Genomic DNA, 229,470 nt, shown 5'->3' with positions numbered 1-229,470 from the left:
GATGATGACCCAACCTTGTTTTCATTCTTGTCAACAAAGGTGATTGCCCCACAGATTTCCTGCGGAATCACGCATACAAACGCACGGACGCACGAAATCATTGAAAAAAACTTGTCTCGATCGGCGATGTATGGCGGACATATTGATGGGGTGGGCCCCAGGTATTGCCCATCCATCGAGGATAAGATCGTACGATTTGCTGATAAGGAATCACATCAGATTTTCCTGGAGCCCGAAGGTGTCGATGATCACACGATCTATCCGAACGGGATTTCGACCTCTTTACCTCAGGACGTGCAGCTTGAGTATGTGCGTTCAATCAAAGGTCTTGAGGCGGCAGAGATCCTGCAGCCCGGTTATGCGATTGAGTATGACTATGTGGATCCGCGTGTTTTGACATCGACTCTCGCACTACCAGATGTCGAAGGACTATATCTAGCAGGGCAAATAAACGGAACCACAGGATATGAGGAGGCAGCTGCGCAAGGCTTGGTTGCGGGGTTGAATGCTGCGCTAAAGGTGCTTGACCGGGAACCGCTGCATTTTACACGTGCTGACAGTTATATCGGCGTGATGATCGACGACCTGACAACACGCGGTGTTGTGGAACCTTATCGCATGTTCACGTCACGCGCAGAATTCCGTTTGTCACTACGTGCGGATAATGCAGACCAGCGCCTTACGCCAATTGGGCTGGAAATCGGCTGTGTTGGCGGTGAGCGGAGCAGCATGTTTTCAAGCAAGATGGAGAGGTTGTCCGCCGCAAAGTCCCAGCTGACAGAAAAAACCTTTACTCCAAAAGAAGTTCGAGCAGCTGGTATCAATGTCAATCAAGATGGAAACCGCAGGGACGGGATGGCTATTCTGGCGTTCCCGGATGTTCACTTTGGTGATCTTGTTCCTCTGATGCCCGAGATTGAGAGTGTTGATGAGGAGATCCGTCTGCAAGTAGAGCGGGACGCTTTGTACGCAAACTACATTGCCCGGCAACAAAAAGATGTTGAGGCAATGAAACGCGATGAATCATATGAGATTCCACGGGGTTTCGACTATTTTGCGATGGAAGGGCTATCTTCTGAAATGAAGCAAAAGCTTTCAAATGCAAAGCCGGAGAACATTGCACAGGCGGGGCGTGTCGAAGGAGTTACCCCTGCGGCACTGACGTTGTTATTGGCTAAGCTTCGTCGCGATCAGAAGGTCCGCAAGGTATGAATGGGACCACTATTGATGATTTGGATGTTTCACGTGAAACATTCGAGCGTCTCACAACCTATGTAGAGCTTGTGAAGCGGTGGAACCCGAAGATTAATCTTGTTTCACGGAAAAGCTTGGATGACATCTGGCTTCGGCACATAAAGGATTCCGTACAAGTTTATAGATGCGCAAACCTATTCAAAAACTGGGTAGATTTGGGTAGTGGAGGCGGATTCCCCGGGATGGTTTGTGCCATAATGGCCATTGAAGACGCACCAGATGCCCAGTTCACCTTTATTGAAAGTGACCAACGAAAGTCCGCCTTCCTGCGCAACGTTGCACGTGAGTGCGGCGCGAAATGCACTGTTGTTTCCAAGCGAATCGAAGTGGTTGAACCGTTGAGCGCTGATATCCTTTCTGCGCGGGCTCTTGCTGATCTTCCTACGCTATTGTCCTTTTGCGACAGACATTTGAGCAAAAAGGGGCTGGCGCTGTTGCCGAAAGGCGAAAGGTGGAAAAAAGAGCTGGAAGAGGCGCAGGAAGAATGGAATTTCGACGTTGACCCGATTACAAGTTTAACTGAGCCTCAGGCCGTTATCCTTAAAATCAAAGGAGTATCACGTGGTTGATTTGTCTCGTCCCTCAGGGCCCCGGATTATTGCGGTAGCCAATCAGAAGGGCGGGGTTGGGAAAACCACAACAGCGATCAACCTTGCGGCCGGTCTGGCCGAGGCTGGATGCAAAGTGCTGGTTGTTGATCTTGATCCTCAGGGGAACGCATCCACCGGATTGGGGGTCGAAGATCGGGATTGGACGACGTATGACCTGATTCTGGATGACGCGCCATTAGAGGCGGTCGTTCAGGAAACCGAAATCGAGGGGTTGCTTGTCGTCCCGGCGACGGTTGATCTAAGCTCGGCGGATATTGAATTGATATCCAATGAAAAACGCAGCTATCTGTTGCATGACGCGCTGCGTCAAACCGCAATCGACAAGTTTGACCTGGATTTTGTGCTAATCGACTGCCCGCCTTCGCTAAATCTTCTGACTGTCAACGCTATGGTCGCTGCACATTCTGTCCTGGTGCCGTTGCAGAGTGAGTTCTTTGCGTTGGAAGGATTGTCGCAACTAATGCTGACCATCCGAGAGGTTCGCCAAACCGCGAATCCGGACCTTAGAATCGAAGGTGTTGTGTTGACCATGTATGACAACCGCAACAACTTGTCCCGCCAGGTCGAAAAAGACGCGCGTGACAATCTGGGCGAGATGGTATTTAAAACCAAGATACCCAGAAATGTGCGGGTCAGCGAGGCTCCGTCTTACGCGTTGCCCGTTTTGCAATACGACTCGGGATCACTGGGGGCGATGGCTTACCGGCACCTGGCCCGGGAAGTCATGCACAAGAACAAGAAAGTCGCCGCCTAAGCGACAGTGAGGAGGGCACCGTGGCCGCCAAAAAAACAAAACCCAGAGGTTTGGGCCGGGGACTTTCCGCTTTGATGGCGGATGTGACGCAGGATAGCGGGGGGCTTATGCCCACAGACCCGCGCCGTCCGGATATGAAAGTCCCGATTGAAAAACTGCGCGCGAACCCGAACCAGCCACGCAGAACCTTTCAGCAAGAGCGATTGGATGAACTTGCGGCCTCGGTCAAGGAAAAGGGCATCATTCAGCCGCTGATCGTGCGTGAGGTTCGCGGCGGCGACTATGAAATCGTGGCAGGCGAACGCCGCTGGCGTGCGGCTCAGATGGCGCAGCTGCATGATATCCCGGTTATCGTGCGGGATTTTGACGACACCGAAGTTCTGGAAGTCGCCATTATCGAGAATATTCAACGCGCAGACCTGAATGCTGTCGAAGAGGCTGCGGGTTACAAGCAGTTGATGGATCGTTTTGGCCATACACAGGAAAAGCTGGCCGAAGCGTTGGGTAAAAGCCGCAGCCATATTGCGAACCTTTTGCGTTTGCTGTCGTTGCCGATGGACGTTCAGAAGCTTGTTGTTGAAGGAAAACTGTCTGCCGGTCATGCCCGGGCGCTGATCACAGCTGAAGACCCCTCTGAGCTGGCGAAGATCGTCGTCAAGGACGGGCTGAGCGTGCGTGCGACTGAAGCGCTGGTGAAAAAACAACAGCAGGGGGATGCTCCTCAGGCGGCGCCGCGGTCCAGAAATCTGAATGCTGGCAAGGATGCGGATACGCGCGCGTTGGAGAAGGATCTTTCGGCCATTCTGGCGATGAAAGTAGCCATCAACCACAAAGCGGGATCGGAAACGGGGCAGGTCGTGCTGACCTACGAAAACCTTGATCAATTGGACGATCTTTGCGCCAAGCTCAGCCGTTAGGGCGGGTCCAGATAAAAATCATAACCCCGCTAAGGACAACTGCCTGAATGATCAGGACGTGGCTTGGAAGCGCAAGAACGACAGACAATCCAAAAACGGCGGCAACCGACAGGGTGGCCGCCTTTTTTGCGGCCGGACGAATGGCGCCCGAGCGTTGCCAATCCAAGATCATCGGCCCGAAGGTTCCATGACTGACCAGCCAAGTGTGCAGTCGGGAGGAAGATCGGGCAAAAAAGAACGCGGCCAGCAAAAGAAACGGGACCGTCGGCAGCAGCGGCAACACAATGCCGACAACAGCCAACCCGACGCAGATCAATCCCATTGCGGCCCAGAGGTACTGCATCGTTTATCCCAATAACTCTCGAATGACCGCATTCAGGACTGCGCGACCATCTTTGGTGGCGATCAATCGGCCGTTTGATCGGTGTATCATACCCAGCTCTTCCAGGTCTCTCAGTTTGTTTTCTGGCAGTGTGAGATCGGAAAGCGCATTGAAACGATCAACATCTAGTCCTTCAGAAATTCTCATACCCATCATAAGGTATTCACTTGCCTGATCTTGCGTAGATAGCAATGATCTTTCTTTCTCGCCGTTTCCTTTTTCAACAGCACTGAGCCAGGCGTTGGGTGACAGATAGGTCTCTGTCGCTATCTTCTGGCCGTCCAGCGTAATACGCCCGTGCGCGCCGGGTCCGACACCGACGTAATCTCCGTAACGCCAATAGATCAAGTTGTGCCGGGATTCTGCCCCCGGACGGGCATGGTTGGAAACCTCATAGGCGGGCAGGCCGTGGGCTTCGCAGATCTCTTGTGTGGCCAGATACATGTCGGCGGCGTGGTCATCCTTGGGCAGTCCACGCAGCTTACCAACTGCATACCGGTCCCCAAAGGCGGTGCCTTCCTCAATCGTCAATTGATAGAGCGAGAGGTGATCGATGGCCATCGACAGCGCCTCGGTCAGTTCTGCTTGCCAGGCCTTCGGGGTTTGATGCTGACGTGCGTAAATCATGTCAAAGCTGACGCGGTCAAAGCAGTCGCGGGCGATATCAAATGCGGCGCGGGCCTCGGCGACCGTGTGGATACGACCCAATCGGCGCAGGTCCTCGTCATTCAGGGCCTGAACGCCCATGGAAACTCGGTTCACGCCTGCATCGCGATAGGCGGCAAACCGGCCTGCCTCGACCGATCCGGGGTTGGCCTCAAGCGTGACTTCCATGTCATTTGCAGGGCGCCAAAGCTTGCGCGCCTCGTCGATAATGGCTGCCACCGTTTCTGGTGCCATAAGGGACGGCGTGCCGCCACCAAAGAAGATCGTGCTTAAAACCCGATCTGGGGTTTCAGATGCCGAGCGGTGCAGTTCAGCTAAATAAGCTTTAAGCCATTGTTTTTGATCAATATGTTTCGAAACATGGCTGTTGAAATCGCAATAGGGGCACTTAGCCTCGCAAAAAGGCCAGTGCACATAGAGGCCGAAACCTCCATGCCGCCAGTCATCCACCGAAACAGCCTTGAACAAAGGCATTTACGGCGCGTCCGCGATGGCTGATTTTGTGTTTTTCCGCCGGAACCATTTCCGCACAGGTCACATCGTGCCCGTCCGGTTGGAACATCGGGTCATAACCGAAGCCGTTTTCCCCACGGATGGGCCAGACAAGCTGACCGGGCATGACGCCCTCAAACACTTCGTCATGACCATCAGGCCAGGCCAGGACCAGCGTGCAGCGAAATTGTGCAGTGCGGGGATGAGGCGCCTGTGCGGCCTCGAGCTCATCATGTGCGCGGGTCATCGCCATCAGGAAATCGCGGCCATTGCCGGTTTCTGCCCAATCGGCGGTGTAGACACCGGGCGCGCCGTCCAGCGCGTCGATCGTGATTCCGGAATCGTCCGACAGGGCAGGCAGGCCGGTAGCTTGTGCCGCCGCATGGGCCTTGATCCGGGCGTTACCGACGAATGTATCTTCGGTTTCTTCCGGTTCCGGCAGGTTCATCTCTGCCGCGCCAACAACCTTCACGCCGAAGGCCTCAAGGAGATGGGTCATCTCCTCAAGCTTGCCTTTGTTGTGCGTGGCCACCAGCAGCCTGTCGCCGTCGAACTTGCGGGTCATGCGGTGGCTGCCTTTTGGGCCGCAACCAGCTCACCCACGCCTTTTTCTGCCAGATCCATCAGCTGGTTCATTTGATCACGGCTGAAAACAGAGCCTTCGGCGCTCATCTGCACTTCGATCAGTTTGCCTGATCCGGTCATGATGAAGTTACCGTCAACACCAGCTTCGCTGTCTTCGGGATAGTCCAGGTCCAGGACAGGTTGGCCCGCGTAGATGCCGCAGGATACGGCCGCGACGGGATCGACCAGCGGGTCGGAAATGACGTCACCGGTTTTCATCAGTTTGTTCACGGCCAGACGCAGCGCCACCCAACCACCTGTGATCGAGGCGCAGCGGGTGCCGCCATCAGCCTGGATAACATCGCAGTCCACGGTGATCTGACGCTCACCTAACGCAACCCGATCCACGCCTGCGCGTAGCGAACGACCGATCAGGCGTTGAATTTCTACTGTACGGCCGCCTTGCTTGCCACTGGCCGCCTCGCGCCGCATGCGGGTGTTTGTTGCGCGGGGCAACATACCGTATTCGGCAGTAACCCATCCCAGGCCCGAGCCTTTGATGAACGGTGGCACGCGATCCTCAATCGTGGCGGTGCACAGGACATGGGTATCGCCTATTTTGATCAGGCAGGAACCTTCGGCATGTTTGGTAAACCCCGTTTCGATTGAAACGGCGCGCATTTCGCTTAAATCTCGTCCTGAGGGTCGCATGGAAAATCCTTTGTTTGCTGGGTTGGGGATAACGTCCCCGTGCCTTAGGATGCAACCCCGATTGACCTTTCAGATGTCTGCGATTTAATGCCGATCCAGCAGAGGATTGCCGATGAGCAAAGCAAGTAGAGTTCTGGACGAAATGAATGACCGGTCACGCGAGGTGTTCCGGTTGATCGTCGAGAGCTATCTGGACAGCGGCGAACCGGTCGGAAGCCGCTCGCTGACCCGCACATTGTCGGAAAAGGTCAGCGCCGCCACCGTACGCAATGTAATGCAGGATCTCGAATTTTTGGGTCTTCTCGACAGCCCGCATGTCAGTGCAGGCCGGGTGCCCACGCAGATGGGTCTGCGGATGTTCGTCGATGGGTTGCTGGAAGTGGGTGATCTTGGTGTAGACGATCGGCAGAAGTTGGATGAAACACTAGGCTCTAACGCGGGTGATGTGGGCGGGATGCTGGACCGAGTTGGTTCGGCCTTGTCACACGTGACACATGGCGCATCGCTGGTTCTTACCCCCAAGCAAGAGTCCGAGATCAAGCATATTGAGTTCGTCTCGCTGGCCCATGACCGCGCTTTGGTGGTTCTGGTTTTTGCGGACGGGCATGTGGAAAACCGGCTATTTACGCCTCCGCCGGGACAGACACCCAGTTCGATGCGCGAGGCGGCGAACTTTCTGAACTCTCTGATCGAAGGACGAACGCTCAGCGAAGTGCTGCGTCAGATGCAGACCCAGATTACCGCGCGCAGGCAGGAAATTGATGTATTGGCGCGCGAGATGGTCGAAAGCGGCATGGCGGCCTGGGATGGGGACGGGACAGACTCGGCCCGTTTGATCGTGCGCGGGCGGGCGAATCTGCTGGGGGAGCCAGGCGAAGCCGAGGAATTGGACCGAATCCGAACGTTGTTTGACGACCTGGAGCGAAAGCAAGACATTGCTGAATTCCTCGAATTGACCGAAGAAGGCGAGGGTGTGCGCATTTTTATCGGCTCAGAGAACAAACTTTTCTCACTTTCGGGTTCCTCTTTGGTGGTGTCTCCATATATGAACGCTGATCGAAAGATAATTGGTGCGGTTGGGGTCATCGGACCCACTCGTCTGAATTATGGGCGGATCGTGCCGATCGTGGATTATACGGCGCAACTGGTCGGCAAACTGATTTCCGACCGGAGCTAGAGGGTAAGAGATGGCAGAGCCCAAAAACGAAGAATTTCTGGACGATATCGCAGCCGCCGAGGCGGAAGAGCTGGCCGAGGAATTTGCCGAGATCAGTCAAGAAGCGCTGGAACTTGATGCGCTGCGTGCTGAGCGGGATGATTTCAAAGACAAGTTCATGCGCGCGCTGGCGGATGCGGAAAACGCGCGCAAGCGGGGTGACCGGGCGCGCCGCGATGCGGAACAATATGGCGGATCGAAACTGGCCCGCGACATGCTGCCGGTTTACGACAACATGAAACGTGCGCTTGAAGCCGCGACCGATGAGCAGAAAGAAGTGGCAGGACCCCTTCTGGAAGGCGTGGAACTGACCATGCGTGCGCTGAAGGACGTGTTCCAAAAGCATGGGATGGAAGTGATCACGCCCGAAGTTGGCGACCGGTTTGATCCCAACGTGCATGAAGCGATGTTCGAGGCCCCGGTGCCGGGTACCCGTGCAGGTGACATAATACAGGTGTCCGCAGAAGGCTTCATGTTGCATGATCGCCTGCTGCGGCCGGCGCAGGTTGGGGTGTCGTCTACTCCGGCAAGTTAATTGGCTTCGTTGAAGCCAAGCCTTGGGCGAGAGTATTTTTGAAAAGGTGAAGGGGCGGTCAGGTTTTGGCCGCCTCTTTCAGTTTGTAGATCAGGTCGAGTGCTTCGCGCGGGGTAAGCTCATCCGGCAGAATATCGTTCAGCATGTCGGTTACCGGAGAAGCTTTGGGCGCTGGTGGTGGCGGTGGCGGGGCGGCCGAAAACAAAGGCAGATCGTCGATCAGGGTCTTTTGCTTCCCCCCTTCGCGTTCGGTTTTTTCAAGTTGATCCAGAACGATACGGGCACGTTCAACGACCGAGGCGGGCAGTCCTGCCAATTGGGCGACCTGCACACCGTAGGACCTGTCAGCCGCGCCTTTGTGAACTTCGTGCAGGAAGATCACTTCGCCTTCCCATTCTTTGACAGCAACGGTGGCGTTTTCCACGCCTTCCAGTTTGCCGGCAAGTGCGGTGAGTTCATGGTAATGGGTTGCGAACAGGGCGCGACATTTGTTGGAGGCGTGCAGATGTTCCAGCGTGGCCCAGGCGATGGAGAGGCCATCATAGGTGGCCGTACCGCGACCGATTTCATCAAGAATAACAAGAGCGCGGTCATCAGCCTGATTGAGGATGGCGGCGGTTTCGACCATTTCGACCATAAAGGTCGAGCGTCCGCGAGCCAAATCATCCGACGCTCCGACGCGGCTGAACAGTTGGCTGACTAGCCCGACATGCGCCTGTTCTGCAGGCACGTAACTGCCCATCTGGGCAAGCAGGGCAATCAGGGCATTCTGGCGTAGGAAGGTCGATTTACCGGCCATGTTGGGACCTGTCAGCAGCCAGATCGCCGCGCCTTTGTCAGCACTGAGATCGCAATCATTGGCGATGAAGGCGTCGCCGTTTTGCTGGCGCAATGCCTGTTCGACCACCGGGTGTCTTCCGCCCTGAACATCGAACGCGCGTGAGGCATCAACTTGCGGGCGACACCAGTTTTCACCACGCGCCAGATCGGCCAGAGCAGTGGTCAGATCCAGTTCAGCCAAACCGCGCGCTGCTTGGTTGAGACGTGCGGCCTTATCCAGAATTTCGCCAGAAAGCGTTGCATAGAGCCGTTTTTCGATCTCAAGCGCCAAGTTTCCGGCGTTTAGAATGCGGGTCTCGATCTCGGACAGCTCCACGGTCGTGAACCGGACCTGGTTGGCGGTTGTTTGACGGTGGATATAGGTCTCAGAAAATGGTGGGTTCAGCATTTTCTCGGCATGGGTGGCCGTAGTTTCGATGAAATAGCCCAGCACATTATTATGCTTGATCTTCAGTGACGTGATGCCGGTGTGTTCCGCATATTTCTGCTGAAACCCGGCAATGACGGAACGACCTTCGTCGCGTAGGGTGCGGGCTTCGTCCAGTTCGGCATCATAACCCGGGGCGATGAACCCGCCGTCCCGGGCCAGCAATGGGGGTTCGGCCACAAGCGCTTGGTCAAGCAGGCTCAGCAGGTCGTCAAATCCGACCAGATTTTGCAGGGCGGTGGCTAAAAGAACCGGCAGGTCTCGACCTGCGCAGAGCTCAGCGATTGCGGCGGCCTGTGTCAGACCGTTGCGAATGGCGGTCAGATCCCGCGGGCCACCCCGATCCAGTGACAGGCGGGACAGCGCCCGGTCCAGATCCGGGGTTTTGCGCAAAGCCTCGCGCAGGTCTGATGTGATCAGGCTGTCGTCGGCCGCAAAAGTTACAGCATCCAGCCGCCCGTGGATGACGTCCAGATTGCGGGATGGGCTCGAAAGCCGTTGGTCCAACAGTCGTGCACCACCCGGTGTGACGGTGCGATCCATCACAGATAGCAGCGAACCAGCGCGGCCACCGGACAGGGATCGGGTCAGTTCTAGATTGCGCCGTGTGGCGGCGTCGATCTGAACGACGCGGTCCTCGGATTCTTTCAATGGGGTTTGCAGAAGCGGCAGTTTGCCTTTTTGCGTGATTTCCAGATAGTCGATCAGTGCGCCCATGGCGGAAATCTCAGCCCGGCCGAAACTGCCAAATGCGTCCAGTGCGCCCACGTGAAACAGCCCGCATATGCGCTTTTCCGCCGCAGTGCTGTCGAAGCTGGCACGCCCGATCGGAGTCAGCGAGATACCCAGATCCATAACGGGTTCGTTCAGTTTGTCCTGCACACCATCGGCCACGATCAACTCGGAAGGAGCCAGCCGGGCCAGTTCGGGACTGAGGCGCACTGAGGTCAAAGGCATCACGTGAAATGCGCCAGTTGAGATATCGGCCCAAGCCAGCGCGGCCTCATCGCGAACCTCGGCATAGGCGGCCAAGAAGTTGTGGCGGCGAGCCTCAAGCAGGGCATCTTCGGTCAAAGTGCCAGGCGTTACGAGGCGCACAACATCGCGCTTTACGACCGATTTAGAGCCTCTTTTTTTCGCTTCAGCCGGGCTTTCCATCTGTTCGCAGACGGCCACGCGAAACCCTTTCCGGATCAGCGTCAGCAGATACCCTTCAGCCGCATGGACCGGTACGCCGCACATCGGAATGTCGGTGTCGTTATGCTTTCCGCGTTTGGTCAAGGCGATGTCCAGCGCTTCGGCGGCGTTGACGGCGTCCTGAAAGAACATCTCGTAAAAGTCGCCCATGCGGTAAAACAGCAAGGCATCGGCATGCGCCTCTTTGATTTCGAGATATTGCGCCATCATCGGCGTGACTGTGGACAAGGCTGACCCCTTTTGGCGTATTCCGGTCGCGACCTTACAAATCCACCCATCTCGACGAAAGGTGAAAAGTATTCTCGTTGAGGCGCGCGCCTGCCTGCGCTATGAGGCAAAAGTCCCGCAGATGTAAAGAAACGACCCATCACATGCCCAAAGCGAAGATCACCAAAGAAGAGGCGCTGGCCTTTCACCTCGACCCGACACCCGGCAAGTGGGAGGTTCAGGCCACCGTTCCCATGACGACGCAACGCGATCTGTCGCTGGCTTATAGCCCCGGTGTCGCTGTTCCATGTGAAGCTATCGCCGAAAACCCAGAGACTGCTTACGACTACACCAACAAGGGCAATCTGGTTGCGGTGATCTCGAACGGCACGGCGGTTCTGGGCCTTGGAAATCTTGGCGCGCTGGGTTCGAAGCCGGTGATGGAGGGGAAATCAGTCCTGTTCAAACGGTTCGCCGATGTGAACTCGATCGATATCGAACTGGATACCGAAGACCCGGACGAATTCTGCCGCGCCGTGCGTCTGATGGGACCGACCTTTGGCGGTATCAACCTGGAAGACATCAAGGCGCCCGAGTGTTTCATCATCGAACAGCGCCTGAAGGAAGAGATGGACATCCCCGTCTTCCACGACGACCAACACGGCACGGCGGTGATCTGTGCGGCGGGTCTGCTGAACGCGCTGCGTATCTCGGGCAAAAAGATCGAAGACGTGAAAATCGTGCTGAACGGCGCGGGTGCGGCGGGTATCGCCTGTATCGAGCTTCTCAAGTCGATGGGCGCAAAACACGAAAACTGCATCGTCTGCGACACCAAGGGCGTGATCTACCAAGGCCGAACCGAGGGCATGAACCAGTGGAAATCGGCCCACGCGATCACCACCGAGTTGCGCACATTGGAAGAGGCGATGAAGGGCGCGGACGTATTCCTTGGTGTGTCGGTCAAAGGGGCAGTGACGCAGGATATGGTTGCCAGCATGGCAGACAACCCGGTGATTTTCGCCATGGCGAACCCGGACCCGGAGATTACGCCAGAAGAGGCGCATGAGGTTCGTGTTGATGCCATCGTCGCCACCGGGCGCAGCGATTACCCGAACCAGGTGAACAACGTTCTGGGTTTCCCTTACCTGTTTCGCGGCGCGCTGGACATTCACGCCCGCGCTATCAATGACGAGATGAAGATCGCTTGCGCCCATGCACTGGCCAATCTGGCGCGCGAGGATGTGCCGGATGAGGTTGCCATGGCCTATGGCAAATCTCTGACCTTTGGCCGGGACTACATTATTCCGACGCCGTTTGACCCGCGCCTGATCCACCGTATTCCACCTGCCGTGGCAAGGGCCGGGATGGACACTGGGGCAGCCCGCCGCCCGATCATTGATATGGACGCCTATGAGCTGAGCCTGAAATCCCGCATGGACCCGACCGCCAGCATCCTGCGTGGCCTGAACGCCCGTGCACGTCAGGCGCAAAGCCGGATGATCTTTGCCGAAGGCGATGATCCACGCGTCTTGCGCGCGGCGGTGATGTATCAGCGATCGGGCTTTGGCAAGGCGCTGGTTGTTGGTCGTCCAGACGATGTGAAGGAAAAGCTGGAAGCCGCCGGTCTGGAGGACGCGGTGCGCGAGTTGGAGGTGATTAACGCCTCCACAACCACGCATCTCGAAGCCTATAAGGATTTCCTTTACAAGCGTCTGCAGCGCAGTGGCTTTGATCGCAAGGATATCCATCGTCTGGCCGCGCGGGATCGCCATGTGTTCTCTTGCTTGATGCTGGCGCATGGCCACGCCGATGGCATGGTCACCGGTGCAACGCGGAAATCGGCACATGTGCTGGAACGCATCAATCATGTGTTTGACGCTGATGCCGAACATGGGGCCGTTGGTGTAACGGCGCTGTTGCACAAGGGTAAGATCGTTTTGATTGGTGACACGCTGGTCCATGAATGGCCGGATGAGCATGATCTGGCCAATATCGCCGAACGCTCGGCCTCGGTCGCGCGGCATTTGGGGCTGGACCCACGCGTTGCCTTTGTCAGCTTTTCCACCTTCGGCTATCCGGTATCTGAGCGGGCTGAGAAAATGCACGTAGCGCCCGAGATTCTGGATAAGCGCGGCGTCGATTTCGAATATGATGGCGAGATGACCGTGGATGTGGCGCTGAACGTGGAACAGCAAGAGGCTTATCCCTTCTCGCGTCTTACGGGCCCGGCCAACATCTTGATTGTACCCGCACGGCATTCGGCCTCAATCTCGACCAAGCTGATGCAAGAGATGGGCGGCGCGAACGTCATTGGCCCGATCCTGACTGGTGTCGATAAGCCGATTCAGATCTGTTCGACTGGCTCGACAGCAAATGACATTCTGAACATGGCCATTCTGGCCTCGTGCGATATTGGATAAGCCATGACGATCTGGAACCTTGGCTCAATTAATGCGGACATGGTCTATGCCCTGCCGCATCTGCCCACAGCCGGTGAAACCCTGGCCGCTTCGAACTTGGAGCGGTTTCTGGGCGGCAAAGGGGCTAACATGTCCGTTGCAGCAGCGCGTGCCGGATCGCGTGTGGCGCATATCGGCGGCGTGGGATCTGACGGGCGCTGGGCGCGGGACCGTATGACTGAATACGGCGTCGACACCCGGTTCATCGCCGAGGCTGAGGTGCCCACAGGTCACGCGATCATTGCGGTGGACGAGCAGGGTGAGAACCAGATCATTCTGTATCCCGGCGCGAACCACGCCATCGAGCAGGATCAGCTAGCACAGGCGTTATCGCAGGCTGTTCCCGGCGATCTGCTGGTCATGCAGAACGAAACCAACGCCCAGGTCGAGGCCGCCCGCATGGGCCGTGATCTGGGACTGACCGTCTGCTATGCCGCAGCGCCGTTTCAGGCTGATGCCGTACAGGCGGTGCTGCCCTATCTGGGCTTCCTGATCCTGAATGAGGTCGAAGCAGAACAGCTGCGTGAAAGTACGGGGCAATCCGTCGCTGAATTGCCCGTCAAGCATGTTCTGGTCACGTTGGGGTCCAAGGGCGCGCGCTATCTACCCAAAGATGGCGACGTGCTTGAGATTTCGGCACACAAGGTGAAAGCCGTGGACACGACCGGCGCAGGGGATACCTTCACCGGTTACGTTCTGGCCGGAATGGACCGCGGGTTGCCGATGCCGCAGGCGATTGCACAAGCAAATCGTGCCGCGGCCCTGATGGTCACGCGGCACGGTACGGCTGATGTTATTCCCGACCTCAAAGAGGTGCTTGAGGCCCGGTTCGGTTAGGATCCGGCGAATGGCGCGTTGCCGCCCCACAGCTGTTTGACCCGGGCGTCCCGACCGCAGGCTTTGCGGTAGGCTTTGTATGCGTTTTTCTGGCGTTTCGGACCAAAGCGGGTGAACACCAGCTTGTCGCCCTTGTAGTAATCCTGATGGTAGGCTTCGGCTGGGTAAAAGGCGCCCGCGTTCAAGATGGGCGTGACTACGGTTTGACCCAACGCTTGCTGCGCATTGGCTTTGGCTCTCTGCGCCAATGCCTTTTCGCCTGTGTTAGAGACAAAAACAGCAGTGCGATAGCTGTTGCCGCGATCACAGAACTGGCCGCCTGCGTCGGTTGGATCAACGGAACGGAAAAACATGCTCAGCAACGTTTCACGGGAAACCCGCGCAGGGTCGAAGGTGATCTGAACAGCCTCGTAATGGCCAGTACCGCCTTTGGTTACTTGGTCATAAGTCGGATTGGCTGTCTTGCCGCCGGTAAAGCCGGATACGGCGCCAATCACGCCGGGAACCGATTCAAAATCGGATTCAACACACCAAAAACACCCTCCGGCGACGGTCAGGGTTTCGGTGCCGGCAGCTGGTGCGGGCAGGGCGCGCAACATCGCAGCCAGTGTGATCAGGACAAACAGAAGCGACGGTTTAACGAAACAGAGGTATGCGGTCCGGGTCATGGCAGATCTCCTTCTGAGATCAGGCTGCCCCGACTTTTCTACGGTTGCAATCCGCTGACATGGTTTGTCACGCGCTGGTGAGACGAGTTTATCGGCGCTTACCCCAGCAACTGTCCAAGTTTCATCGCCACACCCATATTGCCCGAGATCTTGAGCTTGCCCAATGCCACACCGGTCATCGGGTTCAGCTTGCCGGTCAGCAGTTTGGCCAGATTTTCCTGTGAAATTCGTATTGTACAGTCTGCATCCTGATCTTGCGTCGTCGCTTGATTGTCGATCAGCACGATCACCCCGTCATCACCGCAATCGAACTTAAGAGAGCCGTCAAATGACTTGCCATTCAGGCCTTTTTGAATTCCGTCAGCGATGTCCTGAAGCATGGTGTACCCTTTCCTGTTGACCTTTGCGTAAAGACAAACAGGCAAAGCAGGCAAGGGTGACGCTACTGGAACTGACTTGTCAGCGAAGACAAAGAAAAACCCGGCATCCTTTCGGGCACCGGGTTCGTCGTTGCAGCGATGGCAAAAATTACTTGGACAGACGCTTCTCGCGCGAGGCCAGCAGTTTCAGACGCAACGCGTTCAACTGGATAAATCCGGCTGCGTCTTTCTGATCGTATGCCCCGGCATCGTCTTCAAAGGTCACGTGTTCCTCGGAGTAAAGCGAGTGATCCGACCAGCGACCAACGGTTGAAGCCAAACCTTTGTAAAGTTTCACGCGGACGGTGCCGGTGACGTGTTCCTGCGACTTGTCGATTGCAGCCTGCAACATCTCACGCTCAGGCGAGTACCAGAAGCCATTATAGATCAGCTCCGCATATTGCGGCATCAACTGGTCCTTCAGGTGCATTGCGCCACGGTCCATGGTGATGGATTCGATACCACGATGTGCTTCCAGCAGGACGGTGCCGCCGGGCGTTTCGTAGATGCCACGCGACTTCATGCCCACAAACCGGCCTTCGACCAGGTCAAGACGCCCAATGCCGTGCTTGCCGCCGTATTCGTTCAGCTTGGTCAGGATGGTCGCGGGGCTCATCGCCTCGCCATTTATGCTGACCGCGTCGCCTTTTTCAAAGCCGATCTCGATGAATTCGGGTTCATTCGGCGCATCCTCGGGGTGGACGGTGCGCTGATAGACGTAATCGGGCGCCATATCGGCGGGGTCTTCCAGAACCTTACCTTCGGACGAGGTGTGCAGCAGGTTGGCATCGACCGAGAAGGGCGCCTCGCCACGTTTGTCCTTGGCAATCGGGATCTGGTTCGCCTCGGCAAACTCCAGCAGTTTGGTCCGGCTGGTCAGATCCCACTCACGCCAAGGCGCGATCACCTTGATGTCGGGGTTCAGCGCATAGGCCGCCAGTTCAAAGCGCACCTGATCGTTGCCCTTGCCTGTCGCGCCGTGGGCGACGGCATCGGCACCGGTTGCCTCGGCAATCTCAACCAGACGTTTCGAGATTAGCGGACGCGCGATTGAGGTGCCCAGCAGGTAAAGACCTTCGTATTGCGCATTGGCGCGGAACATCGGGAAGACAAAGTCGCGGACAAACTCTTCGCGAATGTCTTCGATATAGATGTTTTCGGGCTTGATCCCCAGCAGCTCGGCCTTTTGGCGGGCGGGTTCCAGTTCCTCACCTTGACCCAGATCGGCGGTGAAGGTCACAACCTCACAGCCATACTCGGTCTGCAGCCATTTCAGAATGATCGAGGTATCAAGGCCACCGGAATAGGCCAGAACAACTTTCTTGGGCGCGGACATCTGACTTCCCTTTATGCGTAGAACGACTGGCCCCTAGCGGGTTTTGGACGCGGGGGCAAGCTGTGTGGATTGACGCAGGCCCGGAATTGGGGTGAAACGGTCGGATAGAGAACAAGGATTGGTTGAGAGGGCGGTTTTTGTGTTGGGACTAGAGATTTTGGTGCATTCGGTGAAGATGGTTCTAAGGAACCTTAAACAAGCGCTGCAGATTTCAGTTGTGCCTGCGCTCATCGGCGGGCTTCTGGTCATCGGATTGTTTTTTCTGTTCGGCATCCCTTTTGAAGAATTCGACAGTGAAACGAACGGCTTCCCTGAAGGCGTAACAGCGGTTTCCTTCGCGGGGTTTCTGTTGTGTTTAGTGGTGGTTATCTTTGGGGTTATGCTCTGGATTGTCGTGTCGTGGCACCGGTTTGTTCTGCTTGAAGAATACCCGACCGGGTTGGTTCCACCTTTCCGGTTCGACCGAGTTCTCGCCTATTTCGGGCGTCTTCTCATGCTTTGCCTCATAGCTTTTGTAATCATGATACCGGCGGTGCTGATCATGGGTATGATGGCGCAAGCTTCAGCAGCGTTGGGAATTTTGGTCTGGGTGGCTTTGGTAATCTTTCTCACCATCGGGTTTTATCGGGCATCCCCTATTTTGCCCGGCGCAGCCATCGGAAAACCACTAAAACTTTCTGAGGCTTGGCAGGCAACTTCGGGTGCCAACGGTGCAATTGTGCTTCTGGTCATTTTATCCATTCTCCTCCAGTTGTTGCTTCAACTGCTGGCGTCGCTGTTGCTCTTTGTTCCGGTAGTCGGCGTCCTGATCGTGTTGTTTGCCAGCATGCTGGTTGTCCCATTGATCAATGTCAGCATCCTGACCACGATCTACGGCGTCTTTATCGAAAGACGCCAGCTCTCGTGAGCCGTACACATATGTATTCCTTGCCCTTTTGGTCGGGATAGGCCACTGAACGGGTCATGTGTGATTTCGTGACCCGCGCCCGCGCTGCCGAACAGGCGATGCGCTCTGTGTTTCCAGCGACGCCGCTGCAACGGAATGCCCATCTGTCCGACCGCTACGGTGCGGACATCTGGCTCAAGCGCGAAGACCTAAGCCCGGTGCGGTCCTACAAGATCCGTGGCGCATTCAATGCCATGCGCAAGCAGCAGGGGCAGGACCTGTTCGTCTGTGCCAGCGCGGGCAATCACGCGCAGGGTGTAGCCTATATGTGCAAGCATCTGGGTGTGAAGGGGGTGATCTTTATGCCGGTGACGACGCCGCAGCAGAAAATCCAGAAGACCCGGATTTTCGGCGGCGACAATATCGAGATCCACCTGACCGGAGACTATTTTGACGATACTCTGTCTGCGGCGCAGGACTGGTGTGCCCAGCAAGGTGGATATTTCCTGTCGCCGTTCGACGATGAAGATGTGATCGAAGGGCAGGCTTCCTTAGCGGTTGAGATTGAGGAACAGCTTGGACAGGTTCCCGATCATGTCATCTTGCCAGTGGGTGGTGGTGGCATGTCGTCTGGCGTGGCCACGTGGTTCGGGGATCGCACCCATTGTCTATTTGTGGAGCCGGCGGGTGGCGCCTGTCTGCGTGCTGCATTGGCGGCGGGTCATCCGGTGGCTCTTGATCACGTGGACACGTTTGTCGACGGTGCGGCCGTGGGTCGGATTGGGGAAAAGCCATTTGAGCTGTTGAAATCCCGCCACCTGTCTGACGTTCTCGTGCTGTCCGAAGATCGCATCTGTACCACCATGATCGAAATGCTGAACGTCGAGGGCATCGTACTGGAACCTGCGGGTGCTCTGGCGGTCGAAGCCGTCGGTGACGTGCAAAGTTTCATTCGTGGTAAGACCGTGGTGTGCGTCACCTCGGGCGGCAATTTCGATTTCGAACGCTTGCCCGAGGTTAAGGAACGGGCGCAGAGGTATTCGGGCGTCAAAAAATACTTCATCCTCCGCCTGCCACAACGTCCAGGCGCGTTGAAGGAATTTCTGGGCATTCTAGGTCCTGAGGACGATATTGCCCGCTTTGAGTACATGAAAAAATCGGCCCGCAATTTCGGATCTGTCCTGATCGGGATCGAAACGCGAAAGCCTGAGAATTTTGTGCGCCTGTTCGCGCATCTTGATGATGCGGGCTTTACCTATACCGACATTACCGAAGACGAAACGCTGGCGCAGTTCGTGATCTGACGGGCGCAAACGCCACGGCGGCTGGATCACGGGCCGGATTGTGGTGTCGTCGTTCGCTTGGCAGCGTGGGTGCAGGTCAACCGAATGGGAACGCTTCTGTCCAAATTCCCTCTAGAGACAACTCCGGTTGCCGGATAGTGTGCAGCCACCAACACCCTCAGATAGCTTGATCAAAATGACATACGTACAAGATGCCGAACACAACATTTGGGTTCGCAACGATTCCGCAGACATCCTCTATTCGGATGGTGTCGCGAAGGAGGATAGACTCTTTAATGGTGTATCAAGCTGTAAGGACCGATCCGTAAATTCATCCGAGATCGACGCATTGATCACGGATTGGGCTTCCGAATACCATTTCTCGGCCAAGCGCCACTTTGTTCTGAAAGGCTTGGACTTCAAGAAAAACCAGTCGGTACTGGAACTAGGTTGCGGTTGTGGTGCCATTTCCAGGTATCTGGCAGAGCAGGGCGTGGATCTAACATCCGTCGAAGGAACGGTCTCGCGTGCACGAACCGCATCAAAACGATGCGAAGACCTGCCGAACGCCGAGTTTTATGTCGACAATTTCACCAAGTTTCAGTCCGACAAAAAATTCGATTGGGTCCTCTTTATTGGCGTGCTGGAGTATGCGCCGTTGTTTGGTGACCAGAATGACCCGTTCGGTTCTTATTTGGAAGTGGCCAAGCGGCACCTAAAGCCCGGCGGTAAAATGGTCATCGCGATCGAGAACAAGCTTGGTTTGAAGTACTGGAACGGGGCGTCAGAAGATCACGTGGGAAGCCCTTACTACGGAATCCACGATTTGTATGATGGGGGCTCAGCTGAAACATTCAGTAAGCGGGAAATAGCGAACCTACTGTCTGACAAAGGTTTTGAACATCAAGAATTCCAATACGCTTTTCCAGATTACAAAGTTTGTGAGACTTTGCTTACCGAGGCCGGCCTTATTGCTCCTGGCTTCAATTCCTCTGATCTGCTTCTGGGCACCCGCTCACGCGACTACAGCCGAAAGTGGGAGCCAGCATTCACAGACGGTCTTGCCATCTCTACTCTGAACAAGGCCGGGCTTCTTGGTGAGTTCGCCAACTCGTTTCTGATCGTTGCAAGCTCTCGGAAATTCAAACACGCCACGAAACTTGCGTTCACGCATAACATCGGAAAACGGCACCTGGCATTTACCTGCGAGACCGCATTTGTGCCCCGCAGAGGTCAGATATCCGTTCAAAAAACGACAGCAATCTCAGAGCCGGACAGGAGAATTGACGTCGGCCCCTACACCATTTGTCACGACACCTCTTCCGCGCCATACGTTTCAGGCGTCAGTGAGGGTGGCCAGATTATCCGCCAGATGCACCGAACCCCACGTCCCGTCCGTCTTTGGCAGAGTTTTGTGCCTTGGGCAGAGCATCTGAAAGCCCAGTGCACGCAAGCAGCGGACAGCAACTCAAGTGAAGACTGGACCATCGACGGTTCTTATGTCGACGCTACACCATTCAATTTCATCAGAACCCCCAGCGGGCTAAAGCAAATTGATGTCGAATGGCGGGCAGAACAAGACATTCCATTGGGGTGGGTGATCGCGCGCGGTGTCAGGCAGGTCATGATGCATGGATCGCCCAAGATTTCATACAATCAAGCAAGAATTTTTGGCACCGCAAGAATGGTTTTGGAAGGCATTGGTTTGACGCTGACGAATGACGAATATGATCGTTTCACACAGCTTGAGCGTTCTTTCATGCGTGCCGTCAAATCTGCCCCGGCAAAAAAAAAAGATCCTCAACATCGCGCAGAACTGACCCAGTCCTGATTGCTGTAAAATCACCCTATCAAGAAGGCAAGCAGCACAGTTGGGGGGAAAAAATATATGCACACAGCCTTGCTGACGCATTTTCCGACATTGGTCTTCCTGCGCGGGTAGATGACCACAACGAGTGGTCATCAAAATCTGACGCCGACGAAGCGGCCGTTTTGATTCGCGGTAAGTTGAAGTATCCGTATGAAGCAAAACAGGGCTCTGCCAGTTGGCTAATCAGCGAGATGATTCAGGGCGAGGTTTCAAAAGAGGCCGACAATCATACAGCCAACTTCTTTGCATCGCGTCTCTTTTTCGAGGGAATCAAAACTCGCCCTCAGGATTCCGTTCTTTTTCAGGCAACGGATCATCGCATTTTCTACCCGGGCGAGCGTGACTATGGTGGTCCTACGCTGTTTGTCGGAAACAATTACCGAAGATGGGAAGTTCGGCCGGTCATTCAAAAAGCATTAACCGAGGCATTGCCTGTCGAAGTCTACGGAGACAGGTGGGACAGGAAATTAACCTCGGATCGCCTTCGTGCTGCAAGCGTTCCGAACCTCCAGTTGGGTCAACTATATCGATCTGCGGGCGTCGTCCTGAACGATCACCGCCCCCCGATGCGTGAGAATGGTCTGATTTCCAACCGGGTCTTCGATGTGCTTGCCTGCGCAGTCCCGCTGATTTCAGATAGAATAAAAGGCCTGCCTGATGGGTTCGAGGAATTTATTTATATGTTTGATGATGATTTACCGCTGGCGGACTTAATCACACAGGCAAAAACGGAATCGGCTGCGAAACGCCGCAAGCGCGCAGACTTCGCGCACTATGTTGTGCAGGAGTACAGTTTTCTGGCGGCGGCAAAAACTATCGCTGCTAGCCTAGGGTTACCGCAGAAACCCTAACCGGAACTGACATGCATTATTTGAAAACCTTCAGCTGGGTTTCTTTCTTTGTTCGACACTGATCAAAGTATTAATACCCGGCAGAAAATGAACAGTCGCGCGCAGGAATGAACGCCACGGTTCGCGCCAACTAGGACACACATGCAGAGGACTGCGGTATGAAGGACGGCGTGGAGTTGTGCCGACAGGGCGCGTTGCGGATCCTGAAAAAGATGGGCGTTGGGTTTTTCACTCAGGATTGAGGATTGGAGTTCAACTTCAAGAAATCCCGTTCTTCGGACGGGTTTGCCATGAAAACCTTGCGCCTGAGGGTCCCGAATAAGACCTTGGGCGTTAAAGATCGCCCAACCCAGTCTTGAATTCACTGGCAGAGCGTTCGAATACACTGAGGATATTGGCAAGGTCGACCACCTGGCTGTTCCCTTGCGCCGATTGTCGTTCCCCATCCTGACACAGCTTGGCCAAAGCTTCGAACCCAAGGCTCAGTGCGCTGCCTTTTACGAAATGCAGGTTTTGTTCAAACTCTGTGCGGGCGGTGTCGTTCCGAAGCCGGGTAAGGGCTTCGTTCACCTCATCAAGAAAGATGTTCACCACCTCTTCAAATTCGCTGGCGCCAACCTCGTCCCTTAGTTGCCGGACCCTGGAGCAGTTGATCATGCCATCCTCGCTTTATCTGCCAGGGGATTTGGTACCGCAGAACCGGTAAAGAGCAGGTTAAGCGGAATGAACTTCGGCTTTCACCCATTGTTAAACTGCGGCGCGATAGGGTCTTCCTATTCTGATAAGAGCCGCTGGGCAGAGGGTTAAGGTGACAAGGGTCAGTCAGGCAGACAGTGGATCAGATCTGGATTTTGGTGTGATCCAAAAGGTGCTTGTCGTCGATGACAGCCGCCTGCAGCGTCGTATTCTGGTCGCATCGCTCAAGAAATGGGGATTTGACGTGCTTGAGGCCGATAGTGGTGATGTTGCGATTGAAATGTGCGCAACGGACCCGCCGGATCTTGTCCTCAGCGATTGGGTAATGCCGGGGATGAGCGGGCTGGATTTCTGCAAGGCGTTCCGCGCCTTGGACAACAGGCAGTATAGCTATTTCATCCTGCTGACGTCCAAAAGCGAAAAGCAAGAGGTGGCGCGCGGTCTGGATGCCGGCGCGGATGATTTTCTGATCAAACCGCTTGAGGCAGATGAGCTGCGCGCGCGTATATCAGCTGGTGCGCGTATTTTGGATATGCAGCGCGAATTGTCCAAGAAAAATCAGATGATCGAATCCGCGCTTGAGGAGCTGCGCGTCGCCCATGACGCGATCGACAAGGATCTGATCCAGGCACGCAAGATACAGGAATCGCTAGTGCCCGAATTGACGCGCGAATTCGGCAAGTCCCGGGTCAGCATGTTGCTGAAACCCTGCGGCCATATCGGCGGCGATCTGGTGGGGATGTTCTCTCCGGGTGTGAACAGGCTTGGGTTTTACAGTATCGATGTGTCCGGGCATGGCATCACATCTGCGATGATGACCGCGCGTTTGGGGGGCTATCTGTCCAGCAACCACTTTGATCAGAACGTGGCGATGGCGCGGCGTTTCGACAAGTTTTATGCTCTGCTGCCGCCGGAAGAGGTTGCCGAAACCCTGAACTCGCGGCTGATGGCGGATACAGGAATCGAAGAGTATTTCACAATGGTTTATGCCATCGTAGACCTGCGCAACGGGCATGTGAAAATGGTGCAGGCCGGGCACCCTCATCCGCTGTTGTTGTGTCAGGACGGCAGAACTGAATTTCTGGGCGAGGGCGGGTTGCCTATCGGATTGCTGCCGGACGTCACCTTTCAGCGGACCGAATTCTACATGCAACCCGGCGACCGGCTACTGCTTTATTCCGATGGGTTCACAGAATGCAGTCTCGCCGACGGTGGCCTGCTGGACGAGGATGGCTTACGACAGATGGCGCTGGATTGCGGGCCCGATCGAAACGGAACGGAGTTCCTTGACGATATGTTCTGGCGGCTGACACAGGCGATGGCACCTGGCCGGGGTATGGATGATGATGTTTCGGCTGTTTTCTTTGAATACAACGGTCACTAAAGCCGCTTTTCATGCAGCGCGGCAAAGTGGCGATCTCCGTCATTGCCCAGCAATTGGACCGCATCGGCGGTGTCCATCCATAAGGCTTCATGGAACGGCTCAGACGGTGGACCCATGCGCTGGATGGGACGCGCGCGATAGATATGGCACAGCTTTTCGGCCCACAAATCGTATTCGGGCATATAAGTGAACCGACGAAAAGCGCCGATGCGGCGGGGCGACGCGATCAACCAGCCGGTTTCTTCGAACACTTCTCGGTGCAGGGCTGTGATGGGTGATTCGCCCGGATCAATTCCGCCGCCGGGCAATTGCAGATCGGGCCCGGGTTCTGTCTGACAGGTCAGCAAAAGGCTTCGACCTCGGGGCAGCAATGCATAAACACCCACCCGGCGTGTATATGTTCGCCCAGCTTGAGGGGTTTCACCAAACCGTCTGATCATGTATGGCCCCTTAAAACCCGAATAGTTCGACCTATATGCTGGCGGTATGCCAACCTGTGGCGTGTAAGGAAACCCCATGTCTCTTGGAACAAAAATCGCGTGGGACGATACCGTCCTGCCCTTTCAACTCGATGTATCGGATATCCGCGGCCGTGTGGCCCGTCTGGATGGTGTGCTTGATGGCATCCTGAGCCAGCATGACTACCCCGAAAAGGTCGAGGCGCTGGTGGCCGAGATGGCCCTGCTGACCGCATTGATCGGCCAGACTGTTGCGCTGCGCTGGAAGCTGTCGCTGCAGGTTCAATCCAAAGGTCCGGTGCGCATGATTGCGACCGACTATTATGCGCCTCAGCATGAGGGGGAGCCGGCCCGCATTCGCGCCTATGCCAGCTTTGACCGTGATCGCCTGACCGATGGTGCGCCGTTCGATCAGGTGGGCGAGGGATATTTTGCCATCATGATTGATCAGGGTGAGGGAACCCAACCTTATCAAGGCATCACCCCCCTGGACGGTGGATCGCTTAGCGCTTGTGCCGAGGCATATTTCGCCCAGTCGGAACAGTTACCGACGCGGTTTTCGCTGAGCTTTGGCAAATCGACCGAGCCGGGCGTTGGCGAACATTGGCGTGCAGGTGGGGTCATGTTGCAGCACATGCCAAAAGCCTCGCCTTTTGTGGCCTCCGGTGAGGGCGAAGGGAACATCCTGACTGCAAATGACCTTGTTGATGGTGAAGAGGGAGAAAACTGGGGTCGCGTCAACGTGTTGTTGGACACGGTTGATGACCTGGAGCTGATCGGCCCGTCAATTGCACCGACGGATTTGTTGATCCGTCTGTTTCATGAGGAACAGCCGCGGGTCTACGATGCGCAGTCGGTGCAATTTGGGTGCACATGTTCCGAAGATCGTGTGCGGCAAAGCCTGTCGATTTATTCGGCTAAGGACATCGAGAAGATGACCACGCCCGAGGGTGACGTGACCGCCGATTGCCAGTTCTGCGGTGCGCATTACGTGCTTGATCCTTCCACGGTTGGTTTTGATGCGGACAACGCCTGATCCAACTGATCAGCTGCGGGCGGCCTTGCGCCGCCCCGGCGAAGGTTCAAGCGATTTCGACCTGAACCCTGATTTTGTTCTTCCCGAAGGTCGTAAACTCCGTCCCGCCGGAGTTTTGGTTCCGATTTCACTGGTGGGTGGTGTGCCCCGCCTGATCCTTACAAAACGATCTTCGGCTCTTAAACATCACCCCGGTCAGATTGCTTTTCCGGGTGGCAAACAGGATAAAGGCGATGCGGATGTAACCGCCACCGCTTTGCGCGAAGCCCAGGAAGAAATCGGGCTGCCACAGGAGTTGCCGGAAATTCTTGGCCACTTACCGACACATGAAACGGTGACCTCCTTCACGGTCACACCTGTGGTGGCGATCCTGCGGGAACCCTTCCAACCGGTACCGGAACCGGGCGAAGTGGCAGAAGTGTTTCCGGTTCCGCTTGCACATGTGCTCAACCCCGCGAATTATATCGTTGAATCGCGTCGCTGGCGCGGACAAAGGCGGTATTATTTCACGGTACCTTTCGGCCCCTACTACATCTGGGGTGCAACCGCCCGAATTTTGCGGGGATTGGCAGCACGGATTAACGAATGACACACATCATAGAAGACTGGGTGTCCGAACCTGCAACGCAAAGGTTCTGCGCCGCCCTGACCGATGCCGGTTTCCAGGCTCTGTTTGTCGGCGGATGCGTGCGCAACGCGCTATTAGGATCTCCGGTATCAGATATCGACATCGCCACCGACGCGCGGCCTGAAAAAGTGGTCGAGCTGGCGCAGAAAGCAGGGCTTAAGGCCATTCCCACCGGGATTGATCACGGCACAATCACCGTGGTTAGCCAGGGTATCCCGCATGAGATCACTACCTTTCGCCGTGATGTTGAAACGGATGGCCGGCGCGCCGTCGTCGCTTTTTCAGACAAAGTCGAAGAGGATGCCGCACGTCGCGATTTCACGATGAATGCGATCTACGCGAGGCCTGACGGTATCGTTCTGGACCCTTTGAATGGCTTGCCTGATCTGAAGGCGCGTCGCGTCCGGTTTATCGGCACTGCTGCGAACCGAATTCGTGAGGATTACCTGCGGTCGCTACGCTATTTCCGCTTTCACGCCTGGTATGGGGATGCCGAGGCTGGGTTTGATCCCGACGCTCTGGCGGCCATTGCGTCCAACCTGGATGGTCTGGCGGGATTATCCCGCGAACGCGTGGGGGCCGAGCTATTGAAACTGTTGGGGGCACCTGATCCCGCGCCCTCCGTTGCCGCGATGCGCAGTGCCGGAGTTATGGTGCAGCTATTGCCGGGCGCAGATGATCGTGCATTGGCACCGTTGATCGCGTTGGAACAGCAGGCTGGCGCCGATCCGGAACCGGTGCGGCGACTGGCGGCCATTGCGCCACCCGAGGTCGCGAAATCGTTGCGTCTGAGTCGTGCACAATTGCAGCGCCTGACCCGTATGCGGGATGAGGCATCCAGCCCGGCCAGCTTTGCCGAATTGGGATTTCGGTACGGTGAAACAGACGGGCTGCATGAATCGCTTTTGCGCTGTGCCTTTCTGGAACAGCCCTGGTCAGACACTATCAAACGCGATCTTCACGCAGGTGCCGCTGCGATCTTTCCAATCAAGGCAACCGATCTGATCCCTGAATTCACCGGCCCTGCGCTGGGCAAGAAACTGGCTGAGCTTGAGGCGCAGTGGATTGCTTCGGGCTTCACGCTGCGTCGCGAAGACCTGCTGGGTGAATGAAGGAAGTCTCAAAAGGGGATGACAAGCAAATAAGTTTATGGTTACTTGCCCCTGTCACATGAATGGAGGGATGCGAATGTATTACGGGATCTGGGACAGCTAAGGCTGGAACACTTTGACCCGTAAGGGTGGTGTTCTGACGCCATCTTTCTTCGCATGACTTACTTTTTGCTCAACCGGAGCACCCTCCATGTTTCGCTATTTCGAAAACCTCGTTGACCCTTTTATTGCCTACAAAGAAACCGACACGCCGCCGACGCGGTTGTGGCCATTCATGCTGGACTACTCGCAGCCGTTCATGCGGGTGTTCTTCTGGGCTGGTTTAATCTCTGTCGTTGTTGCGGCAGTTGAAGTTGGCCTGATTTACTACATGGGCCGAGTGGTTGACCTGCTGTCGGGCTCTCCGGCCGAGGTCTGGCAGAACCACGGCACCGAATTTATCCTGGTCGCGGCGTTTGTGCTGCTGCTGCGCCCGATGCTGCATGTCGTGGATGTGCTGTTGTTAAACAACACGATCCTGCCGAACTTTGGCACCCTGATCCGCTGGCGTGCCCACAAACATGTTCTGCGACAATCGGTGGGGTGGTTCGAAAATGACTTTGCCGGACGCATTGCCAATCGGATCATGCAGACGCCACCTGCCGCAGGCGAGGCCGTGTTTCAGGTGTTTGACGCCATCTCATTTTCGATCGCCTATCTGATTGGCGCGGCGATCCTGTTGATGGCGGCGGATCCACGGTTGCTGTTGCCGCTGCTGATCTGGTTTGCGCTTTACGCCATTCTGGTGCGCTGGACGGTGAAAAGGGTCGGTCCGGCTTCGCAGGCTGCGTCCGATGCGCGCTCGGCTGTGACGGGTCGGGTGGTGGACAGCTATACCAACATCCATTCGGTCAAGATGTTCGCCCATAACGAACAAGAGTTGGACTATGCCCGCGAAGCCATTGAAGAAACGCGTCGTACCTTTCAGGTCGAAATGCGGATTTTCACCATAATGGATGCGGTACTGGTCGCTCTGAACGGTTTGCTGATCGTCGGCGTGGTTGGTTGGGCCATTTCCCTTTGGATGCAAGGGAGCGCATCTGTGGGTGTCGTTGCGGCGGCGACTGCCTTGACCCTGCGACTGAACGCGATGACTGGATGGATCATGTGGGCGTTGACCAGCTTCTTCCGCCAGCTTGGTGTCGTGGCAGAGGGCATGCAAACAATTGCCCAGCCCGTTGACCTGCTGGATATGCCGGACGCTAAGTCCTTGCAGCTGAACAAGGGCCAGATCGAAATTCGCGATCTGTCGCACCATTATGGCCGTAAAACCGGTGGGCTGGATCACATCAATCTGACCCTCCATCCAGGCGAAAAGATTGGCCTAATCGGGCGGTCTGGTGCGGGGAAATCGACCCTAGTTAAGCTGCTTTTGCGGTTTTACGACGTTGAACAGGGCGCGATCCTGATTGACGATCAAGATATCGCCAGCGTCACGCAGGACAGTTTGCGCAGCCATATCGGTATGGTTCAACAGGACAGCGCTCTGCTGCATCGTTCGGTGCGCGACAACATCCTCTATGGCCGTCCCGAAGCCACAGAAGAGCAGATGATTGCCGCCGCCAAGCAGGCCGAAGCCCATGAGTTCATTCTTGATCTGCAAGATCCCGAGGGGCGCACCGGCTACGACGCGCATGTGGGTGAGCGGGGCGTGAAGCTGTCTGGCGGTCAGCGGCAGCGCGTAACACTGGCGCGGGTGATCCTGAAAGATGCACCAATCTTGCTGTTGGACGAGGCGACATCCGCTCTAGATTCCGAGGTCGAAGCGTCAATTCAGGAAACTCTTTACGGCATGATGCAAGGTAAAACCGTGATCGCAATTGCCCACCGGCTGAGCACCATCGCGCAGATGGACCGTATTCTGGTCATGGATGGCGGTCGGATCGTCGAAGAAGGCGGCCATTCCGAACTGTTGGCGCAAGGTGGGCTTTACGCGCAGTTCTGGGCACGGCAATCTGGGGGCTTCCTGAATCCGGAGGCCGCTGAATGAGGATTGCCGACCTCATAAACCCGTTCAAGAACACCGAAACGCCCCCGCCGCAAATGCTGGGGGCGTTCATTCGCTGGTGCCTGTCCGGCGCATGGCCAATGATCTTCGTTGCAGCGTTTTTCTCGGCTACCGCGGGTGCGATGGAGGCGGGCACTGCGTGGATGCTGGGCCTGGTCATTGACGCAGCAACCACAAGCGGGCCTGAGAACTTTCTGACCGCCAACAACGTCTGGATGATCCTTGGGGTCGTTGCGTTTTTCATGCTACTGCGCCCGGCACTGTTCGGACTTTCGTCGCTGACCAACAACTATATCGTCATGCCCAATATCACGCCGTTGGTTCTGGCCAAGCTGAACCGGTGGACGTTGGGCCAGTCGGTCACATATTTCGACGACGATTTTGCCGGGCGGATCGCGCAGAAGCAGATGCAAACATCCAACGCGATGGCGTCGGTGGTGTCCGAGACGATCAGTGCGATCGTGTTTGCCTTGGCCTCGCTGGCGGGCTCATTACTTTTGTTAGGGTCTATTCATCCGCTGGTTATGCTGCCATTTGCGGCTTGGCTGGTCGTGTATTTCTTGCTTGTCCGTTGGTATCTGCCGCGCATCCGTAAACGCTCAGCGGCGCGGGCAGGCGCTCGCGCGATGGTGTCCGGGCAAGTTGTCGACACGATCACCAATATCAAGACCGTTAAACTGTTCGCCCATTCGGAATTCGAAGATCACGCCGCGCGAAATTCCATGGTTGATCTGCGTGAAAAGATGTTGGCGTTCGGAAGCCTGTCGGCCAGTTTCCGCTTTATCTTGATGCTGTTGGCCGGGGTTCTGCCGGTTTTGCTGATAGGTGCAACGCTGTGGCTGTGGCAAGCGGGGTCTGCGACAGCCGGTGACATTGTGGCCGCAGGTGCCATTTCCATCCGCATTGCCCAGATGACCGGCTGGGTAAGTTTCACCCTCATGGGTCTTTACGCAAATGTTGGCGAGATCGAGAACGGCATGAATACGCTGGCCAAGCGTGAACGGGTTGAGGATCAAACGGGCGCGGCGGAGTTGTCCGTACCCGAAGGCCAGATCACCTTTGACCATGTCAGCTTTGCCTATGGTCGGGATGTCGGTGGTGTATCAGGCCTGAACATGACCGTGCACCCCGGCGAGAAACTGGGCATTGTCGGCGCTTCGGGGGCAGGGAAATCAACCTTGGTTTCGCTGCTGTTGCGCCTGTACGACGGTGAAAAGGGCACGATCTTGATAGATGGTCAGGACGTATCCGGAATAACGCAGAACAGCTTGCGCCGTCAGATCGGCATGGTCACGCAGGAAACCGCGATGTTCAATCGGTCGGCGCGGGAGAATATTCTTTACGGCCGCCCTGACGCCTCGGAAGAGGAAATGATCGAGGCGGCCAAAAAGGCCGAGGCGCATGAATTCATCCTCAGCCTTCAGGATGCCCACGGACGCACCGGCTATGAAGCACATCTGGGCGAGCGCGGAGTGAAACTTAGCGGTGGCCAGCGACAGCGGATTGCGCTGGCGCGCGCCATTTTGAAGGATGCGCCTATATTGGTGCTGGATGAGGCAACCTCGGCGCTGGATTCCGAGGTTGAGGCCTCGATTCAGACGGCGTTGCATCGGGTGATGCAAGGCAAGACGGTTCTGGCTATCGCGCATCGGTTGTCCACACTCAGCGAGATGGACCGGATTATTGTCCTGGACCAAGGGCGTATCGTGGAAACCGGCACACATGACGCGTTGTTGGACCAGGGCGGGCTATATGCCCGGTTCTGGCATCGTCAGTCAGGCGGGTTCATTCAGGCTGAAGCTGCGGAATAAGGGTTTTGTTGCCGGCCAAGCCCCGGTATCAGGCACCCCATGACGCAAACCTACACTATTACCCGCCTTGGTCATCAAGGCGACGGCATCGCTGATGGCCCCGTTTACGCTCCGCGCACCTTGCCGGGTGAGGTCGTCAGCGGCACGCTGCTGGATCAATTCCTGACAGATATCCGTGTCGAGACGCCCTCGGACCAGCGGGTCAAGGCACCGTGTCGTCACTACAAATCCTGTGGTGGATGCCAGTTGCAGCACGCGGCAGATGGATTTGTTGCGGATTGGAAGGTCGAGGTGGTGCGCACCGCGCTGGCCGCGCAGGGGTTGGAGGCGTTGATGCGCCCGATCCATACGTCGCCAGAACGGTCCCGCCGTCGCGCGACGATCGCGGTACGACGGACCAAAAAGGGCACTCTGGCCGGTTTCCATGGCCGCGCGTCAGACACGATTACCGAGATCCCGGATTGCCATTTGCTCGACCCGGCCCTGATCGCGGCCATTCCGGTGGCCGAAGCACTGGCGATTCTGGGCGGCAGCCGTAAAGGCGTGTTGGCGGTGACGCTAACCTTGTCCGAAGCCGGGCTTGATGTGGCGGTCAAAGGCGGCAAACCGCTGGACGGCCCGCTTGAGTTGGCTTTGGCACAAGCGACCGAGAAACACGGTCTTGCCCGGCTCAGCTGGGATGGTGAAGTAATTGCCATGCGCCAGCCACCCGTTCAGCGTTTTGGCCAGGCAAATGTTGTTCCGCCGCCCGGCGCGTTTCTGCAGGCGACAAAGGACGGAGAACAGGCTCTGTTAAAGGCCGTTTCCGAAGCCGTAGGTGGTTCCAAACGCATTGTGGATCTGTTTGCCGGCAGCGGCACATTCTCTTTGCCGTTAGCAGAGGAGGCCGAGGTTCACGCCGTCGAGGGCGAAGCAGCGATGACGCAAGCGCTGGATCAGGGGTGGCGCAGGGCGCAGGGCCTCAAACGGATAACGACCGAGGCACGGGACCTGTTTCGGCGACCGCTGATGCCGGATGAGCTAAAGTCTTTTGATGCTGTGGTGATCGACCCGCCACGCGCCGGGGCCGAGGCGCAAGTGACCGAACTGGCGCAGGCCCTGCGCCCGGTGGTTGCTTATGTGTCCTGCAACCCGGTGACCTTCGCCCGCGATGCGAAAATTCTTGTTAATGCGGGCTACACCCTTGAATGGGTACAGGTCGTTGACCAATTTCGATGGTCGTCACACACCGAACTTGCGGCACGGTTCACCCTGAACCCTTAAGACTTACAGGAGACTACCCGAATGGGGATCACCCAACGCCTGCTGACCCTTATCGAAGCACCAGCTTTCGGGAAGTTCATTACCGGTGTCATCATCTTCAACGCCGTGCTGCTGGGGATGGAGACATCACCCACCCTTATGGAAGTTGCAGGTCCATTGATCGTAACACTGGACAGCCTTTGCCTGACCATTTTCGTTGTTGAAATTTCGATTAAACTTCTGGCCACTGGGCGCAGGTTTTTCACCAACGGCTGGAATGTCTTTGACTTTGTGATTGTCGGCATCGCTCTTGTACCGGGTGGGTCCGGCCTTTCGGTGCTGCGGGCATTGCGGATTTTGCGGGTGCTGCGCGTTATCTCGGTCGCGCCACGCCTGCGCCGCGTGGTTGAGGGTTTTATTTCGGCCTTGCCCGGCATGGCCAGCGTGTTCCTTCTTATGGCGATCCTGTTTTACATCGGTGCGGTGATTTCAACCAAACTGTTCTCACAGACCTTCCCAGACTGGTTCGGCGATCTGGGCCTTTCAGCCTATACGCTGTTCCAGATCATGACGCTGGAAAGCTGGTCCATGGGGATCGTGCGCCCGGTGATGGAGATCTATCCTTACGCTTGGCTGTTCTTTGTGCCGTTCATCATGGTGACCACTTTTGCGGTGGTAAACCTGCTGGTCGGTCTGATCGTGAATTCGATGCAGGATGCGCACCATGCCGAGGACGAAGTCAAAACCGATGCCTATCGTGACGAAGTGCTAGAGCGGCTTGAAAGCATCGAGCGTCGCCTGACAGAGCAGCAAAACATCAAAAAGTGATTTCAGTTTTCACATTTTCTGGCATAATACAGAAAAAAAAGCAGCAGGCAGTGAACATGGATCGTCGAGCATTTGGATTGGGTGCAATGGCAACGCTGAGCCTCTCAGCTTGTGCCTCGGCCAACCCCAGAATTCTAACTTACAACGGACCCGAAGTGACCTCTCTGGTCATCAACAAGGGCTCGCGGAAACTATATCTTCTGCACAATGATAAGATCCTGAAAGAATACAATGTTGATCTTGGATTTGCGCCCAACGGCACCAAAGCCAAGCGCGGTGATGGGCGTACGCCGGAAGGCAGCTACCTGATTGATCGGCACAATCCAAATAGCCGCTATCATCTGTCGCTGGGGATCTCGTACCCGAATTCTGAAGATGTCGCGAAAGCGAAGGCCATGGGTGTCGATCCGGGCGGCGATATCTTCATCCACGGACAACCGAACCGTCGCAAAGAGCGTAAGCGCGCTAAAAAGACGTCGGATTGGACCGCGGGCTGCATCGCCGTCAAGAATGACGAGATCGAAGAGATCTATTCGATGGTAAACCGGGGCACGCTGATTACTCTGCGTCCCTAATCGGTTTCCAGGGCCCAAATCCGAACTGCATATAGTCACGCTGGTACGCCTGGGCGGCCAGCGTTTCCAGTTTGTCGTCATAAATCTCGGCCAAGGTAAACGGTGTATCCGGTTCGCTGAGTTCGGGTAGGGGCGGTGTGCTGTGCCCCATCCGGCGCGCCAGGTCGGGCAGGGCTGTCGTGACCTCATCCTCCCTCAGGATCAGGTCGGGCAATGCGAAGGGCGCCATCCCCTCAAGGGCCTGCGACTGACTGCACCATGCTGCATCCACGCGTATGGCGGTCTGTAGGGCAAGGTTCTGACGCAGGAATGTCAGGAACGCTGAATACGCCTCGTAGTGCTGCTCAACCGGGTAATTGCCGTCGCGCAATTGCCCGGGGATCGGAATCTTTAACCGGTTGCGCAGGACGTGTCGGATTTTCGGATAGGCGCCGGAACCTGTGTTGAGGATATGTCTGCAAAAGGCCCGATGCGCGCGCGCCATTGGGTGTTGCAGTACGGCGAACTTTCGATGCCCGGGATTGGACAAAAACCACTGACGCGTCTGCTTTCTGTTCTGGTTGGTGAGCAATTGTTCGACATCAACTTGGTCCAGTGCGGCCATCCACCTTGTTACCGGGCTTTCCATTCCCCCGCGGATGGGCATGTACATCAGTGGTGTCTTTGGTGCGGCAACGTAGTTCGCCACCAAGGGGCGTCGGCGTGGTTCGAAATTCGGAGTGCTGTGCAGATTAAAGCTGTCGATCTGTGACAACGCCTGCTCCATTTCGTCGGGGTTCGTCACCTTTGCCAGCGCAGGCTCGGGGTTTTGTGGTTTGAGTGTTTCGTCGATCGCCGACAGCCTGCCGGACACACCCAGCCAGGCGGCAAGACCATTCAACAGGTGCACCTGGTTCAGGTCTTCATAGGCAATGTAAAATGGGGTCTGGCCGCTTTGCTGCAAACGCTGCGCCAGCATCAGGTGGTATTCATGCTGCCGGTTCAGGTATTTCATGAACGCTTCGGCATCGAACTCAACCTGTGCTTCGCGACGACGCTTGATGTTCTTCAGCTGCCACTGCTTGGTTTCGCGCGCAATCTTCAATGAGATGAAACTGTCCAGAGGGTTTCGGGTCAGAATGATCTTGGCGCAGCGCGGATCGCCCAAAGCTGGCTCTAACACACGTGGATCATGTCCCTGAAAAAGGCGAAACCCGTTCAGTTCCCCTGGTGCCTGCCGGATTGCCTCAAGCAATGTGGAAGGGTCACGATCCCGCTCTTCCATCGAGATGCCCAGCAGGGTGTCGGATTTCAGACGCCCGATGAAATGGGGATTGAACGCCTCGCCGTGGCTGGTGACTCCTTCGATGGCGTTCAGGTTCGCCTCTAGCAAGTTGGAACCGGTCCGCATGGCTGCAAGAATGATAAAATAGTCAAATTGGGGCGTCATTTATCTTTACTGCACCAGATAAGGTTTTCGATATGGCCGGACCCGGTCCGTAAAGCTGTCGTCCGGTGGGAAATCGCCCATCAGATAAGGGTGCATGCCCTGGTTCTTCAGGTTTTGCAGGAACTGGCCAAATCCGGACAGATCCACCATTTTTGGCGCTTCGGTCAGGTGGCTGGTTTGGGTGGTTCCGGTATCCTCGACCGCGGTCTGTAAAGGCTCGACCGGAGATTCAACGAATTCTGCCAGTGTCCACCTGCGAACCCGCGCCTTGGTCCAGACAGAAGACAGGATTTCCAATTGCTTGGTTTCGATCTGCTGCAGCCGCGCGGCCTCGGCGCGGATATCGGCAAAGTTCAGGTTTGATTTAAACAGCGGGATTGCCCAGGCCCCGGTTATGACGGAAATCAGCGCATTCTTGTCCCGAGCCAAGAGCCAGTTGATCTCTTGCGTGTCAGCGGGGCCGAACTGAAAACACTGTTTTTCGCCGCGTGTGTTCCAGATCAGGTTCGAAAGGAAAGCCGTTGGGTTGTAGTCCCGCAGCCTTGCGCAGTCGCTGAGGCCGCCGTTGACGATTGTTTCTCCGCCGGCGAATTCAGCGCGCTTCGGGTCAAACAGATGCCCGTGGACACGCGCGCCAGTGATGTTGCTCAACCAGGGTTCAAAATCTTCGAACACTTCGGTAAAGCCCTGAAAAACTGAATACGGAGAGGACGTCAGCCCGTTTTCGTTGCCGTGCCGTGGAAACCGGCTTTGCATGTACAACCCGTCCCGCCCACGTGTGCGCCGTTCGACTGCTTTGGAAAACACCCGGTCAATTTTGCTCGGGTTGGGCTCTGTGGGTTTCATGGCTCCGGCCTGATCGGTCAGAAAGGCCTGATACAGGCGATCCGCGTCGGGCCAGGCTTTGCGGGCAACAAAACAGTCGGATCTGCGCAGCAGCTGCAGGTGATCGTCATAGAAAATATGCGGACGACCCTGATAGTCGAATTTGGACAGGGTCAGAGACCGACTTTCGATATGGGTCGAATACAGGCGCGCCAGCGTCTGGAAGTAACTTTCGTCGGGAATCCAGACGCGCCGGAAATACCGGTCATAGGTCTCGCGTTTTGGATCCTGCAATATGGCTGACAGGGTTTGGCGGGTAAGGCACCACCACTGACTACCCATATGCGGCACCAACCCTTCGGGTATGTGGCGTCGAATGCGCAATGCGCGCTGCAGTTTCACATAGGCATCGAACAGTTTGCGGTTCTTGCGCCACGAGAACGGAAATCTCAGGGTAAAGCGTTCCTGATCCAAGCCCCCCATAGTCCAGCTTACATCAGAGGTTGTGGCGCTTTCGATGAAATCCACGCGCGGCCGGTCCGAGAGGTAATTGACCAGTTCATCCACTGGTCGCAACGGAAGACAGGAGCCCGAAGTCAGGAAAACATGGCGGACATCGGGGAATGTCTCAAGCATCAGCGTGGCGGCAGATTGCGAGGCGGCAACGATGCCCCACCCACCCCAGTTGCAGACATGACGGTCAGAAAACCGGATAAGCGGGTCATTCGCACAGGCGTCAACGAATTCCGCATAGACCTTGTTTGGCACCTTGCGATCCACATGGATCACCACCGGGCACCCCGAAGAGGTCCAGTGTCGGGCCACTTGCCCGGCCCGGTTCAGCGCGGTGTGAACCAGCATAATGATGCCAAGGTCGCTCATGCCCAGTTTCCTTTCGACATGAGGCCCAGAATCTCAAGTTGTCGCCAGTTGATGTAGGCTTCGGACTTATCGCACCAGAACTCGGGCATATCCGCCAAATGTTCGGCATAGGCGCGATATTCGTCAGAGCTGCGGTAATGCTGGCCGCGCTCCATCTCTTCCTGGGCCTTCTCGCCCAGTGTGCTGATGAGTTTGGCGTGCAACAACGCGCCGCTTGCTTTTTCGCCACCCCATTCATCAAACACCTGGTTCAACCCGCGTGGCAGCAGCGCATGGGTCGAGCTGACATAGACATAGCGCTTGTCCCATTTCACCAATGGTATCTTGTTTAGCGCAGGCGCTTTTTTCGGCGTGTCCTTAAAGAACACACGCGCGCGGGGTCCGCCTTGAATCCAGAGATTCCCGTAGGTCGGGTTCTTTGTGATCGTATAATTGCCTGCATCAAACCATTTGGCGATTTCGAACGGGTTTTGTCCCTCAGAATAGATGGCGTCTTCGACTGGTCCTTCGGGATACATGTCGATCAGCATTGCACTGAAGCTGCGCACGGCGCAGCCGTCCAGCCAGTCGGTCAGGGCACGGATCGGCCGGGTATCGCAGAATGGATAGATGAAGAATTCGTCCGGATCGACGGTCAGAACCCAGTGGCGGTGTGCATATTTGCGCAGCAGGTAGTTTGTCCAGTCCACCCCAAACGACGCACGCTTATAGCTTGCATCGGCTCGCCAGACCGAGACGTCGGGTTGACCCGCCAGATATTCAAGTGACCCGTCATTGCTGGCGTTATCAACGAACAGAAAATGGTTGATGCCCAGCTGCCGGTAGTAGGCCAGAAAATATGGCAGGCGGATTTTCTCATTCCGTATGACGCTGACCAGCAGGACGTCTTTCCGTTTTATCGAATTTGTATTTACGGAAACGGGAATAAGGTCGCGCCGCTTTCGAAGACAGCGCAGGATACGGCGCTTGCGCCGCAATCTCATTCGGTATGAATCCAATAGGCCCACGCGACTGCCCAACCTTTGTTATTTACGCGAGCGTGCCCGGAGGCTGTACAAGCCAGAGTGGTACCGGACAATTGCCGTTTTATGCCATTTTTCCATCTTTCGAAGCAACGACTTTAAAAACCGTTAGTTCGAGTTGTGACTTTACCAGTCAATTATTCCCATCAGGCCCAGCTGCTGCAAAGATTCCCAACCAGTGTATCGCTTGGAATAAGGCGTCCACATGACAGGGTGTTCCATGATGCCGTCATAGTAGTCTGCAAACTGTTCAGGATCGTGAAAGTGTTGCCGGCGCTCTTTCTCGATCTTTGATTTTTCCACAACTTCGGGCAGGAATTTTGTGTGTAACAAGACACCAGATGACGCTGTGTCGCCGGGCCCTCCGTAACTGGCGTTCAAGTAGCGTGGCAATGCGGAATGGCACGAATTCACATAGGCGTAGCGCCGCGACCACCGGACCAGTGGGATTTTGTTCAACGTCGGAGATCGGCGCGGGGTGTCGGCAAAAAACATGCGCTCGCGCGCGCCGCCCTGTACCCAAAGGTTGCCCAGCGGGCTTTGCCTTTGTGCCCGGTAGGGGGCGGCATCAAACCACCTCACCACGTCGGTCGGGTCGGTTTCAGGATCGTAGCCTTGTTCCCCCAGCGGGCCATTGGGATAAAGATCCAGCATCAGCGCGCCGAATGCCACACGTCCCTGATCATCCAGCCATTTCGTCAGGTCGGGTAGGGGCCGGGTGCCATGATCGGGGTAGATCAGCAACTCATCCGCGTCGACCATCAGGGTCCAGTGGTCGTGCCCATAGCGCATTTGCAGCCAGGTCAGCCAATCCAGCCCATAGCGCGACATGCGATAGCTGTCCCGGGTCTGCCACAGAGAAACGTCCGGCTGTTCCTTGAGAAAGGGCACCGAGCCATCGTCGCTGTCGTTGTCGACGATCAGAAAGTGATTGACGCCCAATGCGCGATAATGGCGCAGGAACCAGGGCAGGCGGGTGATTTCATTGCGCAGCGTGGTGAAGGCCAGAATACCACCGGGTATGATGTTCGCCGTGCGATCGCTCAGACAGGACAATTGATGGCGGCTGCGAAAGGACCGCCACAACAACCGCTGTCGTTTTAGCCGCAACTTGTACATTTGCACCCATGAGATGGACGGAAGCGTATCTTCCCCTGTACCAGTCACAATAAGCTCATTTTTCGTAATGGCCGTTCTGATGCCAGCGCCATGCATCGGCAATCATTGTCTCTAACGTTGATCTTTCCGGGGACCAGCCAAGCTCGTTACCCGCACGAACAGAACCGGATACCAGCTTGGTGCAATCGCCCGCTCGACGCGGTCCGATCGCGAAAGGCACGTCGCGGTTGGTGACTGCCTTGGAATGGCTGATCACATCCATCACCGAAAACCCCGACCCGGTGCCAAGGTTGAACACGCGGCTGCCCTTGTCTTGCTCCAGCCAGTTCAGCCCCAAGACATGGGCGTCGACCAGATCGCAAACGTGTACATAATCGCGGATGCAGGTGCCGTCTGGTGTGTCGTAGTCCGTCCCGAATACCGTCAATCCGTCGCGCTTGCCGTCGATGGCATCCAGCATCAGAGGCACAAGGTGGGTTTCCGGGCGGTGGAACTCACCCACCTCGCCATCAGGGTCGGCACCGGCCACGTTGAAATACCGGAAGATCACATGGTTCAGCCCGTGCGCGGTCTCGAAATCGCGCAGGATATCTTCGATGGCACGTTTTGAGGCGCCGTATGCGTTCAGCGGCAGTTGCGGCGTGTCTTCGTCCAGCACCACATTGTCATGCTCGCCATAGGTGGCGCAGGTGGACGAGAATACAAAGTTCTCACATCCGGCGGCCACCGTGGCTTCGATCAAATTCAGCGAACCGGTCACGTTGTTGGACCAGTATTTGCCAGGCTCGGACATGGCCTCACCCACTTGGCTGAGGGCGGCAAAATGCATCACGGCCAAGAGTTCGTATTTGGCGAAGACCTCATCCAGCCGGGCACGATCCAACAGATCGCCTTGTTCGAACGGACCGAACTTCACCGCATCCTGCCAGCCAGTGACCAGATTGTCGAAGGTCACAGGCGTGTAACCAGCTTGAGAAAGCGCCTTACAGGCATGAGATCCAATGTACCCGGCACCGCCAGTGACAAGAATGTTCTTCATATTCGTTCCAAATTGCGGTGTGACGCCCGGTTAGACGTCGTCTTGACAGGAGTTCAGGTGAAAATAGGTCAACCCAACCCCATAGCGGCCATCATCTCTTCGAGCTTCGGCACATCTTGCGGGTTATTTAATTCCCAGAATTGGCGGCCCTTGGCCTCAACCTCAACGCACAGAACCTTGCGGCCATTTTCCATAAAGCGTAGCTGTTCCAGCCCTTCCAATTGCTCCAAAGGTCCTACTGGCCAGGTTGGATAGGCTGACAGCGCATCGGGGCGATAGGCGTAGACGCCGACATGGTGGAACACCGGTGTCGGTTCGGTGCCGGCAAAAGTTTCGGCGGTAAAAGGCACAACCTCTTTCGAGAAGTACATTGCGCTGTGATCGGTCGCAAATACGGCTGTTGTGCCGCCGACCCGCCCGTTTTTGCGATCGTTAAGCAAGCTGTTCAAAGCATCTCCGTCACAGCGCAGAACCGGCGTTGCGACCCCGGCGTAGGGCGCGGCGCGCAGACCGGCGATCAGGTCTTCGACAAACCAATGTGGTGTCAGTGGCGCATCCCCTTGCAAGTTCACCACGATCTCATAGCCCGCGCCCAGAGCAGCATGGGCCTCGGCGCATCGCTCGGTGCCATTGCCGCAGGTCTCGGATGTCATCACCACCTCGGCCCCGAACCCTTCGGCCACGTCGCAGATGCGGTCGTCATCGGTGGCGACAACCACCTTGTCCACGCCCGACACAGAACATGCAGCGCGCCAGGATCGTTCGATCAGGGTCATCGCATTGCCGCTTGCCCCGGTCAGCGGAACCAGCGGCTTGCCCGGGTAGCGGGTCGAGGCATAGCGGGCGGGGATGGCAATCAGAACAGACATCAGGCCTCCTTCAGGTCAACGCCCGGAGCGTAGGCGATAAAGAACGGGTTTGCATAGCCGTCCTTGCCGTAGGTCAATGACGAGTGGTCATCGAAACGAACAACCTTGCCGCCCGCACCCGCCAAAACGGCGTGACCGGCGGCTGTGTCCCACTCCATCGTGCGCCCGACGCGGGGATAGAGGTCCGCTTCCCCTGTTGCGACCAGACAGAATTTCAGGGACGAGCCCGCGCTTTTGCTGTCCTTGACCTGATATTTATTGATGTAATCTTCGGTCGCCTGATCGCGGTGTGATTTTGACGCGACGATCAAAAGTGCCGAATTGTTTGGTTCAGACACCGAAATCGGGGTTACGTCACCGGCCTGTGCCTTGTTAAGCGCGCCGGTTTCTTCAACCGATTGACCGTCTGCTTGCGTGTAGAACATGCGCCCCTTGGCCGGTGCATACACAACGCCCCGAGTTGGCACTCCGTTTTCGACCAATGCGATGTTCACCGTGAAATCACCGCGCCGGTTGATGAATTCCTTGGTGCCGTCCAGCGGATCGACGATCAGGAATGTGTCGCCTTTTTCGGAATGTGATGCGGCCTGTTCTTCGGTCACCAGCAGAATATCCGGGAACGCGGCGCGCAAGCCTGCCGATATCAGGGCATCGGCTGCCTCGTCCGCTTCGGTCACGGGGCTGGCGTCGGATTTGACTTTGACGTCGAAATCATCCGACTCGTAGATCTGCATGATCGTGTCCCCGGCTTCCAGCGCCAGACGTCTGATTACGGGAATAAGGGCGTCGTAGGTCACAAAAATGCTCCGTTGCTGTAGTTTGTTGATCGAAATCCTTGTGGGTCTTATGCTGTGCCGGTTACGGAACGGCAAGAATTTCGTGGCAGTTTGCAGGTAATTCAGCGGGAAAGAGTGCACTGAGTGTTTTATTTTAAGCGGAATCAGACGCTTCTGGGCGGCGCTTTCACGACTTCCGAGCTTATCTTCCATGCGGTGGCGCATGGAATACGGTCCAAACACTCGAATGCTGTGATCGCGATCATTGTGAATATCTTGCAAATTCTCGCACTTGTGACCGTGTTTTACCTGATCATGTCGATGCTGGGCGCGCGGGTCGCCAAGATCAGGGGTAACATTATCCTATTTCTGTTGTCAGGTGTCTTTCTGTTCCTGACCCATATCAAAGCCGTCTCGTCCGTCTCTGGCGTGGCAACAGGAAACAACCCGATGATGCTGCACTCTCCGATGAACATGATGGTTGCGCTGTTGGCAACCGCATTTGGGTCGCTTTACACGCAGTTGGTCTCGATCCTTGTGATCCTTTTCATCTACACTGTCGCAGTTGAGCCATTGGAGATCCAAGAACCGGGTGGCGCGTTCTATATGTTGATATTGGCCTGGTTTACCGGATGCGCGGTGGGCGTCGTGTTTATGGCAATCTCGCCATGGTTTCCCACCACCACGGGAATTCTCAGTACAATCTATCGACGCCTGAACATGATTTTTTCTGGCAAAATGGTTGTAGGGAACGCGCTGGGTGGCTTCATGCTGAGCTTCTTTGCCTGGAACCCGTTGTTTCACATAATCGACCAGTGCCGCGGCTTTGTCTTTCGCAATTACTTTCCGCGAAACACCAGTTGGGAATATGCGATTTGGGTTGGAATGGCCTTGTTGATGATTGGGTTGCTGGGTATCTTTTTCACCCGTCAGCATGTGTCGGCCAGTTGGGGCGCGCGCCGCTAGTTTGCCACCCGTAAGGTCAGGTTGATCCGTCCACCTTTGGGCAACAGTTTGGATGAACCGAAACGGATGCGGTCTACCCCGTGATAGGTCAGGCGGGCGGGGCCGCCCATGACTACGACGTCGCCGGAGTTCAGCCAGATCGACTCGGTCTTGCCGCCCCGGGTTTCGTTTCCGATGCGAAAAAGGGCATCGTCGCCCAGCGAAATGGACAGGACAGGCCATGAAAAATCTGCCTCGTCCTTGTCTTGATGCAGCCCCATACGCGCACCTTCGCCGTAATAGTTGATCAGACAGCAATCCGGATCGCGTTGGGTGCTGGCAAGCTTGCGCCATATGCTCAGTATCGTATCGGGAATGTCAGGCCACACCGTTCCTTTAGGGTGTTGCGCCTGATATCGGTAACCCCCTTTGTCGGTGACCCAGCCAAGCGCCCCGGCCGAGGTCATACGCACCGACATTTCCTTGCCCGAAGGCGTAACCGGCCGGAACAGCGGCGCAGATTTCAGAATCGGGCGCAATGCCTCAATCAGTTGCGTTTGTGCCGCAACGTCCAGATAGGTTTTTCTGATGTCAAATCCGCGCAAAAGCAGCCGCGCCATTGAAGATTCCCCAATCCTTGCCAAAACCTTGCCAAAAAGGCCGCAGATTCCCGAAAACCTGCCTTTTACACCGCTTGCAGGCCTCTGATCTCGCCCTTATATACGCCGGGACGCGCGATGGTGTAGTGCTGTTGCGCAAACCAGATCGGGGCCGGATGCCATAACGGGTCCGGACCTCGAGACATCGCCTTGAAGAGAAAGGGATTGAACATATGGGAAAAGTAATCGGTATTGACCTCGGGACCACCAACTCGTGTGTGGCCATCATGGACGGCTCTCAGCCGAAGGTCATCGAAAACGCAGAAGGGGCGCGGACCACGCCCTCGATCGTCGCCTTCACCGAAGATGAGCGTCTGGTTGGTCAGCCTGCAAAACGTCAGGCGGTCACCAACCCCGACAACACGATCTTTGGCGTCAAGCGTCTGATCGGTCGTCGTGTGGATGATGCAGAAGTCCAGAAGGACAAGAAAATGGTGCCGTACGCCATCGTGGATGGCGGCAACGGTGACGCGTGGGTGGAAGCCCGCGGTGAAAAATACTCCCCAAGCCAGATTTCGGCCTTCACTCTGGGCAAGATGAAGGAAACTGCCGAGAGCTATCTGGGTGAAGAAGTCACGCAGGCGGTCATCACCGTTCCCGCGTATTTCAATGACGCACAGCGTCAGGCCACCAAAGACGCAGGCAAAATCGCCGGTCTGGAAGTGCTGCGGATCATCAACGAACCGACAGCCGCCGCGCTGGCCTATGGCCTGGACAAAGAAGAAACCCAAACCATCGCGGTTTATGACCTTGGTGGTGGTACGTTCGACGTGACCATTCTGGAAATCGACGACGGGCTGTTCGAGGTCAAATCGACCAATGGTGACACCTTCCTGGGTGGTGAAGACTTTGACATGCGCATCGTCAACTACCTGGCGGACGAGTTCAAAAAGGAACACGGTGTCGACCTGTCGCAAGACAAGATGGCCCTTCAGCGCCTGAAAGAAGCTGCTGAAAAAGCCAAGATCGAGCTGTCCTCGACCTCGCAGACCGAAATTAACCAGCCGTTCATCTCGATGGGCGCTAATGGTCAGCCGCTGCACATGGTCATGAAACTGACCCGTGCCAAGCTGGAATCGCTGGTTGGTGACCTGATCAAGAAGTCGATGAAACCCTGTCAGGCCGCATTGAAAGACGCCGGTTTGTCGGCGGGCGACATTGACGAGGTTGTTCTGGTCGGTGGTATGACCCGCATGCCGAAGGTGATCGAAGAGGTCACCAAATTCTTCGGTAAAGAACCGCACAAGGGTGTGAACCCGGACGAAGTTGTTGCCATGGGCGCCGCCATTCAGGCCGGTGTTCTGCAGGGTGACGTCAAAGATGTGGTTCTGCTGGACGTAACCCCGCTTTCGCTGGGGATTGAGACGCTGGGTGGCGTGTTCACCCGTCTGATCGACCGCAACACCACGATCCCGACCAAAAAGTCTCAGGTCTTCTCGACTGCCGAGGACAACCAGAACGCTGTGACCATCCGCTGCTTCCAGGGGGAACGCGAAATGGCTGCGGACAACAAGATCCTGGGTCAGTTCAATCTTGAAGATATTCCGCCCGCACCGCGTGGCATGCCTCAGATCGAGGTGACTTTTGACATCGACGCCAACGGCATTGTCTCGGTTTCGGCCAAAGACAAAGGCACCGGCAAAGAGCAGAAGATCACCATCCAGGCATCGGGTGGTCTGTCGGATGAAGATATCGACAAGATGGTCAAGGACGCCGAAGAGAACGCCGAGGCGGACAAGGAACGCCGCGAGCTGATCGAGGCGAAGAACCAGGCGGAAAGCCTCATCCACTCGACCGAGAAGTCGATGGAAGAGCATGCCGACAAGGTCGACCCGACCACCATCGAAGCTATCGAGCTGGCGATTGTCGCGCTGAAGGACGAGCTGGAAACCGAGAATGCCGACAAGATCAAGTCAGGCATTCAGAACGTGACCGAAGCCGCCATGAAGCTGGGCGAAGCCATCTACAAGGCGCAGTCTGAAGAGACCGAGGATGAGCCTGCGGCGGCGGATGCCGCTCCGGCTGGTGAAGACGATATCGTCGATGCCGAATTCGAAGATCTTGACGACGAAAAGCGTAAGTAACGGGAAACCGGGCCAATTCGGGCCGGTCCGGTCACCGGGCCGGCCCGATTACGTTGCGGCAGAAGGAAATACTGATGTCAAAACGCGACTACTATGATGTGCTCGGCGTGTCCAAGGGCGCATCAGCGGACGAGATCAAGAAGGGCTTTCGCACGAAAGCCAAGGAATTGCATCCCGACCGCAACAAGGACAACCCGGATTCCGAGGCTCAGTTCAAAGAAGCGAACGAAGCTTACGACGTCTTGCGCGATGCCGAAAAAAAGGCCGCGTATGACCGTTTTGGTCATGCCGCGTTTGAAAACGGTATGGGCGGCGGTGGCCGTCCCGGCGGCGGATTTGGCGGACAGGGCGATTTCTCCAGTGCCTTCTCGGACGTGTTCGATGACCTGTTCGGCGATTTTATGGGTGGTCAGCGCGGTGCTACCGGGGGTGGTCGACGGGCCGCGCGCGGGTCAGACCTGCGTTACAACCTGCGTGTAAGCCTGGAAGAAGCATTCTCTGGCCTGCAAAAGACGATCAACGTGCCTGCTGCCGTGGCCTGCTCGGCCTGTGACGGCTCGGGTGCGGAAGGCGGGGTTGAGCCCACAACCTGCCCGACCTGTTCGGGCATGGGGAAAGTGCGGGCGCAACAGGGCTTTTTCACAGTTGAACGGTCGTGCCCGACTTGTTCGGGTCTGGGTCAAATTATCAAGAACCCCTGTAAATCATGCGGCGGCGCCGGGCGCGTCGAAAAAGAACGCGCGCTGTCGGTCAACATTCCGGCCGGTGTCGAAACCGGCACACGCATCCGTCTTGCGGGCGAAGGTGAGGCCGGGATGCGCGGTGGCCCCCCGGGCGACCTGTATATTTTTGTCGAAGTTTCGGACCACAAGCTGTTCGAGCGCGACAGCGTAAACCTGTATTGCCGTGTTCCGGTCAGCATGGCCAAGGCAGCGCTGGGCGGTTCGATCGAAGTGCCCACTATCGACGGTGGCCGGGGTCGCGTGCAAATTCCGGCTGGCAGCCAGTCAGGACGTCAGATGCGCTTGCGCAGCAAAGGCATGCCCGCCCTTCGCGGCGGTGGCGTTGGCGATATGTTCATCGAACTGGCCGTCGAAACCCCGGTCAATCTGACCAGCCGTCAAAAAGAGCTGCTGCGTGAGTTCGACGATCTGGGCGAAGATAACCATCCGGAATCAAAAAGCTTTTTCTCGTCCGTCAAGTCATTTTGGGACGGTATGAAGGGCTGAACCTGCACACCTGAACATCAAACAGAAGCCGGTCCGTTGAGGCCGGCTTTTGCATTTCATAAGTCCAGATTGACCGTAATCTGCACCAAAATTGGCCCTTGATTCCCCCGCCATCCCCTGAGAGTGTCGCCCCAACCGTTGGGGTGCCCTGTTTGGGGGCTGAGAGGCGTGAATGCGCTAACCCATCGAACCTGATCCGGGCAATACCGGCGTAGGGAACGGTCTTTTAGTGTTTAGACGTTTTCCATGCCCGTTGCCCATTTTGAACCGGAGCAACGACATGGCACCCATTGCCTTAACAATCGCAGGATCTGACAGCGGCGGAGGGGCTGGAATTCAGGCTGACCTCAAGGCGATGTCCGCGCTTGGCGTTTACGGGGCCAGCGTGATTACCGCAGTGACGGCGCAGAATACTCGCGCAGTTACGGCGGTGCATGGCATCCCTCTGGACGTAATTGTAGCCCAGATCGAGGCTGTTCTGACCGACCTGGATGTTGGTGCGATCAAGATCGGAATGCTGGCGACCCCTCAGATCATCCAACGTGTCGCAGATAGTATCGCCGAATTTGATGGGCCGGTAGTTTTGGATCCGGTCATGATCGCGAAATCCGGCGATGCCTTGCTGGCAGAAGAGGCGGTGCAAACCCTGCGCGACGTATTGTTGCCGCGCGCGACGGTGTTAACGCCAAACCTGCCCGAAGCAGCCTGCCTGCTGGGCTCTGAGTCTGAGGACAGCCTCGAACAGATGATCGCACAAGGGCAAGATCTGTGTGCACTTGGCGCTGGTGCGGTTCTGATGAAGGGCGGTCACGGCAAGGGTGACATCTGCCATGACATATTGATCTCACATTCGGGCGTGATTGCTCAGTTTCAAGCGCCGCGCCAACAGACCCGCAACACCCACGGAACCGGGTGCACGCTGTCCTCATCCATAGCGGCCGGGTTGGCTAAGGGCCTTTCGCTGCCCCAGGCCGTGGCGCAAGCACATGACTATCTGCAAGGCGCCATCGCTCAGGCTGATGCTCTAAAAATCGGACAAGGTCACGGGCCTGTTCATCACTTCCATCAGGTTTGGCCCGCGTGACCGTCTGGTCGATCATAGGGGCAGGTGTGGCCGGGTTGGCCGTTGCTTCCGAACTTGTCGCGCGCGGGGCCAAGGTTCAGGTGTTTGATCCCGGTGGTGCACCTGGGCCGCATGGCTGCTCCTGGTGGGCGGGCGGAATGTTGGCACCTTGGTGCGAGTATGAAAACGCCGAGGAACCTGTCCTGCGTCTGGGGCAATTGGCAATCGACTGGTGGGCCAAACGCACTCAGGTCCACAGGCGCGGCACACTGGTTGTTGCTAACCCACGGGATCTGCCGGATCTGCGTCGTTTCGCCCGCAGAACTGAGGGGTTTTCTGAAGTTGATGACAGAGAAATAACCTTATTAGAGCCTGATCTGTATGGTTTCAAAAAAGGTCTCTACTTTGCTGCGGAAGCCCATTTGGATCCGCGTCAGGCCTTGCTGGATCTGTCGCACCAGCTTCAGGATCACGGTGTTGAATTCCATCATGCGTGCGCTCCGACGGGATTGGACAACGCCATTGATTGCAGAGGTCTGCACGCGCGCGAATACCTGCAGGACTTGCGCGGCGTGAAGGGTGAGATGCTGGTGATACGGTGCCCAGACGTGACACTGACCCGGCCTATACGCCTGCTTCATCCACGCGTGCCGCTGTATATCGTTCCACGCGGCGACGGCGTCTACATGCTGGGCGCGACAATGATCGAATCCGAGGATAGCAGCCGAATTACCGCACGCTCGATGCTTGAGTTGCTGAGCGCAGCCTACGCCCTGAACCCCGCCTTTGGTGAGGCTGAAGTGTTGGAAACCGGCGTCGATCTGCGCCCCGCTTTCCCCGACAACCTGCCGCGTATTCGGCGGCTGGGACCGACAATCTATGCCAACGGCCTCTACCGCCACGGCTACTTGCTGGCCCCTGCACTGGCCAAGGGCGTGGCTGACCTAGCGTTGGACAACAAACATTCGGAGATGGTCGATGAAGATCGTACTTAACGGCGAGATGCGCGACGTGCAGGCCGAAACTCTTTCCGGCCTTTTGCAGGAATGCGGGTTTTCGGGCCGGGTGGCGACGGCTGTGAACGAGGGTTTTGTGCCTTCGAGCCTGCGCAAGGCCCGTAAAATCAAGGATGGCGATCGGATCGAAGTCGTCGCCCCGATGCAGGGGGGGTGAGCGATGAAGACCGTCTACGGCACATCACTGCCGAACCCGCTGATGCTGGGCACCGCGCAATATCCAAGCCCTGCAATCTTGGAACAGGCATTTCGGGACAGCGGGGCCGGGGTGGCCACCGTATCTTTGCGACGCGAAGCAGGCGCAGGACAAACCTTTTGGCAGATGATCCGCGATCTGAGCGTTCTTATCCTGCCCAACACAGCGGGTTGCCATACGGTGAAAGAGGCTGTGACCACCGCCCATATGGCACGTGAGGTGTTTGACACCAAATGGATCAAGCTGGAACTAATCGGGCATACCGACAGCCTCCAGCCCGACGTGTTCCAACTGGTCGAGGCCGCGCGCATTCTGACCGAAGACGGGTTCGAGGTGTTTCCCTATACCACGGACGACCTGATCGTGGGTGAGCGCCTTTTGGCGGTAGGGTGTGAGGTTCTGATGCCTTGGGGCGCTCCGATAGGCTCGGGCCGTGGTTTGAACAACGAATACGCCTTGCGCGCAATGCGGGCTGAGTTTCCCGAAGTACCACTGGTGATTGACGCAGGTATCGGCCTGCCCAGCCACGCCGCTCATGCGATGGAGCTTGGGTATGATGCTGTTCTGCTGAACACTGCGGTGGCACGGGCCGGTGATCCCGCAGCAATGGCCAAGGCGATGAAGCTGGGCATCGAGGCCGGGCAATTGGCCTATCAGGCCGACCCGATCGAAGCGCGCGATATGGCCGAACCCTCGACCCCCGTTATCGGAAAGGCGTTTTTGTCATGAAACTCGACCGGTTTTACCCAATCTTCGACCATTCCGACTGGCTGCGCCGGATGCTGCCTCTGGGCGTGAAACTGGTGCAGTTGCGGATCAAGGACCAACCGGATGCGGTCGTGCGTGAACAGATCGCGGTTTCGCGGGATCTGTGCCGTGCGCATGGGGCTGTTCTGGTGGTGAATGACCATTGGCAGGTTGCCATCGACGCAGGCTGCGACTGGATTCATTTGGGACAAGAGGATCTGGATGACGCAGATCTGAAGGCGATCCGACGCGCAGGGCTGAAACTGGGTGTCTCGACCCATGACGATGACGAGCTTGAGCGTGTTCTGGCCATGACCCCCGATTATGTCGCGCTTGGTCCCGTCTACCCAACGATCCTGAAAAAGATGAAATGGGAACAACAAGGCCTGCCGCGTGTCACTGAATGGAAAGCGCGCGTGGGGGAAGTCCCTTTGGTCGGTATAGGCGGGATGAGTGTGGAGCGCGCGCCGGGGGTGTTGCAGGCCGGGGCGGACATTGTCTCAGTCGTGACAGACATCACCTTGAATGCAGACCCAGAAGCCCGCGTACGTGCGTGGATCGAGGTCACTAAATGAGCCGCTACGCCCGTCAGATGATCCTGCCGGAGGTCGGCGCCCGTGGACAGGCCCGCCTATCCGGCGCGCGGGTTCTTGTGGTGGGGGCCGGGGGGCTGGCAGCGCCGGTTTTGCCTTTGCTGGCTGGTGCTGGGGTTGGATATTTGACCATCGTAGACCCCGATGAAGTCGCCCTGTCGAACCTCCCTCGCCAGACCTTGTTTGGCGAGGGGGACTGTGGCCGTCCCAAAACCGAAGTCGCGGCTGAGCGGTGTCAGGCCTTAAACTCTGAAATTACGATCTCCACGAAAAATCAGGCTCTAACCAATCTAAATTCGCAACGATTTGCCTCACAAGTCGATGTCATCCTCGATTGCGCAGACAGTTATGCGGCAAGCTATACGCTGTCGGATACGTGTCGCGCGCTTGGCAAACCGCTGATAAGCGCCTCGGTCCTAGGGTTGTCCGGCTATGTCGGCGGTTTCTGCGGTGGTGCCCCATCTTTGCGGGCGGTTTTTCCCGACGCGCCGGGCAGTGGTGCAAGCTGTGCCACGGCTGGTGTGTTGGGTCCGGTCGTCGGAATGATTGGCGCGATGCAAGCGCAAATGGCGCTGAGTGTTGTTCTCGGGATGGACCCTTCGCCACTTGGGCAGATGGTTCAGTTCAATGCTCGCACGATGCGAAGTAGCACGTTCCGCTTTGACGGCGCGCCTGAGCCCAGCCATCACTTCCCGTTTGTGTCGGTCTGCCAACTGACCACGGATGATTTGATCATCGAGTTGCGGAGCCCGGATGAGGCCCCTGAACCCATTCATCCCAAAGCACTCCGCGGGTCTACTGAATTGGCAAAAATAGAGCCTAACAAAAGCAAAAGACTGGCATTTTGCTGTTCCACCGGCCTGCGTGCGTGGCGTGCTGCCGAAAAATTGCAACCGGATTGGCCGGGCGAGATCGTTCTCGTCGCGGCCTCAACCTCGTGAACGAAAAGGATACGCGAGATATGAAAAAGTTGATGACAGCAATTGCCCTACTGGCCGCCGCGCCGGCCTGGGCCGAAGACAAGATGACCGTTCTGCTGGACTGGTTCGTTAACCCCGACCACGGGCCCATCATCGTGGCGCAAGAGAACGGATACTTTGCCGACGAGGGGCTGAATATTGAGATTGTGCCACCCGCGGATCCATCGGCCCCTCCGCGTCTGGTTGCCGCCGGGCAAGCTGATCTGGCGGTCTCCTACCAGCCGCAACTTCACCTGCAAATCCATGAGGGCCTGCCGCTGAAGCGCGTCGGCACCTTGGTCGCGACGCCGTTGAACTGCCTGCTGGTGCTACAGGACGGTCCGATCAAAACGCTCGCCGACCTCAAGGGCAAAAAAATCGGCTTCTCGGTCGCGGGCGTTGAAGAGGCCGTTCTGGGCGCCATGCTGAACGCCCATGATGTCGCGCTAGACGATATTGAGATGGTCAACGTCAACTTCTCGCTGTCGCCATCGCTGATGACGGGACAGGTGGATGCGGTGATCGGTGCCTTCCGGAACTTTGAATTGAACCAGATGGATATCGAAGGCGTCGCGGGCCGCTGTTTCTACATCGAGGAAGAAGGCGTGCCGTCTTATGATGAGCTGATCTATGTCGCCAACCCCGACACGATGGATGCGGATAAGGTCGCCCGTTTCCTGGCTGCGACCGAAAAGGCGACCCAGTTCATCGTCAACAACCCGGAAAAAAGCTGGGAAATCTTTGCCGCCACCTCACCCGAATTGCAGGATGAGCTGAACGCGCGCGCATGGGTTGATACACTGCCCCGTTTCGCGCTGCGCCCGGCAGGTTTTGATGCAGGTCGCTATGCCCGTTTCGAGGCTTTCCTCAAAGACAGCGGTATGATCGACAGCATCAATCCGGTCAGCGACATCTCAGTAGATGTGACCGTGCAATGAGCGACTATGGCAAAGCATTCGCGCTGATGCGTGAGGCGGCGCAGGGGCCGTGGCAGGATTACACCTGCCACGCTTTTGTCGAAGGGATGAAGGACGGCTCGCTGCCGCGCGCGGCGTTTCTGCACTATCTGCGGCAAGACTATGTGTTCCTGATTCATTTCTCGCGCGCCTGGGCGCTGGCAGTCGTGAAATCTGAAACGCATGCGGAAATGTTGGCAGCCTCGCGCACCGTGAACGGGTTGATCAGCGAAGAGATGAAGCTGCATATCGGGATCTGCGAGGCCGAAGGCATCCCGCAGGACCAGCTGTTTGCCACGCCGGAACGTGCCGGGAACTTGGCATATACGCGTTTCGTGCTAGAGGCTGGGTACAGCGGCGATCTACTTGATCTGCTGGCGGCTTTGGTACCTTGTGTGATGGGCTATGGTGAGATTGGCACAAGACTGGCGACCGAGGCGACGTCTGACACCTATCGCGATTGGATCGCCACCTATGCCAGCGATGACTACCAAGATGCCTGCGTGGCGGTTGGGGAATTGTTGGATATGGCTCTAACGAGGCGTATTGGAGAGAATTTCGAAGCATCCCCGCGTTGGACTCGTCTGTGCCACACCTTCCGTACCGCGACCGAGTTAGAGGTCAATTTCTGGCAAATGGGCCTGACCCCATGACCCCAGCCCCCGATCTGACCGTCCGTGGTTCGGCTGCGATTGGCGACTCGTTATTGTTCGCGCCGTTGACCCTGACGCTTGCAGCAGGGCGGTGGACGTGTCTGCTGGGTGGATCGGGGGTCGGCAAAACCACCATTCTGCGCCTGATTGCTGGCTTGGACACTGGCGCAGAGTTCACCGGTCAGATTACCGCCAGTGACGGACAATCTGTGCGGGAGCGGGTAGCCTACATGGCGCAGGACGATCTGTTGTTGCCTTGGGCGACTGTGGCGCAGAACGTCCTGCTGGGTGCGCGGTTGCGCGGAGAAAAGCCAGATTTGCGCCGCTGTGATCAGCTGATCGAACGGATGCGCCTGCAGGATCATATGACCAGGAAGCCCGCCGAACTCTCTGGTGGGCAACGTCAACGCGTGGCCTTGGCCCGCACGTTGATGGAAGATCGGCCCATCGTTCTACTGGACGAGCCGTTCTCGGCCCTGGACGCCCGCACCCGCGCGGATATGCAGGACCTTGCGGCCGAAGCGTTACAGGACCGAACCGTGCTGCTGGTCACCCATGATCCGGGCGAGGCTGCCCGGTTGGGGCAATCCATCGTGGTCATGACGCAGAACGGCATAACGCCCTGCCAACCCCCGCATGCACCGGCCCCACGCAGCGTCGATGATCTGGAGACGCTTGAGGCGCAGGGCGCCTTACTGCGTATGCTTCGTGAGGAAGCGGCATGAAATTGTTGTCAGCTCTAGCTGCGACGCTATTTGCGTTGGCGATCTGGCAGGGGATCGTTTCCCTGACCGGCCTGCCGAAATTCATTCTTCCCGGCCCGGCTTTGGTGGCCGAGACCTGGTGGCAGAACCGCTGGGTTATCGCGGAACACACATGGGTTACGGCGGTCGAGGTCGTTATCGGCTTGGCTTGTGGAACGGTTCTTGGCGTTTTGACAGCATTGCAATTAGCCAATTCCCGCGCCGCGCGAGTGCTGGTACAGCCGATGCTGGTGTTCACGCAGGCATTGCCGGTCTTCGCACTGGCGCCGTTGCTGACCCTTTGGCTGGGCTATGGTCTGTGGTCCAAGGTCGCAATGGCGGTGTTGATCATCTATTTCCCGATCACCTCTTCCTTTTTTGACGGGTTGATGCGCACGCCGCCCGGATATCTTGATCTGGCGCGGACCATGCAGGCCAGCCGGCACGCCGTGTTGTGGCACATTCGTATCCCTGCAGCTTTGCCCTCATTGGCGTCCGGAATGCGGCTGGCGGCCGTCTATGCCCCGATCGGAGCGGTGATCGGAGAATGGGTCGGGTCGTCGCAAGGGTTGGGGTACCTAATGCTGCTGGCCAATGGGCGGGCCAAAACCGATTTGATGTTTGCGGCGATGCTGACGCTGGGGGTGTTTTCGATCCTGTTGCACATGGTCGTCCGACGGGCAACTGCAGGCATTGCGGGTGAGATGCGTTAACCATTCAGAAACCGATTCTGCGGCACGGTGGTCCAATGACTCAGGACGCCTTTGCCGAAGCCCCGATGCTGTTTGAAACCGACGAAGCCCCGGTGCAACCGCTGCCGTCTGGTCGCTTGCCGTCGTATATCAAAGATCACCGCAAACGATTGCGCGAACGGTTCATGTCTGGTGGGTCGGCGGCAATGCCGGATTACGAATTGTTGGAACTTGCCCTGTTCCGCTCAATCCCCCGGCAGGATGTCAAACCCCTGGCCCGTGCGCTGATGGATACGTTTGGCGACTTTAACCGCGTGCTGACCGCACCCGAAGAACGGCTGCGGCAAATCAAAGGCGTAGGCGATACGGTGATCACTGACCTGAAAATCCTTGAGGCTTGTGCACATCGGATGACCCGCGCGCGGGTCATGCAACGGCACGTCGTATCTGGCTGGGACGCGCTGCTGGATTATTGCCATACGACGATGGCCCATCGCGAGACTGAGCAGTTTCGCGTGTTCTACCTTGACCGCAAGAACGTACTTATCGCGGATGAAGAACAGGCCAAAGGCACTGTCGACCACGTTCCCGTCTATCCGCGTGAGGTAGCCAAACGCGCGCTGGAGCTGAATGCCTCGGCGCTAATCTTGGTACACAATCACCCATCGGGCGATCCGACACCTTCGCAATCGGATATCGATATGACCAACCGAATTCAGGATGCCTGCGTCGCGCTGGGCCTGACGCTGCATGACCATCTGATTATTGGCAAATCGAATGAGTTGAGCTTTCGGTCCGAGGGCTATTTGTAAGGGTTACTGAACCCAGACCTCGACCCTGCGATTGACTTTGCGGCCCCAGTCCGTGTCATCACAGGCCATGGGCATTGCTTCGCCAAATGCGTCCACGGCGATCTCGACACTCTCCGGAATGGCTGTTTCTACCGCCGACAGCACTGCGTTGCGCACGGTCTTTGCCCGCAGCAATGCGATCCTTGCATTGGCTGTGGCCGCGCCTTCGCCGTCGCTAAAGCCCACAAAGGTCAGTTTACGAGCGTCGATGGTCCCGGTTTCGAGGGCGTGGGCCAACTGCCGGATGTTGGAACGTGACTGCGCGTCGGGTCTGGAGGAACCTGCCTCGAACCGGAACGACAGAGACAGGCGCGATTGTGGGCGCAGCGTGTCGATCATGTGCTGTAACTCTTCCAACCCGACCTCGGCACCACCTGAAACCACTGCGTTGGCCAGACGATCCCCTTGCAACCCGATCCGCATGGTTTCGGGTTCTTGATCCACAAATCCGGCATCGCGGATCGCCATCTGTGCCTCGGCGCTTTGCGAATAGGCCAGGAATTGCCGCGCGATGCGGGGCAGGCGGATTTCCGGCAGATACAAGAACATCGGCGATGTCAGCGGATAATCTTCGGTCTTGATGGATTGCCGCGTGGCGGTCAGCGCGTGACCGCAACCGCCGGTCAAAGGCAGGCCCCGGGCAGGCCCGACCTCGGCATGGCTGGCGATACCGATGGCAAAGGGGTCATCAGCGACAGCGCGCACCAGATCGCTGCTACGGGTGTGACGTATAATTCCCTCGGCCAGCGTTGGCTGAGCAGGGGTCAGCAACCGATCCTCAACCCCTTGCGCCAAACCGGAACCGGCGTCTGGTAAGTGCAGGGAAACGGGCGCATCAGGTCCTCCAAGCTCAGACCAGTTCTTGATCTCGCCGGAAAACACGCGCACCAGTTCTGCTGGCGAAATTTGCCGCGCCGGGTTTTCCCGGGCCACAATTGGGACCAGCGCGTCCAGCGCGATGACCCGGGATCGCCTTGCATCTGCCAGATCACCCAGACCAGCGGTCTGCGCAGCCTCCTGTTCCGATGGGCGAATTTCACGCAATGCCATGACGATATCGGTCTCATCGGCGATCAGATCCGCAAAGCCGCCACCTGTGTTGTTAGGGGCGAAATAGAACCGCCCCAAAGGGGCATTGCGCCCGGTCTGGTGAAGCTCATAGGTGAATGCGCCGGAATCCAAACGCTGCGGCGTCGCCGACATCCCCTCTTGCTGGGCGAATCCAACGATCAGGGCCGGCAGTACCTTTTCCGCCATGACGGAGGAACCAGAGAACCGAACCTCGGCCACGAAATCCGTAAGGCTGGGGCAGGCGGGTCCTTCGCAGGTAACACCCGACCCATCCACGGTCAGCTCACCGAACTGCGTATCCACGCGATAGAACTCGCCATCAAAGCTCATCAGGTTGCCTGTGACCTCGACCTTGCCGTCTTGCGAGGTCAGCGTGATATCCTGTGCGTGCACATATGGCGCCAGAGTCACCGAAATCAGTGTGGCCACTGCCACACGAAAAAATGTCATAAGAAAGTCGAGCCTGCCTGCGGTTTAATTTGCCGCGATTGTCAGGTCTTGGAGCAGATTATTCAACACCAGAAAATCACCGGCTTGTGCGCAATCCGGCATGGGCAGCGTCAAATCGCGCGACCGCAGGCGGCGATCGCCACGCAACTCGAGCGATTGCACGGCCAAATCCCGGCCGCAATTTGCCTCGGTCACTTCGGCCTCGACCGTCAGTTCGATCGAACCGGTCTGGCTGGTTTCGCCTGCAGGGAAGGAATAGATTTCGATATTCTGCGCGTCACCGAACGCCTGTTGGCCTAAATGCATGACTTTGCCCGCACCTTTCGCGTCAGGGTCCGACGATACATGTCCAGTTGCGCCATAGCTGGCCCCAAATTCCAGCGCATGGATCTGCAGATCTGTCTCACCCTGCCATTGCAGTGCGATGCGGTTGTAGTTGGCCAGGTCGGGGATGTGAGTGGTGGCTACGGTCCCGGTCTGATCATCTACCGAGATCAGAAAGATCGCATATTCCGACAGGGCCGGGATCGTCAGATCCAAAGCGCCGTTTTTGTCCGTTCGTTGGGTAACTGTTAGTCCGCTGTGGTGGATTTCGATCCGTTCATTGCCGTGGCAGGGGGCTTTGACGGTCAGGCGCGCCGCAGCGCCGGGAACGGCTTTGGCACGGGCATTGAGAGTGCAGTTTTCCTGATCAGAGGGGGTCGATCGAGTGGGTTGCAGGGCGCGCCGCGAAGCCTTGGTGTCGGTGGTTGCATCAGCGGCCGGAAGCGAGGAGGTCAGAACAATTCCTTCCAGCCCGGCAATCACCGAGGACTGATTGGCGGCAGCCACAGTTACAGGAGCCTGCGCGCCATCCGATTGCGCTGGCGATCCATTTTGCATCAGGTAACCAATGGCTAAGGCACAAGCGACGGTGCCGCCAGTGGTCACGTAATTCTTTATTACAAACAAAACACCCTCCCCAGTTGAAGGAGCGAGTCGCATCCTGAAGTTGAATCACGGCCAATATGTGGCCGTGAAACGGACTCAATGTGTTTTGATCAAGGTGACGTCAGGTCAGTCGGCCGTGGCAATGTTTGAATTTCTTGCCCGATCCACACGGGCAGAGATCGTTGCGCGACGGGTTCCCCCAAGTCGAGGAATCGTCTTCGACAAAGCCGGGGCGTGCATCGCCTGAAGCCTGAGCTTCGGCCAGTGCTTCGGCCTTGTCCGTGGCTTGATCCACTGCCTGTTGTGCCTGTGCTTGCTGTGCCTGCATCTGGGCCAGCATTTCGCGCTGTTCCTCTTCGGTCAGCGGACGGACGCGCGACAATTGTTGAGTCACGGTTTCGCGTAGACCGTCGAGCATGGATTCAAACAACTGGAAGCTCTCGTTCTTGTATTCGTTCAGCGGGTCGCGCTGGGCGTAACCACGGAATCCAACGACCGAGCGCAGATGTTCCAGCGTCAGCAGATGCTCGCGCCATTTACTGTCGATCGTCTGCAGCAGAACCTGCTTTTCGATGTTGCGCATATTTTCGGGACCAAAGGCCACCGCCTTTTGCGCCATCATCTCATCGGCAGCATTGACCAGACGCTCGCGCACCTGTTCATCATCGACGCCTTCCTCGGCGGCCCAGTCCTGTACGGGCGCATCGATGGTCAGCTTTTCCTTGATCGCCTCGTGCAGGCCGTCTGTGTCCCACTGATCGGCATAGGTTTTTGGCGGCATGTGTTCGTCGATCAGATCGTCGATCACCTGTTCGCGCATGTCCGAGACGATCTCGGACAAGTCATCGGTCGACATGATCTCGCGCCGCTGGCTGAACACCACTTTACGCTGGTCGTTCATCACGTCGTCGAATTTCAGAACGTTTTTGCGCATGTCAAAGTTGCGACCTTCGACCTTGGACTGTGCGCGTTCCAGCGACTTGTTCACCCAAGGATGAACAATTGCCTCGCCTTCTTTCATGCCCAGCGTGGTCAGAACCTTGTCCAGCCGCTCTGATCCGAAGATGCGCATCAGGTCGTCTTCGAGACTCAGGTAGAACACGGTACGGCCCGGGTCACCCTGACGGCCCGAACGACCGCGCAGCTGATTGTCGATCCGACGGCTTTCGTGACGTTCGGATGCCATGACGTAAAGACCACCGGCCGCCAGAACCTTTTCCTTTTCCTCGGCGTGGCGGGCCTCTTCCTTGGCTCGTAGCTCGGCAGGATCGGCCTCGGGGTTTTCGGCCAGCGCCTGCAGCACATTCATCTCGACATTGCCGCCCAGCTGAATGTCGGTGCCGCGGCCAGCCATGTTGGTGGCAATGGTCACCGCACCATACCGGCCGGCATCGGCCACGATCTGTGCCTCTTGCTCGTGCTGGCGGGCGTTCAGAACGTTATGTTCGATGCCTTCCTTTTGCAGCAGCTGGCTTAGCAGTTCGGATTTCTCGATCGAGGTTGTGCCCAAAAGAACCGGCTGGCCCTTTTCCTGCGCTTCTTTGGTCTCATTGATCATCGCGCCGTATTTCTCATCGGCAGTGCGATAAACCTGATCGTCTTCGTCAAGACGGGCAATCGGCCTGTTGGTCGGAACCTCGACCACGCCCAGACCGTAGATTTCGGCGAATTCTTCGGCCTCGGTCAGCGCGGTGCCGGTCATGCCGCCCAGCTTGTCATACAGGCGGAAGTAGTTCTGGAAGGTCACACTGGCCAGTGTCACGTTTTCAGGCTGAATCTGCACGCCTTCCTTGGCTTCGATGGCTTGATGCAGGCCTTCGGACAGGCGGCGACCTGGCATCATCCGGCCAGTGAATTCGTCGATCAGAATGACGTTGCCGTCACGGACGATATAGTCTTTGTCACGTGTAAACAGCTTGTGTGCGCGCAGACCCTGGTTGACGTGGTGAACGACTGTGGTGCTTTCCGGATCATACAAAGTATGGCCTTCCGGGATCAGACCGTTGGCGTTCAGCTGTTGTTCCAGGAATTCGTTTCCCTCATCCGTAAAGGTCACGTTCCGGGACTTTTCGTCCAACGAGAAATGGTCATCCTGCAGCGACGGGATCAGGGCGTCGATGGCGGTATACAGGTCCGAGCGGTCCTCGGAAGGGCCCGAGATGATCAGCGGCGTCCGCGCCTCGTCGATCAGGATCGAGTCGACCTCGTCCACAATCGCGAAATTGTGGTACTTTTGGTAAATCTGATCCAGTTCCGCTTTCATATTATCGCGCAGATAATCAAAGCCCAACTCGTTGTTGGTGGCATAGGTGACGTCACAGGCGTAGGCGGCTTTTTTCTCGGCGTCCGGCTGACCAGACCAAATCACACCGGTGGTCATGCCAAGGGCACCAAACACCTTGCCCATCCATTCGGCGTCACGCTTGGCCAGGTACTCGTTTACCGTGACCACGTGCACGCCCTTGCCGGTCAGTGCGTTCAGATAGGCGGGGAAAGTGGCAACCAACGTCTTGCCCTCACCCGTTTTCATCTCCGAGATATTGCCCTGATGCAGGAACGCGCCGCCCATCAGCTGTACGTCAAAGGCGCGCAAACCCAGCGCGCGTCTGGCACCTTCGCGAACGTTGGCAAAGGCTTCGGGCAGCAGGTCGTCCAGCGCCTCACCATCAAGTGCGCGTTTACGCAGTTCGGCGGTCTTTTCGATCAGGCCCTCATCGGACAGTTTTTCGAACTCAGGTTCCAGCGCATTGATCTTTTCGACCAGCGGGCGGGTCGCCTTGATCTTGCGGTCGTTCGGTGTTCCGAACACCTTTTTGGCGAGCGTTCCGAGTCCCAGCATGTTCACTCCAGCGGATCTGTTCTTGTCTTGGTTGCGACAGGCTTGCCCACCTTGCTTGCAACCCATAGATACGGGGGATGAAAGGCGGCCCTGTCCAAGGCTTCAAAGCGATGTAAGCGGCAGGTCCCAGAGTGTCAACGCCACGCCCCGTCGCGGCAAAGAAATAGGATGATTCCATGCCCAAAGGCCTCACTTTTCTGCCATCGCTGGCTCTGGCTGCCGTGATGGCGATGCCGGTTGCTGCCGAAACCAAGCCGGACGCGGATACGGTTGTCGCCAATGTGAACGGGGATGAAATCACACTGGGTCACGTTATCGCATCTGTCGCGGCGCTGCCGCCGAATTACTCCGAGGTCGAAGATGACGTTCTGTATGAATTCGTCATCGAGCAATTGATCCAGCAGCAATTGCTGGCGCAGCAGCAGGACGATCTGAACCGGCTGAACCAGTTGGGACTGGAAAACGAAGGCCGGTCCATGCGGGCGGTACAGACAGTAAATGCGTTGCTGGGCGATGTCGTGACCGAAGAGTCAATTCAGGCAGCCTATGACGCGGAATTCGGCAACTTCGAAGGCGAAGATGAGTTCGACGCCAGCCATATTCTTGTAGCGACCGAAGAAGAAGCCAAGGAAATCAAAACCCTGCTGGATGACGGCGGCGATTTTGCCGAAACGGCCAAGGAAAAGTCGACCGGCCCATCGGGTCCGAATGGCGGGTCATTGGGATGGTTTGGCAAGGGCCAGATGGTTCCGGAATTCGAAAACGCCGTTGTTGCGTTGGAAAAGGGTCAGATCTCGGATCCGGTGCAAACACAGTTCGGCTGGCACCTGATCATTCTCAACGACACACGCAAATCCGAAGCGCCGGGGCTTGATGCCGTACGTGAACAGCTGGCCCAGTCCCTTCAGCAGGACGCGATTCAAGCCAAAATCGACGAGCTGACGCAGCAGTCGCAGATCGAACGCCCTGCTTTGGACGGTGTTGGCCCCGAGGTCATCCGTCAGATCGACCTGATTCAGGAGTAACCCCAGTGGCCGCGATCACCAAGGTTTCGCCGCTGGCTCCAGCGGCCTTCCCCGAATTGCCTGCGATTGACGGTGTGCGTTTTGCCACCGTCGAGGCTGGCGTGCGTTATCAGGGCCGTACCGACGTGATGTTGGCGGTTCTGGATCCGGGCACATCTGTGGCTGGGGTGTTTACCCGGTCCGCCACACGCGCAGCCCCCGTGCTGGACTGTCAGGACAAGATCGGCGGGTCCAGCGATGGGCCTGCGGCGATTTTGGTGAACTCCGGCAATGCCAATGCCTTTACCGGTCACTATGGCCAGACTTCAGTGGCCGAGGTGACGCAGGCCGTCTCCAAAGCCACCGGTGTCGCGGTAGAGCGGGTCTTTACCTCATCAACCGGCGTGATTGGTGAGCCGCTGCCGCATGACCGCATCGTAGCACAGCTTGAGGCGTTGAAGATGGGCCTCAGCCGTCATGCCATCGAGGATGCGGCGCGGGCGATCATGACCACGGATACGTTCCCCAAAGGGGCCAGCGCAAAGGTCGAGATTGACGGAAAAACAGTCTCTATTGCAGGGATTACCAAGGGGTCAGGCATGATCGCGCCGGATATGGCGACGATGCTGGTCTACATCTTTACCGATGCACAGGTCGAACAGTCCGCGCTGCAGGCGATGCTGAGCGCCCAAACCGACCGGACGTTCAACTGCATCACCGTCGACAGCGACACATCGACCTCGGACAGTCTGTTGCTCTGTGCAACCGGGGCCTCAGGCGTGGACGCAACCGGCGATGCGGCGTTTGCCGAGGCGTTGGAGGGCGTGATGCTTGACTTGGCGCAACAGGTTGTGCGTGACGGCGAAGGTGCTACGAAATTCGTGGAAATTTGTGTAACCGGTGCCGCCTCGGATGCGGACGCCAAGGTGCACGGACTGGCGATTGCCAACTCACCTTTGGTGAAAACGGCCATTGCTGGAGAAGACCCGAACTGGGGCCGCATCGTCATGGCCATCGGTAAATCCGGTGCCGCCGCTGACCGCGACCTGCTGAGCATTTCCTTCGGGGATATTCTGGTTGCCGAAAAGGGCTGGGTCAGCCCGGATTACCGTGAGGATGACGCCGCCGCCTATATGAAAGGTCAAGACCTTGTGATTGCGGTCGATCTTGGGCTGGGCGAAGGCAAATCCACCGTTTGGACCTGCGATCTGACCCACGGCTATATCGAGATCAACGCGGATTATCGCTCGTGAAGACCTTACTGGTGTCTGCTGTCGCCCTGATCGACATTGAGGGCCGGGTGCTACTGGCCCAACGACCCGAGGGCAAATCCATGGCCGGTCTCTGGGAGTTCCCCGGTGGCAAAATCGAACCCGGCGAAACCCCCGAGGCTGCCCTGATCCGCGAATTGCACGAGGAACTGGGCATCGACACCTGGGCCTCATGCCTCGCCCCGCTGACCTTTGCCAGCCACAGCTATGACGATTTTCACCTGCTGATGCCGTTGTTTGCTTGTCGCAAGTGGGAAGGTATTCCGCAGTCGAAAGAAGGTCAGGCGTTGAAATGGGTGCGTGCGAATGAGTTGCGGAACTATCCGATGCCTGCGGCGGATGTGCCTTTGATTCCGATTTTGCGGGATTGGTTGTAACTTGCTGATTTTCCGTCTTGAAAAAGAGACTTTAATGGAAAGTACGATAACGACCTCTGTTGGAAGCAGTGAATGGGAAATCGCCCCTGCAAACACTATTGCAGTTATCTTGCTGTTTGTACTGTTTATCTATTTGTTCTTTAGACACTTTATGTTTGTTCTAATGGTCATGGACGTGGGTATTGGTTGGCTTAGGAAATTTGAGTGGTTCCCCAAAGAAAAGCGGCGGCTCAAAGCTCTGTTCCACTGGATGGTCGCAAATGCGCTATTTTTTGGGTACTTATTGGTTGCGGATAAGCTCGGGTATCTTGAGTTTATCCCCACTTGAAAAATTCTCCAGCCAAGAAGCTCTTTTGACTTACGTCTGTCAGGCGGTCCGATTTCTGTACTACCACTGTTACAATTCGTAAGAATTGAGAAAACATCAGGAAAAAGTTGACGCTGATCTTTCCTGCGTCCCTTATCGGGGCGTTGGCGTCCGGGGTTGATCCCTGGTCCGCCGTTTCCGGCCCGGAGGAGGGGTCGGATGGGGAGGAGAAAGAGATTGGCTCAGACGCAGTCGGGCGCTGAAGGGATGCACTCTCTTCCGGCGCTGCTACACCGCAATGCGACCCGGTTCGGGGACGCCCCGGCCTACCGGGAAAAGGAATTCGGAATCTGGCAATGCTGGACCTGGGCCGAAACGGCCAGGGAAATCCGTGCGATTGCCCTGGGCTTTCTGGAGCTTGGCGTTGAAAAAGGCGACCACATCGCAGTGATCGGGCGCAATCGTCCGGCGCACTACTGGTCGATGGTTGCGGCTCAGATGGTGGGTGCCGTGCCGGTGCCGCTTTATCAGGACGCAGTCGCCGAAGAGATGGCCTATGTGCTGGATCATTGCGGCGCAAAATACGTCGTCTGCGGTGATCAGGAGCAGGTCGACAAGGTCATCGAGATTCAGGAGAACCTGCATCAGGTCAAACACATCCTCTACACCGACAAACGGGGGATGCGGAAATACGATCACAGCCAGATGAACGCGCTGGACGACCTGATGGCTGAGGGCAGTGCCGGGCACGCGCGCTTTGACGAGGAACTGGATCGTCGGATTGCCGAGATCGAATACGACGGCACCTGCGTCATGCTGTATACGTCGGGCACCACGGGTAAACCCAAGGGCGTGGTGCTGTCGAACCGCAACGTGATCGAAAGCGCCAAGAACTCCGCCGAGTTCGATCATTTGAACCGGAACGAAGACATCCTGTCTTACCTGCCGATGGCTTGGGTAGGCGATTTCATCTTTTCCATCGGTCAGGCCTATTGGTGTGGCTTTTGCGTAAACTGCCCCGAAAGCGCCGACACGATGATGACCGATCTGCGCGAAATCGGGCCGACTTATTTCTTCGCCCCACCACGAGTGTTTGAAACTCAGCTGACCAATGTGATGATCCGGATGGAGGACGCTGGCAAGTTGAAGCAGCGTATGTTCCATCACTTCATGGCGCATGCCAAGAAAGTAGGCGGGCTGCTGCTGGACGGTAAGCCGGTGGGGTTCGGCGACCGCGTGAAATACGCGCTGGGCAACCTGCTGGTTTACGGGCCGCTCAAGGATACACTGGGTTATGGCCGCTTCCGCGTAGGTTATACTGCGGGTGAAGCTATCGGGCCGGAGATTTTTGATTTTTACCGCTCTTTGGGCATCAACCTGAAACAGCTTTATGGTCAGACCGAAGCGACCGTATTTATCACGGTTCAACCCGATGGAGAGGTGCGCGCCGATACCGTTGGTGTGCCCGCCCCGGACGTTGAGCTGAAGATCGACGACAAGGGCGAAATCCACTACCGCTCGCCCGGTGTGTTTGTCGAGTACTATAACAACCCGGATTCCACGGCCTCGACCAAGGACGCCGAGGGATGGGTTGCCACTGGCGATGCCGGTTTCATCGAAGAAAACTCAGGACATTTGCGGATAATTGACCGCGCCAAGGACGTTGGCAAGATGGCCGACGGGTCGATGTTTGCGCCGAAATACGTCGAGAACAAGTTGAAATTCTATCCCGACATCCTTGAGGTTGTTTTGTTCGGAAACGGCAAAGACCGCTGCGTGGCCTTTATCAATATTGACCTCACAGCAGTGGGCAACTGGGCGGAACGCAACAACGTAGCCTATGCGTCTTATCAGGAACTGACTGCAAATCCCCGTGTGTTAGAGACGATTCGTAGCCATGTCGAAGAGGTGAACAAGTCTGTAGCCGCTGATGAGATGTTGTCGGGCTGTCAGGTGCATCGCTTTGTGGTTCTGCACAAAGAACTGGACGCGGATGACGGTGAGATGACCCGTACGCGGAAGGTGCGCCGCGGATTTGTCGAGGACAAGTTCAGTGACATCATCGATGCGCTTTATGACGGGTCCAAGCAGGTCTCAACCACGACCGAAGTGACCTATGAAGACGGCCGCAAGGGGTCGATCAGTGCCACGCTTGAAATCGTGGATGCGCCGGTCGTACCGGTTGCGCAGCACAAGGTGGCGGCGGAATGAGGGCCGGTCATGCGCCGCTCGACCTGCGGTCATCGCCCCGCCCGCCGTCCCGTTTTTCCGCAAGTCAGGGAGTGACTGATGCTGGATAACTCCGAAGGATATGTCACCGAAGATGGCCGCAAGATCGGCGGCGTGGTGATGGAGATGAAGAACATCACCCTGCGTTTTGGCGGTGTGGTGGCGATCAAGGATATCTCATTCGACATTCGTGAAGGCGAGATCCGCGCCATCATCGGTCCGAACGGCGCCGGTAAATCCTCGATGCTGAACGTGATTTCAGGGTTCTATATCCCGCAGGAGGGCGAGGTCTGGTTCCATGGGGCCAAGCGTCCGCAGATGCGCCCTTATGAAGTTGCGCGGCAAGGTATTGCCCGGACGTTCCAGAACATTGCCCTTTTCGAAGGCATGAGCGTGCTGGACAACGTCATGACCGGGCGGCTGAACTATATGAAAACCAACCTCTTTCAGCAGGCCCTGTGGAAGGGCAAGGCTGAGGCGGAAGAGGTTGAAAACCGCGAAGCGGTCGAGAAAATCATCGACTTTCTCGAAATTCAGCACATCCGTAAAACTCCGGTATCCCGTCTGCCATACGGTCTGAAAAAGCGGGTCGAACTGGCTCGTGCGCTGGCGGCGGAACCCAAACTGTTGCTGCTGGATGAACCTATGGCCGGCATGAACGTTGAAGAGAAAGAGGACATGAGCCGCTTTATCCTCGACGTGAATGACGAGTTTGGCACCACCATCGCGCTAATCGAGCATGACATGGGTGTTGTGATGGACCTGAGCGATCGGGTGGTCGTGATGGATTACGGCAAGAAGATCGGCGACGGCACCCCGGATGAGGTGCGCAGCAATCAGGAAGTCATCGACGCCTATCTGGGGGTAAGTCATGACTGAGCAACTGACAGACATGAGAGGGGGCACACATGCCTGATCAGCTGATTTTCGCGATGGAGGTTTTCCTCAACGGTCTTATGGCCGGTGTGCTGTACGCTCTGGTCGCGCTGGGCTTTGTATTGATCTACAAAGCGTCCGGAATCTTCAACTACGCCCAAGGGGTTATGGCCCTGTTTGCCGCCATGACGCTTGTGGGGATCATGAACGGGCAGGTCCCGTTTGCCCACCTGATCAACGCTACTTTCGGGACTCATATCCACAAGTTCGGATGGAATGTGCCAGCGTTTGTGGCGATTATCCTGACGATGGGTGTCATGGTTCTGCTGGCCTGGGCGGTACAGCGCTTTGTGATGCGGCATTTGGTCGGTCAAGAGCCGATCATCCTGTTCATGGCGACCATCGGTCTGGCCTATTTCCTTGAGGGCGTGGCTGACCTGATGTGGGGATCCGAGATCAAGACATTGGATGTCGGTCTGCCACAGGGCATCAACCTTTGGATCGACGAGACCACGTTCAACATCTTCGGTTACGGCTTCTTTATCGACAATCTGGACATTGTGGCGACGGTGATTGCCGCGCTTCTGGTGACCGCACTGGTTGCATTCAGCCAATACACCAAGCAGGGCCGGGCGATGCGCGCCGTGGCGGATGACCACCAGGCGGCTCTGTCGGTCGGCATCTCGCTGAACTTCATCTGGATTATGGTGTGGTCGGTTGCGGGTTTTGTCGCACTGGTTGCAGGCATCATGTGGGGCACCAAATCGGGCGTGCAGTTTTCACTGTCACTGATCGCGCTCAAGGCGCTGCCGGTGCTGATGTTGGGCGGGTTCACCTCGATCCCCGGTGCCATCGTCGGCGGGTTGATCATTGGTGTGGGCGAGAAACTGTTCGAGTTTGCCATCGGCCCGCTGGTCGGCGGAGCGACCGAAAACTGGTTTGCGTACGTACTGGCGCTGATCTTCCTCGTGTTCAGGCCGCAAGGTCTGTTCGGTGAGAAGATCATCGAGAGGGTCTAGCGGCATGACCAAGCTGATCGCCATCATCAACGTGATCGCATGGGCCGGGTTCTGGGCTTTTGGCTACATCGCGCTCACTTCGGATGATTTGACTGAAGGCCAGTTGGTGATTGCAGCAATTCTGGCTTTTGCCGGGCTCGCCATGGGCATCCTGGCCTACATGAAACTTGTGCGCGCCTCAGAGGCGAGCGGATATGCAAAAGGCTCCAAGCAGCTGGACGCCGAGGCCCGCAACCGGGCGCAGGAAGAATGGGGAAAGTAAGACATGTTTTATCGTGAGGCCGGGGATTTCAAAACCTCCTACACAGATGACAGCCAAACCTTTCCGATCAAGTTCGACCGGTATCGGTATTATGTGGTTCTGGCGGTGGCTTTCGGGATAATTCCCTTCGTCATCAATGACTACTGGGCCAACGCGCTGTTACTGCCCTTTTTGATTTATGCCATTGCGGCAATCGGGTTGAACATTCTTGTGGGGTATTGCGGGCAGGTATCCTTGGGTACCGGTGGCTTCATGGCTGTGGGCGCCTATGCCTGCTACAAGCTGATGACCTCATTCCCGGATGTCAGCATGTTCATCCATGTCATTCTTGCCGGCGGCATAACGGCCTTTGTCGGGGTGCTGTTCGGCCTGCCGAGCCTGCGGATCAAGGGGTTCTATCTCGCGGTGGCCACGTTGGCGGCGCAGTTCTTCCTTGTGTGGCTCTTCAACCGGGTGCCGTGGTTCTACAATTATTCTGCCTCGGGTCAGATCAACGCACCGGAACGGGATGTTTTCGGCATCATCATCACCGGCCCAAATGCCCCTGCTTGGGCCACCTATATGTTCTGCCTGATTTTCCTGGCCGTCAGTGCCCTGATCGCGCGCAACCTGACGCGCGGCACGACGGGCCGGACATGGATGGCGATCCGTGACATGGACATCGCGGCAGAGATCATTGGGGTGAACCCACTAAAGGCCAAGATGAGCGCCTTTGCCGTCAGCTCGTTCTTCATCGGTATCGCGGGCGCGCTGTTCTTCGCGGTCTATCTAGGCGCGGTCGAGGTTGGCGAAGTCTTTGGTATCCAGAAATCGTTCCTGGTCCTGTTCATGATCATTATTGGCGGGTTAGGGTCTATTTTCGGATCGTTCGCCGGTGCAGCTTTCCTTGTTTTGCTGCCGGTGGTCCTGAAAGTGGTGGGCGTCGACGTTCTGGGCTGGCCCACGGATATCGTGGCGCATCTGCAGCTGGTGATCGTGGGCGCGCTGATCATCATGTTCCTGATCCTGGAACCGCACGGGCTGGCGCAGCTGTGGCGTGTGGCGAAAGAAAAACTCAGACTATGGCCGTTCCCACACTAAGGGATCGGCCCAAGGAAAAAACGGGCGGAACAAGCCTGAATGCAACATCGGACTAACCAAGGGAGGAGACACCCGATGAAATTGAAACTGGCAACCGCGGCGCTGAGCGCCCTGATGGCTGCAGGACCCGCTCTGGCGGATCTTGTGATCCCCGATTTGAGCTATCGTACCGGGCCTTACGCCGCTGGCGGTATTCCGTTCTCGGATGGCTACAACGACTATTTCACTCTGCTGAATGAGCGCGATGGCGGCATCGGCGGTGTTCCGATCCGCATGGTCGAATGCGAAACCGGCTACAACACCGAAAAAGGCGTTGAGTGCTATGAATCCACCAAGGGCGAAGGCGCATTGGTGTACCAGCCGCTGTCGACAGGCATCACCTATCAGCTGATCCCAAAAGTTACTGCGGATGATATTCCGTTGCACACGATGGGTTATGGTCGAACTTCGGCCAAGAACGGCGATGTGTTTAGCCACACCTTCAACTATCCCGCCAACTACTGGGACGGGGCCTCGGGTGCGGTCAACTATCTGCTTGAGGAAAACGGTGGTGATCTGAGCGGCAAGAAAATCGCACTGGTCTACCACAACTCGGCCTATGGTAAGGAACCGATCCGCACGCTGGAAGAGCTGTCCAAGAAGCACGGTTTTGAACTGGTCGCCCTGCCGGTCGATCACCCGGGTCAGGAACAGAAGTCACAATGGCTGCAAATCCGCCGTGATCGTCCCGACTATGTCCTAATGTGGGGCTGGGGCGTGATGAACCAGGTTGCTGTGCAAGAGGCCGCCAACATCCGGTTCCCGATGGAAAACTTCATCGGTATCTGGTGGTCCGGTTCGGAGAACGATGTGCTGCCAGCGGGCGAAGCCGCCAATGGCTATAAGGCGCTGACCTTCCACAACGTGGGCACGGACTTCCCGGTCTTTGACGATCTGCAGAAACACGTTGTCGACGCAGGCAAGGCTGCAGGCGCGGGCGATCAGGTAGGCACGGTTCTGTACAACCGTGGCCTGTACGCGGCTGTTCTGGCTGCCGAAGCCATCAAGAAAGCCCAGGAAATCTCCGGCAATGCGGAAATCACCCCGTCAGAGATGCGTGCCGGTATGGAAGCACTGGAGATGACTGAAGAGAAGATGGCCGAACTGGGCCTGGCAAACTTCGGTCCGACCTTCTCGGTCTCCTGCGAAAACCACGGCGGCGACGCCCTTGTGGGTGTGACGCAGTGGGATGCAGCAAACAAGACCTGGACGCTGATCTCGGACTTCAAGCAGACCGATGGTGAAGTGATCGGCGCGCTAATCGATGAAGATTCTGCGGCTTATGCAGCAGAAAACAACATTGAAGGGCGTTGCTGATACAGCGCTTTGAACAACCCGGGGCGGCGGCAGACCGCCGTCCCGAACCCCACACTCGCTTAAGGACACGCGCAGATGCTGGATGCGGCACAAACCACTGACACCAAGTCGGAAACCCTGCTTGAGGTCAACAATATCGAGGTGATCTATAATCACGTGATCCTCGTTCTGAAAGGCGTCAGCCTGACTGTGCCCAAGGGCGGTATCACGGCCCTGCTGGGCGGCAATGGCGCGGGTAAGACGACAACGCTCAAGGCGGTGTCGAACCTTTTGCATTCGGAACGCGGTGAAGTCACTAAAGGTACGATCGAATATCGCGGCACCAGCGTGCATGAAAGCGATCCTGCCGATCTGGTGGAAAAGGGCGTCATCCAGGTGATGGAAGGCCGCCATTGTTTTGAACACCTGACGGTTGAAGAAAATCTGCTGACCGGGGCCTATACCCGCAAGGATGGCAAGGCCGCCATCCAGCAGGACCTTGAACTGGTCTACACGTATTTTCCTCGTCTGAAAGAACGCCGCCGGTCGCAGGCAGGCTACACTTCAGGTGGTGAGCAACAGATGGTTGCAATGGGCCGAGCTTTGATGTCGCGGCCCGAGACGATCCTGCTGGACGAACCCTCGATGGGTCTGGCGCCGCAGCTGGTCGAAGAGATCTTCGGTATCGTGAAGGACCTGAACGAGAAAGAAGGTGTTTCTTTCCTGTTGGCCGAACAGAACACCAATGTGGCTCTAAGGTTTGCCCATTACGGCTATATTCTGGAATCCGGGCGCGTCGTGATGGACGGTCCGGCAGCAGATTTGCGCGAAAACCCGGACGTGAAAGAGTTCTATCTGGGCATGTCCGACGAAGGCCGCAAAAGCTTCCGTGACGTGCGATCTTACCGCCGCCGCAAGAGGTGGTTGTAAGCGAATGGAGGATCTGGCGATGACCTACTACGACGCTCTTGAAACCCGATCAGCCGATGAACGCTCCGCCGATCAGGCACAGGCGCTGCGTACTCAGATTGACCGCGCCCTGTCCGCTCCGGGCTTTGCTGCGCATCTGGCGGATGCGGATGCCAGCGCGGTGATTTCAGCCGACGATCTGGTGAAACTGCCGGTATTGCGGAAATCCGATCTGGCGCAAGCACAGGCGTCGCGTCCGCCATTCGGCGGATTTACCGTCAAACCAGCCCGACATTTCCATCATGTGTTCCAGTCTCCCGGTCCGATCTATGAGCCCGGCAGTACGGATCATGACTGGTGGCGCATGGGGCGTTTCCTGAACGCCGCCGGCGTCGGACCCGGAGATATCGTGCAAAACTGTTTCGGCTATCACCTCACGCCAGCTGGTATGATTTTTGAGAGCGGCGCGCGCGCGGTAGGGGCCGCTGTGCTGCCAGCGGGTACCGGTCAGACCGAATTGCAGGTGACAGCAGCGCGCGATGTGGGCTGCACGTCCTATGCGGGCACACCGGACTATCTGAAGGTCATTCTGGACAAGGCAGATGAGATGGGCGTGGCCCTGAACTTCTCGAAGGCTGTTGTGGGCGGCGGCGCGCTGTTCCCATCTTTGCGTCAGGATTATGCTGATCGGGGTATTTCCTGCCTGCAATGCTATGCCACGGCCGATCTGGGCAACATCGCCTATGAAAGCGCCGCGATGGAAGGGATGATCATCGACGAACATGTCATCATCGAGGTTGTCACCCCTGGCACCGGAACACCGGTAGAGCCGGGTGAGGTGGGTGAGGTTGTGGTGACCTCTTTGAACCCCGATTACCCGCTGATCCGCTTTGCCACGGGTGATCTGTCCGCGATCATGCCGGGTGTTTCACCCTGTGGGCGGACCAACCTTCGGATCAAGGGTTGGATGGGTCGCGCGGACCAGACCACCAAGATCAAGGGCATGTTTGTGCGTCCTGAACAGGTGGCAGCATTGGTCGATAAGCACGAGGAAATCGTCAAAGCCCGTGTCATCGCTGCCCGACAGGGTGAGATGGACACGATGACCGTTCAGATCGAAAGCGCAGGCGGAGACGACATGGCCTATGCCAAATCCGTGGTCGAGGTGCTGAAACTGAAAGGCGCAATCGAGGTTGTAACCCCCGGATCACTGCCGAAGGACGGGTTGGTGATCGAGGATCAGCGCGTTTACGAATAACCCCGAGCCATGTCTGCGGCAGTATGTGCCGCAGATTTGTTTTTCCTGCACTGGTGTTTCTTAGCATTTTGGTCGATTAAAGGCTGATCAATAGCCAACGCCAGTCACAATCCGGGTCCATGGCCGAAATCGACTATTCAGAACACGGGAAACGCAATCGCGGCGCGCTGGGCACCCGGTTGGTGGCCACTGTGGCTTATATGGTAGCAGCCGCTTGTCTTCTGCCCATGGTTGCGGTTGTTCTGGCGGCAGTGACGGGCGGTACGGATACGGTCTCACATCTGTTTGAGACGGTTTTACCCGGTTATGCGCTAACAACCGTGATCCTTGTCGTTTTGGTGGCTATCGGCACGTTCTCTATCGGGGTCGGCGCGGCGTGGCTGGTCACGATGACGCGCTTCCCTGGGGTGCGCTTTCTGGAAATTGCACTGGTCTTGCCGCTGGCCTTTCCAGCCTATGTTCTGGCTTATGCCTATACTTTCATTCTGGATCATCCTGGTATCGTGCAGACCACGCTGCGCGACGTGACGGGTTGGGGGCCGCGCGACTATTGGTTCCCGGAAATCCGATCGACCGAGGGCGCGGCGGCGATGCTGATCCTTGTGCTCTACCCTTATGTATACCTGCTGGCGCGAGCCGCGTTTTTGCAACAAAGCGCCACCGCTTTTCTGGCCGCCCGTGCGCTGGGCAAAAGCCCGTGGTTGGCATTCTGGCATGTCTCGCTGCCGATGGCTCGTCCAGCCATTGCCGGGGGTGTCCTGCTGGCCATCATGGAAACCATCGCTGATTTCGGCACGGTCGCCTATTTCGGTGTTCAGACCTTTGCCACCGGTATCTACACAAGCTGGTTCTCGATCGGCGACCGAGCGGCTGCGGCGCAGTTGGCTTTGTGCCTGCTGGGTTTTGCGCTGGTCATGGCCGTGGCCGAGCGGACGCAGCGCGGCAAGGCAAAGTACTATCAAGCAGGCAAAAGCCATGCGTCCCTGCCTTCGGCGCAGCTTAAGGGCTGGCAATCCGCAGCAGCCATAACCTTGTGCGCTATTCCAGTGGTACTGGGGTTCTTGCTGCCGGTATTTATCTTGATCCAGATGGGCCTGACCTCGGAACAAAACCTGCTGTCTCGGCGATATATCGGGTTCATTCAAAACTCGCTGACACTTGCAGGAGTGGCCGCCGTGGTTACGGTCTGCGCCGCGATCTGTGTTGGGTTCTTTCAGCGCCTTCGTCCGGGTCGAGGATCATCGACCACAGGCTATCTGGCGCGGTTGGGCTATGCGGTGCCCGGCGGCGTGATCGCTGTTGGCCTGATGGTACCCTTCGCCAGATTCGACAACGCGCTGGATTCGTGGATGCGCCAGACGTTCGACGTCTCGACAGGTCTGCTGGTGACGGGTTCGATCTGGTTGCTGGTGGCAGCTTACATGGTGCGCTTTCTGGCGGCAGCGCTCAGCGCGTATGAGGGTGGGCAGAGCACAGTGCACGCCAATATGGATGCTGCGTCCCGGTCTTTGGGCCAATCGCCGCTGGGCACCTTGCGCCGTGTGCATTTGCCAATCCTGACACCCTCATTGCTGACGGCCTTGTTGATCGTGTTTGTGGACGTGATGAAAGAGCTGCCCGCGACCCTGATCATGCGCCCATTCAACTTTGATACGCTTGCGGTCCAGGCCTATCGTCTGGCCTCGGACGAACGGTTGGAGGGGGCAGCGGTACCCTCGCTTGTGATCCTGGCCGTTGGGCTTTTGCCGGTGATTCTAATCTGTCGACAAGTTGGGCGACGGTAAGGCGAAACGATTCAAAATTACCACACCTGTTGGCACCGGACTTGATTCAAATGCGTTTTCCGGCAAGGCTGAGGGTATGAACATGCAGCCTCCCAGCCGGTTTTCTGCAAACTCGGCCCAGATGCCCGTCGCGTTCGACCGGCGCGAGATGTCACATATCCTGTCCGTCTATGGCAAGATGGTCGCCGCCGGAGAATGGCGCGACTATGGTATTTCCAACCTGCGCGACATGGCGGTTTTTTCCATTTTCAGACGCACGGCAGAGCATCCGATCTACCGGGTTGAAAAACACCCTCGTCTGCGATCCAAACAGGGGATGTATTCAGTGATCGGCATGGACGGGCGGATCCTGAAGCGAGGCCATGACCTGCGCAACGTGCTGCGCGTGTTGGAACGCAAGCTGATCCGGTCTGTCGACCTTGATTAGAGCCTTTTGTGGGAAGTTACTGGCCCGTCGCCCTGCTCCAGAATCCGTGTGATTGCTTGATCCATCGGCTCGAACGTCACATCCATGTGGTAGGCGTTGGCGTGAAGCAGCATGTTCTCACCATAGACCCATGCCACGTGACCTTTCCAGAACAATAGATCCCCGCGCTTTGGTTCAGTTCCGGCAGGCAGCGCCGTACCCAGTTCGCGTTCCTGATCACTGCTATCACCGGGGCAGGGTATGCCGCAGGCCAGTAAACCGGCCTGAACCAACCCAGAACAATCAATACCGAAGCAACTGTTTCCCCCCCAAAGATAGGGCGTGCCCAGAAATAGCTCGGCCACCGCTACGGGGTCGGTCAGGTGCGTTGCTCTGAGTTTGGCGTGAATCGCCGGAATGAACCCCAGTTCAGTTTCCAGAAATCTATTCTGTTCCGACAGCACGCATAATTTGCTGCCAAAACTCAGCGATACGCGGTCCGGGCTTTTCATGTCGGGCCGTTGATAGGCATGTGTCGCGGGCGCGGTGACCCAGTGGGTCTGTTGCGCCTCAGGCCCCAGTTGATCGGACCTGACCCAACCGGGATAGCCATCCTTGACCGAGGTGATCCAGCTCCACCCATCGGTATCGTCAACAACATCTACCGGGTCGCTAAACAACAGCTGCCGATCCCTTGGGCCATTCGGGCTGCGCAACAAATCAACAACCGGCTTTATGACGCGCAGGCGGGTCATAGGTTCAGAATCTCGGGCAGGGCGGTCAGCACGGCACGCGGCCCTTGGCCCAGACCGCCCTTGCTGCGTCCGGGGGCTTTGCTGGGCTGCCAGGAATAGATGTCGAAATGCATATAGCGGCTGTCACCCACAAAGCGGCGCAGGAACAGGGCCGCGGTGATCGAGCCTGCGAACCCACCTAATGGAGCATTGTCCAAATCAGCAATGCCGGGTTCGATCATCGCCTCATAGGGTTCATGGAAAGGCATCCGCCAGACAGGGTCGGCCGATTGCCGACCAGCGTTGGCCAGCGCGTCTGCCGCGCCATCGTCATCGGTGTAAAAGGGCGCCAGATCGGGACCAACCGCCACGCGCGCGGCACCGGTCAACGTCGCCATCGAGATGATCAGGTCAGGTTCACCCTCATCCGCCAGCGCCAATGCGTCGGCCAGAACCAACCGCCCTTCGGCGTCGGTGTTGTTGATCTCCACCGTCAGACCTTTGCGCGAGGTCAGGATATCCCCCGGACGGAAGGCATTCCCTGCGACCGAGTTCTCGACTGCCGGGATCAGCACGCGCAGTTGTACAGGTAGCTTTAGTGCCATGATCATCCGTGCCAGACCCAGCACATTGGCCGCACCGCCCATGTCCTTTTTCATCAGGGACATCGAATTCCCTGGTTTCAGATTCAGTCCGCCAGTGTCAAAGCACACACCTTTGCCGACAAGGGTCAGTTTGGGCCCGGTGTTGCCCCATGTCATCTCGATCAGGCGCGGTGTTTGCGCGGCGGCGCGTCCGACCGTGTGAATCAGTGGGAAATTCTGGTCCAGCAGGGCGTCGCCTTGAATCGTCGAACATGTCGCGCCGAATTCCTGCGTCAAATCCTCGGCCGCGGCCTGCAGCTGATCCGGTCCCATGTCCGAGGCCGGTGTGTTGACCAAATCGCGGGTCAGCGCCTCGGCACTGGCCAGCGCCTCAATCCGCGCGGCATCAACACCTTCCGGTGCGACGAGGCGCGCCTTGGCGGGTGATTGATTGGCGTAACGGTTAAAGGCATATCCTGTGAACAACCAACCAAGGCACTCGTTGCTTATCGCATCAGCGGGCACACCTGATGCGATGTGATAGGTTCCCTTCCGCAAGGCTTCGGCCGCCGCTGCCAACGGGAACCGTTTGCGCGCGCGCTTGCTGCTATTGCCATAACCCGCCAAGGCCATTTGGGGCGCACCATCTGATTGAGGGATCAGCAGAGCCTGTCCCATGGCCCCGGTGAATCCATTGGCCTCGACCCACGATGCGATGTGGCTTGGCTGGTCTTGCAGCCAATTGTCGAGATCGGGTTGCGAAATGACATGCAGCGGAACAGAGGGTTCGGACGGCGAAGCGAAGGACAGGGTCATGTGTATCTCGGCTGGTTCGAATTGCGCCCAGCCTAGCCGCCCACGATCCGTCCGCAAGCCCCGTCAGAGGGAAAGATCCTGCTGATCCCAGATCACGGTCAGTGATTTCTCACCTACGCGGATCAGGCGCGACAGGGTGGCCCCCGTCGCGACCGCATCCCCAACATCCACCGATTGCGCCACATCACCGGCGACTCGGGCCAGCGCCGTCATGCCAATCTGTTCGGCAATGGCCACCAGTGACCGCGCACATTTGCGCAGCCCGGCCCAGTCGCGTTGACGCCAAAACTGCTCGCAGTTTGACAGGCGCACGGCCAATTCCTCTACCGTACGGCACAAAACATCCAATGCGTTCTTGTCGCCCAATTGGTGATACAGCCCGTTCAAGCGGTCCGTATCCAGCCAAACGGTTTCTTTTTGTTCAAGCGTGACTATTTTATCCACCACATCTACCCCAATTTTCTACGCCCCCACGGCATAGCTGGACATTGACGGTAGAATCCTTTGCAAAACCTTGCGTCGATGCTGGAAAATGGGTCGAATTTTCTACGAATTCAGGTTACAGCAGCCGGCAGATACAAGAACGGGGACATGAGAATGGACTTAGCCAAACCTCTGCCGACCTACCTGGTCAAGCGGTATCACGGATGGAAAGCCACCACCTATTCAGAAAATCAGGTCTGGTATCGCCGCCTGGCGACCGAGGGACAGCGCCCGCGCGCGATGGTGATTTCATGCTGTGACAGCCGGGTTCACGTAACATCGATCTTCGGCGCTGATCAGGGCGAGTTCTTTATTCACCGCAACATCGCCAACCTTGTGCCGCCTTACGCCCCTGATGGCGATCACCACGGCACCAGTGCGGCAATCGAATACGCGGTTACGGCGCTGAAAGTTGCGCACCTGATCGTTCTGGGCCACTCGCAATGCGGAGGTGTTCAGGGCTGCATCGACATGTGCAAGGGAAAAGCCCCGCAACTGGAGGCGAAAGAAAGCTTTGTTGGCCGCTGGATGGATATCCTGAAACCGAAATATGATTTGGTTGCCGATGTTGAAGACAGCGTCGATCAGGCACGGCAGTTTGAACGGCAGGCAGTCGTTGCATCGCTGGAGAACCTGATGACCTTTCCCTTCGTTTCATCTGCGGTAGATGACGGCTCGCTGAGCTTGCATGGGCTGTGGACCGACATCGGTGAAGGTGGCCTGCAATGCTATGACCCGGCTGAGAAGAAATTCGTGGTTGTCTAAACGGGCTGACATCTGAGAGTTTTCGAATGGCGCGGATCAGGTCTCTGATTTCGCGCCATTTTTTGCTATGATCGAAAACACACTCTTTCGATCAGGAGCGCGTCATGCGATTCATAAAACGTATTTTCATCACTCTGCTTGTTCTTATTCTGGTTCTGGTTGGTGTGTCTTACCTTTTGCCGGGCAAGGCCGAACTGTCCCGCAGCATCACGATCAACGCACCCGCCAGCGCTATCTTTCCTTACGTGAATTCGATGCAGGAAACTGAAAAATGGTCACCTTGGTTGACGCGCGATCCCGAAACCCAGCTGTCCTACAGCGGCCCCGAGGCGGGCGTTGGCAACACCTTGAATTGGGCATCTGAACACCCGCAGGTTGGTACTGGGTCACAGGAAATCGTCGAAAGCGTTCCGGATCAAACCGTCATAACGGCGCTTGATTTCGGTCCGATGGGGTCCGCATCGGCCTCCTTCGATCTGACGCCCGAGGGTGAACAGACTCAGGTGACTTGGGGGTTCGAATCCGATCTAGGCATGAACCCCATGTCGCGCTGGATGGGCCTGATGATGGATAAGTGGGTCGGCGGAGATTACGAGCGCGGTCTGACAAACCTCAAGGCATTGGTTGAGCAGCAGGGGTGATTGGCAGAAGCTCTCATTTTTGTTCGAGTCGATTCTGCCGGATACTGCGATTTAACCGAACGGCTTTTAGATGCCGTTCGGAAGGAGATCATGGTGACTAATTTGACGTTTACTATTGGGCAGTGTCCATCATCTGGATCAATTGAATGAGGTTCCCACAGGTATCGTCAAAGATCGCCATGCGAACCGGTCCGGCATCCATTGGCTCAACAGTGAACCCTACGCCAAGATCGCCCAGCCTTTTCCTTTCTTCATCCAGGTCTTTCACCTGAAACGAATGTGCAGGGATACCGTCAGAGACAAGTGCTTCTTTATAAGGTTTCACAGCAGGGTGGTCGCTTGGTTCAAGCAACAACTCTTTTCCTTCGGGTTCTTCGCTTGACGCCACTGTCAGCCAACGATTTTCACCCAACGGGATATTGTTCTTAACTGTGAAGCCGAGAGTATCAGTATAGAATTTTTCTGCCTTGTCTTGGTCGTCGACAAAAACGTTGGTCACATAGATTTTCATTTTTCTATCCCTTCTGTTTGTATTTCATGAGCCATGATGCCGCGGCGATATGATCTTCGTTGACGATTAGCGAATGGGCTTTCGTCCGCCCCCTCCATGTGGTCTCGATCAAACCAGCCTTCTCCAAAACGGTGAGATGCTGGGAAACCGTCTGGCGGGACAAAGCGATGCCATCCTCTGCAACCGATGCCGCGCATACCTCGAACAATGACTGAGCCGTTTGTTTGCTCAGATGGTCGATGATGCGGCGGCGCGTGCTGTCGGAGAGAGCTTTGAAAATAAGATCGAGGTGATCATCTGTCATCGAAATCAATATGCAGTAAACTTACTGCATATCAAGTTTGATTGCAAAGCGGGCTGAACATTTGGCCAAGAAAACAGCAAAAAGGCTGCAGAAAGCAGGCAAACAATTGTCGCGCTACACCAGACAAAAAAAGCCCCGCCGGGAAAGGCGAGGCTTAAATTCTCTGTTCGCTAAATGCTGAAAAGGAACTTAGCCCTTTTTCAGAACCTCACGGCCCAGCAATTCGGCGATTTGTACTGCGTTCAGGGCTGCACCTTTGCGCAGGTTGTCCGAAACGCACCACAGGTTGATGCCGTTCTCAATGGTCGAGTCCTGACGAATGCGGCTGATGAATGTTGCGAAATCGCCCGCGCATTCGATCGGCGAGACGTAGCCACCGGGTTCGCGCTTGTCGATCACCATGATACCCGGTGCCTCGCGCAGGATGTCGCGTGCTTCGTCTTCGTCCAGAAATTCTTCGAACTCGATGTTCACGGCCTCAGAGTGGCCAACAAAGACCGGAACGCGGACGCAGGTGGCCGTGACCTTGATCGACGGATCGACGATCTTTTTGGTTTCCACAACCATCTTCCACTCTTCCTTGGTCGAGCCGTCTTCCATGAAGACGTCAATCTGGGGAATGACGTTGAAGGCGATCTGCTTCTGGAACTTGTTCGGCGGCACGTCCGTGGTTGGGTTGTAGACCGCTTTGGTCTGATCCCACAGCTCATCCATACCTTCCTTACCGGCGCCAGACACCGACTGATAGGTCGACACGACGACGCGCTTGATGCGCGCGCGGTCATGCAGCGGCTTCAGCGCGACAACCATCTGCGCGGTCGAGCAGTTGGGGTTGGCGATGATGTTCTTGTTTTTGTAGTCGTGGATCGCCTGCGGGTTACATTCCGGTACGATCAGCGGAATGTCCGGGTCATAGCGATACAGCGACGAGTTATCGATCACCACGCAGCCTGCGGCCGCCGCCTTGGGGGCGTAGACCTTGGTCGCTTCGGACCCCACGGCGAACAGCGCCATGTCCCAGCCTGTGAAATCGAACGTGTCCAGATCCTTGGTAGTGAGTGTCGTGTCGCCAAAGCTTACTTCAGTGCCCAGCGAACGACGGCTTGCCAGAACAGCAAGTTCATCGACGGGGAACTGGCGTTCAGCCAGAATGTTCAGCATTTCGCGGCCCACGTTACCCGTGGCGCCGACGACTACGACGCGATAGCCCATTTCATGTCTCCAATGTTAAGGACGCGCGTTCATAGCTGCGTTGCGGCAAAGAAAAAAGAGTTTTCGGGGCATTATTCCCGTAATGACGCCGATTTTACGCAGTCCGGCGCGTCAGGTGTCGCTCAGGAGCCGTTCATAGAGCGCCACGAGCGTCTTTGCCTCACCACTGATGTCGAAATTCTGCTCGACATGGGTGCGGGCTGCGATACCGGAATGGGCAAGGGATTCGCAGTCGGACAACATCTCGGCGGCGGCTTCGGCCAGCGCGGGGATATCACCAGGTTCGACCACTCGGCCCAGCGACGGGTCGGTGACGATCTCGGAGAACGCGCCTACGTCGGTCGCAACAACCGGCACGCCGCAGGCCATTGCTTCCAGCGGCGTCAGGCCGAACCCTTCCCACCGTTGCGGGGCGATGAACAGGTCCAGCACCTGATACCATTCGGCGATCTGATCGACGGTCACCTCGGGCATGAACAGAACGCGGTCGGACAGGCCCGCCTCGGCGACCTTGTCTTTCAGTTCGGTCAGGAAGCTGGTGTGCTTTTCCGTGGCGCGGCCCATGACGATGCCATGGACGTCGTCAAAGCGGCCGCACAGTTCGATCATTGCATCGACAAAGGCATCGGTGCCCTTCTGGTGACGAATGCGGCCGTAGCAGCCCAGCAATAGACCATCTGGCAAACCCAGTCGCGCCCGAACAGCTGCTTTGTCTTCGGGCGGTGTGAAATCCTGCAAGTTGATGCCATGCATGATGACCTGCGCATCTCTCTCCAGATACTCGGCGGTTTTGCGCGAAGTCGCGACGACCGCGTCCATTTTGTCGATCAGCCATTTGGTGTAGCCGCTATGCGCGCGTTGCGAGGCGCTGGTGAACAGCAGCTTCAACCGCAGCCGCAGCACATTGCGCAGGATCAGGCCCAGCAGCATCTCGGTATTGCGGCGCGCGTGCCAGACGCGCAGTGTTTTGCGCGACAAAAAGGGCAGGCGGCCCAGCGGGATATGTGGGATGTCTTCCGGCAAGCCCGGCCCGGTGGCGGCGATGTCGATCCATTGCACCTGCAGCGGCACCAACCGGGCAATCGTCGCGGTCACACCCGAAAGTCTGCGTTTGAGGTTGGGGGCAATGACGCGCGGGTCGGACATGGACACTCCTGGCAGTTCCAGCGTCAGTCGACGCTGTCGCGGCTGAACAGATAGATCACGCAACCGATGGCCAGCGTGACCGTAAAAAAGCCGAATATCGCTGTGTAGGGCGCGGTCGGGCTGATGTCCACCGTGGCAGCGTGGATGCGGCCGGTAACAAATTGCGCCAGTCCTACACCGCCAATGCCAAAGAGGTTCAGCAGGGTCATGCCGCGCCCAACCAGATGCGGTGGCACAAAGGCCCGTCCATGAGCCATGATGACCGGAAAGCTGGCCCCCAGAAACCCGATCGCTGCCATCAAAACAACTGACAGCCAAACCGCGTTGTCCACCCAAAGGCACATCAGAACCAGCCCCACTGTGCCCAGCGCGTTGCCGCCAAAGATCACCCACTTTCGCGTGCCTAGCATTCGATCGAGCGGCCCATAAGCAAAGGTACCTGCAATCATCGCCGCCCCCATAATCAGGGTCGCTGTCCCGATCTGGGTGGTGCTAAGGCCGAAGGTATCGCTGAGGTATGGCCCGGCCCAAAGGCCGCGCGTCGCCGCCGACGGGGCATAGGCCACCAGCATCAGCGGCAGGATCGCCCACAGGGCGGGTTCTTTCAGCAGGTCCAGCACCGATCCCCTGTGTTCGGTCTCGACACGTTTGGGATCATGCACGCTGAACCAGATGCCCAACGCGATCGCGGCAGAAAAAACAGCTAGCGTCCCCATCGTGGCGCGCCATCCCATCAGCTCGACCGCCAGCGCAGTAGGGTACGAGGCAACCAGATTGCCGACCGATCCGACGCCCAGCATGACAGCCGCCAAAGTGGCGAAGGGGGCAGGTGGGAATTCGCGGGCGAAGATATAGTAAGATGCCATCAACACCGGTGAGCAGCCGACCCCGATCAACCCCATGGCGATGGCGATGTGAAAAGGGGAGCTGGATAGGGCAAACAATGCCGCTCCGCCGGCACCACCGACCAGCAGCAAGACCGCCGCCGTCAGGCGCGGTCCAACCCGGTCCAGTGCCCAGCCTACGGGCAACTGCATGGCGGCAAAGATCAGAAACCAAAGACCTGACGCAAAGGCCAGATCCTCTGGCGTGGCCCCGATATCGCGCCCCAGATCAACACTGAGAACCGCGAGAAAGGCGCGAAAGAACTGGCTGAGCACATAGCCCAGGCACAACACCACCAGACCTGCCTTCATGAAAACCCTCTCCCCCAAACCGGCGAAGAAATGCTTGGCACGTCACGGTGCCACACACAAGCGCGTGTGCTATACTGATTTTGCCGGACAGTGATCACATTCGGGCTATCCTTATCCTTACCGAATATCCGAGGTGCCAATGAAAGACGCCCAGGCCGCGTTCTATGACAGTCTTCCCCTGTTGCGGGACTTTACCCGTTTGGTGGACCCGGCGCGTTTCTCTGCTGTTCCGGGCGATTGGGCATTGGGCGTGGCAGATATCGTAGATTCCACCGGTGAGATCGCAAAAGGGCGATACAAGACGGTCAACATGGTCGGCGCGGCGGTGATCTCGGCCATGATCAACGCGCTTCACGGCAAGGAGTTCCCTTATGTTTTTGGCGGCGACGGTGCCGGATTCGCCGTGCCCGCAAGTGAGATCGACACCGCCAAAGCGGTATTGGCGGACCTCAGGTGCTGGGCGGAAGAAGAATTCTCGATCTCGCTACGCGCGGCGTTGGTTCCGGTTGCCGAAATTCGTAAGGCAGGAAAGGACCTGCGGGTCGCGCGTTATGCGCCGTCTGATGGGGTGGATTACGCCATGTTTTCGGGTGGCGGGTTGGCCTGGGCCGAAGCGCAGATGAAGGCTGGTACCTTTACGGTGCCGCCTGCCAAACCTGGTGCGCAGCCCGACCTGACCGGATTGTCCTGTCGGTGGTCCAACAGCAAAGCACGCAACGGTCAGATCGTCTCGGTCGTGGTTCAGCCCACAGCAAATGCGACCGAGAGTGACTTTGCGGATTTGGCCCGCTCGGTTCTGTCAGCTTCGGAGGGGTTGGAGCGTTCGGGTCATCCAGTACCAGAAGATGGCCCGCCGATCAGCTGGCCACCTCCGGATGTTGGCCTGGATGCCCGCGTATCACGAGCTGGGAACAATTTGTTGCTGCAGCGGATCAAATTGCTGGGCCAGAACTTTTTGATCGCCCTGTTGTTCACATCGGGCAAACGGTTGGGCAATTTCGAACCCGGCCATTACAAGCGCATGGTCAGCCGCAACGCCGACTACCGTAAATTCGATGATGGGTTGAAAATGACGCTGGATTGTGACGCTGCCACGTTGACGCAAATCCGGATGATGCTTGAACAGGCACGCGGACAGGGCAAGATCCGCTATGGGCTGCATGCGCAAGACGAGGCAATGATGACCTGTATCGTCCCCTCGGCGACGCGCGACGATCATGTTCACTTTGTGGATGGGGCATCGGGTGGTTATGCGCAGGCCGCGGCCACCATGTACGCCTGACGCGCTATTTCGCCTTCCATTTCGCCGCCAACGCCCGGGATGCCTGCGCCAGCAACATCACATCAATGCCGACCGCAAGAAACTGTGCGCCCATTTCATAATAGGCTTGGCTGGCCTCGTCATTGGTGCCCAGAATGCCGGGCGCTTTGCCCGCGGCCCTGATCTTTGTGATGGCGTCCGCAATGACAGCGCGCACTTCCGGCGCTGCGCTGTTTCCTTGATATCCCATGTCGGTGGACAGATCCGCTGGGCCGATAAACACCCCGTCGACGCCTTCGACCTTTAGGATATCATCCAGTGCGGCCATCCCGGCGCGGTTTTCCACTTGCACCAGAAGGCAGATTTGATCGTCCGCAGATTGAATGTACTCCGGGATCGAGCCGTACATAGTCGCCCGGGCCGCACCGGCCCCAACGCCGCGCACACCTGTTGGGGGATAACGGCAGTCCCGAACCAACTGTCGCGCCTGATCGGCAGTTTCGACCATCGGTACCAGAACAGTTTGCGCCCCGGCATCCAGCACCATCTTGATCAAAGCGGTTTCGCCAACCGGAACCCGCACCACCGGGTGCGAGGCGCAGGCCGCCAACGCCATCAGCTGATCACGTATTGATCGGATATCGTTCGGCGCATGTTCTCCGTCAATGACCAGCCAGTCAAACCCGGCGGTGCCCATGATTTCTGCAGTGACGGATTCGGCAAAGCTCATCCAGCAGCCGATCTGCAGTTCACCCTGTATTAGAGCCTGTTTGAAACTGTTTTTCTGGACTGGCATGGCCGGACCTCCTGTCTATGTCAGTGAGCGGGCGATTTCGGTTATGACGTCATAGGCCATTCGGACATCGTCTTCGGTGGTTTCGAACTGACCGGCCTGGAACCGGATCACCAGATCGCCATCCACGCGGGTTTGCGTCAAATAGATGCGGCCGTCGTCATTGATGGCGTTTACCAAACGCAGGTTCAAGTCGTCCAGATCCGCATGACCTTCCGGCGCATAGCGGAACGTCCACAAAGACCACATAGGCTGAGTTACGATTTCGAAATCCGCCTCTGCCGCCAACCGGTCATGCAGCGCCACGGACCAGTTCACGTGGTTGCGCAGCCGTTGGCGCAACCCTTCCAGCCCATATGCCCGGATCACGAACCATAGCTTGAGCGCCCGGAACCGGCGACCCAGAGGCACCGACCATTCCGAATAGTTGATGATGCCATCCTTGCCGTGGGTCTTGAGGAATTCGGGGCTGATCGCCAGCGTCTGCACCAGATCATCGGGGTCTTTCAGAAAATGCGCGCAGCAATCAAATTGCACACCCAGCCACTTATGCGGGTTGAACACGATGCTGTCGGCCTGATCCACGCCGGGCCAGTAGTGGCGGTATTCCGGGCAAATCATGGCCGATCCGGCCCAGGCCGCATCCACGTGGGAATAAAGACCGTATTTCTGGGCGATCTTCAGACATTCATCCACAGGATCGGTTGCACCCGTTCCTGTTCCGCCAACGCAAAGGATAACGCCCGCCGGATGTAAACCAGAGTCTAAATCGGCCTGGATCGCTGCCTCCAGTGCTTCGGGATCCATCCCGCGCCAATCTCCCTTGATCGGAATCCGCACCAGATTGTTTTGCCCAATCCCCGCAACCCAAATGGCACGATCGACCGACGTGTGCACTTCGGCCGAGCAATAGACGCACAGGGGTTTTTGCCCAAACAAACCTTGTTGATTACCCTGCCATTTCAACGCCTTCTCGCGCATCGTTAGGACAGCAGCCAATGTCGCCGACGAGGCGGAGTCCTGAATAACGCCAGCGAATCCCTCGGGAAGGTCCAGCGCGTGACGCAACCAGTCCATCATCCGTGTTTCCATCTCGGTCGCGGCTGGTGAGGTTTGCCACAACATACATTGCGGTGCGATGGCGCTGGCCAGAAATTCGGCCAGGACCGATGGGGCCGAGGCGTTCGAGTTGAAATAGGCAAAGAACCTTGGGTGTTGCCAGTGAGTGATCCCTGGCATCACGATCTGTTCGAAATCCTGAAACACGTCCTCCAGTGGCTGCGCGTGCTCGGGTGGCCGCGCGGGCAAGGCATTGAGGATATCCCCCGGCTCAGTCCGGGCGCGGACGGGTTTGTCACCAACAGTCAGATGGTAGTCCTGCGTCCACTCGGCAATTCGTTTGCCCCAATCCGAAAACTCATCCCACTTCATCTTAACCCTCAGATATCTGCCAACCCCGGGATCGGACCGGGACTTAGTTTCTTTGCGCGTCCAGTGATCGTCATTCTGAAGAAAACGTCAATATTAATTGCTTTGTTTACTAATTTTGAGATACGGCTCGAAGCTGCGATGTGCCTAAAAGGGCCATATATTTCATGGTCAAGTTACTGATATCAGAAGCAAAATCCTTGGCCAGTTGCAGTTTGATCCGATTTGGGCAAAAATTCCACTATGACCAGAGACCTGCCTAATACGTCCCGCTCATTGCCGATTGCACTGCTGCGGGCGCGCGAAAGGGTCATGGGGCCCATTCGAAATATGCTGGCTGATGCGGGTGTTACGGAACAGCAATGGCGCGTTCTGCGTGTTTTGAAAGAAGAAGGCCCCCAAGAGCCAACGCATATCGCGGATCGATCGTGCCTTTTGCTGCCCAGTCTGACGCGCATTCTGCAAAAACTGGAAGCCAAGGATTTGATCCGGCGCCGGGTCCATCCCGAGGATAAGCGTCGTCAGATCATCGATATCACGGCCAAAGGCCAAAAGATCATCCAGGACAACATGCAGGTGACACTACGCCTGGCTGAAGAGATCAAGACCCAGCTAGGCCCGGATCGGCACGAAGCGCTGCTGGACCTGCTGAATGATCTGCATGATCTGAAGACCTGATCGCACGTCGCGCATGCAAAGGCTTTTGTCCCCGCCAGAGAAGTATGGGTATCCTCCGGCGGGGTGGCCAGACTTTGACTGGACTGCGTGTCTGGCCTGTGGCCGGATGGCTTTATCCGGCTCACACCTCAGAGAAACAGCCACCTGAAAATAGGCGGACGTCCGGACACAAAGACCGTGTGGGGGTACAGGTTTTTGGCCGTCGCTCTCTGATTCAGTTGCACCCGCCTGCAGGCAAATCGCCTGATCAGCGACGGGTGGATTTCGGTTCTCGCCAGGGAATGAGTGTCTAAACGATGTTGGCGTGATCCATGATTCAACCAAAGGTAGCGCGTGCCCAAAGCTTTCCAAGGCGAATCTTTGAATTGTGAACAGCCGACGATGGGTCCAGATCGCATGATGGTGAGGTCCAGCGCGATCCTGCATGGCTTGTTCAACTGGCCCTGCCAACTTAGAAACAAGCTGCCAGTTGCAGTTAGGGGGCTTTGATGCCGGACAACCTGTTTTCCTTACCCGACCCGATTTCGATCCCGGTTGAGGGTGAATTGTCGACGTATCCAGTGGGACGCATTTTCTGTGTCGGCCGCAATTATGCGGCCCATGCGGCCGAAATGGGAAATGAGGTCGATCGTGAGGCGCCTTTCTACTTTACAAAATCTGCCCCGAACGCGGTTCTGTCAGGTGCAACCGTGCCTTATCCGCCGGGAACAGAGAATTTTCACCATGAGATGGAGCTGGCGGTTGCGATCGGCAAACCCGTTTTCCGTGCAACGCGTGCCGAGGCGTTGGATGCGGTTTATGGCTACGGTTGTGCGCTGGACATGACGCGCCGTGACCTGCAAATCCGCGAACGGAATAAACAGCGCCCGTGGGATCTGGGCAAGGATCTGGAAAACGGCACCGTGCTGGCCCCGTTGACCCGCGCGGCAGATTGGTCGCCGGACGACAATAAACGCATTTATCTGAACGTGAACGGGGAAACGCGGCAGGACGCGACGCTGGAAGAGCTGATCTGGAAGATAGATGAGGTCATCTGCCATTTGTCCGGATATTATCATCTGCGGCCCGGTGATCTGATCCTGACTGGTACACCGGCTGGGGTTGGCCCGGTGTTGGCGGGCGATGTCCTGGAAGGCGGGATTGACGGATTACAGCCTATCAGCCTGAGTTTGATCTGAAAATAGACCCTATTTAGGGTCTTTTAACCAATCACGGGCGAATTCTACGTTGTCCAACCCGGTGAATCGTCGGACTCGGTCGAGCTCTGATTGCAACCTTTTGGTTCTGGCATCGGACCAGCGCACGGATCGTTCCGGCCATAAGGCGCTGACTTGTAACACCCCGCGATCCCGGTTGGCTTTCATGTCAATCCGTCCGATCAATCGGTCGCCCTCAAGCAGCGGGAACACATAGTAACCGTAGGTTCGTTTTGCAGCGGGTACAAAAACCTCGATGCGATAGTAAAAGCCGAACAACCGTTCGGCCCGATTGCGGTCGCGCAGCATAGGGTCAAATGGGCTAAGGACCCGAATGCGGCCCGAGGGACGGGGTGCAGCCTCTGCATCCTCGGAAATGGATGGTCGGGCGATCACTTTGCGTAGCCTTCCGTCCGCGCAGGTCACCTCGATCTCTTCCAATTTTCCTTGAATTAGACCCTGTTCACACCAGGATTTTGCTTCGCTTGTCGTGACAGTGTCCCAAAACGCAGCCAATTCGCCCGAGGTTGCAAACCCCAACCGGTCAAGCGCCGCGTTGCACAGCCAATCCACTGTCTCCTCGGCATCACAGGGCATATTGCCGGGGCAAATATGCGTTTCGATCACTCGTTCTGTAAGATCATAGCGCTTTTGAAATCCTTGCCGCCCTATGACAGTCAGTGCGCCCGAGCGCCAAAGAAACTCCAGCGCCGTTTTTGACGGATGCCAGTCCCACCAGCCGCCGGATCCCTTTTTCTCGTCCTTGCCAACATCGGACGAAGAGACCGGTCCGTGATCCCGAATATGTTGCAGAACGGTTTCAAATCGCTGCTCAAACCCGTCGCGACGCCAGTTCTTCCATCGGGACTTCAGCAGATCTGCATCGCGCTGAAACCGCAAATGCCAATGCGGATAAAATTCCATCGGAATGACAGCCGCGTCGTGGGTCCAGTGTTCGAACAGTGCGCGGTCGCGTTCATAAAGGCGTTTGAGATTGCCGGCGCGATAGGATGGACGGCGCGAAAACAGGATCATGTCATGGGCGCGCGCAACCGTGTTGATGCTGTCCAATTGCACAAAGCCAAGACGATGGATCAGGTCCAGCAATTCCGAGCCTTTTGCGCCGCCCGATGGCGGCTCGGCCAATGCATGACGATCCATGAACAGCGCGCGAGCTGTTCGGTTGTCCAGCCGTTGCAGCGCCACGTGTTCAGCGCCGCTTTAGGGTGTCGCCAAAGCTGATCTTGGGGGTCAGGGTCACACGCGTGTCGACCTCGGCATTGGGATCAGCCAATTGCGCCGCGATGATCTCTGCGGCTGTGCGTCCGATCTCCAACCTGCAGGCGTCCATTGTGGCCAGCTTGCGCGGCAGACCTTGCAGAAGCTCGACATTGTTGAACCCGGCGAGGCCGATCTGTCCCGGCACATCAATACCCTGATCCAGCAGATACAGCAGCCCACCTGCACCGATCATGTCATTGGAGTAATAGAGGAAATCCAGATCGGGGGACCGTTCCAGCATGGTCTGGGTCATCTCACGCCCTTTGGCCAGAGCCGATCCACCAGAGTAGAATTCGCGATCCTCGATCTCAACCCCGTGTTTGCCCAGAACTTCGGTGAAGCCTTCGAACCGTTTGCGCGCCCGGTGATCCAGCGGCATTTTCGTTCCCATGAACCCGATATGCTCATAGCCCGCCTTTAGGATCGCCTGCGCCATTTCGCGCCCGGCACGACGATGGGAAATCCCAACCATCGCGTCGACCGGTTTGCCGTCGGTATCCATGATCTCGACCACCGGAATACCAGATGAATCCAACATGGCGCGCGCGGCCTCGGTGTGTTCGAGGCCAGCAATGATTACTCCGGACGGCCGCCACGAGAGCATCTCGTACAGCACTTTTTCTTCTTTTTCCGGCATATAGTCGGTGACGCCCACAACCGGTTGCAGCTCGGTGTCTTCCAGCACCTGGTTAATGCCGGTCAGAACCTCAGGGAAGACCATGTTCGACAGCGAGGGAATGATCACCGCCACCAAATTCACCCGGCTGGAGGCCAATGCGCCCGCAATTTTGTTGGGCACATACCCCAGCTCTTTCGCGGCGGCCAAGACGCGGGTGCGCGTGGCGTCCGAAACATCGCCCCTGTTGCGCAGAACCCGACTGACCGTCATTTCCGACACTCCGGACGCTTCCGAGACATCACGAAGGGTAAGCGGGCGTTTGGTTTCTGTTGTCACTGAGGCACCTGCGATGTTGTTTTGCCTGATGGTAGCGTGAACAGCGCAAGTTTTACAACCGTCGCGCAAAGGTCATGACAAGGTTGAAAAACCGGGCTAAAGAGAGCGTCGCACGGCCCCGTGGCTCAACTGGATAGAGCAGCCCCCTCCTAAGGGGCAGGTTGCAGGTTCGAATCCTGCCGGGGTCGCCAATAAACTCAATGACATAACCTGATACGCACTTTGCTTGTTTTTCGATACGGAACGATATTTGGAACGAAACGTTCCATGATCTCTGTCTTCGATTCCAAGCAAGACAGTCTGGTCTCACGTCCTTCTTCCGAAGCAATGCTCGCAGGCTGAATGGAATCGACTCGATTGTTTTTTGTTGGGATAAAGCGAGCTTTGCAGTTTGTTCCGCAGTGGGGTCGCCCAGATTAAACTGCAATGCTTCCGCTTGACATACTAATCGTCTAAGTTGTGCTCAGCCAATCATTATTTTCTGCTGCCTGTTTGAGCCATTCTTTTCGGAAGTTGTATCAGCATGAAGCCATTACAGCCTGGAGCGTGGCTCCACGATCTTGTCACGATCTACAATGAGCTTGGAGGACAAGCTTCATACGGCGACGTTTACGAACTTGCCGAACGCCGCAGAAAGTCTCGAGGGGCAAGCTGGACGGCTAATGTCGAAGCAACTATTCGCAGGACTGTTGAAGACCATGCCGAAAGCTCTTCAAATTTTAGAGGCGATCCCGTCTTTTAAAGCGTCAGCGGACATGGAAAGGGAGTGTGGGCCTTGCTCCCCGAATACATCACTGCTTCAACGCCGCCCGCCAACTCTCCAGCATACCTCGAAGGCATTGAGGGAGTGGCTCAGGAGCGGCGGTATCTTCTTCGTTTCCGTAACTCAAAATTAGTCGAAGAACGAAAGAAACTCGAAGACTATTCATGCCAAGCCTGCGGTTTTCACTTGGAGATTTCCGCAGGTAAATTCGTTATTGAGGTCCATCACCTCAATCCATTGGGAGAATTGTCTGAAGCGACCCTACCGACGATAAGCGAGTTAGTCTGCTTGTGCCCAACTTGCCACCGAATTGCCCATATGAGAGCCAAAAAGCCCTATACCATTGCAGAAATCCGAGATTTGACAATGTAACATTCCATCCAAGGGACTGTGATTTATCATCTCCAAGGCTACCGCCAAAATCTTTTCCAGAGAAAGTCCACATGAGAACGACTTACGAGCACCGGTTTCCGTCCTGTGAGAAGGCACTTGAGTATATAAAGGCCTCCTATTGGGACTACGTTGGCCGCAGAGGTCTCCTCAGGAAACACGACCGCTACGAGGGTAGTATTTTTTACACAAGAGCGGGGGATTTGACTGGGCGCGAGTATGAAACCCGATATGCCCTCAAGTTGTATCAGGACGGATATGTTTCGCTACAAGCGATAAAAGATACGAGCGGCAATCCGCCTCACGTGAAAACTGCCCTTCCTGATGTTCTTTGGGCATCCGCAGGTGCCAGGAACTTCAGTATGAAGATGGTAGAGAAGGTGAACAATGTGCTGAAAGAGGACGGGTCCGATCTGTGGGTCGCGTTCCGCCATCACCCGTCAATGTTTCCTTTGCACAGAAAGAGTGAGACGAAGCCAATCACCACTCTAAAAAGCTCTCTGGAAGCGATTGACTACGATCCCAAACGGAACGGGCTGAGCACTCGCGCCGGAAAAATCTTGCATCGCGCCCTGAATGGACATTGGTGAGTATTCTCCGAGACACGTTGGGGAATGCAGGGTGCCAAAAAGCTCTGAAGACAATATGGGCCAAGGAAATTGCCTGCTACTCTGCTACCTCACGCGCCTTTCAGGCGCGGGGACATCTACTTGGTGGGCTTCTTCTATCAAATCAATTTCTCCGGTCGCGGCGAGCCGCCTTGGATTTGCAAAACGCGTTCGAAGTGTGTCCCGCAACATTACCAGCTTAAACCAGAGACGATTAGCCAATAAACTGGATTCCCAATGAAAATGATATTCTCCGTGTGGCAAATCCAACAGGCCCATCCGAAATACGCCCATCTATCGCCAGAAGCGAGCCGCTGCGTTTCGCCGCTGGAACGAGTGTGCCATCGAACTAGTCGCTTGAGCCGACGCGAACCGACTACGTCTTAGGAGATTGAAACAACGTGTCAATGCCCTCCTTCGCAATGGCGCACGTTGGCAGTTCAGAAACGAACGACAGAAGTTGGTTGCGTCTGAGCTGTTTGCGAAAAACCACTTTTCCTGTGGAACTGTACCCATGAAGTTGAAAGACATTCTTCGCCAGATCTATGCCGACAAGTTTCAAGTCCGCCAATTTTCTACCCCTGATAGTTTCCATCTCTAAAACCTACCAGATGAGAGATCAGGGGATGTCTATTCCATCAAAGCCCTTCAGCTTGAGGGTTTCTGAAACATTGCAACAATTTGGAATGTCTTCAACGCGTCTCGTTGATATGCTCTTAGCAAATCGCCAGGCGGTTCAATATCTACCTGATCCCGCTGTTCGCGGATCAAACGAAATCCAGCCGCCTCAAATCGGCTCAGCAAATCGTCAGCTGTGATTCTGTTCAAAGTATCAAACATGGCCAACAGCGCTTTTTTGTGGTCATTTTCCAAATTCGAGTTGTTAACGTCGGCGTGTACATCGCTAGTTTGTGCTAATAGATGTTCCCATCTTTCATATCCGATCGCCCAAAGATGACTCCCCTCTGGCGAAAAAAACAAAGGGGAAATCTGAACAAAAAAATAGCCACCAGGTTTTAGAATCTCATATAGATCTTGGAGCACAGAGTGATAGATTCTGTTGTTTACATGCTCGAAGACGGACCAACTGTATATGAGATCAAATGGGCCGCCCTTTGGAACTGCGCCCGGAGCAATCTCCTCGAAGGTTAGCCTGCTAGGGATTTCAATCCCAAAATTCTGCTTCAAAAATGGCACGCAGGCCTCAGCTTCGTTGTTAATGTCAACCCCGTGAACATTTGCATCGAACAACAATGCGACGCCAGCAGCAGACGTTCCGCCGCCGCACCCGAAATCAAGAACTTTCTTTCCTGCGAGCCCTTCTGCATCGGTCATCCATTGTTCAATAATCTGAGGAACATACAAGAATTTGGCACGATCATCATCGGATGGGAGCAATTTCGCAGAATCCAAAATCTGCGTTTTGAGGTCCAAGGTTGAATCTACCAAAAGAATGACCCTCTCTGTTTTCTCATATTTTTATACACAGTCTGACCTGATCGTTTACGCGGTTTAATAGCGGCGCTTGAATTGTTGAAAAATACTCATCAGTGGCCTTGCGGGAACCAGACCAGTGACCATAGTCATCAATTATCAACACACCACCCTTTGACAACCTTGGGTAAAGTACCTCCAACTCAAAACGGGTCGACTCGTACCAGTCGGTGTCGAGCCGCAATACAGAGATTTTCTCTGGAAAATTGTTTTTCAACGTTTCCATGACGTCGCCTTTTACAAAGCGTGAATTTTTTGTTGGTAGGCCGGCTGCTACGAAGTTTCGAGAAACCTGATCGGTAGAGGCATAGCACCAGCCCACTTCATCGCTGAACGTCTCCATCAATAAAGAAGCACTCTCACCATTAACGTCCACATCTGCCTCAGTTGGTGCTGTCATTCCTTCGAATGTATCGTACAGCCAAAGATCACGCGGTGCGCCAAGCGCTTCAAAGGTCAGCCCGGCAAGGATTGCACTTCCACCCATCCACGTGCCGCATTCAACGAAGTCGCCAGAAATGCCCGCGGAGTGTACATATTTACAAGCATTATGAAGCGAATACATCGCATCTTTACCCGTCATTGTGAAGTCACGAGACTTGAGGAACAAATTCGTAAAATGCTCATCTTCGTCGATATCACGGATCGGATAGTCAACTAATTCTGCATCGTGCGATTCGGAATATACAATCTTTCGGGGTGGAAGCGTCATCGGGGTACCATCGCGTTAGTAGGATGCGTTTCGAAATTACTCAGGTGTCGGGTCATTGTTTCATTTAAGAACTCAGCACAACTATCACTTGCACATCAGATCAGTGTTTTCTTGCAGCCAACGAAGATAGCCATCTTTGAATGGATCAGGGTAATTTTGCTGGAGATCTTCTCTGTCCCGATATAGTTCTCGAGCCTTCTTCGGGATTTTTGTGCCATCTTCAAATACACCATAATACCACCACCCTGAAGGTATCGCAGGATCCGTGAAGCGAACAACTTCACGCTCGTACCATGCCCAAAGTTCATAGATTTCTGAATTTCCCTGAGCATACCTCTCAGTCATTGTGTTACCGACAGGTCCAAGCTTTGTAAAATGGTAAAAGCGCAGCGGAACACCGTTGATCAGAAGACCTCCTTCGGAGGAAACTGACATCGTCCTTTTGCTCAGGTTCCAGCTGGCGACATTGTAACCAGGATCCCGCAGTACTTTGACGTTGTCAAAGTAGCAGGGAATCAAATTGCACCATTTCTGATCTACAAAAACCCCGATATCCAGTCGGTCGTAACACCATGTATTAAGGCGTTCAGTCCACCAATTGGCGAAGGCACGCGCTTCGTGGTCGTTACGAACCGCCAGAAACCCAAGGTTATAAGTTCCGTAGTGCAACGACGTGATCTCGTTGTCGCGTACAGCGATTTCCTCAGTTTCGGGGGTGGTTTGGTGCGGAGTAAGGACAATTGACCAATCGTCCAGCAATTCGACGACGGGCTGCATCGTTGAGAAAACGGCAATGTCCGGATCAAAATAGACAATCTTTTCAACTCCAGGTTGATCCATAATGTGCTTGAGAGCCTGTCCTTTTACAGCCGTACACGCCTCTACGATGTCATGTCGAAATAGCCAGGGATCGGTTGTTTCGCCAAATAAACCATCAGCCGTTACCAATCGATCAAAGTCCTCACCTTCCGTAGAATATTCAAATCCCTGAGGAGGATGATCCGTCAAAACCGCCCAAATAACCCAATCGGGATGCTGCCGCCTGAGTGAACTGGCCAAGACCCGCGCACGGTTAAGATAACTGAATGAAAAGCTTGTAAAAGCATGCACTGTCATTTTGCGCTCATGTTTTGAAGGTGAGGTATCGCCATGTCGCTGTATTCGGATGTCAACACTTCGGTGCGACGTCGTTGACGTGCTTGCTGAACAAGTTTTTTGCAAGCATCACTTTTCACCCAATCCGTGAGGTTTTGGCTGCTGTCCAACACAACTCCACGGCCCGTTGATTTGACCAAATGAGAAACGTTGCCAGATTGCCCATGTGTCACAACATAGGCCGAACTTGCCAGCGCCTCAGAAGTCGTCAACGAGAATGTTTCCGGCCATGGAGCAAAATGAACCACAAGATCAATGCCCGCAGCCGACAGAGCTCTTGTCATTGCATCAGGAACCTGGCTGGCTACGGTGTCCACGCGATGCTTGATGACATTCAAGCTCACATCACTCTTACCAAAATAGTGGAATTCTAATTCGGGATTAATAGCCTCGGCCTCAGTCAGTGCAGTGAAATGATCCCATCCTTTGTGGGGTAATGGTGCACCCACGAAGGCAATTTTAATGGTACCCCGAGCCCCATTGCCAACTTCAGGTAAGGGCGCTGGCCGCGGTTCGCTTTTTAGTACGGTATGAGATTGCACGATCAAATCGTGCAACTTATAGCCACAGGCTTTAACCCAAATGTCAGCCGCCACCCGAGATGGCGCCAAAGCGGTGACTTCAACTCGCTCGAAGAAGTCTCGAACACGCCGCATGTGGCGCGTTCTGTCGTCCCCGTAGACGCAAATGTTACAGCCCTGCGAGCCAACATCCGGTGCATTGCAATAGCTTAGGTTGTTTCGCAGTAGTGTGTAGCTTTGGCACGCAGCAAAGAAATCATGTAGCCAAAAGCACGCTCTTCGGTTACAACTCGCTTCAACCAATTGCGCAATCGCTTCCGGCGAGTGTCCTAGTAGATGGTGAATAACGCAATTAAAGATCTGCCCGGCAGCGACCCGGTCGCAAGTTGCGGCAATTAATTCAGCATAGCGCGCGATCCCGATGCATTCGCCATTCAGGATCAGACGAAAAACGGCAGCGTCTGTTTCTGCGTCTGGCAACAATGCGTTGCAAGTCCGGACGGGATGAATGTTTAGGTAGTCAATCTCAGCCTCGTTGGCGCGGGCTGCTTCGATTTGAATGCAAATTTGAGTGCCGCCGGTCACTTCGCGGTAGTTATCGTGGCCTATGCTAAGCACAACCTGATTGCGTCCTTCCGCCAGCCTGTCCGCAATTGCGGGCGCATCAAGCATAGGCTCGGTTATCTCGGGTAAGGGTGCCAGAACCGCATTTGAACTACCTGAAGCTATGGCATTTATAACTTTTGCTCGATATCCCTCGGACGGGATATTGACCTTAGGCGTAGAGGAAGGTGTGCCACTTAGAAAACCTTGCAAACCTTCCAACTTGGCAAGTGCGACCCGCGGCCCTCCGACCGACTTCATCAGCTTTCTGGTAGCGCGACGATGTTTAGTATTCGTCCTAAAATAAAGAGCAAAAGGCAACTTTCGGACACGCTTGGCCAATCTGACAGTGTAGTCGTTTTCTTCCTTCCACTGTTCCAGAAATGGCATCAGTTCCGAAACTTCGGATTGAATCTTGGCTTGCAACTCCGTCAATACCACCGAAACCTCTTTCTTGCTTTTTAATACCTGTTTCTCGAGGTCCCGTTCGAATTTCTGTTTCTCGAGGTCCCGTTCGAATTTCTGTTTCTCGAGGTCCCGTTCTAATCTCTGTTTCTCGAGGTCCCGTTCTAAAATCCTTTGCTCGAAATCCTCTTCTTGGCGAGAGACGTCATAGCGCGCCTTGGGTACCTCTAGGATGGCAGCAGAGCTTTGGCTGGCGAGCGTAGTCCGGCAATACTGAGGCTGTTGCAGTAGCAGCAACCCCAGATCATCCAATGTTTTGATCTCGGGTAGTAGGTGCTTCTCAATAGGCTCTGAAAACTCTCCTAACCTATCTGTTGGCAGAAAAAGTAAACCGCTCTCGGTACCACCACAAAAGATATCTGCGTCCGAATTTTTGAAATTATCAGATCGAAACGCTGGTGTGTTCAGACCGTAGCAAACATACCTTAGCCCTGACATGTATTGGAGTAACTGCGCCCCGCTGGACAGGTCCAATACTTCGCAAAACACAACAGGTCGGTCTTGAGAGAGAATTCTGTTCGCACCTTGCAATGCGTCCAGTTCGGCGCCCTCAAGGTCAAGTTTAATAAGTGAAACTTGTCTCAGAACCTCATCATCGAGGCGCGCTACGGTAAGTGTACCGCCTGTTTCGCAAACCCTTACTCTGGTGCCGCCCGCATTGTCCTCGAAAGTTTCGACAACTTGCCCATTGCCAGGTTGAGCGCCCAAAGCGGTCGCCCTCACATCGATGTTGGGCACCGGAGATACGCCTGCATTCAGCTGCAGGAACCGGCGGTTTTCGGCAAAGGGTTCAAAGCTGATGACACGGCCGTTCGAACCAACGCTGTTCGAAAACGCGCGTGCATGTGTGCCATAACATGCCCCACCATCTACAGCTGTATCTCCATCCATCAAAAAGTCACAAAGAATATCCAGCTCAGATTGAGCCCACTCACCGTACTGGCGCAGCGAGTCCGATATAACATCGTCCCTATTTGGGACAAAAAACAGGCCATATCGCGTTTGGACCGACAAGCTCGATTGCTCGGATGCTTCCCGAGTTGGATCTTGCATCGTTTCCTCCTTGGCATCCGCTCAAAAAATTGTTTTCCCTCTATCCCGTTTTATTACCCACTTCAACACAAGTTGATCGGTTGTGCAGCAAACTTTAAGCAAAGGAATTCGGTAATGGGGGGGGGCACAGTCAAGCGCTTTTGAACAGAATAATCGATCCGCCAAGGCGGTTCCGTTGGCTCTTTTCGTGTTCACTCGCTAACAGTCGCGGCCTCGGGTTGAGATCCCTCGGGTACTTGCTTTGGCTGGCTTTGTTGCATTAACTGAATTGTCCGAAGAACTGGAACAATTTTCCCATTTTCAAACGGATTTCGAAAACTGGTTTTCTATGAGCGCGATTTCGTTGCGAACTCCAGTCGGGTTGCTCGGAAAGTGACCTTTCCGGTTGGCTCAGAAAGTTTCGATTCCGCGCAAGGTGTTCTTCGCGGAGTTGCCAGGGCTAGTCATAGCTTCTGGCGGCTGTCTTTCGGATAAGGCTATTTCGATCGGATTGAGGTCCAGGATGTACGGCGGGAGAAACAGGAACCAAGTGCCGATCTCGCGCAGGGCTTGCGCCGCGCCCGGGCGATTATGGCTCGACAGGTTGTCGAAGATCACGGTGCCCCCTTCGCGCAGCGTTGGGACGAGTTGGGTTTCGACATAGAGGTTGAACATCTCGCTGTTCATTGCGCCACCGATCACCCAAGGTGCCTCGAGCCCTTCTTGGCGTAGAGCCCTGGGTGCGCCGTTGCCCGAAAGGCGCTTAGACGCGGCCAGCCCGATATGGTCGTCTCTGACAATGGGACGAAAATGTCCTCTCACGCTGTTCTGTGGTGGCGCCAGGACACTGGCGTGAACCGGCACAACATTGCGCCCGGAAAGCCCATGCAAAATGCCTTTGTCGAGTCATTTTACGGAATGCTGCCGGATGAATGCCTGAATGAGCACATGTTCGGCAGTCTAACTGAAGCAAGAAAAATCATTGAAAACTAGAGGAACAATTGCACACGCAGCGACCACACACTTCTCTTGTCGGGCTGGCCCAAGCCGTTTACGCCAATTTCAACTGTGCCACCCAGCCTGCTTCGCTTTAGCTATGCAAGGGCTCCGCCCAGCAGGCCTTGATCGCAACCTAATCACGAAAAAAAACTGGAACGGATTCTACACACAAACGACCCGGATCAAGAAGCTAGGTCAGAACTCATAAAGGCCAGTTCATGGTCCCGTGCTTTGTTCAAAACCAACTGCTTATTCCTCACAACGGCTGAGCTGAATTTAAAACGCTAATCCTCCCAATATACGAAACAAAACTGCTTGGGATCAATTGCTCTTGTTTTACACGCTAGGGTTCAGGGCATCCGTGATGCGGCGGTCGAGTAATCCACCTTGAATTCTTTGTATAGTTCTGCAAGTTCGGTAGCCTGGTCATCTACGCTGCGGATAGTGTTTCTATTTGGATTGACCCATCCGGACAGCATGGATTTTTGATCCAAAATCTCTTCGATTGCCTCGGCAAGGGAGGCCGCGCCTCCCTCCAAGGGGATTAAGGTACCGTTTTCGCCTGACGTAATGGCTTCGGCCTGTCCGCCAAGATCAGTTGCAATGACCCATTTGTTTCGCACTAAAGCTTCGCGAACAGTTAGGCCGAACGACTCAGGCCACTGCGATGGGAATAGTAAAACATCAACCTTATCAAAGAATGAGTCACGTGATTTAGCGTCGAACGGCGGAGCAATACGTACGTCTCCATTGATGCCGGTGGAGCTTGCGTTCAAACTAAAGTCAGAGATTTTCCTTGTGTGGTCGACCAACGTCAAACTCCAGTCTCTACGAGTTAGACTGTTGAAGGCATCTCTCATAACCGGAAATCCCTTTACGACTTCTGTACCGGCTACGAAGCCAAACCTAACTTTGCTTTTGGCAGAATTCGGGGGGCAGCTGGCTGGAATTTCTATCCCATTTTCACAGTGAATGACTGTTTCTTCTGGTAAACCATTGTCAATATGGAATTTTGCCCAGTATTTGGACGGCGTGAGCAACCTTCGGGCTCTTTGGAGTGTTGGTGTCAACTTCTGGTGGCGCTCTTCAACATCAGTATCTGTTCCAACGCATTTTTGGCAAATTTCACGATTCACCTTCGTTTGCCCGCAGTACTTTCCTTCCTTAGTAACTAGAAATTGACGTGCACAAAGCCACCAAGCATCGTGAAGCGTGATGCAATACGGTATTCCGAATTCGTCACATGCCGCAATAAAGTCATTTCCAAAACCTTGAATCGAGTGAAAGTGCACGACGTCGGGCCGAGTTGCCCGAAGCGCTTTCCTGAAGCACTCCAACGCTTCCTTTGGTGTTTGATCTGCCCACATCGCGTCAGATTGGCAACCAAATCGGAACACTGTATTGCCGTCAGCTTGACGCCTGACAAAAACGCGATCGGCTGCATGCCCCGGCCCCGTCGCAAATACGCTGATGTCAAATTCGTGGTTCTTCGTTAGTGAAGCTACCAGGTTTTCAACGAGTAGAGTTGCTCCTCCGAAAGATTGGGGAGCATAAAACACGTTTGCCATCATGACACGTGTTCTATCAAAGGTCGGGCGGGCAATATATTTTTTGACGATGGGCATCAACTGACGATCACGGATCGCATTAGGGCTGTATTGTGTTTCGACAGCAGCGCGTGCGGTAGCGCCAATACGTTTACGTAGCTCGCTATCTTCGACGAGCAACTTCAATCCCTCGTACCACTCTTGTTTTGTCGCAGCCAAAAAGCCGGTCTGGCCGTGTTCAATTGCAGTTCTGAAAGCTGAAACATCCGAACATACAGAGGGCAATCCAACAGATGCTGCTTCCAAAAACTTGATATTGCTCTTTGCGTGATTGAATTCAATATCCACAAGTGGAGCGATAGAGATGTCATCCTCCGCCAGTAAACTTAGGTATTCGCTATATTCCAGCCGCCCAGTGTACTTAATTCGTGAATCATAGATTTCGAAATCTGGCGGAAGTACCAATTGTCCTACAATATGCAACCGAACGTTATCGTACTCACGCATTATCTTCAGTATTGCGTCGCTTGCCACTTCGAAGTCAGCATTATGCGTGTTGGTACCTGAGCCATATACGATTGTAACACTGTCTGAGTTCTTTTTTTCTAGGATGCTCCTAGTTACACTAAGCGTTTCAGCATCCAGCGCATTTTCAAGTATAAATGAGGGCGCACCATTGGTGGCAGTCATATTTGTACAGAGACCCTCAGTGCTTCCAACGTTGAAATCTGCATGCATCAGCGCCCGCCTGTAAAGCTCGGCACCCGCCATAAGGTTTTCGAGGTCGGTTTCGCCTAGAGCGCCTAAGTTCGGATTCGATCCGTATTTGTCGACGTCAAAAATCAAATCATCGATATCGTAGCCTACTGGAATACCGAGGCGCTTGGCCTCTTTGAATTGTTCGAGCACCTCAGGGATTCCGGGAACTCTATAGAATATTACGAGCGTATGAGTTTGCAGAGCATTCAGTACCTTATCGGAGTCTTGCCAAGGCATTATTGACACGTCGAAGCCCAAGCTTTCCAACGCTTCTGCTTTCTGTGTAACTCGGTATTTCGTACATTGCGGAATTGCGAGTTCAGCCACGATAAGAACACTTGGCAACAACTGATCCAGTTGCGAGCGTGCGGGTAGCTGTCCAAATTTGCTGCTATTCAGCAAGGATGGAAGCGACAGCTTTTTGTAACTGCCATTTGGTGGCGCTTGCAGCCCCAATTCAGCAAGGGTTGCGGGTTTGCGATACTCTTTTTTTCCTCGAAGCTTGCGACCCAAGTCTCTGGGAAGATACTTCATGAGTTTTAAGCTACGTTTCAAAAGCCAACCAGGGCTATTAACTTTCGTCAGAACGTAGTTCAGCTCGAATTCACGTGATTCTCGCTGTTGCTGTAGAGCTTCAAGTTGCAGGCTGGTCTCTTCGAGTCCATTCGACAATGTAGACTTTTTCGTTTCGTGAGATTCTGTACTACCGCCATATTCGGAGACCCGAAGAACTACCGAAGGAACGCGCGTTTCGGTTTCAATTTCTCCGTGTCCATGCGCAAGCAATCGAGACCCGAGCGCACGATTGACTATTTTAGTATTCGCGCGACTGCCTATGGTAGAAAATAGTGTTAATGCTGTTTCAATCCTATCCGGAACAGTCGTCAAATCTAGAAGATCAATGAGGCCGTTGGAAACTTTGTCACCCCAGAATAGCACCCCCAGCCCATTGCCGCCTTTGAAACTGAAGGAGGGGCGCTCATTTTCCAACTCGGCCCAATAACGACAAATACCCAGGCGATCTTCATGAGTACCGGTACAATGAAACAAAACTATCGATGAAGATGAGAGTTTCGGTATCCAGCTCTCAAAGTCCCCTTTAACGTCATCATAATTTCGTCGGCCGCAAATAGACAGGAGATCAACGCTCCCGTCTTCAATATCACTTGTCGCATCAGTAGATGTCTCTTGAAGCAAGCGGCTGAAGTGGGAAAACTCTTTGTTTGTGGCGATAACAGTATCGAAAATGCTGTTTTTTTGATGGTCGGCATACTTACCTTTGCCCCAGGCGCTCACCCCGAAACAATCCGTTTTCAGTCCTCCCTCCAGAACAGCTTCGCACATCGCAAAGTATAAGTAGCCACTGTGACTTCCTAGTTCTACAATTCTCTGGGGCTGCATGGCCTGGACTAACCACATCGCAAATGGGCCGTATTCCAGAGATTCAGTGTCTGGTTGATACTTTGGAACTGAGATTTTGTGGCCTAAAAAAATAAAGTCTGATTTTTTCATTGTGATTGGTTTTTCGTCTGAGGTTTGATCAAATCAAAGAATATGCGATCCTTGAATTCTAACATAGCCACTAATAATGCTTCTTATCACGAAGGGTCATTGAGTGATTTGTAACAGAAGAATTTTTTCGATTGCGACTTCTTTACACGGACTCCGTTTCGCGAGGTTCGTCCCAAATCATGTGAGGATGGTGCCCAGCCCCGGCCACGGAATCCTCGCCCAATAGAAAATTGAATGCTGTGTCGTTATTCTGCTACTTTTGCTCCAACATCACGTTTCTTGAATTGCTGATCAAAAAGGTTCTTGAACTGCCCGTTGAGTTGCATGAGTTCGTCGAGGTTGCCCTGTTCGACGACTGCCCCATCCTGAACGACCAAAATCTTATCAGCTTCAAGGATCGTGGACAGGCGGTGAGCAATCACAATAACGGTCATGCTTTGCGTCAGCGCGTCCAACGCCGCTTTAACAAGAGCCTCGGATTCCGCATCCAATGCGCTGGTAGCTTCATCCAGTAGCAAAATCTCGGCATTGCGCAAGATCGCACGGGCGATGGCGATGCGTTGCTTTTGACCGCCGGACAGGAAGGCTCCGTTTTCACCGACAGGCGTCTCATAGCCGTTGGGCAGCTCGCAAATGAACGCGTGCGCATGCGCAGCCTTCGCAGCTTCGATGACCTCTTCATCCGTCGCATTCGGTGCCGAACAGCGCAGGTTGTCCATCACCGAAGCGGAAAACAGGAAAGTGTCCTGACCCACATAAGAGATCTTTCGTCTCAGCGAGGAATAGCTGGCCTCTTGCAAATTCTGACCATCTATTTCGACACTCCCCCCGTCGGGGTCATAGAACCGCATGATCAGGCCGAATATTGTCGACTTACCGCCGCCGGACTGGCCTACAAGCGCAGTGGTTTTTCCCGCTCCGAAAATCACATTCATGTCTTTGATTACAGGAATTGATCCTTGATACCCGAAGGTGACGTTACGCAGTGCTATTTCACCTGGTCCTTCGAGCAGATCGCGCGCTTCGGGGCTTTCTTGCATGGTGTCTTCTTGATCCAGCAAGCCAAACAACATGCCAACACCGACCATGGCCGCCTCAATCTGAACGCGCATTTTTGATAGACGTTTAGCGGGCTCATAAGCCATCAGCAACGCTGTGATAAAAGACATCAACTGCCCAGCTGTTGGTTGTTCCGTACCTGCAATTCCCAAGGTCGAAACGACCAGAACCCCGGCAACGGCCAGACCGGCCAGAAACTCCATCAGCGGGCTGGCGATCGACTGCAGCCGCGCAATATCGTTCGAGCGTTCTTCGACCTTGAGGATGGCCGTTTCCATACGGCTGATCATCCGATCCTCAAGAGAGAACACCTTGATGATTTTGATGCCAGCCGAGGTTTCCTGCAGTACACGAATAATTTCTGCCAGCGATTTGAACTCTTGCTGCATGATCGAGCGCACGCTTTTCAACAGATAACGCACGCCCAGCAAAGCCACGGGTCCGACAACAAAAAACATGATGGACAGAACGGGCTGCTGGTAAACCATAACGATTACAAGACCCACCAGGGTCAAGGCGTCGCGAACAAAACCGGTAACCACCACATCAATCAAAGTTCGGGCAGCTTGCGCACCGTGTGTCGTACGCATGAGTAGGTCCGAGGATTCATTCTCGGCGAAGAAGGAAATGCCATGCCGCAACAGCTTACGATACACGCGGTCTTGTTGCATCGCAATGATCCGGTTCCCCGCACGCGCCAAGTATATAGACTGGATATAGGAGGCCACCGCTTTGGCCAGAAACAAGAGAACAACGCCTAGAGCGATTGCAAACGCCCACTCACGCATATCGGGGCTGGTCATCGCATCAACGATGTATTCCATCATGAAGGCTGAGCCAGCAGTGGTCGCGGCAACGGCAATCATCGCAACAATAGCGACGGCATAAAGAGGACCTTGGGCAAAAAAACTCTCGCCAATGAGGCGGCCCATATAGCCTGATCGCCATTCGGTCCAGGCACGCTTAATCATTGCATTCTCCAGATCGTGAAATCATGCGCTCGCTCAGTTAACCTATAATCCTTCCCGCCTAAAGGGCAGATCAATTGGCGCGACAGAGTTGCCCAATCAAAAGGTTGCGCAGAAGCTTCGTCAAGTAAGGGTTGGCATTGAGATGTGCAAGGTTTTGATGTTCTCTTTTGACAAGGTGACGCGTTGTATCGTGGGCTTCCGAGCCCTGGCCTCTACGTGGCGTTTTTAGGTCAAAACCCGAAGTTGCCCGCACAACTTTATAGCGTCTTGTGTATACCTCTTGTCACGAGAGATCCCCGAATTCTGACGAATAGATTGAGGTGCTGGCAGATTTTTGCGTTACCTCTAGTGATCAGGTCAAACGTTTTTCTTTTTGGTTTCATTGTGATATGCATATGCTTGAAAAATGGAAGCGCTGATATTTTGGGGCTGAGTACTGTAGCGTGAGAGTAACGATTGAAATTCAGCGGTTTTTTGCCGCAGGAAATCCTTGACGCGTCAGGGGAAAAGGATAGATTTTTTGTCCTTGTGCTTGGTATATATGGCCCATAGTAACGCGAAGCACGTATTATTGGTAATGGAACAGTGTCGATTAAAGCTGTCATTCTGAGTTTGCCGAAAGATGTTGAACGGCGACGTTTCTGCGAAAGCGAATTTGCCCGCTTTGGCTTGAATCATGAATTTTGCGACGCCATTGCCGGAGATCAGCTAAACAACTCCGAATTGCATCATCTGTATGACGCAGACATGAACCGGATTAAATTCAAGCGCCCGCTCAGCCGCAACGAGGTCGCCTGCACCCTTGGACATCGTCAGATATGGCAGGATATTGCTGACTCCTCCGACTGCGTCAGCCTTGTTCTGGAAGATGACGCGACGTTCGTGCAAGATCCCAGGCCGTTTTTCAATGAACTGGCTGAATGTGGCGAATGTTTCGAAGACGTCATGATCAAAATCGACGGCGTGTCGGGAAACAACGGACAGGTCATTAAGTCCATTGCAGATCAGGATCTTGTCTTGTCGGACCGTCTGCCACCCAGAACCACAGGCTATATCATCGGCCGACGTGCTGCCGCTCGGCTTTTGGCGATTGAGGCCCCGATTGCGCGTCCCATCGACATCGACCTAAAATTCTATTGGGAACACAATGTGCCCATCCTCACCCTTGCCGAGCAGATGGTCGCAGAGCGCAAAGAGATAGACAGCACGATCGATCACTGCCGCAGTAAAATGAAACCCGGCTCGCCCATGGCCAGGTTCGTTCGAAACTTAATGTACCAGACAAAGTACACGTACGGACGGTTGAGCCACCCGCTGAACCCGGACATGATCGAAGGGCTCGGCCCCCTGATGCAGGCCGGCAATCCGGTTCGGAACCGCGCATGAAGAATAGCCTTGTGGTTGTCCGTGCGGGCAACAAGTCATTGCACCATCGGTGGCAGGAAATTCCCTATGAAGATCGTAACTACGATCTTCTGATCAGCTATTTCTCGGACGAGGCCTTTTCGGCATTCGAACCTGAACCCGGTGTTGAGGCCGTGCTGGTGAAGGGCGGCAAATGGGACGGGTTATTCAAGACCCTCGCAGATCGAGACCTTGATCAGTATGACTATTATTGGCTGCCGGATGACGATCTGGATATCAGCGCCGCAGACGTAAATGCACTGTTCGATGCCATGCAGGTTCACGGCTTGCGCATTGCGCAACCATCATTGACCCCCGAAAGCTATTTCTCGCATTTTGTGTTCAGCCAATGCCCGGGCTTCGTGCTACGCTACACGAACTATATCGAGATCATGGCCCCGTGCCTGCACAAGGATATCCTGAAGAAAGCACTGCCGCTTTTCCAGGGCACCATGAGCGGCTACGGCCTGGACTACATCTGGTGTCGATGGGCCGAGGCTGGCGCGTTTCGAACTGCCATTCTGGACGAGATCGCGATGCACCACACGCGGCCGATCGGAAAGAACCTGAAAGCTGCGATGGCCGAGTCGAACAACCTCAGCTCGGAAGAGGAAGAAGCCGTTCTGAAGCAGATGTTTGATCTGTCGCGGCGCACCGTTCCGGTCGTCTTTGCCGCGATCCTGCAGGGTGGGCAACCCATCTCGGGTCGTCTGCAGCTGGGGTGGCATATGTGCCGGGCATGGATGTCGGTCCTGCCGAAATTCCGCAGTGCCAGCGAGGCGCGGTCGGGTATATTCAAGATTGCCCGCCGTCAGCTGATCAAACCGCTCGACATGACGACGATTTCTATGAAACAGGAAAGCCCCTGATATGCAGTTTTTGATGGTTGGGGCCGGATTGTCTGGGGCTGTGATCGGTCGCCAACTTGCGGAACAAGGGCATGATGTCACCGTGGTCGACAGCCGTGACCATATCGGTGGAAATTGCCACACAGAACGGGATGCCGATACCGACGTCATGGTCCATGTGTACGGGCCACATATCTTCCATACGGATGACGAAGAGGTTTGGCAGTATGTGAACCAATACGCCAACTTCCTGCCCTATAAGAACCGGGTCAAAACCACCTCGCGGGGGCAGGTCTATTCGCTGCCGGTGAACCTGCACACGATCAACCAGTTCTTTGGCAAGACCATGCGCCCGGACGAGGCCCGCGCGTTTATCACCGAAGAACAGGCTGATACATCCATCACCGACCCGCAGAGTTTCGAGGAACAAGCGATGCGGTTCGTCGGTCGTGATCTGTATGAGGCGTTTTTCAAGGGCTACACGATCAAGCAATGGGGCTGCCACCCGTCCGAGCTGCCGGCGTCGATCCTGAAACGCTTGCCGGTGCGGTTCAACTACGACGACAACTACTTTTTCCATAAATTCCAAGGCATGCCCGAGAACGGGTACACCGACATGATTGGTGGCATCCTCGATCACCCGGGGATCACAGTGAAGCTGAACACCATGTTCGATCGCAACATGGCGGATGGCTTCGATCATGTGTTCTACTCAGGCCCGCTGGATGGCTATTTCGACTATGAGCTTGGACGCCTGGGATACCGCACCCTTGATTTCGAACGGTTCACCTATGACGGCGACTATCAGGGTTGCGCCGTGATGAACTATGGCGAGGAAGAGGTGCCCTTTACCCGGATCACCGAGCACAAGCACTTTGCACCGTGGGAGTCGCACGAAGGCTCGGTCTGCTATCGCGAGTTTTCCCGCGCGGCGGGTCCGGATGACATTCCCTATTACCCGATCCGTCAGGTAAAAGAAAAAGCATTGCTGAGTGAGTATGTTGCGCTGGCCGACAAGACAGAGAAGGTAACTTTTGTTGGCCGTTTGGGTACTTACCGTTATCTGGATATGGACGTCACGATCCGCGAAGCCCTCGACACAGCGCGCGTTTTTTTAGCCGCGTTCGAAGCGAAACAAGCCCTGAAACCATTTTATACCGCGCCAGTTTAGGCGCGAGCGCCGGGCCGTTTCGGTCCAGTGCTTACTCGATTCACGTTCTGGCTGATCGGACGGAATGTCTTTGTGACGGCCCTAGCTTGGATGCAATTTATTCCGGATCGTCAGGCGCACTTACTCGGTGCTAGCTTTAATCGCTCAGAAGCGAATGAAGGTAGGCGCCATAAGTCGATTTTGCGAACAGTTTTGCGCGCTTCTCGAGAGCGGCATCATCGATCCATCCATTGCTCCAGGCGATCTCATCAAGGCTACCGGTTTGCATACCCTGACGTTCTGTCAGCGTTCTTACAAAGCTTCCTGCCTCCAGCAGAGTGCCGTGTGTCCCAGTATCCAGCCAAGCGAAGCCCCGACCCATAGTCTGAACATCGAGCAGGTTTTCGTCCAAGTACATTTGCAAAAGCGAAGTAATCTCAAGCTCGCCGCGCTCAGACGGTTGGATTTCTTTAGCCCGCGCCGGCGCGTCACCATCAAGAAAGTAAAGGCCGGTGACTGCGTAGTTTGACGGCGGGTTTTGTGGTTTTTCAACAATCTGACGAACCTTTTGGTCCTCAAAAGCAACAACGCCATACCGCTCTGGGTCGGCGACGCGATATGCAAAAACCGTACCGCCTTGCTTGTTGGCATCTGCCTGGGCCAGCAGACTTGGAAGACCGTGGCCGAAGAAGATATTGTCTCCCAAGATCAATGCCGAAGGAGCGCCGGCGAGGAAATCTTCCGCCAGTGTATAAGCTTGCGCCAACCCGTCAGGAGAGTCTTGCACGATCCACGTCAGTGACAGTCCATATTGACTGCCATCACCAAAGAGGCGAATGAACTGCTCCTGGTCCTGTGGTGTTGTGATGATTGCAACTTCGCGGATCTGCGCCAACATCAATACACTGAGTGGGTAGAAAATCATTGGCTTATCGTAAACTGGTAGCAGCTGTTTGGACACGGCCATCGTAATCGGGTACAGCCGCGTTCCAGAGCCTCCGGCAAGAATAATTCCCTTACGTTGCATGCGTTAACCTTTCAAAATTGGCCTTTTGGGGTCTGACCTAATTGCCTCAGTACCTTGGTTAGCCCGGCTTTCCAGTCAGGGCGAAGAAGCCCATAAGTTTTTTCAAGCCGGGAACAGTCCAGCCGCGAATTTTTTGGGCGGGCAGCAGGCGTCGGGTATGCGCTGGTCGGGATATCTTCAACCGAAATATCTAAGCCTGCCTGTAAAAAAATCTCGCGTGCGAAATCTGCCCAGCTTGCGTCTGGACTTCCTGCATAATGAAACAGGCCACCCTCCACACTGGACCCTGCCTCGGCCATTCTAAGCAATGTAGCTGCGATGTCCGCTGCAGGTGTGGGGCCCCCAACCTGATCGGCAACTATGGTTACGTGGTTTCGTGTTTCCGCCAATCGAAGCATCGACTTGACGAAATTGTTTCCATGCGCCGAGAACACCCAACTTGTACGGAGAATACCATGCCAGCCTCCGGCCGCCGCGACCTTATCTTCGCCTTCCAGTTTAGTACTACCGTATACGCCAAGCGGGCTAGTCGGGTCGTTTGTAGTTCGTGCGAGCGTCCCTGATCCATCAAAGACATAATCCGTCGAGATGTGAATGAACGGAATGCCACGTTCGGCCGCCGCTTGGGCCATAGAACCGGGCGCATCAGCGTTAACGCGCCGAGCGATATCTTTCTCGTCTTCAGCCTTATCGACCGCAGTAAAAGCAGCGGCGTTGATGACCACATCCGCGTTGGTTTTGCTTATGTGGTCTGCGCATGTTTTCGGGTGCGAAAGGTCCGCGTCCTCGCGCCCCAACGCCTCTATTATGATGCCGCGCGCAGGCGCTTGCGCTCGCAACTCTGTGGCGACCTGCCCGCTTCGACCGAAGACAAGTATTTTCATTTGGCAACACCAAGGCGATCGCCAACACCATCCCGCGCTAGAAGTGCATTCAGCCAGGCTTCGTTGTCCAGATACCACTGGACGGTCTGTTCCAATCCTGTCTCAGGGGTATAGTTCGGATGCCAGCCAAGGTCTTCGACAATTCGAGTTGGATCAATCGCATAGCGGCGGTCGTGACCCGGGCGATCAGTTACGAATGTGATCTGTTCTGAGTAAGGTTTCTCTGCCGGACGAAGCCGGTCCAGAATACTGCAGAGCATTTTGACGAGTTCAAGATTTGTCATCTCGTTTTCGCCACCAATGTTGTAGCTTGCACCGACGGCCGCTTTTTCCAGAACAAGCAGCAGCGCCTCTGCATGGTCCTCGACATGCAGCCAGTCGCGGATGTTATCGCCGTTGCCGTAAATCGGTATCGACTGCCCGGACAATGCCTTGAAGACTACGACCGGTATCAGTTTTTCGGGAAACTGATATGGACCATAGTTGTTTGAGCAATTTGTCAGAATGATCGGCAGGCCATAGGTTTCGTGCCACGCGCGTACAAGGTGGTCCGAACTCGCCTTCGATGCTGAATAGGGCGAGTTTGGTTGATAGGGGCTATCTTCGGTAAAAAAACCGGTCTCCCCCAGAGATCCGAAGACCTCATCGGTCGAAATATGGTGAAAACGGAAGTCTGCGGGTTTGCCTGCGTCGGTCCAATAGGCGCGCGCGGCCTCTAGAAGAACGTAAGTGCCCGTGACATTGGTGTCGATAAAGGCAGCTGGACCATCGATTGAGCGGTCTACATGGCTTTCGGCGGCCAGATGCATGATCGCGTCAGGCTTATGTTTCCTGAGCACAGCCTCCATCGCCGAAGCGTCACGAATATCTGCGTGTTCGAAAGCATAGCCTGGCGCATCAGCCGCTACCGCAACATTGTCGAGGCAAGCTGCATACGTCAACGCATCTACGTTGACTACCGAATGACCTTGGGCAACGGCACGACGAACAACGGCAGACCCAATAAAACCGGCGCCTCCAGTGACCAAAAGTTTCATTTGGTGTCCTCAAAAGTAAAGGGGGATTCTTGTTCTGACAGGCGCAGCGCAGCCGCGTCTTTTTCAGATAGCTTTGTTTCGGTTGATGTTAGCGGCCATTCAATGCCGATTTCGGGGTCGCTCCAGTGAACAGCCCCCTCGGTTTCTGGCGCATAAGTGTCTGAACACTTATATACAATTTCGGTGTCCGGCTCCAACGTCATAAACCCATGGGCAAATCCAGCCGGGACAAGTAACATGCGTCCATTTTCAAAACTCAGTTCTTCACCGACCCATCGACCAAACGTCGGAGAACCCTTGCGAATATCTACCGCAACATCGAAGAGTCTTCCACGTCCGCAGCGAACAAGTTTAGCTTGCGCTTTCGGTGGTGCCTGAAAGTGCAGGCCTCGTACCGTTCCGATTTCACTGGACACAGAGTGATTGTCTTGAACAAAAACTGTATCGATCCCGGCGGAAGAGAACTGATCACAGTTGTAGGTCTCTTCGAAAAAGCCTCGGTGATCGCCAAATCGCCTCGGTGTAATCAGCTTCACCTCTGGTATTGAGAGGGTTGTGAATTCCATAATTAACATTACCTGTAGTGCCATTCTGCGGCGCACGCAGAGTAAAGAATGGGCTAACTCAATCGCCATTGCTGGACAATATCCAAATAGGCTTATACTCGAAAATGGAGGCCGGGAAAGTCTCAATGCAGAAAGTTGCATTTTCGAAGGCCTGTTTGCAAATCAGATTACCCACGAGCGACAGTTCACTTGCAGTCAACAAAGCCGTTTACGTTGGCGGATCTCTTCTTGAGGCAATAAGCTGTGTTTTGGGGCATGCCTCAGGTTTGTCAGGGCTTGATGTCAGGTTGTAACACTCGATTGTCGTGCGCTCCTGTTCTATGTTTTGGGGCTCCCGAGGTCATCGGGGAATTAGTTTCAGTGAGTTTGATAGACTACTGGCAGGCGAGTTCGATGCTTGGTATCAACAGCGCTGAATTCTTATTCACCTCGTGTTGGAGTGTCTATGCTGTCGCAGGAACGAAACAAAGCTGAAGTCGTTCGACGGACGGGATGCACATTCTCCACAATTTCGAACCTAATCGAAAACCACGACGTTATCGCCTTCGATGTTTCGAAGACATTGTTGTCGCGCGGCGTGTTAAGTGTGGATGGCGTTTTCCGTTTCATAGAGAAGTCACTCGGTGTCGACGGTTTTTATGGCGCAAGACTAAAAGCGGAGCAGCTTGCTCGGAGGCGTTTTGGGACAACCGAAGCGTCCGAGATTAGTTTACACGAAATTTATAGCCTTCTTGCAGTTCTTCTGCCGGACAACACCGTGACGCCTGACGATGAAAGAGAGTTCGAAGAAAAGTTCCACTTTTTAAATCAAGCCTTTGTTATGATTGCCACAGTTGCTCGGGCTAAAGGGAAGCAATTGGTCGGTATTAATGACACGAGACTGAATAAAGACCAATTATCGAGGCTATTGAAATCACATGGGATTGAACTGGATGCGCTAATTAGCCCTACGGAAGGCCGTCACTTTCTTTTGAAAGTTGCAGCCAATGAGGAGGTCGCACCGAACCGTGTCCTGCATTTTTGCCAGCGCGAATTCGCGAACATGAACGTTGACGTGGACTGCGCTTTGACAGCAATTCATGTAAACCAACACAGCGATTGCCTTAGGCAGGATGATGCTCCATTTGTTGATCAAGACCGCGGAGAATATACGTTCACCTCGGACTTGATTTTCGGCCAGATCGCAGCGCGAATGCCTCATGTCGATCCCGAGGAACCCGATCTTTATAGTTTCGGCTTCAATGTTTGCGGGCCGGTATTGCTGGGGTTCTGTGACTATATTGCGGAACGTTCAATACAAGATGGGTTCGATGAACTGCTTCTTCCGCCTGGCCAGCACCACATTATTGAGCAATCTCTGAGCATTCTGAAACTGCCGTTAACAAGCTACTCGATCAGCGATGTGAAAGAAGCTTTTGACGGTGAATTCTTGGATGCTTCTGCTGTAGAACGCAAACAATTGCAGAAGCGTATCGACGCATGGACGGTTCAAGGTTCAAAAAACATTGCTATCGCGGATATCGATGGCAGTGCACCGGACATTAAATTTCTGTCTTCATTAAGAGTGCATCGGTATTGTATTTGTGGTCAAAGTTCTCCCAGCCGAGAGGCAAGGGCTTCAGCCTACCTTTTTGACGGTTTGAATGCGATGAGCACCGATATGTCCGTAAGGGTAGGCCCAGTTCTGTCAGATTTTTTGTTCGTCAATCCTGATACGTCCTTCCCACATCTGAATTCGGGGAACGACATATCTTTGTCTTTGAGTGCAAAATGTGAAATGAACGCCGATATTGGCCTCCTCGCTTCAATTTGTGTCCAACGAGGGGCTCTCGATTTCCTCCGCATGATCGCGCCAAGAAAAGACGCGTTAGATCGTCGGGAACTAAAAGACTTCAACCTTTTCTGTCTTACGCGACTGATCACAACACCGACCGAAAGGGAATATCGGGCATTCGAGAATGTTCCGTTTCCGCGATGCAAGGGTGAGAGTGAATGGAGAACTGTCGAGTCTTACTGGAAGCCTAAGTCAATCTCGTCAAAGTACCTGGACAATTCTAGTAGGCAAAATCAAGAGCAGCAGTTGCACAACTACGATCTCATGCTGCCAAATTCCATTAAGCAATTATCTACTCGAGACGACATTGGGCAACTAGATTGGCGCCGTATAATGTACCGCCACCCGCTGAAGGTCTCGTACTGGAACTCAGTACGGCGGTATCAGCGTCGAACACAAAGAGAGTTGGGTCAGAAATGACAGTTTCTAACAGCGACCCGTTGAAGATATTCGTTCCGTTTGTGAACGAAAAGATGGCAACTGAACTGTTCTCTCGAAACAAGTTTTTGTTTGAAAGGGATATTCATCTGATTGACAACCGCGGTCGATCAGCAGGCCTGCCGACGCTATACAATGAGGTTATAGAAAAGTACTTGAACGAGGACATGTGGCTTTTTTTCGTACATGAAGACTTCGAAGTTCAGGGAGAGTTGTTTGACACAGAGAACTTGGCACTTGAAGCAATTTACGGAACCTTTGGAGTAAGGCTGGATGGGCATGCACCGGCCGGGTTTGGTCAGCATAAGTGTAGTGAAAAAGACGGCTCTTCGGTGCTACAGGTCGGTCTGCCGGTGACTGCACCAACTTGGGTTGAAACACTGGATTGTGTGGCGATTCTAATTCACACTCGGTTACTTAGGGATCGGCCCGGGTTGCGGTTTGATGAGACCCTAACGTTCGACCTTTACGCCGAAGACCTGTGTATTAACGCGCAGGAGAATTTTGGGATTCCTGTGATAGTTTTACCCGTCGAGTTCCAACACTATTCAAAGGGTTTTGTTACAGAGCGTTATTGGCTTGGAATCAAGCACTTGGGTGAAAAATATCCTAATGTTGGCGTGCCCGGAAGTTGCTCATTCATTGGTGGGAAATCGCAAGAATTGGAGGCCCGCTACACTTATGACATTCCGGCTAACAGAAAAAAGCGGCGCGACAAAGAAGCAAGAAAAGCTCGAAACTCTTCGAGAGCCTGGCGATTGTTCAGAAAACGATCATAGGCGACGAATTTGCCCTGACGGCTTTACACCTCGAAATCTATTCAGGTTACGACATTAAAACGTTCTTCATCGTGACCGGCGAGATTTTCAAGGTGAGCAAAGCCTGCGTTCGCGAACTCTGTCAGACTATCAACACTGCATAGGGCTATAACTTAATTTTTTTTCTTTTTCGCAAAACAAATTTCAGTAAGGCATATGACAAGGGATTGAGTTGCGATCCATAGGCAGCACGCCACCGGCTGCTTTTGGCGTTTTGATAATGTGTGCTGCGTTCACCAATGCGCGTCAAACTCTCACCGGTTGTGTCACCTACGCCATCGAAGATTCTTACATTCTTGAACCTAAGGGCATCTTGGCGATGCGGTTTACTCAGGAAATGACGCATGTCTCGCTCATCCTTCGGGTTGGTGTATTTTGCCAACGTCTCTGTCGACATTGCCCGTAGTACGGACTCGATTGCTTGTAGGGCGGAATCTTGAATTTTCTTGGCGCGCTGGAGGTTGGCTGCCTCCAACTCGCTGAGTTCAGCGGTGACCCAAGAAATATCACCGGATTCACTTTGCTGCAGCCCAAGGACGCTGCCATGATTTGCCGAACAGAGAAACTCCACGATATCCCGAAAATCCGTGAACCATGGCGTTAAATGGGAAGGAAGACCATTTGACGCTGTAAAACTCTCATATTCCAAGCCGTTGCGACGTAGGATTGATGTGGCATGCCGACTTGTGCCGAAGTAAAGGCCCAGGATATCCGCTTCTGCATCAACAATCTCGCAAATTGAGCGCTGTAGACTGCCGCGCCAACCTACGTCAAAGACGGCCGTGCTAGAACCTGCCGGGAAGGCCGAACGATAGTACTTTTTTAGAGCGGCGCGCTCGTGGGCAAACGACTGAAAAAAGGTGTCCGGACTTTCCTTTAGAAGTCTCAAGATTTTTTTTCGCGCTTTTCGCGTTAGTGGGTCCGTTCCACTTAGGCCATGATTGGCAAAAAGATCTGTTAAGATCGGCCCGCCGGAGATTTTGCCCAGAAATTCGTCCAGTGTCTCCGAGCTTTCTAAGGTGGTGTGAAGCATCCCGCCAATAGTGTTCGGCTCCAAAACTGTGAATGGAAGCGTGAGTAATCGCCGGGAGGCAGCTATGTACTGCGTGTCATATTCATTTGGCCACAAAAGTTCGAATGCTGCTTTAGGAAACATGCCATCGCGAGCAAGAAATGCGATGCGTGAGATGCCCCTATCGTCCATTTCCCGCTTCATCCAGATAAGCATTGATGTGATCAATGGTGCGATCAATACGGCCCCAATGGCCTCAAAGTACTGATCCTCAGACAAAGTACGGAAGTCCAGCTTTTCAGAATCGTAGTGATGCGTTTCCAGAAAATTTGCCGAAAAAATCTGAGATATGGGACGCGATCCCGAAAGCATATTGGAATGGTGCTTTGGTTTTGGAGATCTGGCAGGTACGTCCTTGCTAGCCAAGACTACATGGGACTGCATACCTGCGCTGGCAGCCATTTTGCCATCGGCATGTTTGTTATCACCGATATGTAATATTTTTTCGTGTGGAACACCAAAGTACTCAGCCACCTCTTCGAACAAGTTGCCAGTATGTTTGGTCTTTCCTTGCTCGTTCGAAACGAAGACGCGTTCCCATCCGACAATTCCTTTTGCCTCCAGCACTTTCTCAAGAAAGTTTTGGGGAAGGTACATATCCGACGTGATGACAAGTCGTTTCTTTGTGTTTTTTAGCTTGGCCACCAACTTTCTTCCAAAATTGGTGGCGTGAAGCAGGTCCATTTCCGTTTCTAGTTCGAGCTGTTTGATCTGCTCAGTTTGCGTACCGCTACAATTCGTGAGTTGTTGAAAACAAAAATAAATCTCGTCTAACGAAACGTCCTCCAGTCCTTTCTGGTCTGCGTCTTCCCGAGCCAATTGCTCGGCTGCGACCCGATAGTCCTTAAAATACTCGGTCACCTGCCTTGTTTCTATGTGCTCCTCCATGAAACCGAAGGCATCAATGGGAGAGTTGCAATGGCGAAAGAGGAGGGTGTCGAAGATGTCCACAGACAGGAAATCGTAATCACCGATCTTGGAAAGCACTGCGCTACTGGAAGACACATTCATTGTTTTTCTGCGATTGCTTATTAATGCCAAAATAGTCTCACGCTAACTAGGTTTGTCTGAATTGATGCTTGCGTCAGGGCTCGACAAAAGCACTGACTCACTCTTGCGCAGAAATTCGGTTAATGCAGACGACTTATCAAGCTGAAATTGAACTTCGTCCATTTTCGACAGCTGCTGAAGCACGAGTAGTACTTCGAGACAAAGCGTTAGTGAACCCGAGTTTTCGGTTCACTTTACGCTTTTGGGTGATCTCCGCGACTGACCATTTGTCAGTTGGAATTGAGTGTTTTTTTAGAGTATTGCGTTTCGACTGCTGGAAAACGCGCCCGTGTACGGTTTGCGAAGGCAACCAGTGACAGCATAACCGGAACTTCAACCAGAACACCTACGACCGTCGCCAGCGCTGCTCCCGAGTTCAATCCGAACAGGCTGATGGCCACAGCGACGGCCAGCTCAAAGAAGTTTGACGTGCCGATCATGGCGCAGGGTGCGGCGATCCGGTGCGGCACTTTCAAAGCAAAGGCTGTGCCGTAGGCCAGGGCAAAGATACCGTAGCTCTGGATCAGAATTGGCACTGCGATCAAGACAATCACCAGTGGTTTGGCCAGAATGGTCTGCCCCTGCAAGCCGAACAGAATGACGACCGTGGCGATCAGGCCCATGACCGACCACGGCTTGACGCGTGCGGAAAACGCATCGATTGCCTCCTGCGATCCCAGTTTGTGTCGGGTGAAGAGGCCGGCGATCAGCGGCAATACGACATATAGAACAGTTGCCAGAACCAGCGTTTGCCATGGAACCTGGATATCGGTCACGCCCAGCAGAAAGGCCACGATCGGGGCGAATGCCACCACCATGATCAAGTCGTTCACGGAAACCTGCACCAGCGTATAGGTCGCATCGCCCCTGGTCAGCTGAGACCAGACGAACACCATAGCGGTGCAGGGCGCGGCACCCAGCAGGATCAGCCCGGCGGTGTATTGCGCCGCGTCTTCGGGTTTAATCCATGGCGCAAAGACGTGGTCAAAGAACAGAACCGCCAGAAAGGCCATGGTGAACGGCTTAATCAGCCAGTTGACCACCAGCGTCACGATCAACCCGCGTGGTTGCCGGGCAACGCCCGCCACTGCGCCGAAATCCACGCCGACCATCATGGGGTAGACCATCGCCCAGATCAGCAAAGCTACCACAAGATTGACGCTGGCCACTTCGGCCGAGGCGATCAGTTGAACCAGGCCGGGTGCAACCAGTCCGATCAATACGCCGCCAACCATGGCCAGCGCGACCCAGACGGTCAGGTAGCGTTCGAAGATGCTCATGTATATGCCTCATTCGTCTGGTCGGTTAGTTTGCCGGATGTCAGGGCGGCCAGCGCGACCATAGCAGCAGCGGTGCCCAGAACCAGTGGAAGCCCGCCAATCTGATAGGTAAGTCCCGACAGGACAGTGCCGACCAGGCGGCCCGTCGCGTTGGCCATGTAGTAAAAGCCCACATCCATCGTCACACGCTCGGACTTGGTGAAGGCCAAGATGAGGTACGAATGCAGCGCCGAATTGACGGCGAAGATTGCCCCAAATGCCAATAGGCCCACAACCAGCGTAACGGTCAGCCATGTCTCAGGGCCGGATGAGAGCAGAACCGCGATGGTCAGGGCAGCAGGCACACAAAACAGCGCCGCGGCCCAATTCTTGGCTGCGTGGATAAGGTCCCCTTCCGGGCGTTCCTTTGCGCGCAGGATTTTCGGCGCGCTGGCCTGAACTGCTCCGTAAAGTATGACCCAAACGGCCATGAATGTGCCGATCATAAAAAATGCGGCACGGTTGCCATCCTCAGTTCCATCCGAAAGCACCGCGTAGAAATAGATCGGGATGCCGACTACAAACCACACATCCCGCGCCCCAAACAAGAAGACACGAGCGGCGGATAGCCAATTCACGTTGGCGGATTTCGAGAAGACCTCAGAGAATTTGGCGCTTTTGCGCCCTTTGGGCAGGCCGGTCGGCATGAACAGGATGACGGCGACGAGGAATGCGGCAAGTATGATCGCCATTGCCAGAACAGCCCACATGAAGCCCACTGTCGCCAACAGTGCCGCCCCAAGCAGAAACCCAAACCCTTTCACAGCGTTCTTCGAGCCGGTCAAAATCGCGACCCAGCGAAACAACCCTCCGCCCTCAGTCGGGGCCAGCAGTTTGACGGCGGATTTTGAGGACATCTTGGCTAGGTCCTTTGCAACCCCACTGGCCCCTTGCACAATCATCACAAAGACAACTTTTACTGGGATCGCCCAATTAGGGTCTAGTTGCGTAAGAACCAGCAACGCTGCAATCTGCAGTGCCAGCCCTGCATAAAGCGTCGAGGTCAGCCCAAACCGCGCCGCGATCCAACCGGCGGCAAGGTTCGTGCCCATGCCGGCGATCTCATACAGAACAAACAGATATGCCAACTGAACCGGCGAGAATCCCATACTATGAAAGTGCAGCAGCACCAGCATACGCAGGGCCCCGTCGGTCAGCATGAAGGCCCAATAGGCTGCTGTGACCGTGATGTAGGCCGACATACCTTCGGGCCTTTGGGTCACAGCGATGCACCAACCATCAGGGCAACGTCGACCAGACGATGGGCGTAACCCATTTCATTGTCGTACCACGCATAGATCTTCACCTGCGTGCCGTTCACCACCATGGTCGAAGGCGCATCCACAATCGAGGACCGTTCGTCGTTGGTGTAGTCGGTGGAAACTAGCGGTCGCGTCTCATAGCCGAGAATGCCTTTCAACTCACCTTCGGCAGCGGCCTTGAAGAGCGCGTTGACTTCTTCGACGGTGGTTTCACGCTCAACCTCGAATACGCAATCCGTCAGCGAGGCATTCAGCAAGGGAACTCGCACGGCGTGACCGTTCAGCCGCCCCTTGAGTTCCGGGTAGATCAGCGTGATTGCCGTGGCCGACCCGGTGGTGGTCGGGATCAGAGAGTTCAAAGCAGACCGCGCCCTGCGCAGATCTTTGGCGGGGCGATCCACGATGGTTTGCGTATTGGTCACGTCGTGAATTGTGGTCATTGATCCGTGGCGAATACCAAGGTTTTCGTGGATGACCTTGACCACTGGGGCCAAACAATTGGTCGTGCAGGAGGCCGCTGTCACGATGCTGTGGACATCCGGATCATAAGTGTCCTCATTCACGCCCATAACGATGTTGGCGGTCGGGCCATCCTTGACGGGGGCCGAGACAACAACCTTTTTCACGCCTGCCTCAAAATAGGGGGCCAGCTTGGCTTGGGTCTTGAAGACACCGGTGCAGTCGATCACCACATCGACTCCGTCCAGCGGCAGTTCCGCCAAATCTCTGGTGCCGATAAAGGGCAGACGTGTGCCGTTGATCGTAACGCTGTCGGCATCATGTGCGAACGTGGCATCCCAGCGGCCATGAACCGTGTCAAACTCCAGCAGGTGCGCGTGCATTTCGGGGCCACCGACTGAATCATTAATCCAGGCGATCTTTGCGCCTTTGTCCAGCAGCGGTTTCAAGGCCAGTTTTCCCATCCGGCCCAACCCATTCACAGCATAAGTCGTCATTTCATGTCCTCAGTGGGCGTTCTGCCGATGTCATCAACAGCAGTTTGCAGTGCGATCCGGTCGAGGCTTTCGACCGGCAAAGACGTAAAGGCCTCAATCCGGCGCTTGAGCGCGCCATATGCATGTTGAAATGCAAGGCTTCTTTCGGCATCCGTGCCCTCGGCCCTGACCGGGTCCGGCATGCCCCAATGGCCACTGATTGGCTGGCCTTCCCAAGCGGGGCATTCCTCATTTGCGGCCTGATTGCAGACCGTGAAGACGAAATCCATCTCGGGCGCGCCGGGGGTTGCAAACTCGGACATGTTCTTGGACCGCAGGATGGATGTGTCATGCCCTTTGTCGTCCAGAACTTGCACGGCCATCGGGTTGAGCTCGGATGTGGGCTGCGTACCAGCCGAGTAAACGTTGAACCGGTCACCCCCCAGGGTGCGCAGCAGGGATTCCGCAAAAATCGAGCGGGCAGAATTGCCCACACACAAAAACAAGACGTTGAACTTCCGGTCTGTCGCGGCCTCATTTCCCAGAGAAAATGGCATGCAGATATCAGGGCGACCGCGACAGCAATCGACGATCAGATAATCAAGCATCTGCTGCACGTTTTTCATTTCAATCGAATAGAGAAGAGATGTCCCGGAACGTTCCTGCTTGACCAGCCCCGAACGCTGAAGCGCGTTCAGATAGTTCGACAAGGTGCTGGCCTTCAGGTCGAGTTCCGCCGCCAGCTCTCCTGCCGGGACGCTGTCAGGAAAACGTCGCATGAGCATGCGAAACACAAGGATACGCTGCGGATGACCCAGGATGGCCAACTGGTCTGTTATCTGTTCTATCATATTTCATGAAATATTAAAATAAGACAACCCAGTCAACCGAAAATACATGGCCATCGAAGGTGAGCGTAAGCGTTGGAACAGGCGTGATATTCTTGCTGGAGCGTGGTGATGGAATGGGCTTCAAGCGATCTGAGCTGCGGGAATCACCATCACACACCGGTAGGCGTCCGAGGATATCGAGACTTGCACGCATCTGCCCGAGGGTTTAAAGGAACCGTCGCTTGCCTCAATAGCTCAGCTGGTAGAGCAGGTCCTTCGTAAGGACAAGGTCGGGGGTTCGAGTCCCTCTTGAGGCACCACGTTCCCCTGTAAAGTTATGCTAAACTAGCGGCCTACCTCGTATCTCACTTTTGGTTCGATCCTGCGGGCTATCATCGGATGCTAGCGCAGCTCAATCTCCGGAGCTGTTTGCCCGCGTAATTTTGATCCGCAAGGGCCATGCTTCCGATCGGTAAGCAGGTATCAGGGAATCGTAAGTGTGGTGGAAAAACGCTTTCAAGTGACGGGTTCTGATTCAAACGAGAATCGTCAGGAAACTTGCAAATACCTGTTTCAAAACAGATATTTGAAGGTTTCGGGTTAAGCCGCTCTGGTGGTAGCATTCAGCTTAAAAAGTTGTTTCCACGCCAGTTCTTAGACACAGCCAAGGAGTTTCATCATGAAAGGTGACAAAAAGGTAATTGAATACCTGAACAAAGCTCTGCGCCACGAACTAACGGCCGTCAGCCAATACTGGTTGCATTATCGCCTGCAAGACGATTGGGGTCTTGGCAGCATGGCCAAGAAAAGCCGTGAAGAATCCATTGAAGAGATGGAACACGCCGACAAACTGATTGAACGTATCATCTTTCTGGAAGGGCATCCCAACCTGCAGAAACTTGATCCCCTGCGGATCGGTGAAAACCCGCGTGAAACGCTGGAATGCGATCTTGCAGCAGAGCAAAGCGCGCGGGCGCTTTACAAGGAAGCGCGGGATGTCTGCAAAGAGGCCGGAGACTATGTCTCAATGGGATTGTTCGAAAGCCTGATGTCGGATGAAGAAGGTCATATCGACTTTCTAGAGACGCAGATCGAACTGTATGATCGCATCGGGCCCGAGCTTTTCGCGCAACTCAATGCAACGAAGATGGAAGACGCCGACTAACCTGTAGTGGTGGTTATCGGGCGAGTTTCAGCGACCGCCGTGAACAGGACATCAGGCTCTGGATAAAACCGAACTCTGTTTTCAGTTCAATGTGTGCCTGCGCGAATGACCTGACGGGAACAGCCGCGGTATTGAGATGCTAGCGTTCTAAGCGCATTCCTGCACGCCGAGGTTTATCAGGTACTCACCCGTCACATAAAAAAGCTCATTGGGCCCGGCGAACCTTGCTTTGGACATGAACCAGTTTCTGATCGGATTTGGGTAGTAGCTAGATAGTGACGCGCTTTTCCTGTCGAACTCATCTGCCGTCATTTTCGTTCGGTTTGGGTGATGGGGGCCGTGAAAGCCAAAGATCGTCTCGGGCGAAACGCAAACATCGTCCGCACCCAGCAGCATGGTGCAACTAGAGTGGCAATAGTCCCCGTTGATCTGGAATTGCGCGTTGGTCCGGTTGGCGATTTCGATCTGGACCATGCGATCCACAATCCGCCCCCCCGGATCATTGCCAACCTGAATCTCTTTTGAACTTGCCGCCACGCTCATCAAAAAAAGCGCGACCAAAACTGCCATGATGTTTCTCATCCGCCCGCCTGCTCAAGGGTGGAGTTTTTGTTTTTCTTACTACTATCAGAAATGCGGGGAAGCGGGAACGCTGCGCCGGGACTCAAGCGGTTCCTGTGTTCTCAAGGACTCACCCAAAAGCGACTGAATTCGGCGGCTGGCCGAAATTTCCGTCAAAAGCGGTGCTTGCAGATTTTCCAACAACGGTGAAATTCAGTTGCCTAGCTTCATGCCTCAGGCGCGTTTTTCGCCGATGGTTGCTACACCCAGAACGGATAGCACTTTGGCCTCGATTTGCTCGGCATTCAGGCCCGCTACTGTATACATATCTGCGGGGTTGGCCTGGTCGATAAAGGTATCAGGCAGAACCATCGAGCGATACTTGAGACCCTGGTCAAAGACGCCTTCATCGGCCAAAAGTTGGGCAACATGGCTGCCAAAGCCGCCGATGGCACCTTCTTCAATGGTGATCAACGCCTCGTGGTTGGCGGCCAGATCCAAAATCAGGTCGTGGTCCAAGGGCTTGGCAAATCGAGCATCAGCGATAGTGGGGGTGATCCCACGCGCAGTCAAAGCTTCGGCCGCTTTCTGCACTTCGGCCAGCCGTGTCCCGAAGGACAACAGTGCGACCCGTGCGCCTTCTTGGATGATCCGGCCTTTGCCGATTTCCAGAACCTCGCCACGTTCCGGCAAGTCGACGCCGACACCTTCGCCGCGAGGATAGCGGAACGCAATCGGGCCTTCATTATGCGCGACAGCGGTGGCCACCATATGCACCAACTCGGCCTCATCCGCTGCGGCCATGACCACGATGCCGGGCAGGTTGGACAAATAGGCGATATCGAACGACCCCGCATGGGTCGCGCCATCTGCGCCCACCAACCCTGCACGGTCGATCGCAAAACGAACCGGCAGGCGCTGAATGGCCACGTCATGCACGACCTGATCGTATCCACGCTGCAAAAATGTGGAATAAATTGCGCAGAAGGGCTTCATCCCCCCCGCAGCCAGAGCGGCGGCGAAGGTCACACCGTGTTGTTCGGCAATCGCCACATCGAAACAGCGCGACGGATAGCGTTCCGCAAACAGGTTCAGCCCGGTTCCGTCGGGCATCGCGGCCGTGACAGCAACGATCTTGTCATCGCGTGCGGCCTCTTCCACCAGGGTTTTGCCAAAGACCGACGTGTAAGATGGTGCGTTTGAGGGCGCTTTCTTCTGCTCCCCCGTTACCACGTCGAACTTTGCTGTCGCGTGACCTTTGTCCCTGGCTTGCTCGGCGGGGGCGTACCCCTTGCCCTTCTTTGTCAGCACGTGGATCAGGATCGGGCCAGTGGCGCGGGCCTTGACCGTGCGCAGGACAGGCAACAGCTGATCCATTTCGTGCCCGTCGATTGGACCGAGATAAGAAAAGCCCAGCTCCTCAAACAATGTGCCGCCCACGGCCATGCCCTTGAGCATCTCCTTGGCGCGTTTTGCCCCTTCGCGGAAAGGTTCCGGCAACAAAGACACCGCACCTTTGGCGGCGGCTTTCAGGTCGTGAAACGGTTCTTCCGCATAAATGCGTGACAGGTAATTGGACAGCGCGCCAACTGGCGGTGCGATGCTCATTTCATTGTCATTGAGAATGACGATCAGGCGTTTCTTCAGGTGGCCGGCGTTGTTCATCGCCTCAAAGGCCATGCCGGCAGACATCGAGCCGTCACCGATCACGGCGATCGCATCACCCAATCCCTCGGGGGTCACGCCGCCCAGATCGCGAGCGACGGCAAAACCCAACGCAGCGCTGATCGAGGTCGAACTGTGCGCCGCGCCAAACGGGTCATAGGGGCTCTCGCTGCGCTTGGTGAAGCCGCTCAGCCCGTCCTTCATGCGAAGGGTACGGATACGGTCGCGCCGTTCGGTCAGGATTTTGTGCGGATAGCACTGATGACCAACGTCCCAGATGATCTTGTCGCGCGGCGTGTCGAACACGGCGTGCAGGGCGGTCGTCAATTCGACCACGCCCAGACCCGCGCCCAGATGCCCACCGGTGACAGACACGGCCGAGATTGTCTCGGACCGCAACTCCTGCGCCACCTGATGCAATTGCGCGTCCGAAAACTGCTTGAGATCCGCAGGGCGGTTCACAAGGTCCAGCAGGGGCGTGTTCGGGCGGTCAGACATTTGGCGTTCCTGGCTTAGCTGTCCCGGGCAATAACGAAGCGGGCCGCGTCCTTCAAGGTTTCAGCCTTGGCACCGTATCCATCCAACGCCGCGCAGGCCTGATCGACCAGTTCTACAGCGCGGGATTTTGCGGCGTTCAGACCCAAAAGCGAAACAAACGTGGCCTTGCCTGCCTCGGCATCTTTTTGCAATCGTTTGCCGGCCTTCTCGGCATCACCTTCAACATCCAGAATGTCATCAGCGATCTGAAAAGCAAGGCCAAGCGCCTGGGCATATTGGCGCAAGGGTTCGGGATCTGCCTGGGCCAACCGCGCACCGGCGCAGGCGGACCATTCAATCAGCGCCCCGGTCTTACCAGCCTGCAGCGTGGTGATCTGCTCCAATGTCAGGGGCGCGGCCGTTGTTTCAGCCGCCATATCCAGCGCTTGCCCCAGCACCATTCCCTGCGCACCGCTTGCTTTGGCCAGGGTTAGAGCCAATTCAGCACGAACCTCTGCATTTCCGACCTCGGGCCGGGTGCACAGCTCAAAGGCCAATGTCTGCAGGGCATCACCGGCCAGAACGGCGGTGCCTTCGTCCCACTTTAAGTGCACGGTCGGACGTCCACGACGCAGATCGTCATCGTCCATGCAGGGAAGGTCATCATGGACCAGCGAATAGGCGTGCAGCGCTTCGATGCCTGTCGCAGGCCAGATTGCCTGTGTTGAGTCGATGCCATGCATCCGCGCGCTTTCCAGCACGAGAAACCCACGCAATCGCTTGCCGCCCTGCGTGGTGTAGGCCATCGCCCGGGTAACATCCAATTCGTCCAGCGCGCTCAGGACCAGATCGAACTGAGCCTGAATCCGCGAGGCATCCTGCGCCAGAATTTCCTTGAACATTTACTGACCTTCGACAGGCGTCGTCCCGGTTGGCTGCCCATTGGCGTCCAACGTGATTGCCGCAACCTTTTCTTCAGCCCGCTTCAATTCGTCTTCGCAGCGTTTCTTCAACGCGGCACCGCGCTCATACAACGCAATGGACTGATCCAGCGCCACGTCCCCACGCTCCAACTGGCCGACAACGGCCTCAAGCTCTTTCATCGCTTGTTCGAATGTCATCTGATCAACAGGAGTATCGGTCATCGGGCTGCCTTCATCAGTTCTTCCACATGGGCACGAGTGGCCTCGGCCAGGGCGTTCAGATCATACCCGCCCTCCAAAGTCGAGACGATACGACCTTCACACAGCTCATCGGCGATCTTGCACAGCTCGGCTGTAACCCAAGCAAAATCGCCTGTAGACCAGTTCAAGTTGGCCAGCGGATCGTCCTGATGCGCATCAAAACCTGCCGAGATGATGATCAGTTCCGGCTTGAATGCGCGCAACCTCGGGAAGGCTTGCGTCTCGTAAGCTGTCCGCATCTCGGCCCCACCAGTGCCGGGTGCCAGCGGGATGTTCAAAACGGTCTCATAAGCGCCGGTTTCATCCGGGCGCCCCGATCCAGGCCACAGCGGCATTTGCTGGCTGGTGATCACCAGTGCACGTCTTTCATCCCACAGCAGATCCTGCGTGCCGTTTCCGTGGTGAACGTCGAAATCAACAACAGCTACGCGCTTCAATCCATGATGATCCAATGCGTGTTTGGCAGCCAGCGCGGCGTTTCCAAACAGGCAGAACCCCATTGCCGTTTCGGTCTCGGCATGGTGACCGGGCGGGCGGATGGCGCAAAACGCATTCGAGGCTTCGCCGCCCAAAACCATGTCTACTGCGCGCACGACCGCCCCGGCAGCGCGATAGGCTGCATCGACCGACCCCGGCGACATGAAGGTGTCGCCGTCAATCTGTTTGAAGCCATCGGATGGCCTGCTATTTCGAATTTCACGGATATGGCTTTCCGGATGCACGCGCAGCAAGTCGTCATCCGCCGCCAAAGGGGCGGTTACACGTGTCAGTTCCAAGCCTTCTAACGCATGCAGAATATGCTCTAACCGCGCCACCCTCTCGGGGTGACCTTGCGGTGTCACGTGATCAAGGCAATCTGCGTGGGTCAAAAGGGCGGTTGTCATCGGGATCCCATCTTCATCTGGCCAAAAATATCCTCGCCCAAGGCAAGAAAGCGCCGCGGCTGAATCAATCAGGTGCCAGCATATATCCGGCGCCGCGGACGGTCTGCAGGTAACGCGGCTGCTTGGGGTCTTGTTCGATCTTGCGGCGCAGACGGGTGATCTGAACGTCCACCGCGCGTTCCTGCGCCTGACCCTTGTCGCGGCCCAGATCTTCGACCAGTTTGGTTCGGCTGATCGGCTCTCCGGGCTGGGCCGAAAAAATCTTCATCAACTGGCTTTCGGTCGCCGTCAGGCGCACCGGGTCTTCACCCTGCCACATCTCGCCACGCTCGATATCGTACCGGACCGGACCAAGATGCAGTATCTTCGCCGTCGCGTCCTGCGCAGGTGTTTCCGGCATCCGCCGCAGGATCGCATTGATCCGCAACAACAGCTCTTTTGGCTCGAACGGTTTGGCTAAGTAGTCATCCGCACCGGCCTCAAGCCCGGCAATGCGATGTTCGGTTTCGCCGCGCGCGGTCAACAGCAGGATAGGAGTGGTATGGGTTTCGCGCAGCGCCTTGGTCAGGCTGACCCCATCCTCGCCGGGCATCATCACGTCCAGCACGATCATGTCGAAATCCAACCCCGAAAGCACCCGCCGTGCATGTGCTGCATCCCTTGCAGCCGTGACCAGAAATCCGTTCCGCATCAGAAACTTCTTCAACAGATCGCGAATGCGCTCGTCATCGTCGACGATCAGCAGATGGGCATCCATTTCGTTCATGAGGTGGTATCCCGCAGTTTCGTATAGGCATGACGCATATCAGCATCCATCATTGCTTCAAGCACTTTACGAAACCCCGACACAGCCTCGGGTCCCGCCTTTTTGTACGCCGCACGCATTCGAACGCGCTGGGCCTCAGACAGTTTGGCCTCTAGCGCCTTGCCCTGTTCTGTCAGAAATAGGTGTCTTTCGCGTTTGTCCACTGATCCGACCCGGCTTTCGACCAGACTGTCGTCGATCAACGTCCGCAAAACCCTGTTCAGAGACTGTTTTGTTACGCCCAGAATGGCCAGAAGGTTGTTGACAGTCGTACCCGGGGCGCGGTTGATGAAGTGGATTGCCCGGTGGTGCGCCCGTCCATAGGCCATTTCGGTCAGTATGCGATCAGGATCTGCGGTAAAGCCGCGATAGGCGAAAAACATCGCCTCGATCCCCTGCCGCAACTGTTCGTCGGTCAAAAACAAAAGGCTCTCGCCACCAAAGGCTGGGGCGGGGCGGGTATCCGACATAGTATGCCTCATTCGTTACTCGTTCCGAGTTTATGTCAGCGTTATTGACATTCCAAGAGTGGACAGGTATCGAATCGCAGTTTTTGCGTAACTTTATGTCCGAAACGGACTTAATCAGCGCAATAATCGGAAATTTTTCCCAGGTCAGGAGGTTTCGCATGGCGGGGTATGATGATCGTGACGGTGTCATCTGGTTGGATGGCAAACTGGTGCCCTGGCGCGAAGCCAATGTGCACATCCTGACCCATGCGATGCACTATGCGTCTTCGGTGTTCGAAGGTGAACGTGCTTATAACGGCAAGATTTTCAAAAGTCGCGAACATTCTGAGCGTTTGATTGCCTCGGCCGAAGCGCTGGACATGCCTATGCCCTATTCGGTGGATGACATCGAGGCCGCCAAGGAAGAAGCGCTGAAAGCCAGCGGTCTGCAGGACGCCTATGTCCGCGCGCTGGTCTGGCGTGGCTCGGGGGAAGACATGGGTGTGGCATCAGCCAAGAACCCGGTCCGGATGGCCGTCGCCGTGTGGCCTTGGGGTGCCTATTATGGTGACGCCAAGATGCAGGGTGCCAAGCTGGATATCGCGGAATGGAAACGCCCCAGCCCGGAAACTATTCCGGTGCACGCCAAGGCGGCGGGTCTGTACATGATCTGCACCATCTCGAAGCATAAGGCCGAGGCCAAGGGCTGCTCGGACGCGCTGTTCATGGATTGGCGCGGTTACGTGGCCGAGGCGACCGGTGCGAATGTGTTCTTCGTAAAAGATGGTGAGGTACATACACCTCTGGCTGATTGCTTCCTGAATGGGATCACCCGTCAGACCGTCATTCAGATGCTGAAAAACAAAGGTATCACCGTCCACGAGCGCCGCATCAAGCCCGAGGAAATGGCGGATTTCGAACAGTGCTGGCTGACCGGCACCGCAGCTGAGGTGACCCCGGTGGGCCAGATCGGCGATTATACGTTTGAGGTCGGAGACCTGACCCGCGAGATCGCCGCCGATTATGAGGCGCTTGTGCGCGCCTGATAACTCTCAGATGCATTGAAAGAAGCCCTCGCGCTTTCGCGGGGGCTTTTTCATTGCCGCACGTTCAAGAATCTTTGCAGATCGTTCACATAGCTGGACGAACGCGCGGCCGCGTCTATCTTAATCCAATGTTGGATCTGCTTAGCGATATTCTCACCCGCCTGTCCTTGAAGGGCACATTCTACTTTCGAACCTCTTTCACGCCGCCCTTTGGTATACAGGTGCCGGCCTATCAAAATGTGGCCAGATTTCACTTTGTACAACGCGGAGAGTTGAAAGTTTTTGTCTCTAACACAGGGCAAACCCTGCGATTGAAGCAAGGCGATCTGATCCTGATCCCGCACGGATCTGCCCACGCGCTGCTGTGCAGTGAGGTCCAGCCAATGGATGCCCTGCCGCTTGAACACGTATTGGAAGAGGCCGGGTACAAAGGCGACGGGGTTCTGATTTATGGCGGCGAAGACAAAAGCCGCGATACGCAATTGATCTGCGGTCATTTCTCTTTCACCGGACCGCCGGGGCGACAGGGAACAGGGCATATGCTGATTGATCGGCTTCCCCCATACATCCTGATCGAAAACTATGGCGAGGAAGCCGGGGCCTGGATCGAAGCCACCCTGCGTATGATCGGGTCCGAGATCAACGGCGCGCGGATCGGTGGTGACCTCATAGCGTTGAAACTGTCCGAGGTCCTGTTTGCGCAGGCCATTCGGGCCCATCTTGAACATCAAAGCCCCAGCGAAACCGCGCTTGCCGGGTTCGCCGATTCCCGCATTTCGCGTGCATTGACTGCGTTTCACCATTCGCCCGCGCAAGAGTGGAGCGTCGAGTCTTTGGCACGTGAGGCCGGAATGTCTCGCACTGCGTTCGCACAGCTATTCGCAGACAAGATGGGGACAACGCCCATGCAGTATCTGACCGATTGGCGCATGCAGATTGCGTGTCACGGATTGACTGAGGCCCGCTGGAACGTGGCCGATGCCGCGGCCGAGGTCGGCTATGCCTCGGAAGCCGCCTTTTCGCGGGTGTTCAAAAAGCAGGTTGGCGTATCGCCAGCCGCCTATCGATCAATGCACTGATCGAATTGAAACTCTGGACGATCTGCAACGTTTCACGAACGATCCAGAATTAAACGTTCGGAGTTTCTTTCCTAGTTTGAGGTCATCCCATATCAGGAAAGGAACTCTCATGTCTCTCCGCTTTGTCACCCGCAATATTCACGCCTATCTGGACTACCCTGTTGCCTTTGCGCTGATGGGGCTGCCCTTTTTGCTTGGACTGGGGCAATCCAACCCGATGGCGTTGTGGCTGTCGGTGATCACCGGCGTCGCGGCGTTTGTCCTGACGGTGTTGACGGATCACCATTTGGGGATCTGGCGCGTTCTTCCCTACAACTTTCACTTGGCGGTCGATCTTCTGGTCGGCGTCGTTTTCCTGGCCGCGCCCAGCCTATTTGGGTTTTCGGGAATGGATGCGATCTTTTACTGGCTGAACGGGGCTGCGGTGGTCGCCGTCATCTCGCTTAGCGCGCCAGAGCAGGGTGTTACGGCCTGAACCTGACTCACCTTGGGTTCACCGCAACAACGTGAATTTCCAAAATCCCAGAGCCGCTTGTCTCATCGACAGGCGGCTCTCTGGTCTGATTATCGCGGCATGCGCCAGAATATGTGGCCCTAAAAAGGGAGATTTCAGAAAATTGGTTCTCTCTAAACGCCTGAAATAAATTCGTTCACCGTCGATCAACTGTGGGGTTATCCAGGAAGTGCTATTTTGATCTTGCAAATTCCGACAAAAATAATCAGATAAAGATCAAGGCCAGATGTGTTAGCATCCAGCACGGGGTTTCGAGGCGGTCTGCGGGCTTAGCGTATAGCCTGGTGAGAGCACGCCACCGCCTCGGAAACGACACGCGCAACAGGAAGTGACGATGGGTGACCCACTTGACGAAATCATGGCACGGCACGAAGCGGCCACCGCTTGCGGATGTTGCTGTGACGACGACTATTGCGCCTATGTCGACAAACCCAAGGCGGCCCAGGGTGACAGGGCTGAACAACCGCTGCCGGACAGCGCCGCGTGTCGACGCGGATCGGTCAGGTTTCTCAACGAAAACCCGCCAGCTTAACAGCCCCTGAGGGGGGCTGTTTAGATTCTGATCCTCAGAAATCCACGCCGCGCTGGGCTTTGATTCCGGCTTGAAACGGATGCTTTTCCTCGGTCATCTCGGTGACCAGATCGGCATAGTCCCGCAACGCCTGCGGTGCGTCCCGACCCGTCAGGAACACGCTGGTCTTGTCAGACCGTTCTTTCAGCCCATCGATCACCTGTTCAACCGACAGGTATTCGTACCGAAGCGCGATGTTGATCTCGTCCAAAACGACTAGATCGTAGTCACCGCTGGACATGAGGGCGCGTGCCTTGTCAAAGGCGGCGTTTGCGGCAGCAATGTCGCGTTCGCGGTCCTGGGTATCCCAGGTGAAACCCTCGCCCATTGTGTGCCAGGTCACCAGATCGCGTTCTTCGAAAAAGCGACGTTCGCCGGTTTTCCACTTGCCTTTGATGAATTGAACAACGCCGACCTTCTGACCCCAACCCAGCGCGCGGATCACGACCCCGAACGCGGCCGAAGACTTTCCTTTACCCTTGCCAGTGTTGATCAGCACCAGCCCGCGGTCCGGATCAACGGCCTCGGACACTTTCTTGCGGTGCTGGGCCTGCACCTTCTGCATCTTTTCCTTGTGGTCTTCTGCGTCGCTCATGGGAAACCCTCATCTTCTGTTGGGCACACCCTAGGGGAAGTTCTGCAAAGGTAAAGGTCAGGCTTTGGGATCGGTGACGGCGCGAGCCTTTCCGCGCTCCAAGCCCAGTTGATGTTCGCGCCAGATCACCACGACGTTACCGACAATCACCAGCGCCGCTCCGGCCAGCATGACCAGCGTTGGCAGTTCACTGAACCAGACATAACCGATGACGATGGCAAACAGCATGGAGGTGTAGTCGTAGGGCGCCAGCATCGAAGCCTGCCCAAAGCGATAGGATGAAGTCACCAGAATCTGGGCAACACCTCCGATCAGACCAGCCAGAATCAAAAAGCCCGCCTGTTCCCATGTGGGCATGACCCACCCCCAAAGGATGGTCAGCCCGGACAGGATGGTCGCCGTCATCGAGAAATAGAAGACAATGGCCGCAGGATGGTCGACCTGCACCAATTGCCGGATGTGGATCTGCACAAAGGCCCGGGCAACCGTTGCGCCCAGAATGCACAATGCGCCGAAGGTGGCCGCTGCTTCCATGTTGTTGCCACCCAGTCTGGGCCAGATCATGATCAGGACACCTAAAAGCCCGATGGACACGGCGGCGATTCTGATCTTTCGGATGCGTTCGCCTAGCATCACCGCGGCAAGGATCAGGGTGAAAATCGGGGTGGCATAGCCAATCGCCGTCGCTTCGGGCAGCGGGATCAAGCCAAGGCCGGTGAAAGTTAGCCCCATCGCGGTGGTCCCCAGCACGCCGCGCCAAAAATGGCCCGAGGGTTTACGGACTTTGAATCCTTGCGCCAACTCTCCGCGCGCCATCAGCCAGATGACAATCACCGGAATGGCAAAAAGGGATCGGAAAAACACCATCTCGCCAGGTGGGAAGTGATCGGACTGCGCTTTGACTATCGCCGCCATGACCGTGAACAGAAACACCGCGCTCGTTTTCAGAGCGACGGCCAGCAAAGGTCGATGCGATGTTAAGGGTTTTGCCATCGGCGCGAACCTGCGCTTTTGGTAGGGAAAGATCAACGTGTTGTTTACAGATTGGACCAATCGGCTGGCAGGGGACTGCCGATCTCTTGGGCGAACTCTTCCAGAAACCGGATCATGCGCGCGATTCTGCGCTGTGCAATTTCTCGACCACCCTCGGTCAACATATCACCAGGCAAGCCCAGCAGTTTGACCTTCCAGTGGTCGATCGAAAAATGCAGGTCGTCCAGTGGACGGTTGGCGGCAAAGGGATCCGCCGGATCATAAAGCGACCGTCCCAACGCGCCGGAAACCGAGAAGTTCCGGGCAACGCCAATCGCCCCCAGCGCATCCAACCTGTCCGCATCGCGCAAGATGCAGGCCTCGGGCGTTTCCGGTGTAATGTTGGCCGAAAAGCTGTGCGCTTCAATCGCGTGTTTGATCGCCTGAATCTGGTCCTCGGAATAGACCAGATTAGCCAGAATAGACTCTGATTCCTCAGCCGATCGGCGCGATGCCAAGTGGCGGTCGGGGTCGTCCTTCGACAGGTTGACCAGGTCATGCAGGTACGCCGCAGCCAGCAGCACGGGCATGTCGGTCTGGTCGTTTGCAATGGCCTGCGCGTTCACCCAGACCCGGTCCAAGTGGGCCAGATCATGCGCGGGATCGGTTTCCATGCGCTGCGCAACAACGGCGCGCAGGCGTGTGCGCAGATCAGCCGATCCGTCCACGGTTCTCTCCGATCTGGCCGCGATGAAGCAGCAGGTGGTCGAGGATCACGCAAGCCATCATCGCCTCACCCACAGGAACGGCGCGGATGCCGACGCAGGGGTCGTGACGGCCTTTGGTGATGATCTCGGTTTCTTCGCCGGATTTGGTGATGGTTTTGCGGGTTGTCAGGATCGACGAAGTTGGCTTGACCGCAAAGCGCACGACGATGTCTTGCCCGGTCGAGATACCGCCCAGGATGCCGCCCGAGTGGTTTGAGCTATATTGAGGGCCATTCTGACCCATGAAGATCTCGTCCGCGTTTGCCTCGCCTGTTAGTTCGGCAGCAGCCATGCCTTCGCCGATCTCAACGCCTTTCACCGCGTTGATGGACATCATCGCAGAGGCCAGATCAGTGTCTAACTTGGCATATACCGGCGCGCCAATCCCGGCAGGGACCCCGCGTGCCACAACCTCAACAATTGCACCGACCGAGTTTCCGGACTTGCGCAGGTCGTCCAGATAGGCCGCCCAATCCTTGGCCGCTTGGGCATCCGGGGTCCAGAACGGGTTCTGTTCGATCTGCGACCAGTCGAAATTGCCTCGGTCAATCTTGTGTGGGCCGATCTGCGTCATGTAGCCGGTAATCTGCACGTTTGGTGCGATCTGCTTGATGGCTTCTCGCGCCAGCCCGCCCGCTGCCACACGCGATGCGGTTTCCCGGGCCGAGCTGCGCCCGCCGCCGCGGTAATCGCGGATGCCGTACTTCTGCCAGTAGGTGATATCGGCGTGCCCGGGACGGAACTTGTCCATGATATCGCCGTAGTCTTTCGAGCGCTGATCGGTGTTCTCGATCATCAGCTGTACGGGCGTGCCCGTTGTTTGGCCTTCAAACACGCCGGAGAGGATTCTCACCTGATCGGGTTCGCGCCGCTGGGTGGTGAATTTGTTCTGACCCGGTTTGCGCTTGTCCAGCCAATGCTGGATCATCGCCTCGTCGATTGTGACACCCGGAGGGCAGCCATCGACGGTCGCACCCAATGCGGGCCCGTGGCTTTCACCCCAGGTGGTGACGCGGAAGAGGTGGCCAAAACTGTTCATCGACATGGGGCATGCTCCTTTGAGCGTCGTGATTAGCTGGCAAGGCCATTGGCCTCAAGCGGATTTGCGGTTGGGGCGTGTTTGCCCCAACCTGTCGTGCTTATGCTGCCGCGGCCAGTTGGGCACGCGTGGCTGCAATTTTCAGCGCGGCTTGAGCGGCTTCGCGGCCTTTCTCTACAAAATGCGCCCGGTATATAGCATTGTGGTGATCGGTTTCCTGATACTGGTGCGGCGTCAGGGAAACAGACAGGACCGGTACCCCTGTATCCATGCCAGCACGCATCAACCCATCGACAACGGCCCGAGCCACAAAATCGTGCCGGTAAATACCGCCATCCACGACAAACGCCGCGCAGGCGACCGCGGCGTAGTGACGGGTCTGGGCCAGATCGCGGGCCAGCAGCGGCATTTCGAACGCGCCGGGGACGTCAAAAACGTCAACCTGATCGGCGGGGATGAGTTCCAGAAACCCTTCTAGGGCTTGATCAACGATATCGGAATGCCAGTTGGCTTTTACAAAAGCATAGCGGGTGTGTGTCATCATGATCTCCTTTCGCAACAGACACGTCACCCAAGGCGATCACGGGCAGGCGCAAGCTAGGGCCGACGCGCTGCACGTTCTCTTTCATCCGGACTGTAACCGTCGGCTCTGGCATCTCACCAGATCTGCTGACACCCCGCACACCGGGGCCGCTCGCGGGCTTACGGATCATCGCCCGCATACCGCCGGTGGGGAATTTCACCCCGCCCTGAGAACGGGCGGACCTTGCCAAGGTGCGGCCGGTTCTGCAAGAGATTTCGCAGGAGGACAGCCATGCACCCCAATCCAGCCTTCCGCGCAGAAGAGACTGCGCGCCACATCGCCTTTGCGCGTGACCGCGCGTTCGGGGTTCTTGCGGTGTCGACGGATGAGGCACCGTTGATTAGCCACGTGCCGTTTCTGCTGTCTGAGGATGGCACGCTGGCCGAGCTGCATCTTGTCAGATCGAACTCGATCGTCCGCATGCTGAAAGACCCTAAACCAGCCAGAATCGCTGTCACCGGGCCAGATGGCTACGTATCTCCGGATTGGTACGGGATCGCCGATCAGGTTCCGACATGGAACTATGTCGCTGTGCATCTGATCGGTCAGTTAGAACAGCGGCCGCACGCGGAGTTGCTGGACCTGTTAAATCGCCAGTCCGCCTTTTATGAGGCACGCTTGCTGCCTAAACCGCCTTGGACGACCGGCAAGATGAGCCAAGACGCGTTGGATAAGATGATGCGCATGATCGTGCCGTTTCGGTTTCGCGTTGACGACATTCAAGGCACCTGGAAGCTAAACCAGAACAAGCCCGATGCAGCCCGCCTGAGCGCGTCAGAACATATCGCAAACGACGGGATCGGGTCCGAGCTTGATGCTCTGCAAAAGTTGATGAGAGGGTGAGGTTGGCGCACCAATTGACGGGTTTTGTTTTGCATTGGGTGATGTAGAGTTCCGGCAATTCAGGGAGATCTCTTATGAAACTCTATTTTAGTCCCACTTCGCCCTATGTCCGTAAGGTTATGGTTTTGTTGCATGAAACAGACCAGTTGCAGGATGTCGAACTGCTGAACGTTGCAACAACGCCAATTTCCCCGGCCGAGCCGCTATTGGCCAAGGCTCCGCTGACAAAAGTGCCCGCATTAGAGCGCCCAGATGGACCGACCCTGTTCGACAGCCGTGTTATCTGTGCGTTTCTGGACGCGCGCGGGCAGGCCGGTCTTTATCAGGACGGTGCCCGGCATTGGGATGTGCTGACGCTTGAGGCGCTGGCGGATGGTATTCTGGATGCGGCGTTGCTGATCACCTATGAGGCTCGGATGCGGCCCGAAGACAAGCAATGGGAGGGCTGGGCCGATGCGCAATGGGACAAGATAGAACGCGCTTGCGCCGCGTTGAACCAGCGGTGGATGGCGCATCTGTCCGGACCGTTGGATATGGGGCAGGTCGCGGTGGCCTGCGCGCTGGGCTACGTCGATTTCCGTCACGATGCGCGCGGGTGGCGCAGGGGAAATGATGCGCTGGCCGCATGGTACGAGAAGTTTGTCGAACGCCCCAGCATGGCCGCAACGCAACCGCCGGCCTGATCGGGGATCAATGCGCTGGTCGCTCTGATGGCAGAACGACCAGCGACAGACATCACTCGTTGAATGTCGCCAGATAGGCCGCGATGTCATCGGCGCCCTTTTTCAGTTTGACGCTCATGTTTGGGCGCGCGGTTTCGTCATCCAGATATTCCTGGATAAATGCGATCGGGTTTTTGGAATACGTGGCGATATTCTCTTGTGTCCAGACCAGCCCTTTCTGACCGGCGCGGATCATGTCGTCGGTGAACATTCCGATGGGCAAACGTTCGCTTCCGTTCAGGTAATCTGACTCGGTTCCTGCGACGCGACCGACGACGCCGTAAAGATTCGGGCCAGTGATGCCGCCTTTGACCAGAACTTGGCCATCTTTGATGATTGCGTGGCAAGAAGAGCAGCGATTGTAGAGTTTTTCGCCTTTCGCCGGATCACCGGCCGCTATCGCCTGAAAGGGCACGGTCAGTGCGAGGATTAGGGTTGGTGCAAAGAGCTTTGACATGAGAGACGTCCTGCAGAGATTGGGATTTCCCGCATTTCGATCATTTGCGTTCAAAGTTCAATCGAAATCAAACGCGGCTAAGCCTTTGTAAAATATCTATTTTTAACTCAGATTTTCTACATCGATATGCCCTGTTGAAAAGGCGCGTCTTGCTACGTCGGGCGTCACCGTAAATTCGAGCTTAAGTCAAAGGTATCGGTACATATAGGTCGTCGCGTGACGGGACTTTCCGTCCGGGTCGAATGCGAAATCGGGGATGACACCTGCCGGTTGAAACCCGACAGACCTGTAAAGGGATTCCGAGACGTCTCCGGTGCGCGTGTCGAGTGTGATGAGTGTCTTCCCGGCTTCTTGTGCAGATTTCAGGGCCTCTTGCATCAGGGCCTTGCCCAAACCGCGACGCCTGGCATCAGGGTGAACGATCATCTTCGAGATTTCTGCCCGGTGGGGCTGATTTGGGGGCATGGCAAGCAACAGCTGGACCGTACCGATCATGCGACGCTGATAATATGCGCCAAACAAGTGCCGCTCGCCTGTTTCGATGGCGGGTTTGACGTCATCCGTCCAGAACCGCGCGGCGCTGTCATGGTCGAGCGGCATCATGAAGCTGATCGCGGCACCATCGGCAACGCTGTCAACAAGCGTGCGGCACAGGTCTGTCAGATTGTGGTCGATATCCGTCGGGGTAAGGCGGAAGACGTTGGGTGTCTGAACGGTCATGACAATGCGATCACGTAAGTGCAGGGACTATGGGTCGTTTCAAATACGGTTTCGCCAAATAAAATATACCGCAGGCAATCCCCTTGTCGAAGGTCATAAGCTTTCCTCTCGACCGTGATTTCGATCTGCCCGGACAAGACATACAGGTGATGCTCTTGCCCCGGAACTGCGGGTGCATCATAGGCGATGCGCTGCCGCGCGGTCAGGGTTCCTTCGATCAATTCAACCGAAAGGTGCCCACTGGGGGGCGAAACGCTGCGACGTTGAAACGCGCGCCCACGATCCGTCCAGAACGGCTGGTCGTGCCGCCGGACAATCGGTTGGAAACTTTGCTCCAACGGGGTAAGTAGCTGAGAGATCGGTACTGCATAAACCGTTGCCAGACGGCCTAGCGTCTCGGCGGTCGGGCTGACTTCGTTTTTCTCGATCCGTGACAGGGTGGCGCGACTTAGACCGGTTCTTCCAGCCAAAGTATCGAGGGTCATGCCGTGCTGCTCTCGCAATCCACGCAAATGCGTGGCCAGTTTGTCAGAGGTGGCTTCCATGGAACTTCTCATATACGGAAATATTCCCGAATATGACGAAAAGTTCAAGATGGGCGGATCGGCATTCTGTAAAACCTTTTGGGGCTGGGTCGGTTCTGCACCGTTCTATCCCGCCGGAGCGAATCGAATCACATTTGGAAAAGCCGGGGAACCGGAGTGTTTTTGCCAAAAAACAGGTCCGTATCTTGAAACTTTCGCCTCTCGTTGTGACATGAATGCCCTGTTGTGGTGCACTGCGCGCCTATGACCGCTGGACGAACCGAATTCTCCCGGATAGATAGCCGCGATGAGACGCCGCTTTGATGCGGTGCTGATGCATGTTTGCTCGGGTCACCCCCGGGCGCCGGAATCGGAGAAAACCTCGTGTCCCACGCAGAAGACCACGAAGGCACCCGCAGAGATTTCCTCTACTACGTCGCAGGCGGCGCAGGTGTCGTCGCGACGGGTGCAGCCGTATGGCCCCTGATCAATCAAATGAACCCATCGGCAGACGTTCAGGCGCTGTCCTCGATCCGCGTGGATGTGAGCGGCGTTGAACCCGGTACGCAGTTGACCGTGAAATGGCTGGGTAAACCTGTGTTTGTCCGCCACCGCACCGGTGCCGAAATTCAAGAAGCGCAGGAACAGGACGCCGAAGGCGTTGATGCACTGCCTGATCCGCTGGCCCGCAACTCCAACCTGAACGCGGACGCTCCGGCAACCGACGCCAACCGCGTGATGCCGTCGCCCGAGGGCGAAGCGCCGGGCGCGTGGATCGTTCAGATGGGCGTATGTACGCACCTTGGCTGTGTGCCGCTGGGCGATGCTGGCGACTTTGGCGGCTGGTTCTGCCCCTGCCACGGATCGCACTACGATCTGGCCGGACGTATCCGCAAAGGTCCCGCACCTGAAAACCTGCCCGTTCCGCCCGCTGAGTGGACCGACGCCAGCACCATCAAACTCGGCTAAGGGAGACCCAAACTTATGTCCGGAATTCCCCACGATCATTACGAGCCGAAGACAAACGGCGAGAAATGGCTGAACAGCCGCTTGCCCATCGTCGGCCTGATTTACGACACCATCATGATCCCAACCCCCAAAAACCTGAACTGGTGGTGGATCTGGGGCATCGTCCTGGCGTTCTGCCTGGCGTTGCAAATCGTCACCGGTATCGTTCTGGTGATGCACTACACACCGCATGTCGATCTGGCCTTCGCCAGCATCGAGCACATCATGCGCAACGTGAATGGCGGCTATATGCTGCGCTACATTCACATGAACGGCGCGTCGCTGTTCTTTGTTGCGGTCTACATCCACATCTTCCGTGGCCTGTTCTACGGCTCATACAAAGCCCCGCGTGAGATCACGTGGATCATCGGTATGCTTATCTATCTGATGATGATGGGTACTGCCTTCATGGGCTATGTTCTGCCTTGGGGTCAGATGTCCTTCTGGGGTGCGACCGTGATCACCGGCCTGTTTGGCGCGATCCCGTTTGTGGGTGACGCGATCCAGACCTGGCTGCTGGGCGGACCCGCGGTGGACAATGCCACGCTGAACCGCTTCTTCTCGCTACACTATCTGCTGCCGTTTGTTATCGCGGCTCTGGTCATTGTGCATATCTGGGCCTTCCACACCACCGGCAACAACAACCCCACGGGTGTTGAAGTTCGCCGCACGTCGAAAGCCGATGCCGAGAAAGACACCCTGCCATTCTGGCCGTACTTCGTGATCAAGGACCTGTTCGCTCTGGCCGTGATCCTGGTCGTGTTCTGGGCCATCGTCGGCTACATGCCGAACTATCTGGGCCACCCGGACAACTACATCGAAGCCAACCCGTTGGTAACGCCAGCACACATCGTTCCCGAATGGTACTTCCTGCCATTCTACGCGATCTTGCGCGCCTTTACCGGTGAAGTCTGGGTTGTACAATTTGCCAGTTTCATCACCGGTGGCATCGTTGACGCTAAGTTCTTTGGTGTGATTGCGATGTTCGGTGCGATCCTGGCAATGGCGCTGGCGCCCTGGCTGGACACGTCGACCGTGCGTTCGGGCAAATACCGCCCGATGTTCAAATGGTGGTTCTACCTGCTGATCATCGACTTCTTTGCCCTGATGTGGCTGGGTGCGATGCCCGCGGAAGAGCCCTATGCGACCTTCTCGCTGATCGCGTCCGCCTACTGGTTCGCCTATTTCTTCGTGATCCTGCCGATCCTGGGTGTCATCGAAAAACCGCTGCCACAGCCAGAGACCATCGAAGAAGACTTCAACGCGCATTATGGCAAGGCTGACGCTGACGCCACGCCGGCCGAGTAAGAAGAGGGACCGGAAACATGTTCAAGAAACTTGCAATCGGTGCCGCGTTTGCTTTGGCCCTTACCCCTGCTGCGTCCTTCGCAGCAGGTGGGGGCGAGCAGCACATCGAAGACTTCCACTTCTCGTTTGAAGGCCCCTTTGGCACCTGGGATCAAAACCAGCTGCAGCGTGGCCTTCAGATCTATACCGAGGTCTGCGCAGCCTGCCACGGCCTGCGCTATGTGCCTCTGCGTGATCTCGAAGCGCTGGGCTATTCGGAAGAAGAAGTTATTGCCTATTCGGCAGAAAACTTCGAAGTGTTCGATCCGGAGCTGGACGATTTCCGTCCGGCAATCCCGACCGACCACTTCCCGGTCAATGACGGTGTTGGCGCACCGGACCTGAGCCTGATGGCCAAGGCCCGCGCCGGGTTCCACGGGCCTTATGGTCTGGGGATCAACCAGTTCTTCAAGGGCATGGGTGGCGCGGAATACATAGCCTCGCTGCTGGACGGCTATACCGGTGAAGAAAAAGAAGAAGCAGGCACCATCCTGTATGAGAACAAGGCCTTCCCCGGAGGCTGGATCTCGATGGCGCCGCCGCTGTCCGAAGATCAGGTTGAATTCGCCGATGGCCACCCGGCCACTGTCGAAGCCCTGTCCGAAGACATCGCTGCCTTCCTGATGTGGACGGCCGAGCCGAAGATGATGGAGCGCAAATACTCAGGCTTCGTCGGCGTTCTGTTCCTGTCGCTGTTGTCGGTGCTTCTGTACCTTGTCAACAAGCGCTTGTGGGCAGGTGTCAAAGGCAAGAAACAAGGCTGAGTTTCACAGCCCCGCAATGTTTGAACCCCCGCGCCACCGGCTGCGGGGGTTTTTTTGTTGCAATCGGGCAGGGGCCTGATGAAGGCCGGATCAGGCTTGTAGCTGCGTGCCGGTGGCGCTTGTGATTGTTGCCTTCACGATTTGCCCTTCGGGCTGTGGTGCCTCAAAAGCGACCTCGGTGAATTGTTCGGTGCGGCCCATATGCGGGTTTTCCATCAGGATGTGATGAGTTTTGCCGATTTGGGCTTGCAGATGCTGTGTGACCTGCGCCTCACCGGCCGCGCGCAGGCGGGCGGCGCGGTCCTTGATGATGTTCCCATTCACCTGCTGCGGAATGCGGGCGGCCGGGGTGCCTTCGCGCTTGGAATAGGGAAAAACGTGCAACCAGGTCAGATCGCAATCTGTCACCAGTTTCAGCGAGTTTTCGAAATGATCATCCGTTTCGGTTGGGAAGCCTGCGATGATATCAGCGCCAAAAGTCATCTCGGGGCGCAGTTTACGGGCTTCTTCAGTAAAGCGGATGGCTTCATCGCGCAGGTGACGTCGTTTCATCCGCTTCAGGATCAGATCGTCGCCGTGCTGCAAGGACAAGTGCAGATGCGGCATCAGGCGAGATTCTGTCGCGATGGCCTGCATCAGATTCTCATCCACTTCGATCGAGTCGATTGAACTGATCCGCAGGCGTGGCAGATCGGGCACCAGTTTCAGAATGCGCATCACCAGATCACCCAGCTTGGGTTGCGCCGGTAGATCGGCGCCCCACGAGGTCAGGTCAACGCCGGTCAGTACGACCTCGTTATAGCCCCGATCCACCAACCGCTTGATCTGATCCACGACAACGCCGGCAGGGACGCTGCGCGAGTTCCCACGGCCATAGGGGATAATGCAGAAAGTGCAGCGATGGTCACAGCCGTTTTGGACCTGAACATAGGCGCGCGAGCGGGTGCCAAAACCGTCGATCAGGTGGCCTGCGGTTTCGGTGACGGACATGATGTCATCGACCTGCACCGTCTCGGTCTGGCCGATAAAGTCTGCCGCCATGCCTTTCCAGGTCTCGGGCTGCATCTTCTCGGTATTGCCAATGACCGCGTCGACCTCATCCATTCGAGCAAAGGTGTCAGGCTCGGTCTGGGCCGCACAGCCTGTCACGATCAGCCGCGCGTCAGGATTTTCCCGCCGTAGCTTACGAATCTCTTGCCGGGCTTTGCGCACCGCTTCTGCCGTGACGGCGCAGGTGTTCACGATCACCGCGTCGGTGAGTCCGGCCTGCGCCGACAGCTCTTTCATCGCCTCGGTCTCATAGGCGTTCAGGCGGCAGCCCAGGGTGGTGAACTTCGGCGCGCTCATGCCAGTGATTCCAAAAATTCCGGTGTCAGTGTGCCCGAGAACACGTGACAAGTGGGCCCGGTCATCCAAACGCCATCGTCGCGCCAGTCGATCCAGATCGTCCCGCCGTCCAGCTCAATTTGTACTTTGCGCCCAGTCAGGCCGCGACGCGCAGCAGCAACGGCCGTGGCGCATGAGGATGAACCCGAAGCCAGGGTGATGCCTACGCCACGCTCCCACACGCGCATGCGGATGTGGTCCGGTGCAATGATCTGCGCAATTTGGACATTGGTACGCTCAGGATAGAGCGGATGGTGCTCGTAACGCGAACCAAACTCGGTCAGAGGGATGGCTTCGGCATCGTCGACAAAAAAGGTGCAATGCGGATTGCCCATCCCGGTGGCCGTCGGCGCTCCCTCGATGGGCAGTTCCAGTGTGTCGACTTCCTCAGACAACGGAACCTCGTTCCAGTTTAGTTGGGGGTGCCCCATATTGACCGAGGTCAGGCCGTCTCCGGCGTCCTTGGCGTAAAGAGTGCCGCGTTCGGTCGTCAGTGTCAGGTCGGATCTATCCGATTCCTCCATCAGGAAACGGGCGATGCAACGGGTGGCATTTCCACACGCAGCCGAGGTGGATCCGTCCGAGTTGTAGAACACCAAATGTGCATCCGCTTCGCCGTTCTCGATGACGGCGAGCTGATCGAACCCGACCCCGAATTGACGGTGCCCGATTCCCTGCGCAAGTGCCGGACTAATCCACGCGGCAGACGCGCGCGCGTCCACAATGACAAAGTCATTGCCCAGCCCGTGCATCTTCATGAAGGGCAAACCAGTGTTCTGTAATCCTTGCATGGCGCGCATATAACCCTGCACCCGAAAGGAATCCACCCTGCGACGCAGATTCCTTAAAAAAGGGGGTTGACCCCCCAGCGCCACCTGCCTAATTAGGCCGCCTATCGGGTCGCCGGAAACACTGATTACTCTGGCGATACGAGGTGCAAATAAGGTCTTGAACCCGGTCGGGAAAATGACTTAAAGAGCGCCACGGATCTACAAGATCCAGCAAAAGAGTGGGCCGTTAGCTCAGTTGGTAGAGCAACTGACTTTTAATCAGTGGGTCGCAGGTTCGAATCCTGCACGGCTCACCACTTTTTTCAAATGAAAGATGACAAGAAGTTTGTCTCTTTTGACATGAGTTTGTCGCTTTTTCAGCGAAGATCAAAAGGTTCTGCGCATCGCGAAACTTGTGTGTGCCGCAGATTTAGGCGATCTCGATAGAATTCAGACAAAGCCGCGTTCCTAGCCGACCACTAGCTAGCTGTTCTATTTTCTATGCAGTTTTTCCGAATCCCAAGTAGACCGCAGGCACTTTGTCAGTGAGCCAAACGCCATTGTCGGCGCAAAAAAACTGAAACCCATCTTCGAACATTCGTAGCGCCTCGACACGTAGAACAACAGGCTTGCCGTGTCGTTGTCCGACGCGCTCAGCTGTGAGTGTGTCCAAAGAAAGATGAACCTGCTTACGAAGCCCGGGGTTAAGTCCGTCGGAAAATATTGCATCCAAATTGGCGCTGGCCGTGCCGTGATACAATTCGTCAGGCGGGCGTTGAGATTTCAAGCCTAGATCCACATCAATTGAATGTCCTTGCGCTGCTCTTATCCGCAGGCCATCCTCAGACAGGGTAAAGCGTTTTTTGTCATTTCTGTCGACAAGCCGAATGAGTTCCTCGCGGCTTAGCTTTCGGTTCGCTTTCTTGAGCTTGCGCAGCAGGTCATCAACTCGAACCCAACCATGCTTATCAAGCCGAAGATCGATCTCTTCAGGTTTATGGCGGAGCACTAGGCTCAAAAACTTGCTTTCTCTGCTCATCGAAGAATGTCTTCAGATACTGGTTTACTAGGCTTACTAGGAAGCCTGGCAAGTAGGAATTGAATTGGTAGTAGAACCCGATGTTCTACTTGATTGACCGCACTTCGACGAAAAATACTTTTTTACATCGATTACAGGCATCAAATAAATTTGATGCCTAAGCGGTTGAGTTTTCATTTGTAGTTGAAAACGACATATTTTTGCAAATGCAGTCTAAGAAGTGTCAGATCACCCCCTGAAGTATTTGTTCAAAACCGACTAAAGTCCCTATCTCCGGCGAGTTGTCTTCTTAGATCTTCAACTATGCCTTGGACATCTTCGCCATCAGCTATGTATTTTGGCTCGTTGAATACTTTTAGGGCGAGTTGGCAGGACAGGTCTGCGTCGTCTAGCAAAGAGTCATCATGGGTATTCTCAGCTAGCAAAGCCAAGACTCTTGCCAAATTGACATGAGCTATCGCCCAGCTCAACGGTTCGTTCTCTTGTGTGACTACGGTAAGTGCAGCGCGGTGAGCCTCTTCGGCAGCAGCAAGGGCGGTCGTGTCATTTTTTTGTTGGCCAAGAGTGGTCAATACCTTACCAAGGTTCACTTGTGTCTCCGCCCAATCTAAAGGTACGCGATCTCGTGTGTTTTCTTTTAATGCGGCTCGATAGGCCTCCACCGCAGCCTCCAGTTTAGGTGTTTCATTCCTCTGCTCACCTAAAGCAGAAAGCGCATCGCCTAAGTTCACCTGTGCCTCTGCCCAGTCTAAAGGCGCGCGATCCCGAGTATACACTGTCAGGGCGTCGCGATAGGCTTCCACTGCAGCTTCTAGGCTAAGAGGTTCACGCTCTCGAAGACCAAGGGCACTATGCAGTCTACCCACGTTCATTTGTGCTTCCGCCCAATCAAGCGGAGTGGTTTCCTTGTCATGATCAAGGAGCGCGTTACGTGAATTCGAAACTGCTTCTTCAAGAGCTCGAGAATCCCCTTGATGAATTATTGTCTCCAAAGTTTCCCGTGGATCCGGCGCAGAATTGAGTTTCTCCGGATTTGATCGGTTCCTTGGAGGAGAGTTCGAAAAGAGCTTCTCAAGATTAGTACTGCGCAAGTCTTCGTAGTAATAAATTCTCTCAATTTGCCGCTTGAGCCTGGCACATAAATCCCAGTTCGGAATCAGCCAATACTTTGGAGAATTTTCATATATATATGACTTTAGGAAATCCGGGGCATCACCTGACAAGAGGCCGTGATAGATGATCGGAACAGAAAACTCGAACAGCGGTTCCACGCCTTTACTAGGGTTCCTAATCGCATGTACCAAAACCATTAGTACAATTGCCCATTGTTGCTCATCCTCAATAACGCGATCAAAGGCTGGTACAATTCTAGACCAATCCTCTGTCGTAACGCATTCATAGATTTCATTGCTCCAACCCAACAAATCAAAAAGCACTACCACTTCGGAAATAGACTTTACGACAGGCAAAAGATGGCCGACTGCTCTAGGGGTTTGATTGCGGATCGCTTCCAACCACACTTCATCGATTTCGATGCTGGCGTCCAAGGACCAGCCGTCTAGAGCTTTTTTGTATACTGCGCTCGCTAAATTCTCGAATTGAGGCTCAGCCAGCCTAATTGCGACCTCCTTAAGTGGTGATTTCAAGAGGTTTGACAGTATTATATGGTATTCATTTGATTCCGGATTTACGATATTTAACGCTTTGACAATAAAGTCTTCCGGAGCATTTACTAATGCGGGGTGATTGAGAAGTTTCGGATTTATTTTTGCGATTTGAAGCCGCCCGTCCCAACAACCTAGGTCTACGTGTTCAAAAATATGCGGCGATCTCGTGTCCTTCGCTAAGTCGTCCAACGCATCTCGTATTGCTTGGTTATTCCTTCGTAGAGGCCTCATGAATGACATAAAATAGCTGGCAGGATCCAACTTCCATAGCTTCGGCAAGTGACTGCGTAATTTGTTCCACAAGGATGGAAATGATCGGCTCTCAGATTGCTCCATAAAGAAATCAAAGAGCAAACGGATTCTGTTGACGTCGTCACTGGCTAGAGCGGCGTTAAGAAGCCAGTTCTTAATAGCACTGCCCGAGTTCGGCGATTTTACTTCGTGGCCAAGAAACTTCAGGGCTCGCAGGTCGCCGTCAGGGCTACTTGAACGATCGAATGCGCGTAGGCGCGCAAGTAGTCGAACGCTCGACCTCTCCGGTGGAAGGCTTGGACCAACGCTATCGAAAAAAAGCATGAGTTGAGAGCTAGGCCGTAGTCCCTTCAACAATATTACCAACCACTCTGGCGTTACCTTTCCACTTTCGGCGGTGTGACGATCTCTCACAAAGGTGATCCAAGAGTCCGAGATCTTTTTTTCTGGCGGCCGTGAAAAAACGGCCGTCTGAAAGTTGAAAGCCATTCTCAGATCGTTCCATTGTTGAGACCAAATGGCGAAAATTACGCTCTCCCGATCACTTCCGATGTCATTACATAGACCAGTCGAATTAGTAGCGTAGATTGCTTCAAGTGCCCTTAAGGCGCCCTCTGTGCTAAAGTTCGAATACCTATCAAAACTTCTGGAAGACGCAGCATCCAATGGCAGTGTAACCGGCAGGGGCTTACGATAAAAATCCAAATTTCGGTTTTCACCTGGTTGTCGAAAAAAGCTCCGGAACGCTGATAGATCGTTGATCTCTGAAATGAGATTTCGTTCAAGTAGCACAACGTGGGACCACACGCATCCCGGGCGAGGCATTTCAGGTGCAGCCCAAGTCATGAGCAATGCATAAGTGTCTGTTTCCACAGGAAACCCACTCATGTAACCCCGTGAGCCAATCAGCTCCGCGCCAGGTACTAGGTCGCTCTTTCGCGCCAAGTGAGCCTCGAGCGATGATCCAAGACTCTTCGAGCCAGCTATCAAGGTGTGCCCTCGATCATAGCCGAACAAGAAATGATGAATCGTTGGGGATGGCGATAAGAGTGGCACTAAACTACTCAGCCCCATTTAGCCAAACAATTGGCCTAGTTAGATCGTGAGTTCGGTCGTTTTGCTCTACACAAATAGTTCGTTCACTGGGCGATGGCTTTGCTAGTAGCTCCTCGCGATCGGTCATTTTGTCTCCACCTTGAGCGGAAATACCAAATACCCGAAACTCTGTGCGATGAGTATTCGAAGCGAGATACTGCCAAAGTAGTGGTCTTTCGCGTCGTAGCCAGACTTCTGGAGTATCGCCGTCGGATTCGACAGTGTCCCAAGCGGAAATCAGCACGCTTACTTTTTGCCTTTCAGTAGCGTAATCAAGCTGCCGCAATATTTGGAGCAACTCAACAAGCTTAACCTGCTCAGGCATTAGTTTAGGGTGCCATGGTATAGTTTCGTGGGGGATTTCCGAGAGTTCCTCGGTGGCGTTGTCTAACTCGTCCTCAAGCAGACCCTCAAGCGATTGCAGCGTTACACCATCGGTCGGGCTCGACGCATTGAGGAACAATAGTGTACCTCCTGGATGTTGTAACCAAGTGGCATGGTCAGCTCCGTGTCTTCTAGTAGACAATTGTTCTTCAAAAATTTCTCCAGCCACATCTGGAAAACTAAGATCAAACGGCGTTTGTCTCGAAACATCACATAACTCAAGAGTGATATATTCGGCTTCTAAAGAGCGTGTCCGACCAATGTCCACACAACTACGCCAATTTTCGGCAATACGGTCTAGGTAGCCAGTATCCCCTTTAACTGACCGTAATTTTAGACACAGCTCAAGATCTTCAGATGACAACATATGCCATAGTGCAGCTAAGTAAGTTGTCTTTCCAGATCCTGGGAGACCGATCACTGAATGGCGAAGCGAGGTGCTCATTGCAAATTCCCCATGTAGTAACTACGGCTCATCAAACGGTCGAGTTCACGTATGGGTGGAGGGGTTATAGGTGCTTCTGCGTTGGTCTCCAAAGGCTTGAGCCAGTGACGTAAAAGCTGGTCTACACCAAACGGAACTTCGAACCCTGTTTGATTGCCAGGTTCACGTCGAACTGAAGTTTGAAATAGATTGATCGCCTCCACTTGACCAGAAAAGCGCTGGCAGCGTTCCTCAAATCTCGCAAGCAAATCTTTTACACGGCTTTCGTCATCTTTGCCCAAGTACCAATCGGCCTTTGTTACAACAAAGGAAATACTTCTAGTCTGACTGATGGTTCCTGTGTCTAAGAGCTTCCGAAACAGATTCCTCGGAATCTCCAACGCGTTGTGACATTCGGCTCTGTCACTGAGCCCCTTTCCATCGATCAAGAAACTTAAATGATGTGAAGAGCTCAATTCTTGTGGAAACCGAGAGGGATCTTGCTCTGAAAAAATTGCGCGATAAGCTTCGCCAGCCCGATCCGAAATTGCAAGGTTGTGAACAAAGGATCTCTCGTCGGTTAAGCAAAGATGTAAATATGACAATGGATCTTCAATGCTAGTTCGCGCTGTATCGGGAGTTGCGCGACCTGAAGTAAAGCGGGACAAATGCAGCCGTTCTTCAAAACCAGCAAGCGTTGAACTGCCTGCAAACGAGAATCCGGCAAACTCGCCTACTAAGAATTGAGCATAGATCTCGCTTGTTAAAGTTGTCTTACCACTATCGATGGGGCCAACTATTGCTACCTGACGTACAGGGTGCGCGAGCAACATCTTTCTGACACCATCGTGCGTCAGGAAATCGCCTTTTGGGAGCTCCAGCCCAATATCTCCCGTCTCAGGCTCGGTCACTTCGTCATGTTCTAAGCTCTCTGGAGCGGTCTTGATTTCTTCAATCTCGACAGTCTGACCTTCCGGCTCTTCGGGATCATTTGCCTCGGCCATCTTCAGTTGTCCTCACTTGCTAACAAGCGAGCGAGAACCTGCTCGCGGTAGATTTGTTCAGCTAGCTCCGCGCAGCTCAATTTTGTTTTTGGAGATAGCCCGGTAGCATTAGAATAAGCCTTCTGCCAAGCTTCAGTTGCAGAATCGCGCTTCGCAGCGAAAATTGCGCCCAAAACGGGTAGAACATCTGGGTATTCTCGAGCGGCTTCACTAATTTGAAGCCCATCCAGGTTCGCTGAAAGCTCGGAAAATGCTGAAGTTACATCGGTTTGATTTTGGGTTTTGGGTGTATTTCCGATTGCTCTTTGAATGAAAGTCGTTACCGGACCAGGCCCACCACGTAAATCACTCAGATTTCCCAAGTCAATTCCAACAAGCACGGCACGGCCCGAAGCCTTGTGATCCGAGAGCGGTTGTTCTAGAGCAGTGGACCACCCACCAAACAACCACCACAACAGGTCAATTTCGTTTTGTTGACTGGTAAGTTTGGCATTGATGGCTTGAAGATTTGTCTGAACAGCCTTTTCAAGTCCAGTTGTCGCTTCATCAATGTTGGATTCCATTGTCGAAAGCAGTTCTTCAAGTTTTTCAGCGCTGTTGCCCTGAGCAAAAAGCGGTTGTAGTTCAGACAGCTTTTCGCTCAGCTCGTCAATTCGGCAGCTGACCGTTTCGACTTTGGTAGACGGTAATTTCCTTGCCGTCTCACTGGCCAATATGCGCCTCCTACCTTCTATCCTTGAAACAAGGTTCGGATCCACTTGACATTCTCTTTGACCAAAAAAAGAAGCAGCTAGCACTGCAAACATGACGAAAACATCTTCAACAGGCGGTGCGCTCCTTTTCTCAATAACCGAAACGGCTAGTAGCTTAATCTCCTGAGCATTCGCTCCTAAAGAAAAAGAGGGGTCGGTCTTTCTCACAAGCTCGACCAGTTCTGCAGTTTGAGTTTCTTCTGATAAACCGAAGGCAATCCTTACAAAGCCCAATGCCTTTTCTCGGGTAAAAGACTTAAGTGCTCCTTCTACTGCCTTTGCTCGACCAGAAAACAGCTGAGGATCGGCTGGGATCTCGGCATTTGCGTAAATATCAGCAAGATTGACTTCGTTTATTGCAGTAGTCACGTACGTTTCTCCTGTACTTCAATTGCCTCAAGTAGCTCTGGAAGGATTTGTTTTGCTTTTGCCAACTTTAGGGCATTGCTGAATCTCACGGCTGCCGGTTTATTGGCATCGTCTTCTATTTCCAATTCCAGGTTTGAAATGATTTCAGATTGTTGTGGGTAATTTAGCGCGAAGAAGCGAAATGTTAGCTCCCTAATTCCAACTTCTTTTTGTGGCTCCGACTGTGGTGGCATTGACAATCCCCCAGCAAATTTATCGTGCGAGCGACCAACCTGAGTTGCAACTGAGGTCTGGTCTGAATCCCTCCTTGCGGAGGGTAGTGCCTGCCTATTGATAGTGATACGCTGCTCGAAGTATGGGACTTGGCCTTTGTCGAATACCGGCACAAACATTGGTGGTCGTTGCTGCCACGTTTTGACGTAAGCCTTGACATCAAGATAAGTGCGCCCTGCTTCTGATACCATGTTTAAATCTATGATATTGTAGCCTGGTTCCCAAGGAGCTTCCCTGGGATCAGGGTGAATTGCAGGTGATCTCAAACGAACGTAGTCGCGCCCAATCTCTGGCCGAACGATATGTTCATGACCAAACAGCTGTATTTCAGCTGCAGCTTCAAGGTTATTTTTGAGTTCCTCGCCGAAACAAAGCCAATTGTACGGATGGTGACACATTACTAGATTTATATGGCCATTCGATGCTTGGATCGAAAAACTTGCATTATCCACATAGAGCGAACCCTCTTCATCGCTCCTACTGGACACAAATGCTGAATTGAGGCCGATTAAGTTTAGTTTCCACCCATCAGCAAGGTCCAAAACTTCCCTTGCAATTGTCTCGTTAGGTGGATCTAGTAAGCAAGAGTACCCAGCCGCAAAATCGTTATAGTTTTGTAAAGCCTTATAAAGCGTATCCGCCGTTGCCGGGTTATTTAGAAGCTCACGAAACGTATCACTTCGCTCAGCAGTAGTATTCTTCTTAATATAATCGTGCAAAACTCTGACCGAAATGTCCTCACTTACGGACTGATCAACGTCATGATTGCCGGGGACTACAAAAACATTTTTGTGGGGAATTTCTAAACTATCGCATAACTTAATAAGCCAATCTTTAGCGAATTCGTACTCCTCCTTCGCGCCCGAAAACGCTATATCTCCCGAAACCAAGATTTGTGCTGGCTGTTCCTCAAGCTCCAGAAACCTATCCACGATATCATCTAAGAGTTTTTCCCTAAGGCCTTTGTTTGGATCTTGTGCCGACGCAGTGTCACGAGTTCTAAAATGTATATCCGAAAGGTGAAGTAGAAGCATTTATCAGTGTCCAGTGCAAAATACCGAGATATCGGCGTCTTTTTCGTAGCTTAGCAAGGGATGACGCGATGTGACAGAGGCATCAAGCCCGAAAATCAGCGTGAGGTTGTAGAGCTGCTCAGGTTTCGCAAACGGCAGATCAAAAGGTCGCACTATGGCTGAGCAGCAGCATGGGAGCTCCGAAGATGACCCTATACCTCATCTTGGGTGTAATGAAGCGGCAGGAACCTGTCGGACGGTATGTGGTGCGTTAGCAAAAGAGCAGTCGCAGGCATTGTGCGGCTTCGTATGGACAATTAGGTCACTTTGTGAAGCACCGATTGTCTTCAGCATCCTGATCTTGGGTCTCGCAACTGGATTGGCCCAACCATGCCGGAGGGACAAAAATCCAGTAATAAATGGCCGACAACACAATATATGGTAAAACCTGTCGACCCCGGTATCGCGCGTAGCGCGCATCATTGAATCAATAGGAAAATTCCTAGAGAATGTTAACAGCCTCTCTAACACCAGTGCTAACAGCATGATGTTAGCATCTAACTAACTGTTTCTGCTAAAATATTTTTGTTGACTCGATGATTCGGAGAAGCTTATCAAAACGGTAACTGGTTGCGTTTTCGCTGACCCAAACGCGATGCTTTTAAGGTGCCGCATGATACTAGATTTAGATTTGCATGATGACATCCGATATCAGCTGAAAAAGAAGCAGGTAACCTTGTCTCAAATTGCTCGCGAGCTTGGCAGATCACCCAGTACCGTCACAGCTGTTTGCCAGGGGCGCGTGAAATCTCACTTCATACAGCAGGCCATCTGCCGTCATCTCGGGAAGAGCCATCCATCAGAAATTTGGCCGGATCGCTACCCTGAGCTTACCGCCCAAGCAGAGGATGATAAAATGTAGCCACTTTAATGAAAAAGAGCTGAGAGTTCCCGCTCTCAGCCCTTTCTAACTTTGGGCATCATAGACACCCTTGATCTAAGTCTTTGATCCCCCTTTTCGCCGAAAAAGTCAAGCGCCTGGCGTGAGTGATCTCTCGCCAGATCGAGAGTTCTGACAATCGAAAGGGGTCGCCATGACCTACATGAAACACGCTCAGTGCGTGAATCGCTGCGCATATGTGTGTCGCTCGCAGACCATCAGAAGCGGGGGACTTGAATCATGAGTGAGCTACCTTCTCAAGGCTTTACCCTGCCAAATCCATCCCGAAACACGCGCACGATCAATTGGCGATCTCGTGCCAGTTGCAGGGGTACCTTGGTCTTAAGATTGCGCGGGCGAAGCCAGGTTGTTGTCTACGAGAGCTTGCTCGAGTTGATGTGCATTCTGTTGATCTGCTCGCGTGGAGATGTGGTCGATGTTTGGGATCAGCCTAGGCCGGTTCCGTTCCATCTTCCGGATGGCAGCAGGCACGAGCACACCTTCGACTACTGGGTCCAACTGGCCAACGGTCTCCGCTACTGCGTGGCCGTCAAGCCCATTGATCATGTTGCTAAGTATGATTTTGATCTAAGGCTAGGCTACGTGCGTGCCGTACTACCGGGCGATTTCGCTGACGAAGTCATTCTGATGGGTGACGCGGATTTTACACGCGCTCAAGCTCTCAATGCTCAGCGATATCATGAGTTCAGCAAGAAGCCGGATATCGAAGCCGATGAGTTGATCGTTCGTACTGCACGCGAGCAGTTTGTTCCTATTACATTGGCAAATCTTATTGAAAAAAGCGGATTAGGCCGTCGCGGTTTCCGCGCTGGCTTTCGTTCGATCATTGAGCGCAAGTTGAGACCACTTTCACCAGGTAAAATTGGATTGCAAACGCTGGTATCGTCAGAGGTACCAGCATGATCTTCAACTATGATCCCACTGACACATTCATCATATTTGGGGAGCCGTACTGGTGTTCATACCAGACCGACACACTTTGCGTATTTTATCCTAAGGACAAGGGCACCGGGCCGCCAAGAACACTAAGTCGAACGGAAATTGGTTTTCTAAGGGGCACAAACAATTGGCGCTATTTTCCAGGCGCAAGAACTCATGAACGCCTGAAGAAAGCGGCCACGGCGGGAAGCAAGGCTCTGCAGAATGCACACCCCGAAGATCAAGATGCAGCGATCTTCGCCTACATGGAATGCATGAACCTAGAGGCATTTCGGAAGGCCGGCGCAATCGTGCTGACGCCATCCAGCCTCAAGGCAAAGTGGCAGGAGATCGTTGGCACATTTCTCGAACAAGAGGCGGTTCGAAACATTGATACGGGGGCCCGTCGAGGTGGGAGCAAGCTACCACAACAGAGGAAACCACATGCTCCCGCAACCTTGCTCAAGCTTTACCGTAGGCTCCGTAAGAACAACTACGATCCAGCGGCTCTTATCCCTCGCTATCGAACCGGCAAAGAAAGAAGCCTTGGCTTTTGTTCTCACACTGAAAATTTCATCAGATGCTTCGTCAAAGCCTCTATCAACCGGGAAAACCCAAAGAATAACGCCATCGCAAAAGACACGCGAGATGCACTGATCGAAGAAAACGAGCGTCGGGCAAAAAATGGGGAAAAGCTTCTGGGTGTCCCCAGCGAACGTACAATAGAACGTCGCATCGAATGGCTCGACCCTTTTGAAGTCGCTGTTCTGCGCGATGGTATCGACAAAGCGCGCGCGGACAACTCGGTAACCGCAGGAGGTCTCGATCTCCTATATCCTTTGGAGCGCGTCGAAATCGATGAATGGGAATGTGATGTTCGTACAAAATTCCAGCAGCTGAATATATGGGATGAACTTCCCAAAGACATCCGCGACGACATTCCAGACGGACGCCGCTGGATCTATGTTGCGATAGATTGTTCAACGCGATGCATTCTCGCCCTGACGGTTTGCTCAAATCCAAATTCTGACGCCGCGAGGAGGATACTCGGTCAGATTTTGAAAGATAAGACCGATCTCGCGCGCGCTGCAGGAGCGGAGGGCACATGGGATTTCTTTGGCACGCCACATTTAATCTGCACAGATACCGGCTCTTCTTTCCGCTCAAACATGTTCATTGTCGCCATCAACACCCTTGGTTCAATGATACTGTTTCCGCCGGTGAAAATTCCGGAACTGCGGAGCAGAATTGAACGCGTGTTCGGTACGATGGCACGAAAAATAATGCCACTTTTGCCGGGTCGCACGTTTAGCAATCCTATGTCTCGTGGTGACTACCCCTCAGAAGAGCGAACAGTTTTAACCGATGATGATCTGACACGAATTCTGACTATCTGGGTGGTTGATCACTATCACCACCATCCACATCGAGGCCTGCCTGGGCGCCAATCACCTGCAAGCAGATGGAAGCAACTAGTTGCCGCCTATGATGTGAGTGAACCTCCTGATCTGAACACGCGCAGAGCTGCCTTGGGATATGAATTCACTCGAACCCCATCCAAGCAAGGCGTGGTCCTGTTTTCCAACCACTACGACTGCAAAGAGCTCATAAAGTTTCGGCGCGACAACAAAGGCAAGCCTGTTCGGGTGCGTATTGACCCTGACAACATTGGTGCAGTTTCCGTCGAAATTGATCGAACTTGGTACGAAGCACTTGCGCTGAATGGTGAAGAATTAGAGGGGCTTTCCATGGCCCATTGGACGCGTGTCATGCGTGAACTGCGACAACGGCACGAAGCCGAAGCTGAACTCACTCTGCCTCAACGCAATCGTGCCATCCAAAAAATTCGCAAGATTGTAGATGATGCACGCGAACTCGGCGGGCTCGTTGACCCGGAATACACTGAAGATCGTCTTGCTTACGTGGAGAACAACCTCTGCGCCGGCATGATTTTCAATCATCCTGAAAACCCGCCTCAAAGTGCCTCCGACGCTCCATTCGGGCGAAAGATTGATCCCATTCGCCCCGAGGAAACGGACGTTCAAGTTCCAACGATCACGCAGGCTGAAGCCGGATCCGATGACGAGCCTGAATGGAAATTGGAGGAATAATCATGACCAACACAAATCGATTGTCTCACGAAATCCACATGGAATTGGCCCGGTTGCGGAACCGTTTTATGCCACGTCAATGCTTCAATGACTTGTCTGACGCGCTTTGCAACCTTGAAGATCGCAGACGCGCAGAAATCGCACAGGGCCTTCACCCCGAAGCTCGAGGCATTGCCGTCATCGGAAATTCCGGCAGTGGAAAGTCAACAGCAGTCGAACATCTGTTTCGAAAGCACCCATCACTGTCACTGCTAGCTGACAATGCAGATACTGCAGACATTGCCAGTTTTCTCGTGCCATCGCCTGCAACACTGAAAGGCGTAGGCATCTCTTGTTTGAGCGGGCTTGGGTACCCACTCATGCGTGACAGAACTGCGGGCATCATCTGGGAATTGGTGCAAAGCCATCTGCGAGAGCTTCAGGTTATGTTCCTGCATCTGGACGAGGCCCAAGATCTGATGGGATCTCAAAGCGAAAGAGAAATGCTCGCTGTCGTCAACACTCTGAAGTCAGTGATGCAAAACAAACATTGGCCAGTGAGCATTGTCTTGAGCGGCTTGCCTGATCTACTGGCGCTGTTGAATTTGGACCCTCAGCTTGGTCGGCGATTCATACCGATTAGTTTTGGCCAACTCGATGAAATCGACGATGGTCGAAACGTACGCTCCTTGGTTCAGCAATACTGTTCCGCAATAAGTATCGAGGCCGATCCTGAGCTGACATCCGATGACTTTATTGGTCGGTTGATACACGCTGCTGCGAATGAGTTCGGCATTCTTATTGAGATCGTTATCGGGGCAATTGAAATATGCTTGCGTCGCAAAGAAGCCGTTCTGGGCCAGCAGCACTTCATTGCTGAATTTCTTCGCCGCACCGGATGTACCAACGACCTTAACCCCTTTGTTCGCAAAAACTACTCAGCGATCAACCCTCGACGGTTACTTCCGAGCATTAAAGATTCCTCTGCCCAAATCGATCTTCCTGCTAAACGGCGGATGAAGAAATGAGGCGCTTAAGACTATCCGTACGCCCTTTCCCGGGCGAACCAGCAAATTCTATTGTTGGCAGGGTTGCTGCACGCAACGCTGCCAGTTTTGCCCAGGACTTTTGTGCTGATATGAATGCTTCGTGGCGAGCAGTATCAGTTGGCGAATATTCCGAACTCTCCAGCATGTCTGAATTGACTGGTATTTCGCTCGAAGAACTGCAGCGTGATACAGTCCGCGTTCGAGGGCATCTTGCCTACCAAATAAACGGGCAGCATCTGACAAGAAAATCCCTCGATAGAGGCACGCTTAAGGTATGTCCTCTGTGTCTCCTCGAAGATCTAAACGCAGCGGGAGAGCTCGGACGACACTGTCGCGTAGAATGGCTGCTCAGCGGTTATCATGTTTGTCATGTGCATCGCACCGTGATGCTCAGGCTTCCGGATGCCGAATATCCAAGATGCCCTCATGACTTCTATCAACGCATCCGAGACCACTGGGGATACATACGGCGTTCCGGTGAAGCTGCGGACGTGACGAAGGACAGCTTGGCTTGGGAAACATATCTTGCAAGCCGCATCAGAGGTATCACAACAGACACATGGTGCGACAACCTCGAGTTTGATTTGACCTGTCGCATGGCATTGAATTTGGGAACGGTCATCCGTTTTGGTGCTTCTCGAAATCCTTCCGACTTAAAACAAATGGAGATATCTCGCGCTGCGAATAGCGCCTTCGAAGCGATGAAGAGGGGGCGCAATTCGCTGTCCGCTGCGTTTCGGGAAGTTCGAGAGGCGTCAGGCAGCCCCAAACCAGGATTTCATACGGATTTCGGAGCATTTGCGAGGTGGCTATATCGTGTCGATCACAGCAGTGCCAAGTATGCCAAACTTGTAGATATTGTTACTGAGTTTGCATTCAATAATTACCCGTTTGGTCCGGGAGATGTACTTTTCGGCAGAACCTGTCGTAAGCGGCGAATTCACAATATCACCTCTGCGGCCAAGCAGCACCGCTTGAAATATCCGCGTATGACAAGCTTGGTTTTGGGTTTGGGCTTGGGCAAGGATGGTTGCCACGAGCGCATCGAATTTTCAGCGCAAAAGTACGATCCAATATTGAACGAATTTGCGCAGTGTCTTCGCCCAAAACCTGCTGCCAGAAGAATTGGTGTTCACCTCACCATGTTGCAACGTCTGGCTAGCGCTCAAATTTTGAAGCCAAGGTTCGACTTTCCGACTATGTTACCGGTCTATCATCCTGACGATCTTGATGAATTTACGGTTTCGGTCTTCGAGCATGCGAAGGTGGTCACCAATATTCCAACTAGTCATATTTTACTGATCAAGCTGTGCACACACGCTAAGTGTTATTTCGAGGAGGTCATTCAAGCTGCCCAATCCGGTTCATTGAGTTCCCTTTGCAGGTTGCCAACGGCAGTTGGGGTCCAAGAGTGTTTTGCAGACCTGGAGGATTTGAGAGATCAGATTCAAACCCGGGCGCATCGAGGATATTCGAAGCAAGACGCGAAGCGCTTGCTTCGTATCAATGACCCGACCGTGACATTGTTGGTACGAAATTCGTTACTTCGAGCAAAGACTGTTAGACATCATCGATCTCGACGCCCGATGACACTGATAAGCTCTAGCGCGATGTCAGAATTCTTGCAGCATCACGCAACGCTCGGAATGATGGCGCATGCTGCGGGGACGCAAGCCGTACATGTCGCGACCAAGCTCGAAAAGATAGGCATAGATCCGCTCCCTTTTGGGGCGAAATTCAGCAAGATTTACGAGCGCACGCCGGAGCTTGAGAACATGTTTCATCCTGGGGAACTGCAGTGAGCAACGATATAAAGTGCCGGATCATCTGTGTTCCGTGACTGCAAAGTCCACACCGTTCACCCAGAAGCTAAATACGAACAAATTTGGCCTATCTTGTGAGAGAAATTAGATATGACTGAGCACACATTTTTTGGACTTGAGGTTGTCAACGGACGCGGCGTCCGCCCCGCAGATATCGCATGTTTACCCTTTGCAGATTTCTGGTCTCAAAGCTCCGTTGGATCGACACAGGCGTTTGATCACAGCACAGGTGGATGGATGGTTTATTTGCATGACTGGGAGAACTTTTGCGAGTTCTTCATCAAGACCGGGCAACATCGATATATGCAGAACTCAGCACGCTCTGTGTGGAGTTCTCGGGAGTATGACTTCACCCCTAAGACTTATTTTGGACTCGAAATCTTAGAGGGTGATGTTGTCCGCATTGCTGACATTGCCACGCTGCCATTTTACGAGTTTTGGCAGGACACCACTGCACAAGCGCATAAGAAGCGAACTCGGCATCCATTCAATCAGCACATTTCGCTCAGCGAATGGGAGAAGTTCGCTCGCAGCTTCATAGAGACTGGCCGCTTTTGATACTTCGAAGCAAATACGAACCGGGCCAAAACCCCGTGTCTATGAATAGGCTGTTGCCTGATCGGAAAAACCCTTATGCCTAGGGTTGTATTGAAAATTTGCTTTACGCCGATGCATCGCATGGGCATTCGCACAGGTTTTGGTTGGATATGATGAAATACGATTTCCATGAAACTTTGGGCTACTGGCGCGCGTCTCTGGCGGATGGAGCACTTGGGCGAGGCCGTTTCAGGCAGAGCGATAGGAAGAATTTCATCGAACTGTCAAAAGACACCCTGCGCGAAGGTTTGCTGCCTAAGAACCAGGTCCGCAAAGTTTTTGAAGGACAGAAGCCCGATACCAAAGTGGTAGGCGTACAAATTTGGCCGATGGTCATGGCCCGGAGAACTTCTCACGGTGCGACTATATCCAATGGTTCTCCAGAAATCGTCGCACCTGTAGTTACAGAGGCGATTGTCGATAGAGACGGCAACATTCGACCTTCCCGAAACGTCATTGCGAGAGACATTCTGAAGCCACTTCCGAACGATGTTTTTTCGCTCGGCAAGGTTGAAGGTTTCGACACCTTTCTTTCAGCATCGCCCTTCTCGCCTGACGAAAACTCCCCTGTTTGGGACCAATATCTAAAACACTGTCGTGCTATGCTCGATGCCGTCTCGCCAGGGTGGCCATCTGATGATGACAATTATGTCTCTGCCGGCGTGGGATTTATGGAGGTTTCCGGTGAGGCTGCCGCAGCTATTGCGCAAGTTATCAGCCTCTATGACACGCTGCTTGGTGAAAAACACAAAGCGCCGCTGTTAGAAAATCTTGCGGGATCGCCATCAACCAAAAAGGAGCTTTCTCCTCAGACGGAAGCGAACTTCATAAATCGACTGGGGCATGCCAGCGATGAATTTCCGCTCGCAGATCATCAACGTCAGGTTCTTTCATATCTCTCAACGGGAAAACCCAGCGATGTGCTTGCTGTCAACGGGCCTCCTGGAACAGGCAAGACGACAATGCTTCTGTCGGCCATTGCAGACGCGTGGGTTCGCGCCGCGCTGGAAGAAAGTGCTCCACCGGTTATCGTCGCGGCGTCCACCAACAACCAGGCTGTAACAAACATTATCGACGCGTTCGGCAAGGACTTCTCAGAAGGCGAAGGCCCATTTGCGGGTCGTTGGTTGCCTGACTTCAAAAGCTACGGGTTGTTTCTTCCAGCAAAATCAAAAGAGGCCGAGGCTGCTCGCCGGTATCAAACTGAGCGGTTCTTCAGTGAACTAGAAAGCCATGACTATGTTTCCCGCGCCAGAGACGCTTTTCTAAAGGCCGGGAAAACAGCATTTCCGGGCCTTGAAAATCCAGATGTGAAAGAGATCGTATCTTCGCTACACAAGCGGATTACTGACGAAGTTGCAAAGCTGTCCGATGCGGACAAGGCACGAAATTGGGTTGAGGAGGCAACATCGAAAGTTGTTAGCCTATTGGGCGACGATGCCGAGGCAACATTGCTGCAGCTGGAAAAAGCTGTGCAAGATGGCGCAGCAGAACTTGAGCGCCACAAGATTTGGGAATCCGGGTGGACCAAACATCAGGCTGATGAATCTGTCTTTTTAGTAATGTTCAACTTTCTTCCATCTGTGGCTCGAAAAAGAGTGATGAAAGGGCGTGTCTCCCTGGAAAACATCGGCTGCACGATGGATTTCTCCGATGTCAGTTCGGTTGAAGGTTTGGGGAATAGCTTGAGAAATGCGGTTCGAGTTGCACAGGAGGCTGCTCAAACCACCAAGTCCAGATATGAGGCAGCACGGTCAGCGTTAGAAAATCTGGATCAGGCGAAGAGAGCATGGGCGCGCGCAACGGAAAATCTTGGTGCGCCGGCCGTTCCAGCAACTGATGCATTGGACGTCGATAGGTTTGCCGATTGCCACACCCGTTTTCATCTTTTCCGACTGGCTTGCCACTATTGGGAGGGACGGTGGCTTCTGGAAATGGACGATAGCCTGGACGAAATCGTGGCCTCGCAACGAAAGACCGGGCGGAAAACAATCGAACCACGCTGGCACCGCCGTATGATGCTGACGCCCTGTGCTGTCTCCACGTTTGCGAGTTTGCCAGGCAATATGAGCTTTGGTCTCAAGTCCGGCGGTGAATGGGGCACCGGCTATTTATTCGACTTCATCGATTTGCTGATTGTTGATGAAGCCGGACAAGTCTTGCCAGAGGTTGCGGTACCCTCGTTCGCTCTAGCAAAGCGCGCATTAGTCATTGGAGATACCCAACAGATTGAGCCGATCTCGTCCGTGTCCAAAGCAGTCGATATCGGCAACCTGCAAAGCGCGGGTTTTCTGAAAGAGAACTATGCTGAGGACGATTTGGCGACACTGTCTGCTACTGGCATGCGTAGTGTTGACGGCAGTGTAATGCGTCTCGCCCAGCAAGCGTGCGTCTATGAGCCCTACCCGGAATTAGAGCGAGGGCTTTACCTGTTCGAGCATCGGCGCTGTTATGACGAAATCATCAATTTCAGCAACAAACTCTGCTACAAAGGATCGCTCAAACCGATGCGAGGCAGTGCTCCCGAGGGTCGCGCAGTACCGTCGATAGGGTACCTACATATCGATGGTATGGCTCTGAGTTATGGCGGCAGCCGCGCAAACGCGACTGAGGCTGCAACAATTGCAGACTGGCTCGCGGAAAATCGGCACGATCTTGAGAGTCAGTATAAGAAAAAGCTCGAAGAAATAGTCGGTGTCGTCACGCCCTTCGGGCGGCAGGTGCAAGAAATCAAACGCGCTTGTGCCGAACGAGGCATTGACGCGAAAATGACCGTTGGCACGGTTCACTCGCTTCAAGGGGCTGAGCGACCGATCATCCTGTTCTCACCGGTCTATTCCAAACATGCCGACGGGCATTTCATCGACATGTCGCCAAGTATGCTGAACGTGACCGTATCGCGTGCAAAAGACAGCTTCCTCGTCTTCGGTGACATGGACGTATTTTCGTCGGCTGCGAAGGGTACGCCCAGATCGGTCTTGGCTGAGTGCCTGTTCTCTCAGAGCGATGGGGGGCTTGAGTTTACTGCGCAGCCGCGCTCCGATCTTCAGGATTCAAGTCACCCGCTTTCGACACTAAGAGACGCAGAAGAACACGATCGGTTCCTGAAAGATGCCCTGTCCACAGCCCGCGAAATGACCATCGTCAGCCCGTGGGTCATTGCCTCAACAATGAAACGTGCTGGGTTGCTCGATGCCTTCCAAAGTGCGGCGGCGCGCGGGGCAGAAATCGATGTCTTCGCGGATCCTCTGTTGAACCAGTTGAAATACGACGATGGCGTAACACAGCTGGAAGCAGCAAAATCGGCGCTGCAGGAAGTGGGTGTTCGTGTTCACGAGGTGCGTCAACTGCATAGTAAAATTGTCATCGTGGACGCCAATCGTCTTTGCATTGGATCTTACAACTGGCTGAGCGCTGATCGAAAAGGCCGATATGCACGCCATGAAACGTCAATCGTCTACAATGGCTCGCATCTTCAAAGCGAGATTGATGTCATCAAGCAAAGCCTAGGTGCCCGCGAGAAACGCTAACTCCTCCGCGAAATCACTCTTTTTACCCAGTCCGCCGTGCGCTGGCGGGGTGGTTTCGCGCTTTCTGAAATCTGCGCTGTTTGATCTGGTGAAGCGACATACTTTCTGTCGAAAAGCGCCAGTCTTTTGTCGACGCGATGAGGTTAACTTGCTAGAATATAACGGTATTACGAAAATTTAGACGCTAAACTTCGTGTCATCTTACATCAAATGTGATGTCATTAACGCATAAGAGTGCGTTTGGAATGCATAAGCGTGCAAGTGCCGTGTTTAGCGGTAGATGTCAGCGCAAAGCAGCGCGATCGTTTTGGACAAATTTCATAACAAGCGGGCTCAGTTTTAAGCTTTTTGTCAGGCAGTTTGTCCGAATCCAAGATAGCTTGCCGGCACCTTATCTGTGAGCCAAACACCATTATCTGCACAGAAGAACTCAAAGCCATCGTCGAACATTTGCTTAGCTTCGACACGTAGTACAACTGGCTTGCCGTGACGCTGGCCAGCGCGCTCGGCGGTTTCAGGGTTGGTTGAGAGGTGCACTTGACGGCGTCGCCCAGGGTTTAACCCATCGGAGAAAATTGCATCTAAATTTGTGCTGGCGGTTCCGTGGTATAACTCGTCTGGTGGGTGCCGAGGTTCTAAGCCAAGGTCCACATCAACCGAATGGCCCTGTGCTGCCCTAATCCGGGAGCCATCCTCAGACAAAGTGAACTGTCTTTTGTCGCTGCTTTCCACAAGCCGAATGAGCTCGTCGCGGCTTAGCTTGCGGCTTGCCTTTTTCAGCTTCCGCAGCAGCTCATCAACCCGAACCCACCCATGCTTATCAAGCTGAAGACCAATCTCTTCAGGTTTGTGCCTAAGCACCAGGCTTAAAAATTTGCTTTCTCAACTCATACCCAAACTGCAAGTGCGCGCTACCCTTGTTGGTGATTAACACGAACGCAGTCGCCTAGGAATTACATATAAAGCGCTCGTTTGATCCCATGGTAAAACCCGTCGATTTGAGCTTGCTCCAGAACTCAATTTAGCAAAAGCATCTGGGCACCAGTCGCAGTTCGCTCGAATGAGGCGGCCCTTTGCTGCCTTTGATCACGGAGTTGGATCGCCGCGTTGTGGGCGTCGAACCGGCCATTCGCTGTACTCGCGAACCATTCACCGTTTCGGTTGAGCAATATGAAGAGTTCTTCCGTCGCGAAGCTATCTTGGAGACGTGGTTGCGCGATCAAGACTAAGCACTTCCAGAAGTTATGCTGCGACACCTGCTTTCAGCGGGTGTTTTTTTGTCGGCCCGCATGTGTTTCTGCAAGGTTACGAGTTTCGCCTGCACGCATATGGTTGAATAACTGATGGTTCGGGGATCTTCTATATATTATCAGATGGCTAATTTTGCTTCACTTAGATTGGCTGCAAAAATCGCACTCTTATGCGTTACTGACACAAAATTTGGCGCCCTGAAGGTCAATTGACCTCCTGTGACAGTACAGCAACTTTATACAGGGCCAATATCGGAGCCATCGAATGTTTCAGGCTGTGTTCCGATCGAGTATCTCCCCAGCCTTGTTGACCGTGGATTGCTTGGCGAACTTCGCATATTCCCAGTCAAGTCAGTTTTGGTGAAACTGGCGGAAAGATGCATGAGTGGGAATTCAGAAAGGCCGGCAGTTCGGTCTACCCGACGAACCAGGAAAACCGGCTTGTTTAGGCACAGATTTTTGAAAGCCAAAGTATCGTGATTTCAGCTGAACACGGTATGAAATCAAACACCCCTGAGTGGCTGATCACCTCTGCGCTTGCAACCGCACATGAACGCTGGCGTGATCCCTATTCACAAACCCAAAGGTCCCCCTTTCGCCAACCCCTTGCATTGACTATGTGTAGCTGAACGCCAGCGGAGCGTCGCCGGCCCTTGATGTCTGCCTTGAACAATCGGGAGCGCGCCAATGTTCTTTCTCCGTCCGGCACTTGCTGCATTTTGCGCATGCACATTACCTGCAACCGCTATGGCACAGACCGAAGCAACTGCTTCGGGCGGCCTCCAAATCGAGCTGAATTCGGTTCAGGATGTCGAAAACGCATGTCGACTGACGTTTGTGGCGGAAAACCAAACCGGGACAGCCATTGACGAAGCCAGCTTTGAGACGGTGATCTTTGATGCTTCCGGCAGCGTGGTCAGCCTGACGCTCTTCAATTTTCGTGACCTACCGGAAGATCGCCTGCGTGTGCGCCAATTCGTCTTGCGCGACAGAGACTGCAGTTCGATTGGAAAAGCCCTGATCAACGGCACAAACACCTGCAAGGTGGCCGGGGAGGAGAGTTCGATATGTGAAGACAGTCTGAAACTGCAAAGCCGAATAGATGTGGAGTTGATTGGATGAGCCCCTTTGATGCGCTGCGCGAAATCCTTGATCTGGGCGGGCCTGTTGTTGCGATCCTGATCGCGATGTCGGTGGTGACCGTTGCGGTCACGCTTTATAAGCTCTGGCAGTTTGCCGCATCCGGCGTCGGGCGTCACCGAGTGTTGTCCGAGGCGCTGGCGGCCTGGGATGCGGGCGATCCGCAAACCGCCCACGCCCGTCTGGACAGAAGCCGCAGTTATCTTGCCCCCCTGGTACGGGCCGCGATGCGGGCCTCAGATACGCCGGGTCTGGACCAAAGGCTGGATGCCGAGGCCGGTCTGGCGCTTGCCGGGCTTGAGCGCGGCTTCCGACTGATGGACACTGTGGCGCAGCTTGCGCCGCTGCTGGGTCTGTTTGGCACCGTCCTAGGGATGATTGAGGCGTTTCGCAGCCTGCAATCCGCCGGGTCGTCGGTCGATCCATCATTGCTTGCCGGTGGTATCTGGGTCGCCCTGTTGACAACGGCTGTGGGGCTTGCCGTGGCGATGCCGACCTCGATGCTGTTGTCCTGGTTCGAAAGCCGCACCGCGCGCGAGCGGGTTTTCGCAGACAAGGCGCTGCGGACAATTCTGGTGCCGGGGCAGGCCGTTCCGCAGGCCGACGATACCCGGGCTGTGGCGACCGCCCCCGGACATGCGTAACACCGCACCCTTCGTACGGCGCCCCATGTCGATGACTCCGCTCATCGACGTGATTTTCCTGCTGTTGCTGTTCTTCATGCTGTCTTCGACCTTTTCCAAATATGGCGAGATCGAACTGAGCAACGCAGTGGGCGGCAGTGCGACCTCGGACACGCCGACTGAGCGATTATTCCTGCAGTTGGGGGCAGAACGACTGGTGCTGAACGGGCAAACGGTCTCTCTTAGTGATCTGGAAACGCAACTGGAGGCCGGGCAGGTTCTGGTCAGTTTGGACCCGGATACAACGGCGCAGCGCGTCATCGACGTCCTGGTCCGGCTGCGCGGGCGTGACGGATTAAGCGTTCTGGTGCTGGAATGATCAAGTACAGGCGCCCCAAACGCAGACGCGACTCGACGATTGCGTTGATCAACGTCGTCTTCCTGATGCTGATCTTTTTCTTGCTCACTGGCACATTGGCTCCGCCGCTTGATCCGGATCTTGAGCTGGTGAACACGGCAGACCTAGAAGGGCGCGAGCCACCTGATGCGCTGATCCTGCACGCCGACGGCACGCTGAGCTATCGTGGAATTCCAACCGACCCTGAAACGCATATGCGTGACCAAGGGGCCGATGCCGTGCGCATCGTCCCCGACCGAAATGCGCCGGGCCCGCGTCTGATCGAGGTGACCGGCGCGTTACGCCGTCTGGGCGCGTTATCCGTCTTTGTTGTGACCGAGAAGGCGCTGGAATGATCCGCCGGTCGGTTTTGATTGCGGCGGCGGCCATTCTGGTGTCGCTGTTCCTGCACCTGATGGGGCTCAGCGTGACCGGGCAGCGGCTTGCAGAAGACGCGCCAGGCGGCCAAGCGCCTGAATCAATCGAACTAAGCACGACATTCGAGGATCTTGCCGAGGTTGCCGCCGAGCCGGTTGAACCCGAACCGGCCGAGGCACCAGAGCCTCCGGTTGAAACACCGCCTGAGGAACCGGAAATCCCGGTCAGTGAGGCGCTTGTCGCGTCGGAAAACCCGCAGGAGGTTTACGCGCCCGATATCGGCGAAGCGGAAGTGGTTCAGCCGACTGCCACGGAACCGGTTGAGCCTGATGTGGCAGAGACGGAAAACACATCCGAAGGCGATGCCGCCGCCAGCGAAGATGTCAATGAAACCCCGCCGGTCGAGGCGGAAATAGCAACCGAGGTACCCGAAGGAATTCCCGAGGCAGAGGTCGTCGAGCCAGAGGTCGCAACCGAAGTCCAGCCCGTATCGCCCCAACCACAAGAGCTGGCGGCGCTGCCGGTCACCCCGTCGCCCGAAGCCGCGATTCCCGTTGTCCCGTTGGAGTCTGAGGCGATTGACCCGGATGACCCGGTTGAACCGACCGACCAGGATGCGACGGAGGACGTGACAGAACTGGCCGTGACGTCTTCGATCCGGCCGCAGCGCCCCGACCGACAACCAGCGCCCGAAAGGCGGGGCACACTGAACGGCGCGCGCGACTTCAGCGAGTTGCAGTTCCCGTCAGAGGTGGTTGAATCGCCCCTTTACGCCTACAGGCGCGAAGGTCTGGATGCCTTCACGACTGGCAGCAGTGGCAGCCGCTCGGGCGGGCGTGGCCCCGGCAATTCGGACACCACCAATTATGCGGGTGAAGTCTTAGTCCACCTGAACCGCGCGCCCCCGGTATTTGTTGCTGCCCGGGGATTTGCCAAGGTGTTTTTCGAAATCAATCCCGATGGCACGCTGGCCTGGGTCGATGTAATCGACAGTTCAGGGTCGTCCGATGTTGACCGGGCCGCAAGGGCGCAAGTGCGGGCGGCTTCGCCCTTTCCGCTGCCGCCAGGTGGGGTCAGCCGCAAGCTGTCCTTCTTCTACACCAGCAATTGATTGGCAGGATTGAGCGCTCCTTCCGCCCAAGTCAGGGCTAGTTTTGGGCGGGATTTCGCCCGAATCCACCATTTCCGGATATGCCGGTTAACGACTCCGGAAGTCTCATTTGCAAACCTGAACGATTTTTGCCATTTAAAGAGGTATCGCCGCATTTCTGTGATCAAATCTTTGTAATGAAATACGACTGAATACGAAAACACACGTAAATGCTCGGGAAATTGGACTGTCGGCATTTTCTGCATTTGCAAAGATGCAACAAGTGCCCAGTGTGCGCCACGAGAAATGCTGCGAAATCGTTGCGTGTGCTCGGAAATTGTTCGAATAGGCCAACAGTCGCTTTGGCGGCTACACTCCTCTCAAATCTTATGGGTTTACCATGAAAAATCTCCTCATTGCATCGACCGCGTTGATCGCAACCGCAAGCGTTGCTGCCGCGGATGTTAAATTCAGCGGCTACGGCCGTTTTGGTATTGGATATCAGGAAGACCGTACCGGTACTGTTGACAACTTCACCGTTGATCCGGCAACCGGCGCAGTTACCAGCGCCGGCACCGCGACCGTCGACACCGACAACACCATCCTGGTCTCGCGCTTCCGTCTGAACATCGACGGCACCGCAGAAACCGATGGCGGCGTTGAGTTCCAGGCACGTGTTCGTCTGCAGGCTGATGACGATTCCGGCAACGGCGAACAGAACAGCGCAGGCCTGAACGGCGCACGCTTCTCTGTCATCTACGGTGGTCTGCGTGTTGACGCCGGCAACGTTGCGGGTTCTTTCGACAACCTGGCAAACTACTTCGGTAACGAACCGGGCCTGGAAGAGTTCCTAGGTCAGTATTCGGGCGTTGACTACAGCTTCCTGGAGTACACCTCGACCGGTTCGGGCGCGAATGCCGTGTTCTTCCAGTACGCAATTGGCGATTTCGCATTTGGCGCGTCATATGACCAGGCAACTGTTGCTCTGGACGGTGTTCCGCAAGACGCAGACCGTTGGGACATCAGCGCAACCTACACATTCAACAACATCACTGCCGCTCTGGCTTATGGTCAGACCAAGGCGAACGTGAACAGCAGCAGCGAAAAGCAGTCGCTGACCGTTCTGACCCTGGGCGCAGAATTCGGTGACTTCTCGGGTACACTGTTCGTAGCTGACGATGACGTTGTTGATGACGCCGAGAACGGCACCGCATACGGTCTGTCGCTGGCATACGACCTCGGCGCTGCAACCACCCTGCAGTTTGCTTACGGTGACGGTTCCGCTGACAACGATACCCGCAATATCGGTATTGGCGCCATCTACGACCTGGGCGGCGGTGCATCGCTGCGTGGTGGTATCGGCGAAATCAAAACGGGTGACGAGGACGGGCGCATCCGCGCTGACTTCGGTGCGCAGTTCAACTTCTAAGTTGAGCTAAACCACAAAATTTAAGGGCAGGTCTTCGGACCTGCCCTTTTCTTTTGCTGCTAGCTTACTTCTTCTCAAAAAACAGAATGACTTCGCCCAGTCGGACGCCATAACGCGAGACATAGGCTCGGTTCAGCAGACGGTCATCGTCTAGCAGCCACATCCAGTCGTCAAAGTTGACCCGCATGGTGCCTTCTTTGATCGGCAGGTCGATCTTGTATGTCCAGTTGAACGTATCGCCGCGTTCGACACCGCTGGCGGTTCCAAGAACGCCGGGGGCCGTGCCGGTCCAGGTGTCCTCGCCCGTCTTGGTTAGCGTCCAGACACGCTGTTCGGTGGCGCCGTCATCATAGACGAAATCCTCAACCAGGGTCAGGGTTTCACCATCCCACGTTCCGTCGATATCCACCGTAAATCGGCGCGGTACGTTGCCCAGAACATCCTGAAACTGACCATAAGCGACGGTTTTCCCTTCAAAAAACTCTTCAAGGTTCAGCTGCCGGTCTGACAGAAAGGTCTTGGGAATACGCGGTTTGGCAGAACAGGCGGTTAGAACCGCAAGACCGATGACTGCCAGACCAGCGACAATAGCCCGGCGCGAGATCATTGCAGCGGCCTTTGCTCTGCGTCCGCATCATAGCCGTTTGAGCCGGGGACATGAGCGGATTTGACCTCGGGCGCGGGACGCATCGTGGCAATCAATTCAGCGACCTTAATGCCGAACTTGCGCATCTCGGACCGGTTCATGATTATACCGTTTTCGGTCAGGTACATCCAGTCGGTGACGTCCAAAGTGTGCCCACCGGCATCCTCGGGAAGAATAATGCGGTAGGTAAGTTTGACAGTTGTTCCTGAAATTGTTCCATGACCTTCGCCGACGATGTCATCCGCCGTGGCGGTGAACGTATTGCCGGTGCCCAGCGTCAGATACCACTTGCGTGTCATCTGTTTGCCGTTGGAATAGGTGAAATGCTCGGCCAACGTGCCGGTGTTTCCATCCCATTTCCCAACCATACGGGCGACAAAACTGTTCGACATCTTGCCGTTCGGCCCATAGATCAGCCCTTCGGACAGGATCTCTCCGTTCAGTACCTCTTTCATTTTGAATGCAGGCCCAGTGCCGGCGTAGTCGGCCGGTGTTTGCGACCGGAAGCTCAGGAACCGGTTCTTGGCGATAAACAAAGCGAGAGCGGCGAACAGTAAAACAACAAGCGTTTTCATTTGGCTGAGACCTCCGTGGGCAACGTCAGGACCATGCCAAACGCACCAAATTTCAGGATGCAGGGTAGTACCGCATAAGCCAGATTGAGTGTGTCCAGGGCTTGGGCGGTATTCGATTGACCAGGTGTAAAACCGCTGCGTTCCAGCAGGGGCAATGTAAAGAAGGCGGCCAGCGCAAGGCCCAGTTTGCCAGCAAAGGACCAGATACCGAACGCAGCTGACGCATTCAGGCCAGCGCGGGTCAAAACGACCGAGAACATGGCAGGCAGGACCACCATGTCAGCCCCGAGCGCCGCGCCAGAGGCAAGACAAATCAGGGCAAAGCCCAGAAGTTCGCCTGACGGCAACATCGCGGCACCTATGAAGCTGGCAATAGACAGCGGCATTGCAATAATTAGGGTCTGTTTTGGGCCAATGCGATTGCTGAGCTTGGCCCAAAGCGGCACACTGGCCCCGGCGCTGAGGAAGAACAGGATCAGCAAGGGACCCGCCTTGCCCGGAAGTTGCAACCGGTCCTCGACGAAAAACAGAAACAGGGTCGAGGTGATGGCGACCGGCAGGCTGTTGACCAGAGCCAGCGCCAGAAGGCGCAGCGCCCCGGCCTGACCCAATCCGGTGAAAGACAGGCCCGCACCCGTAATCGGTGTCCGCCGCCACATCGGAAAGGTCACCGCGATGGTGACGATCGACAGGACGCCCAGGAACAGGCCAAAGGCTGGATATCCCTGCGCACCGGCCCCGAAAGCCACAAACAGCGCGGGCGCGCTGGCGGCGATGACAACCCCGGCCAGTTGTCCACCTTCACGGAAGGCTGCCAGTGTCATCAACTCTTTCGTGTCCGGTGCCTTAGCCAGTGTTGCGCTGCGCCCATAAAGCAGGATGGTTCCAAGGCTATAGGCCGAGAACAGCAGTATTAGGATCAGGATCAGCGATGTCACGCTTGCGCCTTCGGGAAGAGCAAAGAGCAGCGGGAAGCCTACGGCCAGCCCAATTGCGGCCACGGCGGCAAACGCCAACTGACCACCCGGCCAGCGGTCAATCGCCCAGCCGATTAGCGGGTCCTGCACCAGATCCACCAGTCGGATCGCCAGCAGAACGGTACCGATCACGCCAAGGCTGATCCCAAGGTTGACGGCTGCAAAGCGCGGCAGATGTATATAGAGGGGGATACCCGCCGCCGCGAGCATCAGTGCATAGAGGCTGACGCGTGGATACAGCATCATTGCCCTTTCAACTGGCGCGTAAAGCTTGCCGATCTGGTGTTGTTGCCAAGAAAGATCGACATGAATGTCTTTTTGATGCCCGGCCCGGTCAGGTTGCAGGTTTTGCGCCCGTTGAGCCAGAAACCAACCTTGTTCGGCCCATCCGAAACAGCCAGATAAACATCACCTTTGCTGACGGCCTCAAAGCACTGTCCCAGGTTGGCCTGTGTCAGCCCGCTGTTGCCCTGCCGTTTCATTTCATCAAGCGTGGATTCGATCAAAGCCTTCTGCTTGATGTTCTTGCGGTAGGTCAGCTGCAAACCGAAATCCTCACTCCAGCTGAACGGGGCGCCACCGGCCGTAAACAGCTTCGCGTCATAAATCGGCAGGCCCAGATACCGGAACGTCGCCGAGCCGCGCAATTCGGCGCTCGGCAATGCATTCGATACGGTTGACGCTGCCAGTCCGCTTGGGGCCAGCAAAGTCAATGAAAGAAGAATAGCGCGCCAGAATGGATTACTCTGCCGCGACAGGGATGACCTGGTCTTTATCCAGAACGCCATTGTCAGCTCCGATGGTTTGCGGGGTGCCATTCAATCGCTCGACAACATGCATCGCGCTGGCAATCCCGTCCTCGTGAAAACCGTGCCGGTTGTATGCGCCGGCAAACCACGTTTTGTTCTGTCCCTGCATCTCGCGAATTTGACCTTGTGCCTTCAGGGCTGCCTGATCAAACACCGGGTGGGCAAACTCGACCTTGTCATAGATTTTGTCCGCGGGAATATCTGCTGAGACATTGAGGGTCACAAACATCGGATCGCTGTCCGGAATGTTCTGCAACCTGTTCATCCAATAGGTGACGCCGACATTTCCGGCTTGCGACCGATAGGTCCAGCTGGACCAGCAGGCCCGCCTTTTGGGCATCTGGCCCGGGTCGCAATGCAAAACGGCCTTGTTAGGTTGGTATTTGATTGCACCGAGGGCGGCTTTTTCCTCGGGTGTGGCGCTGTCGCCTAGAATGGCCAGTGACTGGTCGGAATGGGTGGCGAGGATGATCTCATCATACAGATCGGCCTGACCTTCGCTATGTACAGTTACGCCCAACTCATTCCGCTGAACGTTCTGAACCGGAGCAGCAACGCGGATTTCACAACCGCGGGCGCGCAGAGAGGCCTCGATGCGGCGGACATATTCGATGCTGCCGCCTTTGACCGTCCACCACTGGTGTTGTTTGGTTCGATCACCGGCCAGCAAAGCATGGTTTTGAAAGAACTGTACCAGCGACCGCGCGGGAAAACGGTCAATGAATTCAACGGGGGTGGACCAGATCGCCCCGCACATGGGCATCAGATAGTTGTGGCGGAACCAGTGGCCCAGTCTCAGTTGATCAATCAGTTCCCCAATTGTGGTGTCATCGTCCTTGGCTGCCCCTGGCGCCTCTTTGCCAAAGCGCAGGATGTCAGAGATCATCTTGTAATAGGCCGGCCGCATCAGGTTACGCTTTTGCGCGGTCAGAGTGCGCAGATTGTTCAGCCCGTATTCGAGGCGACCATTGTCGATCGTTGCGCCAAAGCTCATCTCACTTTGAATGACGGGGACGTTCAGTTCGTCGAACAATTTTGTCAGGTTCGGGTAGGTGGCATAGTTGAACACGATAAACCCGGTGTCGACCGGCTGATCACCGTTCTTGCCCGCCATCACCGTCCGGGCATGACCGCCCAGCCGGGGCTGGGCCTCATAGATCGTTACGTCGTTGTCTTCGGATAAATAGTAAGCGGCGGATAGACCCGAAATGCCTGCACCTACAATTGCGATTTTCTTGCGTGAGCCCCGTGGTTCGTCGAACATGTGATCCCCTTAGTGAGACATTTAAAAAGGATTACGTACTAGTTGCGGGTACGGATCAATCACGTTGGACTTTTTTTGAACGTGCGTTACTTCGTAAAGTCTGCCCGATTTTTGGTGCAGTCACGTGATCCAGCTTTGGTACCTGATCGTAGAATCCCTAACATGTCTTAAAAACACGAAACCAATGTCCGGATCATGTGTTCCCGACAGTGCGGATAGCCCAAGCATGAACAGTTTTGACGGAAAAACTATTTGGATTGTTGGCGCCAGCGAGGGCCTGGGCCGATCCTTGGCTCAGGCGCTAAGCCGTCAGGGGGCACATCTGGTCCTGTCGGCGCGCAATGCGGCACGACTGGCCGAGATCTGCGAAACCCTTCCGAATGCGCGGGCGGTGCCGTTCGACGTGACCGACCTGAAGGCTGTGCGCAGCGCCGTGGCAGAGGTCGGGGGTGTGGATGGTCTGGTTTACAATGCCGGGGCCTATGAGCCGATGAAATCAGCCGATTGGGACACCGATGCTGTTCTGTCGATGACAGACGTGAATTATCTTGGCGCGCTGCGCGTTTTGGGCGAGACGGTGCCCGGGTTTGTGCGCGCGGGTCGGGGTGACATCACGCTGATCGGGTCTTTGTCTGGCTATCGCGGACTTCCGGCTGCGGTTGGGTATGCGGCGAGCAAGGCGGCGCTGGTCTCATTGGCTGAAACGATGCGATTTGATCTGGCGGGCACGGGGGTAACCGTGCGGATCGTCAATCCGGGCTTCATCAAGACCCGGTTGACCGAAAAGAACACTTTCAAGATGCCGATGCTGATGACTCCCGAGGACGCGGCGGACCGGGTGGTCAGGGCGATGTCGCGCCGCCGGTTCCGCACCGATTTCCCGGCACCGTTCTCTTGGGTGATCCGTTTGCTGGGTTACCTGCCGGATTGGCTGATTTACCGCGGAAAATAGACTCTAAACAGGCGTTCTAACCAAACTGCCCGTGACAGAACCAGCCTGCCGACATCGTGCCGCCATGGCCGTAAAACAGCCACAGCCGCTCACCCTGTTCGGTGACAGCCACCCAGTAGTCCCGCACGCCGCTGCGCCAGTTGGGGTCATCCAGCCACCATTCGGGTGCGATCCGTTCCGGGCCGGTGGCCTGGGCCAACTGCCAGTCGCGCCCGCGCCAGCGAAAGGCGGCTGGAACATCCGGGGCTTCAGCGACCATCACCGGCTCGGGCTGCCACATCTGCAACGGGCGCGGGCGCGGTGGGGCGGGCCAATCGCGGGCGGGTTCTGACCATGCCGCCGCCAAAGTCTGCGCGGTTTTTTCGGGGATATGTGAGGCCGCCGGGTGCCGCCGGGTGATCACGTCCAACCCGACCCGGGCGCCCAGTTTGCCGATCAGGTCATCCACGGCTGTATTGCCCTCAAGCCGATTGCGAGCCACGCGGCGCGCCTCGGCGTGACCGGCCACTGTGCGGGTGTGGATGGGCTCGGTCTGGATCGCCTCAAGCCGCAGCATGTCGATGCCATAGCCTGCGTCGATCTTATCGATTTTCATCTCTAACAAAGGGCGAATGCGGTGTTTGTCGTAAGTGGGCCGAGCCAAACCAACCTCGATGATCTCAGCCGCCTGATCGGCGCGATGCGCCTCAAGCCGCAGGGTGCGGACGCCACGCGCCTTCTCTTCGAGCTTCGCGCACAGCGTGGGCAAGACTCGGTCGATGGCGGCCATAACGTCCTCGATCAGGCCAATCGGATTGGGCAGGGTCATCCGCACCGCAAAGTGATGGGGCGGACGTGCGGGCGAGACCGGCTCGGGGGCGCTGCCCATCGCCTGATCCAATCGCAGAACCAACCCTCGCCCAAATCGCCGCGCCAAACTTGCACGCGGCTGGCCCAGCAGATCGCCGATCCGGCGCAGGCCCAGTCGGTTTAGTTGTGCGACTACCTGATCCTCAAGGCGCAGCGCTGCAATCGGCAGGGGGCTGAGCGCGCCATAAGATTGCCCTGGTGCTGCGATCCGTGCGCCGCCACCCAGGGCCATCACTTGCGGCGCGGCCCCGCCCTTGGTCCAGTGCCGCCGTTTCCCTGCGCGCGCGCGGGTGGCGCGCGCCTCTTGGCTGATGGCGTCGCCGTTGCGATCTGATGTGGCCTCTTGCCCCGCATACCGTGCCAGCGCCCAGGCCGCGCCCAGCGTGTCGGCGATGCCCATCTGCACGCTTAGCCCCATATCTGCACAGTCGGTTTCAATGACGCTCAGTAGTGCATCTTCCCCGCCGAACAGGTGCGTGCAGCCTGACAGATCGACGACCAGCCCGTCTGGTGCCTCTTCGGCCACCCAGGGGCTGAACTTGCCGGCCCAACGGCGCAGCGCGGTTAGAAACGCAGCCTCAGCCGGGGCGTTGCGGTGTCGCGTGATCAGGGCTGCACACATGGCGTGGGCATCACGCACGGGTTGACCCACACGCAGACCGGCGGCCTGCGCTTCCACGTTCAGCGAGGTAATCACCTGCATGTTTGACTGTTCCGCAACCACGGCCAAAGGGCCAGCATGCAGCCCCCGCGCAGCACGGATCAGCCGTTCAGCCCCCAGACGGGGGAACCACAATGAGAGTATTCGGCGTTTCGGCATCGGCAGACATCAAAATGTTCTCACTTTGTTCTTACTTCAGAATCGTCCGCCGAGTCCACGCTTACCCGCAGGTCAGGCGTTGAATGATCCCCGAGCCGCTCACGAAAACATTCAGCCGGTCGATGCGGTAATCCTGTGTGGCGATGTCATCGGGGCCCAGAACGCGCGAGCGTTCGGGCAGCTGGCCATGAATGGTCGACACCGGTTGGCCAATGGAATCGGCAAAAGCTTCGCCCTGGCAAAAGGCCAGATCAACCGAGGCGGCGTCCGTCGACGCAGGTGTTGCAACAGGCGCGGTCGTCTCGGCGCAGGCTGCCAGCAGGACCAGAGCGGGAATAAATCGGTGCATTGGCGTTTCTCCTTCTGACAATGTCGTTACTGCAATATCAAACAATTAGCCAACCTGTCACCAAAGCGCAGTTGAAAATGCCCTGCAATTGACGCAGGGTCGGGGCAAATAAGACAGGGAGACAACAACCATGCGTACCCGTGCCGCCGTCGCCGTCCAGGCGGGCAAACCTTTGGAAGTGATGGATGTGAACCTCGAAGGCCCCAAGGCGGGCGAGGTTCTTGTCGAGATCAAAGCCACCGGCCTCTGCCACACCGACGAATTCACCCGATCGGGCGCTGACCCCGAAGGCCTGTTTCCGGCGATTCTGGGCCATGAAGGCGCAGGCGTTGTGGTTGAAGTGGGCCCAGGTGTGACCAGCCTGAAACCGGGTGATCACGTGATCCCGCTCTACACGCCTGAATGTCGTGAGTGCGAATACTGTTTGCACCCCAAGACCAACCTGTGTCAGGCGATCCGCGAAACCCAAGGCCGGGGCTTGATGCCCGACGGAACCTCGCGGTTTTCGACCTTGGATGGCGATCCGATCCTGCACTACATGGGTTGTTCAACCTTCGCGAACCACACGGTTCTGCCGGAAATCGCGCTGGCCAAAGTGCGTGAGGACGCGCCCTTCGACAAGATCTGCTACATCGGTTGTGGCGTCACCACCGGCATCGGTGCCGTCATCAACACTGCCAAGGTTGAGATCGGTAGCCGTGCCATCGTGTTTGGTCTGGGCGGCATCGGCCTGAACGTCATTCAAGGCCTGCGTCTGGCCGGAGCGGACCAGATCGTCGGCGTCGACCTGAACCCGTCAAAGGTCGAAATGGCTACCAAGTTCGGCATGACCGATTTCGTCAACCCGTCCGAGGTTGAAGGCGATCTGGTGCCTTATCTGGTCAACCTAACCAAAGGCGGCGCGGACTACACCTTTGACGCCACCGGCAATGTCGGCGTGATGCGCGCAGCACTGGAGTCGGCACATAAAGGGTGGGGTGAATCGATCATTATCGGCGTGGCGCCGGCTGGGGCCGAAATCTCGACCCGCCCATTCCAGCTGGTCACTGGCCGCTCGTGGCGCGGCACTGCATTTGGTGGCGCGCGGGGCCGGACCGATGTGCCCAAGATTGTCGACTGGTACATGGAGGGCAAGATCGAGATCGACCCAATGATCACTCATACAATGGGTCTGGACGACATCAACCACGGATTCGACCTGATGCACAAAGGCGAAAGCATCCGGTCTGTGGTCCTTTACTAAGGGTCTAAACCTTCGGAAAACGCTATTACGGCGCGCTAAACAGCGCGCCGTTTCTTATTCCCCCGGCCGCGTTGCCCCGGTATCTGACCGAGGTGATCGCACGCGCAGAACCGGGGTGTTGGCCGAGGTGGTGTTGATCCGGCTTTCGCGCCAGACCACATAGACGCCGGATGCGATGATGATGCTGGCGCCCACCGCAACCCAGATATCCGGGCGTTCACCAAAGAAGACCATGCCAAAGATCGTAGCCCAGATGATCTGGCTATACTGGCTGGGGGCAATAACTCCGGCGGGTGCCGCGCGATAGGCCAGAATGATCAGGTGCTGGGCGATGACCGAGAATACGCCTACCAATGCCATCATCGCCAGATGCAGCAAGGATGGCGGTTGATAGACAACGGGTTGTGCAAGGCTCATCACGGCGATTGCCAACAGCATGGGGTACAGGATCAGCACCGCCGAACGTTCTTCATTTCCGATCTTGCGTACCAGCACGGATGCAAAGGCGCTGCAAAAGGCAGCCATCAGGGCGGCCAGATGGCCCAGCGTGATATCCGTTGCGCCTGGACGCAGGACAATCAGAACGCCGATCAAGCCCACGCCCACGGCGGCCCAACGCTGGGCGCGGACCACTTCGCCGAGAATGGGGATCGATAGGACTGTCACGATCAGCGGGAAGGAAAATAGCAGCGAATAAACCTCGGCCAGCGGCAATACGGAAAAGGAGTAAAACGCGCAGGACATTGCGGTGACCATCAAGCCTGACCGCAGCAGCACCAGCCATGGGTGGCGGGGCAGGAAGTTCCCGGTTGTCCGGTCGGTCAGAATCGTGACGGCCATGGGCACAAAGGAAAACAGCGTGGCAAAAAAGATGATCTGCATCACCGAGTAGACGCCGCCGAGCGCCTTGATCAGCGCGTCATGGCTGGCAAAGACCGCAAAGCCCAAAAACGCATAGCCGAGTCCCCGGAGGGTGGAGTTCTGAGTGCTCATCTTTGTGGCCCCGGGTGATGTCTCGGTGTTGTGACTGTGCCATCACACCGCGTATGTTGCGGGTGGCTTGCCTTTGAGTAAACCCATTTTGGCTGCGCGCATAGTCCTTAATTTACCGCTAACATTGCATGGCTGCTATGCCGCGAGATCATCGCAGGATCGGGGGAGCGTCCTTGGGTTGGCGAGCGGACTGAACACCGGCCTTCATTCCCACACCAATGCGGCGCGCCAGCGCGACCCACGGTGTTGCGGTTTCAGAGGGCAGCGTCTGGGTTGCGACCTCTTCGAACAGGTCCAGCCAATGGGCGAAGAACTCGGGCTTTACGTCGGGACGTTCAATATGAACCCGCTGCGGATTGCCGTCATAACTGCGCTCGAACAAAATCGCGTTGCGCCAGAAGGCGGCGATCTTTTCCTCATGGACGGGCCAGTCGTGGACATGTTTGTTGAAGACCGGTCCCAGTGTCGCATCCTCACGCACGCGGGCGTAAAAGGCGCGGACCTGAGCGTTGATCTGATCTGGCGTCGCGGGAAAGCGTGGGGGCAGGGTGGGTCTGGTCATTGGGATGGTCCGATTTCGACTCTGTTCAGGGGCAATATCCCGTTCTGCGGTCATGCGACAGGCGTGGTTTTGTCGCGCGGGTCCGGTGTCAGAATATGCCGCAGCAGGGCGACGGGATGCGCCCGTAGGCTGAGGCGGGTGGCGACGTAGTCCTCGACCACCTGCTCGCCCAAGGTCATTTTCGGCAGGTAGGCCTCGGGTTCATCCAGCGCCTCCCCTTCCAGATCTTGCGAGAACAGCGGCAGGGGTTTGGCTGTGGCGATCGCTTTGGCCTGCCACAATGCCTCGCGCCGTGTCAGGTCGCAGGCGGCGAAGGCATCCGCCTCGGCCAGCCGTTCGATGACCGATGGTCCCAAACCGGCACGGCGCCAGACATCGTCGACCTGATGGTAGCCATTGCCGCGCGCGGCTGTCAGCCAGCTGGCATCTTCCTCGCTGAGGCCCTTGATCTGGCGGAAGCCCAGCCGCAGCGCCAGCCCGCCCTGACCGTCAGGTTCCATCACATTGTCCCAAAAGCTGGCATTGATGCAGACCGGGCGCACTTGAACCTCATGCTCGCGCGCATCGCGGACGATCTGGGCGGGGGCATAGAATCCCATTGGCTGCGAATTCAGCAGGGCGCAGGCGAATATCCCCGGATGATGGCATTTGATCCAGGCCGAGGCATAGACCAGCAGCGCAAAGCTGGCCGCGTGGCTTTCTGGGAAACCGTAAGAGCCGAAGCCTTCGATCTGGAAAAAACAGCGTTCGGCGAAGTCCTGTTCATACCCGTTGCGTTTCATCCCGCGCAGGAACAGCGCGCGGAATTCGCTGACATTGCCGTGCTTCTTGAAGGTTGCCAGAGACCGGCGTAGCCGGTCGGCCTGTTCCGGGGTAAAGCCTGCGCCGACAATGGCGATCTGCATGGCCTGTTCCTGAAACAGCGGCACGCCCAGCGTTTTGCCCAGCACCTCGCCCAACTCGTCCGAGGGGAAGCTGACCTCCTCCTCTCCGTTCCGGCGGCGGATATAAGGGTGGACCATGTCGCCCTGAATGGGGCCGGGGCGGATGATGGCGACCTCAATCACCAGATCATAGAAATTGCGGGGCCGCATCCGGGGAAGGAAGTTCATCTGTGCACGTGATTCCACCTGAAACACGCCAATCGAGTCCGCCTTGCACAGCATGTCGTAGACGACAGGGTCCTCGGGCGGCAGGGTGGCGAGTGTATAGCTGGTCTGATGGTGCTGACCGATCAGATCAAAGGCCTTGCGAATGCAGGTCAGCATCCCGAGGCTGAGGACATCGACCTTGAGGATGCCCAGCGTGTCGATATCGTCCTTGTCCCAGCAGATGACCGTGCGGTCCTCCATCGTGGCGTTCTCGATAGGAACAAGCTCGTCCAGACGCCCCTCGGTGATGATGAAGCCGCCGACATGCTGAGACAGGTGACGGGGGAACCCGTCGATCTCATATACTAGCATTAGAGTCTGTTTTAGACGGCGATCTTCGGGGTCGAGGCCAATCTCGCGCATCCGTTCCGCCTCAAGCCCCGCAGCGGAGAAGAAGCCCCAAAGCTGAGATGAGAGCGCTGAGATCGTGTCTTCGGTCAGTCCCATCGCGCGGCCAACCTCGCGGATGGCGCGTTTGCCGCGATAATGCACGACCGTGGCACAGAGGCCGGCGCGATGGCGACCATAGCGGTCATAGATGTGCTGAATCACCTCTTCGCGGCGCTCATGTTCGAAGTCGACGTCGATATCGGGCGGCTCATCCCGCGCCTCGGAGACAAAGCGTTCGAAGACCATTGTGCCCATCTCAGGGCTGACCTCAGTGATGCCGAGGCAGAAACAGACCACAGAATTGGCCGCCGACCCGCGCCCCTGGCAGAGGATGCCGCGCGAGCGGGCGAAATGGACGATGTCGCGGACGGTCAGGAAATAGGGCTCGTATTTCAGCTTACCGATCAAGGTGAGCTCATGCGCCAACATCTTTTGCGCCTTCTCGGACGCGCCTGCCGGATAGCGCCATTGCAACCCTTCATGCGCCAGACGATGCAAGCGCTGGGTCGGGGTTTCCTGCTCGCTGCCCTCGCTGGGGTACTCATAACGCAGCTCGTCCAGCGAGAATGTGAGCTGTTCGCTGAGTTCATGCGCGCGGGCAACGGCCCCCTCATAACCTTTGAAGATGCGCAGCATCTCGGTCTCGGACCGCAGGCGTTGTTCGCCATTGGCCAGCGCCTCGCGGCCCAACTCATCGACCTTGCGGCGCAGGCGGATGGCGGTCAGCACATCACCCAGTTTGCGGCGCGTGCCGTGATGCATCATCGGCGTGGCGCTGGCGAGTGTGGGGAGGCCGAGTTGCTTTGATTCAGTCTCTAATAAAGAGAAATATACGCCATCTGCGCCGTCATACCGGGGGTGCATCAACAGATGCATCCGCCCGGCAAAGCGGCGCGTCAGCTGTTGCGCTTGTGTCCGCCAGCCGCCCGCGCCGCCCGGAGACCGGGCCGTTTGTGGCCACAGCAGCAGGTGGAGACCGTCTGAGAACTCCAAAAGGTCGGACAGGTGCAGGATGCAGTTGCCCTTTTCGGCGCGCAGCCGTCCCTTGGAGAGGATGCGGCACAGATTGGCCCAGCCCTGTCGGTTCAGGGGCAGCGCGGTAACCGTGGGTGCGTCGGTAAAGATCAGCCGTGCCGCCGGTATCAGGCGGGGCACCGCGTGGATCGGGTACGAGGGCGGTTTGGGGATGTGATCGGGGCAGGGTGGGCCTATGGAGGTGTTCTGCACCTCCCACTCCAGCCGTTCGCGCACCTTGCGGGTGATCTCGCGCGCCTGCGTATGGGCGCGGACGATCCCAGCGACCGAGTTGTCATCAGCGATGGCGATGGCGGGCAGGCCCAGGGTGACGGCACGCTCCATATACTCCTCGGGGTGAGAGGCCCCGGTGAGGAAGGTGAAGTTGGACGTGATCGACAGCTCGGCATACATGACGATTCCGTATTATATTCACGTTTTGTTCTTTTTCGAGTCCTTTGCGCAGGAAACGGGTCGATTGGGTTTGGTCCGATGGGCAATGTCGGGAAAAAGGAGACCTGAAATGTTCAAAATCACCGCATTGCCCACCGACGACGTACGCGCCCTTCAGGCCGGTCACCCGGATTCCTATGGCGCAACGCCAGAACGGACCGTTTCAACGGGTGCCGGTAACCCGTGTCGCCATTGTTTGCAGAACATTCCCGAGGGCGAAGAAATGCTGATCTTGGCCCACAGGCCATTTTTAGAGACACATCCATATGCGGAAACCGGGCCAATCTTTCTGTGTGCTGCACCCTGTGAGCGATACGAGGGGCAAGACCTGCCCGAGATCCTGACCTCGTCGCCCGATTACCTAATTAAGGGCTATGGCACAGATGACCGCATCGCCTATGGCACCGGGGCGATCACGCCCACGGATCAGATCGGTGCAAAAGTCAGAGATATCTTTGCCCGACCAGATGTGGCCTATATCCACGTCCGATCTGCGCGAAACAACTGCTATCAGGCCCGAATCGACCGAGACTAAAGCTTGACCCTATGCATCCCCCGGTGCGGCTGATCCGGATCAACCGCCGGGGTGTCCCCTGTGCGGCTGGACGTCAAGGCGAGGAACACATCCTCTAGATCAGCCTCTTCAGTGCGGACATCGCGAATGCGGATATTGGCTGCGCGGACGGATTCCAGAACTTGCTCGGCGTTGGTTTGGGCGCTGCGATATTGCAGAACAAGGTTACCATCGTCGCGCAAGGCGGCCTCGACCCCTTCGGTTGCGGGTAGATCGATGACCGGGCTGTCGGGCACGATGACCATGGTACGGCTGTCCATTCGGCCCAGCAGGTTGGCGGTGCTGTCCTGCGCGATTTTCTCACCGTGGTTGATGATGGCAATCTCGTCACACATTTCCTGCGCTTCTTCCAGGTAATGGGTGGTCAGGATGATGGTCATGCCCTGTTCGTTCAGCTTGCGCACATTTGTCCAGAGCATCTGGCGCAGTTCGATATCCACACCTGCCGTCGGTTCATCCAGCACCAGGATCTTGGGGTGATGCACCAGCGCCTTGGCCAGCAGCAACCGCCGCCGCATGCCACCCGACAGCGTGCGGGCATAGGCTTCGGCCTTGTCGCTGAGACCGACCAGTTCAAGTATCTCATCGCTGCGGCGTTGGGCCTTGGGTACGCCGTACAAACCGGCCTGCACCTCCAACGCGCCGCGGGGGGTGAAAAACGGGTCAAGGTTCAGCTCTTGGGGCATCACGCCAATCGCGGCGCGGGACTGGCGCGGGTTGCGGTCCTGATCGTACCCCCAAATCGACACTGTACCCGCAGATTTCACCACCAGACCGGCCAGAATGTTGATCAGGGTCGATTTACCGGCCCCGTTCGGACCCAGCAGGCCAAACACCGACCCCCGTGGAATGCTCAGGTCAATGCCCTTCAGTGCCTGTTTCTCGGGCTGGCTCTTGCCACCCCGATAGGTCTTGCGCAGTCCATCGATCCTGATTGCCGCATCGGTCATGAGACCCTTGCCCCCGGTTTGCTCATCGCTCATAAACGCACCTAATGCATGCCCGCGAGGCCGACAACCAATGAAGGATCGCCAGCCGTGACACTTGATGCACCGGAAACCAAGATCGTCGAAACCGCACGTGTTGCCTGTGACGGCGGCGAAGGCGCATTGGGCCATCCGCGCGTTTGGTTGCAGATCCCCGAAGATTCGGGCTGGGTCGAGTGCCCGTATTGCGATTGTAAATACGTACTGTCGGAGCACGACGCGCAATAAATTCGGGGGCCGGATGCTTTTTGCAGTGCAGCTTTTGCGGGTGTCCGATCAGGACCCGATTGCCAGTGGCGGACATCGAGACGTGTATGCCTGTCCAGGGCAATCGAACTTATTGATAAAGGTGACGCGCCCGCGCAAACGGCCCAACCGATCTTTTTCAAAACGGCTGATCCGGCGGCTTCTGCCCGATTCTGTTTTTCGCAATGCGCTGAAGGAAATCGAGGGTGAGATGAAGGCGGCGTTGAAAAGCGGCACCGACATCGAGCACCTGCCCTTGGCGCGATGTTTTGGCATAGCGCAAACCGACATTGGCCCGGCGATAATTGTGGAACGGATCGAATCCGATGACGGACAGCTCGCACGTCCCCTTGCGAAGCTGTGCGAAGATGGAACGCTGAGCGCTGATATTCTGAGTGAATTGAACAGCTTTGCCCAAAAACTGTTTAAGCTTCAAATTGTTGCCCGCGATATTCACGAGACCAACATTGTCTACGGGCTGCGCAATCAAACCCGGATGTTTCTGCTGATCGATGGTTACGGAGAGCGCAATCTAATTCCATTGCGTACATTGAGCCGCAGATTGAACGACCGGTCGCTGCACAAGCAGATGAACGGCATCGCCGAGCGTGTGGGACTGATCTGGGACAGAACCGGGCAGGAATTCCGTGTCGCGTGATTGACGGCCTGCGTTGACGTTCCGGCGCAGTTTTCCGGCCTCTTGTGTGGATTGACCACCTTCTTTGCTGGCCACCCGCGCGGGCCTGTGGCAGAACCGTTTCCAACCAGAACGGAGCGCGCGCATGAGCAATTTCGGAAAAGGGTGTCACCTGCATCTGATTGACGGATCGGCCTTTATTTTCAGGGCCTACCACGCGCTGCCGCCGCTTACACGAAAATCGGACGGACTGCCGATTGGCGCAGTTTCTGGCTTTTGCAACATGTTGCAGAAATATGTTGAAGGGAACGCTGGCCCGGACGCACCGACCCATGTGGCGGTGATCTTCGACAAAGGCTCGCACACGTTCCGCAACGATATGTATGACCTCTACAAGGCCAACCGCGAAGCGATGCCCGAGGACCTGCGCCCGCAGATGCCCCTGACACGCGAAGCGACGAAAGCTTTCAACATCGCTTGTAAAGAGTTGGAGGGGTACGAGGCCGACGACATCATCGCGACCCTTGCTGTGCAGGCGCGTGAAGCGGGCGGGCGTGTGACCATCGTAAGCTCGGATAAGGACCTGATGCAGCTGGTTGGCGGCGGTGTCGAAATGCTGGATGCGATGAAGAACAAGCGCATCGACCGCGATGGCGTGATTGAGAAATTCGGTGTCGGCCCTGAACGCGTGGTTGATGTACAGGCACTGGCGGGCGACAGCGTCGATAACGTTCCCGGGGCTCCAGGCATTGGGGTCAAGACGGCCGCCCTGCTGATCAACGAATATGGTGATCTGGAAACGTTGCTGGACCGGGCCGAAGAAATTAAGCAGCCCAAGCGCCGCCAGACCCTGATCGAAAAGCGCGACCAGATCGAGCTGTCGAAGAAACTGGTGCAACTGGACGAGAACACACCGCTGGATTTCACGCTGGACGATCTTGAGGTGAAAGATCCCGAACCTGACACCTTGCTGGGTTTTCTGGCAGATATGGAGTTTCGCACGCTCACCAAGCGGATCGCGGACAAGTTAGGTGCCGAAGCGCCAGCGATTGCCGATGCGCCTGCGCCGGCTGCTGAGGTAGTCGAAGCCGAAGCCATCCCCTTTGATGCATCGAAATACGAATGTGTGCGGGATGCGGGTGCGCTGCAGAAATGGATAGATCAGGCGTATGAGCGCGGCTGGATCGCCGTGGATACGGAAACCACCGGCCTAAATGAAATGATAGCTGATCTTGTCGGCATCTCCCTGTCGGTTGAGCCGGGCGAGGCGTGTTATATCCCATTGATCCACCGGGAAAGCGCCACCGATGATCTGTTCGGCTCAGACGCGCTGGCCGAAGGGCAAATGCCCGTCAATGAGGCCCTGAATCTGCTCAAACCTATGTTCGAAGACCCGTCGATCCTGAAGATCGGGCAGAACATGAAATACGACGCCAAGATTTTCGCCCGCTATGGCGTGAATGTTGCGCCGATCGATGACACGATGCTGATGTCCTACGCGATGCATGGCGGTGAGCATGGGCATGGTATGGATACCTTGTCCGAACGCTATTTGAACCACACGCCGATCCCGATCAAACCGCTGCTGGGTTCGGGTAAATCGGCGATCACATTCGACAAGGTTCCGATTGATGAGGCGACCGCCTATGCGTCCGAAGATGCCGATATCACTCTGCGCCTGTGGAAGCTGTTCAAACCGCAACTGCATCAGGTGCAGGTGACAACGGTATATGAAACGCTCGAACGTCCGCTGGTGCCGGTTCTGGCCGAGATGGAGATGCACGGCATCAAGGTCGACCGCGATGTTCTGAGCCGGATGTCCAACGCATTTGCCCAGAAAATGGCAGGGTTAGAGGCTGATATCCACGAATTGGCGGGCGAGAATTTCAATGTTGGCTCTCCTGCCCAGCTTGGTGAGATTCTGTTCGACAAGATGGGGCTGGAAGGCGGCAAGAAGGGGAAAACCGGAAAATACTCGACCGGGGCTGACATTCTCGAAGACCTCGCGACCGAGCATGAATTGCCACGCCGAGTACTGGACTGGCGGCAACTGTCCAAGCTGAAATCGACCTACACCGATGCGCTGCAGACCCATATCAATCCAGATACGGGCCGGGTGCATACGTCTTATTCCATCACGGGGGCGAATACGGGGCGTCTGGCCTCGACCGATCCGAACCTGCAGAACATTCCGGTGCGTACCGAGGAGGGTCGGCGCATTCGCGAGGCGTTCATAGCCGAACCAGGCAATGTGCTGGTCAGCCTCGACTACAGCCAGATCGAGCTGCGCATTCTGGCGCATATCGCCGATATTTCGGCTCTGAAACAGGCGTTTTCCGACGGGCTGGACATTCACGCCATGACCGCGTCCGAGATGTTCGATGTGCCGCTGGACGAGATGACGCCGGATATCCGCCGTCAGGCCAAGGCGATCAACTTTGGTGTAATCTACGGCATCTCAGGCTTTGGGCTGGCGCGCAATCTGCGCATTCCGCGGGCCGAGGCACAGGGGTTCATCGACCGTTATTTCGAACGCTTCCCGGGTATTCGCAAGTATATGGACGACACTGTCGCCTTTGCCAAAGAGCATGGCTATGTGCAGACTTTGTTCGGACGTAAAATTCATACACCCGAGATTAATGCCAAGGGGCCGCATGCGGGGTTCTCGCGCCGGGCGGCGATCAATGCACCGATTCAGGGAACGGCGGCGGATGTAATCCGGCGCGCGATGGTGCGGATGCCAGATGCGATCAATGGTCTGCCCGCCAAGATGCTGCTGCAGGTGCATGACGAATTGCTGTTCGAAGTCGCCGAGGATGCGGTGGACTCTTTGATCGATGTCGCACGCGACGTGATGGAAGGCGCATCTGATCCAGCTGTGAAGCTGGATGTGAAGCTGAGCGTGGATGCCGGGCAAGGCGCCAACTGGGCTGAGGCGCACTAGAAATTCATCAAGCGGGCGGCGCTGCTCATCAGGCCCGGCGGGCCCTCTTTGCAGCGGGTCAGTCCTGCGGTCTGACCCACCCCTCGACCATACGTTTTACTGTTGGTCCAAGGGTTAGGATGACGGCGAAGGCGATGGGCCAGCAAAAAGCCCAGGAACCCATCCAGTCACCAAATGTGGACGGTCCGAAACCGACAGCTTTGACCGTGGCGATGCCAGTGACGATACAGGACATGAGGCCGGACATGATCAGTCCGAATACAGCGTGGGCCAAGCGGGCAGGGATCATTTCGGGCATCCTTAAGGTCGCGATGCCCCGGTTTTAGATATTTTCCCCCTGATTGCCAGACGGAATAGGGAATCTGGCGTCACATCCAGCCCAATGAGTGCACGGTTCTGGATGTTGACGGTGTGTATTCGGCGCTAACCCAACCGGAATATCCCGACGCCGTCATAGCGTTAAAAAGCTGAGCGAAATCCGTCGGACCGCGTCCCGGTTCAGAGCGGTCCGGGGCGGCTCCGACCTGGGCATGTACGACCCTTGGATGAAACTGTTCCCAAACAGCCAGCGCATCTCCATGGATCATATGGGCGTGAAAGCTGTCGTATTGCAGGCCGACATTCGGGCGATCCACACGGTCCAGGATGTCAGCAGCCAGGTTGTAATCGTTGAGGAAGTAATCGGGCTGAGACACGGGGTTGAGCGGTTCAATCGTAAATTGTTGGTGCGGTGCAAGGTCGGCCGTCCATTGCAGGTTGTGCACCATGCATTCAAACGCGTCCGGTCCCGAGGAATAACCTGACATGATGTGGATCAGCCCCGGGCGCAGAACCTGAGCATAGCGCAAAACGCGGCGGATATCCGACTGGAACCGGCCTTCACCACCGGGAACAGCGGCATAACCGGGATCGCCGCCGGTGTAATTGGGTGGAGGCGCATTGATCAGCACCAGATCCAAACCGTTGGCCAGCAACGCGCGGTGTGTCTCTTTGGCGGCCAGGTCGTAGGGAAACAGAATTTCAACCGCCATGAACCCGGCCTCTGCGGCGGCCTGAAACCGGTCCAGGTAGGGAAGCTCGGCAAAGAGCAGGGAGATATTGGCCGCGAATTTTGGCATCGGAAGCCTTTTGATAGCTGGTGCGCTGATCTTATCCGCGAGGCGTTTTTAACGAAAGAGACCGAAAACGACAGTTTGTCGAAATTCGACCAGATCGGCCTGACTGAATCAGCGAGGGTCGGGGCAACGCGGCGAATCATTTCAGAACGCCGTGCCAACAAAAGGTTCGAACATTATGGCGATGAGCCCAAACCCCGCGCGCGGGAACGCCCTTTCTGCGTCTGCCGGGCAAAATTCGGCCTTGTCCGGCAACGGCTTGGCAGTGGCATCCATGCTGACGTGGGCGGCTGGGTTTCCGGCGGCCGAGGTGCTGTTGCAGACATGGCCGCCAGTTGCGCTGTTGGTTGCGCGCATGGCCATGGCTGTTGCGTTTCTACTCCCGATTTGGGTCATGATAGATGGCCCGGAACGGGTTCTGCGCGCCCGTTGGGGACATGCGTTTGTTGTCGGCGGGTTTGGCATCGGTCTGGGGATGTTTCTGCTGATCGTGGCGCAAAAACTGACGGACCCGGTCACAACGGCCATCATTGCCTCATGCGCGCCATTGATTGCGACATTGCTGGAACTTGCGTCTGGTACTCGGCGACTCAAGTGGAATTTTGCTGTTGGGGTTCTGATCTCGGTAGTGGGTGGATTGATCGCCACCAGCGCGGTAGCCCCGGCACAGTTGGGTTTGGGCGCGGCCTGTGCCGTTGCAGCGACAGCCCTGTTTTGCTGGGGTAGCCAGGCAACCTCGCGAGATTTCCCCGAATTAAGCCAGACCGGGCGCGCAGCGGTCACATTTGTTGGCGGGTTCTTCATGGCAACCATCCTGATGGCCGGCGCACATCATCTGGGCATGGATATCGTGCCGTCCATTTCTATCGACACGCGTCAAATTGGGATGCTGGCGATCTATTCGCTGATTTCCATGGCGCTCAGCCAGATCCTGTTTGTCGCATCGATTGGCAAACTGGGCGTCGCGCTTACGTCCTTTCACATCAATGTCGCCCCCTTCTACGTGATGCTGATCATGCTGGTGCTGGGCGAAGAGTGGAACTGGACCCGAGCGCTGGGTGCAGGGGTCGTGGCAATGGCTGTTGTTCTGGCACAGGATCGTAGGGTCGCAAAACCGGCCTAGTCGGTCAGGCTGTCCGACCGGATAAGCGGGAAAAACTGCCCACTGGACCAGACGCCAAACCAGCCATCTTTGTGCGTTGCGATGTCCACAAGACGATAAAAGCTTTTGCGATCTATGCGCGCCTCAAGATTTGCGCGAACCAATACATATGGTGACGGCTCGTCTGTTTCGGGATCGATGACAATCCGGATCGGGTGGTCCGGGCCAGCTATCGCGGTATCACCAACACGGGTCGTAAATGTCAGTGTTTGCGCCTGACCGTCGCCTGTCGCGCCAAAATCCACGGCCACAAAGGGCGCATCCTCGACAGTGATTCCCACCTTTTCCACCGGAGTCACGAGGTAGTATTTCCCGTCTTCTTTCTTAAGAATTGAGGAAAAAAGCTTCACAAGCTCGAACCTGTTGATCGGCGACCCTAAATAAGTCCAAGAGCCATCTTTTGCGATCTGGATGTCCAGATCGCCGCAAAACGGAGGATTCCACAGGTGAACAGGGGGTAAACCCCTGGTTTTGGCCGCTTTGACCGAGGCCGCCAGCCCGTCCGGAGAGGGGGTCACAGGTTTTTGTCCGCTCATTGCTTTTGCCATTTCCTTTTCGCGCGATACACTTCAACCATAATAGTCCACGGAAGGGAAAGTCATGACCGAACCTGCCGACCTCGTGTCCGAGATCGAAGCGCTGGAAATCAAACTGCAAGAGGCCAAGGCCTCGATCACCCGTCGCTTTATCGGACAGGAAAGGGTCGTGGACCTGACGCTGACCGCGCTGCTGTGTGGTGGTCACGCCTTGCTGATCGGCCTGCCTGGGCTTGGCAAGACGCGGCTGGTTGAAACGCTGTCGACCGTGATGGGTCTGCATGGCAACCGCATCCAGTTCACACCCGATCTGATGCCAGCTGATATTCTGGGGTCCGAGGTTCTGGACACCGCCGAGGATGGCAGCCGCCACTTTCGCTTTATTTCCGGTCCGATCTTCTGTCAGTTGCTGATGGCGGACGAAATCAACCGCGCCAGCCCTCGAACGCAATCGGCGCTGTTACAAGCGATGCAGGAACGTACCGTGACTGTGGCCGGGGAAGACCGCGATCTGGGTGAACCGTTCCACGTACTGGCGACGCAAAACCCGATCGAACAAGAGGGCACCTATCCACTGCCCGAGGCGCAGCTGGACCGCTTTTTGGTGCGGATTGACGTGGACTATCCGGATCGACAGACCGAGCGCGACATTCTTTTGGCCACGACTGGCGTGGAAGAGGACGAAGCGCACGAGATTTTCAGCAAGGAAGAGCTGTTGGCCGCTCAGACCCTGTTGCGCCGGATGCCGGTCGGGGACTCGGTTGTGGAACTGATCCTCGATCTTGTCCGCGCCTTCCGCCCTGAAGAGGCAGGTGTTTCTGAACGTGTCGCTGAAACCGTGGCTTGGGGCCCCGGCCCCCGTGCAGCACAAGCGCTGATGATGACGGTGCGTGCACGGGCGATGCTGCAAGGGCGATTGGCGCCGAATGCCGAGGACGTGCTGGACGTGGCCCGCCCGGTGCTTAGCCACCGGATGGCCTTGAACTTTGCGGCGCGGGCGCGCGGTGACAGCCTCGCAGACTTGATTGAGTCCACCGCCGCCGGTCTGGTGCGCACCGAGGCTGCGGCGTGAATGCCGCGCTGACCCTTCGCGAAAGATCTGAGGCCGAGGCGTCCCGGCTGCCGCCGCTCTTGGCGCGGGCCGAGCAGCTGGCCGGTACGGTTCTGCTGGGCGATCACGGTCGACGCCGCGCGGGGCTTGGTGACGATTTCTGGCAATATCGCCCTGCTCAGATCGGCGACAGCCGCCGGATGATCGACCATCGGCGCTCTGCCAGGGGCGATCAGCAATTTGTGCGTGAACGCGAGTGGCAGATTGCGCAATCGGTAATGCTGTGGGTCGATCAGGGCGCGTCGATGCGGTTTGCGTCTCACAAGAACCTGCCTACCAAGGCCGACCGCGCTCGTCTGCTGGGGTTGGCAACCGCGATCCTGCTGGTGCGCGGGGGTGAGCGTGTCGGTTTGACTGGTACGACCCTGCCGCCGCGACGCGGTAATGCTCAGATCATCCGACTGGCAGAAGCGTGGTCCGAGGATGCTGAGAGCGACTATGCGCCACCCGAACACCGCGCCATGATTCCGCATGCCCGCGCCGTTTTCATTTCCGATTTCCTTGGTCCGCTGGACGAGGTCGAACTGGCCCTGACCAAAGCCGCCGACCGGGGGGTGCGGGGTTTGGTCCTGCAGGTTCTCGATCCCGGAGAAGAGACCTTTCCGTACCGGGGGCGCACGATCTTTGAAAGCGTCGGCGGGTCTGTCCGACACGAAACCCTAAAGGCCGGAGAACTGCGCGAGCGGTATCTGGAACGACTTGCGAAACGCAAGGATGCGCTGACCCATTTGTGCCGCGCAACGGGCTGGCAGCTGGGGCTGCATCACACCGGTGACAGTGCGCAAGCAGCTCTGTTGTGGCTCTATCGTGCGCTGGATGGGGGAACGGGATGACGGTTTTGGCGGGAATTGGCTTTACCGCACCGTGGGTGTTGATGGGTCTTTTGACCCTGCCGATCCTGTGGCTAATCCTGCGTGCCGTGCCACCCGCGCCGATCCGTCGGTTGTTCCCGGCGGTGACGCTGCTGCTGGGGTTGAGGGATGACGAAAGCGTTTCTGACCGCACCCCATGGTGGCTGTTGTTGCTGCGCATGCTGGCGGCGGCGGCGATTATCATTGGATTGGCCGGACCGGTCCTGAACCCCTCGCGCGATCAGGCAGGTTCAGGTCCGTTGCTGCTGGTTCTGGATGCCAGCTGGGCCGGGGCGACCCGCTGGTCAACGACGCTGGATCAGATCGATGTGCAGCTGGCCGAGGCCGGGCGCGCGGGGCGCACCGTGGCCATCCTGCGCCTGACCGAACCTGAAACCCCCGTTTTTCAAGCCGCCGAAGCATGGCGCGGCCGTTTACCCGGGCTGACCCCGACACCGTGGCAACCGACCCCGGCGCAAGTCGATATGGCGCTGGCTGCCATGGATCAGGTGGACGGAGGGTTTGACACCCATTGGTTCAGCGATCGCTTAACCTACGAGGGGCACGAGGCGATCCTGTCTGCCCTGCGCGCGCGCGGTGATGTGACAGTCTATCAGGCCCCGTCGCCTGCGGTTGCGATTCTGCCTGCTACATACCAGGACGGGGTCATTCAATTGTCCGCGCAACGGGCGGAACCCGGTCCGGCAGATCGCGTCACGATACTGGCTCAGGGGCGTGACCCCGCCGGTGCAATGCGTGTTCTGCAATCGGCCGAGATGGAGTTTGCCAGCGGCGAGACACAGGCGCAGGTAGAACTGTCGCTGCCTTCCGAACTGCGCGCGCGCATCACCCGGTTCGAGATTCAGGGTGAACGTTCGGCAGGGGCCGTCACGCTGACCGATGACAGCTTGCGGCGACGCGAAGTCGCCCTGATTGCCGGATCTCTGAACCGCGAAGGGTTAGAGCTGTTGTCGCCGTTGCATTACCTGACGCAAGTTCTGACCCCTACGGCGGACTTCGTCGATGGCGGATTGCTGGAAGTCCTGCCCGCCAATCCAGATGTGATCGTGCTGGCCGATGTGGCGAAACCGGCCGGGTCCGAACAGGCGGCGCTGGTCGAATGGGTGGAACAGGGCGGTTTGCTGCTGCGCTTTGCTGGTCCGCGGATGGCGGCCAGCGATCTTGGCCGGGATGCCGAGGACACCCTGTTGCCGGTGCGCCTGCGCAGCGGCGGACGCTCGGTCGGTGGCGCGATGAGTTGGGGCGAAGCCAAAGGGCTGGCACCTTTCCCGGAAAACTCGCCCTTTTATGGATTGAAGGTACCGGAAGATGTCACAGTGACCACGCAGGTCATGGCGCAACCAGACCCTAATTTGGCGGATCGGGTCATTGCCTCACTTTCGGATGGCACGCCCTTGGTGACGCGCAAAGCGTTGGGATTGGGGCAGGTGGTACTGTTCCATGTGACGGCAGATGCAGAATGGTCCAGCCTTCCCTTGTCTGGGCTTTTTGTTGAAATGTTGGACCGGCTGGCGGTGTCATCAGCGGCGAAATCGCGGCAGGAGTCACAGTTGCAAGGCACCACGTGGGAACCGATTCAGGTTATGGATGGCTTTGGTGTTCTGTCTGATGCCGGAAATCTACCGGGCGTCGATGGTGTTGAGCTTGTGGCCGGTCAGATCGGTCCCGATCTGCGACCCGGCCTTTACGAAAGCGGCAAACAGAAATTGGCACGCAACGTTCTGTCCGATGAAACGGTTCTCAGCCCAGCGGTCTGGCCGTCGGATGTTCCGATCAAGGGCCAGGAGGTCAGCACCGAAACACCCATTGGGGGCATCCTGCTGAGCCTTGCATTGTTGTTACTGACGATTGACGTCATCGCCTCGTTGGCGTTGTCCGGTCGCCTTGGTTTGGCCAGAGCAGCGGCTGTCGCACTGGGGGCGATTTTGCTGGTGCCCGAAGTACAGGCGCAAACGCCCGAAAGTACAGATTTCGCGTTGAGCGCCACACAGGAATTGGTTCTGGCGCATGTTCTGACGGGTGATCAGCAGGTTGACGATATTGCGGCTGCAGGAATGCGCGGATTGGCTCAGACGTTGTTTTTTCGAACCTCGGTAGAACCTGCTAAACCCATTGGCGTGGATCTGGAACGGGACGAGTTGGCGTTTTTCCCGCTGCTTTATTGGCCGATCTCACCCGACCAGCCGCAACCGTCGGCTGAGGCTTATGCCAAGCTCAACGCTTACCTGCGTTCGGGTGGAATGATCCTATTCGACACGCGTGATGCGGATGTGGCACGCTTTGGGGCGGCCAGCCCGAATGGGCGCAAGCTGCAACAGATCGCGGCCCCGCTGAATATCCCTTCGTTAGAGCCTGTTCCGCGTGACCATGTCCTGACCCGTGCCTTCTACCTTTTGCAGGATTTCCCGGGTCGCTACGCGGGCACCGAAGTTTGGGTCGAGGCGGCACCCATGGATGCCGAACAGATCGAAGGCATGCCGTTCCGCAACCTCAATGATAACGTGACGCCAGTGGTGATCGGCGGCAATGACTGGGGTGCGGCCTGGGCCATTGATCGCAACGGTCAGGCACTACTGCCGGTTGGCCGCGGGTATGCGGGTGAGCGGCAGCGTGAGCTTGCAAACCGCTTTGGTGTCAATCTGGTGATGCATGTGCTGACCGGGAACTACAAATCAGATCAGGTGCACGTGCCTGCCTTGCTGGACAGGTTGGGACAATGACTGGAACCGTCATCTTCGACCCGCTGATCCCTTGGCCCATTCTCGCCATCGTGGTGGCGATTGCTGTCGCTGGGGTTGTTCTGGCCCTGTGGCGCGGTCTGTCTGGCTGGGCTTTGCGCGGTTTGGCGGCGCTGGTTGTGATCGCTGCGCTGTCAGGTCCGGTCTATCAGATCGAAGATCGCGCGTCGCTGACCGATATCGTTCTGATGATCGAGGATGAAAGCGCCAGTCAGACCCTTTCGGACCGGGCGGATCAGACTGCACAGGCCACAAAGGAATTGGCGGCCGAGATTGAATCCCGTGACAATACGGAACTGCGCCGCATTCGCGTAGGCGACGGAGACGGGGACGAAGGCACCCAGGTCATGGCGGCCCTGAACGAAGCGTTGGCCGAAGAACCACGCGCGCGGATCGCGGGCATTTTGGTGGTGTCGGACGGCATCGTGCATGATGCCGATCAGGCCCCCGACCTGCCCGCGCCCATGCACCTTTTGCAGACAGGGCGTGCAACGGATTGGGATCGCCGTCTGATCGTCCGCAATGCGCCTGCCTTTGCCATTATTGATGAACCCGTTATCTTGACCCTAAGGGTTGAGGATAGCGGTGCAGCACCCACTGGGGCCTCGACCGCGCCGCTCGAAATTTCGGTCGACGGGGCCGAAGCCGAGCAATTCACGATCCCCATTGGTGTTGATGTTGAGCTGCCGATCACGCTGCCCCATGGCGGGCGCAACGTGATTCAGTTCACCGTGCCAGAGGCTGAGGGCGAGCTGACCGATCGCAACAACACGGCGCTGATCCAGATGAACGGGGTCCGTGACCGGCTGCGCGTGTTGCTGGTGTCCGGCGAGCCGCATCCGGGCGGGCGGACATGGCGCAACCTGCTAAAATCTGACAGTTCTGTGGATCTGGTGCATTTCACCATTCTGCGCCCCCCTGAAAAGCAGGACGGGGTGCCGGTGGATGAATTGTCACTGATCGCCTTCCCGACGCGCGAGCTGTTTCTGGAAAAGATCAACGATTTCGACCTGATCATCTTTGACCGCTACAAGCGGCGCGGCATCCTGCCTGCGATCTATCTGGACAATGTCACCAACTATATCAACGAGGGTGGTGCCGTTCTTGTTGCCGCCGGACCGGATTTCGCCAGCGCCGACAGTATCTTCCGCTCACCCTTGGCACCGATCCTGCCTGCGCAACCCACTGCGCGGGTGATCGAGGAACGCTATGTACCGATGGTCACCGACCTGGGGCATCGCCATCCGGTCACGACGGACCTTGGCGACTCGGATAACTGGGGTGCTTGGCTGCGCCAGATCGACGTCAATCACCGCACGGGTGAGGTGTTAATGACGGGCGTGGATGACCGGCCCCTGTTGGTGCTCAACCGTGTTGGCGAAGGGCGCGTGGCGCTGCTGGCCTCGGACCATGCCTGGTTGTGGAGCCGGGGATTCGAAGGTGGCGGACCGCAGCTGGAATTGCTGCGCCGATTGGCGCATTGGATGATGAAAGAGCCCGAGCTCGAGGAAGAAGCGCTTTGGGCAGAGGCCAATGGTCAGGTGATGCGCATCATCCGTCAAACGCTGGGGGATGAGGTCGGGCCGGTAACCGTAACCCGCCCGAACGGCGAAACGGTCGAAATTACCTTGGATGAGGTCTCGCCGGGGCGGTTCGAAGCACAGTATTTCGGGCCGGAAATCGGCCTCTATCGCCTTCAGGAAGGGGAGCAATCCACCGTCATCGGGCTTGGCCCCGCGGCACCCAAGGAATTCGAACGCACGATCGCAACGGCCGAGGTTCTGGAACCTGTGACGGCAGAATTGCGCGGCGGTACGGTGCGTTTGGAGGAGGGTTTGCCGTCGATCCGCAACGTACGTGCCGGGCGTCCCGCATCAGGGCGCGGATGGATCGGTCTGACCCCGCGCAACGCCTATGAAACACGTGACGTGACGCAGGCCGGGCTATTGCCACCTTGGCTTGTATTGCTGCTGGCGGGCGGGTTCCTTCTGGCGGGCTGGCTGCGCGAGGGACGGTGACAGGTCAGTCAAACACCACGCTTACCGTGGGATTGCCGGGCAAGCCGTCGTAAGACACAGACGCCCCGCCTTTACCCTTTGCGGGCGGGAATAACGGCCCGAATGATCCGACGGAAATCAGGTCCCCCGGTTGAAATTCAATCCCTTTGGACATCAGCCAAAGGGCGGCATTGGCCGGATGCCCCAGTACCGCTGTGCCCGGTGCCTGCGCCAAAATCTCGTCATCTGCGGCGCGGAGGGTGACGGTCATATCAGCCAAGGCCTGCACCATAGCTGCCGGATCGGACACAGGGATTTCTGCTCCCCAAACACCCAGCTTCGGAGCAACGCCAATTGCTGTCAGCGTGACCGGGGTGATCGGTTCACCCTCGGCAAAGGTCAGGTCCGGTAGCTCGATAAACGGGCGAATGGCTGAGATGCCTTGCAGCACCTCCTCTGGCGACGTGGCCTGATTGATATCCGCTGTGCCAACAACTAGCACCAGATCGGCCTCAAATACCGGTCGCGCACCCCAGTCTGATGGAACGGTCGCGCCGTCATCCAGCATCATGTCGCGGAACAATACGCCCTGAACCGGTTCGGATGCGCCAAATCTTTCTTGTGCCGGTGCGCTGGTCAAACCGGCCTTGTAGCCGATGACCGGCCCTAAATGTGGCTCTAATGCGGACACTATGAGCGCTTGCGTGCACAGCGCGTCATTCATTGTGCCATCAGATGAAAGGGCAGGTGTGGGTGCAGCTGAGAGGTAATCCGCGATGAACCGATCGATCTGATCATCCGTTGCGCAGCCTGCCGCCACAGGATGGGCAAACACGCCACAGGCCAACAAAGCGCCGAAGAAACCCTGCATATCACACCTCCGTTTTGGCAAGAGTGGCACGAGGTTCGATCATTGGGCAACGGCTTAAACAGTTCTTCACTCTCTGCCCGGATGCTGGACGCAGATTGTTCCGGAAACACCAAAGATGAGTCTTGCAGGAAAACTGTCACAGGAACGGCGCGCACGTCTGGCGGCCGAGCGGTTGTTGGAAATGAAACAGGCAGAGCTGTCGGCGGCGAATCGCAAACTGGGCCTGCATGCGATGGCATTGACCAAGCGGATCGGCGAAACCCAGGCCGAGGTTGAAACGGTCCGGGGTGAGAATGAAAAGGTCAAATCCGATCTGACGGTCGCCAACGCCAAGATCGAGGTGGCCGAGCGCCGATTGTGGCATTCTATCCAAACTATTCAGGATGGATTCGCGTTCTTCGACGAGGAAAGTCGCCTGATCGGGGCAAACGCGGCTTACTTAAGCGTCTTTGACGGGCTGGAGGAGGTTGCGCCGGGTTTGACCTATCCTAGGATTCTTGAGATTCTGACGACCGAAGGGCTGATTGATCTTGGGTCCGAGTCGACGCCCGGCTGGCGCGATAGAATGCTGCAGAGATGGGCCATGCCGCATCCACAGCCCGAAGTTATCCGGCTGTGGAACGGTCATTATATCAAGCTGATCGACCAGCGCGGTCATGGTGGCGATGTGGTGAGTCTGGCCCTGAACATCTCGGCATCCGTGCGCCATGAGGCCGAATTGACCTCTGCTCGTGAACGGGCCGAGGCGGCAAACCGCGCCAAATCGGCCTTTCTGGCCAATATGAGCCATGAAATCCGAACCCCGATGAACGGCATCGTGGGCATGACTGAATTGCTGACCGAAACACCTTTGGATGAAGAACAGCGGTTGTATTTGAACACCATCCGCAACTCGGGCGAGGCGCTTCTGGTGATTATCAACGACGTCCTGGACTATTCCAAGATCGAGGCGGACAAGCTGACCCTGCACCCGGAACAGTTCGACTTTGAACGCTGCATTCTTGAAGTCGCGATGCTGCTGCAACCCAGCGTGCGCGATAAAGGTCTGACGCTATTGGTGGATTACGATCTGTTCCTGCCCACATTGTTTGTCGGCGATCCGGGGCGGGTCCGGCAGGTTTTGACCAATCTTGTCGGCAATGCGGTCAAGTTTACGTCCGAGGGCCATGTCCTGATCCGTGTCACCGGCGTGCCGAACCCGGATGCCCAATCCTGCGATGTGCATGTCGCGATCGAAGATACCGGTATCGGCATCGACGAAGACAAGATCGGGCACATTTTTGGTGAATTCAATCAGGTCGAAGACGAGCGAAACCGGGCCTTTGAAGGAACCGGTCTGGGCCTTGCCATTACCAAACGACTGATCACATTGATGGGCGGTTCTATCTGGGTGGACAGCGAGCCGGGGCAGGGGTCCTGCTTTGGCTTTCGTGTCTCACTGCCGACCGCTGAAGGCCCGCAACCTGCCCCGCCCGATCTTGACGGGCGCCTGCGCCATGTGATGATCGTCGAGGATTTGGCCGCCAACTGCGCGATCCTGTCCAAACAGCTAGGGCGGCTGGGGGTTCAGGTCACCGTTTGCACGTCGGGGCGAGAGGCGCTGACGGCGCTGAACGACAGTGTGGACCTTCTGCTGTGCGATCATGACCTGCCCGACATGGACGGGCTTGAGCTGGCTGTCCTGCTGAAAGACAGGGGGTGGGGCGCTCTGCCGATTGTCGTGATGTCGGCCAATCCCGGTGTCATTCACGCCCACCCCGCGCGCCACCTGATCGAAGGCGTTCTACAAAAGCCGATCCCCAGGGCTGAGCTATACGCGCGCCTGAAAGCGCTTGGCCACCCACAGGGCGTTGAGTCGCTTTCGGAGACCGCACCGATCAATCAGGCACCTAACCAACCCGCATGTGAAGGAACGCAGCGTATCATGCGTGTTCTGGCGGCCGAAGATAACCGGACCAATCAACTGATCCTTAAGAAGATGGTCAAAGATCTGAACATCGACCTGCGCTTTGCCGGCAACGGGATCGAAGCGGTGCAGGCGTATCAGGAGTTTGACCCAGACCTTATCTTTATGGATATCTCGATGCCTAAAATGGACGGCAAACAGGCCACAGCCGAAATCCGGCGCCGTGAGATTGAGACTGGCCGTCATGTTCCTATTGTCGCCCTTACGGCTCATGCGATGGCTGGTGACGATCAGGGAATCTTATCTGCCGGGCTGGATCACTACCTGACCAAACCGCTGCAAAAGCAAACGATTCACCAGATGGTTCTGACCCATAGGCCGGATGATTGTTGCCCGGTTATTGCAGAGTAAATCTGGGCTGACTAGATTGAACTCATGTCTGAAGATCGTGGATTTAAGCCCCGCGCGCTGGGTGAAATTGCCATCCGCTGCGCGGATATGGCCGCCATGGTCGCGTTTTATGAAAACGTGATCGGGTTAGAGCGTCTCAGCGGTGACCACAACAGCGCGATCACCTTTTTCCAAATCGCGCCCGGATATGGTGGCCACACGCAGGTTCTGGCCCTGTTTCACCACACTGCTGCCCCGCGACCAGGGTTGCACCCGACCGGGTCGCAAAAACCGGTGACGGGTGGCACGTCATCCCTGCATCACATCGCTTTGTCGCTGCCATTCGACGAACAAGACGCTGTGATGCGATGGTATGACCACCTTGGCCAGCCCTACCGGGTCGAACAGTTCGGATGGATCGGTTGGCGCGGTATTTTCACCGAAGACCCCGAAGGCAATACGGTCGAACTGGTCGCCTATGACCCGTCGATGTTAGATCAAGCCTGATAGGGCCGCACAAAGACGGGTTTGTTTTCTTCTGACAAATCGGGGCGGTATTTATAGCCACCTGAGTCAAAGTCCAGCAGTCCTTTGGGGTCGTCCAGCCTGTGCTGAATGACATACCGTGCCATCGCACCGCGCGCTTTTTTGGCAAAAAAGCTCACGATCTTAGGCGTGCCTGCTTTGTCTTCCATGAAAACAGGGGTGATAACGCGAAGCTTCAGTGCTTTAAGGTCTACTGCGCCGAAATATTCCTGGCTGGCGCAGTTGACCAGAACGTCCGATCCAACCTCAGCACCTTGCGCATTAAGCGCTTTGCTCAGTTGATCGCGCCAATATTCATACAGGTTCTTTCCGCGGCGGGTTTTTAGCTTGCTGCCCATCTCAAGCCGATAAGCCTGAATGGAATCCAGCGGGCGCAGCACACCGTAAAGACCGGACAGAATGCGAAGATGATCCTGCGCCCAGGCCATCTCCTCGGCATCCAGCGACGCAGCTTCGAGCCCCTGATAGGTGTCGCCCGCAAAGGCCAGCGCGGCGGGGCGTGTCACATCCGCCTCGGGCGCGTCTGAGAATGCGCGATACCGGTCGCGGTTCAGGCGCGCGAGATCATCGCTTAGGTCCATCAGCTTTTTCAGATCACCCAACGTCAGATTTCGGGCGGTTTTTGACAGACGGATGGCATCGTCCTGAAAGTCTGGCTGCGTGACTTCGACATCCCGTTCCGCCCAGTCCAGCCGCTTGGCCGGGGAAATAACTACCAGCATATCCGCTCTCTTTCCTTGCCTGTACTGGGCCGTATCTAGTCCGTCTGTCGCAGCACGTCCAGAAAGGCGGCTCCAAACCTTTCGTGACGGCGGTCGCCCAGAACATGTTCCATTGCGCGCGGGTCATCTGACCGCAATTGTGCGACCTTGGCCAGTTGCGAGGCCGAGCAGGTTAGCGGCTTGTCGATCCCCTCCGGACCGCGTGACAGCTGCGACTGCACTTCAAGCAACTGGTCATAGATATCGCCCTGATCCCGGCCAGCCAATTTGCGGCGCGCGGGATGAACGGCTTCAACCTCACCGGCGACGACTTCAAGAAACGTGTCACCATAACGTTCCAGCTTTTTTGCGCCGACCCCGCCAATTCGGGCCATATCGTCCAGAGACAGGGGGCGTTTCTCAGCCATTTCGATTAGCGTGCGGTCAGGGAAGATGACATAGGCCGGTACCCGTGCGGATTCGGCCAAAGCGCGCCGTTTGGCCTTCAGGGCCGATAGCAGCGGCGCGTCTTCCTCGGACACCATCATTTTGACCGCCGGGCGGCGTCCGGCCTTGCGCAATGTGTCCTTGCGCAGGTTGATCCGGGCCTCACCCTTCAGGATGGGCTTGGCAGCCTCGGTCATTTGCAGTGCGCCGTGGCGTTCGGGGTCCGGGCGGACCAGATCATGCCCCATCATCTGTCGGAAGATGGCCTGCCATTGCGGGCGCGACCACTCTTTGCCGATCCCATAGGTCGACAGTTGGTCATGACGTCGCGCGCGGATCTTGTCGGTTTCATTGCCCAGCAGGATGTCGATCAGGTGGCCGGCGCCGAACCATTCCTCGGTGCGCAGGATTGCAGACAAGGCCATGCGGACGGGCGTGGTCCCATCGAACACTTCGGGCGGGGCGTCACACAGATCGCACTTGCCGCAAGGTTCGGCCTGTTCACCGAAGTAGCCCAACAGAGTCTGACGGCGGCATACCAATGCTTCGGCCAGACCCAATAGAGAATTCAGGCGTGCATGGTCGGCCATGCGACGTTCTGGCGGGGCCAACCCTTCGTCGATTTGCGAGCGGCGCAGGCGGATATCGTCGGGGCCAAACAGGGTCAGAGTTTCGGCAGGGCCACCGTCACGGCCCGCACGACCGATTTCCTGATAATAGGCCTCGATGGATTTAGGCAGGTCCGCATGGGCGACCCATCGAATGTCGGGTTTGTCGATGCCCATGCCAAAAGCCACGGTGGCAACCACGATCAACCCGTCTTCGCGGGCAAAGCGGGTTTCGACGATACGGCGATCCTCGGCCTCCATTCCGCCATGATAGTGGCAGGCAGAGTGACCTTCCGCGCGTAAGGCTTGCGCGAGCACTTCGGTTTTGTTGCGTGTGCCGCAATAGACGATGCCAGATTGCCCTTTTCGGGCACTGGCAAAGTCGAGGATCTGTTTGCGGGGGCCATCCTTGGCCCCAAAGGCAAGGTGGATATTGGGCCGGTCGAACCCGCGTAGAAACTTGTTGGGGGGCGTGCCGTCGAACAGTTTCTCGACGATCTCGTCCTGCGTTTCGGCATCTGCGGTGGCGGTGAAGGCGGCGAGGGGGACGCCCAGTGTGCGGCGCAGTTCTCCGATCCGCAGATAGTCTGGCCGAAAATCATGGCCCCACTGGCTGACGCAATGGGCTTCATCCACGGCAATCAGACTGACGTTGATCCGGCGCAGCATCCCCAGCGCCGACCCTGCCGCCAGACGTTCGGGGGCCATGTAAAGCAGCTTGAGCCGCCCGGCCTCCAGCGCTTCCCACACGGCATCTGTTTCTTCGGGCGTGTTGCCTGAGGTCAAAGCACCTGCTTCAACGCCGGCCTCTTGCAGCCCGCGAACCTGATCGCGCATCAGGGCGATCAGCGGGGAAATCACCACCGTCACGCCATCCCGCATCAACGCAGGCAGTTGGAAACACAGGGATTTACCGCCGCCCGTCGGCATGATCGCCAGCACGTTTTCACCTGCGGTCACGGCATCGACGATCTCTTCCTGCCCGGGACGGAAGTCGTCGAATCCAAAGACATCTCGCAGCATCGGTGCGGCGTCGAACATGTGCGGGGTTGCCCTGTTTTAAGGTTTATCTGCTCTTAAGACAGGACAATCACATACTAAGATTCGGTGAACAAGAGGGATCAGACTCAGCTCAGGGCCAGAAAGAGTTCCGGCAGGACGTAGCTTCGCAGTGAAATGATGATGATCAACACGACCAGTGGCGTCAGATCGATGCCGCCAAGATCGGGCAGCACTTTGCGAATAGGGCGATAAATCGGCTCCAGAATCCGATTCAACCCGTACCAAATCTGGGCAACGAATTGCTGGTGAAGGTTCAGAACCTGAAAGTTGATCAGCCAGCTCATTATGACCTGAATCAAGACGAACCAATAGGCGATGCTCAATACCAAGTCGATCGGGCCGAAAATTGCCATCATATTCGTATTCTCCAAGTCACGTTTCGCGAGAGGTAGTAGCTAGCGCGGCAAAGAGCAAGTGTGCGCTAACAGAACCCTTGCGAAATAGGCCAAAGACCCGTCTTATGAAAACAACGATAAACAGGGGCAGTCATGGCAGAAATTTCCAAGCGCAAGCGCATTTGGGGTTGGTGGTTTTTCGACTGGGCCAGTCAACCGTATCATACATTGCTGGTTACCTTTGTCTTTGGTCCCTACTTCGCCGGAGTTGCGGCAGAGTATTATCTGACGTCAGGTCTGGATGCTGATGCGGCCGATGCGCGGGCGCAGACGGTGTGGGCGAATTGCATGACCATCATTGGGTTGATCATCGCCTTTGGCGCACCGTTGATGGGGGCCATGGCGGATGTTTCGGGTCGCCGAATGCCATGGATTTTCGCGTTTTCGGTGATGTATGCGGTGGGGTCCGCCGCGCTTTGGTACACGATGCCCGACGGGTCGAATATGTGGCTGATGTTGTCGGCCTTTGGTCTGGGCTTTGTTGGCGCGGAATACGCTCTGATCTTCATCAATTCGCAGCTGCCCGATTTGGGGGACGAAAATGAGGTTGGTGAGATTTCGGGGTCAGGATTTGCCTTTGGCTATTTTGGTGGGCTGATCTCACTTGCGATCATGCTGGCGCTGTTCGTCGAGCAGGCCAACGGCAAGACCCTGATCGGGATGGATCCGCTGTTTGGGCTGGATGCCTCAATGCAGCAGGGCACACGTTTCGTGGGGCCATTCACGGCGGTTTGGTTCGTTCTGTTCATGATCCCCTACTTCTTTTGGGTCCGGGATGATGCGCCGACCGACAAAAAAGGCAATGTGGGCGACGCCCTGCGCCTGTTGGTCAAGTCGATTTCCAATCTGCGCCACCGGGTCAGCCTGGCCACCTACCTTGGATCATCTATGTTCTATCGTGACGCGTTGAACGGGCTTTACACCTTTGGCGGTGTTTATGCGCGACTGGTGCTGGAATGGGACCTGATCAAGATCGGAGTCTTTGGTATCGTCAGCGTTCTGGCTGCGGCTGCGTTTTCGTGGGTCGGCGGTAAACTGGACAAGAAATACGGCCCTAAGCCAGTGATTTTGGTGGCTATCTGGGTGCTGATCTTTGTTTGCATCACCATCGTGTCGATGGACCGCACACAGATCTTTGGCATGTCTTTACCCGAAGGGTCCGGCCTGCCTGATCTGGTGTTCTTTGGCTGCGGGGTTCTGATCGGCGGTATGGGCGGTATTCTTCAATCCGCCAGCCGTTCGATGATGGTGCGTCACACCGACCCCAAAGCCCCGGTCGAAAGCTTTGGGCTTTATGGATTGTCGGGGCGTGCCACAGCCTTTGCCGCCCCCCTGCTGATCGGAATAGCCACAACTGTAACCGGCAGTGCAAGACTGGGGGTGTCACCCATCGTTCTGTTGTTTATTCTGGGGCTAATACTGATGCGCTGGGTGAAACCGGAAGGGGATCAGAGCAGATGATTTTATTACGTTTTTTGACAATACTGGCCGCGATTGTTCTGACGAACACTGCTACGGCGCAGCCTCTGGCAAAGCAGTTGTTCGGGGCGCAGAAAGCAAGTTCGCAGCAAAAATCGGCAGCCTTCGGCAGTTATTCGCGTGGATGCGCTGCAGGGTCGGTGCAATTGCCCGAAACGGGACCGACATGGCAGGCGATGCGGCTGTCACGCAATCGCAATTGGGGACATCCTGAGGCGATTGATTATGTGCAGGACCTCAGCAAGTTCGCGGCAAAGCAGCCCGGGTGGAACGGGCTATATGTCGGCGATATCAGCCAGCCGCGCGGTGGGCCGATGACATCCGGGCACCGCAGCCATCAACTGGGTCTGGACATCGATATCTGGATGCTGCCCGGCGACAACATGCGCTTAAGCCGCAAGGCGCGTGAGAATATCTCGTCGATTTCATTGCGCCGATCGAATGGCGCGTTCGTCAACGGTAACTGGACAAAACAACACCATGCTGTGCTGCGTGCGGCGGCCAAGGACAAACGTGTTGCGCGAATTTTCGTCTTTCCCGGCGCCAAGGTTGAGATGTGTAAAAACGAGAAGGGCAATCGTGCCTATTTGCGCAAGATCAGGCCCTGGTGGGGACATCATTATCATTTCCATGTCCGTCTGAAATGCCCGCGCGGCTCTAAAGGTTGCGTTAATCAGGATCCTCCGCCAAAAGGGGATGGCTGTGCCGAGGCGCAGCAATGGGTGAAAAACATTCTTAATCCACCCCCACCCGACCCAAATGCCCCAGCGCCCAAGAAACGGCGTGAATATCGATTGGCCGATCTTCCTCAGCAATGCACACAAGTTCTGCAATCCAACTGATCGCCGCGGTATTGCTGGCCGGGGCGGCTTGGGCAGTTGATCTCAAGACACCCAACCACCTTGGCAGTTTCACTTGGCGTCACACGGCCGAGTGGTTTGGTGGGTTTTCTGCCGTCCACCTCTCTGATGATGGCCGCCATTTGATTGGAATGACCGATCGTTCGACACTGATTACCGCACGGGTCGAGCGTAACGATGACGAAATTTCCGACATTCAGATCACTGAAAATTGGCCTCTTATTTCCAGCAGAGGGCGCCATCTGACAGGTCGGGCCGGGGATTCCGAAGGCATAGCCATTGCCCCCGATGGCGCTCTGTTCGTCTCGTTCGAAGGCATCCACCGCGTGGTATATTACCCCGCGCCAGGGACCAAAGCGCAGGTTCTGCCGCGACCCAAGGCGTTTGACGGCTTTGAGGTCAACGGCTCGCTTGAGGCGTTGGCCATTGATCAACGCGGTCACCTTTTCACAATGCCCGAGGAAAATCGAACAGCGACGGGTGATATCCCTGTCTATCGGTGGGACGGTCAGGCGTGGTCGACGCCTTTCGTTCTGCCGCAACGGGGGGACTTTCTGCCAGTTGCAGCAGATTTCGGACCGGATGGCAGGCTTTACGTTTTGGAACGGGATGTCGGTTGGATCGGGTTCCGTTCGCGCCTGCGGCGATGGGAGTTGGACGGTGACACCCCAAGCGCCGAAGAGGTTCTGTTCCAAACTGGGACCGGTGCGCATGACAACCTCGAGGGTTTGTCTGTCTGGCGCGACGACGAGGGCCGCTTGCGGGCCACTATGGTGTCGGATGACAATTTTCTGGCGCTGCAGCGTACTGAACTGGTCGAGTATGCTCTGCCTGATTGACTCGCCCAAAGCAAAGGTCTAGAAGCGCGGCTTGCCTTGGGACGGTCCCTTGGCCAAGTCGCCGCTACCTTGTCAAAACGGGCATCTGAAAATGCAACGCGCTTATATTCCCGGCATCATTGCCATGGCTACCATTGTTGTGGCCTCGAACATTCTGGTCCAGTTTCTTCTGCTGGACGGCCTCCTGACCTGGGGTGCCTTTACCTTCCCCGTGGCCTTTCTGGTCACGGACATCATGAACCGTGTCTACGGCGTGCAGGCTGCCCGCAAGGTGGTATTCGCCGGTTTCGTCACCGGTATCATCTGCTCGCTGATCGGCACCCAGATCATTTTGCAGGGTGACGGGTTCACCTATGCCGCCGTACCGTTGCGGGTCGCGGTTGCGTCGGGCACCGGTTTCCTGATCGCTCAGCTGACCGATGTTGCGGTGTTCAACAGACTGCGCGGCGGTCGCTGGTGGCGTGCGCCGCTGGCCTCGACGCTGGTTGGGTCAGCGCTGGATACGGCGCTGTTCTTCACCATCGCCTTCTCGGCCTCTGTCACAATCTTTGGTGCCGACGCCGACGCGGCAATCAGCTGGGCATGGGAACCCGTTCCCTTCATGCTGACCGGCCCGATGGCACCCCTATGGGTATCGCTGGCCTTTGCGGATTGGCTGGTAAAACTGTCGCTGGCCCTGATCGCGCTGATCCCGTTCAAAGTGATTGTGGCGCGACTGACGGCCCAGCCCGCGTAAAAAAGTGCTTTGCGTTTCGCGCAACTCGTGGCACGATTCCGGGTAACGGAAACAGATTGAAAGGAGGTGATCCAATGTCGAGAAAGGGATTGGAGAGAGGTGTTGGAACAACCGGGGGGATCGCCTGTTAAGGCAGCCCTTGGCGGAGCGCTCGCTTCGGCTGGTCGATTGATCTAACCGACCCAACCTCCTGAGCTTTCGAAGGGCCGTCCCATGCGGGGCGGCCCTTTTTGTTTTTGGATCAGGCTTGTAAGGTCAGCCTCATGTTGCGCATCACCGACGATATCACCCTGCAAGACTGGGAAATGACCGAGAGCTTTGTTCGCTCATCCGGTCCCGGCGGGCAGAACGTGAACAAGGTGTCCACTGCCGTCGAATTGCGGTTCGAGGCGGCGCGCTCACCCTCTTTGCCTGATCCGGTCAAATCGCGGCTCAAGCGGCTGGCGGGGCGACGCTGGACCAAAGAGGGCGCGATCATCATTCAATGCGACGAAACCCGCAGCCAGGCGCGCAACCGCGAAATCGCGCGCAACCGGCTGGCCGAGCTGATCACCCGCGCTATGATTAAACCCAAGCGCCGTATCGCCACCAAACCCACCTATGGCTCGGTCAAACGACGTCTGGCGGCCAAGAAAGCACGGTCGGGCGTCAAATCCCTGCGCGGTAAAGTTTCCGAAGATTGATCTGGTATCTTTGCGGCGCATCGCTACTCTGACCCGGCGCAGTTGCAAGAGGACAAGATCATGAGGTTAGAGGGAAAAACCGCCATTGTAACCGGCAGCGCATCAGGCTTTGGTGCCGGTATCGCGCGGAAATTCCTGTCCGAAGGTGCGCGGGTCATGATTGCCGATATCAACGGCGATGCGGCAGAGGTTCAAGCCAATCAACTGGGCCCGAACGCTTTTGCCCATCAAGTCGATCTGGCCAACGGCGCATCGGTTCAGTCGATGGCAGACGTGGCTTTTGATCGTCTGGGTCATCTCGATATTCTGGTCAACAACGCGGGGGTCACTCATATGCCTACCCCGTTAGAGGAAGTCAGCGAAGAAGATTTCGACCGCGTTTTCAACATAAATATGAAGTCCGTTTATCTGACGGCGCGCGCCCTTGTTCCGCATATGAAATCGCGTGGTACTGGCGCGATCCTGAACGTGGCCTCGACAGCGGGGCTGTCGCCACGACCGAACCTCAACTGGTACAACGCCTCGAAGGGCTGGATGATCACCGCGACCAAGACGATGGCAGTCGAACTGGCACCATCAGGCGTCCGGGTGAATGCCATCTGCCCGGTGGCGGGCGAGACACCTCTGCTCAAATCCTTTATGGGCGAGGACACGCCCGAGATGCGGGCCAAGTTCCTGTCGACCATACCGCTGGGCCGATTCTCAACGCCTGAGGACATGGCCAACGCGGCCTGTTTTCTGTGTTCCGACGAGGCCAGCATGATCACCGGCACTGCATTGGAGGTCGACGGTGGCCGTTGCATCTGATCCGCTCTTCATCTGGCAAGAAATATCCCCGCCGGAGGCAGCGCGCCTACGCGCTCTTCTGCTCCAGCATCTGAAGACGCAATGACCTCCGGACCCCGAAACCTGATCACCGATGTTCCCGGTCTTTTGGTTGGAAACGCTCAGGATGACGCGCTCAAATCCGGCGCAACCGTTCTGACGGCACCCAACCCCTTTACGGCCTCCGTTCACGTGATGGGCGGTGCACCGGGCACGCGGGAAACCGACTTGCTGGCACCTGACAAATCTGTGTCGCGCGTGGATGCCATCGCTCTGTCCGGTGGCTCGGCCTTTGGCCTGGACGCCTGTTCCGGGGTAGCTGACGCGCTTAGGGCGCAACACCGCGGGTTTGAGGTTGGCAATGTCGTCGTCCCCATCGTTCCGGGTGCAATCCTGTTTGACCTGCTTAATGGTGGCGACAAAGCCTGGGCCGAGAACCCCTATCGTGCGCTTGGGCGTCACGCATTCGAGGGCGCGTCCGATCAGTTCGATCTGGGTACTGCTGGCGCAGGGACTGGTGCCTTGGCTGCCATGCAAAAGGGTGGGCTTGGATCCGCCTCGTTTGTGATGGAAAACGGGGTCACGGTTGGCGCATTGGTTGCTGCCAATCCGCTCGGCAGTGTCACCACGCCGGGTGACCGCCATTTCTGGGCCGCTCCGTTTGAAATCGGCGACGAATTCGGAGGATTAGGACCTGATTCCAACACGGGTCTTGGTCGTGTCTTGACCAGTCGCAAGGCCAAAGCAATGCGACCCGCCCAGCCGGACAAGGCCAACACCACCATCGCAATTGTTGCCACTGACGCGGCGCTGTCCAAGCCGCAATGCCATAGGTTGGCGGTGGCTGCCCATGACGGGATCGCGCGGGCGATTGTTCCCGCGCACACACCAGGCGATGGCGATCTGGTGTTTGGCGTCAGCACAGGCAATCACGACCTTCCAGAGGCTGAACTGGGGCTTCTTGGCCATGTGGCTTCGATCTGTCTGTCGCGGGCCATCGCGCGGGCCGTATTTCTTGCCTCGCCAGCGGCGGGGGATCTTTTACCCTGTTGGTCTGGCTTACATGACTTAAGTTAAGGACGGCCTATATGCCGCAGTGGCACAGTGCCCTCGCGCGGCAATCTGCGCGTTGACTCTTTTTTGCGCCGACGGTCCATTCGGTGCAGCCAATTCGTATCGGAGCAAAAGCTATGAATCGCATTCTCGCGACCGCAATCGTCGGCCTTCTGGCCCTTCCCGCATATGCCGAAGGTGACGCCGAAGCCGGAAAGAAGACTTTTAACAAGTGCAAATCCTGTCACCAGATTGCCGATCCTGAGGGTGAAGTCATCGTAAAGGGAGGTAAAACCGGTCCAAACCTGTATGGGATTGCAGGCCGGACCGCAGGCACCGTTGAAGAGTTCAAATATGGTGACAGCATCGTTGCCGCTGGTGAAAACGGTTTGGTCTGGGACGAAACGACATTCGTTGAATACGCAAAGGACCCTAAGGCGTTTCTGAAAGACTATCTGGGTGAAACTTCGGCCAAATCCAAGATGACCTTCAAGCTGAAGAAGGGTGCCGAGGATGTTTACGCCTATATCGTAAGTGTTTCTGGCGAATAAAACCGTAGACCAAACACCGTTTGAGGTTACAAAAGGCCGCAGCCCCTGCGGCCTTTCGTGCGCTTGATAACCGCGTTGAACAGCGCCAATTTGAAAGCGCGCGGTATTTCATGCATTGCACGCATAAATTCGCAGAGCCAAGCCGACCCGGTGGCAGCCAATTTCGAATTTCCGGCCCTTCGGGTGGATCGGCAGCAGGAGACGACAGATGGGAATCATGATCCCGGCCTGGGTTGATGGCGAGTTGACCCCAGTGGACAAGCTTGAGGCGCATGAAAAAGGCCTGCGGCACAAGGCGGTGTCTGTCTTTGTCGTGCGTGGGACCGAAATTTTGATGCAGCGTCGGGCTTTGGGCAAATATCATACCCCTGGCCTTTGGGCGAATACCTGCTGCACCCACCCCGATTGGGGTGAGACGCCGTCTGTCTGCGCCGTGCGCCGACTGCGCGAGGAATTGGGAATTACCGGGCTTTACCCGGAATACCGTCACCGGTTGGAATATCACGCTGATGTTGGCAACAACATGATCGAGCATGAAGTGGTCGACATCTTTCTGGCCCATGTGCGCGGCCCGCTGAAGATTGAGCCCAACCCGGAAGAGGTCATGGAAATTCGCTGGATCGATTACCACGATCTTCTGGCCGAAGTGCAGCGCTATCCCGAGCGATTTACACCGTGGCTCAAGATCTATTTGCACAATCACGCCGACACGATATTCGGACCTGATCTGATTATCTCGGCCACCTCCTGACGGCTACGCCTTGCAAGGGCCGCCCAAGCCGCATAGATCAACGCGTCATGGCTAAGCAAAAGACAGACCCGAATTACAAAGTCATCGCCGAAAACCGGCGCGCACGCTTCGATTACGCAATCGAGGACGATCTTGAGTGTGGCATTATGCTGGAAGGGTCCGAGGTCAAATCCCTGCGTGTAGGTGGGACGAACATCGCCGAAAGCTATGCCTCGGTCGATGATGGCGAGCTGTGGCTGGTCAACAGCTATATCGCCCCCTATGAGCAAGCGAAATCGTTCAAACACGAGGAACGCCGTCGGCGCAAACTGCTGGTGTCACGTAAGGAATTGTCGAACCTGTGGAACGCGACCCAGCGCAAAGGCATGACACTGGTGCCGCTGGTTCTGTATTTCAACCACAAGGGCAAGGCCAAGATCAAAATCGGTATCGCCAAGGGTAAGAAGAACCATGACAAGCGCGAAACCCAGGCCAAGCGTGACTGGTCACGTCAAAAGCAGCGGTTGATGAAGGATCATAGCTGATCCTTCATACCTCTCAGAACGCCATCGCAGCTGATACCGCACGCTTCCATCGGTCATAGGCGGCATCACGCTCTTTGGCGGAGAGTTCCGGTTCGAACCGGCGATCCAGCGCCCAGGTTTCCGCAAATCCCTGTTGATCCGGATAAACGCCTGCGCGCATACCGGCCAGCCAGGCCGCGCCCAATGCGGTGGTTTCCTGCATAACCGGTCTGTCGACCTCGGCGCCAAGGTAGTCCGACAATCCCTGCATCGCCCAGTTCGATGCACTGGCCCCACCGTCTACACGCAGGATGACGTCGGTATCTGCACCCCAGTCGCCCTGCATGGCGTGCCACAGATCGCGTGTCTGATATGCGATACTTTCCAGCGTGGCCTTGGCAAACTCGGCACGGCCTGAATTCCGGGTCAGACCGAACACCGCGCCACGGCAATTCGGCTTCCAGTAAGGCGCGCCGAGGCCGGTAAAGGCAGGCACCAGCACGACATGCTGGTTCGGGTCTGCCTTTTGTGCCAGCTCGCCGCTTTCTGGCGCGGATTCGATGATCTGCAATGCATCGCGCAGCCATTGCACGGCAGCCCCGGCCACAAAGATCGACCCTTCCAGCGCATAGGTTCTTTTACCGTCCAATTGATAGGCGATGGTGGTCAACAGGCGGTTCTTCGACTCGACCGGCTTATCCCCTGTGTTCAGAAGAGCAAAACAACCGGTGCCATAGGTGGATTTCATCATGCCGGGTTGGAAGCAGGCCTGACCGATGGTGGCGGCCTGTTGATCACCGGCAACACCAAGAATCGGGATATTTCCCCCAAACAGGGTCGTATTTCCAAAATCCGACGCGCAATCATGCACCTCGGGCAGCATGTTCATCGGCACGTCCAGCAGATCACAGATTTCGGCGCTCCATTCGCCCTTGTGGATGTCGAACAGAAGCGTGCGCGCGGCGTTCGTGGCATCGGTGGCGTGGCTGCGCCTTTCTGTCAGGCGCCAGATCAGAAAGCTGTCGATGGTGCCGAACATCAGCTCTCCGGCCTCGGCCCTTTCCCGCGCGCCGGGCACGGTGTCCAGCAACCATTTGACCTTGGTACCCGAGAAATAGGGGTCCAGCAGCAGCCCGGTCTGGGCGGTCACGTCATCCTCGCACCCGGCCTGCTTGTAGCGCGCGCAGATCTCGGCGGTACGGCGGTCCTGCCAGACGATGGCGTTGTGGATTGGTGCGCCAGTAGCGCGGTCCCAAACTACTGTTGTTTCGCGCTGGTTGGTGATGCCGATGCCCGCGATCTGATCAGAGGTTACCCCGACACTGTCCATAACTTCGCGGCAAACCCGCAGGACGCTGTCCCAGATTTCCTCTGCGTCGTGTTCGACCCAGCCTTCCTGCGGGAAGTGCTGGGTGAATTCGTGCTGCGCGGTGCCTGCGCGCTGCATTTCTGCGTCGAACAGAATTGCCCGCGATGATGTGGTGCCCTGATCAATGGCAAGAATGTAGGTCACGCCTCATGCCCCCTCTTTTGGTTTTGCGGGACTTTAGCGCAAACAATGACGAACGTGCCAGTACGTTCAGACAGGAATGTTGTCGATCAGTCTCACGCCATCTGCCCAGGCCGCAGCAAACAGGCGTGCAGGGCGGTTTGCGTGGGTGAGAGGTTCCAGCGTTTCGGCACATCGCAGTTGAATATATTCTACCTGCTTGAAGCCCGCGGCCAGTAGGTCGATCTCGGCCTGAGCAGCCAAAGGATCAAACGGCGCCCCGTCTTTCAGGGCGGCTGCCAATTCCCGCATGATCCGGTTTTTGTGGGCGGCAATATCCAGCCCCTCGGGCGTCAGTCGCAGATTGCGCGATGACATGGCCAGACCCGAGGGCTCGCGCACTGTGGGGCATCCGACAACTTCGGTCGGAATGTTCAGATCGCGCGCCATTCGGGTCACAATCATCAGCTGTTGATAGTCTTTTTCTCCGAAATAGGCTCGATCTGCCTGCGTTTGCAGGAACAGTTTGGCCACAACTGTGGCAACGCCGTCGAAATGGCCGGGGCGGAACTCGCCCTCCATCACATCGGTCAGGCCCGCGACGGAAACGGTGGTGGCAAAGCCCTGCGGGTAAATCTCTTCGGGTTCCGGGACATAGATCGCATCAACGCCGTATGGGGCCAATTTCTGCGCATCCTCGTTCTCGGTGCGCGGGTATTTTGCCAGATCCTCGGGGTTGTTGAACTGTTTGGGATTCACAAAGATCGTGACGATCACGCGGTCGCAACCTGCCTTGGCGGCCTCAACCAGCGACAGATGCCCCTGATGCAGCGCGCCCATAGTCGGAACCACGCCGATCTCTTCACCCTTCCGCGTCCATTCCGAGGTCAAGGCACGCAGGTCGGCCAGACGGCGAAAGATTGGGGCGGTCATGTCTTGGGTCCTTTGGTCGGGGCCTGATCGGAAAAAACGTGTTCGTCCGCCGGGAATGTTCGGGCGCGCACCTCGGCTGCGTATTCGGCGATGGCGGCTTCGGCCAATGGGCCAAGCTCAGCATAGCGTTTGACGAATTTCGGTTTGAAGGCGGTGAAAAAGCCAACCATGTCGTCGACAACCAGAATCTGGCCGTCGCACCCGGCAGAGGCCCCGATGCCAATGGTCGGGATCGCGATTTCCGCTGTAATCTGATCGGCCAGCTTCTGCGGTACTTTTTCAAGAACGACCGAGAATGCGCCCGCCTCGGCCACAGCACGGGCGTCGGCAAGAACCGCCTCGGCCTGTTCGTCGCGACCTTGAACCTTGTATCCGCCAAGTGTGTTGATCGACTGCGGGGTCAGGCCAATATGCGCCATCACCGGAATCCCGCGCTTGACCAGAAAGCGGATGGTCTCGGCCATTTCGACGCCGCCTTCCAGCTTAACCGCGCCTGCGCTGGTTTCGGACATCAGCCGGGCGGCGTTCCGGAATGCCTCGGAAGGCGAATGCTCGTAACTGGCGAAGGGCATGTCGATGACCATCATCGCACTTTCCAGACCGCGCGACACGGCCTGACCATGCATCACCATCATCTCCATCGTCACGCCCAGCGTCGATTCCAGCCCGTGCAACACCATGCCGACGCTGTCGCCCACCAAAACGAAATCACAATGATCATCCATCAACCGCGCCATCGGCGTGGTGTAGGCTGTCAGACTGACCAGCGGCTCGCCGCCTTTGCGGGCGCGAATATCCTGCGCATTCGGGGCTTTTTTACGGGCGGTGGCGCTCATTGTCGCTCCTCCGGTTGTCATGTTGCAGCGCGGCATAACAGATGGGAGCGGGCTATAGAAACCCCGGTTGCGCGAACATTTCCTTGAATGACCTAAGGTTTAAAGGGAAGTTGGGTGCAGTACGGCCCAAAAAATCGCAGGTTTCCATTTTCAGTGGGGAGTAATTTACATGACAAAGCAGACATTTCGGTCCTTTGCTTCGGTGCTGGCGGTTAGCGCCAGCCTGTTTGGTACACAGGTTTTCGCTAAATCCGACGTTACCATAGCGTTGCAACTAGAGCCGCCGCATCTGGACCCGACCAGTGCCGCAGCGCAGGCCATCGATTCGGTGGTTTACACCAATATCTTCGAAGGCCTTACCCGGTTTATGGGTGACGGATCGGTGGTTCCTGGTCTGGCTGAAAGTTGGGAAATCTCGGAAGATGGCAAGGTCTATACCTTCAAGCTGCACGATGGGGTTACCTTCCACGACGGCACCACGATGGATGCCGAGGACGTCAAGTTCAGCCTAGACCGCGCCCGATCCGAGGATAGCGCAAATGCGCAAAAAGCCCTGTTTGCCGGGATTGAAAACATCGAGGTGGTCGACCCGTTGACCGTCAAGGTGACCCTGTCTGAGCCAAACGGGAACTTCCTGTTCAACCTGGCTTGGGGTGATGCGGTTATTGTCGCGCCCGAAAGCATCGAGGGCATCAAGACCAACCCCGTCGGAACCGGCGCTTTTACCTTTGGTGAATGGGTGCAGGGCGACAGTATCACTCTGAATCGCAACCCGGACTATTGGGGCGATCAGCCTGCGTTAGAGACTGCTACGTTCAAGTTCATCTCGGACCCGACGGCGGCTTTTGCGGCCATGATGGCCGAAGATATCGACGTGTTCGACAACTTCCCTGCGCCAGAAAACCTGCCGCAATTTGAAGCTGATCCGCGCTTTCAGGTGCTTGTCGGTTCGACCGAAGGGGAAACCATTCTGTCCACCAATAACAAGATGCCACCTTTCGATGATATCCAAGTGCGTCAGGCATTGGCCCACGCGATTGACCGTCAGGCGATCATCGATGGAGCGATGTTTGGCTACGGCACGCCCATTGGCACGCATTTCGCGCCACACAATCCGGCTTATGTCGATCTGACCGGGAACTCGGCCTACGACCCCAAAAAGGCCGCCAAGATGTTGGCCGATGCTGGATATGCAGAAGGGTTTGAAACGACGCTGCATTTGCCGCCCCCATCCTATGCCCGCCGCGGGGGTGAGATTGTGGCCGCCCAACTGGCCGAGGTCGGGATCACGGCCAATATCATCAACGTTGAATGGGCTCAGTGGCTGGAATCGGTGTTCAAAGGCAAGGACTTTGGCCTGACTATCGTCAGTCATACCGAGCCTATGGATATCGGGATCTATGCGCGTCCTGACTATTACTTCCAATATGACAGTACCGATTTCCAGGCACTGATGGACACGCTGAATTCGACGACAGACCCCGAAGAACGCACCCGTCTGCTGGGTGAGGCACAGCGCCTGATCGCAGACGACTACGTCAACGGGTACCTGTTTCAACTGGCCAAGCTGGGCGTGGCCAAGGCTGGAGTTCAGGGCCTGTGGGAAAACGCGCCCACGGCCGCAATCGATCTGACGCAGATCAGCTGGTCCGAGTGACTCAAGGCAGGGGCCGCTGGTTCACGGCCCTTGCATTTAATGTTGTCGAGTGAGCCAAGGATGATTTTGTTTCGTGTCCTGTTTCTGGTTTTTGTGACCGTTGCCCTGGCGGCAACGACTGTGGAACCGGTTGTGGCGCAGAACATTCTGGACAGTCGGTTGGATACACCTATCGGGACGCCAGAGAACCCGCTGGATGTTGGCATCGGTATTCGAATCGATCAGATCACCAGCGTTGACCAGAAGGCCGAAAACTACGGTGCCGTGGTTGTGCTGCGAGTTGAGTGGACCGACCCTGCGTTGGCTTTTGACCGGCAAGAGCTGGGGCGCGATTTCCGGGTTTTCAACCCCCCGGCGCTGGCCGATCATGCCGCTGAGATCGGGACGGTGGTACCAGCATTCGTCATTCACAACCAACAATCCAACAAGTGGATTCACGAAGCCGCCGCCTCTCTGCGATATGACGGGCGGGTGTTGTATGTCGAGAAATCCTCGCTGACATTACAGGCCCCACATTTCGATTTTCGGAAATACCCTTTCGACACACAGGAGTTTCATTTCGAGGTCGTTTCGATCTTTCCATCCCAATATGTGTCCTATCATCCGATGAACGAGTTCTCGGGCCTTGGTGACCTGCTGGGCGAAGAAGAGTGGATTCTGGACAATGCGCGGCTTGAAACCTCTCAGGTCACGGGCCTTTCCGGTCAGGACAGCGATCAGGTTGCGCTGATCTTCGAAGGCCACCGGCATCTGACCTACTATGTCATTCGGGTGTTTCTGCCGATGCTGGTGCTGATCTCGGTTGGCTGGGCACTGTTCTTTCTTGATGAATACCGCAAAAGGATCGAAATTGCCGGAGGAAACTTGCTGGTATTCGTAGCTTTCAACTGGGCGATTTCTGCTGATCTGCCAAAGCTTGGATACCTGACATTTCTGGATTTCGTTCTGCAATGCATGTTCCTGATGACCGGGGCTTTGATTGTGTTCAATGTCGCCTTGCGCAGGCTCAAAGTCTCGGGTCGCGAATCCGGGGCGCGCAAGTTGGATAACTACGCCATCAAGTGGATTTACCCGCTGGGTTACGCTGCAATCGTTGGCTATGCAGTTTTTGCCTATCTTCTGGTTCCATAGGTGCTGGACCGGGAGGGCGCGCACCCCTAACGTGGCCTCGATGCTTCGCTATGCCCTCAAACGACTGATATCGCTGGTGATCAGCCTCGCCGTCGCCTCGGTCGTTATATTTGCCGTGATTGAGGTAGCGCCCGGTGATCCGGCGTCATTCATGTTGGGCGTCAATGCGCAAGAGGATACGCTTGCCGCTCTGCGGGCCGAGTTGGGTTTGGATGTATCCAAGGTGCAGCGGTATTTCAATTGGGTTGGCGGGATGATGGTGGGGGATTTCGGAACCTCTTACACCTATCGCACGCCCGTGTCGCAGATGATCGCGGATCGGCTGTGGGTCTCGCTGCCCTTGGCGCTGTATGCGCTAACTCTGTCCACCGCGATTGCGTTTCCGGTAGGCATCTATGCTGCCGCGCGCCGGGGAAGACCGGGCGATCTGACGGTAATGGGGGCAACACAGCTGGGCATTGCAGTGCCGAATTTCTGGTTCGCGATGATGCTGGTCCTAATCTTTGCCATCAACCTGCGCTGGTTCAATGCCGGAGGGTTCGCAGGCTGGGCTATGGGGTTCTGGACCGGAATGCATTCCCTGACACTGCCCGCAATCGCGCTGGCCCTGCCGCAGGCGGCCATTCTGGCGCGAGTCATGCGGTCGTCTTTGTTGGATATATTGGGTGAAGACTTCATGCGTACCGCGCGCGCCAAAGGGCTTTCGCGTCGTCAGGCCCTGTGGCGGCACGGGGTGCGCAACGCGCTGATCCCGGTTCTGACCATCATCGGGTTGCAGTTTTCCTTCCTGCTGGCGGGATCTATTATTATCGAACAGGTCTTTTATCTGCCCGGTCTTGGGCGATTGGTGTTTCAGGCAATCTCGGCCCGCGATCTGATTGTAGTGGAATCCGTGGTAATGCTGCTGGTCTTTGCGGTCATTACCGTGAACTTTCTGGTCGATCTGGCCTATGCAGCCGTTGATCCAAGGTTAAGGAGCCGGACATGAGCCGGAGCCTGATCCTTGGGGCTTGTCTGTCCTCGCTGGTGCTGCTGGCGGCGGCGGTTTCATTTGTCTGGACGCCCTATGACTACGCCGCACTGAACATCCCAGACAAACTGCAGCCCCCCAACGTGCTGCATTGGTTTGGTACGGATCATTTCGGACGCGACATGTTCTCGATGATCATGGTCGGTGCCCGTACCTCGATTGCCGTGGCTTTGGTGGCGGTGGGGATTGGCATGGCGCTGGGCGTGCCTTTGGGCCTGACAGCGGCTGCGCGCAAAGGGTCGTGGCTGGACGAGCTGATCATGCGCGGCAACGATCTGGTCTTTGCTTTCCCGTCTCTGGTCATCGCCATCCTGATCACTGCTGTGTTCGGTGCTGGTGCGATAAATGCGATCATCGCCATTGGCATTTTCAATATCCCGGTTTTTGCACGCATCACTCGCGGCGCAGCGCTATCTCTATGGGAACGGGAGTTCATCCTAGCCGCGCGCGTTTCGGGCAAAGGTGCGGCACGGATATCGGCTGAGCATATCCTGCCTAACGTCGCCAACCTCCTGATCGTTCAGGGCACCATCCAGTTCTCTCTGGGCATTCTGGCTGAGGCTGGCCTGTCCTATGTCGGTCTGGGCGCGCAACCGCCCACGCCAAGTTGGGGCCGGATGCTGGCAGATGCGCAGACAATGGTCAGTTTTTCCCCACATTTGGCTCTGATTCCGGGTCTGGCGATCATTGTCACGGTGCTTGGGTTGAACCTGCTGGGAGATGGGTTGCGCGATTGGCTGGACCCCCGGATCAGGGTGGCGCGCACATGAGTTTACTTGAGATCGAAAACCTGTCGCTGTCCATTCACGGCACGAACATCCTGAAACAGGTCAATCTGTCCATTGCGCCCGGTCAGATCGTGGCCGTGACCGGGGAAAGCGGATCGGGCAAATCGATGACCGCGCTCGCGGTGATGCAGCTTTTGCCGGACGGGGCCAAGACGACCGGGGTCATCCGGCTGAACGGCTTAGATCTGCTGGACCGCGACGAAAACGATATGTGTACTCTGCGCGGTGCCGCGATCGGTATGGTGTTCCAAGAACCTATGACCGCACTGAACCCAGTTAAAACCATCGGCGATCAGGTGATGGAGACCATCCTGATACACAAGGCCATGCCGCCCAGACAGGCGCGAGACCGGGCGGAGGAAGTTCTGACCCGTGTTGGCCTACCGCCGGATCGTTTCCCGCTGTCCCGCTTTCCGCACGAACTGTCCGGCGGGCAGCGTCAGCGTGTCGTGATTGCGATGGCGATCGCGTTGCGTCCCAAGCTGTTGATCGCGGATGAGCCGACCACAGCGCTAGATGTGACAACGCAGGCGCAAATCCTCAAGCTTCTAAAAGGGCTGGTGTCGGAATACGACATGGGGCTGTTGATGATCACCCATGATCTTGCGGTGGTCGCGGATATGGCCGACCAAATTGTTGTTATGCGCCATGGCGAAGTCGTCGAATCCGGGGCCACTGACCACCTGCTACACCACATGCAACATCCATATACCCGTATGCTGTTCAAGGCTTCGGGGTATCAGGTATCCCTGCCCGAACTCGCGCAATCCCGCCCTTTGCTTGAAGTGACAAATGTCATTCGCGACTATCGTCTGCCTCGCAAGGGGCTGTTTGATACACCGGGGCACCACAGGGCAGTGGACCAAGTCAGCTTTACGCTCAATAGCGGAGAACGTCTGGGCCTGGTCGGCGAGTCGGGGTGCGGAAAATCGACCCTAACAAAGGCGATTCTGGGCCTTGAAGAAGTTCAGGGTGGTGACATTCGTCTGGATGGCCAGCCTGTCTTTTCGGGTCACAAACCCAACCTCGCCGTGCGGCGCAAGATGCAGGTGGTCTTTCAGGACCCCTATGGTAGCTTCAATCCACGTCACCGCGTGGCCCGGCTGATCACTGAACCGTTCCATCTGCTCGATGCTCCTGTAATGGGGTCCGAGGGGCAGGACCGGATCGCTGAAATGTTGACAGCGGTGGGTCTTAGCCCGGATGACGCTGGTAAGTATATCCATGAATTCTCGGGCGGTCAGAGACAGCGCATCGCCATCGCCCGTGCCTTAATCATCCGGCCCGAACTGATCTTGTTTGACGAGGCTGTTTCGGCCCTTGATGTGTCGGTCCGGGCCCAGATCCTCGACCTGCTGGCCGAACTATGTGAGGCCTATGATCTGACTTATCTGTTCATCAGCCATGATCTGAGCGTCGTGCGCACCATCACTGACCGCGTTATGGTGATGCGGGCCGGAAAGATCGTCGAAGAAGGCGATACCGAAAGCGTCTTCTCTGACCCACAACACCAATACACAAAAGACCTGATTAATGCCGCGCCAGTGCTGCCAGACATTGGTCGGGATGTGGCGTGAACCACATATTAGAGCCGAATATAGGAGTATCTCATGCCCAGCCCCCTTTGGTTTGATCCAAGCCTGTGTCTGATCGGCGGCAATTGGGTGCCGCCAGCCTCAGAACAAACATTGCCTTTGATCAATCCTTCTGACGGTTCAGAGATCTGCCAGATCGCAAGGGGTGGCGCGCATGATGTTGATGCTGCGGTCAAGGCGGCTCAGACTGCGATTGACGGGGATTGGGGACGAAAGACTGCGCTGGAGCGGGGCCGTATCCTTACGCGTATGGGAAGGATGGTTTTGGAGCGTGTCGAAGACCTGGCCACGCTAGAGGCCATGGATGTCGGCAAGCCCCTGACGCAGGCACGCGCAGATGCGGTTGCGTTGGCACGGTATTGCGAATTCTATGGTGGGGCCGCGGACAAGGTCATGGGCGAGACCATCCCGTATCTGGATGGCTACACCGTCTATACTTTACGGGAACCGCACGGCGTGACGGGGCATATCGTGCCGTGGAACTATCCGATGCAGATCATCGGGCGGTCGGTTGGGGCTGCGCTGGCGATGGGCAATGCCTGCGTTCTGAAACCTGCGGAAGAAGCTTGCCTGACCGCGCTGGCCTTTGCGCATCTGGCGCAAGAGGCCGGTTTGCCCGCCGGTGCCCTGAACGTCGTACCCGGGTTGGGGGCCGAGGCGGGGGCGAGTTTGGCGGGCCATCCGGGCGTGCACCATGTCTCGTTCACTGGGTCAGTTGCCACTGGGGCGCTGGTGCAGCAGGCAGCGGGGCAAAACGTGGTTCCTGTGACGCTGGAGCTTGGGGGGAAATCACCTCAACTGGTGTTTGACGATGCTGACCTGGATGCTGCCCTGCCGTTTTTGGTCAATGCGGGGGTTCAGAATGCCGGACAAACCTGCTCTGCCTCGTCACGTATTTTGGTACAGCGCGGGGTTTATGATCAGGTCAAGCAACGCATGGCAGCGGCTTATGCATATTTGACCGTTGGTCCCGCGCAGGATGATCTGCGCGTTGGCCCGCTAATATCGGGCCGTCAAAAAGAGATCGTGTCGGGCTTTCTGGCCAGGGGCGCAGACCTGACTGTCGCAGGGCAAGGTCGGATTGTAGACGGTGCCCCGTCTGAGGGGGCCTATGTTGTGCCGACGCTGTTTGCGGACGTTCCGCCCGATCACGGTCTGGCCAAGGATGAGATTTTCGGCCCGGTTCAGGTGCTGATCCCATTCGACACTGAGGAAGACGCGGTAAAGATCGCCAACAGCACCGAATACGGGTTGGTTGCGAGCATCTGGACCCGCGACGGGGCACGACAGATGCGGCTGGCAAAGCAACTTCGCTCCGGTCAGGTGTTCATCAACAACTACGGTGCGGGTGGTGGCGTAGAGCTGCCCTTTGGTGGTGTCGGAAAATCCGGACACGGCCGCGAGAAAGGGTTCGAGGCCCTTTATGGCTTTTCACAGTTGAAAACGGTCGCGGCGTGCCATGGTTAGAGCCTAAACGATCACCTCGATTGCCTCTTGCGCGCCTACGCCGAACACTCGTTTGTAGCGTTCGATCTGATCCTTCGGTCCCATCGCCTTTTCCGGGTTGTCCGACAGTTTCACGGTCGGCTGGCTATTGGCGGACACAGCCTTGCAGACCAGTGAGAACGGCGCCAACGCGTCGTTTGGCACGAGTCCGCGGAAGTCGTTGGTCAGCAAAGTGCCCCACCCGAACGAGACTTTGGTTCTGTGGGCGAATTGAGTGTGCAGTTCCCGAATTTTGTCGACATCCAGACCATCCGAGAAAATCACACGCTTTTCCAGGGGGTCTTCTCCTCGAGACTGCCACCACTTGATAGCGGTTTCCGCGCCTGTTGCGGGATCACCGCTGTCGATGCGAATGCCGGTCCATCCGGCCAGCCAATCGGGCGCGCGATCCAGAAAGCCCTGCGTGCCATAGGTGTCCGGCAGAATGATGCGCAGATTGCCGTCATGTTCGTCGTGCCAGTCGCTCAGCACGTCATAAGGCGCTTGCGCCAGTTCGGCATCGTCTTTGGCAAGGGCACTGTAGACCATCGGCAGTTCGTGCGCGTTGGTGCCGATGGCCTCAACTTCGCGCCGCATCGCGATCAGACAGTTAGATGTACCAGTAAAGGACGGTCCCAGACCCTCGATCATGGCCTGCACGCACCAGTCCTGCCAAAGAAAGCTGTGTCGACGCCGGGTTCCGAAGTCAGCGATCCCAAGCCCGTCAATATCCCGCAGTTGTTCGATCTTCTTCCAAACGCGGGTCATGGCCTGGGCATATAGCACTTGCAGCTCAAACCGCCGCATGTTGTTCAGCACCGCGCGCGAGCGCAGTTCCATCAGAACCGCAAGCGCCGGGATTTCCCACAGCATGACCTCGTGCCATTTGCCCTCAAAGGTCAGCTCGTACTGATCGCCCTTCCGTTCCAGGTGATAGGGCGGCAGGCGCATGTTTTCGAACCATTCCATGAAATCCGAACGGAACATCTGGCGTTTGCCATAGAATGTATTGCCCCGCAGCCACGTGCTTTCGCCCCGGCTGAGGCTAAGCGACCGGATATGATCCAATTGCTCGCGCAGTTCGCCTTCATCGATAAGTTTTGCCAATGGGGTGTGATTCGACCGGTTGATCAGGGAAAAAGCCACATCTGTTTGGGGCTTATTTCGAAACACTGACTGGCACATCAGCAGTTTGTAGAAGTCCGTGTCGATCAAAGACCGTACAATCGGGTCAATCTTCCATTTATGATTGTACACGCGTGTCGCAATATCGACCATGGGGAACTCCTGCGATTTCCGTTGTTAGATCAATCAGTGCGTGGAATGGCAAGAGTCGCTGGAATGATGACAATGACAAGGTCAGGTCACATTGCGAGCATATTGTGTGTTCTTTTCACAGTTTAGTGAAAAGAAAGGGATGGTTGAACGAGGTTAATTTGGTGAATGGTTCTCGAGTACGATTTTGACATCGTTGTTAACGAACAAGCGGATGAGGAAACCGGTTCCGAGCAATTGGACCAGTGCGCCACACGCGCGCGATTCCGTCATGTGAAAACGGCTGACGCGCTCAGATCGGCGTCACCTAAGATTCGTTTGATTTTTCAGGAAGCCGGGTTCGATCTGGATTCGACTGACAGCGACATTATGCACGGGTATTACCCTACACGGGATGTAGCCGAACGCGAGCGGATTTTGCGCGCGTTGTTCACGAATATTCGGGAACTTGGCATCAGTGGCGAATATTGCGGTGAGTTCGATTTTCATCGCTTTTTGGACAATGTCAAAACGGCCAAACCGCGCAACGATCAGCGCCCAAAAGTCGAGAATTGGACGCCGAACCCGCGCTACAAATCACCTGCAACGCCCGAGCGCCGCACATTGCCCGGACGAATTGGCGTTGCATTGGGACTGGCGGTGATCTTGTTCGCAGTGCTCAGGTATCTTGCCGAAAAAGGCGCTACGCCTTAGATCAGCGCAACACCGGCGTCACGCATCGCGGCCTTGGCGGCTGCCAATGATCCATCCATGTCGATCGCCCGACATGCGTCCATGCGCACGGTGACATCAAATCCCAAGCGGGCAGCGTCAACAGCCGAAAAATGAACACAGAAATCTGTGGCAAGCCCAACTAGGGTCAGTTTGGTGATCCCGCGTGATTTCAAGTAACCTTCTAAACCGGTCGGTGTCTTTTGGTCGTTCTCAAAAAATGCGGAATAGCTGTCGATACCGCGTCGAAAGCCCTTGCGAATGACAAGATCGGCATGGGTCTTCAGGTCCGGGTGGAATTCCGCACCTTCGGTGCCCTGCACACAGTGATCTGGCCACAAGACTTGAGGCCCGTAATGCATGTCGGTTGTTTCAAATGGGGACTTGCCGTCATGTCCGCTAGCAAAGGACGAATGCCCCTCAGGGTGCCAGTCCTGTGTCAGGATCACGGTGTCAAACTCAGCCATCATAGCGTTGATGTGGGCCACGATCTCGTCACCTCCAGGCACAGCCAGCGCACCACCGGGGCAAAAATCGTTCTGAACGTCAACTACAATCAGGGCATGGGTCATCAGGGTCTCCTCACATTGCCCTATCGGTAGGGGGCTGGGCGGGGGGCGTCAATCCGGTCCCTTGCGACTCTGGCCCAGCGGGTTTAGACCGCGCGCATGTATACGATCGCTGCTCTCTATCACTTCACCCGTTTTTCGGATCACGTGTCCCTGCGCGACCCGCTGCTGGACCTTTGTCGCGCGCAGTCAGTTAAGGGCACCTTGTTGCTGGCTGCCGAAGGGATCAACGGAACCATCGCAGGCCCGCGTGGCGGGATCGATGCCGTGCTGGCCCATATCAAGGCTTTGCCCGGTTGTGCGGATCTTGAGTGGAAAGAGGCCACATCCGATCACCCGCCCTTTGGCAAAATGAAGGTGCGTCTGAAAAAAGAGATCGTGACCATGGGCCAGCCGGACGTCGATCCGCGTGCCCGCGTCGGCAATTATGTCGAGCCTGAAGACTGGAATGATCTGATCCGCTCTGACGACGTGGTCGTGATCGACACTCGCAACGATTACGAAGTGGCGATTGGTACTTTTGAGGGCGCAATAGACCCTGAAACAGCCAGTTTTCGTGATTTCCCGGCCTGGTGGGAAGAAAACAAAGACCGCTTTCACAACAAGCGGGTTGCCATGTTCTGCACCGGCGGCATCCGTTGTGAGAAATCCACCAACTACCTGTTGGGGCAAGGGGTCGAGGATGTGTACCACCTGAAAGGCGGCATCCTGCGGTATCTCGAAGAGATGCCCGCCGAGGACAGCAGCTGGCAGGGTGAGTGCTTTGTTTTCGATAATCGCGTCTCGGTCGGACATGGGTTGGTCGAAGGACCACACAACCTGTGCCACGGCTGCCGCCGCCCGATTCTGCCCGAGGATATGAAACGCGCGGAATACGAGCACGGCGTGTCCTGCTATCGGTGCATCAATGAGACTTCGGATGCGGACAAGACGCGTTTCAGGGAACGTCAGAAACAGATCCTGTTGTCGCGTCAGCGCGGGCAAGAGCATATGGGCGCTGAATGACAGGCGAATGATTTGGGTTGCGGGTACAGGCCGGAACCCTGATGATCGCGGAAAAACCTAGGTCATCGGAGGTTTTATGCACCGCGAACCTACAACACTGGAAGAGTGGAAATCGACGCTTATCGCAGCGGTCGGACTGGTTATTGCCAGTTTTTTCGCGTGGTATGGTCTGTCGCGCCTGAGTGAGGCGGCCGCAGGCGAAACCATCGGTACTATTGTGTCGGTCTGCCTGGTGGTTTGGGTCGCATCGCAATCTTGGTACTACATGACACAGGTGAAACTGCCGCATCGACGCTTGTTTCTGATGGGTGTGTCCTTCATTCAGGTCGTGCCGTTCTTGTTCGCGGCGGCGTATGGCGCGTTCGGCTACGCCGACAATTGCGTGGTAGGTGCAGATGCTCCAGCAGATTTCCTGTATTTTTCATACGTCACCTTCACCACTGTGGGATATGGCGACATGATCCCAACAGGTTTATGTCGCGGGCTGGCCGTCGCTGAGGCTGTTACCGGCTACATCCTCTTGGGTATGTTTGTTGCTGCTACGGTTGCGCTCTATACCCGCCACCATAAACATTAGACGGCCATCATTTGTTCTGATCAATCCAGCGGGACATCATCTGTTTGTCGCGGAAACACTCGGACGGGATAGGCCTGCGCTTGCTACGGGAAATGCGTTCGGCAAAGGCAACCTGCTTACCGGTTGGATAGTCCGCAAAGGGCGATGGATCGGTTGGCTTGTGCGCCGAAATCCAGGCAGACATCGACTTGCGATCCCGTTGTGCCTCGACCGGGATTTCCAAGGCCGACTGCTGGGCAATTGCACGAGCGTATCGCATTTGCCGGTCTGTGACGGGCAACAGGTGATAGTCGTTTGATGGGCCATCCATGGCCGGGTTGCGGGCGTGGTAAGACATCGGATTGTTTCTCTGACTATGTAGAACATAAATGGAACATTAAGCTTTTTATTCAAGAGGGAGCCGATTCACATCAGCGGGAGTCCGCCGTGAATTGCTTTTATTGACTGGTCAATCAATAAAATATAAATGCGAAAGAAAGGACTTCTAAGAAGGAAATCGGCATGAAGTTTCAGCCCAAAGCGAGCCATTTCATCAACGGCGCATATGTTGAAGATACCAACGGCGCCCCTATCGACGTGATCTACCCGGCCACCGGTGAAATCATCGCCCGGCTGCACTCTGCCACGCCGGATATTGTTAATCAGGCTCTAACAAGTGCCAAAAACGCTCAGGCAGAGTGGATGGCAATGTCCGGGACCGAGCGTGGTCGCATCCTGAGACGGGCATCTGACATCATGCGTGACCGCAATCGCGCGCTTTCGATCCTCGAAACCCACGACACCGGTAAACCCTTGCAGGAAACCCTGGTGGCCGACGCCACATCGGGTGCGGATGCGTTGGAGTATTTTGGGGGGCTGGCTGCGTCATTGACGGGTGAGCATATCCCGCTGGGCGGCGGAGACTTTGTCTACACCATCCGCGAGGCGCTGGGCGTTTGCGTCGGTATCGGGGCATGGAACTACCCGACCCAGATCGCATGCTGGAAAGGAGCCCCTGCGCTGGCCTGCGGCAACACGATGGTCTTCAAACCGTCCGAGACCACGCCCCTGTCGGCGTTGCAGGTGGCCGAGATCCTGATCGAAGCGGGCGCGCCAAAGGGCGTCTATAACGTGATCCAGGGCTACGGCGATGTTGGCGCATCGCTTGTGACCGATCCGCGCGTGGCCAAGGTTTCGCTGACCGGGTCCGTTCCGACCGGTCGCAAGGTCTATGCCGCGGCCGCTGATGGTATGAAGCATGTCACCATGGAACTGGGCGGCAAGTCCCCGATGATCGTGTTCGACGACGCTGATATCGAAAACGCTGTTTCGGGTGCGATCCTGGGCAACTTCTATTCCTCGGGTCAGGTCTGTTCGAACGGCACCCGTGTCTTTGTGCAGAAAGGCGTCAAAGAGGCATTCCTCAAGCGCCTCTCAGAACGTCTGGCCACTGCGAAAATTGGTGATCCGCTGGATGAGGACGTCAACTTTGGCCCTATGGTCAGCGAAAACCAACTGAACATCGCGCTGAGCTATGTCGAAAAGGGCAAGGCCGAAGGTGCGCGCTTAGTATTTGGCGGTGAGCGGATCGACGGTGACGGCTTCTACATGCAGCCCACAGTGTTTGCGGATGTGACGGACGATATGGCCATCGCGCGCGAAGAGATCTTTGGTCCGGTCATGTCTGTGCTGGATTTCGATACCGAAGAAGAGGTGATGGCCCGCGCCAACGACACCGAGTTTGGATTGGCAGCCGGTGTCTTCACCAACGACCTGACGCGCGCGCACCGCATT

The 229,470-nt window shown here is 56.0% G+C and carries 216 protein-coding genes, 3 tRNA genes, 2 pseudogenes and 2 riboswitches (2 of these 223 cut by a window edge); of the genes and pseudogenes, 123 read left to right on the top strand and 98 right to left on the bottom strand.

Going from position 1 to position 229,470, the window contains the following annotated elements; all coding sequences use genetic code 11:
* The 4 genes in view from mnmG to AC2FI9_RS04450 are tightly spaced (at most 20 nt apart) and all read left to right on the top strand, a layout consistent with a single transcriptional unit that may run on beyond the window.
* On the top strand, positions 1–1,212 hold the 3' portion of the coding sequence (mnmG, locus tag AC2FI9_RS04465; RefSeq protein WP_496766014.1) for a tRNA uridine-5-carboxymethylaminomethyl(34) synthesis enzyme MnmG. The gene continues 657 nt to the left of window position 1, outside the view; only the last 1,212 of its 1,869 coding nucleotides appear in the window; its start codon lies off the left edge, out of view; its stop codon occupies positions 1,210–1,212.
* A complete protein-coding gene (rsmG, locus tag AC2FI9_RS04460; protein ID WP_496766011.1) occupies positions 1,209–1,823 on the top strand; it encodes a 16S rRNA (guanine(527)-N(7))-methyltransferase RsmG in 615 nt (204 codons plus the stop codon). Before mnmG ends, rsmG begins: the two co-directional genes overlap by 4 nt.
* Entirely contained in the window at positions 1,816–2,619 is an 804-nt protein-coding gene (locus AC2FI9_RS04455; RefSeq protein WP_496739272.1) for a ParA family protein, read from the top strand. The genes rsmG and AC2FI9_RS04455 overlap by 8 nt, the downstream gene beginning before the upstream one ends.
* A gap of 20 nt (positions 2,620–2,639) precedes the next feature.
* Positions 2,640–3,536, top strand: coding sequence for a ParB/RepB/Spo0J family partition protein (locus tag AC2FI9_RS04450; RefSeq protein ID WP_496766009.1), 897 nt, complete (start codon positions 2,640–2,642; stop codon positions 3,534–3,536).
* Here the strand turns inward: AC2FI9_RS04450 and AC2FI9_RS04445 are convergent.
* The 4 genes from AC2FI9_RS04445 to rph are packed head-to-tail and all read right to left on the bottom strand — an operon-like array spanning position 3,526 to position 6,351.
* A complete protein-coding gene (locus AC2FI9_RS04445) occupies positions 3,526–3,879 on the bottom strand; it encodes a YbaN family protein (protein ID WP_058279262.1) in 354 nt (117 codons plus the stop codon). The two genes, AC2FI9_RS04450 and AC2FI9_RS04445, sit on opposite strands and share 11 nt — an antisense overlap.
* 3 nt (positions 3,880–3,882) lie before the next feature.
* On the bottom strand, positions 3,883–5,034 hold the full coding sequence (gene hemW, locus AC2FI9_RS04440) for a radical SAM family heme chaperone HemW (RefSeq protein WP_496766104.1): 1,152 nt from the start codon (positions 5,032–5,034) through the stop codon (positions 3,883–3,885).
* Positions 5,027–5,641 (bottom strand): RdgB/HAM1 family non-canonical purine NTP pyrophosphatase, encoded by a 615-nt coding sequence (rdgB, locus tag AC2FI9_RS04435; protein WP_282170591.1) that lies wholly within the window; start codon positions 5,639–5,641, stop codon positions 5,027–5,029. The genes hemW and rdgB overlap by 8 nt, the downstream gene beginning before the upstream one ends.
* Positions 5,638–6,351, bottom strand: a complete 714-nt coding sequence (gene rph, locus AC2FI9_RS04430; protein WP_058279370.1) for a ribonuclease PH — start codon at positions 6,349–6,351, stop codon at positions 5,638–5,640. The genes rdgB and rph overlap by 4 nt, the downstream gene beginning before the upstream one ends.
* A gap of 112 nt (positions 6,352–6,463) precedes the next feature.
* Between rph and hrcA the strand changes: the two genes are divergently transcribed.
* Together hrcA and AC2FI9_RS04420 are read left to right on the top strand one after the other, a co-directional pair.
* Positions 6,464–7,528: a heat-inducible transcriptional repressor HrcA gene (gene hrcA / locus AC2FI9_RS04425; RefSeq protein WP_282170592.1), complete on the top strand. Its 1,065-nt coding sequence runs from the start codon at positions 6,464–6,466 to the stop codon at positions 7,526–7,528.
* A gap of 10 nt (positions 7,529–7,538) precedes the next feature.
* Positions 7,539–8,102 (top strand): nucleotide exchange factor GrpE, encoded by a 564-nt coding sequence (locus AC2FI9_RS04420; RefSeq protein ID WP_496766006.1) that lies wholly within the window; start codon positions 7,539–7,541, stop codon positions 8,100–8,102.
* 58 nt (positions 8,103–8,160) lie between these two features.
* On the opposite strand, the gene mutS is transcribed toward AC2FI9_RS04420, so the two are convergent.
* The gene (gene mutS / locus AC2FI9_RS04415) at positions 8,161–10,776 is read right to left on the bottom strand and encodes a DNA mismatch repair protein MutS (RefSeq protein ID WP_496766102.1); all 2,616 of its coding nucleotides are present in this window, start codon (positions 10,774–10,776) and stop codon (positions 8,161–8,163) included.
* Positions 10,777–10,937: 161 nt separating this feature from the next.
* Between mutS and AC2FI9_RS04410 the strand changes: the two genes are divergently transcribed.
* Positions 10,938–13,193, top strand: a complete 2,256-nt coding sequence (locus tag AC2FI9_RS04410) for an NADP-dependent malic enzyme (protein ID WP_472722505.1) — start codon at positions 10,938–10,940, stop codon at positions 13,191–13,193.
* 3 nt (positions 13,194–13,196) lie between these two features.
* The gene (locus tag AC2FI9_RS04405; RefSeq protein ID WP_496766004.1) at positions 13,197–14,069 is read left to right on the top strand and encodes a ribokinase; all 873 of its coding nucleotides are present in this window, start codon (positions 13,197–13,199) and stop codon (positions 14,067–14,069) included.
* Here the strand turns inward: AC2FI9_RS04405 and msrA are convergent.
* The 3 genes from msrA to AC2FI9_RS04390 form a co-directional block, all read right to left on the bottom strand.
* On the bottom strand, positions 14,066–14,737 hold the full coding sequence (gene msrA, locus AC2FI9_RS04400; protein ID WP_496766002.1) for a peptide-methionine (S)-S-oxide reductase MsrA: 672 nt from the start codon (positions 14,735–14,737) through the stop codon (positions 14,066–14,068). The genes AC2FI9_RS04405 and msrA overlap by 4 nt on opposite strands.
* 98 nt (positions 14,738–14,835) lie before the next feature.
* The gene (locus AC2FI9_RS04395; RefSeq protein ID WP_496739263.1) at positions 14,836–15,117 is read right to left on the bottom strand and encodes an SCP2 sterol-binding domain-containing protein; all 282 of its coding nucleotides are present in this window, start codon (positions 15,115–15,117) and stop codon (positions 14,836–14,838) included.
* 148 nt (positions 15,118–15,265) lie between these two features.
* Positions 15,266–16,492, bottom strand: coding sequence for an argininosuccinate synthase (locus tag AC2FI9_RS04390; protein WP_496726272.1), 1,227 nt, complete (start codon positions 16,490–16,492; stop codon positions 15,266–15,268).
* A 139-nt stretch (positions 16,493–16,631) separates the two neighbouring features.
* Between AC2FI9_RS04390 and AC2FI9_RS04385 the strand changes: the two genes are divergently transcribed.
* The 4 genes from AC2FI9_RS04385 (at position 16,632) to AC2FI9_RS04370 (ending at position 21,382) form a co-directional block, all read left to right on the top strand.
* On the top strand, positions 16,632–17,399 hold the full coding sequence (locus AC2FI9_RS04385) for a hypothetical protein (RefSeq protein WP_496765999.1): 768 nt from the start codon (positions 16,632–16,634) through the stop codon (positions 17,397–17,399).
* A 56-nt stretch (positions 17,400–17,455) separates the two neighbouring features.
* Positions 17,456–18,682, top strand: a complete 1,227-nt coding sequence (ilvA, locus tag AC2FI9_RS04380) for a threonine ammonia-lyase IlvA (protein ID WP_496765997.1) — start codon at positions 17,456–17,458, stop codon at positions 18,680–18,682.
* Positions 18,683–18,857: 175 nt separating this feature from the next.
* A complete protein-coding gene (locus AC2FI9_RS04375) occupies positions 18,858–20,492 on the top strand; it encodes an SAM-dependent methyltransferase (RefSeq protein ID WP_496766100.1) in 1,635 nt (544 codons plus the stop codon).
* Between the two features lie 161 nt (positions 20,493–20,653).
* The gene (locus AC2FI9_RS04370) at positions 20,654–21,382 is read left to right on the top strand and encodes a glycosyltransferase family protein (RefSeq protein WP_496765994.1); all 729 of its coding nucleotides are present in this window, start codon (positions 20,654–20,656) and stop codon (positions 21,380–21,382) included.
* Between the two features lie 333 nt (positions 21,383–21,715).
* On the opposite strand, the gene AC2FI9_RS04365 is transcribed toward AC2FI9_RS04370, so the two are convergent.
* Positions 21,716–22,039 carry an Hpt domain-containing protein gene (locus AC2FI9_RS04365; protein ID WP_496765989.1) on the bottom strand — a complete coding sequence of 108 codons (324 nt, stop codon included), beginning with the start codon at positions 22,037–22,039 and terminating at the stop codon, positions 21,716–21,718.
* 151 nt (positions 22,040–22,190) lie between these two features.
* Here AC2FI9_RS04365 and AC2FI9_RS04360 point away from each other — a divergent pair, with 151 nt between their 5' ends.
* Positions 22,191–23,462 (top strand): PP2C family protein-serine/threonine phosphatase, encoded by a 1,272-nt coding sequence (locus AC2FI9_RS04360; RefSeq protein WP_496765985.1) that lies wholly within the window; start codon positions 22,191–22,193, stop codon positions 23,460–23,462.
* Here the strand turns inward: AC2FI9_RS04360 and AC2FI9_RS04355 are convergent.
* Positions 23,459–23,902 (bottom strand): NUDIX hydrolase, encoded by a 444-nt coding sequence (locus AC2FI9_RS04355; protein ID WP_496726265.1) that lies wholly within the window; start codon positions 23,900–23,902, stop codon positions 23,459–23,461. The two genes, AC2FI9_RS04360 and AC2FI9_RS04355, sit on opposite strands and share 4 nt — an antisense overlap.
* 76 nt (positions 23,903–23,978) lie before the next feature.
* Here AC2FI9_RS04355 and hslO point away from each other — a divergent pair, with 76 nt between their 5' ends.
* The 8 genes from hslO to AC2FI9_RS04315 all read left to right on the top strand — a co-directional run bounded on the left by hslO (position 23,979) and on the right by AC2FI9_RS04315 (position 33,199).
* Positions 23,979–24,956: an Hsp33 family molecular chaperone HslO gene (hslO, locus tag AC2FI9_RS04350; protein ID WP_496765983.1), complete on the top strand. Its 978-nt coding sequence runs from the start codon at positions 23,979–23,981 to the stop codon at positions 24,954–24,956.
* Positions 24,940–25,545 carry a CoA pyrophosphatase gene (locus AC2FI9_RS04345; protein WP_496765981.1) on the top strand — a complete coding sequence of 202 codons (606 nt, stop codon included), beginning with the start codon at positions 24,940–24,942 and terminating at the stop codon, positions 25,543–25,545. The genes hslO and AC2FI9_RS04345 overlap by 17 nt, the downstream gene beginning before the upstream one ends.
* Positions 25,542–26,696, top strand: a complete 1,155-nt coding sequence (locus AC2FI9_RS04340; RefSeq protein WP_496765979.1) for a CCA tRNA nucleotidyltransferase — start codon at positions 25,542–25,544, stop codon at positions 26,694–26,696. The genes AC2FI9_RS04345 and AC2FI9_RS04340 overlap by 4 nt, the downstream gene beginning before the upstream one ends.
* 190 nt (positions 26,697–26,886) lie before the next feature.
* Entirely contained in the window at positions 26,887–28,725 is a 1,839-nt protein-coding gene (locus AC2FI9_RS04335; RefSeq protein ID WP_496765974.1) for an ABC transporter ATP-binding protein, read from the top strand.
* Positions 28,722–30,554 (top strand): ABC transporter ATP-binding protein, encoded by a 1,833-nt coding sequence (locus AC2FI9_RS04330; protein WP_496765971.1) that lies wholly within the window; start codon positions 28,722–28,724, stop codon positions 30,552–30,554. The genes AC2FI9_RS04335 and AC2FI9_RS04330 overlap by 4 nt, the downstream gene beginning before the upstream one ends.
* 39 nt (positions 30,555–30,593) lie before the next feature.
* The gene (locus tag AC2FI9_RS04325) at positions 30,594–31,817 is read left to right on the top strand and encodes a class I SAM-dependent RNA methyltransferase (RefSeq protein ID WP_496765968.1); all 1,224 of its coding nucleotides are present in this window, start codon (positions 30,594–30,596) and stop codon (positions 31,815–31,817) included.
* A gap of 21 nt (positions 31,818–31,838) precedes the next feature.
* Positions 31,839–32,624, top strand: a complete 786-nt coding sequence (locus AC2FI9_RS04320; RefSeq protein WP_496765966.1) for an ion transporter — start codon at positions 31,839–31,841, stop codon at positions 32,622–32,624.
* 56 nt (positions 32,625–32,680) lie between these two features.
* Entirely contained in the window at positions 32,681–33,199 is a 519-nt protein-coding gene (locus tag AC2FI9_RS04315) for a L,D-transpeptidase family protein (RefSeq protein ID WP_496736634.1), read from the top strand.
* Here the strand turns inward: AC2FI9_RS04315 and AC2FI9_RS04310 are convergent.
* The 7 genes from AC2FI9_RS04310 to cysQ form a co-directional block, all read right to left on the bottom strand.
* Positions 33,183–34,628, bottom strand: a complete 1,446-nt coding sequence (locus AC2FI9_RS04310; protein WP_496765963.1) for a nodulation protein NodH — start codon at positions 34,626–34,628, stop codon at positions 33,183–33,185. The two genes, AC2FI9_RS04315 and AC2FI9_RS04310, sit on opposite strands and share 17 nt — an antisense overlap.
* Before the next feature lie 6 nt (positions 34,629–34,634).
* Complete coding sequence (locus tag AC2FI9_RS04305; protein ID WP_496765960.1) at positions 34,635–36,335, bottom strand: DUF5927 domain-containing protein; 1,701 nt, start codon at positions 36,333–36,335, stop codon at positions 34,635–34,637.
* Entirely contained in the window at positions 36,332–37,318 is a 987-nt protein-coding gene (locus AC2FI9_RS04300; protein ID WP_496765958.1) for a glycosyltransferase family 2 protein, read from the bottom strand. The genes AC2FI9_RS04305 and AC2FI9_RS04300 overlap by 4 nt, the downstream gene beginning before the upstream one ends.
* Before the next feature lie 165 nt (positions 37,319–37,483).
* Complete coding sequence (locus tag AC2FI9_RS04295) at positions 37,484–38,524, bottom strand: glycosyltransferase family 2 protein (RefSeq protein WP_496765956.1); 1,041 nt, start codon at positions 38,522–38,524, stop codon at positions 37,484–37,486.
* Positions 38,525–38,531: 7 nt separating this feature from the next.
* Complete coding sequence (galE, locus tag AC2FI9_RS04290; protein ID WP_496765954.1) at positions 38,532–39,515, bottom strand: UDP-glucose 4-epimerase GalE; 984 nt, start codon at positions 39,513–39,515, stop codon at positions 38,532–38,534.
* A 68-nt stretch (positions 39,516–39,583) separates the two neighbouring features.
* Complete coding sequence (locus AC2FI9_RS04285) at positions 39,584–40,384, bottom strand: 3-deoxy-manno-octulosonate cytidylyltransferase (protein WP_496765952.1); 801 nt, start codon at positions 40,382–40,384, stop codon at positions 39,584–39,586.
* Positions 40,384–41,181, bottom strand: coding sequence for a 3'(2'),5'-bisphosphate nucleotidase CysQ (gene cysQ / locus AC2FI9_RS04280; RefSeq protein ID WP_282119769.1), 798 nt, complete (start codon positions 41,179–41,181; stop codon positions 40,384–40,386). The genes AC2FI9_RS04285 and cysQ overlap by 1 nt, the downstream gene beginning before the upstream one ends.
* A 123-nt stretch (positions 41,182–41,304) precedes the next feature.
* Between cysQ and AC2FI9_RS04275 the strand changes: the two genes are divergently transcribed.
* On the top strand, positions 41,305–42,126 hold the full coding sequence (locus tag AC2FI9_RS04275) for an ABC transporter permease (RefSeq protein ID WP_496765950.1): 822 nt from the start codon (positions 41,305–41,307) through the stop codon (positions 42,124–42,126).
* On the opposite strand, the gene AC2FI9_RS04270 is transcribed toward AC2FI9_RS04275, so the two are convergent.
* The gene (locus AC2FI9_RS04270; protein WP_496726250.1) at positions 42,123–42,725 is read right to left on the bottom strand and encodes an alpha-ketoglutarate-dependent dioxygenase AlkB family protein; all 603 of its coding nucleotides are present in this window, start codon (positions 42,723–42,725) and stop codon (positions 42,123–42,125) included. The genes AC2FI9_RS04275 and AC2FI9_RS04270 overlap by 4 nt on opposite strands.
* Before the next feature lie 212 nt (positions 42,726–42,937).
* On the opposite strand from AC2FI9_RS04270, the gene dnaK reads away from it, so the two are divergent.
* The 13 genes from dnaK to radC all read left to right on the top strand — a co-directional run bounded on the left by dnaK (position 42,938) and on the right by radC (position 54,507).
* Positions 42,938–44,848 (top strand): molecular chaperone DnaK, encoded by a 1,911-nt coding sequence (gene dnaK / locus AC2FI9_RS04265; RefSeq protein ID WP_496765948.1) that lies wholly within the window; start codon positions 42,938–42,940, stop codon positions 44,846–44,848.
* A 74-nt stretch (positions 44,849–44,922) separates the two neighbouring features.
* A complete protein-coding gene (gene dnaJ / locus AC2FI9_RS04260) occupies positions 44,923–46,077 on the top strand; it encodes a molecular chaperone DnaJ (protein ID WP_282119766.1) in 1,155 nt (384 codons plus the stop codon).
* Positions 46,078–46,206: 129 nt separating this feature from the next.
* Positions 46,207–46,312: riboswitch (TPP riboswitch) on the top strand.
* A 45-nt stretch (positions 46,313–46,357) separates the two neighbouring features.
* Positions 46,358–47,161 carry a bifunctional hydroxymethylpyrimidine kinase/phosphomethylpyrimidine kinase gene (gene thiD, locus AC2FI9_RS04255; protein WP_496765944.1) on the top strand — a complete coding sequence of 268 codons (804 nt, stop codon included), beginning with the start codon at positions 46,358–46,360 and terminating at the stop codon, positions 47,159–47,161.
* Positions 47,158–48,135, top strand: coding sequence for an FAD-dependent oxidoreductase (locus tag AC2FI9_RS04250; RefSeq protein ID WP_496765941.1), 978 nt, complete (start codon positions 47,158–47,160; stop codon positions 48,133–48,135). The genes thiD and AC2FI9_RS04250 overlap by 4 nt, the downstream gene beginning before the upstream one ends.
* Complete coding sequence (thiS, locus tag AC2FI9_RS04245; RefSeq protein ID WP_496721321.1) at positions 48,119–48,313, top strand: sulfur carrier protein ThiS; 195 nt, start codon at positions 48,119–48,121, stop codon at positions 48,311–48,313. The genes AC2FI9_RS04250 and thiS overlap by 17 nt, the downstream gene beginning before the upstream one ends.
* 3 nt (positions 48,314–48,316) lie before the next feature.
* Complete coding sequence (locus AC2FI9_RS04240) at positions 48,317–49,081, top strand: thiazole synthase (protein ID WP_496765939.1); 765 nt, start codon at positions 48,317–48,319, stop codon at positions 49,079–49,081.
* Entirely contained in the window at positions 49,078–49,674 is a 597-nt protein-coding gene (locus AC2FI9_RS04235) for a thiamine phosphate synthase (RefSeq protein WP_496765937.1), read from the top strand. The genes AC2FI9_RS04240 and AC2FI9_RS04235 overlap by 4 nt, the downstream gene beginning before the upstream one ends.
* Positions 49,671–50,633: a HesA/MoeB/ThiF family protein gene (locus tag AC2FI9_RS04230; RefSeq protein WP_496765935.1), complete on the top strand. Its 963-nt coding sequence runs from the start codon at positions 49,671–49,673 to the stop codon at positions 50,631–50,633. The genes AC2FI9_RS04235 and AC2FI9_RS04230 overlap by 4 nt, the downstream gene beginning before the upstream one ends.
* A gap of 20 nt (positions 50,634–50,653) precedes the next feature.
* Positions 50,654–51,589 carry an ABC transporter substrate-binding protein gene (locus AC2FI9_RS04225; RefSeq protein ID WP_496765932.1) on the top strand — a complete coding sequence of 312 codons (936 nt, stop codon included), beginning with the start codon at positions 50,654–50,656 and terminating at the stop codon, positions 51,587–51,589.
* A complete protein-coding gene (tenA, locus tag AC2FI9_RS04220; protein WP_496765930.1) occupies positions 51,586–52,260 on the top strand; it encodes a thiaminase II in 675 nt (224 codons plus the stop codon). The genes AC2FI9_RS04225 and tenA overlap by 4 nt, the downstream gene beginning before the upstream one ends.
* Positions 52,257–52,985, top strand: coding sequence for an ABC transporter ATP-binding protein (locus tag AC2FI9_RS04215; RefSeq protein ID WP_496765928.1), 729 nt, complete (start codon positions 52,257–52,259; stop codon positions 52,983–52,985). Before tenA ends, AC2FI9_RS04215 begins: the two co-directional genes overlap by 4 nt.
* On the top strand, positions 52,982–53,716 hold the full coding sequence (locus AC2FI9_RS04210; protein WP_496765925.1) for an ABC transporter permease: 735 nt from the start codon (positions 52,982–52,984) through the stop codon (positions 53,714–53,716). Before AC2FI9_RS04215 ends, AC2FI9_RS04210 begins: the two co-directional genes overlap by 4 nt.
* Positions 53,717–53,751: 35 nt before the next feature.
* Complete coding sequence (gene radC, locus AC2FI9_RS04205; RefSeq protein WP_282119755.1) at positions 53,752–54,507, top strand: RadC family protein; 756 nt, start codon at positions 53,752–53,754, stop codon at positions 54,505–54,507.
* Between the two features lie 3 nt (positions 54,508–54,510).
* On the opposite strand, the gene AC2FI9_RS04200 is transcribed toward radC, so the two are convergent.
* The 3 genes from AC2FI9_RS04200 to secA all read right to left on the bottom strand — a co-directional run bounded on the left by AC2FI9_RS04200 (position 54,511) and on the right by secA (position 59,836).
* Positions 54,511–56,067, bottom strand: a complete 1,557-nt coding sequence (locus AC2FI9_RS04200; RefSeq protein ID WP_496765922.1) for a phosphate ABC transporter substrate-binding/OmpA family protein — start codon at positions 56,065–56,067, stop codon at positions 54,511–54,513.
* 24 nt (positions 56,068–56,091) lie between these two features.
* Positions 56,092–57,018: a hypothetical protein gene (locus tag AC2FI9_RS04195; RefSeq protein ID WP_496765920.1), complete on the bottom strand. Its 927-nt coding sequence runs from the start codon at positions 57,016–57,018 to the stop codon at positions 56,092–56,094.
* A gap of 100 nt (positions 57,019–57,118) precedes the next feature.
* Positions 57,119–59,836 (bottom strand): preprotein translocase subunit SecA, encoded by a 2,718-nt coding sequence (gene secA, locus AC2FI9_RS04190; protein ID WP_496697513.1) that lies wholly within the window; start codon positions 59,834–59,836, stop codon positions 57,119–57,121.
* A gap of 176 nt (positions 59,837–60,012) precedes the next feature.
* Between secA and AC2FI9_RS04185 the strand changes: the two genes are divergently transcribed.
* The 14 genes from AC2FI9_RS04185 (at position 60,013) to AC2FI9_RS04120 (ending at position 73,974) form a co-directional block, all read left to right on the top strand.
* Entirely contained in the window at positions 60,013–60,861 is an 849-nt protein-coding gene (locus AC2FI9_RS04185; protein WP_496706934.1) for a peptidylprolyl isomerase, read from the top strand.
* A 5-nt stretch (positions 60,862–60,866) separates the two neighbouring features.
* Positions 60,867–62,093, top strand: a complete 1,227-nt coding sequence (gene argJ / locus AC2FI9_RS04180) for a bifunctional glutamate N-acetyltransferase/amino-acid acetyltransferase ArgJ (RefSeq protein WP_496765918.1) — start codon at positions 60,867–60,869, stop codon at positions 62,091–62,093.
* Positions 62,090–62,488: an 8-oxo-dGTP diphosphatase MutT gene (mutT, locus tag AC2FI9_RS04175; RefSeq protein WP_496765915.1), complete on the top strand. Its 399-nt coding sequence runs from the start codon at positions 62,090–62,092 to the stop codon at positions 62,486–62,488. Before argJ ends, mutT begins: the two co-directional genes overlap by 4 nt.
* 34 nt (positions 62,489–62,522) lie before the next feature.
* The gene (locus AC2FI9_RS04170; protein ID WP_496765911.1) at positions 62,523–62,816 is read left to right on the top strand and encodes a hypothetical protein; all 294 of its coding nucleotides are present in this window, start codon (positions 62,523–62,525) and stop codon (positions 62,814–62,816) included.
* 246 nt (positions 62,817–63,062) lie between these two features.
* Entirely contained in the window at positions 63,063–65,006 is a 1,944-nt protein-coding gene (locus tag AC2FI9_RS04165; RefSeq protein ID WP_496766098.1) for an AMP-binding protein, read from the top strand.
* A 78-nt stretch (positions 65,007–65,084) separates the two neighbouring features.
* On the top strand, positions 65,085–65,903 hold the full coding sequence (locus AC2FI9_RS04160; RefSeq protein ID WP_496765909.1) for an ABC transporter ATP-binding protein: 819 nt from the start codon (positions 65,085–65,087) through the stop codon (positions 65,901–65,903).
* A gap of 29 nt (positions 65,904–65,932) precedes the next feature.
* On the top strand, positions 65,933–66,919 hold the full coding sequence (locus AC2FI9_RS04155) for a branched-chain amino acid ABC transporter permease (protein WP_496726229.1): 987 nt from the start codon (positions 65,933–65,935) through the stop codon (positions 66,917–66,919).
* A gap of 4 nt (positions 66,920–66,923) precedes the next feature.
* Positions 66,924–67,181 carry a hypothetical protein gene (locus AC2FI9_RS04150; RefSeq protein WP_496765905.1) on the top strand — a complete coding sequence of 86 codons (258 nt, stop codon included), beginning with the start codon at positions 66,924–66,926 and terminating at the stop codon, positions 67,179–67,181.
* Positions 67,182–67,184: 3 nt separating this feature from the next.
* Complete coding sequence (locus AC2FI9_RS04145; protein WP_496765895.1) at positions 67,185–68,261, top strand: branched-chain amino acid ABC transporter permease; 1,077 nt, start codon at positions 67,185–67,187, stop codon at positions 68,259–68,261.
* A gap of 75 nt (positions 68,262–68,336) precedes the next feature.
* Positions 68,337–69,617, top strand: a complete 1,281-nt coding sequence (locus AC2FI9_RS04140; protein ID WP_496697506.1) for an ABC transporter substrate-binding protein — start codon at positions 68,337–68,339, stop codon at positions 69,615–69,617.
* A gap of 75 nt (positions 69,618–69,692) precedes the next feature.
* Entirely contained in the window at positions 69,693–70,526 is an 834-nt protein-coding gene (locus tag AC2FI9_RS04135; RefSeq protein WP_058275083.1) for an ABC transporter ATP-binding protein, read from the top strand.
* Positions 70,527–70,545: 19 nt separating this feature from the next.
* The gene (locus AC2FI9_RS04130) at positions 70,546–71,763 is read left to right on the top strand and encodes a phenylacetate--CoA ligase family protein (protein WP_496765892.1); all 1,218 of its coding nucleotides are present in this window, start codon (positions 70,546–70,548) and stop codon (positions 71,761–71,763) included.
* 119 nt (positions 71,764–71,882) lie between these two features.
* On the top strand, positions 71,883–73,547 hold the full coding sequence (locus tag AC2FI9_RS04125) for an ABC transporter permease (RefSeq protein WP_496765887.1): 1,665 nt from the start codon (positions 71,883–71,885) through the stop codon (positions 73,545–73,547).
* Between the two features lie 76 nt (positions 73,548–73,623).
* Positions 73,624–73,974 carry a DUF2794 domain-containing protein gene (locus AC2FI9_RS04120; RefSeq protein WP_496765885.1) on the top strand — a complete coding sequence of 117 codons (351 nt, stop codon included), beginning with the start codon at positions 73,624–73,626 and terminating at the stop codon, positions 73,972–73,974.
* Here the strand turns inward: AC2FI9_RS04120 and AC2FI9_RS04115 are convergent.
* The 3 genes from AC2FI9_RS04115 to AC2FI9_RS04105 all read right to left on the bottom strand — a co-directional run bounded on the left by AC2FI9_RS04115 (position 73,971) and on the right by AC2FI9_RS04105 (position 76,531).
* Entirely contained in the window at positions 73,971–74,708 is a 738-nt protein-coding gene (locus AC2FI9_RS04115) for a C40 family peptidase (protein ID WP_496765883.1), read from the bottom strand. The two genes, AC2FI9_RS04120 and AC2FI9_RS04115, sit on opposite strands and share 4 nt — an antisense overlap.
* A complete protein-coding gene (locus AC2FI9_RS04110; RefSeq protein WP_496765881.1) occupies positions 74,705–76,087 on the bottom strand; it encodes a leucyl aminopeptidase family protein in 1,383 nt (460 codons plus the stop codon). The genes AC2FI9_RS04115 and AC2FI9_RS04110 overlap by 4 nt, the downstream gene beginning before the upstream one ends.
* A 63-nt stretch (positions 76,088–76,150) precedes the next feature.
* The gene (locus AC2FI9_RS04105; RefSeq protein ID WP_496765878.1) at positions 76,151–76,531 is read right to left on the bottom strand and encodes a hypothetical protein; all 381 of its coding nucleotides are present in this window, start codon (positions 76,529–76,531) and stop codon (positions 76,151–76,153) included.
* Positions 76,532–76,684: 153 nt separating this feature from the next.
* Between AC2FI9_RS04105 and AC2FI9_RS04100 the strand changes: the two genes are divergently transcribed.
* Together AC2FI9_RS04100 and AC2FI9_RS04095 are read left to right on the top strand one after the other, a co-directional pair.
* Positions 76,685–77,335, top strand: a complete 651-nt coding sequence (locus tag AC2FI9_RS04100; protein ID WP_282119743.1) for a carbonic anhydrase — start codon at positions 76,685–76,687, stop codon at positions 77,333–77,335.
* Positions 77,336–77,439: 104 nt separating this feature from the next.
* Complete coding sequence (locus AC2FI9_RS04095; protein ID WP_496765876.1) at positions 77,440–77,976, top strand: SRPBCC family protein; 537 nt, start codon at positions 77,440–77,442, stop codon at positions 77,974–77,976.
* Positions 77,977–78,088: 112 nt separating this feature from the next.
* Here the strand turns inward: AC2FI9_RS04095 and AC2FI9_RS04090 are convergent, their stop codons facing one another.
* The 5 genes from AC2FI9_RS04090 to AC2FI9_RS04070 all read right to left on the bottom strand — a co-directional run bounded on the left by AC2FI9_RS04090 (position 78,089) and on the right by AC2FI9_RS04070 (position 82,345).
* Positions 78,089–78,487: a VOC family protein gene (locus AC2FI9_RS04090; protein ID WP_496765875.1), complete on the bottom strand. Its 399-nt coding sequence runs from the start codon at positions 78,485–78,487 to the stop codon at positions 78,089–78,091.
* Positions 78,488–78,491: 4 nt separating this feature from the next.
* Positions 78,492–78,791: an ArsR/SmtB family transcription factor gene (locus tag AC2FI9_RS04085; RefSeq protein ID WP_496765871.1), complete on the bottom strand. Its 300-nt coding sequence runs from the start codon at positions 78,789–78,791 to the stop codon at positions 78,492–78,494.
* 189 nt (positions 78,792–78,980) lie between these two features.
* Entirely contained in the window at positions 78,981–80,003 is a 1,023-nt protein-coding gene (locus AC2FI9_RS04080; protein ID WP_496765869.1) for an aspartate-semialdehyde dehydrogenase, read from the bottom strand.
* Between the two features lie 111 nt (positions 80,004–80,114).
* Positions 80,115–81,149 (bottom strand): glycosyltransferase family 4 protein, encoded by a 1,035-nt coding sequence (locus tag AC2FI9_RS04075; RefSeq protein WP_496765864.1) that lies wholly within the window; start codon positions 81,147–81,149, stop codon positions 80,115–80,117.
* Between the two features lie 23 nt (positions 81,150–81,172).
* Complete coding sequence (locus tag AC2FI9_RS04070; protein ID WP_496765858.1) at positions 81,173–82,345, bottom strand: MFS transporter; 1,173 nt, start codon at positions 82,343–82,345, stop codon at positions 81,173–81,175.
* A gap of 139 nt (positions 82,346–82,484) precedes the next feature.
* On the opposite strand from AC2FI9_RS04070, the gene AC2FI9_RS04065 reads away from it, so the two are divergent.
* Positions 82,485–83,627: a DUF3095 domain-containing protein gene (locus AC2FI9_RS04065; protein ID WP_496765854.1), complete on the top strand. Its 1,143-nt coding sequence runs from the start codon at positions 82,485–82,487 to the stop codon at positions 83,625–83,627.
* 4 nt (positions 83,628–83,631) lie between these two features.
* On the opposite strand, the gene AC2FI9_RS04060 is transcribed toward AC2FI9_RS04065, so the two are convergent.
* The gene (locus AC2FI9_RS04060; RefSeq protein WP_496726215.1) at positions 83,632–84,402 is read right to left on the bottom strand and encodes an HpcH/HpaI aldolase family protein; all 771 of its coding nucleotides are present in this window, start codon (positions 84,400–84,402) and stop codon (positions 83,632–83,634) included.
* 15 nt (positions 84,403–84,417) lie between these two features.
* On the bottom strand, positions 84,418–85,830 hold the full coding sequence (locus AC2FI9_RS04055; protein WP_496765852.1) for a pyridoxal phosphate-dependent decarboxylase family protein: 1,413 nt from the start codon (positions 85,828–85,830) through the stop codon (positions 84,418–84,420).
* 240 nt (positions 85,831–86,070) lie between these two features.
* Here AC2FI9_RS04055 and hpaR point away from each other — a divergent pair, with 240 nt between their 5' ends.
* Both hpaR and AC2FI9_RS04045 read left to right on the top strand, forming a co-directional pair.
* Entirely contained in the window at positions 86,071–86,505 is a 435-nt protein-coding gene (hpaR, locus tag AC2FI9_RS04050) for a homoprotocatechuate degradation operon regulator HpaR (RefSeq protein ID WP_496765850.1), read from the top strand.
* 488 nt (positions 86,506–86,993) lie between these two features.
* On the top strand, positions 86,994–87,683 hold the full coding sequence (locus tag AC2FI9_RS04045; protein ID WP_496726211.1) for a fumarylacetoacetate hydrolase family protein: 690 nt from the start codon (positions 86,994–86,996) through the stop codon (positions 87,681–87,683).
* 9 nt (positions 87,684–87,692) lie between these two features.
* On the opposite strand, the gene AC2FI9_RS04040 is transcribed toward AC2FI9_RS04045, so the two are convergent.
* Both AC2FI9_RS04040 and AC2FI9_RS04035 read right to left on the bottom strand, forming a co-directional pair.
* Positions 87,693–88,907 (bottom strand): winged helix-turn-helix domain-containing protein, encoded by a 1,215-nt coding sequence (locus tag AC2FI9_RS04040; protein WP_496765846.1) that lies wholly within the window; start codon positions 88,905–88,907, stop codon positions 87,693–87,695.
* Positions 88,908–88,911: 4 nt separating this feature from the next.
* Positions 88,912–89,937 carry a LacI family DNA-binding transcriptional regulator gene (locus tag AC2FI9_RS04035; RefSeq protein ID WP_496765841.1) on the bottom strand — a complete coding sequence of 342 codons (1,026 nt, stop codon included), beginning with the start codon at positions 89,935–89,937 and terminating at the stop codon, positions 88,912–88,914.
* A gap of 114 nt (positions 89,938–90,051) precedes the next feature.
* Here AC2FI9_RS04035 and AC2FI9_RS04030 point away from each other — a divergent pair.
* From AC2FI9_RS04030 to AC2FI9_RS04020, 3 genes are all read left to right on the top strand, one after another.
* Positions 90,052–90,128: transfer RNA gene (locus AC2FI9_RS04030), tRNA-Arg, on the top strand.
* Between the two features lie 575 nt (positions 90,129–90,703).
* Positions 90,704–91,072 (top strand): HNH endonuclease, encoded by a 369-nt coding sequence (locus AC2FI9_RS04025; RefSeq protein ID WP_496765836.1) that lies wholly within the window; start codon positions 90,704–90,706, stop codon positions 91,070–91,072.
* 71 nt (positions 91,073–91,143) lie between these two features.
* Positions 91,144–91,680, top strand: coding sequence for a hypothetical protein (locus tag AC2FI9_RS04020; protein WP_496765834.1), 537 nt, complete (start codon positions 91,144–91,146; stop codon positions 91,678–91,680).
* Between the two features lie 666 nt (positions 91,681–92,346).
* On the opposite strand, the gene AC2FI9_RS04015 is transcribed toward AC2FI9_RS04020, so the two are convergent.
* The 5 genes from AC2FI9_RS04015 to AC2FI9_RS03995 all read right to left on the bottom strand — a co-directional run bounded on the left by AC2FI9_RS04015 (position 92,347) and on the right by AC2FI9_RS03995 (position 98,502).
* Positions 92,347–93,033 carry a class I SAM-dependent methyltransferase gene (locus tag AC2FI9_RS04015; protein WP_496765828.1) on the bottom strand — a complete coding sequence of 229 codons (687 nt, stop codon included), beginning with the start codon at positions 93,031–93,033 and terminating at the stop codon, positions 92,347–92,349.
* A gap of 136 nt (positions 93,034–93,169) precedes the next feature.
* Positions 93,170–93,904 (bottom strand): TylF/MycF/NovP-related O-methyltransferase, encoded by a 735-nt coding sequence (locus tag AC2FI9_RS04010; protein ID WP_496765827.1) that lies wholly within the window; start codon positions 93,902–93,904, stop codon positions 93,170–93,172.
* Positions 93,905–93,988: 84 nt separating this feature from the next.
* Positions 93,989–95,020, bottom strand: coding sequence for a hypothetical protein (locus tag AC2FI9_RS04005; protein ID WP_496765826.1), 1,032 nt, complete (start codon positions 95,018–95,020; stop codon positions 93,989–93,991).
* Positions 95,017–97,701, bottom strand: coding sequence for an FkbM family methyltransferase (locus tag AC2FI9_RS04000; RefSeq protein ID WP_496765825.1), 2,685 nt, complete (start codon positions 97,699–97,701; stop codon positions 95,017–95,019). Before AC2FI9_RS04000 ends, AC2FI9_RS04005 begins: the two co-directional genes overlap by 4 nt.
* A gap of 390 nt (positions 97,702–98,091) precedes the next feature.
* Positions 98,092–98,502 carry a transposase gene (locus AC2FI9_RS03995; RefSeq protein WP_496765823.1) on the bottom strand — a complete coding sequence of 137 codons (411 nt, stop codon included), beginning with the start codon at positions 98,500–98,502 and terminating at the stop codon, positions 98,092–98,094.
* Here AC2FI9_RS03995 and AC2FI9_RS03990 point away from each other — a divergent pair.
* Positions 98,464–98,673, top strand: a complete 210-nt coding sequence (locus AC2FI9_RS03990; RefSeq protein ID WP_496765821.1) for an integrase core domain-containing protein — start codon at positions 98,464–98,466, stop codon at positions 98,671–98,673. The two genes, AC2FI9_RS03995 and AC2FI9_RS03990, sit on opposite strands and share 39 nt — an antisense overlap.
* 356 nt (positions 98,674–99,029) lie before the next feature.
* On the opposite strand, the gene AC2FI9_RS03985 is transcribed toward AC2FI9_RS03990, so the two are convergent.
* The gene (locus AC2FI9_RS03985) at positions 99,030–102,497 is read right to left on the bottom strand and encodes a glycosyltransferase (protein WP_496765814.1); all 3,468 of its coding nucleotides are present in this window, start codon (positions 102,495–102,497) and stop codon (positions 99,030–99,032) included.
* Between the two features lie 245 nt (positions 102,498–102,742).
* Positions 102,743–104,527, bottom strand: a complete 1,785-nt coding sequence (locus AC2FI9_RS03980) for an ABC transporter ATP-binding protein (RefSeq protein ID WP_496765812.1) — start codon at positions 104,525–104,527, stop codon at positions 102,743–102,745.
* A 585-nt stretch (positions 104,528–105,112) separates the two neighbouring features.
* On the opposite strand from AC2FI9_RS03980, the gene AC2FI9_RS03975 reads away from it, so the two are divergent.
* The 3 genes from AC2FI9_RS03975 to glf are packed head-to-tail and all read left to right on the top strand — an operon-like array spanning position 105,113 to position 107,950.
* A complete protein-coding gene (locus tag AC2FI9_RS03975) occupies positions 105,113–105,913 on the top strand; it encodes a glycosyltransferase family 25 protein (protein WP_496765810.1) in 801 nt (266 codons plus the stop codon).
* The gene (locus tag AC2FI9_RS03970) at positions 105,910–106,800 is read left to right on the top strand and encodes a hypothetical protein (RefSeq protein WP_496765808.1); all 891 of its coding nucleotides are present in this window, start codon (positions 105,910–105,912) and stop codon (positions 106,798–106,800) included. The genes AC2FI9_RS03975 and AC2FI9_RS03970 overlap by 4 nt, the downstream gene beginning before the upstream one ends.
* A 1-nt stretch (position 106,801) precedes the next feature.
* Positions 106,802–107,950, top strand: coding sequence for a UDP-galactopyranose mutase (gene glf, locus AC2FI9_RS03965; RefSeq protein ID WP_496765802.1), 1,149 nt, complete (start codon positions 106,802–106,804; stop codon positions 107,948–107,950).
* A 136-nt stretch (positions 107,951–108,086) separates the two neighbouring features.
* On the opposite strand, the gene rfbA is transcribed toward glf, so the two are convergent.
* From rfbA to rfbC, 4 genes are read right to left on the bottom strand one after another with little or no spacing between them, the layout of a single operon-like run.
* Positions 108,087–108,956 (bottom strand): glucose-1-phosphate thymidylyltransferase RfbA, encoded by an 870-nt coding sequence (gene rfbA / locus AC2FI9_RS03960; RefSeq protein WP_496726195.1) that lies wholly within the window; start codon positions 108,954–108,956, stop codon positions 108,087–108,089.
* An 11-nt stretch (positions 108,957–108,967) separates the two neighbouring features.
* Positions 108,968–109,840, bottom strand: coding sequence for a dTDP-4-dehydrorhamnose reductase (gene rfbD, locus AC2FI9_RS03955; RefSeq protein WP_496765799.1), 873 nt, complete (start codon positions 109,838–109,840; stop codon positions 108,968–108,970).
* Complete coding sequence (gene rfbB, locus AC2FI9_RS03950) at positions 109,837–110,877, bottom strand: dTDP-glucose 4,6-dehydratase (protein ID WP_496726193.1); 1,041 nt, start codon at positions 110,875–110,877, stop codon at positions 109,837–109,839. Before rfbB ends, rfbD begins: the two co-directional genes overlap by 4 nt.
* Entirely contained in the window at positions 110,874–111,443 is a 570-nt protein-coding gene (gene rfbC / locus AC2FI9_RS03945) for a dTDP-4-dehydrorhamnose 3,5-epimerase (RefSeq protein WP_496766096.1), read from the bottom strand. The genes rfbB and rfbC overlap by 4 nt, the downstream gene beginning before the upstream one ends.
* 445 nt (positions 111,444–111,888) lie before the next feature.
* Between rfbC and AC2FI9_RS03940 the strand changes: the two genes are divergently transcribed.
* Together AC2FI9_RS03940 and AC2FI9_RS03935 are read left to right on the top strand one after the other, a co-directional pair.
* Positions 111,889–113,697: a hypothetical protein gene (locus AC2FI9_RS03940; protein WP_496765796.1), complete on the top strand. Its 1,809-nt coding sequence runs from the start codon at positions 111,889–111,891 to the stop codon at positions 113,695–113,697.
* Complete coding sequence (locus AC2FI9_RS03935) at positions 113,694–114,494, top strand: hypothetical protein (protein WP_496726190.1); 801 nt, start codon at positions 113,694–113,696, stop codon at positions 114,492–114,494. The genes AC2FI9_RS03940 and AC2FI9_RS03935 overlap by 4 nt, the downstream gene beginning before the upstream one ends.
* A 145-nt stretch (positions 114,495–114,639) precedes the next feature.
* Here the strand turns inward: AC2FI9_RS03935 and AC2FI9_RS03930 are convergent, their stop codons facing one another.
* The 5 genes from AC2FI9_RS03930 to AC2FI9_RS03910 form a co-directional block, all read right to left on the bottom strand.
* Positions 114,640–116,592 carry an HAD-IA family hydrolase gene (locus AC2FI9_RS03930; protein WP_496765794.1) on the bottom strand — a complete coding sequence of 651 codons (1,953 nt, stop codon included), beginning with the start codon at positions 116,590–116,592 and terminating at the stop codon, positions 114,640–114,642.
* A gap of 293 nt (positions 116,593–116,885) precedes the next feature.
* Positions 116,886–117,935, bottom strand: a complete 1,050-nt coding sequence (gene arsB / locus AC2FI9_RS03925; RefSeq protein WP_496765792.1) for an ACR3 family arsenite efflux transporter — start codon at positions 117,933–117,935, stop codon at positions 116,886–116,888.
* Positions 117,932–119,197 (bottom strand): organoarsenical effux MFS transporter ArsJ, encoded by a 1,266-nt coding sequence (gene arsJ / locus AC2FI9_RS03920; protein WP_496726187.1) that lies wholly within the window; start codon positions 119,195–119,197, stop codon positions 117,932–117,934. The genes arsB and arsJ overlap by 4 nt, the downstream gene beginning before the upstream one ends.
* Positions 119,194–120,192, bottom strand: a complete 999-nt coding sequence (locus tag AC2FI9_RS03915) for an ArsJ-associated glyceraldehyde-3-phosphate dehydrogenase (RefSeq protein WP_496765789.1) — start codon at positions 120,190–120,192, stop codon at positions 119,194–119,196. The genes arsJ and AC2FI9_RS03915 overlap by 4 nt, the downstream gene beginning before the upstream one ends.
* Entirely contained in the window at positions 120,189–121,022 is an 834-nt protein-coding gene (locus tag AC2FI9_RS03910) for an arsenate reductase/protein-tyrosine-phosphatase family protein (protein WP_496765787.1), read from the bottom strand. Before AC2FI9_RS03910 ends, AC2FI9_RS03915 begins: the two co-directional genes overlap by 4 nt.
* A gap of 223 nt (positions 121,023–121,245) precedes the next feature.
* Between AC2FI9_RS03910 and AC2FI9_RS03905 the strand changes: the two genes are divergently transcribed.
* A tRNA-Thr gene (locus AC2FI9_RS03905) sits at positions 121,246–121,321 on the top strand.
* Between the two features lie 359 nt (positions 121,322–121,680).
* Positions 121,681–122,166, top strand: coding sequence for a bacterioferritin (gene bfr / locus AC2FI9_RS03900; RefSeq protein WP_496765786.1), 486 nt, complete (start codon positions 121,681–121,683; stop codon positions 122,164–122,166).
* Positions 122,167–122,313: 147 nt separating this feature from the next.
* Here bfr and AC2FI9_RS03895 read toward each other — a convergent pair whose 3' ends face one another.
* From AC2FI9_RS03895 to AC2FI9_RS03865, 7 genes are all read right to left on the bottom strand, one after another.
* Entirely contained in the window at positions 122,314–122,736 is a 423-nt protein-coding gene (locus tag AC2FI9_RS03895) for a hypothetical protein (RefSeq protein WP_496765785.1), read from the bottom strand.
* Positions 122,737–122,961: 225 nt separating this feature from the next.
* Entirely contained in the window at positions 122,962–124,890 is a 1,929-nt protein-coding gene (dxs, locus tag AC2FI9_RS03890; protein ID WP_496765784.1) for a 1-deoxy-D-xylulose-5-phosphate synthase, read from the bottom strand.
* 14 nt (positions 124,891–124,904) lie between these two features.
* On the bottom strand, positions 124,905–125,771 hold the full coding sequence (locus AC2FI9_RS03885) for a polyprenyl synthetase family protein (protein WP_496765783.1): 867 nt from the start codon (positions 125,769–125,771) through the stop codon (positions 124,905–124,907).
* Entirely contained in the window at positions 125,772–126,014 is a 243-nt protein-coding gene (locus tag AC2FI9_RS03880) for an exodeoxyribonuclease VII small subunit (protein ID WP_058272726.1), read from the bottom strand.
* Entirely contained in the window at positions 126,011–126,937 is a 927-nt protein-coding gene (locus AC2FI9_RS03875) for a histone deacetylase family protein (RefSeq protein WP_496765782.1), read from the bottom strand. Before AC2FI9_RS03875 ends, AC2FI9_RS03880 begins: the two co-directional genes overlap by 4 nt.
* 64 nt (positions 126,938–127,001) lie before the next feature.
* Positions 127,002–127,703: a response regulator gene (locus AC2FI9_RS03870; RefSeq protein ID WP_496765780.1), complete on the bottom strand. Its 702-nt coding sequence runs from the start codon at positions 127,701–127,703 to the stop codon at positions 127,002–127,004.
* On the bottom strand, positions 127,700–128,212 hold the full coding sequence (locus AC2FI9_RS03865; RefSeq protein WP_496766093.1) for a MarR family winged helix-turn-helix transcriptional regulator: 513 nt from the start codon (positions 128,210–128,212) through the stop codon (positions 127,700–127,702). The genes AC2FI9_RS03870 and AC2FI9_RS03865 overlap by 4 nt, the downstream gene beginning before the upstream one ends.
* A gap of 158 nt (positions 128,213–128,370) precedes the next feature.
* On the opposite strand from AC2FI9_RS03865, the gene AC2FI9_RS03860 reads away from it, so the two are divergent.
* The 4 genes from AC2FI9_RS03860 (at position 128,371) to AC2FI9_RS03845 (ending at position 131,362) form a co-directional block, all read left to right on the top strand.
* Positions 128,371–129,237 carry a branched-chain amino acid aminotransferase gene (locus AC2FI9_RS03860; protein WP_496765778.1) on the top strand — a complete coding sequence of 289 codons (867 nt, stop codon included), beginning with the start codon at positions 128,371–128,373 and terminating at the stop codon, positions 129,235–129,237.
* 128 nt (positions 129,238–129,365) lie between these two features.
* Positions 129,366–130,316 (top strand): AraC family transcriptional regulator, encoded by a 951-nt coding sequence (locus AC2FI9_RS03855; protein WP_496765775.1) that lies wholly within the window; start codon positions 129,366–129,368, stop codon positions 130,314–130,316.
* 109 nt (positions 130,317–130,425) lie between these two features.
* Positions 130,426–130,791 (top strand): SPW repeat domain-containing protein, encoded by a 366-nt coding sequence (locus AC2FI9_RS03850; protein ID WP_496735153.1) that lies wholly within the window; start codon positions 130,426–130,428, stop codon positions 130,789–130,791.
* A 373-nt stretch (positions 130,792–131,164) separates the two neighbouring features.
* Positions 131,165–131,362, top strand: a complete 198-nt coding sequence (locus tag AC2FI9_RS03845) for a hypothetical protein (protein WP_145975814.1) — start codon at positions 131,165–131,167, stop codon at positions 131,360–131,362.
* A gap of 34 nt (positions 131,363–131,396) precedes the next feature.
* Here AC2FI9_RS03845 and cobO read toward each other — a convergent pair whose 3' ends face one another.
* The 5 genes from cobO to AC2FI9_RS03820 form a co-directional block, all read right to left on the bottom strand.
* A complete protein-coding gene (cobO, locus tag AC2FI9_RS03840; protein ID WP_496735152.1) occupies positions 131,397–131,996 on the bottom strand; it encodes a cob(I)yrinic acid a,c-diamide adenosyltransferase in 600 nt (199 codons plus the stop codon).
* A 57-nt stretch (positions 131,997–132,053) separates the two neighbouring features.
* Positions 132,054–132,989: a DMT family transporter gene (locus tag AC2FI9_RS03835; RefSeq protein WP_496735150.1), complete on the bottom strand. Its 936-nt coding sequence runs from the start codon at positions 132,987–132,989 to the stop codon at positions 132,054–132,056.
* A gap of 44 nt (positions 132,990–133,033) precedes the next feature.
* Entirely contained in the window at positions 133,034–133,696 is a 663-nt protein-coding gene (locus tag AC2FI9_RS03830; RefSeq protein ID WP_496726173.1) for an HD domain-containing protein, read from the bottom strand.
* Positions 133,680–134,780: a chorismate synthase gene (aroC, locus tag AC2FI9_RS03825; RefSeq protein WP_496765773.1), complete on the bottom strand. Its 1,101-nt coding sequence runs from the start codon at positions 134,778–134,780 to the stop codon at positions 133,680–133,682. Before aroC ends, AC2FI9_RS03830 begins: the two co-directional genes overlap by 17 nt.
* 94 nt (positions 134,781–134,874) lie before the next feature.
* Positions 134,875–135,315, bottom strand: a complete 441-nt coding sequence (locus AC2FI9_RS03820; protein ID WP_496765771.1) for a 6,7-dimethyl-8-ribityllumazine synthase — start codon at positions 135,313–135,315, stop codon at positions 134,875–134,877.
* Between the two features lie 72 nt (positions 135,316–135,387).
* Positions 135,388–135,535, bottom strand: a riboswitch (FMN riboswitch).
* Positions 135,536–135,588: 53 nt separating this feature from the next.
* On the opposite strand from AC2FI9_RS03820, the gene AC2FI9_RS03815 reads away from it, so the two are divergent.
* Both AC2FI9_RS03815 and AC2FI9_RS03810 read left to right on the top strand, forming a co-directional pair.
* Positions 135,589–136,200: an FMN-binding negative transcriptional regulator gene (locus AC2FI9_RS03815; RefSeq protein ID WP_496765768.1), complete on the top strand. Its 612-nt coding sequence runs from the start codon at positions 135,589–135,591 to the stop codon at positions 136,198–136,200.
* Positions 136,201–136,274: 74 nt separating this feature from the next.
* Positions 136,275–136,883 (top strand): glutathione S-transferase, encoded by a 609-nt coding sequence (locus AC2FI9_RS03810; protein WP_496765766.1) that lies wholly within the window; start codon positions 136,275–136,277, stop codon positions 136,881–136,883.
* Positions 136,884–136,935: 52 nt separating this feature from the next.
* On the opposite strand, the gene AC2FI9_RS03805 is transcribed toward AC2FI9_RS03810, so the two are convergent.
* The 3 genes from AC2FI9_RS03805 to AC2FI9_RS03795 form a co-directional block, all read right to left on the bottom strand.
* Positions 136,936–137,379 (bottom strand): c-type cytochrome, encoded by a 444-nt coding sequence (locus AC2FI9_RS03805; RefSeq protein ID WP_496765761.1) that lies wholly within the window; start codon positions 137,377–137,379, stop codon positions 136,936–136,938.
* A 186-nt stretch (positions 137,380–137,565) separates the two neighbouring features.
* Complete coding sequence (locus AC2FI9_RS03800) at positions 137,566–138,099, bottom strand: GNAT family N-acetyltransferase (RefSeq protein ID WP_496765758.1); 534 nt, start codon at positions 138,097–138,099, stop codon at positions 137,566–137,568.
* Positions 138,096–138,644 (bottom strand): helix-turn-helix domain-containing protein, encoded by a 549-nt coding sequence (locus tag AC2FI9_RS03795; RefSeq protein ID WP_109313713.1) that lies wholly within the window; start codon positions 138,642–138,644, stop codon positions 138,096–138,098. Before AC2FI9_RS03795 ends, AC2FI9_RS03800 begins: the two co-directional genes overlap by 4 nt.
* On the opposite strand from AC2FI9_RS03795, the gene AC2FI9_RS03790 reads away from it, so the two are divergent.
* The 4 genes from AC2FI9_RS03790 to AC2FI9_RS03775 all read left to right on the top strand — a co-directional run bounded on the left by AC2FI9_RS03790 (position 138,643) and on the right by AC2FI9_RS03775 (position 141,742).
* Positions 138,643–138,891, top strand: coding sequence for a hypothetical protein (locus AC2FI9_RS03790; protein WP_496765754.1), 249 nt, complete (start codon positions 138,643–138,645; stop codon positions 138,889–138,891). The genes AC2FI9_RS03795 and AC2FI9_RS03790 overlap by 2 nt on opposite strands.
* 116 nt (positions 138,892–139,007) lie before the next feature.
* On the top strand, positions 139,008–139,592 hold the full coding sequence (gene petA, locus AC2FI9_RS03785) for a ubiquinol-cytochrome c reductase iron-sulfur subunit (RefSeq protein ID WP_058272711.1): 585 nt from the start codon (positions 139,008–139,010) through the stop codon (positions 139,590–139,592).
* Between the two features lie 15 nt (positions 139,593–139,607).
* Entirely contained in the window at positions 139,608–140,939 is a 1,332-nt protein-coding gene (petB, locus tag AC2FI9_RS03780; protein ID WP_108860628.1) for a cytochrome b, read from the top strand.
* Between the two features lie 17 nt (positions 140,940–140,956).
* Positions 140,957–141,742 carry a cytochrome c1 gene (locus AC2FI9_RS03775; protein WP_496765750.1) on the top strand — a complete coding sequence of 262 codons (786 nt, stop codon included), beginning with the start codon at positions 140,957–140,959 and terminating at the stop codon, positions 141,740–141,742.
* A 90-nt stretch (positions 141,743–141,832) separates the two neighbouring features.
* Here AC2FI9_RS03775 and mtaB read toward each other — a convergent pair whose 3' ends face one another.
* Together mtaB and dapF are read right to left on the bottom strand one after the other, a co-directional pair.
* Positions 141,833–143,089: a tRNA (N(6)-L-threonylcarbamoyladenosine(37)-C(2))-methylthiotransferase MtaB gene (gene mtaB / locus AC2FI9_RS03770; RefSeq protein ID WP_496765746.1), complete on the bottom strand. Its 1,257-nt coding sequence runs from the start codon at positions 143,087–143,089 to the stop codon at positions 141,833–141,835.
* Positions 143,086–143,928, bottom strand: a complete 843-nt coding sequence (gene dapF / locus AC2FI9_RS03765; RefSeq protein WP_496765744.1) for a diaminopimelate epimerase — start codon at positions 143,926–143,928, stop codon at positions 143,086–143,088. The genes mtaB and dapF overlap by 4 nt, the downstream gene beginning before the upstream one ends.
* 211 nt (positions 143,929–144,139) lie before the next feature.
* Between dapF and AC2FI9_RS03760 the strand changes: the two genes are divergently transcribed.
* A tRNA-Lys gene (locus tag AC2FI9_RS03760) sits at positions 144,140–144,215 on the top strand.
* Positions 144,216–144,397: 182 nt separating this feature from the next.
* Here AC2FI9_RS03760 and AC2FI9_RS03755 read toward each other — a convergent pair.
* The 7 genes and pseudogenes from AC2FI9_RS03755 to AC2FI9_RS03725 form a co-directional block, all read right to left on the bottom strand.
* Positions 144,398–144,937 carry an RNA 2'-phosphotransferase gene (locus tag AC2FI9_RS03755; RefSeq protein WP_496765740.1) on the bottom strand — a complete coding sequence of 180 codons (540 nt, stop codon included), beginning with the start codon at positions 144,935–144,937 and terminating at the stop codon, positions 144,398–144,400.
* 248 nt (positions 144,938–145,185) lie between these two features.
* Positions 145,186–146,793 (bottom strand): hypothetical protein, encoded by a 1,608-nt coding sequence (locus tag AC2FI9_RS03750; RefSeq protein WP_496766106.1) that lies wholly within the window; start codon positions 146,791–146,793, stop codon positions 145,186–145,188.
* Between the two features lie 807 nt (positions 146,794–147,600).
* Positions 147,601–147,930: pseudogene (locus AC2FI9_RS03745) on the bottom strand (GAP1-N1 domain-containing protein); the annotation flags it as partial.
* Positions 147,917–148,780: a TRAFAC clade GTPase domain-containing protein gene (locus AC2FI9_RS03740; RefSeq protein ID WP_496765738.1), complete on the bottom strand. Its 864-nt coding sequence runs from the start codon at positions 148,778–148,780 to the stop codon at positions 147,917–147,919. The gene AC2FI9_RS03740 and the pseudogene AC2FI9_RS03745, both read right to left, overlap by 14 nt.
* Positions 148,777–149,763 (bottom strand): TRAFAC clade GTPase domain-containing protein, encoded by a 987-nt coding sequence (locus tag AC2FI9_RS03735; RefSeq protein WP_496765735.1) that lies wholly within the window; start codon positions 149,761–149,763, stop codon positions 148,777–148,779. Before AC2FI9_RS03735 ends, AC2FI9_RS03740 begins: the two co-directional genes overlap by 4 nt.
* A 2-nt stretch (positions 149,764–149,765) precedes the next feature.
* On the bottom strand, positions 149,766–150,884 hold the full coding sequence (locus tag AC2FI9_RS03730; RefSeq protein ID WP_496765732.1) for a GTPase-associated system all-helical protein GASH: 1,119 nt from the start codon (positions 150,882–150,884) through the stop codon (positions 149,766–149,768).
* Positions 150,881–152,191 (bottom strand): metallophosphoesterase, encoded by a 1,311-nt coding sequence (locus AC2FI9_RS03725; RefSeq protein WP_496765729.1) that lies wholly within the window; start codon positions 152,189–152,191, stop codon positions 150,881–150,883. The genes AC2FI9_RS03730 and AC2FI9_RS03725 overlap by 4 nt, the downstream gene beginning before the upstream one ends.
* Positions 152,192–152,825: 634 nt before the next feature.
* Here AC2FI9_RS03725 and AC2FI9_RS03720 point away from each other — a divergent pair.
* From AC2FI9_RS03720 to AC2FI9_RS03690, 7 genes are all read left to right on the top strand, one after another.
* A complete protein-coding gene (locus AC2FI9_RS03720; protein WP_496765727.1) occupies positions 152,826–153,092 on the top strand; it encodes a helix-turn-helix domain-containing protein in 267 nt (88 codons plus the stop codon).
* 258 nt (positions 153,093–153,350) lie between these two features.
* On the top strand, positions 153,351–154,034 hold the full coding sequence (locus AC2FI9_RS03715) for a hypothetical protein (protein ID WP_496765723.1): 684 nt from the start codon (positions 153,351–153,353) through the stop codon (positions 154,032–154,034).
* A complete protein-coding gene (locus tag AC2FI9_RS03710) occupies positions 154,031–156,160 on the top strand; it encodes a TnsB C-terminal domain-containing protein (protein WP_496765721.1) in 2,130 nt (709 codons plus the stop codon). Before AC2FI9_RS03715 ends, AC2FI9_RS03710 begins: the two co-directional genes overlap by 4 nt.
* Before the next feature lie 2 nt (positions 156,161–156,162).
* Positions 156,163–157,167 carry a TniB family NTP-binding protein gene (locus tag AC2FI9_RS03705; RefSeq protein WP_496765718.1) on the top strand — a complete coding sequence of 335 codons (1,005 nt, stop codon included), beginning with the start codon at positions 156,163–156,165 and terminating at the stop codon, positions 157,165–157,167.
* Positions 157,164–158,990 carry a TniQ family protein gene (locus AC2FI9_RS03700; RefSeq protein ID WP_496765716.1) on the top strand — a complete coding sequence of 609 codons (1,827 nt, stop codon included), beginning with the start codon at positions 157,164–157,166 and terminating at the stop codon, positions 158,988–158,990. The genes AC2FI9_RS03705 and AC2FI9_RS03700 overlap by 4 nt, the downstream gene beginning before the upstream one ends.
* A 111-nt stretch (positions 158,991–159,101) precedes the next feature.
* The gene (locus AC2FI9_RS03695; RefSeq protein WP_496765714.1) at positions 159,102–159,569 is read left to right on the top strand and encodes a hypothetical protein; all 468 of its coding nucleotides are present in this window, start codon (positions 159,102–159,104) and stop codon (positions 159,567–159,569) included.
* A gap of 152 nt (positions 159,570–159,721) precedes the next feature.
* Positions 159,722–163,138 carry an AAA domain-containing protein gene (locus AC2FI9_RS03690; protein ID WP_496765712.1) on the top strand — a complete coding sequence of 1,139 codons (3,417 nt, stop codon included), beginning with the start codon at positions 159,722–159,724 and terminating at the stop codon, positions 163,136–163,138.
* A gap of 351 nt (positions 163,139–163,489) precedes the next feature.
* Here AC2FI9_RS03690 and AC2FI9_RS03685 read toward each other — a convergent pair.
* Positions 163,490–164,005: pseudogene (locus AC2FI9_RS03685) on the bottom strand (RNA 2'-phosphotransferase); the annotation flags it as partial.
* A gap of 206 nt (positions 164,006–164,211) precedes the next feature.
* Here AC2FI9_RS03685 and AC2FI9_RS03680 point away from each other — a divergent pair.
* The 7 genes from AC2FI9_RS03680 (at position 164,212) to AC2FI9_RS03650 (ending at position 169,445) form a co-directional block, all read left to right on the top strand.
* Positions 164,212–164,367 carry a hypothetical protein gene (locus AC2FI9_RS03680; RefSeq protein WP_496726473.1) on the top strand — a complete coding sequence of 52 codons (156 nt, stop codon included), beginning with the start codon at positions 164,212–164,214 and terminating at the stop codon, positions 164,365–164,367.
* Positions 164,368–165,075: 708 nt separating this feature from the next.
* Complete coding sequence (locus tag AC2FI9_RS03675; protein WP_496765710.1) at positions 165,076–165,510, top strand: hypothetical protein; 435 nt, start codon at positions 165,076–165,078, stop codon at positions 165,508–165,510.
* Entirely contained in the window at positions 165,507–166,172 is a 666-nt protein-coding gene (locus AC2FI9_RS03670; protein ID WP_496765706.1) for a MotA/TolQ/ExbB proton channel family protein, read from the top strand. Before AC2FI9_RS03675 ends, AC2FI9_RS03670 begins: the two co-directional genes overlap by 4 nt.
* A 31-nt stretch (positions 166,173–166,203) precedes the next feature.
* On the top strand, positions 166,204–166,530 hold the full coding sequence (locus AC2FI9_RS03665; protein ID WP_496765704.1) for an ExbD/TolR family protein: 327 nt from the start codon (positions 166,204–166,206) through the stop codon (positions 166,528–166,530).
* On the top strand, positions 166,527–166,904 hold the full coding sequence (locus tag AC2FI9_RS03660; protein ID WP_496765702.1) for an ExbD/TolR family protein: 378 nt from the start codon (positions 166,527–166,529) through the stop codon (positions 166,902–166,904). Before AC2FI9_RS03665 ends, AC2FI9_RS03660 begins: the two co-directional genes overlap by 4 nt.
* A complete protein-coding gene (locus AC2FI9_RS03655) occupies positions 166,901–168,037 on the top strand; it encodes an energy transducer TonB family protein (RefSeq protein WP_496765700.1) in 1,137 nt (378 codons plus the stop codon). Before AC2FI9_RS03660 ends, AC2FI9_RS03655 begins: the two co-directional genes overlap by 4 nt.
* Before the next feature lie 379 nt (positions 168,038–168,416).
* Complete coding sequence (locus tag AC2FI9_RS03650; RefSeq protein WP_496726467.1) at positions 168,417–169,445, top strand: porin; 1,029 nt, start codon at positions 168,417–168,419, stop codon at positions 169,443–169,445.
* A gap of 64 nt (positions 169,446–169,509) precedes the next feature.
* On the opposite strand, the gene AC2FI9_RS03645 is transcribed toward AC2FI9_RS03650, so the two are convergent.
* From AC2FI9_RS03645 to AC2FI9_RS03625, 5 genes are read right to left on the bottom strand one after another with little or no spacing between them, the layout of a single operon-like run.
* A complete protein-coding gene (locus AC2FI9_RS03645) occupies positions 169,510–170,052 on the bottom strand; it encodes a DUF3833 family protein (protein ID WP_496765697.1) in 543 nt (180 codons plus the stop codon).
* On the bottom strand, positions 170,049–170,666 hold the full coding sequence (locus AC2FI9_RS03640) for a DUF3833 domain-containing protein (protein WP_496765695.1): 618 nt from the start codon (positions 170,664–170,666) through the stop codon (positions 170,049–170,051). The genes AC2FI9_RS03645 and AC2FI9_RS03640 overlap by 4 nt, the downstream gene beginning before the upstream one ends.
* Entirely contained in the window at positions 170,663–171,886 is a 1,224-nt protein-coding gene (locus AC2FI9_RS03635; RefSeq protein ID WP_496765693.1) for an MFS transporter, read from the bottom strand. The genes AC2FI9_RS03640 and AC2FI9_RS03635 overlap by 4 nt, the downstream gene beginning before the upstream one ends.
* On the bottom strand, positions 171,886–172,431 hold the full coding sequence (locus tag AC2FI9_RS03630; RefSeq protein ID WP_496765691.1) for a hypothetical protein: 546 nt from the start codon (positions 172,429–172,431) through the stop codon (positions 171,886–171,888). The genes AC2FI9_RS03635 and AC2FI9_RS03630 overlap by 1 nt, the downstream gene beginning before the upstream one ends.
* On the bottom strand, positions 172,385–173,716 hold the full coding sequence (locus AC2FI9_RS03625) for an NAD(P)/FAD-dependent oxidoreductase (RefSeq protein WP_496765689.1): 1,332 nt from the start codon (positions 173,714–173,716) through the stop codon (positions 172,385–172,387). The genes AC2FI9_RS03630 and AC2FI9_RS03625 overlap by 47 nt, the downstream gene beginning before the upstream one ends.
* A 226-nt stretch (positions 173,717–173,942) precedes the next feature.
* On the opposite strand from AC2FI9_RS03625, the gene AC2FI9_RS03620 reads away from it, so the two are divergent.
* On the top strand, positions 173,943–174,668 hold the full coding sequence (locus AC2FI9_RS03620) for an SDR family NAD(P)-dependent oxidoreductase (protein WP_496765687.1): 726 nt from the start codon (positions 173,943–173,945) through the stop codon (positions 174,666–174,668).
* A 16-nt stretch (positions 174,669–174,684) separates the two neighbouring features.
* Here AC2FI9_RS03620 and AC2FI9_RS03615 read toward each other — a convergent pair whose 3' ends face one another.
* Both AC2FI9_RS03615 and AC2FI9_RS03610 read right to left on the bottom strand, forming a co-directional pair.
* Positions 174,685–176,337, bottom strand: a complete 1,653-nt coding sequence (locus tag AC2FI9_RS03615) for a Y-family DNA polymerase (protein ID WP_496765685.1) — start codon at positions 176,335–176,337, stop codon at positions 174,685–174,687.
* 61 nt (positions 176,338–176,398) lie between these two features.
* The gene (locus tag AC2FI9_RS03610) at positions 176,399–176,686 is read right to left on the bottom strand and encodes an I78 family peptidase inhibitor (RefSeq protein ID WP_496765682.1); all 288 of its coding nucleotides are present in this window, start codon (positions 176,684–176,686) and stop codon (positions 176,399–176,401) included.
* 130 nt (positions 176,687–176,816) lie between these two features.
* On the opposite strand from AC2FI9_RS03610, the gene AC2FI9_RS03605 reads away from it, so the two are divergent.
* The gene (locus tag AC2FI9_RS03605) at positions 176,817–177,929 is read left to right on the top strand and encodes an S-(hydroxymethyl)glutathione dehydrogenase/class III alcohol dehydrogenase (protein ID WP_496726459.1); all 1,113 of its coding nucleotides are present in this window, start codon (positions 176,817–176,819) and stop codon (positions 177,927–177,929) included.
* Positions 177,930–177,983: 54 nt separating this feature from the next.
* Here AC2FI9_RS03605 and AC2FI9_RS03600 read toward each other — a convergent pair whose 3' ends face one another.
* From AC2FI9_RS03600 to AC2FI9_RS03590, 3 genes are all read right to left on the bottom strand, one after another.
* Complete coding sequence (locus AC2FI9_RS03600; protein ID WP_496765680.1) at positions 177,984–178,922, bottom strand: DMT family transporter; 939 nt, start codon at positions 178,920–178,922, stop codon at positions 177,984–177,986.
* Positions 178,923–179,070: 148 nt separating this feature from the next.
* On the bottom strand, positions 179,071–179,484 hold the full coding sequence (locus tag AC2FI9_RS03595) for a group III truncated hemoglobin (RefSeq protein WP_496765677.1): 414 nt from the start codon (positions 179,482–179,484) through the stop codon (positions 179,071–179,073).
* Positions 179,485–179,534: 50 nt separating this feature from the next.
* Complete coding sequence (locus AC2FI9_RS03590) at positions 179,535–182,453, bottom strand: error-prone DNA polymerase (RefSeq protein WP_496765673.1); 2,919 nt, start codon at positions 182,451–182,453, stop codon at positions 179,535–179,537.
* 109 nt (positions 182,454–182,562) lie between these two features.
* On the opposite strand from AC2FI9_RS03590, the gene AC2FI9_RS03585 reads away from it, so the two are divergent.
* Positions 182,563–183,027, top strand: a complete 465-nt coding sequence (locus tag AC2FI9_RS03585; protein WP_496765670.1) for a DUF1203 domain-containing protein — start codon at positions 182,563–182,565, stop codon at positions 183,025–183,027.
* On the opposite strand, the gene AC2FI9_RS03580 is transcribed toward AC2FI9_RS03585, so the two are convergent.
* Entirely contained in the window at positions 183,024–184,016 is a 993-nt protein-coding gene (locus AC2FI9_RS03580) for an ABC transporter ATP-binding protein (RefSeq protein ID WP_496766091.1), read from the bottom strand. The genes AC2FI9_RS03585 and AC2FI9_RS03580 overlap by 4 nt on opposite strands.
* 87 nt (positions 184,017–184,103) lie before the next feature.
* On the opposite strand from AC2FI9_RS03580, the gene AC2FI9_RS03575 reads away from it, so the two are divergent.
* The 3 genes from AC2FI9_RS03575 to polA all read left to right on the top strand — a co-directional run bounded on the left by AC2FI9_RS03575 (position 184,104) and on the right by polA (position 187,879).
* Positions 184,104–184,280: a zinc-finger domain-containing protein gene (locus tag AC2FI9_RS03575; RefSeq protein ID WP_496765668.1), complete on the top strand. Its 177-nt coding sequence runs from the start codon at positions 184,104–184,106 to the stop codon at positions 184,278–184,280.
* A 13-nt stretch (positions 184,281–184,293) separates the two neighbouring features.
* Positions 184,294–184,956 carry a YrbL family protein gene (locus tag AC2FI9_RS03570; RefSeq protein ID WP_496765666.1) on the top strand — a complete coding sequence of 221 codons (663 nt, stop codon included), beginning with the start codon at positions 184,294–184,296 and terminating at the stop codon, positions 184,954–184,956.
* A gap of 124 nt (positions 184,957–185,080) precedes the next feature.
* Entirely contained in the window at positions 185,081–187,879 is a 2,799-nt protein-coding gene (polA, locus tag AC2FI9_RS03565; protein WP_496765664.1) for a DNA polymerase I, read from the top strand.
* Between the two features lie 58 nt (positions 187,880–187,937).
* Here the strand turns inward: polA and AC2FI9_RS03560 are convergent, their stop codons facing one another.
* Positions 187,938–188,168, bottom strand: a complete 231-nt coding sequence (locus AC2FI9_RS03560) for a DUF2798 domain-containing protein (RefSeq protein WP_082637211.1) — start codon at positions 188,166–188,168, stop codon at positions 187,938–187,940.
* 79 nt (positions 188,169–188,247) lie between these two features.
* A complete protein-coding gene (locus AC2FI9_RS03555) occupies positions 188,248–188,997 on the bottom strand; it encodes a hydroxypyruvate isomerase family protein (protein WP_496726452.1) in 750 nt (249 codons plus the stop codon).
* A gap of 181 nt (positions 188,998–189,178) precedes the next feature.
* On the opposite strand from AC2FI9_RS03555, the gene AC2FI9_RS03550 reads away from it, so the two are divergent.
* Positions 189,179–190,117, top strand: a complete 939-nt coding sequence (locus tag AC2FI9_RS03550) for a DMT family transporter (RefSeq protein WP_496765662.1) — start codon at positions 189,179–189,181, stop codon at positions 190,115–190,117.
* On the opposite strand, the gene AC2FI9_RS03545 is transcribed toward AC2FI9_RS03550, so the two are convergent.
* The gene (locus AC2FI9_RS03545; protein ID WP_496765661.1) at positions 190,114–190,692 is read right to left on the bottom strand and encodes a DUF1285 domain-containing protein; all 579 of its coding nucleotides are present in this window, start codon (positions 190,690–190,692) and stop codon (positions 190,114–190,116) included. The genes AC2FI9_RS03550 and AC2FI9_RS03545 overlap by 4 nt on opposite strands.
* Before the next feature lie 64 nt (positions 190,693–190,756).
* On the opposite strand from AC2FI9_RS03545, the gene AC2FI9_RS03540 reads away from it, so the two are divergent.
* Genes AC2FI9_RS03540 through AC2FI9_RS03525 form a run of 4 tightly spaced genes read left to right on the top strand, consistent with a single transcriptional unit; the run spans position 190,757 to position 197,431 of the window.
* The gene (locus AC2FI9_RS03540; RefSeq protein ID WP_496765660.1) at positions 190,757–191,764 is read left to right on the top strand and encodes an AAA family ATPase; all 1,008 of its coding nucleotides are present in this window, start codon (positions 190,757–190,759) and stop codon (positions 191,762–191,764) included.
* Positions 191,761–192,636, top strand: coding sequence for a DUF58 domain-containing protein (locus AC2FI9_RS03535; RefSeq protein WP_496765659.1), 876 nt, complete (start codon positions 191,761–191,763; stop codon positions 192,634–192,636). The genes AC2FI9_RS03540 and AC2FI9_RS03535 overlap by 4 nt, the downstream gene beginning before the upstream one ends.
* A complete protein-coding gene (locus AC2FI9_RS03530) occupies positions 192,633–195,395 on the top strand; it encodes a DUF4159 domain-containing protein (RefSeq protein WP_496765657.1) in 2,763 nt (920 codons plus the stop codon). The genes AC2FI9_RS03535 and AC2FI9_RS03530 overlap by 4 nt, the downstream gene beginning before the upstream one ends.
* Entirely contained in the window at positions 195,392–197,431 is a 2,040-nt protein-coding gene (locus AC2FI9_RS03525; RefSeq protein WP_496765656.1) for a hypothetical protein, read from the top strand. Before AC2FI9_RS03530 ends, AC2FI9_RS03525 begins: the two co-directional genes overlap by 4 nt.
* A 4-nt stretch (positions 197,432–197,435) precedes the next feature.
* Here the strand turns inward: AC2FI9_RS03525 and AC2FI9_RS03520 are convergent, their stop codons facing one another.
* The gene (locus AC2FI9_RS03520) at positions 197,436–198,281 is read right to left on the bottom strand and encodes a 2-keto-4-pentenoate hydratase (RefSeq protein WP_496765655.1); all 846 of its coding nucleotides are present in this window, start codon (positions 198,279–198,281) and stop codon (positions 197,436–197,438) included.
* A 115-nt stretch (positions 198,282–198,396) separates the two neighbouring features.
* Between AC2FI9_RS03520 and AC2FI9_RS03515 the strand changes: the two genes are divergently transcribed.
* Together AC2FI9_RS03515 and AC2FI9_RS03510 are read left to right on the top strand one after the other, a co-directional pair.
* Positions 198,397–200,598 (top strand): response regulator, encoded by a 2,202-nt coding sequence (locus AC2FI9_RS03515; RefSeq protein WP_496765654.1) that lies wholly within the window; start codon positions 198,397–198,399, stop codon positions 200,596–200,598.
* 24 nt (positions 200,599–200,622) lie between these two features.
* On the top strand, positions 200,623–201,084 hold the full coding sequence (locus tag AC2FI9_RS03510) for a VOC family protein (RefSeq protein WP_496765652.1): 462 nt from the start codon (positions 200,623–200,625) through the stop codon (positions 201,082–201,084).
* Here AC2FI9_RS03510 and yaaA read toward each other — a convergent pair.
* From yaaA to AC2FI9_RS03495, 3 genes are all read right to left on the bottom strand, one after another.
* Positions 201,075–201,845, bottom strand: coding sequence for a peroxide stress protein YaaA (gene yaaA / locus AC2FI9_RS03505; protein ID WP_496765650.1), 771 nt, complete (start codon positions 201,843–201,845; stop codon positions 201,075–201,077). The two genes, AC2FI9_RS03510 and yaaA, sit on opposite strands and share 10 nt — an antisense overlap.
* Before the next feature lie 35 nt (positions 201,846–201,880).
* The gene (recQ, locus tag AC2FI9_RS03500; protein ID WP_496765649.1) at positions 201,881–203,920 is read right to left on the bottom strand and encodes a DNA helicase RecQ; all 2,040 of its coding nucleotides are present in this window, start codon (positions 203,918–203,920) and stop codon (positions 201,881–201,883) included.
* 86 nt (positions 203,921–204,006) lie between these two features.
* Positions 204,007–204,297 (bottom strand): YggT family protein, encoded by a 291-nt coding sequence (locus tag AC2FI9_RS03495; RefSeq protein WP_108860000.1) that lies wholly within the window; start codon positions 204,295–204,297, stop codon positions 204,007–204,009.
* Between the two features lie 132 nt (positions 204,298–204,429).
* Here AC2FI9_RS03495 and AC2FI9_RS03490 point away from each other — a divergent pair, with 132 nt between their 5' ends.
* The 10 genes from AC2FI9_RS03490 to smpB all read left to right on the top strand — a co-directional run bounded on the left by AC2FI9_RS03490 (position 204,430) and on the right by smpB (position 212,637).
* Positions 204,430–205,797, top strand: a complete 1,368-nt coding sequence (locus AC2FI9_RS03490) for an MFS transporter (protein ID WP_496765647.1) — start codon at positions 204,430–204,432, stop codon at positions 205,795–205,797.
* Positions 205,794–206,657 carry a penicillin-insensitive murein endopeptidase gene (gene mepA, locus AC2FI9_RS03485; protein ID WP_496765645.1) on the top strand — a complete coding sequence of 288 codons (864 nt, stop codon included), beginning with the start codon at positions 205,794–205,796 and terminating at the stop codon, positions 206,655–206,657. Before AC2FI9_RS03490 ends, mepA begins: the two co-directional genes overlap by 4 nt.
* Positions 206,630–207,514, top strand: coding sequence for an esterase-like activity of phytase family protein (locus tag AC2FI9_RS03480; protein ID WP_496765643.1), 885 nt, complete (start codon positions 206,630–206,632; stop codon positions 207,512–207,514). Before mepA ends, AC2FI9_RS03480 begins: the two co-directional genes overlap by 28 nt.
* Positions 207,515–207,605: 91 nt before the next feature.
* Complete coding sequence (locus AC2FI9_RS03475; protein ID WP_496765641.1) at positions 207,606–208,250, top strand: queuosine precursor transporter; 645 nt, start codon at positions 207,606–207,608, stop codon at positions 208,248–208,250.
* Positions 208,251–208,513: 263 nt separating this feature from the next.
* Positions 208,514–208,933 (top strand): alternative ribosome rescue aminoacyl-tRNA hydrolase ArfB, encoded by a 420-nt coding sequence (arfB, locus tag AC2FI9_RS03470; RefSeq protein ID WP_496726439.1) that lies wholly within the window; start codon positions 208,514–208,516, stop codon positions 208,931–208,933.
* A 60-nt stretch (positions 208,934–208,993) separates the two neighbouring features.
* Complete coding sequence (locus AC2FI9_RS03465; RefSeq protein ID WP_496726438.1) at positions 208,994–209,740, top strand: SDR family oxidoreductase; 747 nt, start codon at positions 208,994–208,996, stop codon at positions 209,738–209,740.
* An 81-nt stretch (positions 209,741–209,821) separates the two neighbouring features.
* Positions 209,822–210,835 (top strand): P1 family peptidase, encoded by a 1,014-nt coding sequence (locus tag AC2FI9_RS03460; RefSeq protein ID WP_058279094.1) that lies wholly within the window; start codon positions 209,822–209,824, stop codon positions 210,833–210,835.
* A gap of 113 nt (positions 210,836–210,948) precedes the next feature.
* Positions 210,949–211,362, top strand: a complete 414-nt coding sequence (locus AC2FI9_RS03455) for a c-type cytochrome (RefSeq protein ID WP_058272885.1) — start codon at positions 210,949–210,951, stop codon at positions 211,360–211,362.
* 208 nt (positions 211,363–211,570) lie between these two features.
* Positions 211,571–212,113 (top strand): isopentenyl-diphosphate delta-isomerase, encoded by a 543-nt coding sequence (idi, locus tag AC2FI9_RS03450; RefSeq protein WP_496739495.1) that lies wholly within the window; start codon positions 211,571–211,573, stop codon positions 212,111–212,113.
* A gap of 47 nt (positions 212,114–212,160) precedes the next feature.
* Entirely contained in the window at positions 212,161–212,637 is a 477-nt protein-coding gene (gene smpB / locus AC2FI9_RS03445; protein ID WP_058272887.1) for an SsrA-binding protein SmpB, read from the top strand.
* 13 nt (positions 212,638–212,650) lie between these two features.
* On the opposite strand, the gene glpK is transcribed toward smpB, so the two are convergent.
* From glpK to panB, 3 genes are all read right to left on the bottom strand, one after another.
* On the bottom strand, positions 212,651–214,129 hold the full coding sequence (gene glpK, locus AC2FI9_RS03440) for a glycerol kinase GlpK (RefSeq protein WP_496765638.1): 1,479 nt from the start codon (positions 214,127–214,129) through the stop codon (positions 212,651–212,653).
* A gap of 66 nt (positions 214,130–214,195) precedes the next feature.
* Complete coding sequence (panC, locus tag AC2FI9_RS03435) at positions 214,196–215,038, bottom strand: pantoate--beta-alanine ligase (protein WP_496765636.1); 843 nt, start codon at positions 215,036–215,038, stop codon at positions 214,196–214,198.
* Complete coding sequence (panB, locus tag AC2FI9_RS03430) at positions 215,035–215,874, bottom strand: 3-methyl-2-oxobutanoate hydroxymethyltransferase (RefSeq protein ID WP_496765633.1); 840 nt, start codon at positions 215,872–215,874, stop codon at positions 215,035–215,037. Before panB ends, panC begins: the two co-directional genes overlap by 4 nt.
* Positions 215,875–216,043: 169 nt before the next feature.
* On the opposite strand from panB, the gene AC2FI9_RS03425 reads away from it, so the two are divergent.
* The 6 genes from AC2FI9_RS03425 to AC2FI9_RS03400 are packed head-to-tail and all read left to right on the top strand — an operon-like array spanning position 216,044 to position 223,542.
* On the top strand, positions 216,044–217,531 hold the full coding sequence (locus AC2FI9_RS03425; RefSeq protein WP_496765631.1) for an ABC transporter substrate-binding protein: 1,488 nt from the start codon (positions 216,044–216,046) through the stop codon (positions 217,529–217,531).
* 60 nt (positions 217,532–217,591) lie between these two features.
* Positions 217,592–218,662, top strand: coding sequence for a ligand-gated ion channel (locus AC2FI9_RS03420; protein WP_496735071.1), 1,071 nt, complete (start codon positions 217,592–217,594; stop codon positions 218,660–218,662).
* Positions 218,663–218,702: 40 nt separating this feature from the next.
* On the top strand, positions 218,703–219,650 hold the full coding sequence (locus tag AC2FI9_RS03415) for an ABC transporter permease (RefSeq protein WP_496765628.1): 948 nt from the start codon (positions 218,703–218,705) through the stop codon (positions 219,648–219,650).
* Positions 219,647–220,462, top strand: a complete 816-nt coding sequence (locus tag AC2FI9_RS03410; RefSeq protein WP_496765625.1) for an ABC transporter permease — start codon at positions 219,647–219,649, stop codon at positions 220,460–220,462. Before AC2FI9_RS03415 ends, AC2FI9_RS03410 begins: the two co-directional genes overlap by 4 nt.
* Positions 220,459–222,057 (top strand): ABC transporter ATP-binding protein, encoded by a 1,599-nt coding sequence (locus tag AC2FI9_RS03405; protein ID WP_496765622.1) that lies wholly within the window; start codon positions 220,459–220,461, stop codon positions 222,055–222,057. The genes AC2FI9_RS03410 and AC2FI9_RS03405 overlap by 4 nt, the downstream gene beginning before the upstream one ends.
* Positions 222,058–222,090: 33 nt before the next feature.
* The gene (locus AC2FI9_RS03400; protein WP_496765620.1) at positions 222,091–223,542 is read left to right on the top strand and encodes an aldehyde dehydrogenase family protein; all 1,452 of its coding nucleotides are present in this window, start codon (positions 222,091–222,093) and stop codon (positions 223,540–223,542) included.
* Between the two features lie 3 nt (positions 223,543–223,545).
* On the opposite strand, the gene pncB is transcribed toward AC2FI9_RS03400, so the two are convergent.
* The gene (gene pncB, locus AC2FI9_RS03395) at positions 223,546–224,838 is read right to left on the bottom strand and encodes a nicotinate phosphoribosyltransferase (protein ID WP_496765616.1); all 1,293 of its coding nucleotides are present in this window, start codon (positions 224,836–224,838) and stop codon (positions 223,546–223,548) included.
* 165 nt (positions 224,839–225,003) lie between these two features.
* On the opposite strand from pncB, the gene AC2FI9_RS03390 reads away from it, so the two are divergent.
* Positions 225,004–225,528 (top strand): hypothetical protein, encoded by a 525-nt coding sequence (locus AC2FI9_RS03390; RefSeq protein ID WP_496765612.1) that lies wholly within the window; start codon positions 225,004–225,006, stop codon positions 225,526–225,528.
* On the opposite strand, the gene pncA is transcribed toward AC2FI9_RS03390, so the two are convergent.
* Positions 225,525–226,118, bottom strand: coding sequence for a bifunctional nicotinamidase/pyrazinamidase (gene pncA, locus AC2FI9_RS03385; protein ID WP_496726424.1), 594 nt, complete (start codon positions 226,116–226,118; stop codon positions 225,525–225,527). The genes AC2FI9_RS03390 and pncA overlap by 4 nt on opposite strands.
* 96 nt (positions 226,119–226,214) lie before the next feature.
* Between pncA and trhO the strand changes: the two genes are divergently transcribed.
* The gene (gene trhO / locus AC2FI9_RS03380; RefSeq protein ID WP_496765609.1) at positions 226,215–227,120 is read left to right on the top strand and encodes an oxygen-dependent tRNA uridine(34) hydroxylase TrhO; all 906 of its coding nucleotides are present in this window, start codon (positions 226,215–226,217) and stop codon (positions 227,118–227,120) included.
* Between the two features lie 76 nt (positions 227,121–227,196).
* A complete protein-coding gene (locus AC2FI9_RS03375; protein ID WP_058275022.1) occupies positions 227,197–227,697 on the top strand; it encodes a potassium channel family protein in 501 nt (166 codons plus the stop codon).
* Between the two features lie 7 nt (positions 227,698–227,704).
* On the opposite strand, the gene AC2FI9_RS03370 is transcribed toward AC2FI9_RS03375, so the two are convergent.
* Complete coding sequence (locus AC2FI9_RS03370) at positions 227,705–228,034, bottom strand: hypothetical protein (protein WP_282170153.1); 330 nt, start codon at positions 228,032–228,034, stop codon at positions 227,705–227,707.
* A gap of 164 nt (positions 228,035–228,198) precedes the next feature.
* Here AC2FI9_RS03370 and betB point away from each other — a divergent pair, with 164 nt between their 5' ends.
* Positions 228,199–229,470, top strand: partial view of a betaine-aldehyde dehydrogenase gene (gene betB, locus AC2FI9_RS03365; RefSeq protein ID WP_496765607.1) — the 5' portion only. Its footprint extends 183 nt past the window's final position; 1,272 of the gene's 1,455 nt are visible here — the first part of the coding sequence; the start codon lies at positions 228,199–228,201; its stop codon lies beyond the right edge, outside the window.

This window comes from Ruegeria sp. CDSA246 (assembly GCF_059611225.1).
This window is presented reverse-complemented; position numbering and strand designations above follow the sequence as displayed.

Coding starts and splice junctions, on each gene's coding strand:
- AC2FI9_RS03650 (WP_496726467.1), top strand. CDS start 168,417: ATGAAAAATCTCCTCATTGCATCGACCGCGTTGATCGCAACCGCAAGC.
- AC2FI9_RS03835 (WP_496735150.1), bottom strand. CDS start 132,989: ATGGCAAAACCCTTAACATCGCATCGACCTTTGCTGGCCGTCGCTCTG.
- AC2FI9_RS03525 (WP_496765656.1), top strand. CDS start 195,392: ATGACTGGAACCGTCATCTTCGACCCGCTGATCCCTTGGCCCATTCTC.
- AC2FI9_RS04115 (WP_496765883.1), bottom strand. CDS start 74,708: ATGACCCGCCTGCGCGTCATAAAGCCGGTTGTTGATTTGTTGCGCAGC.
- hrcA (WP_282170592.1), top strand. CDS start 6,464: ATGAGCAAAGCAAGTAGAGTTCTGGACGAAATGAATGACCGGTCACGC.
- AC2FI9_RS04065 (WP_496765854.1), top strand. CDS start 82,485: ATGAAAGACGCCCAGGCCGCGTTCTATGACAGTCTTCCCCTGTTGCGG.
- AC2FI9_RS03600 (WP_496765680.1), bottom strand. CDS start 178,922: ATGAGCACTCAGAACTCCACCCTCCGGGGACTCGGCTATGCGTTTTTG.
- AC2FI9_RS03410 (WP_496765625.1), top strand. CDS start 219,647: ATGAGCCGGAGCCTGATCCTTGGGGCTTGTCTGTCCTCGCTGGTGCTG.
- AC2FI9_RS04185 (WP_496706934.1), top strand. CDS start 60,013: ATGCCCAAAGGCCTCACTTTTCTGCCATCGCTGGCTCTGGCTGCCGTG.
- AC2FI9_RS04090 (WP_496765875.1), bottom strand. CDS start 78,487: ATGAAAATCTATGTGACCAACGTTTTTGTCGACGACCAAGACAAGGCA.
- AC2FI9_RS03740 (WP_496765738.1), bottom strand. CDS start 148,780: ATGAGCACCTCGCTTCGCCATTCAGTGATCGGTCTCCCAGGATCTGGA.
- AC2FI9_RS03820 (WP_496765771.1), bottom strand. CDS start 135,315: ATGACACACACCCGCTATGCTTTTGTAAAAGCCAACTGGCATTCCGAT.
- AC2FI9_RS04225 (WP_496765932.1), top strand. CDS start 50,654: ATGAAAAAGTTGATGACAGCAATTGCCCTACTGGCCGCCGCGCCGGCC.
- AC2FI9_RS03860 (WP_496765778.1), top strand. CDS start 128,371: ATGGCGGGGTATGATGATCGTGACGGTGTCATCTGGTTGGATGGCAAA.
- AC2FI9_RS03710 (WP_496765721.1), top strand. CDS start 154,031: ATGATCTTCAACTATGATCCCACTGACACATTCATCATATTTGGGGAG.
- AC2FI9_RS04130 (WP_496765892.1), top strand. CDS start 70,546: ATGACCTACTACGACGCTCTTGAAACCCGATCAGCCGATGAACGCTCC.
- arsB (WP_496765792.1), bottom strand. CDS start 117,935: ATGAGCATCTTCGAACGCTACCTGACCGTCTGGGTCGCGCTGGCCATG.
- tenA (WP_496765930.1), top strand. CDS start 51,586: ATGAGCGACTATGGCAAAGCATTCGCGCTGATGCGTGAGGCGGCGCAG.
- pncA (WP_496726424.1), bottom strand. CDS start 226,118: ATGACCCATGCCCTGATTGTAGTTGACGTTCAGAACGATTTTTGCCCC.
- petB (WP_108860628.1), top strand. CDS start 139,608: ATGTCCGGAATTCCCCACGATCATTACGAGCCGAAGACAAACGGCGAG.
- AC2FI9_RS03610 (WP_496765682.1), bottom strand. CDS start 176,686: ATGCACCGATTTATTCCCGCTCTGGTCCTGCTGGCAGCCTGCGCCGAG.
- AC2FI9_RS04135 (WP_058275083.1), top strand. CDS start 69,693: ATGCTGGATGCGGCACAAACCACTGACACCAAGTCGGAAACCCTGCTT.
- AC2FI9_RS04160 (WP_496765909.1), top strand. CDS start 65,085: ATGCTGGATAACTCCGAAGGATATGTCACCGAAGATGGCCGCAAGATC.
- AC2FI9_RS04355 (WP_496726265.1), bottom strand. CDS start 23,902: ATGATCAGACGGTTTGGTGAAACCCCTCAAGCTGGGCGAACATATACA.
- AC2FI9_RS04390 (WP_496726272.1), bottom strand. CDS start 16,492: ATGTCCGCGCCCAAGAAAGTTGTTCTGGCCTATTCCGGTGGCCTTGAT.
- AC2FI9_RS04145 (WP_496765895.1), top strand. CDS start 67,185: ATGTTTTATCGTGAGGCCGGGGATTTCAAAACCTCCTACACAGATGAC.
- AC2FI9_RS03895 (WP_496765785.1), bottom strand. CDS start 122,736: ATGGCAGTTTTGGTCGCGCTTTTTTTGATGAGCGTGGCGGCAAGTTCA.
- AC2FI9_RS03625 (WP_496765689.1), bottom strand. CDS start 173,716: ATGTTCGACGAACCACGGGGCTCACGCAAGAAAATCGCAATTGTAGGT.
- AC2FI9_RS04405 (WP_496766004.1), top strand. CDS start 13,197: ATGACGATCTGGAACCTTGGCTCAATTAATGCGGACATGGTCTATGCC.
- msrA (WP_496766002.1), bottom strand. CDS start 14,737: ATGACCCGGACCGCATACCTCTGTTTCGTTAAACCGTCGCTTCTGTTT.
- AC2FI9_RS04165 (WP_496766098.1), top strand. CDS start 63,063: ATGCACTCTCTTCCGGCGCTGCTACACCGCAATGCGACCCGGTTCGGG.
- hpaR (WP_496765850.1), top strand. CDS start 86,071: ATGACCAGAGACCTGCCTAATACGTCCCGCTCATTGCCGATTGCACTG.
- trhO (WP_496765609.1), top strand. CDS start 226,215: ATGTATACGATCGCTGCTCTCTATCACTTCACCCGTTTTTCGGATCAC.
- AC2FI9_RS04325 (WP_496765968.1), top strand. CDS start 30,594: ATGACGCAAACCTACACTATTACCCGCCTTGGTCATCAAGGCGACGGC.
- rfbB (WP_496726193.1), bottom strand. CDS start 110,877: ATGAAACTTTTGGTCACTGGAGGCGCCGGTTTTATTGGGTCTGCCGTT.
- AC2FI9_RS03560 (WP_082637211.1), bottom strand. CDS start 188,168: ATGATCCCTGCCCGCTTGGCCCACGCTGTATTCGGACTGATCATGTCC.
- AC2FI9_RS04120 (WP_496765885.1), top strand. CDS start 73,624: ATGAACATGCAGCCTCCCAGCCGGTTTTCTGCAAACTCGGCCCAGATG.
- AC2FI9_RS04340 (WP_496765979.1), top strand. CDS start 25,542: ATGACACACATCATAGAAGACTGGGTGTCCGAACCTGCAACGCAAAGG.
- AC2FI9_RS03420 (WP_496735071.1), top strand. CDS start 217,592: ATGATTTTGTTTCGTGTCCTGTTTCTGGTTTTTGTGACCGTTGCCCTG.
- AC2FI9_RS03875 (WP_496765782.1), bottom strand. CDS start 126,937: ATGACAACCGCCCTTTTGACCCACGCAGATTGCCTTGATCACGTGACA.
- AC2FI9_RS03940 (WP_496765796.1), top strand. CDS start 111,889: ATGCTGTCGCAGGAACGAAACAAAGCTGAAGTCGTTCGACGGACGGGA.
- AC2FI9_RS04240 (WP_496765939.1), top strand. CDS start 48,317: ATGAAGACCGTCTACGGCACATCACTGCCGAACCCGCTGATGCTGGGC.
- AC2FI9_RS03880 (WP_058272726.1), bottom strand. CDS start 126,014: ATGACCGATACTCCTGTTGATCAGATGACATTCGAACAAGCGATGAAA.
- AC2FI9_RS03465 (WP_496726438.1), top strand. CDS start 208,994: ATGAGGTTAGAGGGAAAAACCGCCATTGTAACCGGCAGCGCATCAGGC.
- AC2FI9_RS03990 (WP_496765821.1), top strand. CDS start 98,464: ATGGTCGTCTCTGACAATGGGACGAAAATGTCCTCTCACGCTGTTCTG.
- AC2FI9_RS03935 (WP_496726190.1), top strand. CDS start 113,694: ATGACAGTTTCTAACAGCGACCCGTTGAAGATATTCGTTCCGTTTGTG.
- AC2FI9_RS04010 (WP_496765827.1), bottom strand. CDS start 93,904: ATGACGCTTCCACCCCGAAAGATTGTATATTCCGAATCGCACGATGCA.
- ilvA (WP_496765997.1), top strand. CDS start 17,456: ATGTGTGATTTCGTGACCCGCGCCCGCGCTGCCGAACAGGCGATGCGC.
- AC2FI9_RS04170 (WP_496765911.1), top strand. CDS start 62,523: ATGGAAAGTACGATAACGACCTCTGTTGGAAGCAGTGAATGGGAAATC.
- AC2FI9_RS03970 (WP_496765808.1), top strand. CDS start 105,910: ATGAAGAATAGCCTTGTGGTTGTCCGTGCGGGCAACAAGTCATTGCAC.
- rfbC (WP_496766096.1), bottom strand. CDS start 111,443: ATGGAATTCACAACCCTCTCAATACCAGAGGTGAAGCTGATTACACCG.
- AC2FI9_RS04000 (WP_496765825.1), bottom strand. CDS start 97,701: ATGCAAGATCCAACTCGGGAAGCATCCGAGCAATCGAGCTTGTCGGTC.
- AC2FI9_RS04230 (WP_496765935.1), top strand. CDS start 49,671: ATGAGCCGCTACGCCCGTCAGATGATCCTGCCGGAGGTCGGCGCCCGT.
- dxs (WP_496765784.1), bottom strand. CDS start 124,890: ATGTCTGACCGCCCGAACACGCCCCTGCTGGACCTTGTGAACCGCCCT.
- AC2FI9_RS03910 (WP_496765787.1), bottom strand. CDS start 121,022: ATGATAGAACAGATAACAGACCAGTTGGCCATCCTGGGTCATCCGCAG.
- pncB (WP_496765616.1), bottom strand. CDS start 224,838: ATGGTCGATATTGCGACACGCGTGTACAATCATAAATGGAAGATTGAC.
- AC2FI9_RS04310 (WP_496765963.1), bottom strand. CDS start 34,628: ATGACGCCCCAATTTGACTATTTTATCATTCTTGCAGCCATGCGGACC.
- yaaA (WP_496765650.1), bottom strand. CDS start 201,845: ATGCTGGTAGTTATTTCCCCGGCCAAGCGGCTGGACTGGGCGGAACGG.
- AC2FI9_RS04140 (WP_496697506.1), top strand. CDS start 68,337: ATGAAATTGAAACTGGCAACCGCGGCGCTGAGCGCCCTGATGGCTGCA.
- AC2FI9_RS04155 (WP_496726229.1), top strand. CDS start 65,933: ATGCCTGATCAGCTGATTTTCGCGATGGAGGTTTTCCTCAACGGTCTT.
- AC2FI9_RS03530 (WP_496765657.1), top strand. CDS start 192,633: ATGACGGTTTTGGCGGGAATTGGCTTTACCGCACCGTGGGTGTTGATG.
- AC2FI9_RS03405 (WP_496765622.1), top strand. CDS start 220,459: ATGAGTTTACTTGAGATCGAAAACCTGTCGCTGTCCATTCACGGCACG.
- AC2FI9_RS03985 (WP_496765814.1), bottom strand. CDS start 102,497: ATGAAAAAATCAGACTTTATTTTTTTAGGCCACAAAATCTCAGTTCCA.
- AC2FI9_RS03375 (WP_058275022.1), top strand. CDS start 227,197: ATGCACCGCGAACCTACAACACTGGAAGAGTGGAAATCGACGCTTATC.
- AC2FI9_RS04095 (WP_496765876.1), top strand. CDS start 77,440: ATGCGATTCATAAAACGTATTTTCATCACTCTGCTTGTTCTTATTCTG.
- AC2FI9_RS04420 (WP_496766006.1), top strand. CDS start 7,539: ATGGCAGAGCCCAAAAACGAAGAATTTCTGGACGATATCGCAGCCGCC.
- AC2FI9_RS03810 (WP_496765766.1), top strand. CDS start 136,275: ATGAAACTCTATTTTAGTCCCACTTCGCCCTATGTCCGTAAGGTTATG.
- AC2FI9_RS03815 (WP_496765768.1), top strand. CDS start 135,589: ATGCACCCCAATCCAGCCTTCCGCGCAGAAGAGACTGCGCGCCACATC.
- AC2FI9_RS03620 (WP_496765687.1), top strand. CDS start 173,943: ATGAACAGTTTTGACGGAAAAACTATTTGGATTGTTGGCGCCAGCGAG.
- AC2FI9_RS04020 (WP_496765834.1), top strand. CDS start 91,144: ATGAGAACGACTTACGAGCACCGGTTTCCGTCCTGTGAGAAGGCACTT.
- AC2FI9_RS03725 (WP_496765729.1), bottom strand. CDS start 152,191: ATGCTTCTACTTCACCTTTCGGATATACATTTTAGAACTCGTGACACT.
- AC2FI9_RS04215 (WP_496765928.1), top strand. CDS start 52,257: ATGACCCCAGCCCCCGATCTGACCGTCCGTGGTTCGGCTGCGATTGGC.
- AC2FI9_RS03885 (WP_496765783.1), bottom strand. CDS start 125,771: ATGTTCAAGGAAATTCTGGCGCAGGATGCCTCGCGGATTCAGGCTCAG.
- AC2FI9_RS03720 (WP_496765727.1), top strand. CDS start 152,826: ATGCTTTTAAGGTGCCGCATGATACTAGATTTAGATTTGCATGATGAC.
- panC (WP_496765636.1), bottom strand. CDS start 215,038: ATGACCGCCCCAATCTTTCGCCGTCTGGCCGACCTGCGTGCCTTGACC.
- AC2FI9_RS03520 (WP_496765655.1), bottom strand. CDS start 198,281: ATGCAGGGTTTCTTCGGCGCTTTGTTGGCCTGTGGCGTGTTTGCCCAT.
- AC2FI9_RS03755 (WP_496765740.1), bottom strand. CDS start 144,937: ATGAGCAGAGAAAGCAAGTTTTTGAGCCTAGTGCTCCGCCATAAACCT.
- AC2FI9_RS04365 (WP_496765989.1), bottom strand. CDS start 22,039: ATGATCAACTGCTCCAGGGTCCGGCAACTAAGGGACGAGGTTGGCGCC.
- mtaB (WP_496765746.1), bottom strand. CDS start 143,089: ATGAGCGCGCCGAAGTTCACCACCCTGGGCTGCCGCCTGAACGCCTAT.
- thiS (WP_496721321.1), top strand. CDS start 48,119: ATGAAGATCGTACTTAACGGCGAGATGCGCGACGTGCAGGCCGAAACT.
- rfbD (WP_496765799.1), bottom strand. CDS start 109,840: ATGAAAATACTTGTCTTCGGTCGAAGCGGGCAGGTCGCCACAGAGTTG.
- thiD (WP_496765944.1), top strand. CDS start 46,358: ATGGCACCCATTGCCTTAACAATCGCAGGATCTGACAGCGGCGGAGGG.
- AC2FI9_RS03980 (WP_496765812.1), bottom strand. CDS start 104,527: ATGATTAAGCGTGCCTGGACCGAATGGCGATCAGGCTATATGGGCCGC.
- AC2FI9_RS03850 (WP_496735153.1), top strand. CDS start 130,426: ATGTCTCTCCGCTTTGTCACCCGCAATATTCACGCCTATCTGGACTAC.
- AC2FI9_RS04315 (WP_496736634.1), top strand. CDS start 32,681: ATGGATCGTCGAGCATTTGGATTGGGTGCAATGGCAACGCTGAGCCTC.
- dnaJ (WP_282119766.1), top strand. CDS start 44,923: ATGTCAAAACGCGACTACTATGATGTGCTCGGCGTGTCCAAGGGCGCA.
- AC2FI9_RS04445 (WP_058279262.1), bottom strand. CDS start 3,879: ATGCAGTACCTCTGGGCCGCAATGGGATTGATCTGCGTCGGGTTGGCT.
- AC2FI9_RS04080 (WP_496765869.1), bottom strand. CDS start 80,003: ATGGGCTATCGCGTCGTAGTCGTCGGCGCCACGGGTAACGTGGGCCGC.
- AC2FI9_RS03585 (WP_496765670.1), top strand. CDS start 182,563: ATGTTCAAAATCACCGCATTGCCCACCGACGACGTACGCGCCCTTCAG.
- AC2FI9_RS04075 (WP_496765864.1), bottom strand. CDS start 81,149: ATGTCCGACCCGCGCGTCATTGCCCCCAACCTCAAACGCAGACTTTCG.
- AC2FI9_RS04055 (WP_496765852.1), bottom strand. CDS start 85,830: ATGAAGTGGGATGAGTTTTCGGATTGGGGCAAACGAATTGCCGAGTGG.
- recQ (WP_496765649.1), bottom strand. CDS start 203,920: ATGTTCGACGCCGCACCGATGCTGCGAGATGTCTTTGGATTCGACGAC.
- AC2FI9_RS03475 (WP_496765641.1), top strand. CDS start 207,606: ATGCAACGCGCTTATATTCCCGGCATCATTGCCATGGCTACCATTGTT.
- smpB (WP_058272887.1), top strand. CDS start 212,161: ATGGCTAAGCAAAAGACAGACCCGAATTACAAAGTCATCGCCGAAAAC.
- AC2FI9_RS03705 (WP_496765718.1), top strand. CDS start 156,163: ATGACCAACACAAATCGATTGTCTCACGAAATCCACATGGAATTGGCC.
- AC2FI9_RS04110 (WP_496765881.1), bottom strand. CDS start 76,087: ATGACCCTGTCCTTCGCTTCGCCGTCCGAACCCTCTGTTCCGCTGCAT.
- AC2FI9_RS03655 (WP_496765700.1), top strand. CDS start 166,901: ATGATCCGCCGGTCGGTTTTGATTGCGGCGGCGGCCATTCTGGTGTCG.
- AC2FI9_RS04125 (WP_496765887.1), top strand. CDS start 71,883: ATGGCCGAAATCGACTATTCAGAACACGGGAAACGCAATCGCGGCGCG.
- AC2FI9_RS04410 (WP_472722505.1), top strand. CDS start 10,938: ATGCCCAAAGCGAAGATCACCAAAGAAGAGGCGCTGGCCTTTCACCTC.
- AC2FI9_RS03415 (WP_496765628.1), top strand. CDS start 218,703: ATGCTTCGCTATGCCCTCAAACGACTGATATCGCTGGTGATCAGCCTC.
- arfB (WP_496726439.1), top strand. CDS start 208,514: ATGTTGCGCATCACCGACGATATCACCCTGCAAGACTGGGAAATGACC.
- AC2FI9_RS04045 (WP_496726211.1), top strand. CDS start 86,994: ATGCCGGACAACCTGTTTTCCTTACCCGACCCGATTTCGATCCCGGTT.
- secA (WP_496697513.1), bottom strand. CDS start 59,836: ATGCTGGGACTCGGAACGCTCGCCAAAAAGGTGTTCGGAACACCGAAC.
- AC2FI9_RS03490 (WP_496765647.1), top strand. CDS start 204,430: ATGGCAGAAATTTCCAAGCGCAAGCGCATTTGGGGTTGGTGGTTTTTC.
- dnaK (WP_496765948.1), top strand. CDS start 42,938: ATGGGAAAAGTAATCGGTATTGACCTCGGGACCACCAACTCGTGTGTG.
- AC2FI9_RS03805 (WP_496765761.1), bottom strand. CDS start 137,379: ATGTCAAAGCTCTTTGCACCAACCCTAATCCTCGCACTGACCGTGCCC.
- AC2FI9_RS03775 (WP_496765750.1), top strand. CDS start 140,957: ATGTTCAAGAAACTTGCAATCGGTGCCGCGTTTGCTTTGGCCCTTACC.
- AC2FI9_RS04005 (WP_496765826.1), bottom strand. CDS start 95,020: ATGACAGTGCATGCTTTTACAAGCTTTTCATTCAGTTATCTTAACCGT.
- AC2FI9_RS03675 (WP_496765710.1), top strand. CDS start 165,076: ATGTTCTTTCTCCGTCCGGCACTTGCTGCATTTTGCGCATGCACATTA.
- AC2FI9_RS03590 (WP_496765673.1), bottom strand. CDS start 182,453: ATGTATGCCGAGCTGTCGATCACGTCCAACTTCACCTTCCTCACCGGG.
- AC2FI9_RS03690 (WP_496765712.1), top strand. CDS start 159,722: ATGAAATACGATTTCCATGAAACTTTGGGCTACTGGCGCGCGTCTCTG.
- AC2FI9_RS03550 (WP_496765662.1), top strand. CDS start 189,179: ATGAGCCCAAACCCCGCGCGCGGGAACGCCCTTTCTGCGTCTGCCGGG.
- AC2FI9_RS03370 (WP_282170153.1), bottom strand. CDS start 228,034: ATGTCTTACCACGCCCGCAACCCGGCCATGGATGGCCCATCAAACGAC.
- AC2FI9_RS03495 (WP_108860000.1), bottom strand. CDS start 204,297: ATGATGGCAATTTTCGGCCCGATCGACTTGGTATTGAGCATCGCCTAT.
- AC2FI9_RS03570 (WP_496765666.1), top strand. CDS start 184,294: ATGCTTTTTGCAGTGCAGCTTTTGCGGGTGTCCGATCAGGACCCGATT.
- AC2FI9_RS04395 (WP_496739263.1), bottom strand. CDS start 15,117: ATGCTTCAGGACATCGCTGACGGAATTCAAAAAGGCCTGAATGGCAAG.
- polA (WP_496765664.1), top strand. CDS start 185,081: ATGAGCAATTTCGGAAAAGGGTGTCACCTGCATCTGATTGACGGATCG.
- AC2FI9_RS03800 (WP_496765758.1), bottom strand. CDS start 138,099: ATGACCGTTCAGACACCCAACGTCTTCCGCCTTACCCCGACGGATATC.
- AC2FI9_RS04300 (WP_496765958.1), bottom strand. CDS start 37,318: ATGAGATTGCGGCGCAAGCGCCGTATCCTGCGCTGTCTTCGAAAGCGG.
- AC2FI9_RS03425 (WP_496765631.1), top strand. CDS start 216,044: ATGACAAAGCAGACATTTCGGTCCTTTGCTTCGGTGCTGGCGGTTAGC.
- AC2FI9_RS03735 (WP_496765735.1), bottom strand. CDS start 149,763: ATGGCCGAGGCAAATGATCCCGAAGAGCCGGAAGGTCAGACTGTCGAG.
- AC2FI9_RS04200 (WP_496765922.1), bottom strand. CDS start 56,067: ATGACATTTTTTCGTGTGGCAGTGGCCACACTGATTTCGGTGACTCTG.
- AC2FI9_RS04375 (WP_496766100.1), top strand. CDS start 18,858: ATGACATACGTACAAGATGCCGAACACAACATTTGGGTTCGCAACGAT.
- AC2FI9_RS03635 (WP_496765693.1), bottom strand. CDS start 171,886: ATGCTGTATCCACGCGTCAGCCTCTATGCACTGATGCTCGCGGCGGCG.
- rfbA (WP_496726195.1), bottom strand. CDS start 108,956: ATGCAACGTAAGGGAATTATTCTTGCCGGAGGCTCTGGAACGCGGCTG.
- radC (WP_282119755.1), top strand. CDS start 53,752: ATGACTCAGGACGCCTTTGCCGAAGCCCCGATGCTGTTTGAAACCGAC.
- AC2FI9_RS04330 (WP_496765971.1), top strand. CDS start 28,722: ATGAGGATTGCCGACCTCATAAACCCGTTCAAGAACACCGAAACGCCC.
- AC2FI9_RS03660 (WP_496765702.1), top strand. CDS start 166,527: ATGATCAAGTACAGGCGCCCCAAACGCAGACGCGACTCGACGATTGCG.
- AC2FI9_RS04305 (WP_496765960.1), bottom strand. CDS start 36,335: ATGAGCGACCTTGGCATCATTATGCTGGTTCACACCGCGCTGAACCGG.
- AC2FI9_RS04285 (WP_496765952.1), bottom strand. CDS start 40,384: ATGTCTGTTCTGATTGCCATCCCCGCCCGCTATGCCTCGACCCGCTAC.
- panB (WP_496765633.1), bottom strand. CDS start 215,874: ATGAGCGCCACCGCCCGTAAAAAAGCCCCGAATGCGCAGGATATTCGC.
- AC2FI9_RS03700 (WP_496765716.1), top strand. CDS start 157,164: ATGAGGCGCTTAAGACTATCCGTACGCCCTTTCCCGGGCGAACCAGCA.
- AC2FI9_RS03865 (WP_496766093.1), bottom strand. CDS start 128,212: ATGTCGGATACCCGCCCCGCCCCAGCCTTTGGTGGCGAGAGCCTTTTG.
- mepA (WP_496765645.1), top strand. CDS start 205,794: ATGATTTTATTACGTTTTTTGACAATACTGGCCGCGATTGTTCTGACG.
- AC2FI9_RS03555 (WP_496726452.1), bottom strand. CDS start 188,997: ATGCCAAAATTCGCGGCCAATATCTCCCTGCTCTTTGCCGAGCTTCCC.
- AC2FI9_RS04320 (WP_496765966.1), top strand. CDS start 31,839: ATGGGGATCACCCAACGCCTGCTGACCCTTATCGAAGCACCAGCTTTC.
- AC2FI9_RS03515 (WP_496765654.1), top strand. CDS start 198,397: ATGAGTCTTGCAGGAAAACTGTCACAGGAACGGCGCGCACGTCTGGCG.
- rph (WP_058279370.1), bottom strand. CDS start 6,351: ATGCGACCCTCAGGACGAGATTTAAGCGAAATGCGCGCCGTTTCAATC.
- AC2FI9_RS04085 (WP_496765871.1), bottom strand. CDS start 78,791: ATGACAGATGATCACCTCGATCTTATTTTCAAAGCTCTCTCCGACAGC.
- idi (WP_496739495.1), top strand. CDS start 211,571: ATGGGAATCATGATCCCGGCCTGGGTTGATGGCGAGTTGACCCCAGTG.
- AC2FI9_RS03845 (WP_145975814.1), top strand. CDS start 131,165: ATGGGTGACCCACTTGACGAAATCATGGCACGGCACGAAGCGGCCACC.
- AC2FI9_RS03540 (WP_496765660.1), top strand. CDS start 190,757: ATGACCGAACCTGCCGACCTCGTGTCCGAGATCGAAGCGCTGGAAATC.
- AC2FI9_RS03460 (WP_058279094.1), top strand. CDS start 209,822: ATGACCTCCGGACCCCGAAACCTGATCACCGATGTTCCCGGTCTTTTG.
- AC2FI9_RS03400 (WP_496765620.1), top strand. CDS start 222,091: ATGCCCAGCCCCCTTTGGTTTGATCCAAGCCTGTGTCTGATCGGCGGC.
- AC2FI9_RS03790 (WP_496765754.1), top strand. CDS start 138,643: ATGGAACTTCTCATATACGGAAATATTCCCGAATATGACGAAAAGTTC.
- AC2FI9_RS04335 (WP_496765974.1), top strand. CDS start 26,887: ATGTTTCGCTATTTCGAAAACCTCGTTGACCCTTTTATTGCCTACAAA.
- AC2FI9_RS03580 (WP_496766091.1), bottom strand. CDS start 184,016: ATGACCGATGCGGCAATCAGGATCGATGGACTGCGCAAGACCTATCGG.
- cobO (WP_496735152.1), bottom strand. CDS start 131,996: ATGAGCGACGCAGAAGACCACAAGGAAAAGATGCAGAAGGTGCAGGCC.
- AC2FI9_RS03615 (WP_496765685.1), bottom strand. CDS start 176,337: ATGCCGAAACGCCGAATACTCTCATTGTGGTTCCCCCGTCTGGGGGCT.
- AC2FI9_RS04210 (WP_496765925.1), top strand. CDS start 52,982: ATGAAATTGTTGTCAGCTCTAGCTGCGACGCTATTTGCGTTGGCGATC.
- aroC (WP_496765773.1), bottom strand. CDS start 134,780: ATGTCGATGAACAGTTTTGGCCACCTCTTCCGCGTCACCACCTGGGGT.
- AC2FI9_RS03915 (WP_496765789.1), bottom strand. CDS start 120,192: ATGACGACTTATGCTGTGAATGGGTTGGGCCGGATGGGAAAACTGGCC.
- glf (WP_496765802.1), top strand. CDS start 106,802: ATGCAGTTTTTGATGGTTGGGGCCGGATTGTCTGGGGCTGTGATCGGT.
- AC2FI9_RS03695 (WP_496765714.1), top strand. CDS start 159,102: ATGACTGAGCACACATTTTTTGGACTTGAGGTTGTCAACGGACGCGGC.
- AC2FI9_RS03715 (WP_496765723.1), top strand. CDS start 153,351: ATGAGTGAGCTACCTTCTCAAGGCTTTACCCTGCCAAATCCATCCCGA.
- AC2FI9_RS03795 (WP_109313713.1), bottom strand. CDS start 138,644: ATGGAAGCCACCTCTGACAAACTGGCCACGCATTTGCGTGGATTGCGA.
- AC2FI9_RS03480 (WP_496765643.1), top strand. CDS start 206,630: ATGCACACAAGTTCTGCAATCCAACTGATCGCCGCGGTATTGCTGGCC.
- AC2FI9_RS03390 (WP_496765612.1), top strand. CDS start 225,004: ATGGTTCTCGAGTACGATTTTGACATCGTTGTTAACGAACAAGCGGAT.
- rdgB (WP_282170591.1), bottom strand. CDS start 5,641: ATGACCCGCAAGTTCGACGGCGACAGGCTGCTGGTGGCCACGCACAAC.
- AC2FI9_RS04150 (WP_496765905.1), top strand. CDS start 66,924: ATGACCAAGCTGATCGCCATCATCAACGTGATCGCATGGGCCGGGTTC.
- AC2FI9_RS03630 (WP_496765691.1), bottom strand. CDS start 172,431: ATGGCGTTCTGGATAAAGACCAGGTCATCCCTGTCGCGGCAGAGTAAT.
- bfr (WP_496765786.1), top strand. CDS start 121,681: ATGAAAGGTGACAAAAAGGTAATTGAATACCTGAACAAAGCTCTGCGC.
- mutS (WP_496766102.1), bottom strand. CDS start 10,776: ATGATGGCGCAATATCTCGAAATCAAAGAGGCGCATGCCGATGCCTTG.
- AC2FI9_RS04345 (WP_496765981.1), top strand. CDS start 24,940: ATGCGGACAACGCCTGATCCAACTGATCAGCTGCGGGCGGCCTTGCGC.
- AC2FI9_RS03870 (WP_496765780.1), bottom strand. CDS start 127,703: ATGAACGAAATGGATGCCCATCTGCTGATCGTCGACGATGACGAGCGC.
- AC2FI9_RS04270 (WP_496726250.1), bottom strand. CDS start 42,725: ATGGCGCGGCTGCTTTTGCGCGGATTTGACATCAGAAAAACCTATCTG.
- hslO (WP_496765983.1), top strand. CDS start 23,979: ATGTCTCTTGGAACAAAAATCGCGTGGGACGATACCGTCCTGCCCTTT.
- AC2FI9_RS03645 (WP_496765697.1), bottom strand. CDS start 170,052: ATGATCTCGCGCCGGGCTATTGTCGCTGGTCTGGCAGTCATCGGTCTT.
- AC2FI9_RS04015 (WP_496765828.1), bottom strand. CDS start 93,033: ATGACCGATGCAGAAGGGCTCGCAGGAAAGAAAGTTCTTGATTTCGGG.
- AC2FI9_RS03665 (WP_496765704.1), top strand. CDS start 166,204: ATGACTCCGCTCATCGACGTGATTTTCCTGCTGTTGCTGTTCTTCATG.
- AC2FI9_RS03605 (WP_496726459.1), top strand. CDS start 176,817: ATGCGTACCCGTGCCGCCGTCGCCGTCCAGGCGGGCAAACCTTTGGAA.
- AC2FI9_RS03595 (WP_496765677.1), bottom strand. CDS start 179,484: ATGACCAGACCCACCCTGCCCCCACGCTTTCCCGCGACGCCAGATCAG.
- AC2FI9_RS04070 (WP_496765858.1), bottom strand. CDS start 82,345: ATGAAGGCAGGTCTGGTGGTGTTGTGCCTGGGCTATGTGCTCAGCCAG.
- AC2FI9_RS03510 (WP_496765652.1), top strand. CDS start 200,623: ATGTCTGAAGATCGTGGATTTAAGCCCCGCGCGCTGGGTGAAATTGCC.
- AC2FI9_RS04235 (WP_496765937.1), top strand. CDS start 49,078: ATGAAACTCGACCGGTTTTACCCAATCTTCGACCATTCCGACTGGCTG.
- AC2FI9_RS04060 (WP_496726215.1), bottom strand. CDS start 84,402: ATGCCAGTCCAGAAAAACAGTTTCAAACAGGCTCTAATACAGGGTGAA.
- rsmG (WP_496766011.1), top strand. CDS start 1,209: ATGAATGGGACCACTATTGATGATTTGGATGTTTCACGTGAAACATTC.
- galE (WP_496765954.1), bottom strand. CDS start 39,515: ATGAAGAACATTCTTGTCACTGGCGGTGCCGGGTACATTGGATCTCAT.
- AC2FI9_RS03545 (WP_496765661.1), bottom strand. CDS start 190,692: ATGAGCGGACAAAAACCTGTGACCCCCTCTCCGGACGGGCTGGCGGCC.
- AC2FI9_RS03855 (WP_496765775.1), top strand. CDS start 129,366: ATGTTGGATCTGCTTAGCGATATTCTCACCCGCCTGTCCTTGAAGGGC.
- AC2FI9_RS03670 (WP_496765706.1), top strand. CDS start 165,507: ATGAGCCCCTTTGATGCGCTGCGCGAAATCCTTGATCTGGGCGGGCCT.
- AC2FI9_RS03455 (WP_058272885.1), top strand. CDS start 210,949: ATGAATCGCATTCTCGCGACCGCAATCGTCGGCCTTCTGGCCCTTCCC.
- AC2FI9_RS04100 (WP_282119743.1), top strand. CDS start 76,685: ATGGACTTAGCCAAACCTCTGCCGACCTACCTGGTCAAGCGGTATCAC.
- AC2FI9_RS03640 (WP_496765695.1), bottom strand. CDS start 170,666: ATGAAAACGCTTGTTGTTTTACTGTTCGCCGCTCTCGCTTTGTTTATC.
- dapF (WP_496765744.1), bottom strand. CDS start 143,928: ATGCGCGCCATGCAAGGATTACAGAACACTGGTTTGCCCTTCATGAAG.